Consider the following 226247-nt stretch of genomic DNA (forward strand, 5'->3'; position numbering starts at 1 on the left):
GACGGCCAGACCGGCGTGCAGCGCGGTGGAGGCGAGCGCGGACCGCTCGTTGCGCTTGCGGGGCGGGCGGGTGGTGGGCGTACGGGTCATGGTCACCACACCTCTCCCTGCTTGCGCAGCGCCCGCCGGTAGACGACCGCGACGACCGAGAGCAGGACCAGGATCAGGACGCCCCAGGCCGCGGACTCGGAGAAGTTGCGGGGGCTGTCGATGAAGGAGAGCCGGTAGGCGTAGGTCACCAGGATCTCGGTGGCGTCGCCGGGGCCGCCCCGGGTCAGCAGGAAGATCACCGGGAACATGTTGAAGGTCCAGATGGTGGAGAGCAGGATGACGGTGCTGCTGACGGCCCGCAGCCCCGGCACGGTGATGTGGCGGAACCGCTGCCAGGCGCTCGCGCCGTCCATCTCGGCGGCCTCGTAGAGCTCGCCCGGTATGGACTGGAGTCCGCCGAGCAGCGCGACGAGCATGAAGGGCACGCCGAGCCAGACGTTGACGGCGATGACCGAGAGCTTGGCCCAGGTGGGGTCGTTGAGCCACGGGACCGCGTCGATACCGCCGCCGGCCAGCAGCTTGTTGAGGATGCCGTTCTTCTCGTTGTAGAGCATCCGCCAGGTGAAGACCGAGATGAAGGCGGGGATGGCCCACGGCAGGATCAGCGCGAGGCGGTAGAAGGTGCGGCCGCGCAGGGTGCGGTTGAGCATGTTCGCCAGGGCGAGGCCGGTCAGGAACGTCAGCGAGACACAGCCGACGGTCCACAGGACGGTCCAGCCGAGGCGGTCCCAGAAGACGCCGTCGGAGAGCACCGCCCGGTAGTTGTCCAGGCCGGTGAACTTGTAGGTGGCGGGGAGGTGGTTGACCCCGATGTTCCGCTCGACGTTGGCCTCATTGGCGTCCGTGAGCGAGAGGAAGACGCCGCGCACCAGCGGGTAGCCGATGATCACCCCGATGACGAGTACCACCGGGGCGACCATCGTCCACGCGTACCAGTGGGTGCCCAGCGCCCGGCGCACCCGTACAGCAAAGGTCACTTGTAGTCCTTGAGCAGCTTCCGGTAGGCGTCGCCGGTCGCCTTGGCGGCCTGCTCGGGCGAGGCGGCGCCGGTGAGCACCTTGTTCATCTGGACCTTGACCGGCTCGAAGAGCGAGTTGCCCTCGGCGATCCAGGGGCGCTGGACGGCACCGTCGACGGCGGGCTTGAAGAACTGGACCATCTCGTTGCTCTTGACGGCCGGCACCTCGTACACGGACTTACGGGTGGGCAGCAGGCTGAGCTTCTCGTTGGTCTGCTGCTGGACCTTGGCCGAGCTCATGTACTTCACGAAGGCGTAGGAGGCCTGGAGGTTCTTGCTGCCGGCGTAGACGGAGAGGTTCCAGCCGCCCTGCGGGGAGCCCTGGGCGGTGCTGCCGCCGGGGACGGGGGCGACGCCGAGGTTCTTCTTGTCCTTGAACGCCTTGCCGGCGCGGGCGCCCTCGATGTCCCAGGGGCCGTCGACGGCCATCGCGACGGTGCCGTCCTTGAGGGCCTTGAGCTGGTTCTCCTGGCCGTCGGTGGCGTCGGTGACCGCGGCCTTGGAGTCCACCAGGTCCTTGATCGTCTTGAACGCCCGGACGCCGGCGCCGTCGTCGATCTCCACGACCTTGTCGCGGGCGTTGACCATGTCGCCGCCCTCGCCGTAGAGGTAGGGCAGGAACCAGTAGGGGTCGTCGCCGCGCAGGTAGAGGGCGGTGGCGCCGGTCTTGGACTTGATCTTCTTGGCGGCCTTGGCCAGTTCGTCGAAGGTCTTGGGCACCTCGACACCGGCGTCCTTGAGGAGCTTCTTGTTGTAGAAGAGGCCGAGGGTGTCGATGACCTGGGGTGCGGCGTAGGTCTTGCCCTTGAACTTCGTCGAGCCGACGGCCTGCGGCAGGTAGTCGTCGGTCTTGTCGAGGGCGGGGGTGCCGTCGAGCGGCGCGAGGTAGCCGAGGTTGGCGAAGTCGGCGACCCAGGCGACCTCGGTACGCATCACGTCGGGGGCGCCGGAGTTGCCGCCGGCCGCGTTCTTGAACTTGGCGTTGGCGTCACCGAAGGGGACGTTCACATATTTGACGTGGACCTTGGGGTGCTCCTTCTGGAAACCCTCGGCAAGTTTGCGGTACGTCGCCTTCTCGGCGTCGTTGGAGGTGTCCCAGAAGGTAACGGTTCCGGACAGTTCACCCCCGCTGTCGCCGCCGCTGCCGCTGTCGCCTCCGCCGCACGCTGTCGCTGCCAGTGCCAGGCCCGCTACCAGCGCGGTGGCCGTTATGCCCCGTATGCCACGCCGCATGTGAACTCCTTAGGGAAATGCCTCAGATGGCGGTCAGGAACGTAACAGCGTGGAAAACAAACCGAAAGACCTTGCGGCAAATTTCTGCAAGACCATGGGAACGAATTGCAACGAGATGGCTGGAACAGGACCCTCCGGGCGCCCTCGGCACCGTCACCCCGCGCCCGCCCGAGCGTTGATTGCGTGAAGGCACCGACGCCTCTTGACCTCAAAGGGACGGCAGATGACCCAGGAGCTCACTTCCCCCAGCCCCGCCCCCCAGGCCCCCGGAACGGGCCGAGGTCCGGGGTGGTGGCGCGACGCCGTCATCTACCAGGTGTATGTGCGCTCGTTCGCCGACAGCGACGGTGACGGCATCGGCGATCTGCGCGGCGCCCGCGCCCGGCTGCCGCACCTCAAAGACCTGGGGGTGGACGCCGTCTGGCTCACCCCGTTCTATGCCTCACCCCAGGCCGACGGCGGCTACGACGTCGCCGACTACCGCGCCGTCGACCCGCTCTTCGGCAGCCTCCAGGACGCCGACGACCTGATCCGCACCGCCCATGACCTGGGCCTGCGGGTGATCGTCGACATCGTCCCCAACCACACCTCCGACCGGCACCCGTGGTTCCGGGACCCCGAGCTCGCCCGGCAGCGCTACCTCTTCCGCCCCGGCAAGGGGGAGAGCGGCGAACTCCCGCCCAACGACTGGGAGTCGGTCTTCGGCGGCCCGGCCTGGACCCGCACCGACCGCGGCGACTGGTATCTGCACCTCTTCGCCCCCGAGCAGCCCGACCTCAACTGGGACGACCCGGAGGTGCACGCCGAGTTCGAGGCCATCCTGCGCTTCTGGCTCGACCTCGGCGTGGACGGCTTCCGGGTCGATGTCGCGCACGGCATGGTCAAGGCCCCCGGCCTGCCGGACATCGGCCACGGCCAGCAGGCCAAGCTGATCGGCAATCAGGTGCTGCCGTTCTTCGACCAGGACGGGGTGCACAGCATCCACCGCGCCTGGCGCCGCCTGCTGGACGGCTACGGCGAGGCCCACGGCAAGCAGGTGGTCGGCGTCGCCGAGGCCTGGGCCCCCACCGCCGAGCGCCTCGCCCTCTACGTCCGCCCCGACGAACTGCACCAGGCCTTCAACTTCCAGTTCCTGAACGCCCCTTGGGAGGCCGGCGCACTGCGTGAGGTCATCGACGCCTCGCTCGCCGCCACCACCTCGGTCGGCGCTCCGACGACCTGGGTGCTGTCCAACCACGACGTCGTACGGCACACCACCCGTCTCGGCGGCGGCCTGGACCGCGCCCGTGCCGCCACCCTCCTGATGCTGGCGCTGCCCGGCTCCGCCTACCTCTACCAGGGCGAGGAACTGGGCCTGCCCGAGGTCACCGACCTGCCCGACGAGGTCCGCCAGGACCCGGCCTTCTTCCGTGGCGGCCGGACCGCGGGCGCCGCCGCCACCAGCGGCCAGGACGGCTTCCGCGACGGCTGCCGGGTGCCGCTCCCCTGGTCCGGCGAGGCACCGCCCTACGGCTTCGGTGACGGCGGCAGCTGGCTGCCGCAGCCCGGCGACTGGGCCGCCCTCACCGTCGAGGCCCAGACCGGCGACCCCGCCTCCACCCTGGAGCTCTACCGCACCGCCCTCGCCCTCCGCCGCCGGCTGCCGGGACTGGGCGACGGGGAGATGAGCTGGGCCCCCGCGCCCGACGGGGTGCTCGCCTTCACCCGGCCCGGCATGCTGTGCGCCGTCAACACACTGGGTCACGACGTGGAGCTTCCGCCACCCGGTGCGCTGCTGCTGGCCAGCGCCCCGGTGACCGGCAAGGGTGCCGCCGCGGTGCTCCCCGGTGACAGCTGCACCTGGTGGGCAATCTGAGAGCCGAACGGTACAGTCCCACCCATGACCGCCCGGCTGGCCGATATCGCAGCGCAGGCGGGTGTCAGCGAGGCCACCGTCAGCCGGGTGCTCAATGGAAAGCCCGGAGTCTCCGCCACCACCCGCCAGTCCGTGCTTGCCGCCCTCGATGTGCTGGGCTACGAGCGCCCGGTGCGGCTGCGGCAGCGCAGCGCCGGGCTGGTCGGACTGATCACTCCGGAGCTGGAGAACCCGATCTTCCCGGCGTTCGCCCAGGTCATCGGGCAGGCACTGACCCGCCAGGGCTATACGCCGGTCCTGGCGACCCAGACGCCGGGGGGCTCCACCGAGGACGAGCTGACCGAGATGCTGGTGGACCGCGGAGTGGCCGGCATCATCTTCGTCTCCGGGCTGCACGCGGACACCTCCGCCGATATGCAGCGCTATGAGCAGCTGCGCGGCCAGGGCGTCCCGTTCGTCCTCATCAACGGCTTCTCCGACAAGGTGCAGGCACCGTTCATCTCCCCCGACGACCGGGCCGCGGTGGACCTGGCGGTCACCCACCTCAGCGCGCTCGGCCACCGGCGGATCGGGCTGGCGCTCGGCCCCAAGCGCTTCGTTCCCGTGCAGCGCAAGATCGAGGGCTTTGTCCGCAGCATGCAGGAGCGGCTACAGCTCGGCCCGGCCGAGGCGGAGCCGTTCATCCAGCACTCCCTCTACACCCTGGAGGGCGGTCAGGCCGCGGCGGGCGCGCTGATCGAGCGCGGCGCCACGGCCATCGTCTGCGCCAGCGACATGATGGCGCTCGGCGCGATCCGCGCCGCCCGGCAGCGCGGGCTCGACGTCCCCGGTGACGTCTCCGTGGTCGGCTTCGACGACTCCCCGCTCATCGCCTTCACCGACCCGCCGCTGACCACGATCCGGCAGCCGGTGACGGCCATGGGACAGGCGGCGGTCCGGGCTCTCCTGGAAGAGGTCGGCGGTACCCCCGCCCCTCACAGCGAGTTCGTCTTCCACCCCGAACTGGTGGTACGCGGCTCGACCGCCTCGGCCCCCCGCACGACGGCGCGGATTCCGAAGCCGTCGCGGGCTCACTGAGCGCCGTATCACCCGCGAGTACGGGGTCCTGGCCTCCCCCACAGGTCCGATACAGGGCCCCGAATACCCGCCCGAAGGATGATCGGCAAGACGTCCGTTTCTGGCAGACTGTCTGCCTATGGGTGATGCGAATACGAGGATTTTGGACGGCCTGCCGACCACCCCGCCACCCAAGGGGGAACACGCGGACCGCCCGGTGACCGACAGCCGATTGGCCCGTCTGCGTGCCCCCCGCTCTCCCCGGCTCTGGTTCGAGATCCTGCTGATCGCGGTCAGTTACTGGACCTACTCGGTGGTCCGCAACGCCGTGCCCGAGCAGAAGATCCAGGCGCTGAAGAACGCCGACTGGGTCTGGCAGGCGGAGCACTTCCTCGGCATCGCCGTCGAACGCACCGTCAACCATGCGGTGAACTCCGTGACGTGGCTGATCGTCACGATGAACTACTACTACGCGACACTGCACTTCGTCGTCACGATCGGTGTGCTCATCTGGCTCTACCGCTGGCACCCCGGCCGCTACGCCGCCGCCCGGCTGGCCCTGTTCACCACCACCGGTCTCGCCCTGATCGGCTATTACCTCTACCCGTTGGCGCCACCCCGGCTGATGCCGGACGGCGGCTTCGTCGACACCCTCGTCAACCACGGCACCTGGGGCTCGATGGCGTCCGGCAACCTCGCCGCGATGTCCAACCAATACGCCGCGATGCCGTCCATGCACATCGGCTGGTCGCTGTGGTGCGGCATCACGATCGCGCTGCTCGCCAAGCCGCTCTGGTGCAAGGCGCTCGGCCTGCTCTACCCCACCGTCACCCTGCTGGTGATCATCTCCACCGCCAACCACTTCTGGCTGGACGCGGTGGGCGGCGTCCTGTGCCTGTCACTGGGCTTCGCGCTGGCCTCCGCGTGGTACGGGAGGCTGCCGCACCGGCTGGCGCGGGTGTTGCCGGCTACGGCGTGAGCCGGGGCCTCATACGGCCCCGCGCCCTCCCGCGAGAGGGGCGGGCGCGGGAGAGGCCGCATGAGGCCCCGGCGGTACCGTGCGCGCGGAACCGGACAGGTTTCGCGGGCGCGGCCACCGGGTCAGTCCCGGACGACGCCGTCAGCAGTGGGGGGCCGCCTTTTGGCCTCCGTGTGATACCACTCGATGAGGTGCGTGCGGAAGAGCATGGAAGCGAATGCGGGGTCCCAGTCCGCACTCAACTCGGGCACCACATTTTGCTGCCATTCAAAGGACACCCCGGGATGACTCGCCATGGCGAAGGTGGCAGTGATCCAGACCCCCTGCTCTCTCCGGTCGACAAGCATTTCCCGCAAGGAACCCTGATCCTCTTCCGAGGCCAGACTCTTCGGCAGGGAACGTTCCAGGGACCGCTGAAATTGCGCGAGCCACTCTTCCACATCCATACCGCCACGCGGCGTATGGTCCACGGCCTCTCCTTTCGGTCCCGTCATTCAAGGAACGCCGTAATGATGCCGACCGGCCGGCCATCCTTGGAGGCTTCGTCTTCGCGCTCCGAGAACACCACCCGGAACATCTTCCCGGTGGCCGTCCGGTTCCGCACCACCGTCGACCCCTCGTCTTCCTCGTATTTCCCGTCTTCGAGGGTATCGTCGATCCAGCCGATCAAGGAAGTGTCATCTTCCGGGTGCTTGTCCTGAATATGCTTGTAGCCGAACTTCAGATCCCCCTGCCGCAGCGGCACGTCCTCACCGTTCTTCCCGAAGAACGAGTTGCGTATGTGCCACTTTCCGACCGCCGATTTCTGCGCCGCTGATTTCTGAGCCGCCGGCGCGGCCATATGCACAGGCGAAACCGTGGCAGCCTGCGCGGGCCCGGCAAAGGCTCCCAGAAATCCGGCCCAGGCGACGGATGCCGACAGAATCCCCGCCAGGATCCTCCGCTTACTCCGCATCATCATTCCTTTGCGTTGGAGTTGGTCAACGCATGAAATGAAATCAGAAATCGATCAAGGGGACGAGGGGCGGAATAAGCCCCGCCACCTCCGGCGATAAATCGAAAAATGTCCGCCGTTCACCTTTCCCGGCCACCGCGGGGATCACCGGCGCACGCCACCGTTCTCTCGCCATGGGCCATGCCGCAGCGGACGGGTTCCCGTCGCCCGGACCGGGAACCGGCTGGCTGGATCGTGCCGTTCACGGCGGCGGGCGCAAGGGCCGCGGGACAACGCCCGGAGCGGGTACCCCCGCCCCTACGCCCCGTAAAAGATCTCCTCGACGACCGCCCGCGCCCTGCGGGTCACCCGTCGGTAGTCGTCGATCATCTCGCCCGTCTGGCCCTCCTCGTAGCCGAGGTAGCGGCCTACGGCCGCCAGTTCGCGGCCGTCGACGGGGAACGTGTCGCCGGGGCGGCCCCGGACGACCATCACGGCGTTGCGTACGCGGGCGGCCAGGACCCAGGCCTCGTCCAGGGTCTGGGCGTCCTCGGTGCCGATCAGTTCGGCGGCGTGGGCGGCGGCGAGTGCCTCGCGGGTGCGGGTGGTGCGCAGGCCGGGGATTTCCCAGCCGTGCTGCATCTGGAGCAGCTGTACGGTCCACTCGACATCGCTCAGGCCGCCGCGCCCCAGCTTGGCATGGGTGGTGGGGTCGGCGCCGCGGGGCAGCCGCTCGGCCTCCATACGGGCCTTGAGCTTGCGGATCTCGCGGACCGCGTCCTCGCCGAGGCCCTCGGCGGGGTAGCGGAGCGGGTCGATCAGTTCGATGAACCGCTCGCCCAGTTCGGTGTCGCCGGCGACCGGTTCGGCGCGCAGCAGGGCCTGCGACTCCCAGACCAGTGACCAGCGCCGGTAGTAGGCGGCGTACGAGGCGAGCGTCCGCACCAGCGGGCCCGTCCGGCCCTCCGGGCGCAGGTCCGCGTCGATGAGCAACGGCGGGTCGGAGGAGGGGAGTTCGAGCAGCCGGCGCATCTCGTTGGCGACGGCCTGGGCAGCCTTGGCGGCCTCCTGCTCGTCGGCGCCCTCGCGTGGCTCGTGGACGAAGAGGATGTCGGCGTCCGAGCCGTAGTTGAGCTCATGGCCGCCGAACCGGCCCATGCCGATCACCGCGAAGCGGGTGGGCAGGGTGTCGCCCCACTGCTCGCGGACGGCGGCGCGCAGCGCCCCGGCGAGGGTGGCGGCGTTGAGGTCGGAGACGGCGGAGCCGACGGCGTCGACGGAGCGGCCGTGGTCGTTCGCCGCCGGGCTGAACTCCGTGCCGTACGCGCCGATCACATCCGCGGCGGCCGTACGGAACAGCTCTCTGCGGCGCACCCCGCGGGCCGCCGCGACCGCGGCCTCGGCACCGTCCGCGCGGCCGACCGCGGCCAGCACCTCCTGTTCCAGGGCGGCCCGGCCGCGTGGCTGGAGCCCGTCGGGGGCGCCCAGCAGGGCGACCGCCTCGGGGGCGCGCAGCAGCAGATCGGGGGCGAGCCGGCCGGCCGAGAGCACCCGGGCGAGGTTCTCGGCGGCGGCGCCCTCGTCACGCAGCAGCCGCAGGTACCAGGGGGTCTTGCCGAGCGCGTCGGACACCTTGCGGAAGTTGAGCAGTCCGGCGTCCGGGTCGGCGGAGTCCGCGAACCAGGCGAGCAGCACCGGCAGCAGGGTCCGCTGGATGGCGGCCTTGCGGGTCACGCCGGAGGCGAGGGCCTCCAGGTGGCGCAGGGCGGCGACCGGGTCGGCGTAGCCGAGGGCTTCGAGGCGGTGGCCGGCGGCCCTGGCCGAGAGCCGGGTCTCGCCGGGCTCCAGGTGCGCGACGGCGTCCAGCAGCGGACGGTAGAAGAGCTTCTCGTGGAGCCGGCGCACCTCGCGGGCGTGCCACCGCCACTCCCTGCGGAGGGTGTCGACCGGCTCGGTGCGCAGGCCCAACGAGCGGGCCAGCCGACGCAGTTCGCCCTCGTCCTCGGGCATCAGATGCGTACGGCGCATCCGGAACAGCTGAATCCGGTGTTCCAGCGTGCGCAGGAAGCGGTAGGCGGCGTCCAGGGCCGCGGCGTCCTGGCGTCCGACGTAGCCGCCGGCCGCCAGCGCGGCGAGCGCGTCGAGGGTGGTGGCGCTGCGCAGTGTGGCATCGCTGCGGCCGTGCACCAGCTGGAGCAGCTGTACGGCGAACTCGACATCGCGCAGCCCGCCGGGGCCCAGCTTCAGCTCCCGTTCGACCTGCGCCGCGGGGATGTTCTCGACGACCCGGCGGCGCATCTGGCGCACATCGGCGACGAAGTTCTCCCGCTCGGCGACCTCCCAGACCATGGGCGCCAGCGCGTCCACGTACTCCTGCCCCAGCTGGAGGTCGCCAGCCATCGGGCGGGCCTTGAGCAGCGCCTGGAACTCCCAGGTCTTGGCCCAGCGCTGGTAGTAGGCGAGATGGCTGGAGAGGGTGCGTACCAGCGGGCCGTTGCGGCCCTCGGGGCGCAGATTGGCGTCCACCGGCCAGATCGTGCCCTCGACGGTGTTGTCCGAGCAGAGCCGCATCATGCGGGCGGCGAGCCGGGTCGCGGCCTGGAGGGCCTTGGCCTCGTCCACGCCCTCCTTTGCCTCGGCGACGAAGATGACATCGACGTCGGAGACGTAGTTCAGCTCGCGACCGCCGCATTTCCCCATGCCGATGACGGCCAGCCGGCTCACCGCGGCGTCGCCGGGCGCCTCTTCGTAGGAGATCTCCAGGGCGGCCCGGACCGTGGCGGTGGCCAGGTCCGCCAGCTCCGCGGCGGCCTCGGCGACATCGGTCGTGCCGCACACGTCGCGGGCTGCGATGCCCAGCAGGGAGCGGCGGTAGGCGGTGCGCAGCGCGTCCGCGCGCGGCCGTTCGGCGTTCTGCCCGCCCCAGATCCCCTCGGCGAGCGCCAGCTCGAACTCGGGGGTGGTGGGGTGCAGATCCACCGACTCGTACGTGACCAGCGACTGCCAGTCGTGCGGATGCCGGACGAGGTGGTCGGCGAGCGCCTCGGAGGCGCCCAGCACCCCCAGCAGCCGGTCGCGCAGCGGTTTCGCCGCGACGACGGTGCTCAGCAGCGCCTGCTGCTCGTCCGGCTCCTGGGCCTCGACCAGCCGGGCCAGGCTGTGCAGGGCGAGGTCCGGGTCCGCGGTGGCGCCCAGCGCCTCCAGCAGTACCGAGTCATCGCGTACGGACGCGAACGGAGCGGAATCGAGCAGCTCCCCGGCCGCCGAGGGGTCGGTGAAACCGTGCCTCAGCAGCCGGGTGAAGGTGCTGCTCCGCCGTCCCTGCGGAGCGGGAAGTGCCATGGTGCAAGCCTCTCGGTGGCGCGGTGGCTCAGAGCACGGGCAGCATCTTGCGCAGCTCGAAGGCGGTGACCTCGGAGCGGTACTCCTCCCACTCCTGCTTCTTGTTGCGCAGGGAGTGATGCATGCCCATGCCCACCTCCCACGACTCTACCGGGATGCCCTCTGACCTGCAGTCGAGCGGTTTTCGTTGGTCGTTGCCGGTCGCCCTCGGCTGTTGCCTGACGGCCCCTAGACGGCCCGGGGCCCGACCGCTAGGCGGCTAGCGCTAGCGTTCGGGATAGCTAACGTTAGCAACCCTGCTAGGAAGCCGATACGGGGCTGATCAGCGCGTAGCGGACAGCGGCGACGGCCGATCTCCTTGCAAACAGCTCATACCTTCAGCTCGCACCCGCGCGGCCCGCAGGTTCTGCTCCGCCTTGAGCCATCCTGCAAATCTCGTCGAGAAAGAGCGCCTCGGCAATTACCAATCTCTTCCGCGGGCGCGCACGCTTTCCAACTCTGGTGGGCCCCGTTCCTGGCGGTTCAGACCCGTTCAGATCCTGCGCGTTGCCTTCTGCCAGCACGGCCTTGAATGAGCGTGAACTGCCACGGATGAGACTGCCGTTGAAACTGGAGGGCAGTGTCAGTCGGCAGATTTACAGCCCGCACCTGAGGCCCCACTGGCCTGACACTTCCCCCATCGGTGAGCCTCGCGCCCCACGCGGACCCCATCCACGCGGTCAGCGCTAGCGTGCAGCGTGCAGACAGGCCACGCGGACAAGAGTTGCGGCGCCCCAAGGTCTAACAGTCATTTCGATGCGCATGGACACACTGGCAGAATTCCCATCGCAACCTAGGATCATCGCGCATTTTGCCGGACTTTCGAAAGTTAATTCCGTCACCCATACGAACAACAACCTTATCCGCTGGCATGATGACGGTGTTACCACACCCGATAAACGCGGCAACGGAAGAGCCTTTACCAAGAAATAGAAGATTGGGATCCCTGAGCTCAACCGGGGACCTTTCGCTCTTATCCATCAGCGCAACCTGTGCATGCTCTGCATAAATATCCAGAATGGGAAAATTGAACAATGTGACCGGCTTGACAGGAATTCCACTAGCGGCGTATTCAAGCCGACGATCGACCGCAGACCGCTCAGCTCGCAACGCCAGACACAGCGCGCCCGCACCCACCAGGACCGAGGCAAGAATGAGCATCTTACTGAACCGCTTATGGGACATAAGGAACACGAAAGCGAAGAGCAGGCCAAGGAATGGGATTACAATTCCCTGTACCCAAAAGTTGCGTGTCACGACGGCAAAGATGAAAATCGAATAATAAACCACACCAAAGATGCATAGCGACAGGAAGCGATGGGTCCGAACGAAAGGGATTGAGGATGTGACGGCAACCACCGCGAACACAGCAAAGAAGACAGCGAGCGCAATTCCTGCAGTTCGGGCCAGTACACCAACACGATCGAGACCAACCTCTTCAGGGCGCACACCCAATTCTTCATAAAAGTGAAGATAGCCAGCATTCAGGAGCACAAAAAATAGTCCGACTAGTGCGCCACCGAAGCCCAAGAGTGATTGCCAGTCAAACCGTAGGCCAGCAGTTGCTGTGTCTGGAGACTGCCCATCCCGCTTGCGCTTGTTTCTAACTGTCCGCATCGCCGCTCGAAGGTTGGATTTCGAACCGGAAACCTGGCGACCGCGCCGATCCATTCAGCATCTCCTAGGTGACAGAATTCTCGGGAGTGACCGTACAAGTACTTCTTACCGGACCACCACAAGCTTCTCGTTTATTGAGGGCGGAGACATAGCCAGACGGGTGAAGGAAGCAGGATGGGCCGGCTTGGGTGAGCACGTACGCTCCTGGCCGAGCAGGTTGCCACTGTGCTCCTTGCCCGTATCGCGCGCGGGGAGCGGAGCGAACCGCCTTGAACTCGTGGTGAAGGTTGTTACTCAGCGGAGTTCGGTGGCGTGCGAAGCTGGACCTGGCGCACGACCACAAAGCCGTCGCCGAGGCGAATGAAGGGGAGGCCCAGTGCCGCAGGCCAGTCCGCGAGGTACGTACTTGCAGATCTCGGAGTCTCTGCGACATGAGATCGCGAAGGGCAGGATCAGCGAGGCGCTGCCTTCCGAGGCTGAGCTGATGAGCACCTACGGCGTGGGGCGCACCACGGTCGGGCGGGCGCTGAAGGCGCTGAAGGCTGACGGTGTGATCGAGTCCGTACAGGGGTCTGGCTGGTACGTGGCTGGTACGGGCGACCGCCGTCCGCTCGTGGACAAGGTGGTGGACCTCCTTCGGGCTGAGGGGGCCAAGGTGGGAGACACCTTCCCCTCCGAGAAGGAGCTGTGTGAGCGGTTCGAGGTTTCTCGTACTGCGGTGCGCTCTGCGATCGCGCAGCTCGAAGGTCGCGGCCTGGTCGCGATGGGCGCAAACCGACGGCGGCAGATTCGTGCCCTCCCGGATGAGCGGGGTGACTCGTAGCCTTGACCACCATGGACCTCACTGAGCGGGCTTACAGCCTTGCTGAATCGCTGCTGTCCGAACCGCTGCCGCGTCGCTGGTCGCACTCCCTCGGAGTTGCTGAGCGCGCCCGCACTCTGCGACCGATCCTCGACGACGATGCCGCGCTGATGGAGGCCGCAGCCGTCCTGCATGACATCGGCTACTCGCCGCGCATCGCCTCAACGGGCTTCCATCCGCTCGACGGGGCACGTTTTCTCCGCGATCAGGAAGGCATGGATGACCGTGTCGTACGGCTCGTCGCCCACCACTCGTGTGCCCTGCTTGAGGCCGAGGAGCGTGGGCTCCGCGAGGAGCTGGAGACGGAGTTCGAGTTGGAGCGGCCGGCGCTCGTAGACGCGCTCGTGTTCTGTGACATGACGACGACCCCCGATGGGGGGTGCACGTCCTCCCGGGACCGGGTCGCTGAGATTGTTGGGCGGTACGGGCCAGACACGATCGTGGGCCGCTTCATCCAGCGAGCCGCCCCCGAGATCCACGCAGCAGTACAGCGGGTCGAGGGTCGTCTCCGCGAAGCGGGGGCGGTCGGTCAGCCGATGTAGGGGGCCGCGCGCGAGTCGTCCAGGCCGTGGTCGATCCGGAGCCTCATCGAGGGATGGATGTCCAGGTCATCGAGGTCCGTTGGGGAGACCCAGCGGACCTCTTTCGATTCGGAGCTGGTGCGCAGCGTTCCGCCGGCCGGCCGGGCGTGGAAGCAGATGGAGAACTGCTGTCGGACCTCTCCGTCGTCGTACGCCATGACGTGCTGCGGGTCGGTGTAGAGGCCAACGATGCCCTCCACGGTCACGGAGATGCCGGTTTCCTCTTCCACCTCCCGTATGACCGTCTGCGCGACGCTCTCGCCAACGTCGTGGCCGCCGCCGGGCAGTGCCCACAGGTCGTTGTCGGTCTTATGGATGAGCAGGATGTCCCCGCGCTCGTCGCGGACGACAGCGGTGACGGATGGCACAACTGAGTTGGCCTTGGGGGCGTTCGGGTCGCGGAAGTAGTCAGTACGGCTCATGTTGCTCCGCCTTCGTAGTCGGTGGGTGAGGTGATCGGCCGGGCGCTCTCCCAGACGCGCTCAACGCTCTCCGCGTAGGTGTCGAACAACTCGCCACCTGGGACTCGTTGGAGGTGGAGTACCGGCGCCATGTAGGCGCCGACGCCATAGACGTGGCCGTTCGCTAACAGCTCGCTGTCGGCGCGATAGATCGAGTTGTACAGCGTCGTGGCATGGAGTCTGAACTCCACCCCGGAGAGTCGGAAGAGCGGCGCGTAGTTGAGCAGCGCGTTTCGGATCTTGGCCGCCATGGCCGATCCGATACCTTCATCGTCGCCTCGGACGGCCACGGCTGGACTGTTCGGGTCGCCCATCATGAAGCGCACCGGGACGCCGGCCGCCGACTTCTCGCGGACGAGTCGATGGAACCGCGGGTCCTCGGTCAGCCAGAACCCGGAATACACCAGCACGTCGAAGTGCGTGTCGGCATCGGCGTACAGCTTGGCCCATGCGTCCTGGGGGACGACAGATCGGTGGGGATAGATCTTCAGCACCTCTGAGTCGCTGGACTCGGTCACTTCGTCAGAGGTCCGCTCATCGGGCCAGAGGTACGAGACCTCGCGACGCAGCATCGAGGCCACTGCGTACTGAAATCGCCTGTAGGGCTTGCGGTTTGGCTCGGCGATCCAGCGTTCGACGGTCTTCGGTGACACCCCGAGGCGTGCCGCGACCTGCTCCAACGTGCTGCCGCTCTCGACGATCGCTCCGCGAAGTCTCTCGTTCGCCATACGACCTCCCCGTCTAGGACGTCCTGGGACGACTTCGACTGTAGCGAGTCGGATGCAAGTCGTACATGCGCGGAGTCCAACGTCCAGCGCTTCGTTGCCAAGCTGGTCATGTCGCTGATCGAGAGCGGCAGATCCGGCATCGCGAATCCCGAGGGTTGACGACCCGGATCTGCTCTGGCACGGTGAGAGGCATGTAATACATGTATCGCTTCAAGCGGTGCATGGATGCACGGCTATGGGCTCTGCTTCGGCGGGGCCAAGGGCCCGGGACAGAGCGGGCCGACGGGAGGGCCTTCGCGGGGCTCCCGTGCAGAGGGCGGAGGACGCTGCAAGTCCGCTAAAGGCCAGGCAGAACAGGGTTTCGGCCCGTACTGGCGAGGTGGCCCGGTGACCGCGAGCAACGGCCGGAGAGTGGGGACTCGGTCCCCCTTGCAGTGCAAATCCCATGTTCAAGCGAGAGAGCGGGGCCCGTCATGACACGTCGAAGTACCTAGGGCGCTGCCGGTGTTGGACCGGCACGGCAGCAGTCAGCCCGTTGCATCCGCCCGCGGCGGTGCCGGAGTCATCCGGCCGCCTGTCGCGCGCAATTCATCCAGAGCTACCGCGGGATAGCCGCGGCCGGTTGCCTCCTCCGCCCGTCCAGCGTCCGCGCTGTACGGGCGGGGCTGAGGGGAGCCGGACACTCCGCCCGGCCCTTCGAGAGAAGGAGCACACATGTCCCGTCTGGTTATTGGCTTCGGCAGCGACGGTGAGTTCCGCAACGACATCGCCGACCAGGCCGACCAGAGCTTCACCGTCGTCGCCGGTCCGAACGAGGTCGTCACCGTCACCGACGGTCAGGTGGAGGTCGTTCAGGACGACGACACCAACTGACACCAACAACTCATCTGCCGTACCGGCCAGCCGCCTCCCTCGCCCGTGTCATACGGGCGGGGTTGAGGGGCCGTTCGAGCGGCCACACCCGGGGCTCCCGCCTCTCGCCAAACGACCGCGAGGGCCCCGTTCTCCATCCCTTCGACAACCAGGAGTTGCACATGGATGCCGCTACCTTCGCCGCTGTCTACATCGCCCTGTACGTCGCTCACAGCGTGGGCGACCACTGGGTTCAGACCTCGTGCCAGTCGGCCGACAAGGGCAAGCCGGGGTGGACCGGCCGCCTGGCCGGCGCCCGGCACGTCGCCACGCTGACCGCCACGAAGGTGGCCTTACTGCTGCCAGTGGCCGCCCTGCTGGGGCTGCGCCTGTCCATGCTCGGCCTGGTGGCCGGCCTGGGCGTCGATGCGCTCACGCACTGGTGGGCGGACCGCCGCAGCACCCTCGCCTGGCTGGCCAAGGTCACCGGCAAGGCAGAGTTCTACAGCCTGGGCACCGGCGCCCATGCCGCGCACCCGGTGACCTCCGAGGGCAAGCCCGCCGCTCACCTCGGCACCGGCGCATACGCGCTTGACCAGTCCTTCCACCACCTGTGGCTGCTCGTCGCCGCGCTCCTGATCACCACCGTCTGACACCACCTCCCGCCGGGGCGGCCGCCTCTCGCCAAAGACCGAGGCCGCCCCGGCTCCCTTCGCTCCAAAGGAGAGCACCGAGATGCGTACGTACATCGGCACACACCAGGCCGCCAGCCCGGCCGAGTTCGAGGAACTGGCGCTCGGCTTCGATGAGTTGCCCGCCGGTATCGACCGGGACCTGTTCCGCGGCCCGCTGGCCGTCGAGACCCCCCAGGAGCGGGCGGCGCGGCTGGACGTGGCCCGCGCGGTCATCGCGGACCTGGCCGCCGAGGGTGAGGGCGGGGACGAGATCGCCGCGTGGGACGCGCTGTACGCGGACGCGCTGACCCGCACGGTGCCGTTCCTGCGCGCCACCCGCACCACCGGCCGTTCCGCGGGGACGGGGGCAGCGGCATGAGCTCCCTGACCATGAATGACCTGGCCGCACCGCTTGGGCTGCTGCGGCTGCTGGCCGCGGACTTCGCTGGCCTGCCGGCCATGAACGTGGACGTGTCCACGATCTTCCCCAACACGCTGGAGCTCATCAGCCACGACGACTTCGGCGCGTTCGAGGCCTGGCGCTCGGCACTGGACATCGAGGCGGACTCGGTGTCGTACGCGGAGCAGAGCGGTGGGCGGACCAGGGTGCTGAAGGCCGAGACCAACCACACCGGCGTCCGTCTGTGCCTGATCGCCTACACCCACAGCCACCAGCACACCGAGGGCGAGGTGGCGGCATGAGCCAGACCCTGATGGCCCTGGCCGCCGCGTTGCCGGTGGCGGCTGGATGGTCCCTGCACTCCCTGATGCTGCGCCGCCGGATCGAGGCGGCCCGCCGCGACCCGCTGTCGGGACTGTGGACGCGCGAGCCGTTCGAGGAGCGCGCGCGCCGAAGCCTGGAGTCCGGACATCGGGCGGTCGTAGTCATCGACCTGGACGGCTTCAAGCAAGTCAACGACACCTACGGCCACGCGGTCGGTGACGCGGTGATCGCAACGGCGGGCCAGCGCCTGAACCGGTGGAGCCTGAACAACGGCGGAGTCGCTGCCCGGCTCGGGGGCGACGAGTTCGCAGCCATCGTCAGCGTCTACAGCCTGGCGGACCTCCACTGGACCATGGACCAGCTGGCTGAAGAGCTGTGCGCACCGGTGGAGTTCGAAGACCACGTGTTGTGGGTGGGGTTCTCCGCCGGGGTCGTCCGCACCCAGCGGGGCAGCCGCGCGGCGGAGCTGTCGCGGTTGATGCGGTGCGCGGATGAGGTCATGTACGGAGCCAAGCAGACCGGCGGCGGCTGGATGGCCGCCCCCGACGATGCTGCCCCCGCCTACCGGACGGTCAACGGTCGCCGGGATGGCCGCCGCGGAACTTCGAAGGAGGCGGCGTGATGACCTCTCGCAGGCCACTTACCAAGGCGCAGAAGGTTGTTCTGACCGCCGCGTTCGTGCCCATGCTGGCCACTGGTATCGCCGGTGGTGTGGGGACGTACAGCAATATCAGCCGCGCTTACGGATCCGGTACGGCCGTGGGCGCGGTGTCGGCCGGTGAGGGCGCCACCGCCGTGCTCGCCCTGGTGCTGCTGGGGCTGACGATGCTGGGCCAGTCCTCGCCCTGGGTCATCCGGGTGGGGCTGTGGGCGCTGCCGGCGGCTGCTTCCGTCATGGCGGCCATGGCCGCCGACGATCCGGGCCGGACCGTCATCTACGCCGTCACTCCGATGGGCATGTGCGCCTCGGCGGAAGGCATGGCGTTCCTGGCGCGCCGCATCGTGGTCCACACCGACGGCCGCGACGCGGAGTCCGAAGTGAGGGCGGCTGCTGTGGTCCAGGCGCTGGCGTACCACCGGGCCCGGGCCGCCAACCACCCTGATGGCCGGGTGAAGAAGCGGTCGGAGCGCAAGTCGTGGAGGCTGGCGCGGAAGGTCGGTCGGGGGGATGCGTCCCTGGGCGTGCAGCTGCTGGACATCCAGCGCGAGCGTGTCACCGACGGTGCGGATGCCGCCCTTGCCGACATGTTCTCCGTCGCCGCCATGGCCCCCGTGCGGGAGCTGTGCGGGCCGGATGAGGCTGCTTCCCTCCCCGCCCCGCACGCCCCCGCACACCCCGCCCTCCCCCCCGCCGACGAGGCCACCACCACCCCGGCCGACGGGGCGGGGGATGAGCCGTACGAGCTGGTCAACGACCGTGCGGACGGTGTGCGGGAGGACGAGCCTCGCACCCCGCACGCGCCCCGCACGGACCCGGTCAAGGCGGCTTACGAGGCGCAGCAGCAGGCCGAGTACGAAGAGGCCGAGCGTGAGCGGCTGCGGCTGGAGGCGCGCCGTACGTACGTCGAATCCGCGCAGGCGGGCCGGGCGCTCAGTGCCCGGGCGCTGGGTGAGGCGTACGGCATGAGCGAGTCGTGGGGACGCAAGCAGATCCTCGCCGTCCGCGATGAAGAGACCACCCGGCCCCGCCTGCGGGCGGTGGAAGACGAGACGGACACGCCGGCTGCGTAATGGCCGCCCTCCCCGTCTACCGGTGGCGACTGACTCCGGACGGGCTGGCCACCTACCGGCATGCGCGCCCGCGGCCTACAGCCAGGCCGCCGAGACCGCCGTCGAGCCAACCCGCACCTGGCTGCTCGAAACGGCCGACGACCACCAGGCCATGGCCGATGCCGCCCGCCTCGGTGACTACCACTACACGGATCTGGAGGACTGACCGTGCCTCGCACCAAGCCCACGCCCGGACAGCAGCGCAAGCACAACGCCCGCCGCCGGGCCAAGCGCCTGGCCGACCACCGCATGCGCATGGCCACCCACGCCGCCAGCCAGCTCGTGAGCTGGGAGTGGGACGGCAAGCGCCCCGTCACCCCTCAGCAGGTCGTCGCCAAGGCCACCGCCATGTACGGCAACTACCGCCAGGTCCGGGACCAGGCGATCACCCCGGCCGAGGCCCGCACCGCCCTGGACACCGTCCTCAACCGCTGACCAGCCCGCTTCCCGAACAACGGGGCCCGGACGTCTGCCGGCCAAAGCGCCGTCCGGGCCCCTTCCACCTCCCGTTTCCGGAAGGAAGCAGCAGTGAATCACGACGACGACCGCGAACTGTTCAACCGGCTTGAAGCCGACATGGCCGACGACGCCGCCCGCCAGGAGGGTGCGGAGGTGGTGGACCTGGGCAAGGCCCGCTCTGCCCGCGGGGCGGCCGACGAATCGCCCGCCCCGGAGCCGACCGGCCGACCGGCGGAGCCGGATCCGTCCGCCCGTGCGCTGGTGGACGGCCCCGACGTCAAGGGCCCCGGCTACCTGGGCAGGCTGATGGGCGCCAAGCGCCGGGCGATCGTCCCGGACTGGCTGAAGTCCACCAACGAGCTGAAGACCGCCGCCACCTGGGTCGCTGGCCACTACGGCCACATGACCGGCTACCACGTCCTGCGCACCCCGGTCTACGCCGCCCGCCTGGCCTTCCAGGCGCCGCGAGGGGCCGCGAAGTTCCTCGGTGGCACCATGCGTTGGGCCTCCGACGCGGAAGGCGACCCGGTGCGCCGCGCCATGGTCACCAAGGAGGACGCGGCCACCTACCTCAAGCTCTCCCGCCAGCGCGACGGCCGCGTCCGGCTGCGCACCCTCGTGGTCACCCTCGCCACGTTCATGGGCCTCGGGGCCGCGCTCGCGCTGTATGTGCTGGCCCCGGCCTGGCTGATGGCGGTGTCGGTGAGCGCGGTGGTACTGGCCCTGGGCTGGGCCGGGGACGCGGCCGATGCCCCGGTCATCAACCGGGCCGTGGAGCTGCCCAAGGCCCAGAAACTCACCTCTGACATCGTCCTGAGGGCGCTGGGCGCGCTCGGTATCCCGGCGATCAACCAGGCCCAGTCCAAGGGCCGCGAAGGGTTCACCTTCACCGCGCCCATCACCCGCGACGGCCCCGGCTGGCGCGCCGAAGGCGACCTGCCCTACGGCGTGACCGTCACCGACGTCATCGAGCGCCGAGACAAGCTGGCCTCGGGTCTGCGCCGGCCGCTGGGCTGCGTGTGGCCCGAGGCGGTCCCCGACGAGCACACCGGCCGCCTGGTGCTGTGGGTCGGCGATCAGGACATGTCCAAGGCCAAGAAGCCCGCCTGGCCGCTGGCCAAGTCCGGCACGGTGGACCTGTTCAAACCCGTCCCGTTCGGCACCGACCAGCGCGGACGCTGGATCAACGTCACCCTGATGTACATCGCGGGGATCATCGGCGCCATCCCCCGCATGGGCAAGACCTTCCTGCTGCGGCTGCTGCTGCTTATCGCCGCCCTTGACCCCCGGGCCGAGCTGCACACCTACGACATGAAGGGCACCGGCGACCTGGATCCCGTCGGTGACCGCGTCTCCCACCGGCACGCGGCCGGTGACGATGACGAGGCGATCGAGTACGCGATCCGCGACTTCCGCGAGCTGCGCAATGAGCTGCGGCGGCGCACCAAGATGATCCGCTCCCTGCCGCGGGACATCTGCCCGGAGTCGAAGGTGACGTCCGAGCTGGCCAGCAAGAAGGAACTCGGCCTGCACCCGATCGTGGTCGGGGTGGACGAGTGCCAGGTCCTGTTCGAGCACCCCAAGTACAAGGACGAGTTCGAGGAGATCGCCACCGACCTGGTCAAGCGCGGCCCCGCCACCGGGATCGTGCTGCTGCTGGCCACCCAGCGCCCCGACGCCAAGGCGCTGCCCACCGGCATCTCCGCGAACGCCTCGGCCCGCTGGTGCCTGAAGGTCATGGGCCAGCTGGAGAACGACATGGTGCTGGGCACCTCCGCCTACAAGCGGGGCGTGCGGGCCACGATGTTCTCCTGGGGCGACAAGGGCATTCACTACTTCGTCGGCGAAGGAGCCGATGCCCGGATCGTCGGCTCCGTCTACGTCGATGGCGTCGGTGCGGACTCCATCGCCTTGCGGGCCCGCAAGGCCCGCGAGGACGCCGGCCTGCTCTCCGGCCACGCGCTGGGCGAGGAGCCGGAGGCCGACGCCGCAGCCTCGTACGACCTGCTGCGGGATCTGCTGGGCGTGGTGCCAGTCGAGGAGGCCAAGGTCTGGAACGAGACCGTGGTTGCCCGGCTGGCGGAACTGCGGCCGGAGGTCTACGGCGAGTGGGCCGCCGAACAGCTGACCGCCGCGCTCAAGCCCTACGGCATCACCACCGTCCAGATCGGGCGCCGCATCAAGGACAAGGTCGTCAACCGGCGCGGCATCGAACGCGCCCACCTCACCGCCGCAGTAGCGGAGCGTGATGGAAACCGGGACGCCGGATGAGCCCGCGGGGCCGCTATCGCTAGCAGTGACCCTCGCTAACGTTAGCGACCCCGCTAGCGCCCCACACCACATCTGATCAGGCTGCTAGCGGATAGCGGCCCACCTGCGGAAACCCTCGGAAACCGCCCTGGAGGCCGTTCATGATCCCCATCAGCTTCGCTATCGCCTGCCTGGCGATAGTCACGCTCTGTTATGTCGCTCTGTGTGCTGTCTCGCCGTTCGGCGACTGCCGCAAGTGCCGCGGCTTCGGCTACGCGCTCAAGAAAGACCGCCGCGGACGGCTCCGCCCCGGCAAGACCTGCCGCCGCTGCCACGGCGACCGCAAGCGCATCCGCGTCGGCCGCCACCTGTTCAACGTCGCCGCCCGCCTCCACCGCGACGGCACCCGCTGACCCCCACCCCACCACCTCACGCCAAGGAGCCCTTCGTGGCCATCACCGTCTCCCTCGTCGTCCTGTTCGGCCTCGTCATGTTCTTCCTGCTGCGCTCCAAGACCCTCGGCTGGGGCTCCGCCTTCGTCGCCGTGATGTTCGGCTTCTTCCTCGCCTCCACCGGCGCCTCCGACCCGATCAACCAGCTCACCCACGCCGTCATCGACGCCGCCAGCAAGCTGTAGGAGCCCGCCATGAACGAGCCCACCGCGCCCCGCCGCCCACCCGGGCATCATCAGGCGGCCGTCACGGTCCACCACCCGGCACCGATCACACCCGCACCCATCGCGCCGCTCGTCCCCGTCCAGCCGGACAACGTCCCCACCGTGGCGAGTGTGGTCCTGCCGGACGGCCGGGTCGTGACCGGCTACGCCATCGAGGCCGCCAAGCCCGAACCGGTCGCGGCCAAGCCGGCCGTCTCCCGGGCAGCGGTGAACATCGCCCTCGGGGGCATCGGATTCGGTGCCGTCTGCGGCGGGCTGTTCCTGCTGACCACGTTCATCGCCGCGCTCGCCGCGCTCATCCACCAGCTCATCGTGCTCGCCGCCGTCATCTTCGGCGGCTGGATCGCCGTGCAGATCTTCAGCGCCACCGGCCACCGCGCTGGCGGGACCACGGTCCACATCCGCAAGGCCGTCATCAAGCGCAACCACTTCCACCACTGACCAGGAGAAACCAGATGGATATCGATCCCGACGAGATCGTGACCGTGGAACTCGACACCTACGACTGGGAGCGCAGCTACTCCCGTCTGCTCACCCGCCGCCAGCTCGGCGAACTCCTCCTCCACTTCGACGACATGGCCGACGAGACCGAAGCCGCCTACGAGTGCAACCGCGCCCAGCCTGTGGCGTCGTCCCTGGGCCACGGTGGCGCCATCGAGGAGTGAATACGCCCGGGGCGGTCGACCTCTCGCCAAAGACCGCGACCGCCCCGGCCGGGCCGCCTGCCTTCCGGCAGGAGCCCGGTTCTCCGTCCCTTCGCAGAAACAGGAGACCCCGCATGAGCCCTCCCACCACGCTGCGGCTCGGCTCGCTGTGCACCGGGTACGGCGGCTTGGACATGGCCGTACAGGACGTGTTCGGCGGCTCCCTGGCCTGGGTCGCGGATAACGATCCCGGCGCCAGCCGCATCCTGGCCCACCACTATCCGCAGGTGCCCAACCTGGGCGACATCAGCGCCACCGACTGGACCCAGGTGCCGCCGGTCGATGTCGTCCTTGGGGGCTACCCCTGCCAGCCGTTCAGCACCGCCGGCCGCCGGAAGGGAACCGCCGATGCCCGCCACATCTGGCCCCACATCGCCCATGCCCTTCGCGTTCTACGACCCCGAATCGCGATCTTTGAGAACGTCGCAAATCACCTTCGAGTCGGATTCCCCGACGTCCTCGCCGACCTTGCCGCCATCGGGTTCGATGCGGAATGGAGCGTTGTACAAGCGGACGAAATCGGCGCCCCTCACCAGCGCCGCCGGCTCATCGTCCTCGCCATTGCTGCCGACACCCCGCACCTCGGATACGAACGGGGCCGGAGCACACGGCGACGGGGGGCCGGACCTGCGGACGGTCGTCTCGTTGCTCCCCACCCCGAACGCAACGTTCCCCGGAACCACGGCGAACTACCGACCGGACGGGACACCGTACGGAACGGGGTACGGGATGACGCTGCTCGACGCGGCCCGCTTGCTCCTCCCGACGCCGACAGCGGCCGACGCGGAACGGACCAGTCCGACCTACACCCGAGGCAACCCGACGCTCAGTGGGGCCGTTTCACACCCGCCATCACCCGGTGGGAAACGATCCTCGGACGCCCGGCACCTCGGGCAACTGACGATCGAGGACGCCTGAACCCGCCGTTCGTCGAGTGGATGATGGGCCTTCGCTCCGGACACGTCACCGACGTCCCCGGCCTGTCGCGTACCGCACAGCTCAAGGCACTCGGCAACGGCGTGGTGCCGCAACAGGCGGCCCACGCCCTCCGCAGCCTGCTCCGCCCCACAGGAACCGAAAAGCACATCACCACCGCCGCGTAAACACGCCCGGGGCGGTCGCCTCTCGCCAAAGACCGCGACCGCCCCGGCCGGGCCACCCGCCTTACAGCCGGAGCCCGGTTCTCCGTCCCTTCGCAGAAACAGGAGACCTCCAGCATGACACCTGACAGCAAGACCCCGCGGCCCCGCGTCGCAAATCGCCCGCCCGTGGAGCACCTGCGCACCGCTCTGGCCCTGGCCGCGGCCGGTGTCCCGGTGCTGCCGCTGCGGGCCGGAAAGGTGCCCTTCGGCAACTGCCATGACTGCGCCGCCGGCGCGTGCGGCGGCCGGCCGCACATGAAGCACGCCGGGCCCTGCCGCTGCCTCGGTGTCTGCCACGCCTGGGCCGCCGCCACCACCGACCCGGCCGTCATCGCCTCGCCCGCATGGGCCACTGCGTGGCGGCAGGCGGTGTGCGTCGGCTACCACCCCGGCGGCGCCGGACTGACCGTCGTGGACCTGGACAACGCGGAAGCCATGGCATGGGCCCGTACAGCTCTTCCTGCCACGCGGACCGTGCCGACGACGCGAGGTGAGCACTGGATCTACCGAGGCACCATGGGCTCGTCCAACGCGGTGCGTCCCGGCGTCGACATCAAGTCGGCCATGTCCTACGCCCGGTGGCTCGGTCCCGGCACCGGCACCATGACCGCCCTGCCAGACGCCGTCCGCACGCTGGCCGTGAAGGAACCCTCCCCGGTCTGCCCGGCGCCGCATGCCGTCGCCGTGCCCACTCCGGGCGGGGGCGGGGAGTGCCGCCACCGCACGCCCGCCTACCTGGACCGGGGCATCAACATGGCCGAACAACGCATCACCGAAGCCCGCAGCGCGGTCCACACGACCGTGTACCGGACCTTCCTCGCCGTGCTGTCCACCCACGGCCGGTGCGGCTGCCTCACCGACGCCCACGTCACGCGGCTGTTCACCGCCGCGCAGGCCAAGGGCGAATCTCCCCGGCACTGCACCGACGCCTGGACCAACGCCCGCACCAGGTTGGGACTGTGACCATGGCTGACGACGAGAAGAACCCGGCCCGCGAGGTCATCACCGACTACGCGCAGGCGCACTTCCGGTACTTCCGCACTGCCGACGGGACCGTGTACGCGCAGAGGAACGGCCACCCCGTGGCCCGCCCGATCCGCTCGCAGGGCACAACGGGCAGCCACCGCCAGGAACTCATGGTCGGCCTGTTCAAGGACGGGCGCGGCGTATTCAACGGGACCGCGCTCAAGGAGGCGTTGGACTTGATCGAAGCACTCGCGCTGACCGAGGACGTGCAGGCTGTCCACATCCGCGTTGCCCCCGGATTCGACGGGGCGACGTGGCTGGACCTGGGCCGCAGCGACGGGCAGTCCGTCCGCATCCACCCCACCGGGTGGGACATCGCTATCCCCGACCCGCGCGAGGTGTGCTGGCGGCGCACCCAGCTCACCGGGGAACTGCCCCTGCCGGCCAAGGACACCAACGGCAAAGGCATCGATCTCCTGCTGCGGCTGTGCAACTTCGCCAGCGCGGAAACCGAGTGCCTGGCCATCGCGTGGCTGATCGGCTGCCTCGGTCCGTCCGTGCCCGTCCCGGCCCCCTTCCTCACCGGGCCGCAGGGCGCCGGAAAGTCCACCGGGGGCCGCATGCTCGTGCGGATCATCGAGGGCATGAGCGGTGACCTGCGCCGGGCTCCGAAGGATGAGGAGAATCTGATCGCGGCGGTGGCTGCCGGTTGGGTCACCGCCCTGGACAACCTCTCCCACATGACCCCTGACCTGTCCGACGCCATGTGCTGCATCGTCACCGGCGCCGAGAACGTCAAGCGCGCCCTGTTCACCGACGGGGACGTCTTCCGCGCTCGCTACCGCCGCCCCCTGCTCCTGACCGGCATCGACGTCGGAGTCATCCGGCCCGACCTCGCCGAACGGCTCCTGCCGCTGCGGCTGGAGAGGCCCAGTGTCCGGCGCACCGAAGCTGAACTGTGGGCGGAGTACGCGGAGGTCCTGCCCGTGGTCCTCGGGTCCTTGCTCGATCTCACGGTCAAGGTCCGCGCCGCCGAGGCGGAGACCCCGACCGACCTGCGCATGGCGGACTTCGCGCACCTGTGCGCGCAGCTCGACGCGGCAACCGGCCTCGGGGCACTCACCGCCTACCGGGCCAGCCTGGACGATCTCAACGACGACGTGATCGAGGGCGACTTGCTCGCGCAGACCGTCCTCAGGCACGCCGACACCATTGAGCCGGGCGCGGCGCAGCGGATGACCTCCACCGAGTGGCTGCACTGCCTCAGTCGCCTCTACGCCGACGACGAACTGCGTCCCCTGCCCAAGGGCTGGCCGACCACGGGCAAAGTCCTCTCCGACCGGCTCAAGCGTCTCCAGCCGACGCTTGCCGCTCGCGGCGTCCTCATCGACTCGGGCCGCACCAGCGAGGGCCGCTACCTCGAAATGACCCGCCGGCAGGCCCCGCCACCGCACGATCCGAAGCGGATGTTCTGACCCGCGATCCGCACGACCGGCCGGACAAGCAAGAAGAGCACCACCTTCCACCACCGGCACGGCGTGCTCTTCTTGCTGTTCGGCGCAACGCGCTGCCCCATAAGACGCGCCGCGCAGCGGCTCCTTCTTCACGCTTTAAGGCGCACCGCACCACAACAGACACCCCCTCTTTTGTCCTAAGAGGGAAGACGCTGCGTCATCTGCGTCATGCAGGCAGAAGAACGGCCCCTGACCTGCGGCTACAGCCATGACGCAGACGGCGGGCTCTGCGTCATCCTGCGTCATCTGCGTCACCCGATGACGCAGCCCATGACGCGCCGATGACGCACCCCCGAACCGCTGCGTCACACAAAGCCGCAGGTCAAAAGCCCGAATGACGCTGATGACGCAATGACGCAGAAATCCGCACCTCGGACACACGCGGAATCCGAGAACCCCCCGAAGTCAACGTGACTCAACCTCCGAGGACCCCATGAGCCGAACCCGTTTCGCTCAATCCGACCCCGGCGCCACCCTCCGAGACGGCCTCCCGGACCGCTACCTCACCCCCGAAGACCTGGTGACGCTCTTCGGCCTGGAGAGCGTCGAAACCGTCTACACCTGGCGTAAGAAGCGCACCGGCCCGCCCGGATTCCGCGTCGGCAAGCACATCCGCTACGACCCCGCCGACGTCCGCGCCTGGGTCACCCAGCAGACCGCGGCCGAAGCCGAAGCCGCCTGACAACGCCGCGCCAACCGACCACCACCCACCCGCAGGGCGGGGCCACCGGCCCCGCCCTGCGGCATTCCCAGGAAGGGTCAACACGCCTCATGGCCGGCCACATCCAAGACCGCTGGTACAAGACCGAGACGACACCCAATGGCAAGACCACGCGCGTCAAGTCCGACCGCTACGGCACCGGCATGCGCTACCGCGCCCGCTACATCGGCCCCGACGGCACCGAGAAGTCCAAGAGCTTCCCCGACGGCAAGAAGCGTCTTGCCGAGAAGTGGTTGACGAAGATCGAGGCCGACATGGACAGCGGCCGGTACGTTGACCCGAAGGCTGGCCAGACTACGTTCCGGCAGTACGCCGAAAAGTGGCTCCAGTCCCAGACAACAGATCCGACGACCCGTGAGCCGGTAGCCGTCCAGATTCGCCGCCATGCGATCCCGTACCTGGGTTCGCGCCCTCTCGGCTCCTTCAAGCCTGAGCACATCCGGGAATGGCTCGGTGAGTTGGAGCGGGCGCTGCCTGCTTCGTCCTACCGCCGGGTCATCTTCGCCAGCGTGTCAGCTGTGTTCACTGCGGCCGTGGACGACGAATACTTGCATCGGAACCCGTGTCAGGCCAGTAGCGTACGAGCGCCAGCACCGAACGGCGCGCGAGTAGTGCCCTGGACCAGGCAGCGTACGTTCGCTGTGCGCGCTGCGCTGCCCCAGGAGTACCAAGCGATGGTGGACCTGGGGGCAGGGTGCGGTCTTCGGCAGGGGGAAATCTTCGGCCTCTGTACGGACGCAATCAGCTTCGACACCGGATGGCTGCACGTCGCTCTCCAGGTGAAAGTCTCGAACGGAAAGCTCGTGTTCGCGCGGCCGAAGCGCGACAAAGAGCGTGATGTCCCTCTGCCAGACCGCGTTGCCCACACCCTGAAGCACCACATGGAGGCGCATCCGCCAGTCTCCGTGACGTTGCCATGGCTGCGTCCGGACGGTCCGCTGCTGACCAAACGGCTGCTCTTCACGCGGGCGAACGGCGAGGGGGCGGTGCGGCGGACGGACTTCAACACACGGGTCTGGAAGCCCGCCCTCGTAAAGGCCGGCGTCCTGCCCGAACCAGAACCCGGCAAGCGCCACGCGTCGGCGCGTGAGGACGGCATGCACGCGCTCAGGCACTTCTACGCATCGGTACTCCTGGACGCGGGCGAGAACATCAAAGCGCTGAGCACGTACCTGGGGCACACAGACCCCGGCTTCACGCTTCGCGTTTACACACACCTCCTACCGAGCAGCGACGGACGGACCCGAGACGCCATAGACACGACCTGGGAGTGAGCAGGCCTCACAACACAGTGCGACGCCAGTGCTTCACTCTCCGCGGGGCACTGGCAGCCGCCCATCTAGGTACCTATCCGTTGCATTCAGAAAATCTCTGCGCAACTGACGAGTGGGCTCAATCTGATCATTCAAGAGTCGCTGCAAAACAGGCAGGAAACCGGTACCAAAGGTGAAGAGCAGCGATGTGGCATCCCGCTCGCTGAAGGCATCACATTCCTGCACCTTGCTCACTGCATCGGCTGCCTCCATCGGCACGTCGGAATATATCGCGACCACCACACCACCCAAACCCTGCAAAAGAAGGGAAATAGATTCGCCGACACCACTATCCACCGAGCTGACACTCTGCACCATAGGAGCGCATATCGCATCAGATAACTGCGTTAGCTCCACAGATGGGTCTGTCTGGCCTATCCTCCTTCGCTCGGCCGCCAGCCTCTGAAGCGCCTCGTGGGCTCGAATAACGCAAGCAGCTTGCTCGCTATCAGCACCTTGCAGGAGTACATCACGACGAGCTTCAGCCAGCAAATAATCAAATTTCCCCTGCGCGGAAATAAATGGCCCCACAATGGCAGCACCAACAAGTCGTCCATTCACGCTGGAGGAAAATTTCTTCGCGATATCGTAAATTTCGGACGGCCCCTCAAGCTCCACTTCTTTTAGCTTCCTACCGGCATCCGGTAGGAATTCCTCAAGAATCACAGAAGGCTCCACTTGACCACGAAGCAGCCGATCTACCGAATCATTCAATCTGTCAGCAGATCGCATAAAGGCCAGCCACGCAGGGCGGCGGGAGTCGTCACGCCACTGCTTTCGGTTTCCGTCGATCTGTACGTGCGCAGCAGTCAGTGTTGCGACGGCCTGACGTCGCCCAACCACGTACGCCACCACTGCAGCCGGAGCTCCTACTCCAGCACCTATCAGTGCCGAAATTACCTCAGCTTGCACAATGCCCCCTCAAAGACAACACGCGACGCAACGACCGCCGCACGCCCCACTCACACAGGAAGGCGTACGAGCGACCACGTCTCATCATCACCGCCAACTGACGCGGGCCGCTGCTGCCTCGGCACTTCGCGTGAGTACAGCCCTCCGGCACTTCCGGGCCGCTTGCCGCGTATGGCATCCGCGGCTCCCAAGAGCAAGCGAGGCGGGGAAGACGGCCCACAGACGGCCCAGAGTCTGGGAAACCAACAGGGTCGACAGTCTGGACTGTCGACCCCAACGTCTTGGACGGACGGAGCAGCTGCTCTGACCTGCGTCTAAAGCACCGGCAGCATCTTGCGCAGCTCGAAGGCGGTGACCTCGGAGCGGTACTCCTCCCACTCCTGCTTCTTGTTGCGCAGGAAGAAGTCGAAGACATGCTCGCCGAGGGTCTCGGCGACCAGTTCGCTGCGCTCCATGAGCTCGATGGCCTCGCCGAGGTTCTGCGGCAGCGGTTCGATGCCCATCGCCCGGCGCTCGGAGTCGGACAGCGCCCAGACGTCGTCATCGGCGCCGGCCGGCAGCTCGTAGCCCTCCTCGATGCCCTTGAGGCCGGCGGCGAGCAGCACCGCGTAGCACAGATAGGGGTTGGCGCCGGAGTCGATGGAGCGGACCTCGACCCGGGTCGAGCCCATCTTGCCGGGCTTGTACATGGGCACGCGGATCAGCGCGGAGCGGTTGTTGTGGCCCCAGCAGATGTAGGAGGGGGCCTCGCCGCCGGCGCCCGCGGTGCGGTTGGCGCCGCCCCAGATGCGCTTATAGGAGTTGACCCACTGGTTGGTGACGGCGGAGATCTCCCCGGCGTGCCGCAGCAGACCGGCGATGAACGAGCGGCCGACCTTGGAGAGTTGGTACTCCGAGCCGGACTCGTGGAAGGCGTTGCGGTCGCCCTCGAACAGCGAGAGGTGGGTGTGCATGCCGGAGCCCGGGTACTCCGAGAACGGCTTGGGCATGAAGGTGGCCTGCACGCCCTGCTCCAGCGCGACCTGCTTCATGACCAGCCGGAACGTCATGATGTTGTCGGCGGTCGAGAGCGCGTCGGCGTAGCGCAGATCGATCTCCTGCTGGCCGGGTGCGCCCTCGTGGTGGCTGAACTCCACCGAGATGCCCATCGACTCCAGCATCGTGATCGCCTGCCGGCGGAAGTCCATGCCGACGTTCTGCGGGGTGTGGTCGAAGTAGCCGGAGGAGTCACCGGGGGTCGGCCGCTGGCCGTCCACGGGCTTGTCCTTGAGCAGGAAGAACTCGATCTCGGGGTGGGTGTAGAAGGTGAACCCGAGGTCGGAGGTCTTGGCCAGGATGCGCTTGAGGACATAGCGCGGGTCGGCGTAGGAGGGGGAGCCGTCCGGCATCAGGATGTCGCAGAACATCCGGGCGGTGCCGGGGGCCTCGGCGCGCCAGGGCAGGATCTGGAAGGTGCCGGGGTCGGGCTTGGCGATCATGTCGGATTCGTACACCCGTGCGAATCCTTCGATGGCCGAGCCGTCGAAGCCGATGCCCTCGTCGAAGGCCTGCTCCAGCTCCGCGGGGGCCACCGCCACGGACTTGAGGAACCCGAGCACGTCGGTGAACCACAGCCGTACGAAGCGGATGTCGCGCTCCTCGAGCGTACGGAGCACAAACTCCTGCTGCTTGTCCATGGGTCACCAATCCTTGCAGGTCAATCGGCCCGTCCAGCCACGTGGAACAACGTGCTGTGGCACCAGTATCACGTGAGGGGGTTACCGTCACATTACGCACCCTTGGCCTGAACCAGAACCACCGTCCCGTAACCCTCACCTCGCATCCTTCCCGCAGCGCACCGGCTCAGCGCGGCCGGCGGCGGCAATCGGGGGGCTTGGTCCACTCTTGGCCGCCCGCCGAGGACTCATTGACCCGGAATTGAGGGGTCCGTTCCCCGGCCGGGCACGGGGAAGCGCAGCCCGTCCGGCACGGCCCGCCCCCGGCGGAAGCGGGCCGTCGTCACGGAGAGCCGGGTGATCGGGTGGACCCGGGCGGCGGTACGGAACGCCGGGCACGCCTGCGGCGCGGAAGAGCCAAGAATGGGCGCGTGGCGGCAAGTTCGGCGGTGGTACCGAGGCGGAGGACCGTGCACGGCGGGGCCGGGCGGGCCCGGGCCGTCGGCGGCCGCCGGTGCACTCCTTCGGCGGACCACTACTGGAGGCCCATACCCCTAGGGGGTAGCCTGCGGGAATTCCGGCCGCCCCGGCGTCCGCCGGTTCGTCGTTCTGTCGAGAGGTCCGCGATGCGCGAAATGGGCAAGGCCGTCGCCGGGCCGTGGCCCATATCCGTGCCGCCGCGCCATGAACTCCCCGACCGCCCGCCGGTGCCGCGCGTGTAGGAGCGCGCCCTGCCGCCGCCGCCCGCCGGAGTCCGCGGCAGTGCCCCCGCCGCCCGTACCCACATCACCCAGCGACACCGTCACGAGGTGCTTCTCTATGCGTACGCACTCCCGCCGCGCCCTGCTCGGCGCGGGTATCGCCGTTGTCGGCAGCGGTCTGCTGGCCGCCCGTGCCGCCGGCGAATTCAGCTCCGGCCCGCACCTGGGCACCGATGGCAGGGACCACGCCCACGGGCCACAGCGCCCCACCCCGTCCGACTACGTCGCGCCGGACGGCCCGGAGGTCGCCGAGGCCGAGCGCAAGCGGAGCCCGGGCCCGGTGCGCGAGTTCACCATGACCGCCACCCCGGCCCGCATCGACCTGGGCGGCCACACCGTCGACACCTGGGCGTACGGCGAGGCACTGCCCGGCAAGGAAATCCGGGTCACGACGGGCGACACGCTCGCCATGACCCTCGTCAACCATCTGCCGCAGTCCACCTCCGTGCACTGGCACGGACTGGCGCTGCGCAACGACATGGACGGGGTCCCCACCCTCACCCAGCGGCCCGTCATGCCCGGCGCCTCCTTCCCCTACCGGTTCGCGGTCACCCACCCCGGCACCTACTGGCTGCACCCGCACTCCCGCGTCCAGCAGGACCGCGGGCTGTACGCACCACTGATCGTCGAGGACCCCAAGGAGCCGCTCTCCTACGACAAGGAATGGGTCGTCGTGCTGGACGACTGGGTCGACGGGGTGGACGGCAGCACCCCGGACAGCGTGCTCGCCGAACTGAACCGGGGCTCGGGCGGCAAGCCGGGCCACGGGGGCATGCACATGGACGAGGGCGAGACCGGCGCCGAGCACGGCGCGCCCGCCGCGGGCTCCGAGCCCGGCGGCGGCCCGTCGCGGATGCTGACCGGCTCCTACAGCAAGCTGCTGGGCGGCGACGCGGGCGATGTGGACTACCCGTACCACCTCATCAATGGCCGGCTCGCCAAGGACGCGGAGACCTTCCGCGCCAAGCCCGGCGACCGCATCCGGATCCGCTTCCTCAACGCGGGCGCCGACACCGCCTACCGTGTCGCGCTCGGCGGCCACGCCATGACCGTGACGCACGCCGACGGCTTCCCCGTCGAGCACGCCGAGACCGAGGCGCTGCTGCTCGGCATGGGCGAGCGCTTTGACGTCCTGGTCACCGCCAAGGACGGCGTCTTTCCGCTGACCGCGCTCGCCGAGGGCAAGAAGCACACGGCCCGGGCCGTGCTGCGCACCGGCAGCGGCGAGGCACCCGGGGAGTCCACCCGGCCCGAGGAGCTGGACGGCCGGCTGCTGTCCGCGTACCGGCTCCGGGCGGCCGAGAGCGCGCGGGCGGTGTCCCGCCGCCCCGACCGCACCGTCGAGCTGAAGCTCACCGGCTCCATGGCGAAGTTCGACTGGGCGATCAACGGGCGGCAGTACTCACCGTCCCACCGGGACCCGATCCGGGCCGGTGAGCGGGTGCGGCTCGCCATCCGCAACCACACCCGGATGTGGCACCCCGTACACATCCACGGGCACCACTTCGCGCTGCCGAACGGCGGGCCCCGCAAGGACAGCGCGATCGTGCTGCCGGGACGCAGCCTCGATGTCGACTTCGACGCCGACAACCCCGGGCTGTGGATGGTCCATTGCCACAACGTCTATCACTCGGAGTCGGGGATGATGACGGTGCTCGGCTACCTCAGGGATTAGGCGCCGGCCGAGGGGGCGAGCCGGCGCCGCCGGTCACCCGTCCGCGACGCCGCCGGTACCGCTCCACCCCCATTGCGTCAGAAAGACGATTAGACTGGCGGGGTGCCTCAACTTCGTCTCGCCCTCAATCAGATCGATTCCTGTGTCGGCGACCTCGACCAGAACGCCGGGACGATCCTGCGCTGGACCCGGCACGCCGCCGGCCAGGGCGCCCACCTCGTCGCGTTCCCCGAGATGGCGCTGACCGGCTACCCCGTCGAGGACCTCGCGCTGCGCCGCTCCTTCGTCGAGGCGAGCCGCGCCGCGCTGCGGACGCTGGCCGCCCGGCTGGACGGGCAGGGGCTGGGTGAGCTGCCGGTGATCGTCGGCTATCTCGACCACGGTACGCAGGCCACCCCGCGCTACGGCCGTCCCGCGGGCGCCCCGCAGAACGCCGCCGCCGTGCTGTACCGCGGCGAGGTCGCGCTGTCCTTCGCCAAGCACCACCTGCCCAACTACGGCGTCTTCGACGAGTTCCGCTACTTCGTCCCCGGCGACACGCTGCCCGTCGTACGGGTGCACGGGGTGGATGTCGCGCTGGCCATCTGCGAGGACCTGTGGCAGGACGGCGGGCGGGTGCCGGCGGCGCGCAGCGCGGGCGCCGGGCTGCTGGTGTCGGTCAACGCCTCGCCGTACGAGCGGGACAAGGACGACACCCGGCTGGAGCTGGTCCGCCGGCGGGCCCGGGAGGCCGGCTGCACCACCGCCTATCTGGCGATGATCGGCGGGCAGGACGAGCTGGTCTTCGACGGCGACTCGATCGTGGTCGACAAGGACGGCGGGGTGATCGCGCGGGCGCCGCAGTTCGCGGAGGGCTGTGTGCTGGTCGATCTGGACCTGCCGGCCGCGGCCCCCGAGCCCCCCTCGGGGGTCCTGGACGACGGGCTGCGCGTCACCCATGTCACCCTCTCCCCCGACCCGCTGCCGCCCTACCCTCCCGAGACCCCCGGCGGCCGGGCCGAGCGCCTCACCGACCTGGAGGAGATCTACACCGCGCTGGTCGTCGGCCTGCGGGCCTATGTCGCCAAGAACGGCTTCCGCAGTGTGGTGCTCGGGCTCTCCGGCGGGATCGACTCCGCGCTGGTCGCCGCCCTGGCCTGTGACGCGCTGGGGGCGGGGCAGGTGCATGCGGTGGCGATGCCGTCCCGCTATTCATCGGAACACTCCCTCACCGACGCCGCCGAACTCGCCCGCCGTACGGGCCTGTCCTTCCGTACGGTGCCGATCGGCCCGATGTTCGACGCCTACATGGCCGCGCTGCCGCTGACCGGCCTGGCCGAGGAGAATCTCCAGTCGCGCCTCCGGGGCACCACCCTGATGGCCATCTCCAACCAGGAGGGCCACCTGGTCCTCGCCCCCGGCAACAAGTCCGAGCTGGCCTGCGGCTATTCGACCCTCTACGGCGACTCGGTGGGCGGTTACGGCCCCATCAAGGACGTCTACAAATCCGTCGTCTACCAGCTGGCCCGCTGGCGCAACCAGGCCGCCGCCGACCGCGGCCAGACCCCGCCGATCCCGGAGAACACCCTCAGCAAGCCCCCGAGCGCCGAACTCCGCCCCGGCCAGGTCGACACCGACTCACTCCCCGACTACGCCGTCCTGGACCGCATCCTGGAGCTCTATGTCGACCGCGACCACGGCCGGGAGGAGATCGTCGCCCAGGGCTTCGACGCCGAGCTGGTGACGCGGGTGCTGCGGATGGTCGACCACGCCGAGTACAAGCGCCGCCAGTACCCGCCCGGCCCCAAGATCTCCGCGAAGGGCTTCGGCAAGGACCGCCGACTGCCGATCACCAACCACTGGCGGGAAGGGGCCTGAGGAGGCGTCAGGGGCGCGGGCCCTGAGGGCGAGTCAGGGGCGCGGGTGAGGGGGGCGTTGGGGTGAGTGGCTGACCGTCCGCCCCCGGCGGGGCGCCCGTGCGCGGTCAGCCGATGCGGTCCCCGGCCGGTACCGGCGCGCCGGTGGTCTGCTCCGCCTCCGTCTCGCCGCCGCGGGCCACGATCCGGGACGGGTCCCGGTCGCCGCGGTCCAGGAGACCGGCCACGAGGGCGACGGCCAGGCCGAGAGCCGCCAGCACCGCGCCGACCAGCGTCGGGGAGGTCCAGCCCCAGCCGGCCGCCAGGGCCAGGCCGCCGACCCAGGCGCCGCCGGCGTTGGCGAGGTTGAAGGCGGACTGGTTGGAGGCGGCGGCCAGGGTCGGGGCCTGCTGGGCCTTGTTCATGACCAGCATCTGGAGCGGGGTGGTGGTCAGGAAGCCGACGGCACCGATGACGACGACCGTGGCCAGTGCCGCCCATTTCACCTGGGCGGTGAAGTGGAAGGCGGTCAGGACGAGGGCCAGGGCGGCCAGCGAGCCGTACAGGGTCGGGCGCAGGGCCCGGTCGGTGAGCGGGCCCGCGGCCAGCGCGCCGAGGGTCATCCCGATGCCGAAGAGGGCGAGGACCAGCGGGACCGAGCCCTCCGCGAAGCCGGTGACCTCGGTCATCATCGACGCGAGGTAGCTGTAGACGGCGAAGATCCCGGCGAAGCCGAAGACGGTGGTGAGCAGGCCGAGCAGCACCTGGCGGTCACCCAGCGCCCGCAGCTCGCGGCCCAGGCCGGTGCGCTCGTCGGCCGGCAGCGGGGGGACCAGCCGGGCCAGGGCGGCCATCGCGACCAGACCGATGGCGGCCACGATGAGGAAGGTGGCGCGCCAGCCGAACTGCTGGCCCAGGAGCGTCGCGGCGGGCACCCCGACGATGTTGGCGATGGTCAGCCCGAGGAACATCGTGGCGACCGCGCGGGCCTGGCGACCCTCCCGCACCAGCCGGGCGGCGACCACCGCACCCACGCCGAAGAACGCACCGTGCGGCAGACCGGCCAGCAGCCGCCCGGCGACCAGCAGCCCGAAGGTGGGGGCCAGGGCGGAGGCGAGGTTGCCGACCGTGAAGACCGCCATCAGGCAGACCAGCATCCGCTTGCGCGGGATACGGGAGCCGAGGGCGGTCAGGAGCGGGGCGCCGATGACGACGCCGAGGGCATAGGCGGAGACGAGGTAGCCGGCGGTGGGCACCGAGGTGCCCAGATCGTCCGCGACGTTGGGCAGCAGGCCCATCATCACGAACTCCGTGGTGCCGATACCGAAGGCCGAGATCGCGAGCGCGAGCAGAGCCAAGGGCATGAAAGACCTTTCGGGGTGTTGCGTGCGACGGGCACGCGGACAGCGGACCGTAAGCAATAAGTTCTCTTACGGAACAAAGTCTCTCAGGCTCAGTATTCCGCCCGGAGAACGGGGCATGACGAGCCCGTTTCCGATCTCCGTCGGCCGCGCGCCCCGCCGTCCGTCAGATCTTCACCGAGGCCGCGACCGGAAGGTGGTCACTGCCGGTCGAGGGCAGCACCCAGGCCTTGACCGGGTCCATCCCCTTCATCATGATCTGGTCGATCCGGGCCATCGGGAACGCCGCCGGCCAGCTGAAGCCGAAGCCGTCACCCGCGGCGCCCTGGGCGGAGCGCATCTGGGAGGTGACCGGGGCCAGCGAGCGGTCGTTCATGGTGCCGTTGAGATCGCCGAGCAGCACGGCCTTCTTCACCGGGTCGGCGGCGATCGCCTCGCCCAGTGCCGCGACGCTGGCGTCGCGCCGGTTGGCGGTGAAGCCCTTCGCGGCGTTGACCCGTACCGACGGCAGATGGGCGACGTACACCGCGACCTGCTGGCCGTCGGCGGCGGTGACGGTGGCCCGCAGCGCGCGGGTCCACCCCATCTTGGTGTCCACCGGCCGGGTGTCGGTCAGCGGACGCTTGCTCCACAGACCGACCGTGCCCTCGATCGTGTGGTACGGATACGCCTTCGCCAGCCCCTGACGGTAGGTCGACAGGGCATTGCCGGAGAGCTCCTCCAGGGCCACCACATCGGCGCCGGACGCCACGAGGTCCTTGGCGGTGCCCGCCGGATCGGGGTTGGCGGCATTGACGTTGTGGGTGAGGACGGTGAGGTTGCCGCCCTCACCGGCCTTGTCGGTGACCTGGCCCCCGAAGAGGTTGACCCACACGAAGGCCGGCAGCACCAGGGCGACCAGCGCGCTCGCCGAGCGGCGCAGCACCGCGGCGATGAGCAGCAGCGGGATGCCCAGCCCCACCCACGGCAGGAAGGTCTCCAGCAGACTGCCCCAGTTTCCCGGGGTGTTGGGGACCTCCGCGTGCAGAATCATCAGCAGCCCGAGCAGGATGGCGAGCACCGCGAGCACGAGGCCGCGCCGCCAGGTGCCCTCGGGGCGCCACCAGTTCCGCAGGCGTTCGGCCCGGGAACCGGCCTGCCCGGGGGTGTGCCCCTGTCCCGGCTCCGTCATATATGCCTGCGCCATGTCGCTGTCCTCACTACCTTGCGTCGCTGCGCCACACCTGGATCTCCGACCCTAGGCGATGGTCCGTAATGGGCTTTCTTAGAAGTGAGGACGGCCCGGTGACGGGTCCGGGTTCCGGCCTCGGGGGTTGTCACATCGGCTGTGACAGAACGGGCATGATCCGGTCATACGGCGGAGCTCCGGGCGGCCTTTGCCAACGGGCCCGCGCCTGTTCACCCGTGGTTTCCCGCCCGTCCGACGGGAGCTGACGGTGCGTTCAACCCGGCACGGGCGCCAGGGCGTTCAGCCCGCGGTGTCCGCCGTCGGCCGTACGCCCTCCAGGACCGTGTCGACGATATCCGCCGAAAGGCCCTCGGGCAGTTCCTTCCACTCATGGAGGAGGGCGCGGGACAGCATCGGACCGACGAACAGATCGGCGAGCACCTCCAGATCGCGGTCGGCGCGGATCTCGCCGCTCGCCACCCCGCGCCGCAGCACCCCGAGCAGCGCCTCGCGGCGGGCCCGTACCACCGTGTCGTGATATTCCGCCCACAGCTCCGGCTGCGTCTGCACATGGCTGACGAGGGTGCGCAGCAGCGCGGAGCCGCGCTTGGCGAGTCCGCGGCGGCGCAGGAACTCCAGCAGGGCGACCAGATCGTCGCGCACCGAGTCCCCGCCCGGCGGCGGGCCGGGGACGTCCAGGGACCGCATGACGTCGAGCAGCAGAGCGCTCTTGCCGGACCAGCGGCGGTAGACCGTGGCCTTGCCCACGCCCGCCGCTCGGGCGATGCCCTCCATGGTCAACTCGCCTATGGAGGCCCCGTCCTCGATCAGACGCAGTACGGCCTCGATGATGGCGGAGTCGGCGGCGGCGCTGCGCGGCCGGCCGCGGCCCGCGGGGGCCGCCGGGCCCGGCCGCCCCCCGGCTGCCGCGCCCTTGGGGTGCTCCGCCGCCCGGCTCATCTCTCCGCGCCCGCCTTCCGCTCTTCCAGGGGCTCCGCCGCCTGCGGCGCCGGCCCCATTTTGCCCGGCAGGAACAGCACGCTCACCAGCGCCCCGACCAGCGCGACGGCGGCCGAACCGAGCGCGGTGACATGCATGGCGTGGATGAAGGCATCGTCGGCCGCGGCGGCCAGCGGCCGGCCGGCCGGGCCCATCCGGTCCGCGAGACCGAGGGTGGCCTCGATGGATTCGCCGGCCGCGTGCCGGGCGGCGGCCGGCAGTCCCGGCACCGCGTCGAGGGTGTCCTCGATGCCGTCGCGGTAGCTCGTCGACAGCAGCGAGCCGAGGACCGCGACGCCCAGGGTGCCGCCGACCTGCCGGAAGACATTGTTGAGCGCCGAGGCGGAACCGGCCTTCTCCCGTGGCAGCGACTGCATGACCGCGACGGTGGCCGGCGGCATGATGTGCGCCATCCCGGCGCCCTGGAGGAAGAGCAGCGCCTCCATGATCCAGATCGGGGTCTCCTCGTTCAGCAGCAGCAGGCCCAGCATGGTGTCGGCCACCACGAACATGCTGAAGGTGCACACCGCGCGGGCGCCGTAGCGGTCCACGGCCAGCCGGGCCCGCGGCGCGAAAAGCAGCTGGGCGGCGGCCAGCGGCAGGAACAGCAGCCCGGCCTGGAGCGGGCTGAAGCCGCGCACGCTCTGGATGTAGAAGACGGCGAAGAACGAGACCCCCATCAGCGCGAAGAAGACCAGCGCGATGGCGGCGATGGCGGCCGAGAAGGCCGGCGTGCGGAAGTAGCTGATGTCGATGGACGGATGGCCGCTGTGCTTCTGGTGCAGCACGAAGACGGTCAGCACCCCCAGGCCGCCGACGACCGTGCCGACCACCTCCGGGTCGGAGAAGTCGGCGAGCTGACCGCCCTTGATGATGCCGTAGACCAGCAGGACCAGCCCGACGACGGACAGCAGCACCCCGAACGGGTCCATCCGGCCGGGGTGCGGGTCCCTGGAGTCGGGCACCAGGACCACCATCGCGACCAGCGAGAGCAGCACGATCGGCGCGTTGATCATGAAGACCGAGCCCCACCAGAAGTGGTCCAGCAGCAGCCCGCCGGCGATCGGGCCGACCGCGATGGCGATGCCCACCCCGCCGGCCCAGATACCGATCGCCCGGGGCTGCTCGTCCCGCTCGAAGACGTTCATCAGGATGGCGAGGGTGGCGGGCATGACGAAGGCGCCGCCCAGGCCCATCACGGCCCGGAAGGTGATCAGCTCGGCGGGCGAGCCGGAGACCCCGGCCAGCACCGACCCGGCACCGAAGACGGCCAGCCCGAAGAGCAGGATCTTCTTACGGCCGACACGGTCGCCGAGCAGACCCGCGGTGAACAGCAGACCGGCGAAGACCAGGGTGTAGGAGTTGATCGCCCACTCCAGCTCGCTCTGCGTGGCGCCGAGACCGGCGGGGGCCGGGGTGGCGATCGTCTTCATGGCGACGTTGAGGATCGAGTTGTCCAGCACCACGATCAGCAGGCTGAGCATGAGGGTGGACAGGATCGCCCAGCGGCGGCGGTGGATGCGGTCCGGGACCTGGCGGGCCGGGGGTGCGTCCGGGGCGGGGGGTGAGGTGGCCATGCCGGGCACCCTACGGCTTCCGATACGGGACCGTTCCGTATTGGAAACAGACGCGGGCGCGTCCCCTCCTCCGGGTGAACGGACCGGCTTGCGCCCGCTCCCTTTTCCTTTGTGCGCGGGCCGTGCCAGCATGGAGGGGAGTCCGGGGACACCGTCAGGGTGCCTCGAGATGATGAACAGGAGCCGTCACCATGACGCAGCTTTCGCCTGCCCAGAAGCCGGTCGACAAGTCGCTCTACGGAGGCACCGGATCGCGCCGGGTCACTGTCCGCGATATCGCCGCCGCCAAGGAGCGCGGCGAGAAGTGGCCGATGCTCACCGCCTACGACGCGATGACCGCCTCCGTCTTCGACGAGGCCGGGATTCCCGTCCTGCTCGTCGGCGACTCGATGGGCAACTGCCACCTCGGCTACGAATCCACCGTGCCGGTCACCATGGACGAGATCACCCTGCTGTCCGCGGCGGTCGTCCGGGGCACCAAGCGCGCACTCGTCGTCGGCGACCTGCCGTTCGGCTCGTACCAGGAAGGCCCGGTGCAGGCGCTGCGCAGCGCCACCCGGCTGGTGAAGGAAGCCGGGGTGGGCGCCGTCAAGCTGGAGGGCGGTGAGCGCTCCGCCGAGCAGGTGGAGCTGCTGGTCTCCTCCGGCATTCCGGTGATGGCGCATGTCGGCCTCACCCCGCAGTCGGTCAACGCCTTCGGCGGCTACCCCGTCCAGGGCCGCGGCGAGGAGGCGGCCCAGCAGCTGCTGCGGGACGCCAAAGCGGTGCAGGACGCCGGTGCGTTCGCGGTCGTCCTGGAGGCCGTACCCGCCGAGCTGGCCGCCGAGGTCACCCGTTCGCTCTACATCCCGACCGTCGGCATCGGCGCCGGCCTGGACTGCGACGCGCAGGTCCTGGTGTGGACCGACATGGCCGGCATGACCGCCGGCCGGGTACCGAAGTTCGTCAAGCAGTACCTCGACATGCGCGCGCTGCTCGGCGGCGCGGCCAAGGCGTTCGCGGAGGAGGTCGTGGCCGGCGACTTCCCGGCGGAATCCCACACGTTTCACTGAGCGGCCCCACGTTTTCGGCTTTCCCGCCGTGGTGGTTTCTCGCCGTTGCGCCTGCGGCGGGCGGGGTGGTTTGTGGGTGCGGTGACGTGCCGGAGGGGGCGGGCCACTCGTAGCCGGTTCACTACGACCGACGAGGCGCACCGGACCACCGACGCCAGCCCCCACCAGCCTTTCCCCCACCCCTCAACGGGAGGGGACGGGCCGGAGCGGGTGGGGGTGTCCGGACGTAAAGCGAAGCAGTCCGGACACCCCCACCCGCGCAGGCCCGTCACCGCACCCAACAGCCCCGCGCAGCGGCACCGCCCGCCGCAGGCGCAACGGCGAGCAACACCCACGGCGGGCCAGCCGAAAACGTGGGAAGGCTGTCGGCGACCTATCGGCGCCGTGTCGGTGGCGGCTGACACCTTAAGGGCATGACGCGACAGACGATATCCACCAAGGGCGGCAACGCCGTGGAGGTGCGCGGTCTGGTCAAGCACTTCGGCGCGGTGAAGGCCGTTGACGGGGTGGACCTGAACGTGAAGGAAGGCACCGTGCTCGGGGTGCTCGGCCCCAACGGCGCCGGTAAGACGACGCTGGTGCGCTGCCTGTCCACCCTCGTGGTGCCGGACGCCGGCCGCGCCGTGGTGGCCGGGTTCGACGTGGTGCGCCAGCCCCGCGCGCTGCGCCGCACGATCGGCCTGACCGGGCAGTACGCCTCGGTCGACGAAAAGCTCTCCGGCTGGGAGAACCTCTACATGATCGGGCGGCTGCTCGATCTGTCCCGCAAGGACGCCCGCCGGCGCGCGGACGAGATGCTGGAGCGGTTCTCGCTGACCGACGCCGCCAAGCGGCCCGCCGCCAAGTACTCCGGCGGTATGCGCCGCCGGCTCGACCTGGCCGCTTCGATGATCGGCCAGCCGGCGGTGCTCTTCCTGGACGAGCCGACCACCGGTCTGGACCCCCGTACCCGTAACGAGGTGTGGGCGGAGGTCCAGCGGATGGTGCGCGAGGGCGCGACGGTGCTGCTGACCACCCAGTACATGGAAGAGGCCGAGCAGCTGGCGAACGAGCTGACGGTGGTCGACCGCGGCCGGGTGATCGCCGAGGGCCGGGTCGACGAGCTGAAGGCCAAGGTCGGCGGGCGGACGCTCCAGATCCAGCCGTCGGACGAGAGCGAGCTGGACCGGGTGGTCACCGCCATCGAGCAGGCCGGACTGGACGGCATCGCGGGTGCCACCGCTGACCACCACGGGGGTGTGGTCAACGTGCCGATCATCAGCGATGAGCAGCTGACCGAGGTGGTCGGTCTGCTCAGCCGGCAGGGTTTCACGCTCGCCGGGATCAGCACCCATCTGCCCAGCCTGGACGAGGTGTTCCTGGCCATCACCGGCCAGAAGACCTCCCGGGCCGACATATCCGAGGACGACATGGACCAGCAGTACGCGGAGGTTTCGGCATGAGTTCCGCGACGATGACGGCGCCGCTCGGCAAGGCCGGGGCCGACGAGGGCCGGATCGGACTCCGCGCCAATCTGCGGCACATCGGCGCCCTGGTGCGCCGCAACGCCCTCCAGATCAAGCAGGACCCGGAGTCGATGTTCGACGTCCTGCTGATGCCGGTCATCTTCATCCTGCTGTTCACCTACGTCTTCGGCGGCGCCATCGCCGGCAAGGACAACCAGCAGGAATACATCCAGCGCCTGGTGCCCGGCATGATGGCGATGATGGGCATGAACATCGCGATGGCGGTGGGCACGGGCGTCAACGAGGACTTCCGCAAGGGGGTGATGGACCGTTTCCGGACGATGCCCATCGCCCGGTCCTCGGTCCTGATAGCCAAGATCGTCGTCGAGATCGGCCGGATGCTGGTCGCCACCGCGATCCTGCTCGGCATGGGCTTTCTGCTGGGCCTGGAAATCCGGGGCGGCATACTGGAGTTCATCGGGGCGATCGTGCTGTCCACGGTCTTCGGTGCGGCCCTGATGTGGATCTTCATCCTGCTGGGGCTCGCCGTGAAGACCCCGCAAGCGGTCCAGGGCATGGCGATGGTGGTGCTGATGCCGCTCCAGTTCGGCTCGTCGATCTTCGCGCCGCCGACGTCGATGCCCGGCTGGCTGGAGGGCTTCACCAAGGTCAATCCGGTCTCCAACCTGGCGGACGCGGCCCGTGCGCTGGTCAACGGCGAGGGCGCGGTGGCGCACCCGACGCTGGTCACGCTCGGCTGGGCGGTCGCCATCACGGCGGTCACCATGCCGCTCGCGGTGCGGAAGTTCCGGACGAAGACCTGACGCGCGTCCCGCGGGGGGCTTCCCCGCGGGACGGCCTTTCGCCCGGCTCGCGTCAGATGAGGGCGGTGGCCTCCCCGAGCGAGAGGCCACTGCCTTCGGCGTACGCACGGGCATACGCCGCATCGCCCAGCAGCGCCCGCGCCGCCGCCTCGGTGCGGGCCCGGTCCCTGCGGATGATCTGCGACGGCACCTGGCCGTCCGCCCGCAGCGCGTCGTACGCACCCACCAGACGCGCCGCGTCCCGGCCCGCCGCTTCGCCGCGCTCGGCCATCAACACCCGTGCTCCGGTGAGGAGTTGCACCACCGGAAGGTCCGGCGCGACCATCCGCGCCATGGAGTCCTGCATCAGCTCCATGGACTGCCGGAACCTCGGCAGCAGCGCCTCCCGGTGCCCCTCGTCCACATCCAGCGAGATCCGCAAGGCCTGGAGCATCCCGGCGAACACGTCGGGGGCGCGCGGGGTGAACAACTCGTCGACGCGCCGGAGTTCGGCCCGCGCCTCCTGGAGACGCCCCGTCACCGCCAGCCACATCGCGAGGGTCAGCCGCGCGAACGGCTCGGTGTCCCGGCCGCTGTTGCCCTTCGCGGCAGCGGCCAGCACCTCGCGCAGCATCCGCTCACCGGCCTCCGCCTGGCCGTCCTCGATCAGCACGGCGCCCAGCCGGCAGCGCAGCAGCAGGATCTGGCCGTGTGCGCCCAGATCCTCGGCATGCACCATCGCCGCCCGGTAGTCGTCCGCCGCCGCCCCGTACGCACCTCGCTTCTCATGAGTCTCGCCGCGCCCCGACAGCGCCTCGGCCGCACCCCAGGCATCGCCGATCCGGAGGAAGAGCCGCAGCGCCTCGTCGGCATCGCGGGCCGCCTGCGCCAGCCCGCCGGGATGGTCGTTGAAGACCTTGGAGCGCAGCTGGAGGACGTAGGCCAGCTCCCACTCGTAGCCGAAGTCGCGGCAGGCCCGCACCGCGCCGTCGACCAGCTCCGCCAGCTCGTCGACCTGCCCGGTGATCAGCACCGCGTAGAACCACATCACGCCGGGCACCTTGCAGGTCTGCGGCATGCCGGGGCGGTAGGCGGCGAGCATCCCCGCCAGTTCCTCCTTCAGCACCGGATCGCGCAGCGCCGCGATATCGCTGTCCATGCTGGCGAGCGCGACCAGCCGGACCTCACGGCGGGCCTCCAGCAGCTGTTCGGGAGCCATCGGCGGCGGTCCGTCGATGGGGCGCTCGTGCAGGTCGGGGGCGGGTTCGGCAGGCGCGGCAAAGGGGTTGGGGCCGAGCGCGGCGGCCGCGGTCGCCCAGTGCCGGGCATCGCTGCGGTGGTCCCGCAGCGACCAGAACCACTGGAGGGACAGCACCAGGCACAGTGCCTCGTGCTCGTCCCCGGCGGCCAGGGCACGGCGCAGCGCGGTGCGCAGATTGTCGTGCTCCAGCTCCAGCCGCTCCATACCGGCACGCTGGCCGGGCCCGCGCAGCAACGGGTCGGTGGTACGGGCCAGTTCGCGGTAGGCGACGAGATGGCGGCGCTCGGCGGCGGCGCGCTCCCCCGTCTCGTCCAGCCGCTCCCCGGCGTACTCCCCCACGGTCTCCAGCAGCCGGTAGCGCATCTGCCCACCGCTGCCGGCGCCGTCCGCCTCGCCGGCCGGCGCCGCCACCACCAGCGACTTGTCGATCAGTGAGCCGAGCAGCCCGGCCACCTCACGTCCGTCGACCCCGTCGCCCGCGCACACCTCCTCAGCGGCGGCCAGATCACACCCGCCGGCGAAGACGGACAGCCGCCGCAGCACGGCCCGTTCGGGCTCATCGGTCAGTTCCCAGGACCAGTCCACGACGGCGCGCAGCGTCTGCTGCCGGGGCAGCAGGGTCCGGCTGCCGCTGGTCAGCAGGCGGAACCGGTCGTCGAGGCGGTCGGCCAGCTGCCGGGGCGAGAGCAACCTCAGCCGGGCGGCGGCGAGTTCGATGGCGAGCGGCAGCCCGTCCAGCCGCCGGCAGATCTCGGTGCACGCTTCCGGGTCGTCCTCGACCCGGAAGCCGGGGCGGGCGGCGGCCCCGCGGTCGGCGAGCAGCCGCAGCGCGACCGGGTCGGGCAGCGGCTCGACCGGCCGCAGCACCTCGCCCGGTACGGCCAGCGGCTCCCGGCTGGTGGCCAGCACCGTCACCCCGGGGCAGTCGGCCAGCAGCCGTTCGGCGAGCTCGGCCGCGGCGTCGATCACATGCTCACAGTTGTCGAGGACGAGCAGCATCCGGCGTCCCGCGCAGTGCTCGGCGAGCCGGGCGAGCGGGTCCAGCGCCGTCGGGTCGGCGGCGGCGCGCAGACCTTCCGCGGTGGTGCCGCGGACGACGGTCTCGCGGGCGCCGAGCGCGGTCAGTACCGCCTCGGGCACGGTCTGCGGATCGTCCACCGGTGCCAGCTCGGCCAGCCATACGCCGTGCGGCCAGGCCTCCGGCGAGGCGGCCGCGGCGGTCTCGGCGCCCTCCTGCGACAGTCGGGTCTTCCCGGCGCCACCGGGGCCCAGCAGCGTCACCAGCCGGTGCGCGGCCAGATCGTCGCGGATCGCCGCCAGATCGCTGTCCCGCCCGACGAAGGAGGTGAGCCGGGGCCGGAGGTTGCCGGTGCGGGGGTGGGGGTGAGGGGCGGGGTGGGTTTCGTGGCGATGGGGTCCGGTGTGGGGGGTCCCGATGCCGTGTGCGGTGGCGGTGCCGTACGACGTGCCGGTGCCGTACGACGTGGTCGTGCCGTACGACGTGCCGGTCCCGTTCGGGGCGGGGCCGGTGAGGGCGGTGGCCGGGGCGCCGGGTATCAGCGGCGGCGGGGGATTCACCGGCGGATGCGGTGGCGCGGGCCGGAGCAGCTCCGCGTGCAGGGTGCGCAGTTCCGGGCCCGGGTCGGCGCCGAGGCGTTCCGCGAGGCCGACGCGTATCTCCTCGTAGGCCGCCAGGGCCTCCGCGGTACGGCCGGCGGCGCGCAGGGCCTGCAGCCGCAGGGCCTGGAGGGGCTCGTCGAGGGGATGGTCCTCACACAGCGCGAGGAGCGTGGGCAGCGCCTGGGCGGCTCGGCCGAGGGCGAGATCGGCGGCGAGGCGGGTGCACTGGGCGTCCAGCCGGCGGCGCTCGGCACGGGCCACCTCGACGCCCGCGTCCGGGAGATCGGCGAGGGCCGGACCGCGCCAGAGCGCCAGGGCGTCATCGAGCAGGGCGGCGGCCCGGGCCGGATCCGCGTCGGCCAGCGCCCGGCCGCCCTCCGCCGCGAGCCGTTCGAAGCGGTGCAGATCGACGGCCTCGGGCTCGGCACACAGCCGGTAACCGCCGTCGACCGAGGCGATCTCGGCATGGCCCAGGGCGCGGCGCAGCCGGCCGACCAGGGCCTGGAGTGCTCCGGCCGCGTCGGCGGGCGGGTCCGCGCCCCAGATGTCGCCGATCAGCAACTCCGGGGACAGCGCCCGGCCGGGTCGCAGCGCGAGGGCGGCGAGCAGCGCACGCAGGCGTGCGCCACCGAGGGCGACGGGGGTGCCGTCGGCCCGTCCGGCCTGAGTGGTGCCGAGAATTCCGTAATGCACCGGCCCATTGTCGTGCAACGCGGAAGCCGGCAGGTATCGCCTTTCGTATTCGGGGCACGGGGACCGAGGAGGGGTCCCGCGGAGGCAGCAGTTCCGCGGGGGCCGTGCGCCGCGCGCCCTGCCGCGGTTACGGTCATGGCTGCCCCTCACCAGAACCCGGGAGCCCGCACCATGACCACAGCAATCCGGCGCGCCGACCGTCGCGTCAGCCCGGTCTTCCTCGCGCTCGCCGCCGTGATGGCCGTGTCGGGATGGGCCGTGTGGAACGGGACGCTCGGGGAGTACACCGGCGTCGCGGTGTTCTCCTTCGTGGTGTCCGGCTGGGTGGTCTCGCTGTGTCTGCACGAGTACGCCCACGCGCGCACCGCGCTGCACAGCGGTGACATCTCGGTGGAGGCGAAGGGCTATCTCACCCTGAACCCGCTGAAATACACCCATGCGCTGCTGAGCATCGTGCTGCCGGTGATCTTCGTGATCATGGGCGGGATCGGACTGCCGGGCGGTGCGGTGTTCATCGAGCGCGGCCGGATCCGGGGGCGCTGGCGGCACAGCCTGATCTCGGCGGCCGGGCCGCTGACGAACATCCTCTTCGCGGCGGTGTGCACGGCGCCGTTCTGGCTGCATGCGCTGGCGGGCGTACCGGCCGTGTTCCGCTACGCGCTGGCCTTCCTTGCCCTGCTCCAGGTGACCGCGGCGATCTTGAACTTCCTGCCGGTCCCGGGGCTGGACGGCTACGGCGTGCTCGAACCCTGGCTGTCGCGGAAGGTGCGGCGGCAGGTGGAGCCGTTCGCGCCGTTCGGTCTGCTGGCGGTCTTCGTCTTCCTGTGGGTGCCGGAGGTCAACCGGGTGTTCTTCGACCTGGTCGATGCGATCCTGCGCGGGCTCGGCGTCTCGGATCTGGAGACCTTCATCGGCCAGCAGTACTTCCGCTTCTGGCAGGGCGCACCGCAGCTCCCGCAGACCGGCGGCCTGTTCTGACGTCAGGGGCGCCGACAGCCCGGCGTCGGAGACAACGGCTTCCGGCTGCTCCCGGCGACCGGGCGCCGGCACGGGCCGTCGGACGTCAGCCGGCTGCCCCGGACCGCTGGATCTTCGCCTTGCGGAGGTAGAACCACGCCATGTTGCTGGAGATGCCCGCCAGCAGGATCCAGACGACGCCGACGAAGCTGCCCTCCACGAAGGCGACGACCGCCGCGGCGACGGAGAGGACGCACACGGCGAGGGCCATCAGGGCGAGTCGCCGGGCCGGGCCGGGCGGGGGCAAGAGGGACATGGGGGCGGCTCCTGTCGGGAGTGGTCGGACCTCCCCAGTGTCCCCCATGCCCGCGCTTCCCCCGCCCCCTCCCCCTCCTCCCCCTTCGGGGGAGGGGGCGGGGGTGGGTTCGGGGGTGGGGGGAGGAGCCCACGGCTTTTTCGAGCCCGCGACTCCACCGGACCGGGCCGCCTCAGACGTCCGTGACCCGCAGCCCCGCGTGGGCCCGGTAGCGGCGGTTGACCGAGATCAGGTTGGCGACCAGCGACTCGACCTGGTGGGCGTTGCGCAGCCGGCCGGCGAAGACACCGCGCATACCGGGGATACGGGCGGCCAGCGCCTGCACCACATCGGTGTCGGCGCGGGACTCGCCGAGCACCATCACATCGGTGTCGATCTGCTCGGTCTCCGGGTCCTGGAGCAGCACCGCGGACAGATGGTGGAACGCGGCGGTGACCCGGGCCCCGGGCAGCAGGGCCGCGGCCTGCTCGGCGGCGCTGCCCTCCTCCGGCTTGAGCGCGTAGGCGCCCTTCTTGTCGAAGCCGAGCGGGTTGACGCAGTCGATCACGAGCTTGCCGTCCAGCTCGTCGCGGAGCGCCTGAAGGGTCTTGGCATGGCCCTCCCAGGGCACCGCGACGATCACGACATCGCTGCGCCGGGCGCATTCGGCGTTCTCCGCGCCCTCGATGCCCAGGCCGAGCTCCTCGGCGGCGGTCCGGGCGCGCTCGGCGGCCCGGGAACCGATGATCACCTTCTGGCCGGCCCTGGCCAGCCGGTACGCCAGGCCGCGGCCCTGGTCGCCGGTGCCGCCGAGGACGCCGACCACCAGACCGGAGACGTCCGGGAGGTCCCAGGGGTCGCGCTGGAGGGCGGCCTTCGCACGGGTCGCGGCGTTCGGGGACCGGGAAGCGTCAGAAGTAGTCATGACAGCGATACTGTCACGCGCCGACGGCAGGCCGGTCATGCCCTCGACAGCAATCCGGCCCCCGCGGCCGCCACGTCCCGCACGCCGTCGCAGCGGCCAGGCCACCGCCACGCCCCCGACCCGGTCGCGTGGTCACCGCACCCCGCCATCCCGTCGCCGTCCCCCCTCACCCCCCATCCCCCTCACGCCTTCACGCTCCCCTCGGTCAGCCCCGTGCGCCAGTAGCGCTGGAGCACCGTCATCAGCACCATCAGCGGCACCACGGACAGGAACGCACCGCCCACCGTGTACTGGTAGAGCACGGGTTGGCGGTCGGCGTAGCCGGTCCAGGAGGTCAGGCCCAGCTGGATCGGGTAGAGGCCGGAGTCCGAGAGCATCACCAGCGGCAGGAAGTAGTTGTTCCAGATGTGTACGAACTGGAAGAGGAAGACGGTGACCAGCGCCGGGGTCATCAGCCGCAGCCCGAGCCCGCCGAAGATCCGGGCCTCCCCCGCGCCGTCGATCCGGGCCGCCTCCAGCAGCGAGTCGGGGACCGCGGCAGCCGCGTAGATCCGGCACAGATAGACGCCGAACGGGCTCACCATGCTGGGGATCAGCACCGCCCAGTAGGTGTTGGCCAGGCCGATCGCGCTGAAGAGGAAGTAGAGCGGCAGGGCCAGTGCCGTGCCGGGGATCAGCACCCCGGCGAGCACCACGTTGAACAGCGCCTCCCGGCCGCGGAACGGGAACTTCGCCAGCGCGTAGCCGGCCGCGGCGGACAGCAGGGTGGCGCAGACCGCGCCGGCCCCGGCGTAGAAGAGGGAGTTGGCGAACCAGCGGGCGTAGCTGCCGTGGTCGTAGGTGAGGACGTCGAGGAGGTACGCGACGGGGCGCGGATGGTCGGAGAACCAGAAGCCGAAGGTGCCGAAGAGGTCGGCGCTGTTCTTGGTGGCGGAGACGGCCAGCCAGTAGACGGGGACCAGGAAGTAGAGCGCGGCGATGGCCAGCAGGGAGGCGGTGATGATCCGGTAGCGGACCGGGGGCCGGGTCATCCGCGCTCCTTCGCGCGCCCGCCGACCAGTCGCAGAAAGCCGAAGGACAGCACGCACGCCACCAGCGCGAGCAGCACCGCCTCGGCCGCCGCCGCATGCTGGTCGTTGCCGACGAACGCCTCGCTGTAGGCGTGCAGGTTGGGGGTGAAACCGGAGTCGATGGAGGAGGCCAGCGGGCGCAGCACCATGGGTTCGGCGAAGAGCTGGAGGGTGCCGATGATGCTGAAGACACCGGTGAGCACCAGCGCCGGCCGGATCAGCGGGAGTTTGATGTGCCGGGCGACCTGCCAGGCGCTCGCCCCGTCGATCCGGGCGGCCTCGTACAACTCCCCCGGTACGGCCTTGAGCTGGGCGATCAGCACCAGCATGTTGTAGCCGGTGAACTGCCAGGTGACGATGTTGGCGATGGACCACAGGACGGTGCCGCGGGAGAGGAAGTCGAGGTCCCAGCCCACGGCGCCGGCGATCTTCACCAGCGGGCTGATGCCCGGCACGTACAGGAAGCCCCACAGGATCGAGGCGATCACACCGGGCACGCCGTACGGCAGGAAGAAGGCGCTGCGGAAGAAGGGGACGGCGCGGGCGCTCGCGCTCTCCAGCAGCAGGGCCAGGGCGGTGGCGAGCACGATCATCAGCGGGATCTGGACGGCGCCGAAGAGCAGCACCCGGCCGAAACCGGTCAGGAACCGGTCGTCGGCGAGCGCCTGCGCGTAGTTGGCAAGGCCCGCGAAGACCTCGCGCTCCTGGCCGCCGAGGCCGAGCGGGCCGGTCCGTTCGGTCGTGAACAGGCTCTGGTGGAGGGCGTAGCCGATCGGGGCGAGGAAGCAGAGGCCGAAGAGGGCGAAGAAGGGCAGCACGAACACGGCCGCGGCGCGGGCGTTGCGGGCCTCGCTGCGGGAGGCACGGCGCCGGGGCCCGCGGCGGCTGCGGCGGGCCGGCCGCGGGGTGACCGCCGCCGGCCGGCTCAGGGTGTCCCGGTTCAGCACCTCCCGGTTCATCCGCTCTCCACCTTGAGACCTTTGCCCTTGAGGTCGGCGAGGGTCTGGCGCTGCACCTTGGTCAGGACCGAGCGGAAGGAGCTGCCGTCGGCGAGCGCGTCGGTGAAGGCGTCGCCGAGCCGCTGGTAGAGGGTGTCCACGCCGGGTCCCCACCGCCAGCTGGTGTCGACATGCGCGCCGGCGTCTGCGAAGACCTTGCTGTACGCCTGGCCGCCGAAGAAGTCCTTGTCGACGTCGAGGTCGGTGGTGGCGTAGCCCTTCTTGGCGCTGGGGAAGCCGTAGCCGCCGTCGATCAGCAGCTTGACCGACTCCGGGTCGGTGTTGAGCCAGACGGCGAAGTCCAGGGCGTCCTTGGGGTAGCGGGCCTTGGCGAAGACGGCGGTGGTCGAGCCGCCCCAGTTGGCGAAGGCCTGCTCGCCCGCCTTCCACTGCGGCAGCGGTGCGGCCCGCCACTTCCCCTTGGTGCCCGGCGCGTTGCCGACCAGCAGGGCGTCGCCCCAACTGGCGCCCACCCAGGCGGGGATGGCGCCGGTCTGGAGGTCCTTGTACCAGGCGTTCTGCCGGTCCGGGATGGTCTTGACGAGCTTCCGCCGGACCAGGGACTCCCAGTAGTCGGCGACCCGGCGGGTGGGTTCGTCGTCGAGGTGCACGATCCAGGTGTCGCCGTGCGTCCCGTACCACTTGGCGCCGGCCTGCCAGGCGAGGCCGGCGAAGCGGTTGCCGTTGGTGGGCGCGAAGGTCTCGATCCAGGCGCCCTTCCTGCGGACGGCCTTGGCGGCGGTCTCGTATTCGTCCCAGGTCCGCGGGGTCGGCACGTCCCACTTGTCGAAGAGGTCCTGGCGCAGGAACAGGCCCATCGGCCCGGAGGCCTGCGGGATGGCGTAGAGGCTTTTGCCGAAGACGGACTGCTGCCACTGCCAGCCGGAGAACTTGTCCTTGTGACGGGCGGCGCCGAGCGGGGCGAGGTCCAGCAGCCCGTTGTCGAGGAGGAAGCTGGGGACGACCGGGAATTCGATCTGGCCGAGGTCGGGCGGGTTGCCGGCCTTGATGGCGGCGTGCATCTTCGCGTACTGCTGGCCGTTGACGGCCGACACCTTCTCGACCTTGACCTGGACGTCCGGGTTCTTGCGGTTCCACAGGTCGACGGGCTTGTCGATGCCCGGCACCCAGGACCAGAAGGTCAGGCTGATCCGCTGGCCCTTCTTGCGCTCCTCGGGGGCCCGGCCGTCGCCGTCGTCGCCGCAGCCGGCGAGCGCGAAGCCGGCGGCGAGGGCGGCCGCCCCGCCCAGGACCGTTCTGCGGTGCAGGGGTTTGCTGGTCATGTCGGCTCCTCCACGGGGATGCGGCGGAAGGTGATCGTCGAGTAGGCGCTGAAGTCGCCCGTCTCGTAGAGCAGTCCGACGCTGTCGCGGTCGAGGCGGACGAGGTCGGAGTAGGCGGCCGGGAGCCCGGTGACGGTGTGCGCGGTCCGCCAGGTCAGCCCGCCGTCGCGGCTGGTGCGCAGGGTCATCAGGGCACGGGCCGACGGGTGCGCCGGCCCGGAGAAGAGCAGCGCGCCGTGGTCGCCGAGGGGCAGTGCGCTGCCCTGGACGGCGGGTCCGGTGAGCCCGGCCTGCGGCCGGAAGGGGCGTATGAGGTGCTCACCACCGTCCGTCGAGACCGCGTCGACGCGCCGCCAGGCCGACGGGGCCTCATTGCGGGAGTTCAGATAGACGCTGCCGTCGGGGAGTTCGGCGGCGGTGGTCTCGTTGGGCCCGACCGAGCGGTCCGTGGCGCCGTCGGTGTAGCCGATCCGCCAGGTGGCGCCGTCGTCGTCGCTGAGCAGGGCGTGGCCGCCGTTGTAGCGGGGTTCGGTGCCGTCGTCCCTGGGGTCGGCGGGCGGGGTGGAATGGTTGGCGGGGACGAGCAGCCGCCCGGCGTACGGGCCGTGGCGCAGCTGGAGCGCATGTCCGGGGCCGGTGGCGTACCACCGCCACTGCGGCTGTTTGACCTGGTCGGTGATCTCGCGGGGCGGGCTCCAGGTCGCGCCGTCGTCGTCGCTGTACTGGAGCCGGACGCGGCGGCCGTCGGCGGGCGGGACCTGGCCGCGGCGGATGCGGTCCTCGGTGGCGTCGGCGGCGTTGTGGACCTGGAGGAGCAGTAACCGGCCGCTGTCGAGGGCGACGGGTGCCGGGTTGCCCGCGGTGCCGGTGCCGTTGCGGGCGACGACCTGGAGGGGGCCCCAGGTACGGCCGCCGTCCGCGGACCGTTTGAGGACGAGGTGGATGGTGCCGGAGTCGGCGGCCGAGGAGACCCGGCCCTCGGCGAAGGCAAGGAGGGCCCCGGAGCGTGCCCGGACCACGGCGGGGATCCGGAAGCTGGTGTACCCCTCGGTCCCGGCCCGGTACGGCACTGAGCTCTCGTACGCCATGGGTCACCCCCAATGGGCAAGGACGTAGGATGTCCCTCGTCCTGCGGTGACCATAGGGAGTGCCCAACTGACCGTCAAGACGGCCCACATGACGCCTTTTCGGGTCGGCGACGGGCACACCGACACGGGGTGACATCCCGGTGAACGGGACCGGTCATCCCCGCACCGGTGCCGTGACCGCGCACCGCCGCACCGCCGCACCGCCGCACGCCGCACGCCGCACGCCGCTAAGTCACTGCTCGGACAGCTGCCGCCGGATGCCGTCGAAGTGCCGGTGTATGGCCTTCACGGCGCGGTCGCCGTCGCCCGCCTCCAACGCGTCCACGATCTCCTGGTGCTGACGATGAGTCACCAGCGGATCGGGCCGGTCGTCGGAGAGGTCCTCCCGCACCCGCCGCAGCGCCGCCCAGAACGCGTCCAGCACCTCGCTCAGCAGATGGTTGCCCAGCGAGCGGTACAGGGCGAGATGGAAGGCCCGGTCGGTGGCGCTCTGCACCTGCCCGCCGCGCGCCTCCTCCGCCATCCGCTGCACCAGCCCCCTGAGGACGGCGAGGTCCTCGGCGGGCACATTGCGGGCGACGGCGCCGATCAGGCCCGCCTCCAGCGCCTCGCGGACCTCCATCAGCTCGTACAGGCTCGACTCGCCCTGGTGGTGGCGGACCGCGGCACGGAAGGCGACGCCCTCGACGAACGGCTCCAGGGTGAGCGGGCCGACATAGGTGCCGAAGCCGTGCCGGATCTCCACGATGCGCATGGCCTGGAGGGCCTTGAGCGCCTCGCGCACCGAGTTGCGGCTGACATCGAGCAGGGCGACCAGCTCGGCCTCGGTGGGCAGCGGATCCCCCGGCGTCAGCCGGCCGTTCAGGATCAGCTGCTTGATCTGGGCCTGCACATCCTCGGACATCGTCCCTCGCGCCATGAATCTCCCTCTCCCGCTCCCGCGTCTGCCGCGCCGCCGGCCCTCCGCCACCTGCCCCGCCGTGGCCGCTGATCCTTGACCGACCGCCTGTGAACAGGTCTATTGTGCTCGACATAGGACATCCCATGTCCTGTCCGATCAGAGCCCGGAGCCCCCATGGCACTGCCCGCCCCCCTGCACGGCGTCATCCCGCCGGTCTGCACCCCGCTGGACCCGCGCGGCGAGATCGACACCGCCTCCCTGACGCGCCTGGTGAACCACCTCGTCGACGGCGGCGTGCACGGCCTGTTCGCGCTCGGCTCCACCAGCGAGGTCGCGTACCTCACCGACGCCCAGCGCGGCACCGCCCTGGAGGCCGTCATCAAGGCCGCGGACGGCCGGGTCCCGGTGCTCGCCGGGGTCATCGACACCACCACGCCCCGGGTGCTCGACCACGCCCGGACCGCCGCCGCGCTGGGCGCCGACGCCCTGGTCGCCACCGCGCCCTTCTACACCCGCACCCACCCCCGGGAGATCGCCGCCCACTTCCGCCATCTGCGCACGGCCGTGGACCGCCCCCTCTTCGCCTACGACATCCCCGTCGCCGTCCACAGCAAGCTGTCCCCGTCGCTGGTACGGGAGCTGGCCGAGGACGGCACCCTCGCCGGGCTCAAGGACAGCAGCGGTGACGAGGGCTCGCTGCGCCGTCTGCTCACCGCGCTCGGCGGCCGCACCGCGCGGCACACCGGCCCCGCCCCCGGCTTCTCGGTCCTCACCGGTTCCGAACTGACCGTGGACGCCGCCCTGTTGGCGGGTGCCGACGGCGTCGTCCCCGGCATCGGCAATGTCGACCCGGCGGCCTACGTACGCCTCTACGACGCCGCCCGGTCCGGCGACTGGGAACAGGCCGCCGCCGAACAGGAACGCCTGGTCACCCTCTTCTCCCTGGTCGACGTGGGCCCGGAGACCGAGATGGGCCGCAGCTCCTCCGCCCTGGGTGCGTTCAAGGCGGCCCTCCACCTCCTCGGCGTGATCGACCGGAGCGCCACCGCCTTCCCCCAACGCCCGCTGAGCGACGACTCCGTGGCGGAGGTAGGACGTCGGCTCAGGGAGGCAGGGCTACTGAAGCGGGACGGCGCGGCCACCCCCTAGGGATCCACCCGCATCTCGGCGATGCTCTCGGTGTTCTGGTCCCGCACCAGGGCATCGATCGCTTCCGCCTCCTTCTCCTCCTTCTTGAACCGAGCCGGCCTGCCCTTGAATTTATGGTCGGCGGACTGGAATCGCGTATACAGAGATGCCGTCTTCTCCTTCTTGCTCACCTTCACCCGAGATTTCGCCAGCAGCCTCTTCTGTGCCTCCTTCACCTTCGACGGGAAGAATCTGATCGTACGAGCAATCGGCTGGTCGCCGAGCACCATGCGCATCAGACTCTGCGAAGGCAACCTGGTCTGAGTGCACTTAGCACTCCCCGGCGCCTCCGGAGCAATTTCCAGGTGAAACTTTCCGCTACACGTACGGGACGTTGTCGAGTCGCCGGTATGTGTCAGCGTCGAGAGATGGACAACGAGGCGAACCATGTCCTGCTTTTCGCCCCGCGCATCGAACACAAACGATTTGTACCACTTCTGCCCCGGCATCAAGATTTCGCCGGACTGCATGACATCGTCGAACGTCAAGAGCGTTACGTACTTACCCAGGTGCGTTTGGTTCGCGGTGGCCCCGTCCAGCTGCTCGACCACCTTCCGTGCGGGCATTCCTTCGGCCGACTGCATGCGGTAGCCGCGCACCGTATACATGGCACCGAGAATATCGGCGGGCGCCGACCCTTCGTTGTGGAGGGTGATTTCTCCCCGCAGGTGCGAGACACCGCGAGAGTGCCCCAGCTCAGCGAGTCGCGAAGTCACACTCACGCGAGGGCTGTCATGCGTCGGCTTGTAGAAGTTCATGTACCAGAACTGGAGCACTCCCGCCAAGGGCAGCAAGGCAATGGCCGCCGTTCCGATCTTCGACAGCTCAATGTGATCGAAGGCGAAGGCGCGGACGATGACGGTCACCGCAAAAGCGACCAACAAAACCGCGACAACCGTCACCAGCAGGTCCCAGAATTCATCGTGAATGGGACTGTAGATCTCGACCCAGACGGGAATGAAGAGCATGGGAATGGAGGACGCCTGGGCGACCAGCACGACCGGCTCCCGCCACGCGTCCACCGCCCCGCTTCGGCGATGCTGGTGGAACGTCTTCTTGAGCTCCTGGAAGACGCGCCAGGCAGCGACCCCGTTCAGGATGGCAATCACCATCCGAAGCACCGCCGAAACAACCTGCTCACGCGGATACTTGATCACATCATAGATGGCACTGCCGGCAAACAGCAGGGCTTCGAAGACGAGGACAGCGCAGAGCAGCTGCACCCGACTCCGGGGCAGAAATGCCTTGTTCCAGACGGACAGCAGGGAATGCCACGCGCCCTTCATGCGGCGTGCGGAAGCATTCACCGTACCTTTCACCGGGCGTGCGGGAATTGTGGGCATGGCCCAAAGTTAAGAGCAGTCCGATCAGCTCTCCGCGGCGCCGCGCGGCAATTGCCCCGGATGGGCCCCCGCCGGCGACCCGCACGCCCCAAGTCCCGTACGGGTGACACCGGTTGAAACGGCGACCGAAAAGGGCCGTGCTGCGGCACGATGCGGAACCATGGATGCCGTACGGGTCGCATTGCTGCGTGAGGTTCTCGCGGGGACCGAGTGGATTCAGGCCACCCGCCGCTTCGCCGGGGCGCTGCGGGGTGCCGTCGTTCCGCACGGGGGCGGGCTGCTGCTGGTCGGCAGTGCCGCGTACGAGCCCTGGCATCTGGCCGCGCATCTGGACGACGAGGCCGCCTGGTCGGGACTGCCGGAGTTGTCACCGACCCTGGTGCGGCACCGTGTGCCGGGCGGGGCGCCGGCCCATCTGGCGGTCGGGCTGGGCCGGTTGGAGGCGGCCGGGCGGGGCGAGACGCTGCTGGTCGTGGCGCCGGGGCAGCCGGGTGCCGAGCTGCTGGAGCGGGTGCACGACGCCCGCCGGAACGGCGCCACGGTGCTCGCCCTGGACGACGGCAACCGCGATCTGCACACCCTGGCCCATGACGCGCTCGCCGCACCCCCGGCCCCGCCCGACGCGGCGGCCGGCGACTCGTCGGACCTCGACCTGGACACCGTCCAGCATCTGGTGAGCGCGGCCGCCGGTGAGAACAGCCTGCCCGCACCCCGCGGCCGCCGCCGCTTCCGTGACCGGCTGGCCCGTCTCGCCGATCAGCTGACCGCGCCACCGCCGCCCCGCTGGTAGCTTTCCGCCCCACCCCCGTGCCGGAAATCACCCAGGCTTGTGCCGCCCCCGGGGCCGGCACCCAGGGCAAGGACCCGGCAGCGGTCCGAGAACGGGCCGGGTGCGGGGCCGGTGCGGGAGGCCCCTGCGGCCCCGGCCCGGTCGGTTAGTCGCCCTCCGCGCCGGTCTTCCCCTTGCCCGCGTCCATGTCATGCCACTTCGGGTCGGTCTCCCACTCCACATTCCGCTCGCGGGCGGTCTCCATGGCGTGCGCCGCCTCCTCGCGTGTGGCATACGGGCCGAAGCGGTCTGCGGCGCGGCACTCGGGCCCCTCTTCGACCGTCCCGTGCTTGAGGCAGTAGTACCACTCGCCCGGCTTGCCGACCGTACGCCTCTTGAACAGCGCCATTGCCGCCTCCTGTGGATGTTCCGTGCCACCATCCTGCCCGACGGCTCGCGGATACACTCGCTGACATGTCTGGCCAGTCGCTTCTTGTCCCGGGGAAGATCTCCCCCACCCGCCCCGTCCCCGCCTCGATCCGGCGCCCCGAGTACGTCGGGAAGGACGCACCCACCCCTTACACGGGGCCCGAGGTGCAGGATGCCGAAACGATCGAGAAGATGCGGATCGCCGGCCGGATCGCCGCGCAGGCGATGGCGGAGGCCGCCAAGCTGATCGCGCCGGGCGTGACGACCGACGAACTGGACCGGGTCGCCCATGAGTTCATGTGTGATCACGGCGCCTACCCGTCCACGCTCGGCTACCGCGGCTTCCCCAAGTCGCTGTGCTCCTCGCTCAACGAGGTCATCTGCCACGGCATCCCGGACTCGACCGTCCTCAAGGACGGCGACATCGTGAACCTGGACGTCACCGCGTACATCCACGGGGTGCACGGCGACAACAACGCCACCTACCTGTGCGGCGACGTGGACGAGGAGTCCACGCTGCTGGTCGAGCGCACCCGGGAGGCGCTCAACCGCGCGATCAAGGCCGTCAAGCCGGGCCGGCAGATCAACATCATCGGCCGGGTCATCGAGTCGTACGCCAAGCGCTTCGGCTACGGAGTGGTCCGTGACTTCACCGGCCACGGCATCAACTCCTCCTTCCACTCCGGCCTGATCGTTCCGCACTACGACAGCCCGCACCACACCACCGACATCAAGCCCGGCATGACCTTCACCATCGAGCCGATGCTGACGCTGGGGTCCTACGACTACGACATGTGGGACGACGGCTGGACGGTCGTGACCAAGGACCGCAAGCGGACCGCGCAGTTCGAGCACACGCTGGTGGTCACGGACACCGGGGCGGAGATCCTCACGCTGCCCTGACGGGAGCGGGAAACTCTTTACCGACAGCACGTCGGGAACAGGGGTAGGCTCGTACCGACAGGACGTCGGGAACGGGTTGACGCGGACCGCAGGTTAGGTAACCCTAAGTTCGGCGGCTCGGCGGAGCCGGCCTGTTCCCGTCCGCTGCCCTCGGTCCCCGGAGGTCCGTCTTGGAAGCGTCCAGCCCGACCCCGCCCGCTCCGTCCGCTCCGTTCTCGACGGTGATCCGCACCGCGTCCCACGAGCAGCACACGGAGGCCGAGAACTCCTCCTTCATGAGCGATCTGCTCGGCGGCCGGCTCGGCGTCGGGGCCTACCGGCGCTACACCGAGCAGCTGTGGTTCGTCTACCGCGCGCTGGAGGACGCCTCCGGGCCGCTCGCCGGTGATCCGGTCGCGGGCCCCTTCCTCCGGCCGGAGCTGGCCCGCACCGCCGCACTGGAGCGCGACCTCACCCATCTCGGCGGGCCGTCCTGGCGCACCGGCCTGGCGCCACTGCCGGCCACCGCCGCCTACGCGGACCGGGTGGCGACCTGCGCCCGCGACTGGCCGGCCGGCTTCGTCGCCCACCACTACACCCGCTATCTCGGCGATCTCTCCGGCGGCCAGATCATCCGCGGCACCGCCGAGAAGACCTGGGGCTTCGCCCGCAAGGGCGACGGGGTGCGCTTCTACGTCTTCGAGGACATCCCCAACCCCGCCGCCTTCAAGCGGGAGTACCGGGCGCTGCTGGACGCGCTGCCCGTGGACGACCTGGAGAAGCAGCGGGTGGTCGACGAGTGCAAGCGGGCCTTCCGGCTGAACAGCGCGGTCTTCCGGGAGCTGGGCGAGCAGTTCCCGCTGAGCGCGTAACGGCCCGGTCGCCCGTTCTGCGTCAACCGCCGCCGACGCCCGTTCCGCGTCAACCGTCGCCGACACCCGCACTTCCTCAACTGCCGCCGGAAGCCTGCTCGTTGATGCCTCCGGGGGCGGCGGGTCGCCCTTCCGGGTCAGGGGGTGGCGCGGCACACCCGTCCCCCTACGGCGATGGTGCCGTCGGGATGGGCGCGGGTGAGGATCCGGGAGCCGGTGCCCTGGTGGATGTCGAGCGGGCGGCCCAGCTCATGGGTGAGCAGCATGGCGGCGGCGCCGGTCGCCTCGTCCTCGGCGATGCCGTCGCCGCGGCGCGGGAAGCCCCGGGCGCGGACCACGCCCGCGGCCTCGTCCTGCCAGGCCCAGGCGTAGAGCCAGCCCTCCCCCGGCGGCGGCGCGGGCAGCGCGTCGACCTCGGCCACCGAGGCGTACCGCCGGGTCGTCCGGGCGGGCACCCACTCCGCGCGCCCGCGCACCCAGGTCACCTCCCCCTCGAAGTGGACCGCCACCTCACCGGCCGGCGGGCGCAGGGTGCGCGGCGGCCGCCCCGAGCTGCGCAGCAGCCAGGCCAGACCGACCAGCGGATGGCCCGCGAACGGGAGCCGGACGCTGGGGGTGTGGATGTCGACGGTGCCGTGGACGGCATCGTCGAGGAAGACGGTTTCGCTGAAGCCGAGTTCGGCGGCGAGCGCGGCCCGGGCGTCGGCACCGGGGAGCGCGGCCCCGTCGCGGACCACGCCCAGCTCATTGCCGCCGCCCCCGTCCGGTCCGCAGAAGACCCGGAGCACCTCAAGATCAATCATCCGGACAGTGAACAGCAGAGCCCGGAGGGGGCGACAGGGGCCCGGCGGCGGTGGCCGAATTCCGGCGGTCATGGACCCTCACGAACGAGGCCCCTTACCTTGACCGGCGCATGGCGGTTCCGTGACCGGGCGCGGGCCAATCCGTAATCAGGCCGTTGTCCGTGAGAGCGGGATCACTCGACAGGCCGGGCAGGAATAGGTAAGCCTCGGTTAAGTTAGGGCCGCCTTAGTGGCGACCCCGGCCACTGTCTATCGTTCCGTACACCGTTTCCGTACATCCGAGCCCGCTTGGGAGCCCTGTATGCGTGCCCTCCGTCCCGCCGCCGTCGCCGCCATCGCGGCAGCCACGGCCGTCACCGCCGTCTCCGGCTGCGCCGCGAAGAACGACGGCAAAGGGGGCAGCGGCAAGGGAACCATCGAGGTGACCGCGACCGACACCAGCTGTGAGCTCTCCGCCAAGGAATTCCCCGCCGGACATGTCCGGTTCGCGGTGCAGAACAAGGGCTCGAAGGTCACCGAGGTCTACGTCTACGCGCCCGGCGACCGGATCGTGACCGAGCGGGAGAACATCGGCCCCGGCACCCGGACGGAGATCACCGCCGAGGTCAAGGCCGGTTCGTACGAAATCGCCTGTAAGCCGGGCATGAAGGGCGACGGCATCCGCCAGAAGGTGACCGCCAGCGGCAAGGGCGGGGCCGCCAAGCGTGACCCCAAGCTGGACGCCGCGGTCGCCGCGTACCGCAAGTACGTCCAGGAGCAGGCCGACCAGACCCTCCCGGCGGCGCAGAAGTTCGCCGACGCCGTCAAGGACGGCGATGTCGAGGCCGCCAAGAAGACCTATGCGCTCTCGCGGGTCGGCTGGGAGCGCACCGAGCCGGTCGCCGAGTCGTTCGGTGACATCGACCCCAAGGTCGATGTGCGCGCCGACGGCCTGGAGAAGGGCCAGAAGTGGACCGGCTGGCACAAGCTGGAGAAGTCCCTGTGGGAGGAGAAGAAGATCTCCGGGGACGACAAGAAGCTCGCGACGCAGCTCATCACCGACCTGAAGGACTGGCAGAAGCGGGTCGGGAAGGCCGAGATCACCCCGACCAGCATGGCCAACGGTGCCAAGGAGCTGCTCGACGAGGTGGCCACCGGCAAGGTCACCGGTGAGGAAGAGCGCTACAGCCACACCGACCTGCTCGACTTCCACGCCAATGTCGAGGGCGCCGAGAAGGCCTACGAGCTGCTGAAGCCGGTCGTCGGCAAGAACGACCCGGCGCTCGCCAAGGAGCTGGACAAGCAGTTCAAGGTGATCGGCGAGCTGCTCGACAAGCACCGCGACAGCGACTCCGCCGACGGCTTCGCCTCGTACGACACGGTCGACAAGGGCGAGCGCAAGACGCTCTCCGACGGGGTCAACGCGCTGGCCGAGCCGCTGTCCAAGCTGGCCGCCGCCGTGGCCGGCGCCAAGTAGTCCGCTGCCAGGCAAGGGGAGACGATGACGCACAACGACGACACGTCCACCGAGCGCACCGCCACCGAGGGCGGCGAGGCCGCGCAGACCACCGACGGGCGCGCGCCCTCCCGGCGTTCACTGCTCGGCTGGGGCGGCGCGGGGCTGGCCCTCGGCGCGGTCGCGGCCGGCGGTACCGCGGCGGCGCTGCGCACCGGCGGCGACGCCCAGCCGGTTGGCGCGGACGCGACCGCGGGCTCCGCGATCGCCTTCCACGGCAGCCACCAGGCCGGTATCGCCTCCGCCGTCCAGGACCGGCTGCACTTCGCCGCGTTCGATGTCACCACCGACGACCGTGACGAGCTGATCGCGCTGCTCAAGGAGTGGACGAAGGCCGCGGCGCGGATGACGGCCGGGGACGCGGTCGGCGACGGCGCGGTCGGCGGGCTGCCGGAGGCGCCGCCGGACGACACCGGCGAGGCGCTCGGGCTGCCGCCCTCGCGGCTCACCCTGACGTTCGGTATCGGCCCCACGCTGTTCGAGAAGGACGGCAAGGACCGGTTCGGCATCAAGGCGCGGCGCCCCGAGGCGCTGATCGAGCTGCCGCAGTTCCCCGGCGACAACCTCGACAAGGCGCGCAGCGGCGGCGATCTGTGCGTCCAGGCCTGTGCGGACGACCCGCAGGTCGCGGTGCACGCGATCCGCAACCTGGCCCGTATCGGCTTCGGCAAGGTCGCGATCCGCTGGTCGCAGCTGGGCTTCGGCAAGACCTCCTCCACGACGCCGGACGCCCAGACCCCGCGCAACATGTTCGGCTTCAAGGACGGCACCCACAATCTCGCGGGCACCGACTCCGCCGCGCTGGACAAGCACGTGTGGGTCGCGGACGGCGACGCGAAGGGCAAGGAGAGCTGGATGGCCGGCGGCTCCTACCTCGTCGCCCGCCGGATCCGGATGCACATCGAGACCTGGGACCGCACGTCGCTCCAGGAGCAGGAGGACATCTTCGGCCGGAACAAGGGCGAGGGCGCACCGGTCGGCAAGAAGCACGAGCGGGACACCCCGCATCTGAAGTCGATGCTGCCGACCGCGCATGTCCGCCTGGCGCATCCGGACTCCAACGGCGGGGTGCGGATCCTGCGCCGCGGCTACTCCTTCACCGACGGGACGGACGGGCTGGGCCGGCTGGACGCGGGGCTGTTCTTCCTCGCCTACCAGCGGGACGTACGCCAGGGCTTCGTCCCGCTCCAGAAGCGGCTGGCGGCCAATGACGCACTCAACGAATACATCCAGCACGTGGGTTCCGCGGTCTTCGCGGTGCCGCCGGGCGTCCGGAACGCGGACGACTGGTGGGGCCGGGCGCTGTTCGCCTGACACCACCGTGCCACCGTCGGCGGCGGGGACCGTCGCCGACTCCATGAAGAAGGGGAAGGAACCGACGTGTTCGGCAACTACCTGATCGGTCTGCGCGAGGGCCTGGAAGCCAGCCTCGTGGTCTGCATTCTCATCGCCTACCTGGTCAAGACCGGGAGGCGGGAGGCGCTGCGCCCGGTCTGGCTCGGTATCGCGCTCGCCGTGGTGCTGTCGTTCGCGTTCGGTGCGGCGCTCCAGTTCGGTTCCCAGACACTGACCTTCGAGGCCCAGGAAGCGCTCGGCGGTTCGCTGTCGGTCATCGCGGTGGGCCTGGTGACGTGGATGGTCTTCTGGATGCGGCGCACCGCGCGGCATCTGAAGCAGGAGCTGCACGGCAAGCTGGACGCGGCGCTCCAGATGGGCACCGTGGCGCTGGTGGTCACCGCGTTCCTGTCGGTGGGCCGCGAGGGCCTGGAGACCGCGCTGTTCATCTGGACGGCCGCGCAGTCCGCGAACGACGGCGTACGGCCGCTGGTCGGGGCGCTGCTGGGGCTGCTGACGGCGGTGCTGCTGGGCTGGCTGTTCTACCGCGGCGCGGTGCGGATCAACCTGGCGAAGTTCTTCACCTGGACCGGCGGCATGCTGGTGGTGGTCGCGGCGGGCGTGCTGGCGTACGGCTTCCACGATCTCCAGGAGGCGGACATCCTGCCGGGGCTGACCACCCGGGCGTTCGACATCAGCGACCGGATCCCGGCCGACAGCTGGTACGGGACGCTGTTGAAGGGCGTCTTCAACTTCCAGCCGGATCCGACGGTCCTTCAGGTCACGGTGTGGGCTCTGTATCTGATCCCCACCCTCGCCTTCTTCCTCGCCCCCGGTAGGGTTGCGCCGAATCGTGCCACCCCGGCGGCCGCCCCGTCCGCCCCGGTCGCCCCGAAGGAGCCCGAGCCCCATGACACGCAGGTCGCCGTTCCGGGTGCCCGTAACACTGACGTCGGCAGCGGCGGCGCTGGTGATACTGAGCGGGTGCATGACGGTGCACGGCGAGAGGGAGATGCTGCCGGCGGTGTCGAAGGCTGAGGGCGCCAAGGCCCTCACCCGCTTCACCGACAGCTTCAACCAGACCTACCGGGAGCTGGACCCGAAGCGGAACCCCTCCTTCGAGGCGGGTGCGCTGCTGGCGATCGACCAGGCCGGGATAAAGGCGGCGCATGCCCTGCGGCCGCAGGGCAATCCCGGCTTCCCCGCGCTGGAGCTGACGGAGCCGCGCTTCACCGTCCCCAAGCAGGCGGGCTGGCCGAAGTACTTCATCGCGGACGCGCTCAGCAACCGCAAGGACGCCAAGGGCCACCCCACCCGCTGGTTCCTGGTGTTCAGCCGCAACGACCTCAACGAGAAGTGGCGCGCGGTGTACTTCGCGCAGTTCCCGGGCAACAAGGCGCCGGAGCTGAAGACGAAGGACGGCTACGCCGAGGCGGTGCCGCCCGGCTCCGGCTCCGGTCTGACGGTGGCCCCCGGCAAGCTGAGCCGGGCCTACGCGGACTACCTCAACACCGGCAAGGGCAGCGTGTTCGCGCCCGGTCCGCAGACCGACGGCTGGCGGGCCCGGCGCGCCAAGGACGCCCGTCAGGTCGGTTCGCGCATCCAGTGGCGGGACTCCCCCTCGGGCCATCCGCCGGTGGCGCTGCGGACCACGGACGGCGGGGCCCTGGTGTTCTTCTCGACCGTCTACCACCAGCAGCAGACGATGTTCGCCGGGGCGACGATCCGGGTGCCGGCGAATCTGCGGGGCCTGGTGGAGGGGCCGGAGAAGAAGACCAACCGGATGACCTTCACCACCGTCTCCTCCCAGGCGGTCACGGTGCCGGCCAAGGGCTCCGGCGACAAGGTGGTCATCCTGAACCGGCGGGAGGGCAAGACGTTGGTCGAGCCGCAGTAGCGGCGGTACGGCGCACGCGGTCGGACCGCGGAGACGCAGCAGGGCCGTCGGGGTGCTCCCGGCGGCCCTTCGGCGTACGGGCGGAGGTACGCGGGCGGGGCGCGGGCCCGGTCAGCGGCCGATCGGCCAGGCGTGCGCCTCGTGGTGGTGCGGTTCGCGGTCGTTGAACTCCGCGCAGGCGTCGGTGAGCGACTCCAGCAGCGTCAGCGGGTCGGGCAGCGGCAGCTCGGGGCCGCGCAGCCAGGTCACCGCGGGCTGGTCGCCGGGCAGAGTCGAGGGCGGCAGCAGCACATAGCTGCCGCGGCAGTGCCAGCGCAGCCCCGGATGCTCGTCCATGGTCTCGGGGTGGCAGTCCAGCTCGCAGGGCCACCACTCGTCCTCGTCGTCCGGGGTACCGCGGGTGGCGGTGAAGAAGAGCATCCGGCCGTCGCCGAAGCCGGCGCCGCTGAGGGTGATCGGTCCGACGTCGATGCCCGCCGCGTCCAGCCGTCCCAGGGCACTGCGGCCCGCCTCGACGGGGACGTCCAGTACGTCATGGGTGATGCCGGTGGCGGTGATGAAGTTGGCCTGCGGGAGGGTGCGGACCCAGGCGGCGACCTTGTCGCGGTCGGTGGTGGCGACGGTCTGCCAGCCGAAGGAGACGGGGTGCCGGCCGGGCGTGGGACAGCCGATGCGTTCACAGGAACAGCCGTAGCCGGAAGGGTGCGCCGCCGGGGCCACCGGGAATCCCGCGTCGGCCGCCGCCAGCAGCAGGTCCTCGCGGCTGCGCGCAGCCGCTGATCCCGTGTCCGTATCGCCGCCGTCCGATCCGCTCTTCGGCCGGCGCAGCCACTGGGAGAACCTGCTCTTGCGTTCCATCTATCCCCTCACTTCGAGCGGTGGTCTGGGATCAATGCTGCCACCATCCTTGCTCCTCAGGTGACCGGTGTGCGGATCCGGGGTGAACGAACGCCGGAGGAATACCGGCAATTCGGGGCATCGGCGGCACACCGGCGCCGTCGAAGCCCGGTCATCCGTCCGCTCAGTCGCGCGGCCGCAATCCCCGCAGCACCTGGTCGACCAGCGTGTCGACGTACTCGTGGGTCAGTTCGCCGGTGCGCATCAGCCAGCGCTGTGAGAAGGGACTCAGCAGCATCTCGACGGCGATCCGCACATCGATGTCCCCGGCGAGCTCTCCGGTTTCCTGGGCCGCCCGCAGCCGGTCGACATAGAGCTGGGTGCCGGGCTCCATCAGCCGGGCGACGAAGGTGCGGGAGAGCTCCTCGTCGTTCGCGCCGGCCGCGGCGAGGGCGCGATAGGGGGCCTGGAACGCCGGGTCGTTGAATTCGTCGGCGGTGGCCCGCAGCACGGACTTGAGGTCCGCGGCCAGATCACCGGTGTCGGGGAGGCCCTTCGCGTCGTACTCGTCGACCCCGGCGGTGAACGCGTCGAGCAGCACGGCGGCCTTGGAGGGCCACCAGCGGTAGATCGTCTGCTTACCGACCCCGGCCCGGGAGGCGATGCCTTCGATCGTGAGCTTGTCATAGCCGACCTCGCCGACGAGCGCGAGGGCGGCATCGAAGATCGCGCGGCGGGAGCGTTCGCTGCGGCGGGAGGAGTCAGGGGGCGATGTATTGGCCATGCCGCGGAGTCTAACGGGGAAGAGGCGAGACGTATCGTCTTGACGAGACGCATCGTCTCGTGGATAGTGAAGGTCGAGCGAGACGCTTCGTCTCACTAAGTCAGAGGAAGGGGATTCCCATGAGCAAGGGAAATGCCGGCGGGATGCTCGGCGTCGGGGGCACCCGGAACAAGCTCTCGCGGGGCGCCCTGCGCGGCGGCGGCACCGGGCGCGGCGGCCGGGGGCAGGCCGAGCAGGACCGGCGCGGGGAGCTGCTGCGCAAGTTCCAGGAGCGGGCCCGGAAGGGGTGACCGGCGCGGTGCGGGGGTGCCCCCGGCCGGCGGTGTGCCCGGCGGCCGGGGACTGCGCCGCGGGCCACTCGAACGGCGCACGGCCCACGGCACGAGGGCTCCGCGCGGTGGACGATTTGGGAGCGCGTACGGGATTCCGTACCCGCCCCAGTGCCCCACCGTGAGGAGCCCTCCTTGCGTATCTCCCGGCGCAGCGCCACCCCTCGCCGCTATCTGATGTGCCCGCCCACGTACTTCCGGGTCAGCTACTCCATCAACCCCTGGATGAACCCCGGCAAACCCGTGGATCTCGCGCTGGCCCACACCCAGTGGGAGGACCTGCGCGACCGCTACCGCGCGCTCGGCCACACCGTCGAGGAGCTGCCGCCGCACCCCGCCTTCCCCGACATGGTCTTCGCCGCCAACGGCGCCACCGTGGTGGACGGCCGGGTGCTCGGCGCCCGGTTCGCCTTCGCCGAGCGGCACGGCGAGGCCGCGGTGCATGCCGAGTGGTACCGGGCTCACGGGTTCCCCGCGGTGCGGGAACCGCGGAACGTCAACGAGGGCGAGGGCGACTTCGTGGTCACCGCGTCCTGGCTGCTGGCCGGCCGCGGGTTCCGCAGCAGCCCGCTGTCCCACGCGGAGGCCCAGGAATTCTTCGCCCGCCCGGTGATCGGCCTCGATCTCGTCGATCCGCGCTACTACCACCTCGATACGGCGCTGTGCGTGCTCGACCCCGGCAGCCGGGAGCCGGGCGGCCGGGCGGAGGTCATGTACTACCCCGGCGCGTTCTCCGCCGGGAGCCGGGCGGTGCTGGCGCGGCTGTTCCCCGACGCGCTGATCGCCGGCCCGGCCGACGCGGCGGCGTTCGGGCTGAACGCGGTGTCCGACGGGCGGCATGTGCTGCTGCCCCAGGCGGCGGTGGGGCTCTTCGCACCGCTGCGGGAGCGGGGGTACGAGCCGATCGGGATGGATCTGACGGAGTTGTTGAAGGGGGGTGGGAGTGTGAAGTGTGTGACGGCAGAGCTGCGCTTGGCTTGACTTCCCGCGTTTTTGGCTTTCCCTCCGTGGCTTTCGCCTTGGGCAGGGCTTCCCGCGTTTTTGGCTTTCCCGCCGTGGTGGGTTTTCGCCTTCGGCGGGGTGGGGGGTGGGCTGTGGCCCCGGTGAGTGGGGGGTGCGGTGCCGGGGGCGGAGGGGTGTGTTGTCGGACTGCTTCGCTTTACGTCCGACAACACACCCCTCCGCCCCCGGCACCTCGCGTCCGTGTGGGGCCGCAGCCCGGTGGGGGGGATGGGGTCAGTCAGGACCAGTCGTCGCCCCACGATGCGTCGCGGGCCGCTCGGTACTGGGTGCCGTGTCTCTTGGTCACCGTGGTGCGTTGCAGTTTGTCGTTTGTGGTGCACAGGTCCAGGAGGACCTGGCCCTTGCGGAGTTGGGGTTTGCGGATGATGCGGGCGGGGGCGGGGGCGGCGTCGAGGGTGGTGGCGGCGACGTAGCTGAACTTTTCGTCCTCGTACGGGAGGGAGCCGCCCTTGACCTGGCGGTGCAGGGAGGAGCGGCTGACCCGGGCGGAGAAGTGGCACCAGTCCTCACCGGGGACGATCGGGCAGGTGTCGCTGTGCGGGCAGGGGGCGACGATGTGCAGGCCGGCCTCGGTGAGCTGGGTGCGGGCCTCGCGGATGCGGAGGTAGCCGTCGGGGGTGCCGGGTTCGATCAGGACGACGGTGCGGGCCGCGGTGGCCGCGGCGACGACGGCGCGGCGGTCCTCGGGGCGGAGTTCACCGAGGACGTAGGAGACGGTGACCAGGTCCGTGCCGGCGGGGACGGTCAGGCCCTCGCCGATGGCCTGCCGCTGCCAGGTGACGTCGGGGAGGATCTGGGCGGCCAGTTCCCTGCCGAGGTCCAGAGCGGGCTGGGCCCAGTCCAGGACGGTGCTGTGGTGGCCTTCCCAGGTGGCGGCGGTGGCCCAGGTGGCGGCGCCGGTGCCGCCGCCGATGTCCACATGGGTGGCCGGGGACCAGTCGGGGACCCGGGCGGCGAACGCGGTCAGCGCGGCCCGTACGGCTTCGAAGGTGGCCGGCATGCGGTAGGCGGCGTACGCGGCCACATCCGCGCGGTCGCGCAGGACCGGGGCGTCGGTGGGGGTGCGGCCCCGGTAGTTGGCGATCAGCCGGTCGACGGCCTGCGCGGCCTGCTTGGGTGGCAGGCCGTCGAGCAGGCCCGCCAGCGCGGCGCGCAGTTCCTCGTGCATGGGGGAAATTCTACGGGGCCCGGTGGCGTGCCCTGCCTGGTCAGGTGGCACGGGCCACCGCGCGGGCCAGCCGGGTGGCGGCCGCGGCGCGGGGGGCGCTGCCGCCCTCGCGGCGGCGGGGGTGGACCGTGTTGGCGAGCAGGACGAGGAAGGTGTCGGTGGCGCGGTCCAGGACCAGGCTGGTGCCGGTGAAGCCGGTGTGCCCGGCCGCGCCGCGGCCCGCCAACTCGCCCATGAAATACGGCTGGTCGACGCCGAAGCCGAGACCGGGCGGGTCGAGGAGGGCGGCGACGGCGTCGGGGCCGAGGATCCGGGTGGTGCCGTAGGTGCCGCCGTTGAGCAGGGTGCGGCAGAGGACGGCCAGGTCCTGGGCGGTGGAGAAGAGCCCGGCGTGGCCGGCGACGCCGCCCAGCGCCCAGGCGTTCTCGTCGTGCACCTCACCGCGGACCATGCCGCGGTCCGCCTTGGCCCAGGGCCGCCGCTGGTCCTCGGTGGCCGCCACGCCGTGTGGTGCCAGCGGTCCGTACGAGGTGCTGGACATGCCCAGCGGGCCGGTGACGCCGTCGCGGATCAGGGCGTCGAGCCGTCGGCCGGTGCGCTGCTCCAGGATCAGCTGGAGGGCGATGAGGTTGAGGTCGGAGTAGCGGTGGACGGGGCTCGGGCCGCCGCTCGGGGCCGCCGCCTCCCGCCACAGCAGCGCCAGTTGGGCGGCGCGGTCCCGGTGGTCGTAGAAGGGGAGCTCGGGGGCGAGGCCCGAGGTGTGGGTGAGCAGCTGCCGGACGGTGATACCGGGGGCGAAGGCGGGCAGGTCGGCCCGGACCTCGTCGTCGAGGGCCAGCCGGCCGCGTTCGACCTGCTGGATCGCGGCGATGGCCGTGAACAGCTTGCTGAGCGAGGCGAGGTCGAAGACGGTGCCGACCCGCATCGGCTCCCACAGGTCACGGGGCAGATCGAGGCCGCGGTCCCGCCCGGGGTCGTAGGCCCGGTAGCGCAGCGCCCAGCCGGCGGCGGCCTCGGCGGCGACGACCGGGCCCCGGCCGGCCAGCACGACGACGCCGGGGGCCCAGGGCGGCCGGCCCTCGGGCAGCGCCCGCACCCCGCGGACCAGCCGTTCCATCCAGCCGGGGTCCAGCCCTGCGCGGGCCGGCGTTCCGTAGGTGAGTACCGTCGCGTTCAGAGCCTGGTCCTCTCGCCTGCCGTGCTCCCGTTGCTCTCCCCCCTACGCTGCCACGGGCGGCACATTCCCAGGAAGCTCACGAGCGCCAACACGGCGCAGGAGAGCTGAACGAGAGCCATCGGCACGGCGGTCCGCTCGCCCGCGATACCCACCAGCGGGGAGGCCACCGAGCCGAGGAGGAAGGTGGAGGTGCCCAGCAGCGCGGAGGCGGAGCCGGCGGCGTGCGGGGTGCGCAGCAGCGCCAGGGTGTTGGTGCTCGGCATGACCAGGCCCATCGAGGCCATCAGGACGAAGAGGCCGGCGGCCATCGGGACCAGACCGACCGGGCCGAAGACGCCCGCGGACATCAGGAGCAGGGAGGTCGCGGCGAGGGCGGTCAGTGCCAGGCCGGTGCCGAGCACCTTGTCCAGGCCGACCCGGCCGACCAGCAGCTTGCCGTTGATCTGGCCGACGGCCACCAGGCCGACGGAGTTGATGCCGAAGAGCAGGCTGAAGGTCTGCGGGGAGGCGCCGTAGATCTCCTGGACCACGAACGGCGAGGCGGAGATGTAGGCGAAGAGGGCGGCGAAGGCGAAGGCGCCGACGAGGACGTAGCCGGAGAAGACCCGGTCGGCGAGCAGATCGCGCATGGTGCGCAGGGTCTGGCCGAGGCCGCCGGAGTGCCGGCGCGCGGGCGGCAGGGTCTCGTCGAGCTTGCGCCACACCACGAGGGTGAGCGCCACCCCGACGGCGGTGAGGACGACGAAGACCCCGCGCCAGTCGGTGAGCCGGAGGATCTGGCCGCCGATGAGCGGGGCGACGACGGGCGCCACCCCGGAGATCAGCATCAGGGTGGAGAAGAACCGGGCCATCGCCACACCGTCGTACAGATCGCGGACCACCGCCCGCGCGATGACGATGCCCGCCGCGCCCGCCAGGCCCTGCAACAGGCGGAAGGCGATGAGGAGTTCGGCGCCGGTGGCGACCGCGCAGAGGGCGGTCGCCAGGATGTAGACCACCATGCCGGCCAGCAGGGGGCGGCGACGGCCCCACTTGTCGCTCATCGGGCCGACGATCATCTGCCCCAGCGCCATGCCCGCCAGGCACGTGGTGAGGGTGAGCTGGACGGTGGCGGCCGGGCTGTGCAGGGCGGCGGTGACCTGCGGCAGGGCCGGGAGGTACATGTCCATGGAGAGCGGCGGGACCGCCGTGAGGCCGCCGAGGACGAGGGTGACGAGGAGGCTGGTGCGGCGGGACGCGGCCGGTGCTGCTGCCGCGCCCCGCTCGGCTATGGAGGAAAGGTCCTGGGTCTCGGCCGCGCCGGGCTCCGTCATGCGGTCTCCATGGTGATAGATGGCTGCACCATGGTGTCATGCACGGGACGGCTTCTGACCGGATTCGGACCGGTCCCTTCGGCCTAGGACGGACCTGCCCCGGACCTAGGGCGAACGTCCTGGATCAGACCGGCTTCAGGCCCGGATCGCCCGCTTCGGAGACGAACGAGGCGGCGGTGCGCACCGCCGCCCCGGGGGTGGTGACGGCGGACACCGTGCGGTAGTCGGCGCGGGCGGTGTCCTGGTCGAGGGTGACGGTGAGGTAGCCGCGCCGGCCGTTGTAGAACTTCAGGTGCGGGTTGGCGGCCAGGTAGGTGTCCCAGTTGGCCGGCTTGTCCGCGCCGTTCTTGCCGCTGGCGATCGAGGTGGTGACGAACTCCACCCCCGCGGTGCGCGAGCCGGGGTCCTGGAAGTCCTTCTTGATGTCGAAGGCGTAGTGGACGTGCACATCACCGGTGAGGACGACGAGGTTGTCCACACCCGCCGACTCGGCACCGGCCAGGACCCGGTCGCGGGAGGCCGCGTAGCCGTCCCAGGCGTCCATGCTCAGCTGGTAGCCGGGGCCGGTGGCGTTGCGCCGCTCGGAGAACGTGACCTGCTGCGGCAGGACGTTCCAGCGGGCGGAGGACTGCCGCCAGCCGTCGATCAGGGAGCGCTCCTGGGCGGCGCCCGTCAGCGTGCGCGCGGGGTCCCGGGACTCGGGCCCCGGGGCGTGCCAGCCGTCGCCGTAGGCCTGGTCGGAGCGGTACTGGCGGGTGTCGAGGATGTCGAACTGGGCGAGCTGCCCGTACTGGAGGCGGCGGTAGAGGCGGCAGTCGGCGCCCTGGGGCCGCTGCGGGCGGCGCAGCGGCTGGTTCTCCCAGTACGCGCGGTAGGCGGCGGCCCGGCGGATGAGGAACTCGGCGGGCGGGAGGTGGTCCTCGCTGATGTCGGAGGCGTAGTTGTTCTCCACCTCGTGGTCGTCCCAGGTGACGATGAAGGGGTGCGCGGCGTGCGCGGCCTGGAGGTCCGGGTCGGACTTGTAGAGGGCGTAGCGCAGCCGGTAGTCCTCCAGCGTGACCGTCTCGCGGTTGAAGACCGCGGGCAGTGTGCGGTCGGTGTAGTTGCGGGCACCGCCGTTCGCGCCCACCGGGTACTCGTAGAGGTAGTCACCGAGGTGGAAGACCACGTCGAGGTCCTCCTCGGCCAGGTGCCGGTGGGCCGTGAAGTAGCCGTCGTGGTAGGCCTGGCAGGAGACCGCGGCGAGCTTCAGCCGGGAGTTCCGGGCGCTACGGCCGGGGGCGGTGCGGGTGCGGCCGACCGGGCTGATCCAGCTGCCGGCGCGGAAGCGGTAGTAGTAGACGCGGTCGGGCGCGAGACCGGTGGGCTCGATGTGCACGGAGTGGTTGAACTCCGGGTGGGCGTCGGCGCGGCCCTGGCCGGCCAGCCGCTTGAAGTGCTCGTCGTAGGCGACTTCCCAGCGGACCGTGACTCTGGCGTCCGGCATACCGTTGCCGGGCTCATACGGACGCGGTGCGAGGCGGGTCCACAGCACGACGGAGCCGGGCTGCGGGTCACCGGAGGCGACGCCCAGGGTGAACGGGTTCTCGGTGATCTTCCGCGCATCGGCCTCGGCGGCGTATGCGGCGCCCGCGCCCGGCAGGTTGGTCGCGAAGGCGAGCGCGGCGGCGGCCCCGGTGGCGGTGAGGAAGCGGCGGCGGCCGAAGTGTGCGGCCGCGGCCCGGATCTCCTGCTCGTGCGGTGCGTGGTGAGTCATCTGGCCCTCCCCTGGAGGTGGTTGTCGCAGAGCCCGTAGAGGAGCCATTCCAGGGACACGGGACGGCGCGGTGCTGACCCGCGCACGACACATACATGACAGCTGGATGAGGACTGGGCCCGCACCGGACGCGGTCGGACAATCACGGCACCGGCCGTGCCTCCGTAGGATTCGGGGCATGGCTGAACTGATGGTGCGCGACGGCACCTGGACCTTCGACGGCGACGCCGTGCGCATCGTGCCGGGTCGCGAACGCGGGGTGCACAAACTGCGCCAGGATCTCGGTGAGTTCACGGTGCCGCTGGCCGCGCTGGCCGGGATCGCCCTCGAACCCGGCCGTAAGGGCGGCCGGCTGCGACTGCGGCTGCGGGAAGGCGCGGATCCGCTGCTTCAGGTCACCGGCGGCGGTCTGCCGGACGAGGCGAACCCGTACCGGCTGACCGTGGACGCCGGAAGGGTCGAGGTCGCCGAGTACTTCGTCGACACCGTACGCCAGGCCCTGATGCTGGAGCAGATACCCGACGGGCCCACCGATCGCTATCTGCTGCCCGGCCCGTCCGTACCGCTGTCGGCCGCCGGGGTGGACGGTGTCGCCACCTTCGACGGCGAACGGGTGCACCTCGAATGGCGCTGGAACACCAGCGAGACCAAGCGGGACTGGGGCCCGCGGAACTTCCCGCTCGGCGCGCTGGAGGCGGTGGAGTGGCGGGCCGCCGCCGGTCTGGAGTCCGGCTATCTCCGGTTCCGGCCGCGCGGCGCGACGGAGCGGCTCAAGCCGGAGCACGACCCCAACTCCATCGAGCTGTGGGGCTTCAAGAAGGAGAGCGGCACCACGGCGCTGCTGGCGGCCGCGGTCGCGGCGCGGCTGCCGCATCCGTCGGCCGGTGCGGGCAAGGCCCTGCCGGCGGCCCCGGCCGCGCCGCTCCCCACGGCCGCGCCGCTCCCAACTGCCGCGCCGCTCGCCCCGGCCGCTCCCCGGGCATCCGCCGCCGCCCCCGCCGAGGACCATGACGCCCTGCTGCGCCGGCTGCGTGAACTGGGCGACCTGCACCGCGACGGCATCCTCACCGAGGAGGAGTTCACCGCCACGAAGGCGGCGGTCCTGCGGCGCTTCCACACCGGCGGCTGAGTCGCGGCGGCGGCGCCCCGTCCGCCGGCCGTACGCCGTTTACGCTGCCGCCATGGCAGAGAACACAGAGGCGGCACCAGCAGCGCGGACGACGCCGATGGCACGGGCCGGGCAGGTGGGCGGTACGGCTACCGCGCCCCGGCCCACCCTGCCGGCACCGACCTCGCGGGGCGGGCAGAGCACACAGACGGCCCCGGCCGCGCAGGAGACACGGCAGGACGAGGCGGCACCCCGGCAGGTCGCCGTGGTCACCGGCGCCGGCTCCGGCATCGGGCGGGCGGTCGCCCTCGCGCTGATCGCCGCCGGCTGGACGGTGGTGCTGGCCGGGCGGCGGGCGGAGGCGCTGGCGGAGACCTCCCGTCTGGCGGGCCCGGCGGGCCCCGACGGCCCCGCGATCATGACGATGCCGACCGATGTCACCCGCCCCGAGCAGGTCGACGCCCTGTTCGCCGCCGTCCAAGAGCGCTTCGGGCAGCTGGATCTGCTCTTCAACAACGCGGGCACCTTCGGCCGCGCGGTGCCGCTGGAGGAACTGGAATACGACGACTGGCGCGCGGTCGTCGACGTCAACCTCACCGGTTCCTTCCTCTGCGCCCAGGCCGCCTTCCGCACCATGAAGGCCCAGGACCCGCAGGGCGGACGGATCATCAACAACGGCTCGGTCTCCGCACACACCCCGCGCCCGCACTCCATCGCCTACACCGCCACCAAGCACGCGATGACCGGCCTGACCAAGTCGCTCTCCCTGGACGGCCGTCCGTACCACATCGCCTGCGGCCAGATCGACATCGGCAACGCGGCAACCGAGATGACCGGCCGCATGCAGACCGGCATTCTGCAGGCGAACGGCCGGACGGCGGTCGAGCCGGTGATGGACGCGACGGATGTCGCCCGCACGGTCGTGCACATGGCCGCACTGCCGCTGACGGCCAATGTGCAGTTCGCGACGGTGATGGCCACCAACATGCCGTACATCGGGCGGGGTTGAGGGAACTACGGGGCATCGAATCCCCGTACGACCCCTGCCCACTTTCCCCTTCCGGTGGCACCCTGAGAGCCTGCCTTCGCACCCGGCCGGGCCGACCGGCCGGGGTGTGAAGACAGGCGCTTCCTCGAATCCGCACCTCTCGTCTGCCGGGCCGCCCTCGTGCGGCCCGCCCCCCGCGGCCGCGCACGCCCGCCGTACGCGGCCCCCGCAGAAGGAGTTACGCGTGAGACGAACCGCTCGCGGCATACCGGCAGTTCACGGCATACCGGCGCCGCGCCCCGCAGGCAGATCCCGGGCCGCCCTCGGCACCCTGACAGCCGCCGGTACGCTGCTCGCCCTCCTGCTCCCCACCGGTCAGGCCGGCGCCGCCCCGCAGCCCGGCCACCGCACCGCCACTGCGCAGACCACCTCCGTCGCCTTCTGGACCGCCGACCGGATGCGCGCCGCCGCTCCCCTGGACCTCGCCACACCCACGAAGCGGTCCGCCCCCGCCGCGGTCCCGCGCAGCGCCCCGCTCAAGGTGTCCCCCACCCTCCCCCGACTCCCCGGAACCACCCGCCCGTTGCCCGGGGCCCTCCCCCAGGCCGGCGGCCCGTGGACCGGCGGCGGCGCGGTCGTCAAAACGACCGGCCGGGTGTTCTTCACCTACCAGGGCCGCAACGCCTCCTGCTCCGGCGACGCGGTCACCAGCGGCAACAAGAGCACCGTGATCACCGCCGGGCACTGCGTCAAGCTCCAGGGCGCCTGGCACACCAACTGGGTCTTCGTCCCCGGCTACCACGACGGCCAGGCCCCCTACGGCAAATGGCCGGCATCCAAGACACTCGCCACGCCCCAGTGGACGGCGAGCGAGGACATCAACTACGACGTCGGTGCCGCGGTGGTCGCCCCGCTCGACGGCAAGAAGCTCACCGATGTCGTCGGCGGCCAGGGCCTGTCCTTCAACTCCGGCTACAGCAAGGCGATGTACGCCTTCGGCTTCCCCGCGGCCGCCCCGTACGACGGCAGCAAGCTCATCTATTGCAGCGGCAACACCTTCAAGGACCCGCTGTTCTCCCAGGACCACGGCCTGTCCTGCAACATGACCGGCGGCTCCAGCGGCGGCCCCTGGTTCACCTCCTTCGACGAGAAGACCGGCACCGGCCTCCAGTCCTCGGTGAACAGCTTCGGCTACCAGTTCCTCCCCAACACCATGTTCGGCCCGTACTTCGGCGACGACGCCAAGAACCTCTACAACACGGCACAGGCGTCCTGAGGCGCAACGGGGGCTGCCCGGGCATTGTCGGGGCAGCCCCTCGCCGCGCCGGGGGTCGGCGAACTCGGGTTACGGGGAAGCGGAGTTGACCGGGGCCCGTCCCATGAGGGCAGCGGCACGGGTGGCGATGTCCGCCACGATGCGGCCTGCCGGGGCGATGTCATGGACGAGTCCGGCGCTCTGGCCCGCATAGAGGGCAAGAGCCTCCAGGTCGCCCGACATGCCAGGCACCGGGACCATGTCCTGGTAGCGGGCCCAGGCCCGTCCGTCGGCGCTGCGGGCCACCACGGCGCCTTCTCCTGGGCGGTCCGGTGCGGTGGGACGGCCCGCGGCCTCCCAGGCGCTGAGCGTGGAGTTGCGCAGCGCCCGGTGCGGGGCGTCGGGCCAGCCGCCGTCGAAGCACCGGGTGTGCACCGCGTCTTGCGACACCGCCCCGATCACGGCCTGGCGGTAGACCTCGTGCGTGGCCGCCTCACACGCCGTCAGAAACCGGGTGCCCAGCCATCCGGCCTGGGCCCCCAGAGCAAGTACGGCGGCCAGGCCGCGACCGTCGGCGATACCGCCCGCGGCGATGACGGGCACCGGGTGCACCGCGTCCACGACCGCCGGCACCAGCGCCATCGTGCTGACCTCCCCGCGCACATGGCCGCCTGCTTCACACCCCTGGGCCACGATCACATCGACGCCCGCGGCAACGGCACATTCGGCCTCGGCGACGGAACCGACGGTGTGCAGGTGGACGGCGCCGGCCGGACGCACGCGAGCGGAGACGGCCGAGGGATCACCCCAGAACGTCGAGATGACGGGCACGCCTTCCGCCAGGCAGACCTCTACGAGCTCCTCGACGGGGAAGTCCAGCACCAAGTTCACGGCGAAGGGCCTGGAGGTCAGCCGCCGGACCTGCCGGATCCGGCGCACCGCCTCGGGTGCGCTCACCCACGTCAGAGCGAGAGTGCCGAGCCCGCCCGCCTCCGCCACCGCGGCCGCCAGCTCCGGGGTGGCCGCGGAGCCGATGGGCGCCTGCACCACGGGAACCTCGATGCCCAGCTGCCGGCACACAGGGGTCGTTAAAGCCGTCATGTCGTCCTTCCCCACAGAGCGCTTCGATTTCCGAATTAGCAGGCGAGGTTAGTGTTTCGGAAACCGAAACACCAGGGGTGAGCATCTGCCACGGCGGAGGGGAAACAGGACGGCGCACGGGGACGCCCGGGAGACCGCGGCTACAGGCGGGAACCCCATCGGGCGGAACGGTGGCCCTGGACCGGGCGTTTGCCCTGGTCAGGGCTATAGGGGCGGACGAGTCGGCCTGTACGCCGGGTTCTGTCGCCCCCGGTCCTTGCGGGCCGGGGGGAGACGGCCATCCATCTAGGGCTGTCGTTGCCGGCAGCCTCGTGCGGTCTACCCGCGGACTCGGGCGGGCAGCCCTCGGTCGTCCGCGCAGGGGCATCAGCCGATGCCCCCTCTTGACCTTGCTCCGGGTGGGGTTTACCTAGCCCTCCGAGTCACCTCGGAGGCTGGTGGTCTCTTACACCACCGTTTCACCCTTACCGGGGGCCGAAGCCTCCGGCGGTTTGCTTTCTGTGGCACTGTCCCGCGGGTCACCCCGGGTGGGCGTTACCCACCACCCTGCCCTGTGGAGCCCGGACGTTCCTCGGGAGGATCGTGAGATCCCCACGCGGCCGTCCGGCCGGCTCGTCCGCCGTGCCGACCATGCTACCCGTAGGGGGCACCCGTCCCTGCCAGGCCCGCTACCGGGGCAGTTCATGCTTGACCTTGCCGCAGCGGCAACGTTTCTACTGAGCGCATGAGAATCGGTGAGCTTGCAGGTCTGATCGGGATCAGCACCCGTGCCGTGCGCCACTACCACCATCTCGGGCTGCTGCCCGAGCCGGAGCGCCGGGCCAACGGATACCGGGACTACGGGCTGCGGGACGCAGTTGCGCTCGCGCGGGTGCGCCGGCTGACGGAGCTGGGGCTCGGGCTGGACGAGGTGCGGGACGTCCTCGCCGACGACGCCGGGCGCGAGCTGCACGAGGTGCTGGACGAGCTGGACGCGGATCTGGCCCGCCAGGAGGAGGAGATCCGGGGGCGGCGGGCCCGGCTCGCCGTCGTGCGGCGGCAGGCGGCGGAGCACGGCGGGCTGCCCGCCGAGGGGCCCGTGTCGGACGAACTGGCGGCGCTCTTCGCGGAGATGGCGCGTACCTCGGCCGCCCGGCCGGGCCCGGAGCCCGCCGTGGCGTCGAAGGAGCGGGAGGTGCTGGCGCTGCTCGAATCGATGGGAGGCGAGGAGGGCAACAAGCGGATGGTGGAGCTGCTCGGGGAGGCGACCGCGGCGCCGGGGGCGATGGAGCGGGCGTACGAGGTGTACGGACTGCTCGATGCGCTGGTGGACGCCGGGACGGACGATCCGCGGGTGGCGGAGGCCGCGCGGGCGCTCGCCGACTGCATTCCGGACTCGATGATCACGGAGGTCAGCGCGGAGGACTGGGCACGGGCGGCCGGGCCGGGCGCGGAGACGGACGGCGGCTTCCTGGCGGCGTATTACGCGCACTTCGCGCCCGCGCAGGCCCGTGCCGTACGCCGCGCGATCCAGCTGGTGGCGGAGCGTGCGCGATGAGCCGGGGCACCGTGCTGCGCCGGCTGGCCGCCCATGAGGGGCGGTGGCTGATGAGCCTGGGGTGGTGGGTGGCCCGGCGGCGGATCGGGGTGGCGCCGGGTGAGCGGGCCCTGGGGTATGCGGGGGCGCAGGCGGCACTCGTCTACGGGCTGACGTTCGTCTGTGTGGTGGAGACGGTCGGGCTCGGGGTGCTGCTCGCCGGCATGGCGGTGGTGCACGAGGTGATGCTGTTCGTCGATGTGTACACCGTGCTGACGGTGCTGGGGTTTCAGGCGGCGGCGGTCACCCGGCCGCATGTGCTGGGGGCGGAGGAGCTGCGGCTGCGGGACGGCCCGCGCCGGGAAATACGGATACCGCTGGAGCGGATCGCCTCGGTGCGCTACGACCTCCGGTTCGTGCGGGAGCAGCGGAAGGACGGCGGCGAGGTGGCCGAGCTGGCGGTCGCGGGGCAGACCTCGGTCACCGTCGAACTGTCCGAACCGGTGGTGGCCGTCCGGCTGTTGGGGCGGCGGGAGACGGTCCGTACGGTGCGGTTCCACGCCGATGAGGCACGGGCGGCGGTGACGGCCGTACGGGAAGGGATGGCGGCGCGGGCCGGGGTGCCGGCGGCAGAGGGGGCACCGGGTGCGGGCGGGACGCCGGAAGCGGCCGGGGCGCCTGAGCCGGGCAGGGCGCCCGAGGCCGCCGGGACACCCGAGGCAGCCGAGGCTCCCCTCAAGCAGGCGTGAAGCGGACCGGATGATGCCCCGGTTCGGCCTCGGTGAGGCGGACCGGGATGCGGTGGCCGAGGGGGAGCGCGGGGCCTTCGGGGGCGGTTTCGACGGTGCCGATGACGGCCGGGTCGTAGAGGTGGACGGTGCCGTGGGTGGGGTCCTGCTCCTGGATGTCGACGACCAGGGCCTCGAAGATCTCGCCGACCCGGTCACGCAGCAGCGCCGCCTCGACGAGGTCGACACAGGCCCGCTCCACCTGGTTGGCGCGCTGGGTGCCCAGCTCCATCTCCCGGGGCAGCGCGGGCAGCGCCGCGCGGACCCAGTCGGGCGGTGCCGCGCCGGCCGAGGCCGCCAGGCACAGTTCGGAGGTGTAGCGGTCGACCAGCCGCCGCAGCGGTGCGGTGGCATGCGCGTACGGGGCGGCGACAGCGGCGTGCAGGGCCTCGGAGGCAGCGGGCGCGGTGCCGTCGAAGACGGTGTAGCCGGCGCCGCGCAACAGGGCGGTGCACTCCTGGAGGAACGCGGCGTGCGTGGCGCGGCGCGGGTCGAGGGTGCGGATCAGCGCCGCGTACGAGGTGTGATGGGGCCAGTCGACGCCGAGCGCACGGGCGGTCAGCCGGAGCCGGGCGACCGAGCCGTCCGGCGCGGTGGGCAGCGTACGGAGGATGCCGGTGCCGGAGGCCAGCATCAGCTCGGCCGCGGCGATACCGGTCAGCAGGGAGATCTGCGCGTTCCAGGCGTAGGACGGGAGCGGGGCACGGTATCCGAGGGTGTAGCAGCCGTCGTGCTCGACGATCTCCTGCTCGGGGACGTTCAGGGATATCGCGCCCCGGGCGACCTCCCGCTCCTCCCGCAGCTGTCCGATCTCGCGCAGCAGGGCGAGGGGTTCCTCAGCCGTCCGGTCGTCGAGGACCCGCTGGACGCCCGCGTAGTCCAGTCCGGCCCGCGAGCGGACCAGCGCGCGGCGGACGGAGGTGCCGGTCAGGGCGCCGTCCGCGTCGAGGTCGAGCTGCCACAGGACGGCCGGGCGGTCCCGGTCGGGCAGCAGGCTGGCGGCGCCCTCGCTCAGCACGTACGGGTGCAGCGGGACCCGCTCGTCAGGGAAGTAGAGGGTGGCCACGCGGTGGTGCGCCTCGGCGTCCAGGGCCCCGCCCGGGGTCACGAAGGAGGCGACATCGGCGATGGCGTAGTGGACGCGGTAGCCGCCCCCGGCCTTCGGTCCGGGCGGCGCCGGGCGGCGGGACAGGAACATCGCCTGGTCGAGGTCGAGGGTGCCGGGCGGGTCGAGGGTGAAGAGGGGGAGGTCGGTGGCGTCCTCCAGGGTGTGCTCGGTCGCCACGGCGCCGTCGGCGGCCGGGATCCGCGGGGCGCGGGCCGCGCTCTCCGCCTCGGCCTGTGCCGTGGGCGGGAAGTGGTCCGGGATCTCCAGCTTGCCGCGCAGCTCATGCAGCGCGACACGCAGCGGGGACTCGGCTGCGTCGGTCACATGCATATGGAGACGGGGCATGACACCGAGCGTATGGCGGGCGGCCGCTCCCGGCGCGCCGTACGCGCGGCGCCCCGGGTCCCGGGCGCGGTCTTCGCCCGCCCGCCGCAGGCCCTACGCTTTTCCGGGGCCGCACCCCCGCCCGTACCCGCCGTGAAGGAGAACCACCGTGCTCGTGCTGTTGCCGCCGTCCGAAGGGAAGGCCTCCGCGGAGGCCGGGGCGCCGCTGGACACCGGGGCGCTGTCGCTGCCGGGGCTGACCGCGGCGCGCGAGACGGTGCTGGCGGAGCTCGTCGAGCTGTGCGCGGCGGACGAGACCAAGGCCCAGGAGGTGCTGGGGCTCAGCGACGGCCTCAAGGGCGAGATCGCCAAGAACGCGGGGCTGCGGACGGCGGGGACCCGGCCGGCCGGGGAGATCTACACCGGGGTGCTCTACGACGCCCTCGGTCTGGCGTCGCTGGACGCGGCGGCACGGAAGCGGGCCGAGCGGTCGCTGCTGGTGTTCTCGGGGCTGTGGGGTGCGGTGCGGATCGGCGACCGGATTCCGTCGTACCGCTGCTCGATGGGCGTGAAGCTGCCGGGCCTCGGTGCGCTGGGCGCGTACTGGCGGGCGCCGATGGCCGAGGTCCTGCCGGCGGCCGCCGGGGAGGGGCTGGTGCTCGACCTGCGGTCCGCGGCGTACGCGACGGCGTGGAAGCCCAAGGGCGAGGTGGCCGGGCGGACCGCGACGGTGCGGGTGCTGCAGTCGAAGATCGTGGCCGGTGTGGAGAAGCGGACGGTGGTCAGCCACTTCAACAAGGCGACGAAGGGGCGGCTGGTACGGGATCTGCTGTCGGCGGGACTCGACCCGGCGGACCCGGCGGAGCTGGTGGCGGCGCTGCGCGAGCTGGGTTACGCGGTGGAGGCGCAGGCCCCCGCGAAGAGCGGCAAGGCGTGGGCCGTCGATGTGATCGTCACGGAGCTGTAGACGGGGAGGCGGGGGTCTTCTCGGGGCCACGGCCTCTCGCGGGGCATGGCCTCGCGAGAGGCACCCTGCTGACGCGCCTGACTCCTGCCCCCCTCGTTGCAGCATGTGCAACACTCGTTGCGGAGAGTGGACAACCCGGCGCACCATGAGCGACGTGACCCGCGCCGCCTCCTCTCCCGCGCCCTCCGGCCCCTCCGTCCTGGGGCTCGCCCCCGTCATCCCGGTCGTCGTGCTGCACGACGCCGCCGACGCCGTACCGCTCGCCCGTGCGCTCGTCGCCGGCGGGCTGCCCGCGATCGAGGTGACGCTGCGGACGCCCGCGGCGCTCGACGGGATCCGGGCCGTGGCCGAGGAGGTCCCCGAGGCGGTGATCGGCGCGGGCACCCTGCTCGCCCCGGGACAGGTGGCGGCCGCCCTGGTGGCCGGCGCCCGCTTCCTGGTGAGCCCCGGCTGGTCGCCGCGGCTGCTGGGCGCGATGAAGGACTCCGGAGTGCCGTTCCTGCCGGGCGTCTCGACGGTCTCGGAGGTGGTGACGCTGCTGGACGAGGGCGTCACCGAGATGAAGTTCTTCCCGGCGGAGGCGGCGGGCGGTACGCCGTATCTGCACTCGCTGGTCTCGCCCCTCCCCCAGGCCCGCTTCTGCCCGACCGGCGGGATCGGCCGGGAGTCGGCGCCGTCCTATCTGGCGCTGCCCAACGTCGGCTGTGTCGGCGGCACCTGGATGCTGCCGGCCGACGCGCTGGCCGCGAAGGACTGGGACCGGGTGCGCCAACTCGCCCGGGAAGCGGCAGCGTTGGCGGCCTGACGGCGGTTTGTACGGGCACGGGCCCGGCGCCCCGGTCGTCCGGGGTACCGGGCCCGTACGCGTACGGCGGGTACCTGATGGCCTACGGGGGTGCCCCCGCTACCGCAGATGGGAGGTGTCGTTCAGCAGCCGTACCGAGGCGTTGCCGTCGGAGAAATATGCGACCGCGGACAGCGACGCCGCGGAGAGCTCCATCCGGAACAGCGACTCCGGCGGGGCACCCAGCGCCAGCCGGACCAGCATCTTGACCGGTGTCACATGCGTGACCAGCAGCACCGTCTTGCCCGCGTACCGGGCCAGGAGCTTGTCACGGGCGACGGCGACCCGGCGGGCGACCGACGCGAAGGACTCGCCGCCTCCGGTGGGCGCCACCCTGGCGGAGCCGAGCCAGGCGTCGAGGTCCTCGGGGAAGCGCTCGCGCACCTCGGCGAAGGTCAGCCCCTCCCAGGCCCCGAAGTCGGTCTCGCGCAGGCCCTCCTCGATACGGACCTCCAGGCCGAGCCGGGCCGCGACCGCCTGGGCGGTCTCCCGGCAGCGCCGCAGCGGGGAGCTGACGACGGCCTGGATCGAGCCCCGGGCGGCGAGCGCGGCGGCGGTCGCCTCGGCCTGCCGGCGGCCGGCGGCGGAGAGCTCGGGGTCGGTGCCGCCGCTGCCGGAGAACCGCTTCTCGGGCGTCAGCGCGGTCTCGCCGTGCCGCAGCAGGACGAAGGTCGCGGGCGGACCGAGGTCGGGGGCGCCCCAGCCGGCCGCCGGGGCACTCGGGGCCGCGTCCGCCGCCTCCGCCGACGCGGCGGCCTCGTCGGCGGCGCGGGCGGCGGCACTGCGGGCGGGCGCGGCGGCGGTGAGCGCTGCCGTGGAGTTGCCCGGCTCCCACTGCTTGCCGATCTTGCCGGCGTCCATCGCCTCGTTGGCGAGCCGGTCGGCGTGCTTGTTCTGCGCGCGGGGGATCCACTCGTACGTCACCCGGTCGGCCGGGAAAACCGACCGGGCCTCGGCGGCCAGCGGCTTCATGTCCGGGTGCTTGATCTGCCAGCGCCCGGACATCTGCTCGACGACGAGCTTGGAGTCCATCCGCACCCGGACGCACGCCTGTGGGTCGAGGGCGTGCGCCGCCCGCAGGCCGGCCACCAGCCCCTTGTACTCGGCGACGTTGTTGGTCGCGGTGCCGATGAACTCGGCGGCCTCGGCCAGCGCCTCGCCGGTCTCCGGGTCGAGGACGACCGCGCCGTAGCCGGCCGGCCCCGGGTTGCCCCGGGAGCCGCCGTCCGCCTCGACGATCAGCGTGCGTGCCACGGCCTACAGACCCGAGTCGGGCGTGCGGACGAGGATGCGGGTGCAGTTCTCACAGCGCAGGACGGCATCGGCGGCGGCCGCGCGGACGTCGTTGACCTCGGTGATGTTCAGCTCCAGCCGGCAGCCCTCGCAGCGGCGCTGGTAGAGGCGGGCCGCGCCGACGCCGCCCTCCTTCGCGCGGATCTTGTCGTAGAGCTTGAGCAGATCGGCCGGGATGTCGGCGACGGTCAGCTCGCGCTCCTTGGAGACCGTCGCGCGCTCGGCGTCGATCTCGGAGTACGCCGCGTCCCGGCGCGTGGCGGCGTCGTCGACCTTGGCCTGGATGGCCTCGACCCGGGCGGTGAGCTCGGTGACCCGCTCCTGGGCGGCCTCCCGGCGCTCCATGACCTCCAGGACGACGTCCTCCAGGTCGCCCTGGCGCTTGGCCAGCGAGGCCAGTTCGCGCTGGAGGTTCTCCAGGTCCTTGGGGGAGGTGACGGCACCGGAGTCCAGGCGCTTCTGGTCGCGGGCGGCGCGCTGGCGCACCTGGTCCACGTCCTGCTCGGCCTTGGTCTGCTCGCGGCTGGTGTCGCTCTCCTCGGTCTGCGCGGCGACGAGCAGGTCGCGCTGCTGGATGAGGTCGGCCTCCAGGGTCTGGAGCTCGGCCAGCTCGGGGAGGTTGTTGCGCCGGTGGGCGAGCTGGGTGAGCCTCACGTCCAGGGCCTGGACGTCGAGGAGGCGGATCTGGTCGGCGGGCGCGGCGTTCAGCGTGGGGCTCCTGTGGTGTGCGTCGGGGTGACGAGTCGGGTGGACGCCGCGTGGGCGGTCCAGGGGTCGGTGACCGTACGGGAGACATGCGTGCGCAGGCCCCAGTCGTGCCGGTCGGAGACCGCGTCGAGCTGGGCCGCGGCCTGCTCGCACCACGGCCATTCGGTGGCCCAGTGGGCGGCGTCGAGCAGCGCCAGCGGGCTCTTCTGGGTGGCCTCGGAGGCCGGGTGGTGACGCAGGTCGGCGGTGAGGAACGCATCCACACCGGCCGCCCGTACGTCCTCGAAGAGGCTGTCGCCGGAGCCGCCGGAGACGGCGAGGGTCCGGATCTCGCGGTCCGGGTCGCCGGCCGCCCGGATGCCCTGCGCGGTGGCGGGCAGCCGCTCGGCGGCGTGGGCGGCGAGCTCGGCCAGCGTCATCGGATGCGGCAGCTCGCAGATCCGGCCGAGGCCCCGGCGGCCCGCCGGGTCGCTCGGGTCCGGGACGAGGGGGCCGACGATGCGCAGGTCCAGGGCGCCGGCCAGGGCGTCGGAGACACCGGGGTCGGCGGTGTCGGCGTTGGTGTGCGCGACATGCAGGGCGATGTCGTGCTTGATGAGGGTGTGCACGACCTTGCCCTTGAAGGTGGAGGCCGCGACCGTCGTCGTACCGCGCAGATAGAGCGGATGGTGGGTGACGAGGAGGTCGGCACCGAGCGTCACCGCCTCGTCGACGATCTCCTGGACCGGGTCGACGGCGAACAGCACTCGGCGGACCTCCGCGGCGGGGTCTCCGCAGACCGTGCCGACGGCGTCCCACCCTTCGGCCCGCTCGGGGGGCCAGAGGGCGTCGAGCGCGGTGAGGACTTCAGACAGTACGGGCACGGATGGAAGGTTACCTCCCGGCCGTGACATGGCGTCCGGTCCTCCACCCCTGTTCTCCCACCACCTTCCCCCTTAGGGGAACGGGGGAAGGTACGGCCCGCGCCCGCCCGCACCATCCCGGGGCGGAAAGCCGGAGCACAACCGCGCCACCCGGCACCGGCGAACCGGACAACTGCCACCCTTATGCGTGAAGTACCACAACTTGCAGCGTTCGGCCGGGAGTACGAAAACTAGCTTCGGTTGCCGACTGGAGGTGACCACTCGATGACGATCTGTGCCACTGAGGACACCATGGCGCCGGCCGGCCCGCTCGCCGGGCGCCTGACGATCGCCGCCGACGGCTCGTACGCCGCCCGGCTCGCCCGGCACGACGACGCCGCCGGAAGCTGGTTTCCGGAGCGCTGGACGCTGAGCGGCCCCGAGCCGTACGCCGTGCCGCTACAGGGCACCCAGCCCGAGGAGCCGGACAGCGCCCTGCTGCCGCTCACGGACGGACGGGTGCTGATCCTGCGCCGGGTCGCCGACCGCTTCGCCGTCTCGCTGCTCTACCCGGCAGGCCCCGGGACCGGCGAACTCCTGCTGGGCGCCGTGGCGGCCCCCCGGCTGACCCTGCTGCCGCCCGCCCCCGGCGGGACCCTGGCGTACGCCCTCGCGCCCGAGGCGGAGCACACCACGCTGTGGCTGGTACACGGCGGGGCGAACGGGCCCGAGCCGGTCGCCCGGATCCCGGGACGCTGCACGGGCGGCGTGTGGCTGGACCGCGTCGGCCGACTGCTGGCGCTGGACCGGGAGTTGGACGGCCGGACCAAGACCGTGGTGGCCGATCTGGAACGGGGCGGCGAAACCGGTCTGCTGCTCCAGATCACCGAGGAGAGCAACGACCGGCTGCTGCTGGCCGATCCGGACAGCGGACTGCTGCTCGTGCACTCGGACGCCCCGGGGCACGACCGGCTGGGCTGGGGCGTACTGGGCAGCAGCCTGCCGGTGCGCTTCCCGGAGTGCCTGCGGCCCACGAAGGGGACGGCCACACCGTTCGCGGTGCAACCGGGGCAGATGCTGGCGCCGGAGAGCTGTGCGGTGGCCTTCCGGATGGCCGGGCCGAACGGCACCTGGCTGGGCGTCTGGCGGCCCTCGGGGCGGCAGTTGCGGCAGTACCCGGCACCGGAGGGCTGGCTGCCGGGGACCGGCCTGTGGACGGCGGACGGCGAACTGCTGCTGCCGTACGCGACGGAGACGGAGCCGTGCGGGGTGGCACGGATGGCCGTGGGGGTGGAGCCGGTGGAGCGGGTGACCATGGAGCCCGTGGAGCGGAAGGGGCCGGTGGAGCCGGTACGGCCTGGGGAGACGGGGCGGCCGATGGGGCCCATGGGGCCGGTGCGGCAGGTGGCGCCGACATGGACGGTGGGGCCGACGGGGAGGGCACGGCCGGTGGCACCTGTGGCAGCCGTCGACTCACCGGTGGAACCGTCACACCCGGTGGAGCCCGTGGAACCGGAGGAGGCAGTGAAGCCGGAGGGGGCCGTGGAGTCGGAGGGGGCCGTGGAGCCGGGGACAGCGTCGCCCTCCGGGGCCGGTGCCCGGAACGGCGCGGAGATTGTCCCGGATGCGGCTGATGCCGACAACCGCTCCACAGCATCTGCACAACTTCAGGCCACGGACGCGGAACCGGCGCACACCCCCGGACATCCCCAAACATGCAGGCCAGTTCCCTTGCAAGAGGCACCTCTGGCGGCCCGGCAGACCCGGTGGAGCGCGATTTCCGGCCCCGTTAGAATTTCGGGCGGGGGCTGCGCAGCCGGTTGACCGGCCACCGGCAGTGCCGCTCGGGAGCAGCCGTGGCGGTCGTCGGGCGAGGTCCCGACGCGTACAGCTGTAAGCGAACTGACGGAGTGACTCTTTTCATGTCCGAAGCCCGAACCGACACGACCCAGGCGCGCCCGCAGGAGGCATCCGCCCAGGCCGCCGAGGCCGCAAGCTCCGGCAGGCACCGTGGCCCGGCCGCCGCGGAGGAGTCCGGCTCCACCCCTCATGGCCGGCACCGCCGGGACAAGCAGACGCAGGACGCGTAGCGCCGGTCCGGCGCGCCCGGACCGGCGGACCGCACCACGGCCGTGACCGCCGCCTCGCTGGACAGCGGGCGGTGGCCACGGCCGTGGTGCGTACTCCGTCTTGTTCAGCCGCGTTTGAGGCCCAGCACCTCGGCCGCCGCGAAGGTCTCGTCCGGCGGGCGCTGTGCGTAATACGGCGTCAGCAGGTCATCGAGCTCCGCGTAGCTGAAGACGTCCTTCGCGGTGTCGAACTTGGCGGCGATCCGCGGGCGTTCGGCGATGGCGACCATGCCGCCGTGGACGACCAGCAGCTGGCCGTTGACGCGGGCCGCGGCCGGGGAGGCGAGATAGCCGACGAGCGGTGCGACATGTTCGGGCGCGAGCGGGTCGAGGGCGCCGTCCTCGGGCTCCTGGAAGCCGGCGAAGACGTCCTCGGTCATACGGGTGCGGGCGCGCGGGCAGATCGCGTTGGCGGTCACACCGTATTTGCCGAGCGCCAGCGCCGTGGAGGTCGTCAGGCCGACGATGCCTCCCTTGGCCGCGGCGTAGTTGGGCTGGCCCGCCGAGCCCGCGAGGAACGCCTCGGAGGAGGTGTTCACGATCCGGCCGTGAACCGGGCCGCCGGCCGCCTTGGCGCGCTCGCGCCAGTGCGCCGCGGCGAAGTGGGTGGTGTTGAAGTGGCCCTTGAGGTGGACGCGGATGACCGCGTCCCACTCGTCCTCGGTCATCGAGAACACCATCCGGTCGCGCAGAATGCCCGCGTTGTTGACCAGGATGTCGAGCTGCCCGTAGGTCTCGACCGCCAGCCGCACGAGTGCGCGGGCCTGGGCGTGGTCGGCGACATCACCGAGGTGGGCGACGGCGGTGCCGCCCGCCGCGCGGATCTCGGCGACGACGTCCTCGGCGGGCGCCGAGGAGGCCTCGCCGGAGCCGTCACGGCCCGGCTGCCCGTAGTCGTTGACCACGACCCGGGCACCGAGACGGGCGAGTTCGAGGGCCTCGGCGCGTCCCAGACCGCGCCCGGCGCCGGTGACGATCGCGGTCAGGCCCTCCAGTGGCTGTGCCATTCCTGTCCTCTCCAGTGGTCGCGGCACGCGGTGCGGTGCGGTGCGCTGCGAGGGGTGAACGGTGGGCGTCAGAGCTCTATACAGGTGCGCAGCGCGGTGCCGGAGCGCATCTGGTCGAGTGCGTCATTGACCTCGGTGAGCTGGACGCGGTGGGTGATCAGGCCTTCCAGGTCGATCCGGCCGGCCCGCCACAGGGCGATGGCCCGCTCGTAGGAGCGCAGCACATCCGCGCCGCCGTACAGGGACGGCAGGATCCGCTTCTCGTCGAAGAACAGCTCGAACATATTGACCTGGAAGGTGTCGTCCATGGCGCCCGCGCCGACCACGCACAGGGTGCCGCCGCGCCGGGTCATCTCGTAGGCGGTGCGGGCGGTGGCGGACTTGCCGACCACCTCGAAGACGTAGTCGAAGCCCTCCCCCGCGGTGATCCGGGCCTTGGCGTCGGCGAACTCCTCCGGGGCGACGGCCTCGGTCGCGCCGAAGCGCAGCGCGGCCTCCCGGCGGGCGGGCACCGGGTCGACGGCGATGATCTGGGCCGCGCCGCAGGCCTTCGCCCCCTGGATGACGGAGATGCCGACGCCGCCACAGCCGATGACCGCCACTGAGGAAGCCGCTTCCACTTGGGCGGTATTGAGGGCCGCGCCCAGCCCGGTGGTGACACCGCAGCCGATCAGCGCGGCGATCTCGTACGGGACGTCGTCCGGGATCGGGACCGCGCAGTTGGCGGCCACCACGACCTCCTCGGCAAAGGTGCCGGTGCCGGCGAAGCCGAAGACATCCCCGCCGGGGCGCCGGAAGTTGGGCGTCCCGGCGTTCATGAACCCGGCCAGGCACAGATGGGTCTGGCCGCGCCGGCAGGACGGACAGCTGCCGCAGGCGGGCAGCCAGCACATCAGGACGCGGTCCCCTCGGTCGAGTCCGGTGACGCCGTCGCCCACGTCGAGGATCTCGCCGGCACCCTCGTGACCGGGGACGAAGGGCGCGGGCTGCGGCAGGACCCCGTTCATCGCCGAGAGGTCGGAGTGGCACAGCCCGGTCGCCCGGATGCGTATCTTGACCTTGCCGGGGCCGAAGCCCACCGCCTCGATGTCGTCGAGGACTTCGAGCTTGTCCTGCCCTGTCTCGTGCTGTACGGCTGCGCGCATGTCACGGCTCCTCTCGTACGGACGGCCGGTCCGGGCCCGGTCCGGACCGGCTGGGGCGTGCCTGACGGATCAGCTGTGCTCCACCACGGTGTCGGCCAGCACCGGCGCGTCGTCCCGGTCGGCCGCGGTGACCGACACCAGGACCCGGCCGGGCTCCTGCCACTGGCGGATGCGCAGCGTCTCCCCTGGGAAGACCACACCGGCGAAGCGGGTCGTGTAGGACCGCACCCGTGCGACCTCGCCGCCGAGCACCGTGTCGACGACGGCCTTGAGCGTGACCCCGTAGGTGCACAGCCCGTGCAGGATCGGCCGGTCGAAGCCGGCGAGCTTGGCGAACTCGGGGTCGGCGTGCAGCGGATTCCAGTCGCCGGAGAGGCGGTAGAGCAGCGCCTGGTCGGGGCGGATGGCGCGTTCGGTGCTCAGATCGGGGGCGCGGTCGGGGAGTTCGAGGCGGGCGGAGGGGCCGCGCTCGCCGCCGAAGCCCCCCTCGCCGCGGACGAAGATCTGGGTGTCGCAGGTCCACAGGGGGCCCTCGTCGTCGGCCACTTCGGAGCGCAGCACGATGACGGCGGCCTTGCCCTTGTCGTACACGGCGGGGACGGACGAGGTCTGCGTGGCCCGGCCGCTCACCGGGAGGGCACGGTGCACGGTGACGGTCTGGCCGCCGTGCAGGACCGCGGCGAGGTCGACCTCGATGCCGGGTGCGGAGAGTCCGCCGGCGAGCGCCATCCCGCCGCCCGCGACGGTGGCGAAGCTGGGCAGGACGTGCAGCGCGCTCTCCAGGGTGTAGCGCAGTTCGTCCGGGTCGGTAGCGGGGTGCGGTTTCTCCGGAGTGGCCGCACCGGCGCCGATGCCGAGGTGGTAGAGCTGGACGTCCTTGTGGTCCCAGGCGAGTTCGGTGGTCCGCGGCTCGGCGGAGGTGGCCTTGGCGGCGTCGATGGGCATGGGGCTGCTTGCTCCTTCACCACGAGGGGAAGACCCCGGCCCGGCCGTCCGCACCGTCGACCGTGCCGGGGTCGTATCTGGTCGGCGCGGCCGCGCTCCGACAGCGCACAGGGCACACTTCTAGAACGCGTTCTAGCCGATGGCTCTCATGTATAGCCGATCCGCCCGGCACCCGGAAGCCCCCTGACGGCTTGTCAGAAAGGGGTCCCGCGGACGGCGGAGACCTCCCCGGCCGCCTCGGGCTCCCGCCTGGCACCACGCGCCCTGATCCCCACCTTCGGTGCGCGGAACCATGACATTTGTCAGAGGAGTTCATCCACATTCGCCTCTAACGCGAGCCGATCACACTCCGTAACGTCGAAGGCAGGCAGACGAGAGGCGGGGTGAGCATGGCAGTGACGACAAGGCCCGGCAGCACGGCGGAAAGGACGCGTGGGGCCGCGGCGGTGGGATTCTCCGGGGTGACCCGGACTTATGGCGCGGTGCGGGCCGTGGACGGACTCGACCTGGAGATCGCGGCGGGCGGGACGGTGGCGCTGCTGGGGCGCAACGGCGCGGGGAAGTCCACCACCCTCAATATGCTGCTGGGGCTGCTGCCGCCCAGCGCGGGTACGGTCCGGCTGTTCGGCGGCACACCGGAGTCGGCGGTGCTGGCGGGCCGGGTGGGCGCCATGCTTCAGGACGGCAAGGCCATCCCGCGGGTCACGGTCCGCGAACTGATCACCTTCGTCGCCGCCACCTACCCGCACCCCATGGACGTCACCGAGGCCCTGGAGCTGGCGGGCCTCGACGAGTTCGGCGGGCGGCGGGTGGACCGGCTGTCCGGCGGGCAGGCCCAACGGGTCCGCTTCGCGGTGGCACTGGCCGGCAACCCCGAGCTGCTGGTGCTCGACGAGCCGACCGCGGCGCTGGACGTGGAGGCGCGCCGCGCCTTCTGGCGCTCGATGCGGGCCTATGCCCGCCGCGGCCACACCGTCCTGTTCTCCACCCACTATCTGGAGGAGGCCGACGAGCACGCCGACCGGATCGTGGTGATCGACCGCGGCCGGGTGGTCGCCGACGGCAGCGGCGACGGGATAAAGCGGCGGGCCGGCAGTTCGCAGGTCTCCTTCGACCTCGCGGGCGCCGCCACCGGGCCGCTGTCCGGGCTGCCCGGCGTGAGCGCCGTGGAGGTGCGCGGCGACCGCGCGCGGCTGCGGACGGCGGACTCCGACGCCACGGTCCTGGCGCTCGCCGGGCTCGGTCTCATCCGCGGGCTACAGGTCACCCCCGCCAGCCTGGAGGACGCGTTCCTCGCGCTCACCGCCGCCGAAGCCACCCCCGGCGCCCCGGCACACACCGCCGGCGCCCGGCCCGTGAAGGAGCGCGCGTGATGCTCGACTACCTCCGCCTCGAAGTCCGCCGCACCCTCCGTGACCGGGGCTTTGTCATCTTCGGTATCGGGATGCCGGTGCTGATGTATGTGCTGATGACCAACATCGGCGTGGGTCCGGGCGGCGCCGACCGTGAGTGGAAGATCGCCTCGATGGTCGGCATGGCCGCGTACGGCGCGCTGGGTTCGGCGGTCGGCACGGGCACCGGCGTCGCCGAGGACAAACAGCTGGGCTGGCTGCGCCAGTTGCGCGTCACCCCGCTGAGCCCCCTCCGGGTGGTGGTGGGCCGCGGGCTGACCGGCTCGGTGACGGTACTGCCGGCCCTCGCCGCCGTGCTGCTGGTGGGCGCCCTGGTCAACGGCGTGCGGATGCCGGCCTGGCAGTGGGCCGCGCTGGCCGGGCTGCTGTGGATCGGCACCATGCCCTTCACGCTGCTCGGTCTCGGCAACGGCTACCGCCTTTCCGCGCAGTCCACCGGCCTGGTCAACACGGGCTGTGTGCTGCTGCTGTCGATCATCGGCGGACTGTGGTTCCCGCCCGTGCTGTTCCCCGACTGGCTCCGCTCGCTGTCCGGGTGGACGCCCGGCAACCGCTTCGCGGAGCTCGGCCGGAGCGTCACCCACGGCAGCGCACCGGACCTGGCCTCAGTAGCGGTGCTGGCCGTCTGGCTGGCACTCTTCGGCGGATACGCGGTGTACGCGTACCGTCGGGCCGCACGCACGGTGTGACCGGCGATGGCGCAGACCTGGGAAGCGACAGTGCAGCACACGGAACAACGGACCGCGGGCGGGAAGCACCCCGGCGGCGCGGACGGCACCGAGTCGTGCCGTCCCGGATGGCGGGGCAGGAAGCCGGGCCAGGGACCAGGCAAGTACGCCTTCCTGCCCTGGCTGCTGATGGGTCTGGGCGCCTTCTCCAACATCATCCAGGGGAAGTCGGGCAACCCCTGGCTGGCCGGTCTCGGGCTGCTCGTCTTCAACTCCCTCTACATCAGCGTGATCTGGACCTCCTTCAACCCGCGGCTGCGGGACTCCCGCCGCCCCTTGTACGCCCTGGGGATGCTGACCGCCGTCACCTTCGCCGTCGCGATCGGGTTCGGCGGCAACTGGTTCCTGTTCTTCCCGCTGCTGTCGCTGGCCTCCGGTACGGTGCGTGCGCTGCGCGGCAAGAAGCTCGCGCTCTGGCTGATCACGCTCAGCGGGGCGGCCGGCTATCTGACCGGCTGGCGCGACGACGACCCGTGGGGCGCGTTCGGCATCGGCTACGGCACCTTCCTGTCCGGCATGGTGACGGCCACGGTCCTGAGTCTCTTCGACACCATCCAGGAGCTGAACACCACCCGCCAGGAACTGGCCCGCAGCGCCGTCGAGAAGGAGCGGCTGCGCTTCTCCCGCGATCTGCACGACCTGCTGGGGCACACCCTGTCCGTGGTGGTCGTCAAGGCCGAGGCGGTCCGCCGGCTCGCCCCCCGCGATCTGGACGCGGCGCTCGCGCAGGCCAGCGATATCGAGGCGGTCGGCCGGCAGGCACTGACCGAGATCCGCGAGGCCGTCAGCGGCTATCGCGAGGGCAGTCTGACCACCGAACTGGACCGGGCCCGTTCCGCGCTGGAGGCGGCCGGCATCGAGCCCGTCGTACGGCAGGCCGGGCCGCCACTGCCCCCGCAGGCCGGCGCCCTGCTGGGCTGGGTGGTCCGCGAGGGCGTCACCAACACCGTCCGGCACAGCGGCGCCACCCGCTGCGAGATCGCGGTCCACGCCGACGCGGAACGGGTCCGGCTGACGATCACGGACGACGGCCGCGGCCCCCTGACCTCCGGCGCTGCTGCGGCCCCCGGCCTGGCCTGGCTCCGCGACCGTGTCCCCGGCCGCGGCGGCGCCGGGGAGAAGGGCGGCGGGGAGGCATATGGCGACCGGGGTACGGATGGCGGCGCGGAGACATACGGCAGCCGGGGTGCGGACGGCGGCCAGGAGAGGGACAACGGCCGGGAGGCGTACGGCATACCCGGGACGGCCGGCAGCGGCGGCGCGGCCCTCGCGGACGGCACCGCCGACGAGGGCGGCCCGGCGCTGCCCGGACGCTCGGGGCCGGTGGGCGGCACCGGGCTGAAGGGGCTCGCCGAGCGGCTGGCCGCGGCGGGCGGGACACTGCACAGTGGCGCGGACGGCCGGCAGGGATTCCGGGTCACGGCCGAGCTCCCGATCGGCACAGGCGACGAGGCGGATATGGAGGAGTGGACCAGGTGATCAAGGTCCTGCTGGCGGAGGACCAGGGAATGATGCGGGGCGCGCTCGCGCTGCTGCTCGACCTGGAAGCGGATATGCAGGTCGTGGCACAGGTAGCGGCGGGAGACCGGATCGTCGCCGCCGCCCTCGACGCCCGCCCCGATATCGCCCTCCTGGACATCGAACTGCCCGGCCAGAGCGGTCTGGACGCCGCGGCCGAGCTGCGCGAACAGCTGCCGTCCTGCAAGGTGCTGATCGTGACAACCTTCGGCCGCCCCGGCTATCTGCGCCGCGCCATGGAGGCCGGAGCGTCCGGTTTCCTGGTGAAGGACGGCCCGGTGGAGGAACTCGCGGCGGCGATCCGCCGGGTGCTGGCGGGCGAGCGGGTCATCGACCCCGGCCTCGCCGCGGCGGCACTGAGCGCCGGCCCCAACCCGCTGACCCAGCGGGAGCGCGATGTCCTCACCGCCGCCGTGGACGGCGCCACGGTCGCCGATATCGCCGGCCGACTCCACCTCTCCCAGGCCACCGTCCGCAACTACCTCTCCGCGGCCATCGGCAAGACCGGCACCCGCAACCGCATGGAAGCGGTACGGGCGGCACGGCAGAACGGCTGGCTGTAGGAGGCGTCCACCCCGTCCCCCGGCTCGCGACGTTCGGCGCCTCCCGCTCGCGACGCCCGGCACGCACACGCACGCCCGGCGGGGAAGGGCCCGGCGGGGACACTCGGCAGGAGATGTGCCCGGCAGGCCGTTGACCGGGCGCCCGGCAGGCCCGCCCGGCCGCCGGCGGGACCCGCCGACGGGTCAGCCGTGGGCGGTGTCCGCCCGGCGCTGCGGCAGCGCGACGACCATCAGCAGAATGCTGCCGAGCAGGACCATCGAGCCGACCTGGAAGGCCAGCCCGTAGCCGTCCGCCAGGGCCTTGGGCCCGTGGCCCGCCTCGATCCGGGCCGCGGCGATCGTGGACAGGACCGACAGGCCCAGCGCGCCGCCCATTTGCCGGGAGGTGTTGATCAGGCCGGAGACCAGGCCCTGGTCGGCGGGGTCGGCCCCGGAGGTCGCGATGGAGGCGATCGGCGTCGCGGTCAGGCCGGCGCCCAGCGCCATCAGGATGCCGGGCCCGAGGATCGTGCCGAGGTAGCTGCCGTCGACGTCCATCGTGCCCTGCCAGACCATGCCCGACGCGGAGATCACCGCACCGGCGATGGCCAGCGGCTTGGCGCCCAGCCGGTTCATCAGCCGTGGCGCGATCTTGGAGCCCAGGACGATGGACAGCGAGTGCGGGATGAAGGAGAGCCCGGCCTCCAACGGCCGGTAACCCAGCACGTTCTGCACATAGAGGGACAGGAAGTACCACATGGAGAACATCGCGGCGCCGGACAGCACCATCGCCCCGTTCGCGGACGAGACCGAGCGCAGCCGGAAGAGCCCCAGCGGCATCAACGGGGCCTTGGCGCGCGCCTCGACGACGAGGAACACCGCGACCACGACCAGCCCGGCGGCCAGCGGCAGCAGCGCGGACAGCGACCCCCAGCCGTCCGTCTCGGTCTGCACGATCCCGTAGGCCACCAGCCCGAGCCCGGCCGTCACCAGCAGCGCGCCGGGCACATCGAGCCGTCGGCCGGCACCCTGCCGGCTCTCGGTGAGCCACAGCACCGCACCGCCCAGCACCAGCGCCCCGATCGGCACATTGATCAGCAACACCCAGCGCCACGAGAGGAATTCGGTGAGCGTCCCGCCCACCAAGCCGCCCACCGCGCCACCGCCCGCGCCGACCGCCGTCCAGGTGGCGATGGCGCGGGTACGGGCCGGGCCGGCCGGGAACGACGTGGTCAGAATGGTGAGGGTGGCCGGTGAGAGCACGGCAGCGCCGATGCCCTGGACCGTACGGGCCGCGATCAGCTGCCAGGGCTCCTGCGCCAGCCCGCCCCCGAGGCTCGCGACCGTGAACAGCGCGAGCCCCAGGACGAAGATCCGCTTACGGCCGAAGAGATCGGCGGCCCGCCCACCGAGCAGCATGAAGCCCGCGAAGGTGATGACGTAGGCGTTGACGATCCACTGGAGACCGAGCTCGCTCAGGCCCAGACCGGTCCGCATGGCGGGCAGCGCCACATTCACGACGGAGACGTCCAGGATGACCAGGAACTGCCCGGAGCAGACCAGCAGCATCACCAGCCAGGCCGGCGGGGCCGTCCTCCGGCGCGCGGTCTTGGGCAGGGTGGCGGAGGTGGCTATCGGCGGCATGCCGACCATGCTTGCATTCGTCGTATGAATCCCGCATCGGTATATCGGTGCATGGGCCACCTGACAGAAGACCTAGGCCGGAAGTCGCAGGAGGGCGGGGGCTGGGGGCGGGGCTTTACGGGGTGGGGCCTTACGGGGCGAGGGGGGGGCGGCCCCCTAGGGGGTGAGAGGGCCCCCACTGGGCCAACTACCCTATTCCCGGGGCGAGTTAACGCGCAGAGCGGACGCACGGTCGAGTCCCGTCCCCCCCCACCCCCCACCACCACGGTTCCCCCCTCACCTCCGGAGCAACGTCACCACCGCCGCGCCGCCCAGGCCGATGTTGTGGGCCAGGCCCACCCGGGCGCCGGGGACCTGGCGCTCGCCCGCGGTGCCGCGGAGCTGCCAGACCAGTTCGGCGGCCTGGGCCAGGCCCGTCGCGCCCAGCGGGTGCCCCTTGGAGATGAGTCCGCCGGACGGATTGACCACCCAGCGCCCGCCGTAGGTCGTGGCGCCGTCGGCGACCAGCTTCCCCGACTCCCCGTCCGCGCACATGCCCAGCGCCTCATAGGTCAGCAGCTCATTGACCGAGAAGCAGTCGTGCAGCTCGATGACGTCCACGTCCTCGATGCCGAGGCCGCCGGCCGCGTACACCTGGCGGGCCGCGGCCCGGGACATCGGTTTGCCGACGACGTCGATGCAGGAGCCGGACGCGAAGCTCTCCTCGGTGTCCGTCGTCATGGCCTGCGCGACGATCTCCACCGCCCGGTCGGCCAGGCCGTGTTCCCGCACGAACCGCTCGGAGGCGATCACCGCAGCGGCCGCACCGTCGGAGGTCGGCGAGCACTGCAACTTGGTCAGCGGCCGATGGATGGTCTTGGCGGCGAGGATCTCCTCGACCCTGTAGACGTCCTGGAACTGGGCGTTTGGGTTGTGGGCGGAGTGGCGGTGGTTCTTGGCGCCGACGGCGGCGAGCTGTTCGGCGGTGGTGCCGTAGCGCTCCATGTGCTCACGGGCCGCGTTGCCGAAGATCTGGGCGGTGGGCGGGGTCATCTCGAAGCCGTGGGCGGCGGCCATCACTCCGTAGTGGCGGGCCACCGGCGAGGCGCTGAAGTCGCCGCCGTCCGCGCCGCCACCCAGCGCGCCCCGCTTCATCTTCTCGAAGCCCAGGGCCAGGACACAGTCGTTGAGGCCGGATGCGACGAACTGGCGGGCCATCATCAGCGCGGTCGAGCCGGTCGCACAGTTGTTGTTGACGTTGTAGACGGGGATGCCGGTCAGGCCCAGTTCGTAGGCGGCGCGCTGGCCGGCCGTCGAGGCCTGGTAGCAGTAGCCCACCGGCAGCTGCTCGACCGCCTCGTAGCCGATCCCGGCGTCCGCGAGCGCCGTGCCGCCCGCCTCCTTCGCCATGTCCCAGTACTGCCACTCGCGGGTCTCGGGCTTCTCGAAGCGGGTCATCCCGACACCGACGATGTACGCCTTGCCAGCCATGCGTGTCCTCCTGGAGGTGGCCGAGTCCGGGGAGCCGTTGGGGAGTCAGATCAGGGGGCGGGGCTCCGGGTCGCGGGGCAGGCCGAGCAGCCGCTCGGCGACGACATTGAGCTGCACCTGGGTGGTGCCGCCGGCGATGGTCAGACAGCGCGACATCAGGAAGCCGTGCAGCGCCCGTTCACCGGCACCTTCGCGCACGGCGCCGTCCGGGCCGAGCAGTTCCAGCGCCAGCTCGGCGACCTTCTGCTGGTGCGGGGTCTGCACCAGCTTGCGGATGCTGGCACCGGCGCCCGGCTCCAGCCCCGAGACCTGCTGGAGCGTGGTGCGCAGCCCGATGCAGCCCAGCGCGTGCGCCTCGGCGGCCAGCGCACCCACCCGTGCCCGCACCGAGCCGTCCAGTACGGCGGCACGGTCCAGGAGCGCTTCCAGTCCGGTGCCGAAGGTCAACTGGTCGGCCATGTGGACACGTTCGTTGTCCAGGGTGGTGCGGGCCACCTTCCAGCCGTTGTCGACCTCGCCGACCACCGCGTCGGCCGGCAGCAGCACCTCGTCGAAGTAGACCTCGTTGAAGAGCGAATCGCCGGTGATCTCCTTCAGCGGGCGGATGTCGATGCCCGGGGACTTCATGTCGACGAGGAAGAAGGTCAGCCCCTTGTGCTTGGGCGCGTCCGGGTCGGTACGGGCCAGCAGGATGCCGTGGCTCGCCCACTGCGCGGCCGAGGTCCACACCTTCTGGCCGCTGATCCGCCAGCCGCCGTCCGCGGTCCGCTCGGCGCGGGTCCGCAGCGCGGCCAGGTCCGATCCTGCCTCGGGTTCGGAGAACAGCTGGCACCACAGCAGGTCGCCGCGCAGCGACGGCAGCAGATAGCGCTCCTGCTGCTCCGGGGTGCCGTGGGCGATCAGCGAGGGGACGACCCAGGTGGCGATGCCCAGATCACTGATCCGCACCCCGGCGGCCGCCAGCTCCTGCTGGATCGCGAGCTGTTGTACGGGGCCGGCGCCCAGTCCGTAGGGCGCGGGAAGGTGCGGTGCGGCGTAGCCGGTGGGGGCCAGGGCGCGGCGTACGCCGGCGGGGTCGAGGCCGCGGACACCGTCGAGGACCGTCCGGGCCTCGGTCCGGAACTCCGTGGCCTCGGCGGGCAGTTCCAGGTGCAGCGGGCGCCGGGCACCCTCGGCGGCGAGCCGGGCGGCCCGCAGCCGGTGGGTGTCGCCGCTGCCGAGCAGCTGGCGGGCGACGGTCGCCCGCCGCAGGTGGAGGTGGGCGTCGTGTTCCCAGGTGAAGCCGGTGCCGCCGAGGATCTGGATGCAGTCCTTGGCGCAGCTGACGGCGGCGTCCAGGGCGGTCGCGGTGGCCAGCGCCGCGACCAGTCCGCGGACCGCGGGCGGCTCGTGCAGGGCGCGGGCCGCGTCCCAGACCAGGGCGGCGGCCTGCTCGCAGCGTACGAGCATGTCGGCGCAGAGGTGTTTGACGGCCTGGAACTGGCCGATGGGGCGGCCGAACTGCTCGCGGACCGCGGCGTGTTCGGCGGCGGTGCGCAGCGCCCAGGAGGCCGTGCCGCAGCTCTCGGCGGCCCACAGCACCCCGGCCAGGTCGCGGACCAGGTCACTGTCGACGGTGAGCCGGCGCTCGGCGGGCACCGGCACTCCGTGCGCGCTCACCTCGGCGGTCGGCCGGGTCGGGTCGGCGCTCTCCTGTACGCGTACGGTCAGCGTTTCGGCGTCGACCGCGAGCCAGACCGTCTCCCCGGCCCGTCGCCCGTCGCCGTGCTCCGCTCCGTCCGCCCCGTCCGCCCGATCCGCGGCGCCCGCCGTCTCCCCGCCGTCTTCCGCGTCCGCTTCCGCGGTGACCTCCGCGGCCAGCACGATCAGATCCGCGTCGGCGCCGGCCAGGACCGGGGGCGCGGTGCCGTCCAGTACATAGCCGTCGGGGCTTTTGACGGCGGTGAGCGAGCCCGGGCCGAGCGCGACGGCGCCGATGCGTGTGCCGGTGGCGAGGGCCCGTACGAGGGTGGAGGCGCCGCCGCGGTGCAGGAGGGCGGCGGCGAGGGTGGTGGGCAGATAGGGGCCGGGGAATGCGGCGCGGCCCAGTTCCTCCAGTACGACGGCGAGGTCGAGCAGTTCACCGCCCCCGCCGCCGTCGCCCTCGGGGAGATGGAGCCCGAGCAGGCCCTGAGCCGCGAGCTGGTCCCAGTACGCGGGCCGGCCGGAGCGCGCGGGCGCGGTGTCGAGCAGCTTGCGCACCGCTTCGGGCGGCACGGCCCGCGCGGCCCAGCCGCCCGCCGCCTCGGCCAGGTCACGGTGTTCCGGTGTGATTCCGATGCCCATGCGGGGCAGACTAGAACACGTTTCATTCTGACGGAAGGTCAGTTGGAAGGTTAGCGAGAAGGCCAGCTGAGGGGTCGACCAGAAGACAGTCCGGGCCCGGGGCGGCGCCGCCGCGCACATCCGCACGCACCCCAGCGTGGCGGCCGCCCCGCCCCTCCCGCCCCGCACCGGCAGCAACCGCCCCCGGCGGATGCGGGACAGGCGGGCCCCGGCGGGGATTCCCCGGAGGGGAACGGTTCGGATGCACACCGGAAACAGTCCGGTGAATTCCGCCCCGGAAGTCATTTCCCGCCCCGTCCCCCGCGCCCCCTTCCTCCCTCCCGACGCCTTCCTCCCGACACCTTCCTCCCAGTCGGCTCCCCCGCCCCCGAATTCACCGCTTTCGGGCATCCCGGAAATCACCGACGGGAAATCGACGGGAACAGTCGGGGAACGGACCGGAACCCGGCGGGAACCACCGGGAAGAGCCGGGGCGCCCGACGCGGGAAATGCGAACCGCCGTTCCGATATCCGAATGTTCCGCCCGGGGACACCCGCACTCCACCCGCGCCGCCCCGTACGGCACGATGAGCCCCTGACCGCACCACAGGAGGATGCCCATGCCCGCTCCCACGGCTCCGACCGCTCCGCAGCCGGAGATACTCGCCGCTTTCGAGGCGGCGAAGGGCTTCATGCCCGTGGACGAGGGCCTCGCCCTGTATGCGGCGGCGGCCGAGGCGGCGGCCCTCGGGCTGCCGCTGGTGGAGGTCGGCACCTACTGCGGCCGGTCCACGATCCTGCTCGCCGACGCCGCGCGCGGCGCCGGGGTCCTCGCCGTCACCGTCGACCACCACCGGGGCAGCGAGGAGCAGCAGCCCGGGTGGGAGTACCACGATGCGACCGTCGTCGACCCCGAGGTCGGCCGGATGGACACCCTGCCCACCTTCCGCCGCACCCTGCACGCCGCGGGCCTGGAGGAGCATGTGCTCGCCCTGGTGGGCCGGTCGCCGCAGGCCGCGGCGGTCTGGCAGGCCCCGGTGGGTCTGGTCTTCATCGACGGCGGGCACACCGACGAGCACGCCACCGCCGACTACGAGGGCTGGGCGCCGCATCTCGCGCCCGACGGGCTGCTGGTCATCCACGATGTCTTCGCGGACCCGGCGGACGGTGGCCAGGCCCCGTACCGCATCTACCGCAGGGCCCTGGAGTCCGGCGCGTTCACCGAGATCTCGGCCCACGGGTCGCTGCATGTCCTGCGGCGCACCGGGGCGGGCATCTGAGCGGGCTACGATCGCGAACGTGTCGAACGGCAGTTCTCTCCCCCCGCACCGCCGCCTGCGCGGCACCCTCCTCGTCGTGCTGGCCGCCGTCGTGGTCGCCGGCCTGGGAGGCTGGCTGGCCTGGCGCTCGTCGGGCCACGACGGGCCCGGAGCCGGCCAGCCCGCACCGGGCGGCCCGGCGGAAAGCGCCACCGGCCCCGGCGGCAGCCACACCCCGGGCGGCAAGGGCTCCAAGGACCACGGCCCGCGCGACAGCCTGAAGGGCAAGGTCGTGGTGCTCGATCCCGGCCACAATCCGCACAACAGCGAGCACGGCCGGGAGATCGCCCGGCAGGTGGACATCGGCAACGACCGCAAGGAGTGCGACACCACCGGCACCGCCACCAACGACGGATACGCCGAGGCGTCCTTCACGCTGGACCTCGCCCGCCGGGCCCGCACGCTCCTCCAGGCGCAGGGCGCCAAGGTCGTCCTCACCCAGGACGGCGACCGCCCCTACGGGCCGTGCGTCGACGAGCGCGCGGAGATCGGCAACAAGGCGCACGCCGATGCCGCGCTGTCCCTGCACGCCGATGGTTCGGGCGCCGGCAACCGCGGCTTCCATGTGATCCTGCCCGCCCGCGTCACGGCGGGCCCGGCCGACACCGCCGATATCGTCGGGCCCTCACGGCAGTTGGGCGAGCGGCTGGCCGGCCGGTTCCGCACGGCCACCGGAAGTGCGGCGTCCAATTACATCGGCGGCGGCAGCGGGCTCGACAAACGCTCCGATCTCGGCGGCCTCAACCTCTCCACGGTGCCGAAGGTGTTCATCGAGTGCGGCAATATGCGCGACCCGAAGGACGCCGCGCAATTGACCGATGCGCACTGGCGGCAAAAGGCGGCCCGCGGGATCACCGAGGGCATTACGGACTTCTTGACGCGCTGACCGGACCGCCGAACCCGGTTCCGGAACCCACGGATACCGGCTCCGGGACGGCGTACCGATAGCGCGCGGAAACGAACACGACGGGCCGCCGGATTCCGCGACGGGTTCCCCTTTACGATGGGTGGCCACCGCCGTGCCTCGCACTGCGCGCACCGCGACAGCGACGACCGGACCCACGAAACCGACAAAGGACCCTTACGTGAACATCCGCTCCCTCACTCGAGGCGACGGCGTGGTGATCGGAGCAGCGGTGTTGCTGTTCATCGCCTCGTTCCTCTCTTCCACCGGCGGCCCGGAGTGCTCCGGTGCGCTCGCCAAGTACTGCGAGGCCCAGGACTACAGCAGCGTCAACGCCTGGGACTCGGTGGCCGTTCTGATGAGCGTGTACCTGGCCGGGGTGATCGGCGCGGCGATCATCGTCGTCAGCCGTGCGCTGCCGCAGCAGCAGCTGCGCAAGGTCGCCGGTCTCGACGTCGCCCAGTTCGGTGTCGCCCTCACCGTCTTCGCGGCATGGACGGCGCTCTGGACCCTCATCGGTGCCCCCAGCGCCGGCGCGGGCCTGATCATCGGCCTGATCGCCACCCTGATCCTGGCCGGTGGCGCCATCGCCACGCCGCTCCTGCCGCCGCTCAAGGTCGCCCTGATCGGCGCCCCGAAGCCGCAGCCCGCCGCCCCCTACGGGGCCGGCCCCAACCCGGGTTACGGCTACCCCGGCGCCCAGCAGCAGGCGAGCCAGGGCTACGGCTACCCGGGCGCCCAGCAGCAGTCGCAGGGCGGCCAGCCGCACGGTCAGCAGGCGCCGGTGGACGCCACGGCCGGCGGCCCGGCGGGTGCCACCGCGGCGGCCGGTGCCCCGGCGGACTTCGCGCCGTTCTGGTTCGCGGTGCCCGTCGCGCGCCCCCTGTACGGCGAGGACGGCGCCCCGGCGCCGATCGCCGAACTGGCGCCCGGCACCTGGTACCTGGCGGTGGAGCAGCGCGGCGCGGCCCTGATCGCTCAGACCCAGGACGGCCGGCGCGGCGTCCTCCAGGACACCACCGGCATCCAGCGCGGCTGACACCGGACGCACAGCGGTCCTTTCGCGGCCCCTCGCCCCTGCGGGCGGGGGGCCGTTGCGCTGCCGGCGGCCGGGCCGTACAGTTCCCCGACCGATCTGACGAAGCGTCAGGTATGCATATTCAGGGTCACCGTCCGCCGGAGAGGGGCGATCGGTATGCGACTCGGACTGGCACTGGGCTACTGGGGCCGCGGCCCGGACCCCCGGCACCTCGAACTCGCCCGCGCGGCCGAGCGGCTGGGCTACGACTCGGTGTGGACCGCGGAGGCCTGGGGGTCGGACGCCTTCACCGCGCTCACCTGGATCGCCGCCCACACCACCCGGATCAAACTGGGCACCGGCATCGCACAGATGGCGGCCCGCACTCCCACGGCCACCGCGATGCACGCCCTCACCCTCGACCATCTCTCCGGCGGCCGGGTGCTGCTGGGCCTGGGGCTGTCCGGGCCGCAGGTCGTCGAGGGGTGGTACGGCCGGCCGTTCCCCAGGAGCCCGCTGACCGCCACCCGCGAATACGTGGACGTGATCCGCCAAGTGCTGCGCCGGGAAGGGCCGGTGGAGTCGGACGGGGCCTTCCACCCGCATCCCTACCGCGGCGCGGACGGCACCGGCCTGGGCAAACCGCTCAAGCCCATCACCCACCCGCTGCGCGCCGGCCTCCCCCTCCTGCTCGGTGCGGAGGGGCCCAAGAACATCGCCCAGACGACCCGGATCGCCGACGGCTGGCTGCCGCTGTACTGGTCGCCGACCCGCACCGACGTCTACCAAGCGTCCCTGTCCGAGGCCCCGGACGGCTTTCTCATCGCCCCCATGGCCCGCGCCGTGGTCTGCGACGACATCGCCGAGGGGCTGCTTCCGGTCAAGGCGATGCTCGGCTTCTACATCGGCGGGATGGGGCACGCGGCCCGGAACTTCCACGCCGATCTGATGGCCCGGATGGGCTTCGAGGAGGAGGCCCGCCGGGTGCAGCAACTCTTCCTCGAAGGCCGCAGACAGGAGGCGGTGCAGGCCGTTCCGGACGCCTTCGCCGATGAGATCTCGCTGGTCGGGCCGCGCGAACGGATCGCGGAGCGGCTGGAGTTGTGGCGCTCCGGCCCGGTCACCGACCTGCTGGTCACCGCCCCCGACCCGGACACGCTACGGGTCCTGGCCGAGCTCAACTCCTGACGGCCGCGGGCGGCTCATTGGAACGAGGCCCACTCCAGCCACCGGTCGAGCAGTGCGCGCTCGCCCAGCACCTCGACCCGGTCGCTGTCGGCGGGCAGCCGGCGGTAGAGCACCCCGAGGAGGTCGGTGAGCGGGCCGCGCACCGCGACCGCGGCCTTCTCGTGGGCGCGGCGGTGGACGAACCGCTCACCGGTGAGGTCGAGGAGCCACTCGGCGTTCAGCTCGGGCGGGGTGTCGGTGGCGTGGAGGTGGAGGGTGCGGCCGGGGCCGAAGAGCTGCTCGCCGCGCTCCGTATGGTGCGCCGTGACCGCTGGCAGGGCGCACAGCTGAAGCCATTCCTCCAGGCAGTCGGCGGCGACCTCGGGCGGGACGTCGAAGGCGGCCCCCGCGGTGAGTGCGGCGTCGGCGCGGTGGATCACGGTCTCGTGGGTCATCCGGCGGGCCCAGAAACCGGCGCGCTGTACTGGCGACCAGGTCCAGACCTCGGTGTCGGGGCCGGCCTCGCGCAGCGCCGCCACGGCCTGTTCCACCCCGGCCGCGAGCCAGGCGTCCAGCGCCGCCGCGTCGTCCTCCTCGGGCCCGTCCCCCTCGGGGATGTCACCCTCCTCGATGTCCGTGGCGGACCGGGTGGCGACGAGGGTGCCGACCCAGCGGTGTGCGCCGCCCACATGCCGCGCGAGGTCGGCCAGCGTCCAGTCCGGGCAGGTGGGCACGGTCGCGGACAGATCGGCGTCGCGCAGTATCTCCCGGAACTTCGTGGTCTCGTCCAGGAGATGGGCGCAGTAGGCGTCATGGCTGAGTGAGCCGTGGAGAGTCATGCGGCGCACAGTAGCGGCGCTTCCCCGGCTCGGCCTCCGCATTTCGCACGGAGGCCGGGACTGCCGGCGGCCGCTTCCCGGTGACCCGTACGGATGGTCCGTAGGGGGCGGTCCGTACGGGCTCCGGGCCCGGCAGCAGCCCGTAGGGGACGGCTGCCGGGGCCCGGCCGGGTGCGCTGACGGTCGCCGGTCTACCGGCAGCAGTCCGGATCGAGCCCCGTCGGCAGGTGCTCGCCCCCGAAGACCGTGGTGGTGGCCTCGTCGCCGCCCAGGGCGGCCACCGCGAGCAGCAGCGAACCGGCGGTCCAGGAGGTGCGTTCCTGTGGCCAGATCGCATCGTCGTCGAAGACGTAGCCGGTCCAGTACATGCCGTCGTCGGCGCGGAGGTGCTGCATCCACTTGAGGATCTGTACGGCCCGCTCGGACTCCCCCATCGCCCACAGGGCGAGCGCCAGTTCCGCGCTCTCGCCACCGGTGACCCAGGGGTTGGGCAGCACACAGCGCACGCCCAGGCCGGGCACGACGAACTGCTCCCATTCCGCGTCGATGCGCTCACGGGCCTGCGCGCCGCGGACGGCGCCGCCGAGGATCGGGTAGTACCAGTCCATGGAGTAGCGGGACTTGTCCAGGAACCGCTCGGGGTGGCTGCGTATCGCATGGCCGAGGCGGCCGACGGCCAGCTCCCAGTCGGGCTGCGGCTCCTCGCGCTGCTCGGCGAGCGCCAGCGCACAGCGCAGCGCCTGGTAGATGGAGGACGAGCCGGTCAGCAGGGCGTCGTTGACGGGCGTGCCGTCGTCCTCGCGCTTCCAACCGATCTCGCCGCCGGGCTGCTGGAGCTCCAGGACGTACTCGGTCGCGGCATGCACCGCGGGCCACATGCGGTCGAGGAAGGTCTCGTCGCCGGTGGACAGGAAGTGGTGCCAGACGCCGACCGCGAGATAGGCGCAGAAGTTGGTCTCCCGGCCGCGGTCGGTGGGTTCCCCGGCGTCGCCGTCGGCGTAGGCCGCGTACCAGGACCCGTCCGGGTTCTGGTGCCGCGCCAGCCAGTCGTACGCGGCCTCGGCACGCTCGTGTTCACCGGCCGCGTCCAGGGCCATGGCGGCCTCGGTGTGGTCCCACGGATCGAGGTGGTGGCCCCGGAACCAGGGGATCGCGCCGTCCGTCCGCTGGGTCGCCAGGATGCCGGCCACCGTGCGGGCGGCCTGCTCGGCGGTGAGCACCCCCGGCAGGACGAGCCGTTCGGTACGCCCGGGACTTGTCACTTGGCGGCCCCGGCGGAGCGCTTGGCGGAAGCCTTGACGGCGGGCTTGGCACCGGACTTGGCGGGGGCCTTGGCGCCGGACTTGGTGCCCGGTGCGGCCTTGCGGGCCTTCGCGGTGGTCCCGGCCGCCGGCTCGGCGGCCGGGGTGGAGGCGGCCTCGCCCGCCTCGGCGGCGGCCGGCTGCGGCAGATGCGGCTTGGTGGCGTAGACGACGAAGCTCTTGCCGATGACGGGGTTCAGCGCCCGCTCGGCGAGCCGGGTGGCCAGCGGCTTCTTCATGATGTCCCAGACCAGCAGCTTGTGGTACGCCTGCACCGGCAGCGCCTTGTCGTTGTCCACCCCGAAGGCGCACTTCAGCCACCAGTAGGGGCTGTGCAGCCCATGTGCGTGGTGGGTGCCGTACGGCTCCAGACCGGCCTCCCGCATCTTGCCCAGCAGCTCGTCGCCGCGGTAGATGCGGATATGGCCGCCCTCGACCTCGTGGTAGGCGTCGCTGAGCGCCCAGCAGACCTTCTCGGGGCCGTAACGGGGGACGGTGACCGCGATCCGGCCGCCGGGGCGCAGCACCCGGACCATCTCGGCGAGCACGCCCTTGTCGTCCGGGATGTGCTCCATCACCTCGGAGATGATCACGACATCGAAGCTGTCGTCGGGGAACGGCAGGTTCAGCGCATCGCCTTCCATGGCGGTGGCGGAGGCGCCCGCCGGGGCCTCACCCGCCTCCTCCATCGCGGCGAACCACTTGGCGACCTCGCGGATCTCCTCGCCGTTCTGGTCGAGGGCGACGACCTGCGCGCCGCGCCGGTAACACTCGAAGGCATGCCGGCCGGCGCCGCACCCCAGGTCGAGCACACGGTCGCCGGGAGCGAGCGGGAAACGGGAAAAGTCGACGGTCAGCACGGCGTTCTGCTTTCGTCCGGCGGTTGGTGGCGGTGGTGGCTGCGGAAGGAAGTACGGGCCGGTCGGGCCACTAGGCGTGCCCGGCGGCACTCGGCGCGTTCGCGGTGCCGGCGGCCCCGCCGGACGCTGCCCCGGGGAGGGTGCGGGCGCCGGCCCGGCCTCTCTGGAGGGCGATGGCCTCGCGGTAGCGCTCGGCGGTGCCGAGGGCGGCCTGCCGCCAGGTGAAGCGGGCCAGCACCCGCTCCCGTCCGGCCGCGCCGAGCCGGCGGCGCAGCGTCTCGTCGCCCAGGAGGCGGAGCAGTCCGCCCGCCAGCGCACCGGCGTCACCCGGGGGCACCGCGAGACAGGTCTCGCCATCCGGGCCGGCGACCTCGGGGATGGCGCCGCCGGTGGTGGCCAGCAACGGCGTGCCGGTGGCCATCGCTTCGGCGGCGGGCAGCGAGAAGCCCTCGTAGAGGGAGGGAACACAGGCGATCTGGGCGCTGCGCACCAGGTCGACGAGTTCGGGGTCGCTGATGCCCTTGACGAACTCGATGGCGCCGGACAGGCCGAGCCGCTCGATGGCGGCGGCGACCGGCCCGTCGTCGGCGCGCTTGCCGACGACGACCAGATGCGCGTCGGGCTGTTCGGTGCGCACCTTGGCGAGCGCCTCGACGAGGTGGATCAGGCCCTTGAGGGGGACATCCGCGCTGGAGGTGGTGACGATCCGGCCGGGCACCTCGGGCACCGAGGCATCCGGTGAGAACAGGTCGGTGTCGGCGCCGATATGCACCACATGGATCCGGTCGGCCGCCACCCCGAGGTCATCGACGATCTCCTGACGGGAGGAGCCGGAGACGGTCAGCACGGACGGCAGCCGCCGGGCCACCCGCTTCTGCATCCGGGTGAAGCCGTACCAGCGGCGCACGGAGGCCCGGCGCTTCCAGCCGCCGGCGGCCGCCAGGTCGAGGCGGCGGTCGACGGTGATGGGGTGGTGGATGGTGGTGACCAGCGGGGCGCCGAGGGCGCCGGGGCCGCCGAGCAGGCCGTAGCCGAGGGTCTGGTTGTCGTGGACGACATCGAACTGGCCACGGCGGGCGGCGAGATGGCGCCGGGCCCGCAGCGAGAAGGTCAGCGGCTCGGGGAAGCCGCCGGTCCACATCGTGCCGACCTCAAGGGCGTCGATCCAGTCCCGGTACTCGCCGCGCTTCGGCGTACGGAACGGGTCCGGCTGGCGGTAGAGGTCCAGGCTGGGCAGCTCGGTGAGGGTCACCCCGTCGTCGACGACGGGGTAGGGCTGGGCGCCGATGACCTCGACGGAGTGGCCGAGGCGGGCCAGTTCGCGTGAGAGGTGCCGTATGTAGACGCCCTGTCCGCCGCAGAACGGGTTCCCCTTATACGTGAGCATCGCGATCCGCAGGGGACGCTCGCCGTTCGTCGGGGCGGAGGCCGGGGTGGCCTCTGCGGGGCGAGGCGCGGCTGCCTGGACGGCCTCTGCGGTCACGCTCGGCCCCCTTCTCACTGGACTTTCGCCGGAGCGTAACCGCTGGCGGTAATCTAGAACAAGTTTCAGAACTGATTGGCTACTGATCAGTTCACCGAGCTTCGAATCTACCGGCCGAGAACGAAGCGAAAAGAGCCGCACCAGGTGATTCGCGCCACCACCCGCCCCCCTGCCATGCTGTGCCGAGCACACCACCGGCACTCGCCGCATCGCGGACGGAATGCCACGGAATGGGAAATATGACTACGGAATCCAAGGCGGCCAGACCGACCCTTCCCGCGAGTCCTCCCCTGACCGAGCGTCAGGAGGCCCGGCGCCGCCGCATCCTGCACACCAGCGCCAAGCTGGCGTCCCGTGGTGGCTTCGACGCCGTGCAGATGCGCGAGGTCGCCGAGTCCTCGGGGGTCGCGCTCGGCACCCTCTACCGCTACTTCCCCTCCAAGGTGCATCTGCTGGTCGCCACCATGCAGGACCAGCTCCAGCACATGCACGAGACGCTGCGCAAGCGCCCGCCGTCGGAGCAGGACCCTGGTGCACGGGTCGCCCAGACCCTGATGCGGGCGTTCCGCGCGCTCCAGCGTGAGCCGCATCTCGCGGACGCGATGGTGCGCGCACTGACCTTCGCGGACCGCTCCGTCAGCCCCGAGGTGGACACCGTCTCCCGGCTGACCACCGCGATCATCCTCGACGCGATGGGCCTGGACGGCCCCGCCACCCCCGAGCAGCTCTCCGCGGTCCGCGTCATCGAACACACCTGGCACTCGGCCCTGATCACCTGGCTCTCGGGCCGCGCCTCGATCGCCCAGGTGAAGATAGACATCGAGACGGTGTGCCGCCTGATCGAGGTCACTTCGGGGGAACGGGAGAGCTGAGGCCGGGGCGCGGGGGCCGCGCCGGGGGCGCGCCGTGGGCCGGGCCGGGGCCGCGAGCGTCAACCTGGCGGCGTTGACCTGTCTCACGTCGCGGTGCCGTGAGCGTCAACCCGGCGACGTTGACCTTCCTCACGTCGCCGGGCCGTGAGCGCCACCCGGCGACGTTCACCCCGCCTCGCCTCTCCGCGCCGCGCCGACAGCGCCCACTGCGCGCTCACTTCGCGGGGCCCGCGCGCGTTAACGCCGCCTTCGCCACGGGTAGTTGGCCCGCAAGGGACCCACCGGCCCCCTACGGGACTCCGCCCCACGCCCCCTACGGGCGGCCCCGGCCCCGGGCCGTCGCTCATTCCTCCGGCGGGAAGACCGCCTCGCCGCTGTCGGCCACGGTGAGGGTGATCGCTTCCACGGGGCACCCCTCGGCCGCGGCCAGCACGCTCTCGGCGGCGTCCGTCTCCGGCGCCGCCGGATGCGACTGCCGCGCCGAGTCGAGGCGGAAGCCGTCCGGCGCCGCCGCGGCACACATCCCCGACCCGATGCAGACGCTCCGGTCCACCACCACCTGCCAGCGGTCCCCCATCAGGCACCCGCCGGCAGATGGATCATCTTGTGCTCCAGGTATTCGCCGAAGCCCTCGGGCCCGAACTCCCGCCCGATGCCGGAGTTCTTGTAGCCGCCGAACGGGCCGAGCATGTCGATGCTGAAGGTGTTCACCGAGTACGTACCGGTGCGCACCTGCCGGGCGATCTCGATGCCGTGGTCGACATCGGCCGTCCACACCGAGCCGGAGAGCCCGTAGTCGGAGTCGTTGGCGATCCGTACCGCCTCCGCCTCGTCGTCGTACGGCAGCAGGCAGATCACCGGGCCGAAGATCTCCTCACGAGCGATCCGCATGGAGTTGGCGACCTCGCCGAAGAGGGTCGGCTCGACGTACCAGCCCGTGGTCTGCCCCTTGGGGCGGCCGCCGCCGGTCAGCACCTTGGCGCCCTCCTGCTGTCCGACCGCGATGTAGTCCAGGGAGCGCTGCTGCTGACGGCGGGCGACCAGCGGGCCGACTTCGGTGGCCGGATCCAGCGGGTCGCCGACGGTGAGCGCCGAAGCGGCCGCGGTGAACCGCTCGGCGATCTCGTCATAGTGGCTGCGCGGGGCGAGAATCCGCGTCTGGGCCACACACGCCTGGCCGTTGATCATCCAGGCGAACGGCACGATCCCGGCCACCGCCGCGTCCAGATCCGCGTCCGGCAGGATCACCGCAGCGGACTTGCCGCCGAGCTCCAGCGTGACCCGGCTGAGGTTGCGGGCCGCGACCTCCATCACCCGCTTTCCGGCCGCCACCGAGCCGGTGAACGACACCTTGTCCACCCCGGGGTGCCCGACGAGGTACTCGCTCACCTCGCGGTCCGCCGGCAGGATCGACAGCACCCCCGCCGGCAGCCCGGCCCCCGTGGCGATCTCCGCGAGCAGATACGCGTCCAGCGGGGTCTCCGGTGACACCTTCAGCACCACCGAGCAGCCGGCCAGCAGCGCCGGCGCGAGCTTGGCTGCGGCGGTGAACTGCGGGACGTTCCACGGCACCACGGCCGCGACCACCCCGGCCGGTTCCCGCCGCACCAGCAGCGGCCCCAGCACCCCGCCCCGCCGCTCCTCGAACGGGAAGTCGCGGGCCACCGTGAGCGCCGCGTCCCACACCAGCATCGCGGCCAGCGACTGCACCATGACGCCGGAGGTGAACGGGGTGCCGTTCTCCGCGCTGATGACCTTGGCGATCTCCTCGCTGCGCGCCGCGAAAGCGTCCTTGATACGGGTCACCACCGCGATCCGGTCCGCCAGCGGGGCGTTCGCCCACACCCCGGACGCGAAGGACGTACGGGCCGCGGCCACCGCACGGTCGACGTCGGCCCGCGAGGCGTGCGGCACCCGGCCGATGACCTGTTCGGTGTGCGGCGAGACGACCTCGATCGTGTCCCGGCCGGCCGGATCGACCCACTCACCGCCTATGTAGAGCTTTCCGTGCTCGACGAGGTCGCTCATCGCTGCCGCCTCCTGCGGGTCGGCCGCCTGTTCCGGCGGTCCCTGCCGGTTCGCTGTCGTTGCCGGTTCGCTGTCGTTGCCGGTTCGGTGTCGTTGCCGGTTCGCTTTCGGTACCGGTTCGCTGTCGTTGCCGAGGTGCCTCGGGCACGGTTACTGACGAGGCATCAGGCGACTCATTCCTCAGGAACTGATACCAGTTCTAGTTGGAGGAGTCCACGGCACCGGCCGAATCCCAACTCACCCTGTCCGGAGGGGTACTTCAAGCCGCTTTGAAACCAGTTCTAGTTATAGTGAGGCCGGGTACCGGGTGTATGCCACACCGAGAGGGGACCGGGATGACCGCGCAGGTGACCGACCACAAGGGCGGGGTGTGGAGCATCGCCGTCCCCATCCCGGACAACCCGCTCGGCCACACCCTCGTCCACCTCCTGGAGACCGACCGCGGGCCGGTGCTCATCGACACCGGCTGGGACGACCCGGACTCCTGGGACGCCCTCGTCGCCGGCGTCACCGCCTGCGGGTTCGCCCTCACCGACCTCCACGGCGTCCTGATCACCCACCACCACCCCGACCACCACGGCCTGTCCGCCAAGGTCCGGGAGGCCGGCGGCGCCTGGATCGCGATGCACGCCGCCGACACCGCGGTGGTCCGCCGCACCCGCGCGGCCGAACCGGGCCAGTGGCTCGACTACCTGCTCGCCAAGCTCACGGCGGCGGGCGCACCGGACGACCATCTGGCGCCCCTGCGGAAGGCCCGCGCCACAGGGAACGGCCGGAAGCTGCCCGGCCGGCAGGCCGCGCTGCCGGACCGCGGCATCGACCCCGGCGAACTGCTCGACCTGCCGGGGCGCCGGGTACGCGCCATCTGGACGCCCGGACACACCCCCGGCCATGTGTGCCTCCACCTGGAGGAGGAACACCCCTCGGCACGGACGCCCGGTTTCGGCCGGCTGTTCTCCGGCGATCACCTCCTGCCCGGCATCACCCCGCACATCGGCCTGTACGAGGCCCCGGACGACGAGGGGAGTCCGCCCGGCCCGCACGGCATGGAGGGCTCGGGGGAGGACACCGACCCCCTGGGCGACTACCTCGACTCCCTCGAACGCGTCGGCCGGCTCGACCCCGCCGAGGTCCTGCCCGCCCATCAGCATGCCTTCACCGACGCCGGCGGCCGGGTGCGCACGCTCATCGCCCACCACGAAGAGCGGCTGGCCCAGCTCAGATCCCTGCTCCAGGAACCCCGCACCGTCTGGCAGCTCGCCATGGCCATGGAGTGGAACCGCCCGTGGGAGCAGATCCCTTACGGATCCCGCAACATCGCCGTCTCGGAGGCCGAGGCCCATCTGCGCCGGCTGGTGAAGCAGGGGCGGGCGGAGTGGGTGCCGGGGTCGGATCCGGTGCGGTATCAGGCGGTGTGAGGGGGCGGGCCTCTCGCGTTGCCGCTGTCCTGGTTCGTGCAGCTTCTTGTTGCTGTGTACCCGGCGGCCGGGGGCGGGGTCGGGGCCGGCCGGTGCGCGGCCGGTTCGGTGACCGACTTCCGGTCCCGCCCCGTGCGCGGACCCCGCCGTGCTCGCGCCCGGCTCCTGCCCTGCTCGTGCCCGGTGCCCGTCCGTCCGCCCATACCCGGCGCCGGTGCGCCCGTCCTGTGCGCGGCTCGCGCGCCGCTCCGCCCCGCTCGTGCCGGATTTCGTCGGCTCGTACGTGCGAGCGAGCGCCCGCCGGGTGCCGGTTAAGGTGTGCGGGACAACTTCATCCGTACCCGATCGGGGGAAGCCGGTGGAAATCCGGCGCTGACCCGCAACCGTGAGGACGGCCCGTCCGTACCGCGCCGGCTGGCCCGGCAGGACGGCCGTACGAGCCGGAACACCCGAGGGGGCACGACCAAGGCTCCCGCCACCGGAACCGTCCGCCACAGGGGCGGCCGGTGCGCGGCACCGTCGAGGTATACGGAGCTGAGCCCGGTGCCGTCGCGTCCGCGATCCAAGGGGATCGCCGCGCGGGCGGTCGGCCGAGCACGGCTGCGTACATCGCCGCGACCCGACCCGAGAGGCACCGACCCGATGGCCCCCATGGCTTCCATGGCTCACCAGGCCCCCCTGACGCACCCCGTCGCCTTCCTGGCGCGCCGCGCCGCCACGGCGCTGGCGGCCGCGGCGGTGCTGGGCGCGGCCGCTGCCCCCGCCGCGTACGCCGACGACGCTGCCCCGTCCGCGTCCCCCAAGAAGCTGCCGGACGGCCTGTACGGCACCAAGGACCCGCAGTACGACGGGGTGTGGCGGCAGTCGCTCGCGCTGCTTGCGCAGGACACGGTGGGGGTGCGGCCGGCCGCGTCCGGCGTGCGCTGGCTGGTCGGGCAGCAGTGCGCCGACGGCGCGTTCACCGCCTTCCGCGCCGAGCCCGGCAAGTCCTGTGACGCCAAGACCATGCGGGACACCAACCAGACGGCCGCCGCGGTGCAGGCGCTGGCCGCGCTCGGCGGGCACGGCGACTCCGTGCAGAAGGCCGTGGGCTGGCTGAAATCGGTGCAGAACGACGACGGCGGCTGGAGCTCGATGCCCGGTTCGGCCAGCGACGCCAACTCCACGTCCGTGGTCATCGGCGCGCTCGCGGCGGCGGGTGAGAAGCCGCGGTCGGTGACCTCGAAGAAGGGCGGCAAGACCCCGTACGACGGGCTGCTCACCTTCCAGCTGGGCTGTGACGCGAAGGAGGGCGAGCGCGGCGCGTTCACCTTCCAGCTCAAGGGCGCCGCCCCGAACGCCGACGCCACCGCGGCCGCCGCGACCGGAGCGCTCGGCAAGGGCTTTGTCGTCGAGCCCGCGGACCAGCGGGCAGACGCCCCGGTCAAGCCGCTGAACTGCAAGGACGGCGGGGACGCGAAGAAGGACGATCCGGAGCGGGCCGCGGCGGGCGGCGACGCCTACCTCGTCGCGCAGCTCGACAAGAACGGGCAGCATCTGCTCTCCGCGATGCCGGGCGCCGAGAAGCAGCCCGATGTCGGCAACACAGCCGACGCCGTGGTGGCGCTGGCGGCCGGCGGGCACGGTGCCGCTGCCGCCAAGCCGCTGAAGTGGCTGGAGAAGAACGCCACGGACTGGGCCAAGCAGAACGGGCCCGCCGCCTACGCCCAGCTGGTGCTGGCCGCGCACGCCACCGGCACCGACCCGCGTTCCTTCGGCGGCACCGACCTGGTGGCCGCGCTCAACGCCACCGGCCCCGAGCCGGCCGCCGCGGCGCAGAAGGACACCGGGGACGCCGACGACACCACGGACGGCGGCGGCATCGGGGTGTGGTGGGTCATCGGTGTCGGCCTCGCCATCGGCGCCGGTATCGGGTTCCTGCTGAGCAGCCGTAAGAAGAATCAGCTCTGATGCGGCGGACCAGGATCGCCGGCGCCGTACTGCTGGCCGGTACGGTCACCGGCCTGGCCGCCGGGCCCGCGCAGGCGCAGGAGTACCGCTACTGGTCGTTCTGGGACGGCAAGGGCAGCTCCTGGGCGTATGCCACCGAAGGGCCGGCCACTCAGCGGCCGGCCGACGGCGCGGTCGAGGGCTTCCGCTTCACCGTCGGCGCCGACTCCGCCGGGGCCGGTAAGCCGCGCCCGGCCGCCGACTTCGACGCGATCTGCCGCGACACCCCCGCCAAGGACGGCCGCAAGCGGATCGGCATCGTGCTGGACTTCGGCACCGCGGCGGACGCGCCCGCCGGCGAGCGGCCGCCGGCGGCGAGGTCGGAGTGTGCGCAGGTGCCGGAGGACGCCTCGGCCGGCGAGGCGCTGGCGGCGGTCGCCCGGCCGCTGCGCTATGACGCCAACGCCCTGCTGTGTGCCATCGCCGGCTACCCGAAGGCGGGTTGCGCGGAGGCGGTGAACGGATCGAAGGACGGAACGAAGGGCCGAGCGAAGGGTTCCGCGTCCTCCGCTGCGCCGTCCGCGGGGGCGGCGCAGGACCGTGCCGACGGGGGCGGTGGAAGCGGCGACGGGGGACCGTCCGCCGGACTGCTGGGCGGGGCCGCGGCCGTTGTCGCCCTGGGTGCGGCAGCGGTGTGGCAGGCACGCCGCCGACGCGGATGAGCGCCCCGCAGGCGACCCGTACCACCGCGCTGCACGCCGGCGCCTGGTGGCTATGGGCGCTGGGCCTGGCCACCGCGGCCTCCCGCACCACCGATCCGCTGCTACTGGGGCTGCTGGTGGGCGTGGCCGGGTATGTCGTCGCGGCACGTCGTACGGATGCGCCCTGGGCCCGTTCGTACGGCGCGTTCGTCAAACTCGGGCTGGTGGTGATCGTCATCCGGCTGGTCTTCGCCTTCTTCCTCGGCTCGCCGATCCCCGGTACGCACACCCTTGTCACGTTGCCCGAAGTACCGCTGCCGGACTGGGCGAAGGGCGTCCGGATCGGCGGCCGGGTCACCGCGGAGGGCATGGTCTTCGCCCTGTACGACGGACTGAAACTGGCCACTCTCCTCATCTGTGTGGGCGCCGCCAATGCGCTCGCCAATCCGGCCCGGCTCCTGAAGTCCCTGCCCGGTGCGCTCTATGAGGCGGGCGTCGCGGTCGTGGTGGCGATGACCTTCGCCCCGAACCTGGTCGCCGACGTCCAGCGGCTGCGCGCCGCCCGCCGGCTGCGCGGGCGCCCCGACCGCGGGGTCAAGGCACTCCTCCAGGTCGGACTGCCGGTGCTGGAGGGCGCGCTGGAGCGCTCGGTGGCGCTGGCCGCGGCCATGGACGCCCGCGGTTACGGCCGCAGCGCCCAAGTACCGCCCGCCGTACGCCATCTCACGTCCGTGCTCACCCTCGGCGGGCTGCTCGGTGTCTGCGCCGGAACTTACGGGCTGTTGGGGGACACCGGAGGCGGCTACGGGCTACCGCTGCTGCTCGCCGGGCTGGCGGCGGCACTCGCCGGGTTGTGGCTCGGTGGCCGCCGTTCGGTGCGCAGCCGCTACCGGCCCGAGCGGTGGGGCGCCCGCGCCTGGCTGGTCGCGGGCTCCGGCATGGCCGTCGCCGCCCTGATGATCTGGGCGAACGACTATGCGCCGGCCGCGCTGCATCCGCCCGCCGTCCCGCTCACCACCCCCGTTCTTCCCCTCTGGCCGGCCGTTTCCGTTCTCGTGGGGCTGCTGCCCGCGTTCGTCGCCCCGCTCCCGTCGAGCGCGGACCGGGCCGGGACCCGTGTGGCGTCCCGTGGAGGTGGCCGTGCCTCTGATGTCGATCCGTGTACGAAGGAGCCCACCCCGTGATCCGGTTCGAGCAGGTCTCGGTCACCTACGGCGATGCCGCGGCGCCCGCCGTCCAAGGCGTCGACCTGACCGTCCCCGAGGGCGAACTGTGTCTCCTGGTCGGCCCCTCCGGCGTCGGCAAGTCCACCGTCCTGAATGCCGTCTGCGGCCTCGTCCCGCACTTCACCGGCGGCACCCTGCACGGCCGGGTCACCGTCGACGGCCGGGACACCCGCACCCACAAACCGCGTGAACTGGCCGATGTCGTCGGCACCGTGGGCCAGGACCCACTGGCGCACTTCGTCACGGACACCGTCGAGGACGAACTCGCCTATGGCATGGAATCGCTCGGCCTCCCCCCTGAGGTGATGCGCCGCCGTGTCGAGGAGACCCTCGACCTGCTGGGCCTGGCCGAGCTGCGCGACCGCGCGATCACCACGCTCTCGGGCGGACAGATGCAGCGGGTGGCGATCGGTTCGGTCCTCACCACCCACCCCAAGGTCCTGGTCCTGGACGAGCCGACGTCCGCTCTCGACCCCGCCGCCGCGGAAGAGGTGCTCTCCGTCCTCCAGCGGCTGGTCCATGACCTCGCCACCACGGTCCTGCTTGCCGAACACCGCCTGGAGCGTGTGGTCCAGTACGCCGACCAGGTCATCCTCCTTCCCTCACCGGGTGCGCCCCCGGTCATGGGCGCCCCCGCCGACATCATGGCCGTCTCCCCCGTCCACCCCCCGGTCGTGGCTCTCGGCCGCCTCGCCCAGTGGTCCCCGCTCCCCCTCTCCGTACGCGACGCCCGCCGCAAGGCCGCTCCCCTGCGCGAGCAGCTGACGGGAGCCCCGCCGCAGGTGCCGGGGAGGAGCTCGGGGCCCGAGCCGGGAGCATCGGATGCTGCCGCGGAGGTCTCGGGGCTCGGTGTGCGTCGGGGTCCGACCGAGGCGCTGCACCGGGTGGATCTGACCGTGCGGGGTGGCGAGACGGTCGCTCTGATGGGACGCAACGGTGCGGGGAAGTCCACCCTGCTCACCACCCTCGTCGGAATGCATCAGCCGTCGTCCGGCACGGTGCGGGTCGGTGGCGCCGTCCCACACCGCACCAGCCCCCGGGACCTCCTGCGGCATGTCGGTCTGGTCCCGCAGGAACCTCGTGACCTCCTCTACGCCGATACCGTCGCCGCCGAGTGCACCGCGGCCGACCAGGACGCGGGCGCCCCCGCCGGCAGTTGCCGGGCTCTGGTCGCCCGGCTGCTGCCGGATGTCCCGGACTCCGTTCACCCCCGTGATCTGTCCGAGGGCCAACGGCTCGCCCTTGCCCTCGCGGTCGTGCTGACCGCCCGTCCACCGCTGCTCCTTCTCGACGAGCCCACCCGCGGCCTGGACTACGCCGCCAAGGCCCGTCTGATCGAGGTGTTGCGCACCCTGGCCGCCGAGGGGCACGCCATCGTCCTGGCCACCCATGACGTGGAACTCGCCGCCGAACTGGCGCACCGCGTCGTGATCCTCGCCGACGGCGAGATCGTCGCCGACGGCCCCACCGACGAGGTCGTGGTCTCCTCTCCTTCCTTCGCGCCGCAGGTCGCCAAGGTTCTTGCCCCGCTGCCCTGGCTGACGGTTCCCCAGGTGGCCCGCGCCCTGGAGGCCCTCGCATGACCGTGCCCCCACCCCGCCCGGAGGGCCCCGGGCCCGGCGTTGGCTCCGATTCCGCTTCCAGCCCCGCCTCCGACCCCTGTTCCGGTTCCGTCTCCGGCTCCGACTCCGGCCGCCCCGGCTCCGATTCCGCTTCCGGCCCCGGCTCCGGTTCCGTTTCCGCCCCCGACCGCCCCGGCCCCGGCTTCCGACGCCCCGGCCCCGGTCGCCAGGCCCGTGCCGTGCGGCTCGGTCCCCGCTCCATCGCCGCGCTGGCCCTGATCTCGGCCATCGGCGTGATGGCCTTCGGCTGGCCACTGCTCGCCGACTCCGCCTCCGGGCTCGCCCATTCCAAGGACGCGCCCTGGCTGTTCGCCGCGCTGCTGCCGATGCTGCTTGCCGTTGTCGTGGCGACCATCGCCGACACCGGCCTGGACGCCAAGGCCATCGCCATGCTCGGCGTCCTGGCCGCGGCCGGGGCCGCGATGCGCCCGCTGGGCGCGGGGACCGCCGGTATCGAGCCGATGTTCTTCCTGATGGTGTTGTCGGGACGGGTGCTCGGGCCCGGGTTCGGCTTCGTACTGGGTTCGGTGGCGATGTTCGCGTCGGCGCTGCTGACCGGCGGTGTCGGCCCCTGGATGCCGTTCCAGATGCTGACGATGGGGTGGGTGTCGATGGGCGCCGGCCTGCTGCCGGGGCCCGACCGGCTGCGCGGCCGCGGTGAACTCGCCGTGCTCGCCGTCTACGGAGCCGTCTCCGCCGTCCTCTACGGCCTGGTCATGAACCTCCAGGGCTGGCCCTATATCGCCGGCCTGACCTCAGGGGTCTCCTTCGTCCCCGGCGACCCGATCGACCAGAACCTGGCCCGCTATCTCGCCTACTGCCTTGCCACCTCCCTCGGTTGGGACCTCCCCCGAGCCCTGGTCACCGTGATCCTCACCTGCACGCTCGGAGGTACCGTCCTCAGAGCGCTGCGCCGCGCCACCCGCCGCGCGGCCTTCGATGTCCCCGCCTCCTTCACTCCCGATCCGCCCCGAGAGGCCGCCTCCCGGTGAGTGGCCCCGGGTGAGGTGACCCGGCTCCTGTCTCCCCCTCTGCCCTGCGCATGCCCCCTTCCCTGCCTGGGGCGGTGATCGTCAGTTGGCCGCCAGGCCCCCGGTCCGGCCGGCTCACCGGAGGCGCCCCCTGCACCGGCCCCTGCCGGAGAGGTAACGGCGAGGAGGCGGGAGAGGAAGAGGCGGAAGAGGAGGAAGAGGAGCGCTGCCGCGGTGATCTGTTGGTCATGTCGTCGACGGTACGGAGATCGCACGCCTCGCAGAATGCGGCTTTCCGCACAACTCAGCTGTGGTTTTCCTCAGGTTGGGGAGGGGGCACCGGAACACCCCCGTCCTCTTCGCGTGGCGGTCGTCGGCGACCGCCGGTTCCCCGCAACAGCCGCTACAGCCGCAACAGCCGCTACAGCCGCTACAGCCGCTGAATGATCGTCCCCGTCGCCAGCGCCCCGCCCGCGCACATGGTGATCAGGGCGAATTCCTTGTCCCTGCGTTCGAGTTCGTGGAGTGCGGTGGTCAGGAGCCGGGCGCCGGTGGCGCCGACCGGGTGGCCGAGGGCGATGGCGCCGCCGTTCACATTCACCTTCTCCAGGTCCTGCTCGAAGACCTGCGCCCAGGAGAGGACGACGGAGGCGAAGGCCTCGTTGATCTCGACGAGGTCGATGTCCTTGAGGGACATACCGGCCTTGCCGAGCACCGCACGGGTGGCGTCGATGGGACCGTCCAGATGGAAGTGCGGGTCGGCGCCGACCAGCGCCTGGGCCACGATGCGGGCCCGCGGCTTGAGCTTGAGGGCGCGTGCCATGCGCTTGGAGGCCCACATCAGCGCGGCGGCGCCATCGGAGATCTGTGAGGAGTTGCCCGCCGTGTGGACGGCCGTCGGCATCACGGGCTTGAGGCCGCCGAGCGCCTCCATGCTGGTGTCGCGCAGTCCCTCGTCGTGGTCGACCAGCCGCCACATGCCCTGGCCCGTGGCCTGTTCGTCCTCGGTGGTGGGGACCTGGACGGCGAAGGTCTCCCGTTTGAAGCGCTCCTCGGCCCAGGCGGCGGCCGCCCGCTCCTGCGAGATGAGGCCGAGCGAGTCGACGTTCTCCCGGGTCAGCCCCCGGTGGCGGGCGATGCGTTCGGCCGCTTCGAACTGGTTGGGCAGGTCGACGTTCCACTCATCGGGCCATGGCTTGCCGGGTCCGTGCTTGGAGCCGCTGCCGAGCGGTACCCGGGACATCGCCTCGACGCCGCAGCCGATGCCGATGTCGATGACCCCGGCCGCGATCATGTTGGCGACCATGTGGTTGGCCTGTTGCGATGATCCGCACTGACAGTCCACGGTGGTGGCGGCGGTCTCGTACGGGAGGCCCATCGTCAGCCAGGCGTTGCGGGCCGGGTTCATGGACTGCTCGCCGGCGTGGGTGACGGTGCCGCCCACGATCTGTTCGACGCAGTCCGGCTGGATGCCCGTACGGGCGAGGAGTTCGCGGTAGGTCTCCCCCAGGAGGTAGGCGGGATGGAGGTTGGCCAGCGCGCCTCCGCGCTTGCCGATGGGGGTGCGTACTGCTTCGACGATGACGGGTTCCGCGGCCATGACTGAGTCGTCCTCTCCTCACGTCCGCGGATGTCCCGGCACCCACGGAAAGAAGAACTAGTACCCGTTCTAGTTCTACAAACAGTCTTATGAGGTGCTCCCCGGGGCGCAAGGGGCGTGCAAGTCCCTTGCACGCAACCGGAGTCGCCGGACCCCTTGCCACTTGCAGACCTCGTCATTACCTTCACCGCGACCCATACCTGATGAGCCGTCAGACGCCGGATGGACCAGGAGTCGCCGATGCCATGTCCCGCGCTGCCCGACGGGTTCGACTTCACCGATCCCGACGTCTACCAGTCCCGCGTTCCGCTCCCCGAGTTCGCCCAGCTGCGGCGGACCGCGCCCGTGTGGTGGAACACCCAACCGCACGGCATCGCCGGCTTCGGTGACGACGGGTATTGGGTCGTCACCCGTCACCAGGACGTCAAGGAAGTGTCCACCAAGCCGGAGATCTTCTCCGCGAGCCTCAACACCTCGATCATCCGGTTCAACGCGGCCATGACCCGTGACCAGATAGACGTACAGAAACTCATCATGCTGAACATGGACCCGCCCGAGCACACCAGGGTCCGGCAGATCGTCCAGCGCGGCTTCACCCCGCGCTCCATACGGGCCCTGGAGGACGCGCTGCGCCACCGGGCGGCGCAGATCGTCGCCGAGGCGCGCCGGAACGGCACCGGGGACTTCGTCACCGATGTCGCCTGCGAACTCCCCCTCCAGGCCATCGCGGAACTCATCGGCATCCCCCAGGACGACCGGGCGCGCATCTTCGACTGGTCGAACAAGATGGTCGCGTACGACGATCCCGAACTGGCCATCACCGAAGAGGTCGGCCTGAACGCGGCCACGGAGCTGATCTCGTACGCGATGAACCTTGCCGCGGTGCGCAAGGAATGCCCGGCCAAGGACATCGTCAGCCAACTGGTGGCGGCGGAGCACGAAGGGAACCTCGGCTCCGACGAGTTCGGCTTCTTCGTGCTGTTGCTGGCGGTGGCCGGCAACGAGACCACGCGTAACGCGATCACGCACGGGATGCATGCCTTCCTCACCCATCCCGGCCAGTGGGAGCTCTACAAGCGCGAGCGTCCCGAGACGGCGGCCGAGGAGATCGTGCGGTGGGCGACCCCGGTGGTCTCCTTCCAGCGCACCGCCACCCAGGACACCGAGCTGGGTGGCGTGAAGATCAAGAAGGGCCAGCGGGTGGGGATCTTCTACTCCTCCGCCAACAACGACCCGGAGGTGTTCGACCGCCCCGAGGTCTTCGACATCACCCGGGACCCCAACCCCCACCTGGGATTCGGCGGCGGTGGCCCGCACTTCTGCCTCGGCAAGTCGCTCGCGGTCCTGGAGATCAACCTGATCTTCGGCGCCCTCGCGGACGCCATGCCCGACATCTCCCTGGCGGGCGACCCGCGCCGGCTCCGCTCGGCCTGGCTCAACGGCGTCAAGGAACTCCAGGTTCACTACGGTTGACGGCGGCGCCGCTGCGCAAGGCTGCGGCAGCGGAGACGACCGGCATACGGGCGGGACGCTCACCCCGATCGCGTGGGGTGGGCGTCCCGCCGGTGCGTGGCCCCATGGGCGGCCGTGGCGCTTCTCCACCTGCCCGTGGTAGCCGCTGACCGCCACCCGGTATGCACGAAGACGTGCCGGGGGAAAGCCGGACCAGCGGTATGTCCGAAACCAGTTCCTCCCTCAACCTTGCCAGCCGTCATTGGCAGACTTACATTCAACTCGCCAGTAACAACTCGGCAGTTCACCCTCCGGCGCGCGCTCGTTCCGCACCGCCCGCGCCCGAGCCGCACGCTCCCCCCTGCGCTCACCCCGGCCTCTCCGCGCGCCCTCCGCACCACGCGCCACCCTGCGCCCCACGCATCCCCCCACACGTTTCGACACGTGCGCTCCACCGCTCTTCGAAGGGGACATACCACTATGAAAGATGCACACGGCAGACCTGTCACGGGACGCATCAGCTGGCGGAAGTTCGCCGTGCTGTCCGTCCCGGCGCTCGCCGGCACCGCCGCCCTGGGCATCGCCCTGGCCAATGGGGCACTGGCGGCGTCATTCGCCGTCTCGGGACAGCAGTTCAAGGTCTCCGCGGACAGCCTCAAGGGCGACGGCTTCGCCCAGTACGGCAGTGTGGACACGAACGCCAGGGGAGATCTCCTGCCGGTCGCCGTCACCGCCATCAAGACCGCCCAGCTGGACCATCTGTGCCAGTCGGTCGTCACTCATCTGCCCGTCGTCGGCGATATCTCGCTCAACCTGAGCGCCGGTACGGGCAGCACGCCCGTCGAGGCCACCGATCTGTTCGTGGACGCCACCCAGCTCTCCGGCAACGCGTCCTTCCACGGGATCGAGATCGGCCGGGACGCCTCCACCCTCGACAAGGGACCGGACGGCGCCCAGGGCATGCAGGACCTCTTCGCCCAGCAGGCCGATGACGTCAGCATCAGCAAGCTGCGGCAGACCGCCTGGGCCACCAACGCGGGGACCTTCAAGCTGTCCGGTCTGAGCATGAAGATCTCCAAGGGCAAGAAGGAATGCTTCTGACCTGGCGGCGCTGGCGGCGCGGACGGCCCTTCTGGGGCGGTCTGCTGGCCGTCGTCGCCGGCGCCGAGATCTGTGCCATCCCCCTGGCACCGCTGAAGATCATGCTGCAACAGGGGATCGCCGGCATCCCGTCGGTCCTGATGGGGCTGGTGATGATCGTGATGGGGCTCTCGGCGTGGTTCGCGCCGTATTACCGGGGCCTCGCGGGCGTGCTGACCGTGCTGTGCGCGGCGGCCGCGCTGGTGATGTCCAACCTCGGCGGCTTTCTGATCGGCACCGTCATCGGCATCCTCGGCGGCTCGATGATCTTCGCCTGGCAGCCGGTCGCCCCGACGGAACCCGAAACCCCGGAGGCGCCCGGGACCGCGCCCGCGCCCTGCGAGCACTAGGGCGTCCGCCACGCCCGGCCCCCGTACACCGTCCGCCCGTACGCGTACCCCACGCCTTCGTCCGCGTACGGGGCGGACCGCTGCCCGTACACCTCTCCTCCGGCACCACACCCCTCAGAAGGAGAACCACGATGACGATGTCGCACCCCACCCGTCGTACGCCCCGTCAGCGCGCCTTACGCACCGCCGGCACCGGAGTCGTCGCGGCGCTCGGCCTGGCGCTCGCCGTGACGAGCCCCGCGACCGCCCAGCCGTCCGGAACGCCGTCCGCCGCCGCGTTGTCCACGACCGTGAGCCCCGCCGGTCACGGCTTCACCGCCACGCTCAGCGGCAAGGCCACCTTCAAGGCCGGTTCGGTGACCGTCACCTGTAAGACCTCGGTCTCCAGTGGGCAGGTCCCGGCGGCGCCCGGTAACCAGAACCCGGCCGGGCCGGTGAGCAGTTCCACCACCCCGGCGTCCTACGGCTCCTGCACGACGAGCATGCCGGGCGTCGGCGCGACCGTCACCACGACCGGCACCTGGGGCGTGGCCATGCAGTACGGGACGCCGGTGACCGCCGGACTGACCATCCCGGCCGGCGGGTTCGTGCTCCAGACCAGCGGGCTGGCGTCCTGCACGGTGACGGCGGCACCCACCTCGGCGGCAACGGTGAACGGCAGTTGGACCAACGGCGCGCCGTCCACCCTCACCTTCACCAACGCGTCGGTGCCGGTGAAGGTGGTGGGCGGTTTCGGCTGCCCGACCAGCGCGACCAGCTCGACGTTCAACGCCGCCTACACGGTGAGCGACACCACCGATCCCGCCTCCCAGATCACCGTCACCGGCTGAGCGCCCGCTGAGCCAGGGGTGACGGCCGTTCCCCGAGCGGGCGTCACCCTCTCAGCGTGCGCTCAACCCGACGGCCGCCATGGTCACCAGCGCGACCACGGCCACCGTGCCGGCCAGGAGCCCGGTGATCAGCCGGCGCCGCAGGGCCCGGTAGACGCCTTCGTATTCGGTCCGCAAAGCGGCGCTGCGGGCCGCGATGCGCTCCAGGTAGGCCCGGGACGTCTCGCGCTGGTCCTGGCAGTAGCGCAGCTCCACTTCCCGCCGCTGGGTATCGGTGAGCCAGGGCAGGCCGGCGCAGAAGTCCGCCGCGCGGCTACGTGCCCGGTCCTTCTCCGCCTCCCAGAGGAGAAATCCCTCGATCTCGTTGACGGCCTGGTCCAGCTGCATTTCCGCGGCCCTCCGCATTCCTCCACCACTCCCCGTCCCGGCGGCCTTCCGCATGTCTTCGCCCATCCGCGTGCCCTCGCTCATGTGCGTGCCCCGATTTCGGTGGCGGCGTCCTCGGCGTCCGCCATGGCGGCGATCCCGTGCGCGATCTCCGGGTGGTGCAGGTCGAATGCCGGGGATTCGGAGCGAATGCGCGGCAGGGTGCGGAAGTTGTGCCGCGGCGGCGGGCAGGACGTCGCCCATTCCAGCGAGCGGCCGTATCCCCAGGGGTCGTCGGTCTCGACCTTCTCGCCGTACTTCGCGGTCTTCCAGACGTTGTAGAGGAACGGCAGCAGGGAGAGTCCGAGGAGGAAGGAGAAGAGGGTGGAGACGGTGTTCAGGGCAGTGAATCCATCGGCGGCGAGATAGTCGGGAATGCGGCGCACCATACCTTCCGCGCCGAGCCAGTGCTGGACGAGGAAGGTGCCGTGGAAACCCACGAACAGCGTCCAGAACGTGATCTTGCCGAGCCGCTCGTCCAGCATCTTGCCGGTGAACTTCGGCCACCAGAAGTGGAAGCCGGAGAACATCGCGAAGACGACCGTACCGAACACCACGTAGTGGAAGTGCGCCACCACGAAGTACGAGTCGGAGATGTGGAAGTCCATCGGCGGCGAAGCCAGGATCACACCGGTCAGACCACCGAACGTGAAGGTGATCAGGAAGCCGATCGCCCACAGCATCGGCGTCTCGAAGGACAGCGAGCCCTTCCACATCGTGCCGATCCAGTTGAAGAACTTCACACCGGTCGGCACCGCGATCAGGAACGTCATGAACGAGAAGAACGGCAACAGCACACCGCCCGTCACATACATGTGGTGCGCCCACACCGTGACCGAAAGACCGGCAATCGAAATCGTCGCCGCGATCAGACCGATGTAACCGAACATCGGCTTCCGCGAGAACACCGGAATGACCTCGGAAATGATGCCGAAGAACGGCAGCGCGATGATGTACACCTCGGGATGACCGAAGAACCAGAAGAGGTGCTGCCACAGCAGCGCCCCGCCATTGGCCGCATCGAAGACATGCGCACCGAATTCACGGTCCGCCTCCAGCGCGAACAGCGCCGCCGCCAGCACCGGGAAGGCCAGCAGCACCAGCACACCGGTCAGCAGCACGTTCCAGGTGAAGATCGGCATCCGGAACATCGTCATGCCGGGTGCCCGCATGCAGATGATCGTGGTGATGAAGTTGACCGAACCGAGAATCGTGCCGAACCCGGAGAAGGCCAGACCCATGATCCACATATCGCCGCCGATGCCGGGGGAATGCACCGAGTCGGACAGCGGCGCATAGGCGAACCAGCCGAAATCGGCGGCCCCTTGGGGCGTCAGAAATCCTCCGACGGCGATCAGCGAACCGAAGAGATAGAGCCAGTAGGCGAACATGTTCAGCCGGGGAAAAGCGACATCGGGCGCGCCGATCTGGAGCGGCATGAGCCAGTTCGCGAATCCGGCGAACAGCGGCGTCGCGAACATCAGCAGCATGATCGTGCCGTGCATCGTGAACGCCTGGTTGAACTGCTCGTTCGACATGATCTGGTGGCCGGGGCGGGCCAGTTCGGCGCGCATCACCAGGGCCAGCAGACCGCCGAGGCAGAAGAAGGCGAACGCGGTGACCAGGTAGAGCGTGCCGATCGTCTTGTGGTCAGTGGTCGTCAGCCACTTCACGGGAAACTTCATGCCCGGTAGGTGTCCGGAGCCGTCGCGATCCTCACCGGCGCGGGGGACGAGACGGGGTGGCAAGTCTCACCCCGGAGGGTGTGAAGATCGGGGCCATGCCGGACACCAAGGGTTCATGAGCACGGACGACGCCTTCGCCGAGGCCTATCGCGCGCACTACTGGGCGGTCAGCCGCTTCGTGGCGCGGCGGCTGGACGGGCAGGCACACGAGGTCGAGGAAGTGGTGGCGGAGGTCTTCTCCATAGCCTGGAGACGCCGCACCGAGCTCCCCGATGCGCCGCTGCCCTGGCTGTACGGGGTGGCCCGGAACTGTCTGGCCAACACGGTGCGGGGGCTGAGCCGTTACCGGCGGCTGCTGCACCGGCTCGGCAGTCACGAGGCGGCGCACCGCCCGCAGACCGTGGAGAGTCCGGACGCCGAGCGGCCCGGCTCCTGGGTGCACGAGGCGCTGGCCCGTCTCTCCCCCGCCGACCAGGAGGTGCTGCGGCTGACGGCCTGGGAGGAACTGACCATCGAGGAGCTGGCGGTGACCCTCGGCTGCGGTCAGAGCGCGGCGGCCATGCGGCTGCACCGGGCGCGCGGCCGGCTCCGTACCCAGATCGAGCGGATGCGCCAGCGCGGCGGCGCCCGGTCCGACGCGCCCCCACCACCGCCCGAGGCGCCCCCCTCGCCGGAACCGGCACCGCGCCCGGCCGCTCCCCGTCCCCTCACTTCCCACCCCGTACCGACCCGAGCGGGAGGCCGCCGCCATGACTGAGGAACTGGAGCTGCTGCGCCAGGCCGACCCCGTCTCCGCCGACGAGGGGCCCTGGCGCGACCGCCCGCTGACCGCACGGGCACAGGCCCGGCTGGCGGCGCTGACGGCCGGTGCCGAGCCGCGCGGCCGCCCGCGTCCCCTGCGCCGGCGCCCCCTGCTGATGGGCCTGGCCGCCGCGTCGACGGCCGCCGCCGCGGCCGTGGTGCTCACCTTCTCCGGCGCCGGCAGCAGCCCCGCCGTCGCCGCGCCCGTCGCGCTCCCCCTGCACGCCGACGCGCCGTCCGTGTCCCTGGACGCCCTCGCCCGCAGGGCGGAGGCCAGGGCGCGGGCGGCGGGCCGCGAGGACGGGCCGCGGCGGGGCAGCCACCTACAGAGCTGGTACATGAGCATGGAGTCGGGCCCGGACGCCGCGCCCCCCGTGACCGTGCCCGAGGAGCGCATCACCAGCTGGAACGACGACGGCAGCGGCTCGGAGCTGGTCGTGGCCACCGACCCGCGGCACCCGGGCCGTCCGGTGATCCACGACAACGACGGCACATGGCAGACCGTCCGCGACGGCAAGGTGCTGCACCGCAAGACCTACCCGGCGGGCTCGGAGGCCCGGCACAGCGGGCTGGCCGCCCGGACGAAGCCCGCGACGGACGCCGACGAGCTGCGCGAACAGCTCTCCTGGCTGTACGGCGGGGCGGACGGCACCAGCACCACACCGCAGCTTCTGTCGGCGCTCTCCTCGTTCCGCCAGGAGTGGACGCCGGGACCGCGGGAGACGGCCGCCGTCGTCCGGATGCTGGCCGATGCGGACGGTCTGCGGCAGGCGGGGGTGGTCACCGACCGGCTGGGCCGGCGCGGGCAGGCGTATGTGTACGACGGCCCGGACGGCGCGACGAACTCCACCCGCCAGATGGTGATCCTCGATCCGCGGACCGGCGGCCTCCTGGGGCTGGAGATCACCTTCACCAAGGACGAGCCGGAGTTCAAGATCAAGTCGGGGGAGGTCATGTCGTACGAGGCGTGGATGCCGTGAGGCGACGGCGGTCACGGCGGCCCGGAGCATGCCGCCGGGGTGCCGGGCCGGGGCGCCCCCGAGTGGCGGGGCGGGCGGTCATGGCTGACCCTTGAGGGAACGCGACGATCCACCTCGGCGCGGCGGTGCAGTATGGCCCGCCGCGCCGTTCTCCTGTCCGGCCGCGCCGGCTCCCCGGCGCGTGGCCCACGTCACAACGGGCCGATGGTTGCAGCGGATCTTCGCGATATGGATCACAGCAAGCGGTGTCCCAAAGTGTTTCCCGAAAGGGCGTTTCCCCTGCAAGGAGCGGGTATACGGCCGACTGCGCGGTCGTCCGCGCACCGTCCGTGATGATCCGGTCTGCCCCTATGGTCGACCTTTGCCCGTCGCGTCATGACGGGCTCTGCCCGCCTCCCCACGGCGGGCGATGTCATGTTGTCGTCCAAGAGAGCGCAGGCGAGCGAGCACGTGCCGACGCAGTCCCCCGTCGTCCCCGGGCCCCGTCACCCCGTCGGCAGTCGAGCGGACGCGGCATCCGGTCCCCCGCAGGACCGCGCCGCGGATTCCACGCAGCACACATCGGGCGAGGTGACCGTCGTCGACCCGGCGATGGTCAAGCGTGCGGTGTCGGCCGCGGCCCTCGGCAATGCGATGGAGTGGTTCGACTTCGGCGTGTACAGCTACATCGCGGTCACCCTCGGACATGTCTTCTTCCCGTCCGGGAATCCGACCGCGCAGTTGCTGTCGACGTTCGGAGCGTTCGCGGCGGCGTTCCTGGTGCGGCCCATCGGCGGCATGGTCTTCGGGCCGCTCGGTGACCGGATCGGCCGGCAGAAGATCCTCGCGATCACCATGATCATGATGGCGGCGGGCACCTTCGCCATCGGTCTGATCCCGTCCTATGCCTCCATCGGCGTCGGCGCGCCGATCCTGCTGCTCGTCGCCCGCCTGGTACAGGGCTTCTCCACCGGTGGTGAATACGGCGGCGCCTCCACCTTCATCGCCGAGTACGCGCCGGACAAGAAGCGCGGATTCCTCGGCAGCTGGCTGGAGTTCGGCACCCTGGCCGGCTACGTCGGCGGCGCCGGCCTGGTCACGCTGATGACCGCGCTGCTGTCCACCGAGGACCTCAACTCCTGGGGCTGGCGCATCCCGTTCCTGATCGCCGGACCGATGGGCATCATCGGTCTCTACCTGCGGATGCGGCTCGAAGAGACCCCGGCCTTCGCACAGTTGGAGAAGGAGGCGCGGACGAAGGAGAAGGCGCGCCGCGAGGCCGAGAAGCGGATCGGCATCCGCGAGATGATCTTCGGTCAGTGGCGGGCGCTGCTGCTGTGCGTCGGGCTGGTCCTGGTCTTCAACGTCACCGACTACATGCTGCTGTCGTACATGCCGAGCTATCTGACCTCGGAGCTCAAGTACGACGAGACGCACGGACTGCTGGTCGTGCTCGCGGTGATGGTCCTGATGATGGGCGTCCAGCCGTTCGCGGGCCGGCTCACCGACCGCTTCGGCCGCCGTCCGGTCATCGGCGCGGGCTGCGTCGGCTTCCTGCTGCTGTCCATCCCCGCCCTGCTGCTGATCCGGCAGGGGTCGCTGGCCGCCATCGCGCTGGGCATGGGCGCGCTGGGCCTGCTGCTGGTCACCTTCACCGCGGCGATGCCGTCCACGCTCCCCGCGCTGTTCCCGACCAAGGTCCGCTACGGCTCGCTGTCGATCGGCTTCAACGTCTCCGTGTCGCTCTTCGGCGGGACGACGCCGCTGGTGGTCACCGCCCTGATCGGCGCGACCGGCAACAAGATGATGCCCGCCTACTACATGATGGCCGCGGCCGTGATCGGCGGTATCGCCGTCCTGCTGATGTCGGAGAGCGCCCGTAAGCCGCTGCCCGGCTCCCCGCCGGCCGTCGAGACCGAGGCCGAGGCGCAGGAGGTCCGGCGCGCGGCGCGCGGCGCGGCCAAGGCCGACGCGGCGGTCTGATCCGCGGACTGCCCCAGGCGTAGCAGGGCCCGGTCGGATGCTTCCGGCCGGGCCTTCGGCGTTCCCCGGGCGGGGGCAGGAACCGGCCACGCCCCCGTCGCCGTCTGTGTCGCTGCCGATCACTTGACCGGCGGCGGTGAACGGGGGACGAGGATGGGCCTGGCTACGGGCGCGGGGGCGGCGCGGATCACGGGGCGGCGGCGCGCGCTGCTGGTGGTGCTGATGTTGCTGGCCGTGCAGCTGGTGTCGCTGGCCAGACCGGCGTACGCCTGTGGTTGCGGGGCGATGGTGCACGATCCGAAGACCACCCTGGCGGTGGACCGCGAGACCTCGGTGGTGCGCTGGGACGGCCGGTCCGAGCAGATCGTGATGAGCCTGACGGTGAACGGCACCGCCCCGGACGCCGCGTGGATCATGCCCGTGCCGCACCGGGCCACGGTGGAGCTGGGCGACCCCGGTCTCTTCGACCAGCTCGCCGCGCTGACCGCACCGGCCGTCGAGCGACGCCACCACTTCTGGCCCCGGGGCGGCGACTGGCCGTTCGCCGGGGACGGCGCCGGGGACGGCGCCCCGGCTCCGGGCGCCCGCGGCCCGGGGGTCGGGGTGGTCGGCCGCGAGCGCCTGGGCCCCTTCGACGTGGCCCGGCTGACCGCCACCGACCCCGCGGCGTTGCGCAACTGGCTGAAAGCCCACGGCTTCCGGCTTCCCGACGCACTGGCCACCGAACTCCGCCCATATGTGGCCCACCGCTGGGAGTACGTGGCGATCCGTCTGGCCCCGGCCACGGCACACCGCCCGCTGACCGGCCCCCTCGAACCGTTGCGGCTGTCCTTCGCCAGCGACCGGCTCGTCTACCCCATGCGGCTCTCCCGTCTCGCCAAAACACCGCAGTCGCTGGGGCTTTATGTCCTCGCCCCGCACCGGATGGAGCCACGCAGCGCCCTCGGCGGCACCGATCCCGAGGTCTTCTTCGCGGGCCGGATCACCCCCGTGGGCGCCCTGCGCGAACTCGGCGGTACCAGGCGCACGTTTCTGACCGCGCTCGACCAGACCTTCCCGCAGCCCCGGCGCATCACCGGCGACCACGAACTCGTCCGCGCCGCCGAAGACACTCCGTTCCGGCGGATCACCTACACGTCCGCGCTCCTGAGGGTGGCCGGTATCCCGGCCTGGGTACTGACGGTCGGCGGCACGCTGCTGCTCCTGGTGGCGGCCACGCCGCTGCTCGTACTGCGCAGCCGCCGCCCGGTGCCGCCGCCGCGTCCGCTGCCGCCGCCCCTGACGTGACCGTGCCCACGGCCGGGCGGGTGCCGCCCGGCCGTGGCACCCTGCCCTGACCTGCGCCCCTCGGACACCGTGCGGCACGATGGTCGTCATGAGCATCGTGAAGATCAACGTTCTGACCGTGCCCGCCGAGCAGCGCGAGGTCCTGGAGCAGCGCTTCGCCGCCCGCGCCGGGACCGTGGACTCCTCGGATGGCTTCGAATGGTTCGAGCTGCTGCGTCCCGTGGAGGGCACCGACCAGTACCTCGTCTACACCCGGTGGCGGGACGAGGAGTCGTTCCAGGCGTGGATGGAGGGGCCGATGAAGGCCGCGCACCAGCAGGGCGGCCCGGCCGGGGGCGGGGAGCGGCCCAAGCCGGCCGCGTCCGGTTCCACGCTGTGGTCCTTCGAGGTGGTGCAGCAGACCGGGCCGAAGCAGGGCTGAGCGGCACCGGCGGCGTCACCCGAAATCCGTTGCGCGGGGCCCCGGCCCGGCCGTGACAATGGCGCCATGAGTGACGCCGCCACCCTCCGCCTCCCCTGGGCCGTCTCGGCCGAACCGGTCGGCTCGCCGGACGCCGCGGCGCTGCTGCGCGACTACTACACCGAAGTGGCCGACCGCTACTTCGCGCTCCACGAGGACCGCCGCTCGACGGCGGCGGAGATCGACGAGGGGCTGGCGGAGTACCCCAGCGCCGATCTGGCCCCGCCGGGCGGGGTGCTGCTGGTGGCGCGGCACGGCGAGGACGTGGCGGGCTGTGCCGGGGTGCGGCTGCTGGACGCGCGCACCGCGGAGCTCAAGCAGATGTTCGTACGGGCCGCCTGGCGTGGGCGGGGCGGCGCGGGTGCGCTGCTGGGGGCCGCCGAGACGGCCGCGGTGCGGCTGGGCGCGGAGCGGATGCGGCTCGACACCCGGCGGGATCTGGTGGAGGCCGTCGCGCTCTACCGGCGGCACGGGTTCGAGGAGATCGAGCCCTACCACGACGATCCCTACGCGGAGATCTTCTTCGAGAAGCGGCTGGCCGGGGGCCGTTGACGGTCCGGGGCAGTCATCGGTCCCATCTCGCCGCCGGCCGGGCTCACTTCGCCAGGTCCGGCGGGTGGGGCGCGGGCGGCGGGGTGCGCGGCACCGGCGGCCGGGCGTCTCCGTTGTGCGGCTCCTCCGCGTCCGAGCCGCACAGCTCCGCCGTCAGCTCGTGGACGAGTTCGGTGAGATCGGTGGGCCGGTCCCTGGTCCACCAGTCGCCCAGCATCTCCGCGAGCGACTCCTGACGGGCCGCCGCGAGCCGCTCCGCGGTGTCCCGTCCGTGGCCGGTGAGCAGCAGCAACAGCCCTTCGCGGGTGGCGAGTCCGCGTACCTCCAGCTGTCGGACGCTCTCGGTGATCACGCCCAGCGGCACCGTGCTGCGTTCGGCGAGCAGTGCCGGTTCCACCGAGCCGTACCGGTGAATGCGCAGGATCAGCCAGGCGGCGGCCGGTTTGAGGTCCAGTCCGGCCCGTGCGGCGATCTTCTCGTAGATGTGCTTACGGCCTTCCCGGCTGCCGAGGGTGGACAGGGCGCGGGCGACCTCGTCACGTGAGGACCGCTCGACGGGGTTGGAGGACAGCACCTGGCTGGTGTCGGGCGCGGTGACACTGCTGCGCAGCGGCTCCTCCTTGAGGAACCAGGCCAGCGCGAAGGCCACCAGGACGACCGGGACGGCGTAGAGGAAGACATCGGTGATGGAGACGGCGTAGGCGTCCAGGACACCGGCCCGCAGCCCGGCCGGCAGCCGGGCCACGGTCCGCGGGTCCTCGGCGATCCGGGAGGGGGCGATACCGGGCGGCAGTTGCTGCCCGGCGACGGCGTCCGCGATCCGCGGGCCGAGGTGGCCGGCGAATACCGTGCCGAAGAGGGAAACACCGAACGAGCCGCCGATGGAGCGGAAGAAGGTGGCGCCGGAGGTGGCCACGCCCAGGTCCTGGTAGGGCACCGCGTTCTGCACGATCAACACCAGCACCTGCATGACGAGACCGAGTCCGAAGCCGAAGACGAAGAAGCAGGCGCTCATGCCGGCGACCCCGCTGCCCCGGTCCAGCTGGTGCAACAGCAGCAGACCGAGCGCGACGACACCGGTGCCCGCGATCGGGAAGACCTTGTAGTGGCCGGTGCGGCTGACGATCTGCCCGGAGCCGGTGGAGGCCAGCAGCATGCCGATCACCATCGGCAGCATGTGCACCCCGGACATGGTCGGGCTGATGCCCTGGACGACCTGGAGGAACGTCGGCAGATAGGTCATCGAGCCGAACATCGCGAAGCCGACGACAAAGCCGATGACGGCGGTGAGCGAGAAGGTGCGCAGCCGGAACAGGCGCAGCGGCAGCACGGGTTCGGCGGCCCGCCGCTCGATGCCGAGGAAGGCGCCCAGCAGGGCGAGGCCGAGGACGCCGCACCCCACCACCTGCCAGGACGCCCAGGGGTAGGTGACGCCGCCGAACGAGGTCATCAGCACGAAGCAGGCGGCGACCGCGGCGATCACCACGGTGCCCAGGTAGTCGATCCGGTGCCGGGTGCGGGGGCGCGGGATGTGCAGCACGGCGGCGATGACGGCGAGCGCGACGATGCCGACGGGGAGGTTGATGTAGAACACCCAGCGCCAGCTGAGATGGTCCACGAACAGCCCGCCCAGCAGCGGGCCGAGGACGCTCGCACCGCCGAAGACGCCACCGAACAGGCCCTGGTACTTCCCCCGTTCGCGGGGCGACACGATATCGCCGACGATCGCCATCGACAGCACGATCAGCCCGCCGCCGCCCAGCCCCTGGAGGGCCCGGAAGGCGATCAGCTCGCCCATGTTCTGCGCGATGCCGCACAGCACCGAGCCGATCAGGAAGATGACGATGGCGGTCTGGAAGAGCTTCTTGCGGCCGTACTGGTCACCGAGCTTGCCCCAGAGGGGCGTCGCGGCCGTCGCGGCCAGAAGGTAGGCGGTGACGACCCATGAGAGGTGGTTGAGGCCGCCGAGGTCGCTGACGATGGTGGGCAGCGCGGTGGCGACGATGGTCTGGTCGAGCGCCGCGATGAGCAGGCCGAGCAGCAGCGCGCCGATCGCGACGAGGACGGTCCGCGGGGACCGGTCCTCGCCGGGGGCGGCCGGAGCACCGGTGTCCTGCGCCATGAGCGTCTTCCTCCGTTCCGGAGCGTCCCGTGCGGTGCGCGGGACACGGAGCGGCCGGTGCGGTACCGGGCCCTCCGTCCCGGTCCGCCGCCGGCCGCCCTTGCCGTGCTGCCTCTCCTTCGGACTTCTTCCATCCTGGGCGGTTCCGCCGGATATGGCCCGCCGAGCGGCGCTCGGCATCAGGGGTCTCCCGGAGGACACCCGGGGTATGCCGGGCGGATGTCTTCGAGCGCCTGCGCGGACCGGTGCGGCGTCTGGATAATCGCTGCCGGTTCGATGCCTCCAGGGAGGGGAACACCCGTGACGGCACAGACCTGTCCGCACTGCTTCGCCCCCGTACGCGGCCACGGCCGGCCCGCCTGCCTATGCGCGGCGGCCGGGGCGGACGACTTCGATCCGCTGCGCGTTCGGCCGTACGTGTCACTGCCCGACGGAGAGGGGGACGGGGAGGCGGACGGTGGCGACGGCGGGGCGGACGGCACGGCGCTCGGCCGGGGGGACCTGCTGGACGACTTACCCGGCGTGGACGCGGCGGTGCACTACGCCGACGGCCCGCCGTCGTCCGCCACCGGACCGCCGTTGCCCCCGGGGCCGCCGGGCGCGGGGCCCACCGACCCCCTGCTACCCCGTATGCGGCACCGCCCCGGCGGCCCGGCATCCCGGACGTGCAGCGCGTCGGAGGGGCCGGAGGAGGAACCGACCGCCGGCAGCTCCCCCACCGCCCCGCGCCGGAGACGCGTCCTGCCGGCCGTACTGCTCACCGCCGGGGCCGCCATGGCCGCCACCGCCGCGCTGATCGGCACCGACGCCCTCTCCGGCGACACCCGGACCCGGGCCGCGGCGCCCGACCACGGCACCGCCTCCCCCGACGCCACCCTCCCCACCGGCGGCACCGCCTCCCCCGCGCCCAGCGGCGCCACCTCCCCCACCGCGACCCGCTCCCCGTCACCGGACGCGACCACCCCCGCGGCGAGCGTGCGGCCCTACCGGACCCCGGCCCCGCCTCCTCCCGCCCCCACCCGGGCCTCCGGCAGCGTCTCGGACTCCCCCGCCACCCACGGCCCCAGCGCCCCGCCCACCGGGCCGATCGTGCTGCGCGAGGGGGCCGGCGGCCCGGAAGTGGTGGAGCTTCAGGGGCGGCTGCGGCAGCTGGCCATGTATCCCGGCCCGGAGGACGGCCGCTACGACGCGGACGTACGGGACGCCGTGGCGCGCTACCAGCGGGCCTATGGGGTGGCGGGCGATCCGGACGGCGTCTACGGCGCCGCGACCCGGGCATCCCTGGAGTCCCGGACGCAGGCGCCGTAACGCCGGCGCGCGGGCGGCTGAGCAGCTGATGGCGGGGCGCTGGCCAACCCGACCGCAGGGCGCTGACCAGCCCAGTTGTCCGCAGCGGCTGCGTTTTGTATCGTGAAGAAACAAAGTGGTTCCGCCCGCACTCCCTGACCGGCGGGCGGGACCGCTCTGTTTCTTCCGTACGTGTCTTCCGTACGTGCGCGATCCGCACCGTCCGTAGCGCCGAGGAGCCCGCCGATGACGGCCACCACCACGCTCACCGCCCGCGCCCTGCTGCTGGACATGGACAGCACGATCGTGAACTCCGAGGCCGTGGTGGAGCGCTGCTGGCGCCGCTGGGCAGCCGAGCAGGGGCTGGACGGGGACAAGATCCTCCAGGTCGTCCACGGCCGGCAGGGCTGGGCCACGATGGCCGCGCTGCTCCCGGACCGCCCGATGGAGCTCAACCTGGCGGACAACCGCCGGATGCTGGCCCAGGAGACCGCCGATATGGACGGTGTGGTGCCGGTCCCCGGCGCCCCCGCGTTCATGGCCGCCCTCGCCACGCTGCCGCACGCGCTGGTGACCTCCGCCGATATCGCGCTCTCCGACGCCCGGATGGGCGCGGCCGGGCTGCCGATGCCGGACGTGCGGATCACCGCGGAGAGCGTGAGCGCCAGCAAGCCCGACCCGGAGGGCTTCCTCAAGGGCGCCGCCGAGCTGGGCTTCGCCCCCGAGGACTGCCTGGTGTTCGAGGACTCCGAGGCGGGCATCGAGGCGGGCCGGGCGGCCGGTATGCGGGTGGTCGGCGTCGGCGACCGGGCCGCCGCCTTCGGGCCCACCGTGCAGATACCCGACCTCACCCACGTCCGCGTCGAGGCGTCGGCGGACGGCGTGATCGCGGTGCACATCGGCGACTGAGCGCCGGATGGCCCGGGCCCCCGGGGGCCGGCCCCCGTCCGGGGCGGCGCCGCGCACACCGGGCCGGCCGCGCCGAACCTCCCCTCTACACCCGCCCACCCCCCGAAGGGGGGTGGGCGGCGGGGAAAAACACGGCGGGGAAGAACTCAGCCCGCGATCGCCTCGTACAGACTGAAGCCCGCCAGCAGCAGCATCACAGCCGCCGCGATCTTGGTGATGAGCGTGAGCGGCACATACTTCATCAGCGTGCGGCCGCCCAGGATGCCCAGGCCCGCCACCGCCCACAGCGCCAGGACGGCGCCGACGCCGACCGAGAGCGGGTCGTCGTAACGGGCCGCCAGGTTGGCAGTCATGATCTGGGTCAGATCACCGAACTCGGCGACCAGGATCATCATGAAGCCCGCCCCGGAGACCTTCCAGAAGCTCTGGTCGGCGGGCTTCTTCACCTCTTCCTCGTCCTCGCCCTTGCGGAACAGCAGCACGGCGGCACCCGCGAGGAAGAGGACACCGACCACGCCCTGCACCACGCGGTGCGGCAGCAGAGTCAGCACGCTGCCCGCGGCGATGGCGAGGGCGACATGCACCAGGAAGGCCGCGGCGACTCCGGCGAACACATAGGACGCGCGGTAGCGGGTGCCGAGCATCAGGCCGGCGAGGGCGGTCTTGTCGGGAAGTTCGGCGAGGAAGACGACGCCGAAGACGACGGCGGCGACGGTGAAACTGAACACGGGGTGGGATACCTCGATCGGTCGGGCCGCGCCAAAGAGCCCGGGAAAGGGGTCGCTTCGGCACGGCAGCGTCGAACACTGCGGCCGAAGGTCTCGCTGGCGCGGTACGGCTTCGTATCGCGCTCCGGGCGCCGGCTCGCCCGTCGTCACAGCGCGCGGAACGCGCTCCACCAGGAGTGGTGGTCGGGCGACGGGAGGGCAGTATGTCGACGGTCCGGCAGAGAGCTACTCCCCTTCTGCTGCCGTCAAGGGTACGCGGTGCAGCCTTCCGCGCGCGACCAGCTCCAATACCACCGCACAGGCCGTCGCCTGCACCGCCAGCAGCGCCACCAGCACGAACAGCTGCACCGCACCGGCCTGCACGGGCGAGGCCCCGCCCAGCAGCATGCCGACGAACGCGCCGGGGAGTGTGACCAACCCCACGGTCCGGGTCTGGTCGAGCCCCGGCAGCAGCGCGTCCGAAGCGGCCGGGCGGGCGACCTCCATCCGTGCGTCACGGTCGAGCAGCCCCAGCGCGAGACCCGCCTCGAACTCACCGCGCCGCGTCTCCAGCTCGTCCAGCGCCCGCCGCCCGGCCAGGACGGTGGCGGTCAGCGCGCCGCCGATCAGGATGCCGGTGACGGGGATGAGGGTGAGGCCGCGCGGCGGCACCAGGCCGGTGAGCAGCAGCAGACCGACGACCGGGACGACCCCGACGGCGATCGGCGCGGCGGCCCACCACCAGGTGCGGTTCCGGGTGATCCGGCGCCCGGCGGTCCGTACCGCCACCGCGAACATCAGCACGAGGAAGGCCAGCAGCCGGGGCAGGGCGTGCACCACCCAGCCGATGAGGTAGGAGACGGCGGCGAGTTGGGCGGCGGCGCGCAGTCCGGCGACGGCGATCGCCCCGGTGTGGCCGAGGCGGGCCAGTGCGGCGACGGCCACGGCGGCGATCAGCAGGACGGCGAGGACGATCCCGAGAGTGGCGTTGACCGGCAGCAGCACGCGCTCACTGTAGGGGTGTCACCGGGGGCGCATACGCCGGAGCAACACAACCGGAGTGCCGTTGTGCATTTATGTCGCCCCGTCAGCCCTTGAACTGACGTGGGCATGTCGTCACTCTGTTACCTGGTGCACGTCTCACGGAAACCCCACAGCGACACCATGAGCCGCGCACCGCACGTCAACTTCCCCCCACATTCCGGGAGTTTCGATGAAAAAGGTCTACGCGCGTCGAGTTTCCCTCGCCGCGGGTTCGGCCGCGGCCCTGGTCTGCACGCTGGCGCTGAGCTGCCAGTCCGCCCAGGCGGCACCGCCCAGCCCGCCGGACGCGGCGACCGCTCGGAAGTACCTCGCCGACATCAAGGAGCAGGCCGAAGGCCCGCAGGACGGCTACAGCCGCGACAAGTTCCCGCACTGGATCGACCAGGGCAAGAACTGCAACACCCGCGAAGTGGTGCTCAAGCGCGACGGCACGGACGTACAGCAGGACGGCAGCTGCAAGACGACCAGCGGCAAGTGGGTCTCCGCCTACGACGACGCGACCTGGACCGACCCGGCCGACCTCGACATCGACCATGTCGTACCGCTGTCCGAGGCCTGGAAGTCGGGCGCCGCGCAGTGGACCACCGAGCGCCGCAAGGAGCTGGCCAACGATCTCACCCACTCCCAGCTGATCGCGGTCACCGACAACCTCAACCAGGAGAAGGGCGACCAGGACCCGGCGAAGTGGCTGCCGCCCAAGACGTCGTACCACTGCGAGTACGCCCGGATGTGGGTGTCGGTGAAGCATGAGTACGACATGACCGCGGACTCCGCCGAGAAGGCCGCGCTGAAGAAGATCCTGGACGGCTGCTGAGCCCCACTCCTCAGGGCTGCCGATCCCGCGCCCGTCGGCCGGAAAATCACCGGCCGGCGGGCGCGCCGCCCTCCCGGCCACCCGCCGCGCCCGCTGTGCTCCTATCCTCTGACGACGACGAGAGGGGCACCGATGGCCGGACTGCGCTTGGGGCCGCTGCTGCGGTATGTCGACGCGGACAGCGCGACAGTGTGGGTGGAGACCGACCGGCCGTGCGTGGTGCACGTCCGCTGCGACGACGGGGCGGCCGGCGCTGAGCACACCTGGCAGGTCGCCGGGCACCACTACGCGCTGGTCCCGGTGACCGGTCTGACGCCCGGCAGCGAGACGCCCTACCGGGTCGTATTGGAAGACCCGGGGGCCGGCCGGGAGGAGGTCTGGCCGCTGCCCGGCAGCCACTTCCCCGCGAGCACGATCCGCACCCTCCCCGCCTCCGCACAGGAGCCCCTGCACTTCGCCTTCGGCTCCTGCCGCTGGTCCGCGACGCCGTCGAAGGCGGCGCACGACCCGGTCGGCCCGGACGCCCTGGACACCCTCGCCGCCACCCTGGCCGCCGGTTCCGGACGGCAGCGCCCCGACGTGCTGCTCCTGCTGGGCGACCAGGTCTACGCCGACCAGACCTCCGAGGCGACCGCGCAGGCGCTGGCCGGCCGCCGCGACCTCACCGAGCCGCCGTGGAAGCAGGTCGCCGACTACGAGGAATACACCTACCTCTACTACGAGTCCTGGCTCGACCCGGAGGTCCGCTGGCTGCTGTCCACGGTCCCCAGCTGCATGATCTTCGACGATCACGATGTGATCGACGACTGGAACACCTCGGCGTCCTGGCTGGCCCGGATGCGTGCGACCCCGTGGTGGCGCGAGCGGATACTCGGCGGCCTGATGTCGTACTGGGTCCACCAGCATCTGGGCAATCTCTCGCCCGCGGAACTGGCCGCCGACGAACTGTACGCGCAGGTCCGCGCGGTGCCGGACGCGACGGAGCTGGTGCGGGAGTTCGCGGCCGGTGCGGACAACGATCCGGGGCACGCGCGCTGGAGCTACCGCCGCGACTTCGGCCGGGTGCGCCTGGTCATGATCGACACCCGGGCCACCCGGGTCCTGGACGAGAGCAACCGCGCGATGCTCGACAAGACCGAGGGTGAATGGCTGCGGCAGGCGGTGCTGGACGGGCGCGGCAGCTACGACCATCTGCTGCTCGGCAGTTCGCTGCCCTGGCTGCTGCCGCATCTCATCCATGCCGGGGAGGGCTGGAACGCCGCGCTGTGCGCCGGTGAACGCGGCCCCCGCTGGGCCCGCCGCAGCGAGCTGCTGCGCCAGCGCGCCGACTTGGAGCACTGGGCGGCCTTCCCCGGCTCGTTCACCACGCTCACCGAGCTGATCGCCGAGGCCGGCTCCGGTGCCGGCGCCCCGGCGACGGTCTGTGTGCTGTCCGGGGACGTACACCACGCGTACGTGGCGGAGCCGCACTGGCGCGGCGCCGGTCCGCACCCCACGAGCCGGGTGCTTCAGCTGACCTGCTCCCCCGTCCACAACAGCATCCCCGGCTCGCTCCAGGCCGGGTTCCGCTTCGGCTGGAGCCGCTCCGGCCGGTGGCTGGGCAAGCTGCTGGCCCGGCACGGGCGGCTGCCCCGCCCGGCGGTGAAGTGGCGGCGCACCGGCGGCCCCTGGTTCGGCAACCAGCTGATGACGCTGACGCTGGCGGGCCGTGCGGCGCGGCTGGCCCTGGACCAGACCCGCCGGGAGAAGCGGGGCGGCGTCCGGCTCGTCACGGTCTGGCGCGCCGCGTTGACCGGGACCCGCGGGGGCGGGGAAACCGGTGTCACGGGTGGTCCGGCGGCGGGCACCGATCTGCCGAAGTCCGGATGAGGCGGGCGTCCGGCGGCCGTGACACTCCGTCCGCCCACCGGGGCCGGGTGTGCGGCCTGCGAATCCGCCACGTAATTTTGCCCACTCGACTCCTCCGCCGACGGGCCGGGCGGTGATGATGGGGCGCACATCTGCTCGTCGCCCGAACTTCCCGGGCGGCCGCGCCTCCGCGGCCCGGCCGTCCACCGCCCCAGGGAGAGCTCCTCTTGGCCGCCGACCACTTCGCCGACCACCGCCCCCGGCCCGCCCTCGCGCTCGTCGGCGCCGGGCCGCGCGGGACGAGCGTGCTGGAGCGGATCTGCGCCTCGGCCGCCGAACTGGCCCCGGGCTCCCGGCTGACCGTCCATGTCATCGATCCCGCCCCGCCCGGCGCCGGCCAGGTGTGGCGCACCGCCCAGCCGCCCGAGCTCCTGATGAACACCGTGGCCTCGCAGGTCACCCTGTTCACCGATGACAGCGTGGAGTGCGCCGGCCCGATACACACCGGGCCGAGCCTGTACGACTGGGAGGGGTGCGAGGTCGGCCCGGACGACTATCCGGGGCGCGCGCTGTACGGGCGCTATCTGGAGTGGTTCTTCCGCCGCACGGTGCGCACCGCACCCGAGGGGGTGAGCGTGGTGACGCACCCGGCCCGCGCGGTGCGGCTGGCCGAGGCCCCCGACGGCTCACAGTCCCTCACCCTCGACAACGGCCGGACACTGCACGGCCTGGGGGCGGTGGTCCTCGCCCAGGGCCATCTGCCGGCGGTTGCCGACGCGGAACAGCGGCGGCTGGCCGACTACGCCGCCGGGCACGGGCTGCGCTATCTGCCGCCCGCCAATCCCGCCGATCTGTCCGCCGCCCTGGAGGCGCTGGCACCGGGCCGTCCGGTACTGCTGCGCGGACTCGGCCTCAACTTCTTCGATCACATGGCGCTGCTGACGACGGCCCGGGGCGGCCGGTTCGTCCGCGGCACCGACGGGACGCTGACGTATCTGCCGTCCGGCCGCGAACCCCGGCTGTACGCGGGCTCCCGGCGCGGCGTTCCGTACCACGCGCGCGGCGACAACGCGAAGGGCGCGCACGGCCGTCATCTGCCGCTGCTGCTCACCGAGGACGTGATAGCGGCCTTCCGCAAGCGCGCGGACCGCGGTGAGCTGCCCGACTTCCTGGCGGAGGTCTGGCCCCTGGTGGCCAAGGAGGTGGAGACGGTCTACTACGAGGCGCTGCTGGCGCGGCGCGATGCGGACGGGATGCCGGACCCCCTCTTCCGGGAGCGTTTCCGGCGGTGCTTCCTGGGCAGCGCGCACCGCAGCCCCGAAGAGGCCGCCGCCCTGGACGCGTTCGGGATCGGGCCGGGTGAGCGCTGGGACTGGGACCGGGTCTCCCGGCCGCACGCGGAGCGGTCGTTCGCCGGCCGCGCCGCCTTCCGCGAGTGGCTGCTGGACCATCTGCGGGAGGACATCGCCCACGCCCGCCAGGACAATGTGGCCGGCCCGGTCAAGGCGGCCCTGGACGTGCTGCGGGATCTGCGCAACGAGCTGCGGCAGATCGTCGACCACGGCGGGCTGGCCGGTGCGTCCCGCCGTGACCACCTGGACCGCTGGTACACCCCGCTCAACGCCTTTCTCTCCATCGGGCCGCCGCGGCGCCGGATCGAGGAGATGACCGCACTGATCGAGGCCGGGGTGCTGGAGGTGGTCGGGCCCCGGATGACGGTCCGGCTCGGCTCCGCGGACGGCCGCGAGCCCGGATTCACGGCGCACTCGCCGGACGTGCCGGGCTCGGCGGTCACGGCGACGGCCCTGATCGAGGCGCGGCTGCCGGAGCCGGATGTCCGGCGCACCGCGGACCCGTTGCTGGCCCGGCTGCTGGCCGAGGGCGGCGGCCGGCCGCACACCGTGGACGGCTACGAGAGCGGCGGGCTCGATGTGTCGCCCAGCCCGTACCACCTCATCGCAGCCGATGGGCGGCGCCATCCGCGGCGGTTCGCGGTCGGGGTGCCGACGGAGGGGGTGCACTGGGTGACGGCGGCCGGGGCGCGTCCCGGCGTGGGGTCGGTCACGTTGGCGGATACGGATGCGGTGGCGCGGGCGGCGCTGCGGGCGGCGGCCGGGGACGCGGAGCCGGCCGGGGGTGGCGGTATGGGGGCGGGCGTGGCCTCGGCTACCCGCGTGGCGTCGGCGGCAGGAGTGGTTTCGGGGCACGTACGGCCGCTTCCAGCCAAAGATCCCATATGGCCAGAGGTTGAACTTGCAAGTACAGATTAGGTGTCCCTAACCTGTGCCCTTCACGGTTACGTCGTCCCCAGAAACCGTAGGAGTCCCCACATGTCCACACCGCTCACTTCGTTCACCCAGAGATCCACGCCGCACGCGCTCGCGCTCTTCCGCATCGTCATCGGCCTGCTCTTCGCCTGCCACGGCGCGTCCTCGCTCTTCGGTGTCCTCGGCGGCGCCATGGGCCAGGGCGGCACCGTCCCCACCGGCAGCTGGCCGGGCTGGTACGCCGCCGTGATCCAGCTGGCCGGCGGCCTCCTGGTGATGTTCGGCCTGGGTACCCGCGCCGCCGCGTTCATCAGCTCCGGCTCGATGGCGTACGCGTACTTCTCCACGCACCAGGGTTCGGGGCTGTTCCCGATACAGAACGGCGGCGAGCCCTCCGCGCTGTACTGCTGGGCGTTCCTGCTGATCTTCTTCACCGGCCCCGGCGCATGGGCCCTCGACCGGGTCTTCTTCGGCGACCGCGGCACGGAGGCGGCCCCGACCGCTCAGCGGGAGCCCTCCGCCGCCTGACGCCCCACGCTTCGGCGGACCCCGGCCCGCCACCCACGGCCCGTACGGCAGCTCTGCCGTACGGGCCGTCCGCGTCCGGAGCCGGTCCACGGGCGGGACACGCCGGGTGCCGCCCGACGCGGACCATCACACCCCATACGCGGCATGCCGCACGTCCCGGGTGTCGCGCACCCAATGCCGCTTCCCGCGCATCCCACCCCCACCCTTTCGGCCACCGTTGCCAGGCGTACGCTGTATGGCTGTAGAGCCGCCCCTGCCGCACCGAGCGACGTCGCGGCGGGGTTCGGACCGGGAGAAGGACGTTGCTGGAAAGCCTGGGGTCCCTCGGCGGCAGCCCTTGGGTGTACGTGATCGTCAGCGTCTCGATCGTTCTCGACGTCTTCGTCCCGATCCTGCCCAGCGGGGTCCTGGTGATCGCCGCGGCCACTACGGCGGCCGGCACCGGCACGGCGGCGGAGGCGGTCGGCAGCGCCGACGTCACCGTCCACAGCAGTGCCCACCTGGCCGAAATGCTGTCCCTGATGCTGTGCGCGGCCACCGCCTCCGTGCTCGGCGACATGGTCGCCTACCGGCTCGCCCGGCGCGGCGGCGACCGCTTCGACCGCGCCATCGGCCGCTCCCGCCGGCTGGCCACGGCACAGGAACGACTCGGTACGGCGCTGACGCGGGGCGGCGGCGGCATCGTCGTGCTGGCCCGTTTCGCCCCCGCCGGGCGCTCCGTGGTCAGCCTGGGCGCCGGTGTCGCGCACCGTACGGTCCGCGAGTTCCTCCCCTGGTCCGCACTGGCCGGCTTCGCCTGGGCGGCCTACAGCGTGAGCCTGGGCTACTTCGGCGGGCACTGGCTCGGCACCTCCTGGATGAGTACGGCCCTCTCCGTCGTCGCCCTCTTCGCCGCCGGATCGGCCGCCGCCTTCCTGATGCGCCGCCCGGAGCGCACCGCGCACTGACGGGGCGGCGGACGCCTGCCGACGGCCTGTCGCCGGCGCTCTGTTGTGGCGGGCATGTGGTCGGCGGTCCGATGTGGCGGGCATGCGGTCGGCGGTCCGTTGTTGAGCCCGTGGCCGGCGGCGGGGGAAATCCCTTGGCGGTTCGCCGGTGCCCGGTGCGACGATGACCGGCATGACCGGTATGAGTGGCGTCCACGCATCCAACGGCTCGCACGGGGCCGGCGCCCGCGGCGCCGGGGACCCGGCCGGGGGCGCCGCCATCTGGCAGCCCCGCCCCGAGACCGCCGCGGACACCGCGGCCGTCCGCCGGATCCACCTCGCCGCCTTCGAGTCCGCCGGGGAGGCCGATCTCGTCGACGCGCTGCGCCGCGACCCGTCGGCCTGGCTGCCGGGCCTGTCCTATGTGGCCGACGCTCCGGACGGCACCCCGGCCGCCCATGCCCTGCTGACCCGCTGTCATGTCGACGAGGTGCCCGCCGTGGCGCTCGCGCCGTGCGCGGTGCTGCCCGAGTACCAGAAGCGTGGTGCGGGCGATGCGGTGATCCGGGCGCTCCTGGAGGCGGCGCGGGCCGCCGGGGAGCGGACCGCGATCGTGCTGGGTCACCCGCCGTATTACCCGCGCTTCGGGTTCGTCCCGGCCACCCCCAGGTTCGGCATTCTGCCGCCGCAGCCCTGGCCGGACGAGGCCTTCATGGCGCTGTCCCTGGACGGCTCCACACCCCCGCGCGGCACGGTGCGCTACGCCCGGGCCTTCGGCATCGACTGACGTCGGTCCCGACGTCGCCCGCCCCAGGACCGGTGGGCGGCCGAGCGCGATCCCGATACGGAGTAAAGTCAACGGTCCCACCACCCCGCCCACCGTCTCCTGCGAGCGCAGCGCTCCCCCGGCGCCGGACCGGCGCCGCTCCGAGGGCGGCACCCCTGGGAGGGCTCCCACCACACACACGAGGCACTCTTCGGTGAACCACCCGCCGGTCGTCGAATGGACCGAGGCCGACCAGCCCCGCTCCGCCCGTTGGCGCTCCGAGAACGGCGCCCCGCCGCCGCGCCGTATCGTCCTCGCGGACGACCGGACCAAGGCCGACGACGCCTACCGGCTCGCCTGTGAGGGCACTGCGCTGTTGTGGCGCGGCGACTTCCACAACGCCCGTCAGCTGCTGACGGCGATGGCCCGCCGGATCGACCGGCGCCCCCGCAAGACGCCGCCCGCCGATGTCACCCAGGCGTTCCATCTGCACCGGGCCGCGCAGAATCACCGTGCCCGCATCCTGGGCATGCTGCTGGTCCCGCTCGACGCGACCTTCGCCATCCCACTGCACCGCGCCCCTGATGTCCGCGAGGCCTGCACCCGGGCGTACGGCCCCGGCGAGCCCGCCCACGCGGAGGCGTCCGGCACCACGGAGGGCACGGCCCCGACGACCACCCTCGTCTCGCTGCGTGAACTCCTCGCCCTGATCGGCGCCAACGAATGGCGCAAGAAGGGCGTCGAGATCCCGGCGCTCGGCGGCGACCGCATCCACCCCCACTACGGTGTCTTCTCCCCGGCCCGCGGCGAATACGTCGACCTGGTGGCCGAGGCGCCGCTGCCCACCGAGGAGCTGGCGTTCGACATCGGCACCGGCACCGGCGTGCTGGCCTCGGTGCTCGCCCGGCGCGGAGTGCGCAGGATCGTGGCCACCGACCAGGACCCGCGGGCGCTGGCCTGCGCCCGCGAGAACACCGAACGCCTGGGTGTCGCCGGGCAGGTGGAGGTCATCGAGGCCGATCTCTTCCCGGCCGGCCGCGCCCCCCTGGTCGTCTGCAACCCCCCATGGGTGCCCGCGAAACCGACCTCCCCCGTGGAGTACGCGGTGTACGACCCGGGCAACCGCATGCTGCACGGCTTCCTGAACGGCCTCGCGGACCATCTGACACCGGGCGGCGAGGGCTGGCTGATCCTCTCCGACCTGGCCGAGCACCTCGGGCTGCGTCCGCACTCCGAACTCCTCGACGCCTTCGCCAAGGCCGGCCTCACGGTCCTGGGCCGGCTCGACGTCACCCCGCGCCATCCGCGTGCCCGGGACACCTCCGACCCGCTGCACGTGGCCCGCGCCGCCGAGGTCACGTCCTTGTGGCGCCTGGGCCGCACGGACCGGACCGCCTCCGCCCCCTGACCTGCGGCCGTACGGTCAGGCCCGCAGTCCCGCACAGGCATTGCGCACATAGCGGCGCCAGTCCCCCGCGTCGTGCCGGATCACCGCCGCCTGCCCGCACACGATCATCACGACACCGTGCCCCCGTGCAGCAGCACCACCGCGGGGCCCGAGCCGGCCGTCATTGGGGAGCGCCGTCGCCGACGCGGCCGGCCCGGCGTCGCGCCGCCGCTCCGGGGCGCTTCCGGCCACCGCGCCGCCGATCGGGCACGATGGACGCACCATGGATCCCCGGCACCTCTTCTCCCGCGCCCGCCGGCTCGCCGAGTCCGCGACTCCCGCCCGGCGGCGGCTGCTCGGCATCACCGGGCCGCCCGGTGCCGGCAAGTCCACTCTCGCCGCCCATGTCGTGGCGGAGCTGGCCGGGCAGGCGGCGCTCGTCCCCATGGACGGCTTCCATCTCGCCGAGGCAGAGTTGCGGCGCCTGGGCCGTACGGACCGCAAGGGCGCGCCGGACACCTTCGATCCGGCCGGTTACGCGGCGCTGCTGGCGCGTCTGCGCGCACCGGAGCCGGACAGCGCCGTCTACGCCCCGGCGTTCGACCGCCGCATCGAGGAGCCGGTCGCCGGCAGCATCCCGGTGGCGCCCCACATCCCGCTCATCGTGACCGAGGGCAATTACCTCCTCCTCGACTCCGCCCCCTGGTCGCGGGTCCGCGCACTGCTCGACGAGGTCTGGTACGTGGACCTGGACACCCCGGAGCGGATCCGGCGGCTGGTCGACCGCCATGAGCACTTCGGGCGCCCGCGCGCCGACGCCGAGCGGTTCGTCCACTCCTCGGACGAGGCCAACGCCCGGGTGGTGGCGGCCACTCGCGACCGCGCCGACCTCGTCATCACCTTCACGCCTGAAGAGGCCCCGACGCCGGCCGGCTCATAACCTCCCGCCGCCCGCCGGTGAGCAGCCCGGCCACCGACAGCGCACCCCACCCCACGGACACCGCCACCGCCGCCAGCTTCCGGTCGCGGCCGGGCAGCGTCGCACCGAGCAGAACGGCGTCCCCGAAGTCGGCGGCGATCCGCACATACGCGGCGGTGCGCAGTGCCGGGCCTTCCGGGGCCACCGCCAGCGCCAGCCCGCTCACCGCGTCCCGCCAGGCCAGCGGACGCAGTGAGGTGCGCGTCGCCCGCCCGGTCCGCCCCTCCTCATCGACCAGCCCCGAGGGCCGTGCCAGCAGAGCGGGCACCGCGGTCACCGCCATCCCGTAGACCGCCGTGGCGACCCCGACCGCACGCAACAGACCGACCTTCATCCGCCGTCCACCTTTCCTCGCCCCGACCACAGGAGCCTCATCCCACCCATCCGCCCCCTCAACTCCATTCCGCGGCAGCCCCCTTCTCAAACGACACCATCGATGTCATCATGACATCACGAGTGTCATTGAGGAGGACGAGGGGGCGTTGATGAAGATGTCGACGCGGGGACGTCAATGCGGATGCCCATGGGGATGCCCGAGGGGCAAGAGGGGGCTGCGGTGAGGGGTACCGAGGGGGAGGCCGCCGGGGAGCCGGCAGCCACGGAAGATCTGCTGTACGACGTCATCCGTCGCCTGTGGCCCCTGCACCGCACGGTCGTGCGCGCGGTGGAGCGCGAGCTGGCGGACACGGGTATGACCGCCGGCGAACACGCGCTACTGGACGCCCTGCGCACCGAAGGCCCCCGCACCGTCCCGCAGTTGGCGCGTTCGATGGGACTCGACCGCCAGCCGGTGCAGCGCTGGGTGAACCACGCCGCGGAGCTGGGCCTGGTCGTCACGGCCCCGAATCCCGCCCACCGCCGCTCGTCCCTGATCCGGCTCACGGCCGAAGGCACGGCGGCGATACGCGGGGTCCAGCAGTTCGAGGCCACGGAGCTGCGCCAGCGGCTGGCCGACCTGCCCGCCGAGGACGTCCGCACCACGCTGCACGTTCTCGACCGACTCGGCGAGGAATTCCGGCACCTGGCGAACGGCTCGCGCGTTCAACGGGAGGAAACCGACAGTCGGGGCAGTCGGGACAGTCGCGGCAGTGAAGGCAGTAACGGCAGTAACGGCAGTAACCGTAGTAACGGCAAGCCTGAAGGCCACGACGACAGACCCGCCCCGCCCCCTCTCATGCGCAAAGGACGGTCAGGAGAATGACGCAGAGAATCACCGCCTGGTCCGAGATCGACAACGGCCTCGTGCCGGTCGACGAGGGCGAGCTGTTCTACGAGACGGCCGGCTCGGGCCCCGCGGTGGTGCTGCTGCACGGCGGCATGCTCGACCAGCACATGTGGGACGAGCAGTTCACCTGGCTGGTCAACTCCGGCCTGCGCGCGATCCGTTACGACGCCCGTGGCCATGGCCTGTCCTCCACCGTGACCGGCGACTTCGCCCACCACGACGACCTGTGTGCCCTGCTGGACGCACTCGATGTCCCCAGCGCCGTCCTCGTCGGCCTTTCCCACGGCGCGCGGGTCGCGCTGGACACCGCCCTCGCCCACCCCGGCCGGGTGACGGCCCTCGCGCTCGCCTCCCCGGGAATCAGCGGCCGGGCCTTCACCGATCCCTTCGTCCTGGCGCACATCAAGGAACAGGTGGCCGCGATCGGCGCACCGGACGGCGCGGAGCGGTATGTCGAACACTTCCTGCGGATATGGGTGGACGGGCCGCATCGCGAGCCGTCCGCGGTGCACCCGGGATTCCGCGAACGGATGCGCGCCTCGGCCGCGGCCAATGTGGAGGTCCATGCCGACGGAATGGGCGCCGGAATGCCCCTCGAAGTCGGCGCCGCCGACCGCCTCGGGGAGGTCCGGGTGCCGACGGTCGTGTTCGACGGCGACCTCGACAGCCGGGACATCTCCGCCAACGCCCATGCGATAGCCCTGGCCGTCCCGGGCGCCAGAAGAGTCCGGATACCGGGTGCGGCCCACATGGTCAACCTGGAGAACACTCCACTCTTCGACCACGAACTGCACGCTTTCCTCTCGTCGCTGGACTACTGACCCACTGCGACCGGCCCCGCGACCGCCCCCGGTGACCGGTCCACCGCGGGCCGTGCCCCGCGGTCGGCGGAAATCCCCCACACACCTCGCGCCGCGGGGCCGGCGGCTAGAGTGGCGAGGCCGTGGTGTTCGGGAAGCCGGTGACGGACCTTGTGGTCCCAGTCCGGAGCGGCCCTCGCCACTGTGATCGGGGAGTTTCCACCCCTTCCGCGGGCGCCTGGCGCGCCCGCGGCGCCACTGACCGCAGCCCGCGGCCGGGAAGGCGGGGGCGGAAGCGGGCACCCTCTCCCAAGCTGTAAAGGAGCAGGGTGGCACCCCTAAGCCAGGAGACCGGCCACGGCATCTCACGAACTGATCCACGAGGTGCTGGAGCGTGACCGCCCGGATGGCCCTGTCCACCGATACCCCGAACTCCCCTGCCCCCGCCACGTTCCGCTGGCGCCGGCAGGACACCGTCCGTACCGCGGGCCTGATGGCCGTCATAGCCGGGCTGCATGTCGTGGCCTTCGGCGTGCTCTTCCTGCTCGTGGTCCCGAACCACTACTCCGTCGGAAGCCAGGTCTTCGGCGTCGGGCTCGGCATCACCGCGTACACCCTCGGTATGCGGCATGCCTTCGACGCCGATCACATCGCCGCGATCGACAACACCACCCGCAAGCTGATGGCCGACGGCAAGCGTCCGGTGTCGGTCGGCTTCTGGTTCGCCCTCGGCCACTCCAGCGTGGTCGTGGCGATGGCGGCCCTCGTGGCCGGCGGCGCCCAGCTCGCCGGCACGCTGCTCGACGACGAGTCCCGTACGCACCAGATCCTGGGCACCATCGGCACCACGGTCTCGGGCACGTTCCTCTACCTCATCGCCGCCCTCAACCTCATTGCGCTGGCCGGGATCTGGCGGGTCTTCCGCGGGATGCGCGACGGCCACTACGACGAGGCCGAGCTGGAACAGCGCCTCGACGCACGCGGCTTCATGAACCGGTTCCTGGGGCGGTTCACCCGCTCCATCTCCCGCCCGGGCCAGATGTTCCCGCTCGGCTTCCTCTTCGGGCTCGGCTTCGACACCGCGACCGAGGTGACCCTGATGGTGATGGCGGGCAGCGGCGCGGCGGCGGGCCTGCCCTGGTACGCGGTCCTGTGTCTGCCGCTGCTGTTCGCCGCCGGGATGAGCCTGTTCGACACCCTGGACGGCACCTTCATGAACTTCGCCTACCAGTGGGCGTTCGCCAACCCGGTGCGCAAGGTCTACTACAACCTCACCATCACCGGTCTGTCGATCGCCGTCGCCTTCTTCATCGGCACCATCGAGCTGGTGACCGTGCTGCACGACAAGCTCGGCCTCAACGACGCGCTGACCGGCTGGATTTCCGGCCTCGACCTCGACAATGTCGGCTTCATCATCGTCGGCCTGTTCGTGGTGGTGTGGGCCGCGGCGCTGGCCTACTGGCGACTGGCCGGCGTCGAGAAGCGCTGGGCGGAGCGGGCCGGGCGAGCCGAGACGGCGGAGCAGGCCGCGCCGGGAACCTGAGGAACGGCGGCCCGGTGCCTGCTCGCGCGCACCGGCCTCGCCCTCCCGGGTACCCGAGCTGCTTCCGACCTTCGGGGCCCGGCCGGGCCCGAGCTGCTCCCGACCCTCGGGGCCCCGGCCGGGCCCGCGCCCACGGGCGGCCGAACCGATCCGGCGCCCTCAACTGCCCGAGCTGCTCCCGGCCCCTCCTGCCCGGCCCGGCCCCGCGCCCTCAGGTCGCCGAGCCCGCCGCGGCGCCCGTCTCCCGGTCCGGCCCCCACTGCTCCAGGGCTGCGGCCAGATCGAGGGGCAGCAGCCGGTCCGGCTGGTCCGGGCCCGGCCAGTCCTCCCGCGGGACCCGCCACAAGACCTCGAACTCGTTGCCGTCCGGGTCCTTGGCGTACAGCGACTTGGCGACGAGGTGATCGGTCGATCCCACCAGGGCACCGCGCTCGACGAGCCGCGTGCGGGCCGCGACGAGTTCGCGGAGCGTGCCGACCTCCCAGGCCAGGTGGTACAGCCCGACCCGCCCGGCCTCGGGCCCCGGCGCGTCCGGCGCCACCGCGAACAGCCCCAGATCGTGATCGTTGAGCGAGCCGGGAGCGCTGAGGAACGCGGCCCGCCCCGGTATCTCGACATCCACCGTGAGCCCGAGGGCCTCGGTGTAGAACGCCACCGACCGTGCCACATCGCGGACGTTGAGCACCGCGTGATTCAGACGTCGTACGGACATGGAACCTGGTCTCCGATCTCCCGGCCGCGACACCGCCGTGGCGCCGCCGCCCTCCCCTGCTTCTGCTCTACCTCGCACACCCCGCCCTTGCCCAGGGCCTGCCGGCCGGTATCCGGTCGGCGGACGTCCCGCCCGCGGCACACCTCCGGTACGCGCGGGGCAAGGCGGCCATCTCCGGGGGCTCGCCCCGGCGTCACTTCCGTACCAGCAGCACCCCGCCGGCCAGCACCACACCCAGCACGAGTGCGATCACGCCATGGACCGTCCGAGGGGAGCGCAGCCCCGGCAGCAGACGGTCGACGGCGTAGCGACCGGGCCCGGTCAGCGCCAGGGCCGCCGCACCGGCGGTCAGCAGCAGCTCGTACTCCACGCCCTTGGGCGCGAAGAAGCCGCCGCCCCACTTCACGGCAAGGGCATTGATCATCGTGCCGACGAGCGCGGCCGCGGCCAGCGGCGTGAGCAGCCCGACCACCAGTCCGAGCCCGCCGAGCGTCTCGCTCAGCCCGGCGACGACGGCCATCGTCCGGCCCGCCGGATAGCCGCTCATCGTGAAGAACTGCCCGGTCCCGTCCAGCCCCGGACCGCCGAACCAGCCGAACAGCTTCTGGGCGCCGTGGGCCGCCATGGTCAGTCCGAGCGCGAGGCGCAGCAGAAGGAGGCCGGTGTCGAGACCGGCCGGAGAGGGGGCGTGGCGGGCGGGGATGTCGAGGCGGGAGGACGCGAGAGTGCCGAGGGGGGACGTCATCAGAAGCCGTTCTTTCGCAGGTCGGAACCGGCCCCGCGAGGCCGCGGACAATTACTTGAAACTTCAAGTCACTGCCTCCGACGATACACAGCACCCCCACGGCGAACAACAGCGCCTGCGGCGGGCCCGAGGCCATCACCTCGCGCCCCCGCACGTCCTCCCTGCTCAGGGCGTGAGGGGCGAATCCGGTGAGGCTGTCGCCGGCTGCTGCCCGAGGAACGCGGCGATCGCCTGACCGAAGTGCGACCGCGCCACCGCCGGCCGGGGATTGACGGCGGTGGCCTGCCGCTGCGGTCCCAGCACGGCGCCGACCGCCAGCTTCGCGGCGTGGATCGCCGCCGGCGGCTGCGCGGCGACAGCCGCGGCGAGCCGGCCGGTGCGGTCGGTGAGTTGCGCCTCGGGCACCTGGTGATCGGCCAGTCCGAGCTCCACCGCCGTGCGGGCGTCGACCAATCGGCCGGTGTAGAGCAACTCCCGTGCCACGGACGGTCCGGCCAGGGCGACCATGCGTGCGGCGAACGCGGGGCTGGCGAGGATGCCGAGCCGGGCGATCGGCATCCCGATCCGGGCGGAATCCGCCATCAGCCGCAGGTCGCAGGCGAGGGCGAGCTGGCATCCCGCACCGGCGGCGACCCCACGGATCTCGGCGACCACCGGAACGGGGCAGTCCTCGATCGCGGAGAACGCCTCTTCCATGTGCGCAAAGGACTCTTCGACGTATGCGGAGTCCGCATCCACCCAGTCGGTCATGTCGGAGCCGGCGCAGAACGTGTCGCCATGCCCGCGGATCACCAGCACCCGCAGTGACCGGCAGGCCCCGAGTTCCCTGACCTGGTGGGCCAGACGCGCCCACGCCTCGCCGGGGAGGGCGTTGCGCCGGCGGCCGTCACCGATCCGGATCTCGGCGACCGCCCCGGACCGGAACGTCGCGATGGTGACGTCGGGGGCGGGCACGGGGGTCACTTCGCGGCCTTTCGCGCCCGCAGGTCGGCCAAGTGCCGCGGGTCGACTCCCATGGCGGTCAACACGGGAGCGGTGTGCTCCCCGTGCCGGGGCGGCGGGGTGCGCACGGTCGCCGGGTGGTCGGACAGCTTGATGGGCGAGGCGATGGTGCGCAGGGTGCCGGCGCCGGTGTGCTGGAGTTCGGCGACCATGCCGCGCGCGACGACCTGGGGGTGCCGCAGGGCCTCGTCGACGGTGTTGATCGGCCCGACCGGTATCTCCGCCTCGGTCAGGAGCACGGCCCACTCCTTGGCGCCGCGGGCACTCAGCGCGCGCTCGATGAGCGGGAGCAGCTCCTCACGGTGGCGGACCCGGTCGGGGTTGGTCGCGAACCGTGGGTCGTCGACGAGCGCGGCGAGTCCGATCGCGGTGGCGAAGCGGCGCCACAGCCCGTCGTTTCCGGCGGCGACCATGAGATGACCGTCGGCGGTGGGGAACGCCTGGTAGGGCACGATCGTCGGATGGGCCGAACCGTAACGCTGCGGGACGTTCCCGGAGGCGAAGTATCCACCGGCGACATAACTCAGCCAGGCCACCTGGCCGTCCAGCAGCGAGACGTCGACCCACTCACCGGTGCCGGTGTGCTCGCGGTTGCGGAGGGCGGCGAGGATGCCGATGGCCGCCCACATTCCGGCGGCCAGGTCGGCCGGGGAGACCCCGAAGCGCACCGGCGGCCCGGCGGGTTCGCCGGTCACGCTCATGACGCCGCTGACCGCCTGCGCGATCGCGTCGTAGCCCGGCTCGTTGCGATACGGCCCGGTCTGCCCGTACCCGCTGATCGAGGCATACACCACGGCGGGATTGCGGTCACGGACGTCCTGGTAGCCCAGCCCGAGACGGGCCGCGGTACCGGGCCGGAAGTTCTCCACGATCACATCGGCGGTGGTGGCCAGCTCCTGTACGAGCCGCAGGCAGTCGGGGTCCTTGAGATCGACCGCGATCCCGCGCTTGTTGCGGTTGACGCTGTGGAAGTACGCCGCGTCCTCGCCCTGGAAGGGGGGACCCCAGGCGCGGGTGTCATCGCCGGAGACGGTGTCCTCGACCTTGATCACATCAGCGCCCAGGTCGGCCAGCATCATGGTGCAGAACGGCCCGGACAGGATGCGGGACAGATCGAGGACCTTCAGACCGGTGAGGGCACCGTCGTGAACGAGCCAGGGCTGGGGGTGTGGTGTGTTGCGCATTGCGGTGTCACGCCTCTGTTCCAGTGGGTTTCGCCGAGCGGCCGGAGTCAGGCGCCCAGTTCGAGCAGGAGCTCCATGCAGATGGCGGTGGCGTCGAGGAAGTAGTCGACGCGGAGGTTCTCGTTGGGCGCGTGGTTGGCCTGGTCGGCGTTGGCCAACGGCAGGCCGATGCTGGGTACACCGAGGATCCCGGTGAAGATCCAGTCGGGAAGCGTGCCGCCATAGGCGGGGATCAGCAGCGGATCACGCCCGGTCACCCGGGAGATGGCCCGCGCCACCCTGGGCGTATGGGGATTGTCGATCGAGGTCCGGGACGCCGGTACGCCACCGACCTTGGTGACCGTCACCTCGGGGGCATGGGCCCGCAGATGTGCGGCCACCCGCTCGAAGACGGTCTGCGGGTCCTGGCCCGCCGTCAGCCGGATGTCGACGCCCGCCTCCGCGGTGTCGGGGATGATGGTCCGGTCCACATCCCCCGTGGTGATCCCGTTGATCGTGAGCGTGGGACGGTCGGCCAGCCGCTCATAGAAGGACAGCCCCTTGAACGCCGGGTCCATCTCGGTGAGTCCGATGTCTCCGAGGACTTCCTGCAGGTCGAGTGGGAGCGCCGCGAACGCGGCGCGGTCGGCGTCGGACAGCGGTTCCCGGCCGTCGTCGAAGCCCTCGACGAGGACCCGTCCGCCGGGGTCCTTGAGACTGGCCAGCGCCTGGACCAGCTGCCATGCCGGGTTGGGCGCGACATTGCCGAAGTTGCCGGAATGCAGCGGGCGGCTCGGACCGGTGGCGCTGATCCGGAGACGGAGCATGCCGCGGACCCCGTGCGAGACACACCATTCACCGGACTCGTGCACCGAACGGTCGCTCCACACCACAAGATCGCAGTCGAACAGCTCCCGGTGCGCGCGCAGGGTGTCCGCCAGCGTGGGGCTGCCGATCTCCTCCTCACCGTCGAGCAGCACGGTGACCGTGCAGGGGAGCGCGCCGATGTGCTCGTCGAAGAGGCGCAGCGCCTGCAAGTGCGCATAGTGCTGCCCCTTGTTGTCACCGGTGCCGCGACCCCAGATCCGCCCGTCCCGCAGGACGGGTGTGAAGGGGTCGGAGTCCCACCTCTCGCGTGGCCCGGTCGGCTGGACGTCGTAGTGGCCGTAGAGCAGGACGTGCGGCGCTCCCGCCGGCCCCGCGCGGTGGCCGACCACCAGCGGCCGGCCCTTGCCGACGAGCACCGACGGGGTCAGGCCGGCCCGCTTGACCTCTTCGACGGCGACCTCGGTCGCGGCGGGAAAGCCCTCGCCGGTCGCGCTCACACTGGGCTGGCTGACGTACTGCATCAGTCCGGCGATGAGTTCGTCCTGGCACCCCTGCACGAGTTCGCGCGGTGTGGCGGGGAGTTGGGCGCGGATCGTGGAAGCGTCCGTCATCGTTGGCCTCGTTCTTTCCTGTGCACTGGCGGACGTGGCGCCCGTCAGGCGGGGGGGCGGTGGGTGCGGAGTGCGGCCGGTTCGTCAGCGCAGGGCGAGGAAGCGGCGGCTGGCCAGCAGAGAGGCGATGCTCAGGACGCCGGCCACCATGATGTAGAAGCTGGGCGAGAGGTGGCTGCCGGTGGCGGCGATCATCCAGGTGATGATCACGGGTGCGAACCCGCCGAAGGACATCACGCCGATGTTGTAGCTGAGGGACAGACCGGTGCCGCGGGTCGCGGTCGGGAATGCCTCGGACATCAAGGCGGGCAGCGCACCGAAGTAGCAGGCCTTCAGGAGGCCAAGAATGAACATCACCACGCCCATGACCAGCAGCGACGGGTTGCCTGACAGCAGCAGGAACAGCGGGTAGATGCTGAGGATCATGGCGGTCCCGGCAATGAGCATGACCTTGATGCGGCCGACCCGGTCCGAGAGATGACCGATCAGGGGCGTGATGGTCGTCAGTGCCACGCCGGACACCGCCGCCCCGATGAAGCCGGCGGAGGACGGCAGACCGAGGACCTCGTGTGCGTAGGTCGGCATATAGACGATCACGTAGGTCACCGCGGTGGACATCACCAGTGCGCCGACCATGAGGAGCACCGGCAGCTTCTGGCTCCGGAGCACTTGGCGGACGGGGGTCGTGGCGACGTCTCCCGACTCGGCGGCGTCGACGAATTCGGTGGTCTCCGGGACATGGCGGCGGATCATGTACCCCACCGGGCCGATCAGCAGACCGACGAAGAACGGAATGCGCCAGCCCCAGGAATCCAGCTGTGCTCCGGAGAGGCTCAGACTGAGGACGGTGCCGAATGTCGCGGCCATCAATGTCGCCAGGCCCTGCGAGGCGAACTGCCAACTCGCCATGAATCCCCGCCGGTCGGCGGACTGTTCGGCCAGGAACGCCGTCGCGCTGCCGAACTCACCACCCGCCGAGAATCCTTGCAGCAGACGGGCCACCAGAATCATTACCGGTGCGGCAATGCCGATGGATTCATAGGTGGGCATGACGGCGATCAGCAAAGTGCCGATCATCATGAGCCGAATGGTGAGCAGCAGTGCGGCTTTTCGTCCGGTGCGGTCCGCATACGTTCCCAGGACCAGCGCACCCAACGGCCTGACCAGATAGGAGACCCCGAACGTGCCGAAGGCGAGCATCAGGGAAACCGTTGGGTCGCCGGAAGGGAAGAATGCCTTGGAGATCGAAACCGCGAAGAATCCGTACGAGGTCAGGTCGTACCACTCAAGCGTGTTCCCAGCCGTTGCCGCGAGCACGGCACGCCGTGCTCGTTTCTTGCTGACAGGCTTCTCGGCATTCATCTGACCTGTCTCTCTAGCGGTCGTCATGAGTGTTACTCCCTCGGATCGAGCAGGCGAACTGTCGCGCAGGGTGGCACCGCCGATGGGCGAGTCCGAAGCGGAAGAGATGGATCCGTGAACTCGTTGAGCGATGACGCTAGAGGCACCGGTTCGTTCGCACAATCGCAACTTCTAGAACACCTGATTGCCCAAAAAGCAACGATCGGGGAAACGCCTCACGCGGGCAGGTCCGCCCACCGCGTGATCCCGCCGGGGTCGACACGGGTGCCGTGCCGGGCGGCCAGGGCGGTGACGATGGCGCTCCCACGGCCGTGTTCCGCCGGGTGCCGGCCGTCGGCGGGCCGGGGTACGGACACCGCGGGACCCGCATCGGTGACCTCGATACGCAGCGCACGAGGCTCTTCGGCCACCGCCCGCGACAGCTGCAGCACGGCCGGAGGAAGCGCATGGGTGACCGCATTGGTGACCAGTTCCGAGATCACCAGGACCGCGTCCTCAATGGTGGTGGCAGGCAGATTCCAGCCGGTCAGTACGGTGTGCGCCCGTCGGCGCACCAGGCCTACGGCCTCCGGGATGTGCGGCAGCGGAAAGAGAAATTCCGCGTCCCGCCACAGCGGCGCATGCGAGCCGGAGTATTCACTACTGGAGGCTGTCGCATTCATCGTCTTCCCCTGCCTCGGCTGCCTGCGGGGAGGATGCACACCTGAGCGGCTAAAAGGGGCCCTGGGCCAACCGCCGAGCGACGAGTCCGCCGCATGAGGGGCGGCGCTCTTTCGCCTTACGGTCCGCCCGGCCGGGTGAGCCCGCAGGGCATATGACGAAGGTAGGCACCGCCCGAGCATTCACGCAATCGCAATTTATAGAACAAATCGTTGCCCAGAAGACAATGCCGCCATAGGCTGAAGGCATGCTGAACAGTCCGGCTCTTGAGTACTTCCTCGAAGTTGTCCGCACCGGCTCGGTCAACGAGGCGTCCAGGCGCCTGCTGGTCGCAGGCTCGGCCATCAGCCGGCAGATCGGCAAACTCGAGCAGGAAATCGGTGTGGCGCTGTTCGAGCGCCGCCCGCGCGGAATGGTGCCGAGCGAGGCCGGCACCCTCCTGGCCGCTTATGCGCGCCGCGCCGCACTGGAAACCGATCAGGTGCTCGCGGAAATCCGCGGCCGCAGCCGGCTGGGAACCATTGTCCGGGTGGCCAGTTCACAGGGCGCCGCACAGGAATTCCTGCCGGCCGCCATGGCCTCCTTTCGCAAGGACCATCCGGGCACCACCTTCCAACTGCCCGTGGTAACTCCCTCATTGGCCACTCAAATGGTCCAGGACGGCTCGGTCGACCTGGCCGTCACCTTCAGCCTGGCCCCTGCTCCCGATGTCCGTGTCATACACGCCCAGCGGGCCCCGATCCAGGCCCTGGTCCGATCCGACCACCCCCTCGCCCAGCGCAACGAGATCCATCTGCACGACCTCCTCCCCTATCCGGTCGTACTCACCGAGGAAGGCACGACGAACCGGCGCCTCTTCGACCTCTGCTGCTCGATCGAGGGAATCGCCTTCGAACCCCTGCTGGTCAGCTCCAGCTCCAGTGCCCTGTCCGCCTTCGTCAAAGAGGCCAACGCCGTATCACTGACCGGCCACATCAGCGTCCACGAACGCCTACGCGTCGATGGCCTGAAGTCCATCACCATCCTCAACCCGGAAATGCACCTGCGCACCATCCAGATCCAGGCCATGGCCGGCCGCCAACTCCCCGCAGTGGTAAGCAAGTTCGCCGACCACCTCATCCATCAACTCGGCGATACGGAGGTGTGATGAGGGTTCGTTGTCACTCAAGCTTCGGACGGGATGCGCCACAGCGGCGCCTGGTACTGCTCCGGTCGGCTGCTGAGCAGCAATGCCCTGAGGTCCTGGCGCTGGTTGACACCGAGGCCGAATACTTCGGTGAGCCGGCGGAACGTGGTGTGCGTGATTCCGCGGGACCGGGCGTCGCTCTCGAAGTCGTCGAGTTGCCGGAGTACGGCTTCCGGGGCGAGCGACTGGGTAGGCCGGCTGCCGAGCCAACTGGCCTTGTTGCGTTCGTCGTCGATTTCGGAGAAGCCGCAGATCTCGCGGCTTTGCTGCTCAACCTGATGCAGATTCTCCGTGGCGAGGATGGCGCGGGCGAGCTGGTTGCGGCCGAGGGCTTCGTCGAGGTCGGCCTCGTGCACGGTGGGCCCTTCGTCGGTGAGCGGGACCGGCAGGCCGGCGCCCCCTACTTCGCACAGGCCGCGGGCGCCTCGTGCGGTGGCGGCGAGCATGGCCGTTGCCTCGGAGGGGTGCCACTCCAGTACTGAGCTGACGGGCGCGACGTGCTCATCGGCGAGGGTCAGGGCAACGGGGCCCAGACGGTCGCGTAGGGCGTCGGCGGGGAGTTCGCCGTCGAGGCCGGGACCGGCGACCAAGAGCCGTACGGGGAAGTTGAGTTCGCAGCACGCGGCGAGGGTGAGAGCGTCCGCGAGGGGGCTGCGGAGAGTGGGCTCGTCGCCCTGGGCGAGGATGTCGCCGCCGACGTCCAGGAGGTCGACGGAGTCCGGCTCCAAGTACTGGACGAGCTCTTCGAGTTGGCGCACCATGCCCTCGGCGCCGTGGTGCGGATCGATGAGCGCGAAGGTCTGCCGGAGCTCCGCGGCCAGCCTGGGGAGCGTCGAGCCCGCGGGAGCAATCGGTGTTGCGTCGGCGGGGACGGTCTGGACGCTTCGGGTGAGGGGGCGAAGGCCGGTGAAGTTGGCCGGCCCTCTGGGGCCCGGAACAGGATCGATCAAGAAACGGTCCCACGCGTAGGTGAGAACCACCGCCGGAGTCTCGCCGCCGTAGACGGCAGCATCCAGCATCGCCGCGGCGACGGCGTCGCCGCCTCCTCCTGCTGCCACGATCACGCGTGTCACATGTGCCAGCGTACGGGCTGCTGTACCAGCCGGCGGGGACCAGCCGATCACGCGGAGGAGCACATCGGGCGGCCGGAGTGGGTGAGCAGGTCCGGCGGACGGGGCGGTCCAGTAGATCCGGCGCTCGAAGGGGGACCGGGGCGGCTCGGACGGGTCGTCCGGCACGTGCCACCCGACCTGCCTGGCACCACCCGCAACAGGAACAACTGAAAATGATCAAGGCCCAGGAATCCGAATTCCTCTCGGATGACCTGGGCCTTTGTTGTTTCACACAAGGAGTGGGCACAACAGGATTCGAACCTGTGACATCTGCTTTGTAAGAGCAGCGCTCTACCGCTGAGCTATGCGCCCTGGCCGAGCCGACAGACTACCTTGCCTCCGGGGCTGAACTGCAAACCAGTGCTCGAAGGGCGAACTTACCGGCCGGCGTGTTCGTTTCCGGTGAGTGGGAGAATGACATTCGGTCCTGGGGCGATCCGATCGGGAGAGGGAAGTGACGGCGACAGACACTCAGCCGCATGAGCAGCGAGAACGCCGTCGCGCCCGTGGAGGCCCGGTCCGGGATGTGGTGGCGCTCATGTTGCTGCCGTTGCCTCTGGTGGTGGCGATGGCGCCGTGGTCGTTCGCGGGGGGCGGGACCCGTCGCTGGTTCGGGCGGGGGGAAGGCCAGCGGGCCGATGCGCAGGCCGCCAAGGATGCCGCGGCGGCGTCGTTCTACGAGCTGGACACCGCGCACCGGGATCTGCGGATCTCCATAGAGACGATCACCGCCGTCGACACCTCGCCGCCCGCGCGGAAGGCGGCAGAGGAGTACGAGGGATTCGGCCGGCGGATCGACGAGGTGAGTCAGGGGTACATCACCGCGGTCGACTCCCACGATCTGGACCGGGACGACCTCGACGGCGCCGCGATGGCGCGGGCGCGGGCCGATCTGACCCGTGCCAAGCAGGAGCTGGACCGGGTCAAGGGCGAGCTGGACCGGTTCGCGCAGGGGCTGGGTCCGCTGCTTCAGTCCGCCGAGACGCAGCTGGCACGGCTGGCCCCGGCCGTGGAGCGGGCGCGGCAGGCACTGCTGGCGGCCAGCAATGCGCTGGACGCGGTCCGTGCGCAGGGTCTACAGGCCGATGATCTCGCGGCCCGGCTGGCGGCGCTCGGGCCGGAGCTGACCAAGCTCAATCAGGGCGCCGGGCACCATGGCGTACAGGAGACGATCCGGCGCGCCGACGACGTGCTGCGCCAGGCCGAGGGCGTTCGGACCGAGGCCGAGCGGCTGCCGGGAAAGGCCGCGGAGATCGACAAGCGGCTGGTGTCGCTGCGGACCCGGGCGCAGGCGATCACGACGCGTGCCGGGAAGGTCGACCCGGTCCTCAGCGAGCTGCGGCGGCGGTACAGCGCGGCGTGCTGGCAGGACCTCCAGCAGGTACCGGAGCAGGCCGCCCGGTCCGTCCAGCAGGCCGAGGTCAAGCTGCGGGAGGCGCAGCAGGCGCGGGACGAGCAGCGCTGGGCGGACGCCACGAGCCGGCTGGCGACCGTTCGGGCGCTGCTGGACACCACCGACGAGGCGGTCTCGGCGGCCGGTGACCGGCTACAGCGGCTCGACGCGGTCTCGTTCGACCGCCAGAAGGAGGTCGAGCGGACCCGCTTCGCCGTACGGGACGCGCAGCGGCTGGCGATGAGCGGGCGCAGCACCCCCGATCCGCGGCATGCGGGCCCCTTGGACGATGCGGTGGCGCGGCTGGACCGTGCGGTCGCGGGCCTGGAGGGGCGCCATCCGGACTGGTGGCACTTTCTGATGGAGACCGAGGCGGTACGGGAGACGGCGGCCCGGGTGGTGCAGGAGATCCGGGAGGCCAGGGGCGGGGCCGGGACCGGCGGCTGAGACTCCGGGGCCGGCCTCGGGTGTGACCTTGCCGGGTCCGGTGTACGGGCCGGAAGCACGGTGGGCCAGGAGGGCGGCTCCGTGCCGCCTCGCCACCGGGCGCGATGGCGTGAACCGCCACCCGGGCGGATCCTGGAGTGGAGTACGGCCCAGTCGGCACCTGCGCGAAGGAGGCCGGACATGGCTACTGGGGCTACTGGCCAGACCCTGCACGGGCCCGTGAACCCGCTTCACCGGGGTAAGCAGCGGCGCCACACACGGCTCGACGAGCATCTGCCCGTGGACCACCGGCTCAGCAAGGTCTACCGCATCGGCGCCGGGCTGATGGGCCTGGTACTGATCGCCTTCGGCGTCCTCGGGCTGACCCACCACATCGGCTACTTCGACACGGGCGGCGACACCGTGGCCGGGCTGAACACCAACGGCACGCTGAGCGTGCTCTCGATCGTCGTCGGCGCCATCCTCGTCGTCGGCATGGTGATCGGCGGGAACTTCGCCTCGACCCTCAACATCGTGCTCGGCGGCCTCTTCCTCCTGAGCGGATTTGTGAACCTGGCGCTGCTGGACACCGGCGCGAACTTCCTCGCCTTCCAGATCCAGAACGTCCTGTTCAGCTTCCTGGTCGGGCTGATGCTGCTGGTCTTCGGGATGTACGGGCGGGTCAGCGGCGGCCTCCCCCACGACAATCCGTACTGGCGCGCCCGGCACCCGGAGGAGGCGGAGCAGTTCGACCGCGGACAGCTGCGTCCCGTCTCCGGTATGACGGCCGCACGGCAGGCGGCACGGGTCAAGATGCAGGGCGCCCCGCATGCCGGGCGCGGTTCGTTCGGCGCCGGCACCAGCGGGAGCAGAAGGCACACCACCTCCCTGGATACCGGCGCCCGGTCCGGTGGCGGCAGCAAGAAGCCCTGAGCCGGGGCGCGGAGACGTCAGGGCGTACCGAGGTGGGAATGGGGTGCTCGGTACGCCCTGATGGCTGGGGAGGGCGGGGCGAGTGGGATGACTGAGGTGAGGCCGGTACGTCAGGTGAGGTGAACGGGGTCGGTGGTTTCCGTCATCTCCACCGTGACCGGCGTGACCGGTGTGGCCAGGGCAGCGGGGGCGGCGGGTACGGCTGACGGGGCGGGAGGGGAAGGGGTCGGGGTCAGCGAGCACGGGGAGCAGGGAGCAGCACCATGAGCCGTTCGGGGCACGCCGCCTCCTCAGGACACGGGGCTCACCATGGGGCGGTCGCCACGCTCGCCAAGCGGATCTTCAAGGGCATATACGGGGAGGGCGAGAGCCTCGTGCTGCCGGAGGTGATGGCGGAACTGGACGTGAGCCAGACCGTGCTGCGGGAGGCGATCAAGGTGCTGACCACCAAGGGGCTGCTCGGGGCCGACAAGGAGCGGGGCACATATGTCCGCCCCCGGGAGGACTGGAACCTCCTGGACACGGACGTGCTGCGGTGGAAACTGGCGGCCGGCGTCTCGTCCGACTTCTTCGCCGATGTGCTCGAACTGCGTCGCTCCATCGAGCCCGCGGCGGCCGCGCTCGCCGCGGAACGCCGTACCGACGAGGATCTGGCGGCCCTGGACGCCGCGTTGAGCGCGATGGCCGCGTCCGGCAACGATCCGGTGCTGCTCGTGCGGGCCGACGCGTCCTTTCACACGGCGATGCTGATCGCGTCGAACAATCGCTTCTACGCGCAGATGCACCGGGTGATCGTGCCGGTGCTGGTCCAGCGCGACCGGGCGGTGCTGGACGAGTACGGCGCCTTCGACCGGCCCCATGCGATACATGCCGCGGTGGTGGAGGCCGTACGGAACCGGGACGTCGACGGGGCCTATATGGCGATGCTCGAACTGCTCGATGTGTCCGCGCGGGAGCATCCGTAGGTGCGGGAGGACCCGTAGTTGCACCCGTCATTGCGGGAGGTCCGTAGTTGCGGCAGCGGCCGTAGTGGGGGGACGGACGTGGCCGGGCGGATGTGGCGGGGCGGACGGTTGCGTTCCGGGGAGCGGTGTCGGGTTACCGCGGCGACGTGGGTGGGCAGGAGGTCGCGAACAAGGGGTCGGCGCATACGTGGCCGGGGCGAATGGCCGGCGCGGGCCGTTCGTTCCGGCTCGTCCGCGCGGCGCGCGGGCCGTATGCCGCGCTCGCGAGCCCGCCGCCCACCGCGCGCCGCCTGCCGCCGGCCCCGGCCGCTCGCCACACGTCGAAAGGACGGACCGGTCCATGAAGATCAGCCGCATCGAGACGTTCCTCGCCCCGCCGCGCTGGACGTTCGTGCGGGTGGAGACCGATGAGGGCGTCGTCGGCTGGGGTGAGCCGGTGGTCGAGGGGCGGGCCGAGCCGGTCCGGGCGGCCGTGGAGGTGCTGGCCGAGTACCTCCTGGGGCAGGATCCGGCACGGATCGAGGACCACTGGCAGGTCATGACCAAGGGCGGCTTCTATCGCGGCGGGCCCGTCCTCTCGTCCGCCGTCGCCGGCCTGGACCAGGCGCTGTGGGACATCAAAGGGAAGCAGCATGGTCTCCCCGTCCACCAGCTGCTCGGCGGGCCGGTCCGCGAGAAGATCCGCGCCTATGCATGGGTGGGCGGCGACGAGCCGCATGCCATCCGCGACGCGGTCACCGCGCAGACCGAGGCGGGCTTCACCGCCGTCAAGATGAACGGCTGCGGCAAGATGACGCCGGTGGCGACCCGCTCCGAAGTGCGGGCATGTCTGCTGCGCGCCGAGACCGCGCGCGAGGTCCTCGGCGACGAACGGGACTTCGGCCTCGACTTCCACGGCCGAGTCTCGCCCGCCAACGCCCGCAGGCTCCTCCCCCTGCTGGCCGAATACGCCCCGATGTTCGTCGAGGAGCCCGTCCTCTGCGACTACCTGCATGCCCTCCCTGACCTCGTGAACGCTTCCTCCATCCCCCTCGCACTCGGTGAACGTCTCTTCACCCGGCGAGAGTTCCTGGCTCCGCTGCAAGCCGGTGTGGCGATCCTCCAGCCCGACATCTCGCATGCGGGCGGCATCTCCGAGCTGCGCCGGATCGCCGCGCTCGCGGAGGCGTACGGGGCGCAGCTCGCACCGCACTGCCCCCTCGGCCCGGTCGCGCTGGCCGCCAGCCTCCAAGTCGCCTTCACCACCCCGAACTTCCTCATCCAGGAACAGTCCATCGGGATCCACTACCACCAGGGCGCCGAGCTGCTGGACTACGTCGCGGATCCGGAGCCGTTCCGCTTCCACGGCGGCTCACTGCTGCGGACCGAGCGCCCCGGCCTCGGCGTGGAGGTGGACGAGGCCGCCGTGCGGGCGGCGGATCAGCGGGGGCACGCCTGGCGGAATCCCGTGTGGCGCCATGAGGACGGGGCGTTCGCAGAATGGTGAGCGGCGGGAGCGCGGGGCAGTGATCGCTCCGGCCCCGTCCGGGGCTCGATCCCGCCCGCCCCGGCCCGGAATAATCAGAGGTGTCACCCGTGCGCCCGAACGGCCCGGTCGCGCAGTACGCACGCGGCGGGGCGCAGGAGAAAGCAGGAACGCCATGGACTTCAGCACAGCGCTCCGGACCGAGCGGCTGATCGCCATCATCCGGGGCAGAGCTGCGGAGGCGTCGTTCCGTACGGTCATGGCGCTTGCGGAGGCCGACCTTCCGCTGATCGAGGTCTCACTCAGCGGACATGACGCCCTCACGGTCATCCAACGGGCGCGCGCCGAGCTCGGCGATGCGGCCTGGCTCGGCGCCGGCACCGTCCTGACCGCCGCCGACGCCCGGCGCGCCGCCGAGGCCGGGGCCAATCTCATCGTCACGCCCGGCCTGGGGGCCGGTCTGGAGGAGTCCGTACGGCAGGGGCTCTCGACGCTCGCCGGGGTGCTGACGCCGTCCGAGGTGATCGCGGCCGATGCTCTGGGCGTCTCGGCCCTGAAGCTGTTCCCGGCGTCGGTCGGCGGGCCCGGATATCTCCAGGCGCTCCGCGCCCCCTTCCCCGAGCTGGCGTTCGTGCCGGTCGGCGGGGTGGACGCGGCCACTGCACCGGCGTACTTCGCCGCCGGAGCGGTGGCGGTGGGCGTCGGTTCGCCGCTGGTCGGGGACGCGGCGGACGGCGGCGACCTGGACGGACTGCGCAAGCGCGCGGCGGAGTTCAAGGCGGCGTGCGCAGGATGACGGGGCAGCCGGCCGCCCCGGGTGGCGAGGTCCGGCAGGACGACCCCCGCCCCGGAGCGGCAACCGGCCGTCCGCTGCTACCCGGGCAGCCCGGCCGCCCGGACGTCTTCACCTTCGGGGAGACGATGATCGCCCTACGGGGCAGCGGCCCGCTGAAGCTCGGCGGCACGATGAACGTCTCCATCGCCGGGGCGGAAAGCAATGTCGCGATCGGCCTGGCCCGGCTCGGGCACCACGTCCGCTGGGCGGGTGCGGTCGGCGAGGACGAGGCCGGGCAGCTGGTGCTGCGTACGCTGCGTGCCGAGGGCGTCGAGATATCCGGCGCCACGACCGAGCCCGGCGCCCCGACCGGGCTGCTGCTCTTCGAGCCGCGGCTGCCCGAGGTCACCCGGGTGCACTACTACCGCGCGGGATCGGCCGGCTCCCGGCTCACCGCGGAAGTGATCCAGAGCGCCTTCTCCGCCGCTCCGCCCCGCGTCCTGCATCTGACGGGCATCACTCCGTCCCTGAGCCCCACCGCCCGTTCGGCGGCCCGGTGTGCCCTGCAACTGGCCCGTGATCACGGCGCGTTGGTCTGTCTCGATGTCAACTTCCGCGCCCGCCTGTGGACCGCCGAAGAGGCCGCCGACGTCCTCCGCGAATGGATTCCCGCGGTGGACGTCCTGATCGCCTCCGATGACGAGCTGCCGCTGTGCCTGCCCGACGGCGGGGGCAGGGACGGCTCGCCCCCGCCCCTCCCACCTCAGGTGGTCGTGGCCGACGACTCCGCGGCCACCGTGGCGACGCAGGCCCGGCTCCTCCTGGACCTGGGTGTCGGGGAGATCGTGGTCAAACTCGGCGCGGCGGGGGCGAGGGCCTTCACCCACAGCGGCTCCCTGCACCGGCCCGCCAAACCGGTACGCGCGGTGGACACCGTGGGCGCCGGCGACGCCTTCGTGGCGGGCTATCTGTCGGCCCTGCTGGACGGCGAAGGACCGGCCGGACGCCTGGAGCGCGCCGTCACCACCGGGGCGTTCGCGGTCGCGTCGCCCGGCGACTGGGAGGGCGCGCCGACCCGCTCGGAGCTGGGCCTGCTGGGCGCGCCGCCCGGCACCGTCGTGCGCTGAGCGGCGCCGCGGCTAACCTGTGCCCATGCCTCGTTACGAATACCGGTGCCGCCCCTGTGGCTCCACCTTCGAGCTGAACCGGCCGATGGCCGAGTCCTCCGCCCCGGCCGTCTGCCCCGAGGGCCACGAGGACACTGTGAAGCTCCTCTCCACGGTCGCCGTCGGCGGCTCCGCGTCCGCCCCCGCCCGCGCCCCGAGCGGTGGGGGCGGAGGCGGCGGCTGCTGCGGAGGCGGCTGCTGCGGCTAGGGCGCGCCGGACTGCACCGCGTCCTGGCCGCGCTCATCTCGACGCGGACAAGGGCCGCTATCGCTTGCGCGCCAGCGTCACACCGTCCGCCACGGTGAGGATCACCGCTTCCATACGAGGGTCCGCCAGCACATGATCGTTGAACGCCCTGATCGCCAGGGCGTTCCCGGTGGCCGCCGGGTCGGCGACCTCCCCGTGGTACAGGACGTTGTCCGCGACGATCAGACCTCCCGGTCGCAGCCGGGGTACCAGTTCCTCCCAGTAGGCGATATAGCCGCCCTTGTCCGCGTCGAGATAGACGAGGTCGATATGCGGCTCCTCCGGCATCGCCCGCAGTGTTTCCAGCGCGGGCGCGATCCGCAGATCGATTCGGTCCGCGACCCCGGCCTTCGCCCAGGACTCCCGGCCGTAGGCGGTCCACTCCTCGGAGATATCGCATGCGATCAGCGTGCCGTCCGCGGGCATCGCCTGAGCCATGGACAGCGTCGAGAATCCGGTGAACGTCCCTACCTCGACGACATGCCGGGCCCCGGTCAGCCGCACCAGGAACGCGAGCAGCGGCCCCTGTTCCTCCGCCGACTGCATCCCCGCCGCCTCGGGGAACTGCTGGTGTGTGAGCTCCACGATGTCCCGCTGCGCGGCGTTCAACGGCGGATTGTGGGCGAGGACGTACTCGTACATCTCCGGTGTGATCGGCGTGCTCTTGGACTCCACCATTGGCTCTCCCCTGATCAAGGATCGCGGTCTCGGCCGGTCACCGGACGGTGCAGCCAACCGCCTCGGCGAGACTAGTCGAGCTGATCGCCGACCGGCCGCAATCCCCGGCCTCATGTCCCCAAGTACCGCAAAACCGCCAGCACCCGGCGCGAGTATCCGGAGGTGCCGGTCAGATCGAGCTTGTCGAAGATCGCGTTGATGTGCTTCTCCACGGCGCTCTGTGAGATGTGCAGCCGGACCGCGATGGCCGCGTTGGTATGGCCCTGTGCCATCTCCCGGAGCACCTCCTGCTCGCGTGCGGTCAGCGTGCCCAGCGGGTCCGTGCGGCGGCTGCGCATCAGCAGCTGCCGTACGACTTCGGGGTCGAACGCGGCCTTTCCGGTACTCACCCGTTCCAGCGCGTCCAGGAACTCGTCGACCTGGACCACCCGGTCCTTGAGCAGATAGCCCACCCCCTCGCTGTCATCGGTCAGCAGCTCTGTCGCATAGCGGCGCTCGACATACTGCGAGAGCACCAGGACGCCGATCTCGGGCCAGCGCTCCCGGATCCGGACGGCGGCGCGCAGCCCCTCATCGGTGTGCGTCGGCGGCATCCGGACATCCACCACCACCGCGTCCGGCTTCTCCCCCTCCTTCCCTGCCTGCTCCAGCACGGCGAGCAGCTGATCGGCGTCGCCGACCGCGGCTGCCACCTCATGCCCCTCCTCAGCGAGCAGGCGCACCAGGCCCTCGCGCAACAGGATCGAATCGTCGGCCAGCACTACGCGCACGGCAACTCCGCGGTGATGGTGGTCGGTCCGCCGGCCGGGCTGTCCACCCGGAACCGGCCGTCGACGGCGGCGACCCGGCGGGCCAGCCCGAACAGGCCGCTGCCGGAGGAATCCGCGCCGCCCGGTCCGTCGTCCTCGATGTGCACGAGCACGGCGTCCTCGCCAGGGGCGACGCGGACCGTTATCCGTCCGGCGCCGGAATGCTTGACGGCGTTGGTGACGGCCTCTGAGACCACGAAGTAGGCGACCGTGGCCACGGCGGTGTCGGGTTCGGTGGCAAGTGCGTAGTCGAGGCATACGGGGATGGCCGAGCGTTCGGCGACCGTTTCCAGGGCTGCGCGCAGCCCTGCTTCGTCCAGCACCGTCGGATAGACCCGCCAGGCCACTTCGCGCAGCTCGGTCAGGGCCTGGCCGCTCTCTTCGTGGGCCTGCCGCAGGAGTTGCTCCGCGCGCCGCGCGTCCTGGCTGCGCAGCGCGCGGCCGAGCAGCATCCCCAGGGCGACCAGCCGCTGCTGCACACCGTCGTGCAGATCGCGTTCGATACGGCGGCGCTCGTCGTTGACCGCGAAGATGACGCCGGCCCGGGTGGCGGCCAGTTCCTCGATGCGGCGCTCCAGCGTCTCGTGGTGGCTGGGACCGAGGTAGTACCGCGCGAGCCTGGTCTCCAGTCCGGCGACCCCGAAGGTGCCCTGAAGGCTGAGGAAGAGGAGGAAGAGGCCGCCGATGCTCGACAGCGCGAGGTTGCCGGGGTGACGGACGTCGGTGAGCAGCAGGATGAAGATCCAGGAGATGCCGTACGCCACTCCGATCAGCGCCGCGCCCAGGACGAGAGCGCCCAGCACGCCCAATCCCCAGCGCAGGGACAGATATTGCAAGGCGCGGTGGTTCGCGTACGCGTCTGAGGTGTCGGCCCCGACATAGACGCGGAGGCGGCGCCGATGGGTCTCGGTCAGGGCTCGCGCGGCGGCGGCCAGGGGCTTGAGGACCGAGCGGCGGCCGCGCGGCCAGGCGAACACGCACAGCAGGGAGAGGCCGGCGAGCACGACGAAGGGGAGCTCGGCCACCGCGAGTACGGCACCGAGCACCAGACCTGTCGCCAGGCGCAATCCACGCCGCGCAATTCCCAACATGATCAAAACGCTAGCCGCATCGCGGGTCCGCGCACACTGCGGAAAACCGCAGTCTTTCGTGCGGTGTACCGCAATGTGCCGCGAGACGAGAATTCTTAGCGTTGAAACATGACCGAAAGCATCGGAAGCACCGCACCCGGCTGGATCCTCGACCTCATGGACACGCTCGGCGCGCCCGGCGCGGGTGTGGCCATCGCCGCCGAAAATCTCTTCCCGCCGCTGCCGAGCGAGGTGATCCTGCCGCTGGCGGGCTTCGCCGCCGCCCGCGGCAGCATGCCTCTGTTCTCCGCCCTCGCGTGGACGACCCTCGGCTCGGTGACCGGCGCCCTGGCGCTCTACGGCGTGGGCGCGTTGCTCGGGCGCGAGCGCACGGTCGCGATCGCCTCGAAGCTGCCGCTGGTCAAGGTCTCCGACATCGAGAAGACGGAGCGCTGGTTCCGGCGGCACGGGACGAAGGCGGTGTTCTTCGGCCGGATGATTCCCCTCTTTCGCAGCTTCATCTCGATACCCGCCGGAATCGAGCGCATGCCGATACCGGTCTTTCTCGCCCTGACCACCCTCGGCAGCCTCATCTGGAACGCGATCTTCGTCCTCGCCGGCTATCTGCTCGGCGACAACTGGGAGGAGGTGACGGGGTATGTGGACGTCTACTCGAAGGTGGTCCTCGCGGCAACTGCGCTGGCGGTGGCGGTCTTTGTCATGGTCCGTCTCAGCCGGCGTGGCGCGGGGGTACGGCGCCGCGGATGAAAGCCCGCACGATTTCCTCGCCCGCGGCGACACCCCGCTCTTCGAGCGCCGTGACATGGGGGGCACTCCAGCCGGAGTCCGCCAGTTCCCCGTGTCCGGGCCGCCATCCGCGGTCGGAGGCCAGCAGCAGATCGGCGTCGAGGAGGGAATCGCCGGCCGCGAGGATCTCGGACGCCCCGGTGCGGCGTGCCACCTCCGCCACGGCTGCGCTCTTGGTCAGCGGCTGCGGCACGGCATAGATCTTGCGGCCCTGAAGCGAGACGGTCCAGCCGCGTTCACCGGCCCAGCCGGCGAGGTCCTTCACCCAGGTGTCCGGCAGCAGCGGCCGCTCCACGACGAGATAGGCGAAGAGGTCCTCCGCGACACGCTCCTTGAGCAGCCAGGCCGGGTCGGCGGTGCGCACGAGATGCGCGCGGACCTCATCGAGCGGCGCGCATTGCGCGGCGAGCCGCTCGGCGACAGTGCGCTGCCAGTCACGGTCCGACTCGCCCCGTACGAGCAGATGCCCGCCGTTGGCGCAGATGGCGAACTCCGGTTCCGAGCCCGGGAGATGAATGCGGCCGTACTGCTCGCGGGTGCGGGTGGTGGTCGGCACAAAGGTGGTCCTGCCGGCCAATTCGGCGAGCAGCCCGGCGGCCGTCTCCGTCATGTAGGACAGCGGCTGGCGCTCGTATGTCTCCACGCACAGGAGGCGGGGGGCCTCGGCGTCGGGCATGGCGAGCCCCAGCGCGGCGGCCGAATAGATCAGGGTGCGGTCGAGGTCGCTGGCGACGATCGCGCTCATCAGGAGGCCACCGCCTTGCCGTCAGCACCCGTGGCCCCGCGAGTGAAGCGGGGGTGGATCAAGCCCACACAGGTATAGGGCAGTTCGTCGACCTCTTCGACGGGCACGCCCCGTTGTTCAGCCAGGAGGCGCACATGATCGAGATCGGTCCCGGCACCCCGCCGGGCCAGGATCTTCCAGGGGACCCGGCGCAGCAGTACGCGGGTGGCCTCCCCGACACCGGGCTTCACGAGGTTCACGTCGTGGATGCCGTATTCCTCGCTGATCCGCTCGACGGCCGCCCAGCCCTCCCAGGTGGGGGCCCGGTCGGCGGCGGCCAGTTCCTTCACCTCTTCCGCGACGTCCGGGGCGACCTCGTCGAAGCGCGCGCTGACCGCGTCCAGGAAGGCGCGCGACACATCGGTCGGGGCCAGCTCGCGGTAGAACTTCGCGCCGTGGAAGTCGTCGGGGCCCACGAGGTCGTCGCGCAGGACGGTACGCGATATGAGGCCGGAGACGGTGGAGTTGAGGCAGGCGGACGGGATGAGGAAGTCATCGCGGGTGCCATAGGTCTCGACGCAGCCGCCGGGGTCGGCGAGCACGGCGATCCGCGGGTCGAAGCCCGGGAAGTCCTCCAGAGCCTGAGCGAGTTCGCGGGTGATGGCGCCCTTGCCGGTCCAGCCGTCCACGAAGACGACATCCGTCGGATCGTGGTGGGCGGCCAGCCACCGGAGCGCGGTGGTGTCGATGCCCCGGCCACGGACGATCGAGACCGCGTAGTGCGGCAGGTCCAGACCGTGCGCGTGCTGCGCCCAGCGGCGCATCAGCACGCCGACGGGGGTACCCGCCCGTGCCAGCGACACCAGCACGGGACGTGGGCTGCGTTCGGCGAGCACGGTCTCGGTGACCGTCCCGACGGCCCGCGCGATCCGGCTCGCGGAGGTCCGCAGCGCGCTGTGAAAGAGCGCCTGGTAGTCCTCGCTCGGCTGGTATTCGACGGGCAGCGACTCCGCGTAGTGAGCGCCACCGCGCTGAATCGCCTCCTCGCGTTCCTCGGTCGGCGCTTCCAGGGTGACCGCGGAGAGATCCTGAAGCAGCCACCCGACCTCGTCGGCGGTGTAGGAGGAGAAGGCGGGGCCGCGCAGCGGCTCGGGAAGGTGCATGGGTCCGGCCTGTGGTTGCGGGGCGTACGCGGGGATGACGGCGAGCAGCAGTCGGTCGGTGTGCGCGGCGAGCCGGCTCAGCAGACCGTCGGGGGCGTGCAGTTCGGGGAGGTCGCCGTGCGAATCCACGACGGCCACGATGGCGTCGAAGCGGCGCTCCGGGTCGGCACCGGCCGCGACGTTGTAGGCGTACCGCTCCCCCGGCCCGTCGGCGGGATCGTCGTGCGCGGGGAAGGACAGCCTGGTCCGTATCGCGTAGCCGGGGTCGTCGACGGCGAGCACCGGCGACCGGGTGGTGGTGGAGAAGAAGACACCCGTGCCTCCGGTCGAGGCGGACGGCTGGCCGTCCCCCGGCGCGAGGGCACCGCCCCCCGCCTCGATGCCGTCACCGGCCGCCGCCGCGTCGGTGCTGTCCCCCGCGACGAGGGCATCCAGAGCCTCGGCTATCCGCAGCGGCGCGTACATCAATTCCTCGTTGCCGAGGACGAGGATGCGGCGGGCACCGTCCAGTCGCCGCGCGATACGGGTCGCCATGCCCGGCAGCTCGGCCTCCAGTTGTGCCCGGTGCGCCGGTGTGAAGCCGTGCCGACCGCCGTCCGGCAGCCCGGCGGGCCAGCCGAGGTCGACCCGTACGACGTCAGCGTCGCGGCCAGCGGATGCCGCCGGCGCACCTGCCGCATTCTGCTCGCCGCCCATAGGAGCCGACGTGCTCCCCGGGGCAGCCCCCAGCTCCTGTGCGACACCGGCCTCGTGCGCGGCGACGAGTTCCTGTCCGCGGGTCAGCACGTCCTCGGGCAGCCGTACGCCGCCCGCGGCCAGTGCGATGAGGTCGACGCGGGCACCCAGTTCCGCCGCGAACTTCTCCAGATGGCTGCGGTCCGCATCGGAGCGCATGTCGACCAGGGCGACGACCACGTACCGCTCGCGCGGGAAGTGCGCATGCAGCGCCTTGATGGTGTTCAGCACGGTACGGCCGGTGGAGAACTCATCGTCGACGAGCACCAACGGCCCATCTCCGGCCAGGAGTGCGCGGTCCTCGGGGAGCAGCAGATGGGAGGTGGCATGGCTGTGCTCCTCCTCGAATCCACCCACCTGCGCGACACCCGCCACCGGGCGACGGGTGGAGTGCAGATACGGCGCGAGGGCCAGGCCGTCGGCGACCGAGTGCCCCAGGCCGGTGGCGGTCTCGGCGTAGCCCAGGACGACGGAGCGGGCGGCGGCCTCGTCACCCAGCAGCTTGCGCACGCGGCGTCCCAGCCCGATGCCGGCGCCATGGACCACGCCCGGTCGCTGCGGCACATGCTTGCCGAGCACGTTCGACACGAGCAGATGGGCCCGCTTGGGGTTACGCCGCAGCGCCAGCCCGAGCAGTTCCGGCAGCTCGTTCCCGCCGCTCAGCGAGACCCCGAGCCGACCGGCGACCCATTCTCCTGTCCAGACCACGCGTTCCGTCTCCTCCATCGTCATGTTCATCTCGATCACCGCAGCTCAGTTCTGCGGCACACTCGCCGTCAGCAGCTCCACGAAACCGATCCCCTCCCGGGCGACCCCGAACGCCTCGGCGCGCAGCAGAGTCCGCTCGGCCCAGGCGCGATGCGGCTTCACCTCGTTCATCTTGTTCGTGTACGAGGAGCGCAACACCCCACCGTCGCCCCGTTCGGGCCGCAGGATGTCGACCGCGTCGCTGAACTCCTCATGGCTGACGACCGAGAGGGCGTGCACCGGCGCGACATGCGAGGGGTGGATACAGGTCTTGCCCTGAAGGCCGTTCGCGCGGTCGAGTTCGATCTCGCGCAGCAGGCCGTCCATATCGTGCTCGATCAGTTCCGTCCGCAGGTCCTCGGCGCGTCCGAGGAAAGGGCTGCGTCGCAGCTGCGGTTTGAACATCCGCTCATGCAGCCGGAAGTACTCCCACACCGGGCCGGTGACCGTGAAGCCCGTACCGTCCGCCCGTCCGAGGACATTCACCACGTCGGCGATCACGGAGGCGACGATCTGGACGTCGTAGGCCGTCATGTCGGGCGGTCTGCGCAGGCCGTAGGCGGAGCAGAAGTCCGTGACACCGAGCCGCAGGGCCAGCACCCGGTCCCGGTATTTGTCGACGGTCCTGGCGATGCCCTGAAGGGTCTCGGCGCGGGTCTCCAGATGCAGCAGCTGGGGAGATTCCAGCACCGGCATCGCGAAGAGCCGGCGGGAGCAGTCGGACTCGGCCGTGGTCACCGCTTCGAGGAACGGGACGCCACGCTCCTCGGTGAATTTCGGAAGTACAAATCCAGACAGTCTGTGAACGGCGGTTCCCATGCGGCGCACCAGGTCCGGTACCTGACCGGGGGTGCGGACGCGGACGAACAGCAGCGGAAGGCCGGTGCCGGCGGCGGCCGCCTCGTCGAGAAGACCGAGCTGCCGCACGAGGTTCTCCTCGCCGGCCTCGACATCCCCGTCCCCTATGGAGTCCTCAAGACACAGCACCATGGACATCACGCCACGCCCGGCCTGCTTGAGGACGTCGGCGGCGAGGCTCGGGCGGGTGGCGGGGCTGTAGAGCGTGGCCCCCAGAGCGACCGCGAGCGTACGAGCCGGGGAATCGGCGGTGAACTCCACCGGCTCCTGGTGGAACAGTGCCTTCCGAACCTCGGGCGCAAGATGCCCAAAATGCCGCATATAACTCCCCGTCTGCCTGCGGGACCCGGGCACCCCCGCTGCGTCTCGCTGTCTGGATCCAGCCGGTAATCGTACGTGTGTGGGGGCCTGGTTAGTTCCCGCGTGCGTGAAAATCACGTAACCCCCACGAGGCACCCAGGTGGCCGCGATCGCGATCCCCGCACGTCTCCGGGGCCCCCGCGTTGTCGCTGCGACCTCAGGGGAGGCAGGATTACGGCATGACGCACGCGATGCTGAAAGGGTCGAACGTACCCCTCGATGCCACGGCTGTTCGGGCCGTCCTGCGCTGGACGCCCGGCGCCGGTGTCCCCGATGTCGACGCCTCGGCCCTGCTGGTGAGCCCCGAGGGAAGCGTGCGCTCCGACGAGGACTTCGTCTTCTACAACCAACCGCGCCACCCCAGCGGCCTGGTGCGGCATCTGCCCAAGACCCAGCTCACCGACAAGCTGACCGACACCATCGAGGCGGATCTGGCGGCGCTGGACCCGTCGGTGGACCGGGTCGTGCTGGCCGCGTCCTCGGACGGTGGCGCGTTCGCGGGCGTCACGGATCTCCAGGTCCTGCTGTACGACGCGGCGGCGAGCGACGGCGAGCCGCTCGCGGTCTTCGACGTGGTGCCCGAGACGGGCGATGAGACGGCCCTGATCTGCGGGGAGTTGTACCGCCGCGCCGACACCTGGAAGTTCCGGGCGCTGGGGCAGGGGTACGAGACCGGACTGGTCGGCCTGGCGACCGAGTTCGGGATCTCGGTGGACGAGAACGAAGCAGCCTCCGGACGTTCCGCTCCGCCGGCCTCGGAGGCACCGGTGTCGGCGGCGCCCGCCTCGGAGCCCACGGCCGACAAGCCGTCCACGGAGGGCGAGCCCGGCCCGTCCTCCGCAGCCCCCTCCGACTCCCCCGTGACCCCGCCGCCCAGCGCCTGGCCGGAAGAGGCCTCAGGCCCGCCCTCCGCGGCGGACCCGCAGACGTCCCCGACGGCGGACCCCGATGCCGTCACCCAGCATGTCGCGGACGCGCTGCCGGAGCCGGGTTCCTCCGCACCGCCGCCCCTGGCCGCCGCTCCCCCTGCGGCACCCCCGCCCACGAGTGGCGGCTACGGCTACCCGCAGCACGTTCCGCCGCCGCCGACGCAGCCCCCGGCCCAGCCCGCCTACGGCTACCCGGGGCCGCCGCCCCAGTACCAGCCGCCGCAGCAGCCACCCTCCGCGTACGGCGCTCCGCAGCCGCACCCGGCCTCGACCTACGGCTACCCGATGCAGCAGCCGTTCGTACCGGACCCGTCCTTCGTCCTGCCGCCCCAGGGACCGCAGTTCCAGCGCCGTTAGCGGAAAGCCGGCGTGGCCGCCCCACCGGCAACCGCACACCCCGGAAGCCCGCCACCCAGCGGCGCCCCGGCGGCACGCCGCACCGTCAGCGCGCCGCACGGGGGCGCGGCTCACACCTTGGTCTTGTAGCCCCGCCCCCACTGGAGCCCCCAGCCGTACAGCCGGTCGAGCTCCGCCTGGAAGCCGTAGACGTACTTCACCTCGCGGCGCACCGTCAGCTCGTCCTTGGTGTTCTCCAGCATGAAGACGGCGCAGGAGCGGGCCTGCGGCGCCCGCTCGTCCAGTTTGACGTCCACCCGCGGTCCGCTGCTCGGGTAGAGCGTCACAACGGCATGTGTACGGTCGAACGCCGGTGTGCCGTCGTAGATGTAGACGAAGATCAGCAACCGCTTGATCTCGTCGCGGTGGTCCAAGTTGATGTAGAGCGTCTCGCCGGATCCCGAACCGAAGCGGTCGTCACCGCTGAGCTTGACGTACGGCGACCCGTTGAGGTCACCCAGAAAGTTGCCCAGCGGCTGCACCACGCCCCTGGTGCCGTCCTTGAGCTCGTACAGACAGGCCAGGTCGAGGTCGACATTGACCACGGCCGGTCCCTGCGCCTGCACGATCTCGGGCTTGAACAGCTTGCCCGGATTCCGCAGCAGCCCGCCCCTGCCCTGCCCGCCCCGCTCATGAAGGTCCGAGGTCCGCATCTGCCAGTGCAGATTGACCCGCAGATGCCCGGTGGCGGCCCCCTGCTTGGTCAGGGAGACGACCGGATTCCGTTTCGTCAGCTCGACGACGTACGAAGCGCCACCGCTGTCGAAGTCAAACTTCTGCGCGCCACCGCGCCACAGCTTCCCCAGGAACGACACCCTGCCCACCCCATTGCTCGGCCCCAACTACTGCGGGGGCGGCCCGAGGTCCGCACCTCAAGCCGCCCCGCAGAGAGCGTTCCTCAATCAGCGCCGCGTCACACTCCGGACACGACTTCCGGCTTGTCTCCGGAGGTGTCTCCCGGCTTGCCCTCACGCCGGTTCCGGATCACGGAGGAGGCGAACGAGAGGCCGATCAGTACGACACCGACCAGGCCGGTGATGACCTCGCTGATCTCGTACTTGATCGTGATGAGCAGGATGACGGCCAGCGCGCCGATCGCGTAGTGGGCTCCGTGCTCCAGGTAGACGTAGTCGTCCAGGCTTCCCTTGCGGACCAGGAAGACCGTCAGCGACCGGATGTACATCGCGCCGATGCCCAGGCCCAGCGCCATCATGAAGATGTCGTTGGTGATCGCGAAGGCCCCGATGACGCCGTCGAAGGAGAAGGACGCGTCGATGACCTCGAGGTAGAGGAACATGAAGAACGCGGCCTTGCCGGCCAGGCCGACGGCCGAGCCGTTGCCCTTCGTGGCGGGAGCCGCCGCGGCCTCGTCGGCCTCCTCGTCCTCGTCTTCGTCCTCCAGCTTGGCTTCGAAGTAGCCGGAGACACCGCCGACGATGAGGTACGTGATGAGGCCCGCGACGCCGGACAGCAGCACCGTGGCGCTCTTGTCACCGCCGCCGTGCGCGACGTCGGTGGCCACGGTCATCGCGGCCACCAGCAGGGCGACCAGCGCGATGATGACGGACAGCGTGTCCAGCTTGCCGATCTTGGCCATCGGCTTTTCGATCCAGGACAGCCACTTGTAATCGCGCTCCTCGAATATGAAGTCGAGGAAGATCATCAGCAGGAAGATACCGCCGAAGGCCGCGATGGCCGGATGGGCGCTGGTGACCAGTTCCTGGTATTGCGCCTTGTCATTGATGGCGAGGTTGATCGCCTCGATCGGTCCCAGCTTCGCGGTGATCGCGACAATGGCGACCGGGAACACCAGCCGCATGGCGAACACGGCGATGAGGATGCCGACCGTAAGGAAGATCTTCTGCCAGAAGGCGTTCATCTTGCGCAGGATGCCTGCGTTGATGACGGCGTTGTCGAACGAGACGGAAACCTCCAAGACGGACAGGATCCCGACAATCGCCAGCCCCTGCCACCCCCAGAGCACGCCCGCCAAGGCGAGGCCGAGCGCCGTGATGGCGAACGACCAGCCAAAGGTTTTCAGGAGCACTGCCTACCCAATCCCTCGCTGTGTGGGGTCCCCCGCGCGCAGCGCGCGGCGCTTTACGAAACGTTGACCCCGAAGTCTAGAGCGATGCCCCGGAGGCCTGACGCGTACCCCTGCCCCACCGCCCGGAACTTCCATTCGCCGTTGTAGCGATACACCTCGCCGAAGATCATCGCGGTTTCGCCGGAGGCGTCCTCGCTGAGGTCGTAGCGGGCGAGTTCGCTGCCGTCGGCCTGGTTGACGACGCGGATAAAAGCATTGCTGACCTGGCCGAAGCTCTGGCCGCGCTGATCGGCCTCATGAATGGAGACCGGAAAGACGATCTTGTCGACCTGCTCGGGCACCTGGGAAAGATCCACCAGGATCGACTCGTCGTCGCCCTCACCTTCGCCGGTGAGGTTGTCCCCGGTGTGCTCGACCGAGCCCTCGGGACTTTTGAGGTTGTTGTAGAAGACGAAGTACTCGTCCCCCAGCACCCGGCCCGACCCGCACAGCAGCGCGCTGGCGTCCAGGTCGAACGGCGCTCCGGTCGTGGACCGCGCGTCCCAGCCGAGGCCCACCATGATCTGCGTGAGATTCGGTGCGGCCTTGGACAGGGAGACATTGCCCCCCTTGGCAAGCGTGACGCTCATCGTTCGCTTCCTCCCCGGTGTCGGTGCGGGCCCGCCCGGCGCGCGGCCCGCAACCCTCGTTCAAGCGCGTCCGGCGCCGCACTCCCCGGACAGGGACGTACGGCGCCGGACGCGGTGGTTCCTGGCTCGGGCAGCCGCTACAGCGGTGCTGCCCGGCCGGACGTCGGCGATCGGACCTCGGGTCCGGCCGGTCAGACGTTGACGCCGAAGTCCTGGGCGATGCCGCGCAGGCCCGAGGCGTAGCCCTGGCCGATGGCCCGGAACTTCCACTCGGCACCGTTGCGGTACAGCTCGCCGAAGACCATGGCGGTCTCGGTCGAGGCGTCCTCGCTCAGGTCGTAGCGCGCCAGCTCATTGTTGTCGGCCTGGTTGACGACGCGGATGAAGGCGTTGCGGACCTGGCCGAAGCTCTGCTGGCGGGTCTCGGCGTCGTAGATCGACACCGGGAAGACGATCTTGGCGACATCGGCCGGCACCGCGGCCAGATTCACCTTGATCTGCTCGTCGTCACCCTCACCCTCACCGGTGATGTTGTCACCGGTGTGCTCGACCGAACCGTCCGGGCTCTTCAGGTTGTTGAAGAACACGAAATTCTGGTCGTTGGCCACCTTGCCCTGGTCGTTCGTCAGCATGGCGCTGGCGTCCAGGTCGAAGTCCGTACCGGTGGTGGTACGCGCGTCCCAGCCCAGACCGACGACGACGGCGGTCAGATTGGGGGCTTCCTTCGTCAGCGAGACGTTGCCGCCCTTGCTGAGGCTGACTCCCACGAGTCCTCCCATAGATTCGAGGGGTACCTGCGCCCCCATCGTGCATGGCATCGGATCAACGAATTGATCCTAGTGACCGGTTCCCACCGATTGCAGATATCGCACCTGGATCATGCGGATGTCGGCCCGGCGGGCGCAGCGGTGGCCGGGGCAGGCGCCGGATCAGAGGTTGCCGAGCGCCTTGACGTAGTCGTTCAGGTCGCGGGCGTCGGGCAGGCCGTTGACGACCGTCCAGCGCACCACGCCCTCCTTGTCGATGATGAAGGTGCCGCGCACCGCGCAGCCCTTCTCCTCGTCGAAGACGCCGTACGCCCGTGATGCCTCGCCGTGCGGCCAGAAGTCGGACAGCAGCGGGTACTCCAGGCCCTCCTGCTCGGCGAAGACGCGCAGCGAGAACGGGGAGTCGTTGGAGACGGCCAGCAGCTGGACCTCGTCGTTGACGAACTTCGGCAGCTCGTCACGGAGCGCGCAGAGCTCGCCGGTGCACACACCGGTGAAGGCGAAGGGGTAGAAGAGGAGGACGACGGCCTTCTCGCCTCGGAAGTCGGAGAGCTTGACCAGCTCGCCGTGCTGGTTCTTCAGCTCGAAATCCGGAGCCTTCGTGCCGACCTCGATCGCCATGGGGTGCTTCCCTTCCGCTCACTCTCTACAGGACGCGACCAACCCTACGCGCAGCGGTGCACGCCCGGGGAACCCCTCCTGAACAGGGCCGAGCCCCCTCCGGAACAGGGCGGAGGGGGCTCGGTGGCGAACGTCGAGTCGGTGCGGCTCAGCGCTTGCCGGACTTGGGTGTGACCAGGCGGCTGCCGGTCCAGTCCTTGGCCGCGTTGATGCTCTTGGTCTGGGACAGACCCGCGGTCTGCGCGGCCTCATTGATGTCGCTCGGCTCGACGTAGCCCTCACGGCCGGTCTTCGGGGTCAGCAGCCAGATCTGCCCGCCCTCGTCGATCAGGCCGATGGCGTCCACCAGCGCGTCCGTGAGGTCGCCGTCCTCGTCGCGGAACCACAGCACGACGACGTCGCAGACGTCGTCGTAGTCCTCGTCGACGAGATCCTGGCCGATCACGGTCTCAATGCCTTCGCGGAGATCCTGATCGACGTCGTCGTCGTAACCGATCTCCTGGACCACCTGTCCGGGCTCGAACCCCAGCCTGGCGGCAGGGTTGGTCCGCTCCTCCGCGTGGTCCGCGGTCGCGCTCACGGATTGCCTCCTGTCATGTTTCGGAAATGCTCGGGGACCCCGCGCGTGCGCGGAGCATTGGGCGTAGTCCACACGGGCCGGGCGGATCGCGCAAGTACCCGGCGGTCCAGACCGCCGAAACGGTGACGTTTGGACGCGTCTCGCCGCAACCACGACCCCAGCAGGACAGGCCGAAGTGATTCACGCCACAGCCTTCTCCAGGGTTTATCGGGTACTCGCGCGGGACTGGTCCCTTCGGGGGGCGGCCGCGGCTCGCGGACCTGATTTCGGGGTCCGCACGTCCGTACGCGAAGCACTTTCGACATGGGCGTATGGTTGCGATTTGGCCGACCAAAGAAATCGGCCTTTTCAGCGCCATCTCTCTACCGATGGGTTACCCATCAGTAGAGGTGACGTATCCGTGTGGCTCGGTACACGATGGAAGACGGCGCGACACCAAGGCAGAGACAGCATTCGTCCGTGCGCAGCATCAAAATCCTGCCGGGCACGACACGAACCGAACACGAAGGAACAGCGTGGCTTCCGGATCCGATCGAAACCCGATCATCATTGGCGGCCTTCCCAGCCAGGTCCCGGACTTCGATCCCGAAGAAACCCAGGAATGGCTCGACTCGCTCGACGCGGCCGTCGACGAGCGAGGCCGGGAACGTGCCCGCTACCTCATGCTCCGCCTGATCGAGCGCGCCCGCGAGAAGCGTGTGGCCGTGCCCGAGATGCGCAGCACGGACTACGTCAACACCATCGCGACCAAGGACGAGCCGTTCTTCCCGGGCAACGAGGAGATCGAGCGCAAGGTCCTGAACGCGACCCGGTGGAACGCCGCCGTGATGGTCTCGCGCGCTCAGCGTCCGGGCATCGGTGTCGGCGGCCACATCGCCACCTTCGCCTCCTCCGCCTCCCTCTACGACGTGGGCTTCAACCACTTCTTCCGGGGCAAGGACCAGGGTGACGGCGGCGACCAGATCTTCTTCCAGGGCCATGCCTCGCCCGGTGTCTACGCCCGCGCGTACCTCCTGGACCGGCTGTCCGAGGGCCAGCTCGACGCCTTCCGGCAGGAGAAGTCCAAGGCTCCCGACGGGCTGTCCAGCTACCCGCACCCGCGGCTGATGCCGGACTTCTGGGAGTTCCCGACCGTCTCCATGGGCCTCGGCCCGCTCGGCGCGATCTACCAGGCGCGGATGAACCGCTACATGGAGGCGCGCGGCATCGCCGACACCTCCAAGTCGCACGTCTGGGCGTACCTCGGCGACGGCGAGATGGACGAGCCCGAGTCGCTCGGCCAGCTGTCCATCGCCGCCCGTGAGGGCCTGGACAACCTGACCTTCGTCGTCAACTGCAACCTCCAGCGCCTCGACGGCCCGGTCCGCGGCAACGGCAAGATCATGCAGGAGCTGGAGTCGCAGTTCCGCGGCGCCGGCTGGAACGTCATCAAGCTGGTGTGGGACCGCAGCTGGGACCCGCTGCTCGCGCAGGACCGCGACGGCATCCTGGTCAACAAGCTCAACACCACCCCCGACGGCCAGTTCCAGACCTACGCCACCGAGACCGGTGCGTACATCCGCGAGCACTTCTTCGGTGACGACCACCGGCTGCGCGCGATGGTCGAGAACATGACCGACGACCAGATCCTGCACCTGGGCCGTGGCGGTCACGACCACAAGAAGATCTACGCGGCGTACGCGGCGGCCAAGGCCCACAAGGGCCAGCCGACGGTGATCCTCGCGCAGACCGTCAAGGGCTGGACGCTCGGTCCGAACTTCGAGGGCCGCAACGCGACCCACCAGATGAAGAAGCTGACGGTCGAGGACCTCAAGGGCTTCCGTGACCGGCTGCACCTGCCGATCCCGGACAAGGACCTGGAGGACGGCCTCCCGCCGTACTACCACCCGGGCCGTGACTCCGAAGAGATCCAGTACATGCACGACCGCCGCAAGGGCCTGGGCGGCTATGTGCCCACCCGTGTCGTGCGCGCCGAGCCGCTGAAGCTGCCGGACGACAAGGCCTACGCGGGCGCCAAGAAGGGCTCGGGGCAGCAGAAGATCGCCACGACCATGGCGTTCGTCCGGGTCCTGAAGGACCTGATGCGGGACAAGGAGATCGGCAAGCGCTTCGTGCCGATCGCGCCGGACGAGTACCGCACCTTCGGTATGGACGCGTTCTTCCCGTCGGCCAAGATCTACAACCCGCTGGGCCAGCAGTACGAGTCGGTCGACCGCGAACTGCTCCTGGCCTACAAGGAGTCGCCGACCGGCCAGATGCTGCACGACGGCATCACCGAGGCGGGCTGCACGGCGTCGCTGATCGCGGCGGGTTCCGCCTATGCGACGCACGGCGAGCCGCTGATCCCGGTCTATGTCTTCTACTCGATGTTCGGGTTCCAGCGCACCGGTGACCAGTTCTGGCAGATGGCCGACCAGCTCGCCCGCGGCTTCGTGCTCGGCGCCACCGCCGGCCGTACGACGCTGACCGGTGAGGGTCTCCAGCACGCGGACGGCCACTCCCAGCTGCTGGCCTCGACCAACCCGGCCTGTGTCGCCTACGACCCGGCCTACGGTTACGAGATCGCGCACATCGTCAAGGACGGTCTGCGCCGGATGTACGGCGAGAACGCCGAGGACATCTTCTACTACCTGACCGTCTACAACGAGCCGATCCTGCACCCCGCGGAGCCGGCCGATGTCGACGCCGAGGGCATCCTCAAGGGTCTGCACCGCGTCAAGCCCGGCGAGAAGGGCGAGCACAGCGCCCAGATCCTCGCCTCGGGTGTGGCGGTGCCGTGGGCTGTCGAGGCCCAGCAGATCCTCGCGGACGAGTGGAACGTCAAGGCCGATGTCTGGTCGGCGACGTCCTGGAACGAGCTGCGCCGCGACGCGGTGGAGATCGAGGAGCACAACCTTCTGCACCCGGAGGAGGAGCAGCGCGTCCCGTACGTGACGCGGAAGCTCCAGGGCGCCGAGGGCCCGAAGATCGCGGTCTCGGACTGGATGCGTGCGGTTCCGGACCAGATCGCGCGCTGGGTCCCCGGCACGTACCAGTCGCTGGGTGCCGACGGCTTCGGCTTCGCGGACACCCGTGGTGCGGCCCGCCGCTTCTTCCACATCGACGCGCAGTCCATCGTCCTGAGCGTGCTCACCGAGCTCGCCAAGGAGGGCAAGGTCGACCGGTCGCTGCTGAAGCAGGCGATCGACCGCTACCAGCTCCTGGACGTCACGGCCGCCGACGCGGGTGAGGCCGGCGGCGACGCCTGACCTCTCCGCGGCCTGCCGCCGCACCGCTTCCGCCGCGCCCCCCGACCAGCGCCCTTCGCCGGTCGGGGGGCGCGGTGCTGTGCGACGGGGTACACGGGCGGGCGGCCGGCCCACGGGCCGCCGGTTCAGCGCTCCCATACCTTGAACGCCCTTACCCGGTACGGGGACCGGGGCACCCAGCTACCGCCGCCCGGATAGGTGTCGAACTCGGCGGTCTCGGCGCATTCCCCGCTCTGGTAGGTGGTGACCGGCCGGCCGGTGCGGTTGGCGAGGGCGGCGGCGCTGCTCCCCTTGGGCAGCGGGACGCAGCGCTCGATATCGGTGCCGGACAGCTCGTAGGTCCGCCGGCCGCCGCGGAAGCCGGCCGTCGGCCAGAGGCAGAGCTGACCCGCATCGCAGGCGCCGGAAGCGGCGGTGCGACGGCCGCCGGCCGCGTGGGCGGCCGGGGTGCCGAGGGTCGGCGGCGCGGCGAGTGCCGCGGTCAGTGCGGCCAGCAGGCCGGTCAGCAGCGCGGTGGTCCGGAACGTTTGCAGGCGCATGAGATCTCCCCCGTGGAGTACGACGCTGAGGCCCCGCGGCGGGCCGGTTGCCCGCGGCGGGTTCGTCATCGAGCTTCGCGAGGGCGGGGTGCGGCTGCCAAGCCCGTGGCGGCGCTACCACCCGGATCAGGTATGTGGACAGCCCACCTCGCCAGGCCGCGGCGGCCGGGGCGCGAGGTTGACGTGCGGCGGGGCGGCGCGGGCGGGCCGCGGAACCGTTCCTCCCGGTGTCTGCCGGGGTGTGGTGGCCGCGGGTGGTACACCGCGCGCCGTAGTGGAGCGGCGGGGTTCCCGGACCGGCTCATCCGGATGAGGGATTCGGCCCGCCAAGAGAGGCCAACTGCCGCCTGGGACAAGGCGGATGGGGGCCGGCGGAGGTCCGGGGCAGCTGGTTGACGGGCGGGCGCGGCGACGCGGTGGCGCGGGGCCGGGAAGGGCGGTGGCGCGGGGCCGGGAAGGGCGGTGGGTCGGGCGCTGCGTACGGACCCCGGGTGGTACGTCGCTCCGCGGGGCGGGGCGCCGTACCACCGGGGGCGCCGGTCAGATGTGGCCGACGCCGGCGCCCGCCTCGGCGTTCGCGCCGCGCTTGGTGAAGAAGGCGACGACCGCCGCGACGACCGCCACACCGCAGGCGACCGTGAAGGCCTGGCCCATGCCGGACACGAAGGTGTCGTGGGCGACGGAGGTGATCTTCTGGGCGAACTCCGGCGGGGTGCCCTTCGGGATCGGTGCGATACCGGCCGAGACGGCGTCGGAGAGCTGGGACGACTGCGCGGGCGGAACCGGCGGGAGGCCGGCCGACCGCCAGTTGCCCGGGAGGTCGCTGTCGACGCGGGAGGCCATCACCGCGCCGAGCACGGCCGTACCGAGGCTGCCGCCGACCTGCATGGCGGCCTGCTGGAGACCGCCGGCGACACCGGAGAGCTCCAGCGGGGCATTGCCGACGATGACCTCGGTGGCGCCGACCATGACGGGCGCGAGGCCCAGGCCGAGCAGCGCGAACCAGAGGGACATCAGGCCGGTGCCCGTGCCGGTGTCGAGGCCGGACATGCCGTACATGGCGACGGCGGTGAGGACCATGCCGCCGACCAGCGGGATGCGCGGGCCGAACTTGGTGATCAGGGCGCCGGCCAGCGGCGAGCCGACGATCATCATGCCGGTGAGCGGCAGCAGGTGCAGACCGCTGTCGACGGGCGTCATGCCGTGCACGTTCTGGAGGTAGAACGTCACGAAGAACAGGCCGCCCATGAAGGCGAAGGCCATCAGCACCATCAGGACGGTGCCGGCGGTCAGCGGCAGGGAGCGGAACATCCGCAGCGGGATGAGCGGTTCGCGGACCTTGCTCTCCAGGAGGGCGAACAGGGCGAAGAGGACCACGGAGGCGATCAGGAAGCCCCAGGTCTTCATGCTGTCCCAGTGCCACTCCCCGGCCTTGATCAGGGGCCAGATGAGGCAGAACATCGCGCCGGAGAGCAGCACGATGCCCGGGATGTCGAACGAGCGGGGGGCGTTCTCCGCGCGGTGGTCCTTGAGGATCACCAGGCCGAGGACGAGGGCCAGCACACCGACCGGGACGTTGATGAAGAACACGGACTGCCAGTTGACGTGCTCGACCAGCAGTCCGCCGACTATCGGGCCGCCGGCGGTGGAGGCGCCGATGACCATGCCCCAGATGCCGATCGCCATGTTGAGCTTCTCGGCCGGGAAGGTGGCACGCAGCAGCCCCAGCGCGGCGGGCATCAGCAGCGCGCCGAACAGGCCCTGGAGCACTCGGAAGGTGATGACCAGCGCGACCTCCTCGGAGAACCCGATGGCGGCGGAGGCGGCGGCGAAGCCGAGGATGCCGATGAGGAAGGTCTGGCGGTGGCCGAAGCGGTCACCCAGCTTGCCCGCGGTGATCAGCGCGATGGCCAGCGCGAGCATGTAGCCGTTGGTGATCCACTGCACGTCGGCGAGCGAGGCGCCGAGGTCCTGCTTGATGGCCGGGTTGGCGATGGCGACGATCGTGCCGTCCAGGGCGACCATCATGACGCCGATGGCGACGGAGAAGAGGGTCAGCCACGGATGACCGCGCAGTCCCTTGGGGGGATCCGGTACGGAGAGGTCCGGCGCCGCTTCGGCGACCGGGGTCTGAGAACTCATACGCCGAGGCTAATGTCAGCCGCTGACAATTGACAAAGCATTTCATGAGTCGGTAACTGTCATCTCGCTCACAGGTAACCTGAGCAGCGAGAACACCACGGAAAGGCGGCTCAGGATGGCGACCCCGACGCCGCATACGGCGCCCGCGGGCCTGCGGGAACGGAAAAAGCAGCGCACCCGCGACGCGCTGATCCGCGCGGCGCTCGAACTGTTCACGGAGCAGGGCTACGAGACGACGACGATCGACGAGATCGCGGAGGCGGTGGATGTCTCCCAGCGGACGTACTTCCGCTACTTCGCGAACAAGGAGGACGTCGCCTTCGCCGTCCAGGAGACGGTCGAGGCGCGCTTCCTCGAAGCGCTGGCCGCACGGCCCGCGGCGGAGGCGCCGCTGACCGCCCTGCGCAGCGCCGTGACGGTGGCCTGGGACGACATCGGCGACGCCATCGAGTCGGTGATCCCGGTGGAGCTGTACATGCGCTCGTTCCGGATGATCGAGTCGACGCCCGCCTTGATTGCCGCGCACCTGCGGCGCTCCTCCGAAATGGAGGAGCAGATAGCGCGGCTGATCGCCCGGCGCGAGGGGCTGGACATGGACACCGACCCCCGGCCTCGGGTGCTGGTCGCCGCGTTCGGCGGGGTGATGCGGGTGGCGGGTCAGGTGTGGGGCGAGGGCCAGGAGTGCAGCGTGGCGTCGATCCGTGAGCTGACCAAGTCGTATCTGGACCACATCGGGCCGGCCATGGAGGACGACTGGCGGGCGCGCTGAGCCCACCGGCGACGGCCCGGCGGACGCGCCGGGCCGGGCGGAATCGGTGGCTCCACCGATGGCGATTCTCACCACTCTCCGTAACGAATTCCCTTCGCTAAGCGATCATGGCGGGCACCTCCTGAGATCACCCCTGCACGGCTGAGCACCGGAAATCGATGGATCGTGTCCGTTTTGGTCGAAATACCCACCGTGAAACGTGATATCACTCACGGTCACAGCGAGCGCCCTCTCGCGTCTCCTAGGGTGGCTCGCGGTGAATTCCTTCTCGGGCCTCGGCCCCTCCTCCGGTTTCCTTCAGTCCACGGCCTGGCGTGCATCCCTCGCTCTGGCGGTGGTCTTCGTCATGCTCGCCATAACGGGCTGGACGGCAGTCAGAGGCAACAACGAGGACGCCAACCCGCTGGCCACCGCCAGGACCTCCTGGCAGCACGCCACCTTCCTCGGACGCCCGCTGCCCGACCCCCAGGGTCCGCCGGCCGCGCTCCGGGCCTTCTTCGCCACCCTCAGCCGGGCCGAGAAGCAGCAGCTCTCCGACCGTTATCCGCTGGTCGTGGGCAATATGGGCGGCGCCCCCGTGAAGCTGCGCTACCGCGCCAACCGGATGGCGATCGATGACGCCCGGCGCGTCGAGAAGCGCCGGATGAACGACCAGCGGCTCACCCCCGTCGGCCGCCAGGAGGCGGGCCGGCTGATGCACCGCCTCACCTCGATGATGAGCCCCGGCCGGCAGATCCTGGCCTTCGATCCGGCCGGCGGCGGCCGGGCCGCCGAGGTCTTCGGCAATCTCCCGGCGGCCCACCGGGTGTCCGTCGTGGTGCCCGGCGTGGACACCAATCTGTCGACCTTCGAGCGCACCGCGCGGGCGACCACCGCCCCGGTCGGTATGGCGCGCGCCCTCTACGGTGCCGAGCGGGAGGCCCGGCCGAGCGCCCGTACGGCCGTGATCGCCTGGGCCGACTTCACCTCGCCGTCCGGTGTGGGTGTCGAGGCCGCCACCGGGAAGCTCGCCGCGGACGCTGCGATCCGGCTACGCGCCCTGGTGAACTCGCTGCCCTCCTCCGACGCCGTCTCGCTCTTCTGCCACAGCTACGGCTCCGTGGTGTGCGGGGTCGCGGCCCGGGACCTGCCGTCCAACGTCGAGGACATCGCGGTGGCCGGCAGCCCCGGGATGCGGGCCGAGAACCGCGCCAGGCTGGGCACCCAGGCCCGGGTCTGGGCGATGCGGGACTCCGACGACTGGATCCAGGACATCCCGAACCTGGAGGTCGGCGGGCTCGGCCACGGCGCCGACCCGGTCGACCCGTCCTTCGGCTCCCGGATCCTGTCGGCCGACGGTGCCGTCGGCCACGCCGGGTACTTCGCACCGGGCACCCGCAGCCTGCGCAACTTCGCGCTGGTCGGGGTCGGCGCGACGAACACCGTCGACTGTGCGTCCGACGACCCGCAGTGCCGCACCGAGCTGGTCTAAGGCCGCGACCACACCGGCCGACGACCGCGGGCACGGCCCGGCGCCCGGGGACGGGCCGTTTGCCCGCGGAAACCGCGCCGGACGGCCGTGACGTCCACGAGGTGTCAGACGGCGCGGGTGACCGGAGTGATACGCGCCGCTTCGCCGGCGGCCCCCGACGCGTCAGGAAGGGGGACGAGTGGGTAACCGCCCGCATACGATGAGCCGCATGGGTGATGTGCTGGCCGGTTTTCATGCCGTCTGGGAGTTCGACACGGACTCCGTACTCATCCGCTTCGAACGGGGGATCCGCAGGCCGAAGCTGTTCCAGGCGCTCGGTGAGCGACGTATTCCGTACGAGGCGCTGAGTTCCGTCGAGGTGACCGAGGGCAGACGTGGCACGGTGGTGCTGCACGCCATGCCCCGGCACGGCGCCGATCCGCTGATGGAAGCGGCGAACGGGCAGCTCAAGGAGGACGCCGACCCTTATCGGCTGGTGCTGCCGGCCGACCGCGAGACGCTGGCCGACTACTACGCCGACGAGCTGCGTACGGTGCTCGGCCCCGATGCGAAGGAGCCAGCCGACCGCCATCTGGTGGCCGCGCCGGAGCCCCCGCTGAACTTCAAGGCGTATGACGGCAAGGCGTCCTTCGACGGGCGCGCGGTCGCCTTCCGGTGGTTCTGGACGGGCGCGTCCTCGGCGAAGTGGAAGTGCGGCGACCAGACCTTCCCCGTCGGCGAGTTGGCCGGGGTCGAATGGCGGTCACCGGAGATCCTCAACGGTTATCTGCGGCTGCTGGAGCGCGGGGCCCGCGAGCCGGGGACGGGCGAGGCGGACCAGGATCCGGCCGCCGTGGTGTTCGGGCTGGGGTACGGCCCGGTGCACGAGTCGCTGCCGTTCGCGGCCTCGGTGCTCCAGGCCGTACGCGCCGCCGAGCCGGAGGAGTCACCGGACGGCGCGCCGGTACGCCACCGGACCGGGGAGACGCGCCGCGACCCCGCGGACATCGCGGACCGGATACGGCACCTCGGCGAACTGCACGGCGCCGGTCTGCTGACCGACGACGAGTTCAGCACGAAGAAGGCCGAACTGCTGGCGGAGCTCTAGGGCTGCGCTTCGTCCGGATCAGCGCCGGAGCGCGGGCCGTTGACCAGGCAGGGGCTCATACCGTGGTACGGGGCGGAAGTCCGGCCCCTGGTATGACGCGGTGGCCGTCGCGCTCCGCTTAGATGGAGGGCGCGATGACTGTTCGAGCTTCCACCCCCGACCGTGGGCCGGCTCCGCGCCCCGGGCGTGAGCCGGCCCGGCAACGGGCGCTGCGCGCCGCACGGCAGGCGCTGCGTGTCCTGGCCGTGGAGCTCGGCACCCCGACCGAGCCCGGCACCCCGCTGCTGGGCAGCGTCCGGAGTCCCTGGCTGCGCCGCCTGCCCTATGTGGTCGCTTTCGGGTTCGCGGTGTCCCTGCTGCCGACCACCATCAACGTCCTCGGCCACGACTACGGCCTGGACGGCGGGCTGGTCGGCGCGCTCGCCACCGCGCAGACCGTACCGCTGCTGCTCGCGGTGACCCGGCCGCTCCAGGCCTGGTGGGTGATCTTCGCGGCGGATGTCACCGGTGCCCTGGCGCTCACCGGCGCCGACGGTGTCGCGGGCCGCGCCTGGCCCTGGCCGCCCATGGAGATCGTCGGCTATCTCGCCCTGATGCTGGCGCTGTCCCTGCGCGAGCGCCGGCGCACCCTGACCGCCGTCTGGCTGACGACCGGTGTGGCGGGCCTGTTCTCCCAGGTGTTCACCCCCGACGGCAGCAACAACACCTGGGTGCTGATGTTCGTCCTCACCGGTGTGGTGCTGATGATGGGCGCCACACTGCGCGAACGCGGCGATGCCCAGCGCAAGTTGATCGAGCAGGAGACCATCAGCGAGGCAGAGCGCGCCCGTCGGACGCTGCTGGAGGAACGCGCCCGGATCGCCCGTGAACTGCACGATGTCGTCGCCCACCACATGTCGGTGATCACCGTCCAGGCGGCCAGCGCCCCGTACCGCATCAGCGGGATGCCCGGGGAGGCCGAGGAGGAGTTCGGGGCGATCGCGGCGACCGCCCGGGAGTCGCTGGCGGAGATGCGCCGGCTGCTGGGCGTACTGCGCAGCGAGGAGACAGAGCAGCAGGGCGGCCCGGAGAAGACCCCGCAGCCCGGGATCGGCATGCTGCCGAAGCTGGTCGAGGGGACCGTACGGGCGGGTGTGCCGGTCGAGTTGGCGCTACCGGAGGAGCCGGTGGCGCTCGAACCGGCGGTGGATCTCTCGGCGTACCGCATCGTTCAGGAGGCGCTGGCCAATGTGGTGCGGCATGCCCCGGGCGCGCCGACCCGGGTGTCGGTGACCGTGGCCGCGGACGGCGCGCGGCTGACCGTGCTGATCGTCAACTCCGCGCCGTCCGCCCCCTCCGCGCCCCTGGAAACCACCGGCACCGGCCATGGCCTCATCGGTATGCGTGAGCGGGTCCGGCTGGTGGACGGTTCGCTCGACACCGGGCCGCTGCCCGACGGCGGCTTCCGGGTCGCCGCCCGGCTCCCCCTCGCCCCGCCGCCCGCCGCGGCGTCTCCCCTCTCCACGACAAAGGATGCCCACTCGGTATGACCACGCGCGTGATCATCGTCGACGACCAGGCCATGGTGCGCGCGGGTTTCGCCGCGCTGCTCGCCGCGCAGAGCGATATCGATGTGGTGGGCGATGCCCCGGACGGGGTGCAGGGCGTGGCCCTGAGCCGCCGGACGCACCCCGATGTGGTGCTGATGGATGTGCGGATGCCGGAGATGGACGGGCTGGAGGCGGCCCGTCAGCTGCTCGCGCCGCCCGCCGGTGTCACCCACCGTCCGAAGGTGCTGATGCTGACCACGTTCGATGTCGACGACTATGTCTACGAGGCGCTGCGCGCGGGGGCGTCGGGCTTTCTCCTCAAGGACGCGCCGCCGGCCGATCTGATCTCCGCGGTCCGGGTGGTGGCGGCCGGTGAGGCGCTGCTCGCGCCGTCCGTGACCCGGCGGCTGATCGCCGATTTCGCCCGCTCGGGGCCGGTGGCCCGCAAGGGCCGGCCCGCGCTGCGGCTGAACGGGCTCACGCCGCGCGAGACGGAGGTCCTGGAGCTGATCGCCCGCGGGCTGTCGAACCTGGAGATCGCCGATGCGCTGATCGTCGCCGAGCAGACCGTGAAGACCCATGTCAGCCGGGTACTCGCCAAGTTGGATCTCCGGGACCGCGCACAGGCCGTGATCTTCGCGTATGAGTCGGGGCTGGTCTCGCCCGGGGAGCGGTAGCGCCCGCCCGCCCGCGCGTCTCTCCTTCCTGAGGACGAGCGCGGCCGGGGCCCCCTACCCCCGTAGCCCCCGGGAGTCGGCTCCGCGGTGTGACGCTGCATCACCTCTCCTCTTCCTACGTTTCCCTCCGGACCGTCCACGGGAGAGGGAGACCCACCATGTCCTGGCTGCGCACCATTGCCCGGCGCCGCAGACGCCCGCTCTTCGGGGGCGCGTCCGCGGTGGCCGTGGCGGACCGCACGCCCGCGGACCGCGACCGTGCGCTGGACGGTCTGCGGGCGCTGGCGCTGCTCGCCGTCCCCGTCGGCCACTGGCTGATCGGCGGCTTCACCCTGGACGGCGGGGGCGCGCTGCACAACGCCAGCCTGCTGACCGCCGTCGGCGGACTCGCGCCGGCCAGTTGGGTCCTCCAGATGCTCGGCATCTTCTTCCTGGTCGGCGGGCATGCGTCGGTGCTGTCCCTGCGGCGCGCCACCGGGCGGGGCGGGTCCGTCCGGTCCTGGCTGGGCGGCCGACTGGTGCGGCTGGGCCGTCCGGTGCTCGGGGTGACGGCCGTATGGGCGATGCTGCTGCCCCTCCTGTACGGCCTGGGCGTGCCGGAGGCGACCCTGCGGACCGGGGCGACGCTGGTGATCCAGCCGTTGTGGTTCGTCGGCGTGTACGCGGTGATCACCGCGCTGACGCCGTGTTGTGTGCGCGCCGCCCGGTGGATGGGGGCCTGGGCCGCGGCCCCTCTGGCGGCGTCCGTGGCCGTCGTGGACTTCCTGCGCTACGGGCCGTACGCCGAGGCCGTGCCGCCGTGGCTGAGCCTGCTCAACCTCCTGCCCGGCTGGATGTTCGCCTATCAGCTCGGCGTCTCCTGGGGCGAGCGGCGGCTCGGCCGTCGCGCCGCCTGGTCGCTGCTGCTCGGCGGCGCCGCGGTGTTCGCCGCGCTGCTGCTGTTCTTCCACTACCCGGCGAGCATGGTCGGCGTCCCCGGGCAGCACCGGACGAACTCCCACCCGCCGTCGCTGCTGGTCCTGGCGCTGGCCGCGGCCCAGTCCGGCGCGGCGGTGCTGCTCCGGGACCGGCTCGCCCGGCTGCTGCGCCGGCCTGCCCTGTGGGCCCCGGTCGCGCTCGTCAACCTCTCCGCGCTGACGATCCTGTGCTGGCACCAGACGGCGATGCTCTCGCTGGCCGTACCGGCGTCCTTCCTGGGACAGCTCCCCGGGCTGACATCCTCACCCGACAGCCTCGGCTGGCTCCTGGCCCGGCTCGCCTGGCTGCCGGTGTTCGCCGCCGCGCTGCTGCTCATCGGCCGCAGCACCCGCCGCTTCGAGGCGCCCTGGACCGGTGTCACCCGGGCCCGCCGGGCCGCCGCCGCCCTCCTGGCCGCCGGATTCGGGGCGTTCGCGCTGGGGCTGGCGTAGCGCCCGTCCGCGGCGGGGCCCGCGCCGCACGGCGAAGGGCGGGGCGCCCCGGCCCCGCCCCGTCCCGCCTACGCCCGTCCCGTCTACTCCCGTCCCGCCGAAGTGAACGTCATGTCCGCGTACCGCGCCCCCGCGACCTGCCCGGCGATCGGCTCCAGCCGCGCCAGGTCCTGCTCGGTCAGCCGGATCCGGGTCGCCGCGGTGTTCTCCTCGACCCGGGTGCGCTTACGGGTGCCGGGGATCGGGACGACGGCCAGGCCGCGGGCCGTGGCCTGCTGCTGGAGCCAGGCCAGCGCGATCTGGCCGGGCGTGGCGCCATGGGCCTCGGCGATGGCGCGGACCGGTTCCAGCAGAGCGGCGTTGGCGGCCGCGTTGTCGCCGGTGAAGCGGGGCTGCTGCCGCCGGAAGTCATCCGCGGTCAGCTCCTTGTCGGCGTGCACGAACGCACCGGTCAGAAAGCCCCGGCCGAGCGGTGAGTACGGCACGAGACCCACCCCGAGCTCGGTCGCCGCCCGCACCACACCGTCCTCGATGTCCCGGCTGAACAGCGACCACTCGGACTGGAGCGCCGTGATCGGATGCACGGCGTGCGCCGCACGCAGTTCGCTGCCGGTCACCTCGCTCAGCCCCAGGTGCTTCACCTTGCCCTCGGCGACGAGTTCGGCCATGGCGCCGACCGATTCCTCGATCGGGACGTTCACATCGCGCCGGTGCATGTAATACAGGTCGATCTCGTCCACGCCCAGGCGCCGGAGGCTGCCCTCGACGGCCTGGCGGATGTAGGCCCGGTCGTTGCGGATGATGCGCTTGGCCGGGTCGTCCGGGTCGAGGGATATCGCGAACTTGGTGGCCAGCACGACCTCGTCGCGGTGGGCCCGGATGAACGGGGCGATGAACTTCTCGTTCTCCCCCATGCCGTACATATCGGCGGTGTCGAAGAGCGTCACGCCCAGTTCCCGTGCGCGCTCCAGCGTGGCCCGCGCCTCGTCGGCGTCCGTGGGCCCGTAGGCGAAGCTCATGCCCATACAGCCGAGGCCCTGCACGCCGACCCGCGGTCCGCCCGTGCCCAGCTCGACCGTCTCGATCTTCTCGTTCCCCATGGAGCTCAGAACCTCTCGGACGCCCGCTGGGCGTCGGCATAGATTTCGATCTTGTAGTCGAGTACGTCCAGCGTGCTCTGGAGCTCGGCGACGCGCTGCCGTACGTCCTCGCGGTGCGCGGTCAGCAGCTGCTGCCGCTCGGCGAAGGTGCACGCGCCGGCCCGCACCAGCTCGGCGTAGCGGACCATGTCGGCGACCGGCATACCGGTGAGCCGCAGCTTGGCCACCAGGCTCAGCCAGTCCAGATCGCGGTTGGTGAAGCGCCGCTGCCCGGTGTGGGTGCGGTCCACGTGCGGCATCAGGCCGATGCGCTCGTACCAGCGCAGGGTGTGGGCGCTGAGGCCGGTGTGCTCCGCCACTTCGCTGATCGTGTACTGGTCACGGCCGGCGGGCCGGGGATGCGGGGGCGCGGCGCGGCAGTCGCGCACCGCCGCCGGCAGTTCCCTCGTCGCGGTCGCGCCGCTCGTCACCGGTTCGCTCTGCGTTACCGTCATGCCCCGTCTCCCCTACGTCGGACGTCGCCCGGCGGTTTCGCCGGATGCCTCTCGACGGCTCCAACGCTAGAGACTTCGAGTGCACTCCAGGCAAGCGCCGATCACGGGCAGACTTGACCGGATTTTGGGAACGTTAGGCTCGTGGGCATGCAGAGCCTGCGGATGATCGAGAACTGGCCGGTGCCCACCGCTGCGGCCGCCGTCGTACGAGCCGATGGGTCGGTGGCCGGATCGTACGGCCCCCTGGAGCAGCGTTTCCCGCTGGCCTCCGTGACCAAGCCGCTGGCCGCGTACGCCGCGCTGCTGGCCGTCGAGGAGGGCGCCGTCGAGCTGGACGAACCGGCCGGGCCCGAGGGCTCCACGGTCCGTCATCTGCTCGCCCACACCTCGGGGCTGGCCTTCGACGAGCAGCGCACGATGGCCGCTCCCGGCACCCGCCGGATCTACTCCAACGCCGGTTTCGAGGCGCTGGGCGACCACATAGCCAAGGCCACCGACATCCCCTTCGCGCAGTATCTGCACGAGGCGGTGCTCGCACCGCTCGGGATGACCGCGACGGAGCTGCCCGGCTCACCCGCCAAGGACGGCATCTCCACGGTCGCCGACCTGATCCGGTTCGCGGCCGAGCTCCAGGCGCCCCGGCTGCTCGCGCCGCAGACACTGGCGGCCGCGACGCAGGTCGTCTTCCCCGGTCTGGCGGGTGTGCTGCCGGGCTACGGGCACCAGAAGCCCAACGACTGGGGGCTGGGCTTCGAGATCCGTGACGGCAAGTCACCGCACTGGACGGGCGCGTCGTCCTCGCCCCGTACGTTCGGGCACTTCGGACAGTCCGGGACGTTCCTGTGGGTGGACCCGGACGCCGGCGCGGCCTGTGTGGCGCTGGCCGACCGGGCCTTCGGGCCGTGGGCGATCGAGGCCTGGCCGCCGCTGACGGACGCGGTGCTCGCCGAGCTGGCGGAGACCGCCTGACACGGCCGGACGTGCCGCGCGGTACCGGTCGCCCGGTGCCGCGCCGGCTCACCCGTACGCCGGCTCCGGCCCCATCTCCCAGACCAGGCACTCCGCCGCCGCCAGCCCCCGCAGCTCCAGCCCCTCCGCGTCGGTGATCCGCGCCGCGTCGCCGGGCTCCAGGCGCTGGTCGCCCAGCCGTACGGCGCCGCGGACCACATGCACATAGGCGCGTGCGGCATCCGGCACCGCGGTGCGCTCACCGTCGGCGAGGCGGCGCACATGCAGCAGGGCGCCGGCCCGCGGCACCGCGTACGGGGTGCCGTCGGCGATCCCGCGCACCACCTCGTACGACGGCTCCCCGCCGGCCTCCTGCGGGGTCAGCCACATCTGGACGAAGCACAGCGGCCCGGCGCCGTCGTTGCGCTCCACGTGCCGGACGCCGCCCGCCGAGCTGAGCCGCTGGAGATCGCCGGGACGTACGGTGGTCTCGTGGCCCGCCGAATCGCGGTGGGTCAGCTCTCCTTCGACCACCCAGGTCACGATCTCCGTGTCGCGGTGCGGGTGCTCGTCGAATCCGGCGCCCGCCGCCAGCCGCTCCTCGTTGCAGGCGACCAGCGCGCCGAAACGCAGATTCTCCGGGTCGAAATGGGGCCCGAAGGAGAACGCGTGCCGCGACACGATCCCGGCCTCCGCGTCCCCGCCCGGATACCGTTCATGGCCTCTCCGCACCTGAATCATGGGCCCACGGTAGCCCCGCCCCCTCACCTCCCCGCCCCGATAGTGCAGGCTTGTCCCGTGTCTGAACCCGCATCGCGCGACGCGCACCCGCACTCCGCGACCCTCCGGCGCCTGGAGAATTCGTCCGGCAAGCTGGCGGCCGCCGCCATCGCCCGCATGGACGCCACACTGCCGTGGTACCGCGCGATGCCCCCGGAGAATCGTTCCTGGATCGGCCTGGTGGCACAGGCCGGTATCGCCGCGTTCACCGAATGGTTCCGGCATCCGGAGACCCCCCAGGCGATCAGCACCGATGTCTTCGGTACGGCGCCGCGCGAGCTGACCCGGGCGATCACGCTGCGGCAGACCGTGGAGATGGTCCGTACGACCATCGAGGTCATGGAGTCCGCGATCGACGAGGTCGCGGCCCCGGGCGATGAGTCCGTGCTGCGCGAGGCGCTGCTGGTCTACGCCCGGGAGATCGCCTTCGCCACCGCCCAGGTCTACGCCCAGGCGGCCGAGGCCCGCGGCGCCTGGGACGCCCGGCTGGAGTCCCTCGTGGTCAACGCGGTGCTGTCGGGGGAGGCCGACGAAGGCGCGGTCTCCCGTGCGGCGGCGCTGGGCTGGAACTCCCCCGAGCATGTGTGTGTGGTGCTGGGCACCGCGCCGGACGGGGACAGTGAGCTGACCGTGGAGGCGATCCGGCGGGCCGCCCGGCACGCCAAGCTCCAGGTCCTGACCGGTGTGCTGGGCTCCCGTCTGGTGGTGATCGCGGGCGGCTCGGACAATCCGCTGAAGGCCGCGAAGGCCCTGATCGGCCCGTATGCCGCCGGCCCCGTGGTGGCCGGCCCGGTCGTCTCCGATCTGCTGGCCGCGACCCGCTCGGCGCAGGCTGCCGCCGCCGGACTGCGGGCCTGTGCCGCCTGGCCGGACGCCCCGCGGCCGGTGCTCGCGGACGATCTGCTGCCGGAGCGAGCGATGGCCTCGGACCCGGTCGCGCGCGAGCAGCTGGTGGAGGAGATCTACAGACCGCTGGAGGAAGCCGGCTCGGCGCTGCTGGAGACGCTGAGCGTCTATCTGGAGCAGGCGAGCAGTCTGGAGGGGGCCGCCAGGATGCTCTTCGTGCACCCCAACACCGTGCGCTATCGGCTGCGACGTGTGACGGACGTCACCGGCTGGTCACCCTCTGATGTGCGCTCGGCGTTCACCCTCCGTATCGCGTTGATTCTGGGGCGTCTGGCTGACGGTGAGGCCCAACCCTAGACTTTTGTCGGACACCAACAATTCCCCCGATGGTTCTTCGTCCTTGTCCCCACGGGCGGGCGGAACCACCCACAAGAGAGAGTGTGAGGGTGCTCGTACTCGTCGCTCCCGGCCAAGGCGCTCAGACGCCCGGCTTCCTGACTCCCTGGCTCGACCTCCCCGGTGTCGAGGACCGGCTCCGCGCCTGGTCGGCCGCCATTGATCTGGACCTGGTCCACTACGGCACGAAGGCGGACGAGGAGGAGATCCGCGACACCGCGGTGGCGCAGCCGCTGCTGGTGGCCTCCGCCCTGCTCTCCGCCCGTCAGCTGTTCGCCACGGCCGACGACGTCGCCACGCAGACCGGCGCGGTGGCCGGGCACAGCGTCGGTGAACTGGCCGCCGCCGCGCTGGCCGGCACGCTGTCCGACGAGGCCGCGATGCAGCTGGTGCGCCGGCGCGGCCAGGCGATGGCCGAGGCCGCCGCCGTCACCGAGACCGGTATGGCCGCGCTGCTGGGCGGCGACGAGGCAGTGGTCATCCCGCATCTGGAGCAGCTGGGCCTGACGCCGGCGAATGTGAACGGCGCCGGCCAGATCGTTGCCGCGGGCACCGCCGAGCAGATCGCCGCACTGGTCGAGAACAAGCCGGAAGGCACTCGCCGGGTCGTACCGCTGAAGGTGGCCGGCGCGTTCCATACTCACCACATGGCACCCGCCGTCTCGGCCCTGGAATCCGCGACCACCCAGCTGTCGGTCGCCGATCCGCACACCCGCTACGTCTCCAACAAGGACGGCGCGCTGGTCTCCTCCGGCCAGGAACTGGTGCAGCGGCTGGTGGGCCAGGTGGCCAACCCCGTGCGCTGGGACCTGTGCATGGAGACCTTCAAGGAGCTCGGGGTCACCACCCTCATCGAGGCGGCTCCCGGCGGCACGCTCACCGGCCTGGCCAAGCGCGCCCTGCCCGGCGTGCGGACCCTCGCCCTCAAGACGCCCGACGACCTCGACGCGGCCCGCACGCTGATCGCCGAGCAATCCGCCCCGGCCGAATAGGAGTCCGCAGCGCATGACCTCGAAGATCAAGCCCTCGCAGGGCGCACCGTACGCGCGGATCATGGGCGTCGGCGGCTACCGCCCGACGCGTGTCGTGCCGAACGAGGAGATCCTCAAGCACATCGACTCGTCCGACGAGTGGATCCGCTCGCGGTCCGGTATCGCGACCCGCCACTGGGCGGGCCCCGAGGAGACCGTCGCGACCATGTCGGTCGAGGCGTCCGGCAAGGCCATCGCCGACGCCGGGATCACGCCCGAGCAGATCGGCGCCGTGATCGTCTCCACCGTGTCGCACTTCAAGCAGACCCCGGCGATCGCGACCGAGATCGCGCACCGTATCGGTGCCGGCAAGCCGGCCGCGTTCGACATCTCGGCGGGCTGTGCGGGCTTCGGCTACGGACTGACCCTGGCCAAGGGCCTGGTGACCGAGGGCTCGGCGGAGTATGTGCTGGTCCTCGGCGTGGAGCGGCTCTCGGACCTGACCGACCTGGAGGACCGCGCGACGGCGTTCCTCTTCGGTGACGGGGCCGGTGCGGTGATCGTCGGCCCGGCCGACGTGCCCGCGATCGGCCCGACGGTCTGGGGTTCGGAGGGCGACAAGTCCGAGACCATCAAGCAGACCCTCGGCTGGGACGTCTACCGCCCCACCCCGGTCCCCGGAGGAGACGCGCCCGAGGGCCGCCCCGCTCCGGAGGAGGTCCGCTACCCCGCCATCACCCAGGAGGGCCAGGCGGTCTTCCGGTGGGCGGTGTTCGAGATGGCGAAGGTCGCCCAGCAGGCGCTGGACGCGGCCGGAGTCAGCCCGGACGACCTGGACGTCTTCATTCCGCACCAGGCCAACATGCGGATCATCGACTCGATGGTGAAGACTCTGAAGCTGCCGGAGAGCGTCACGGTCGCCCGCGACGTGGAGACCACCGGCAACACCTCGGCCGCCTCCATTCCGCTCGCCATGGAGCGGCTGTTGGCGACCGGACAGGCCAAGAGCGGCGACACCGCGCTGGTCATCGGCTTCGGGGCGGGTCTCGTCTACGCCGCGACGGTGGTTACCCTCCCCTAGGCAAGATCTGCGCAGCACCGTACGTCCCCGGACGTCCCGGCCGTCGCAAGGATCTTCACCGCAAGTAACGCAGTTTCCCCTTAAAATGACCGAAGGAGCGCCATCATGGCCGCCACTCAGGAAGAGATCGTCGCCGGTCTCGCCGAGATCGTGAACGAGATCGCCGGGATCCCCACCGAGGACGTCCAGGTGGACAAGTCCTTCACCGACGACCTGGACGTTGACTCGCTGTCCATGGTCGAGGTCGTCGTCGCCGCCGAAGAGCGCTTCGACGTGAAGATCCCGGACGACGACGTCAAGAACCTCAAGACGGTCGGCGACGCGACCGAGTACATCCTCAAGCACCAGAGCTGATCCAGCTCTGCGCATGTCGCCACCCCGCGGTGGCGCCGTCGATTCCAACCCCTCTACCCGTGGAGTAAGAATTCCCGTGAATGCGACCAATCGCACCGTGGTCGTCACCGGTATCGGCGCAACCACACCGCTGGGTGGCGACACCGCTTCGACCTGGGAGGCCCTGCTCGCCGGACGCTCCGGTGTCAGCACCCTCGAACAGGACTGGGCCGCCGATCTGCCGGTGCGTATCGCCGGGCAGATCGCCGTGGAGCCCACCGAGATCATTCCGCGTCCGCAGGCCCGCAAGCTGGACCGCTCGGCGCAGTTCGCGCTCGTCGCGGCCCAGGAGGCATGGAAGGACGCGGGCTTCACCGCCAAGGCGGGCGAGGACACCGCGGTCAACCCCGACCGTCTGGGCGCCGTCATCGCCTCCGGTATCGGCGGTGTGACGACCCTGCTCGACCAGTACGACGTGCTCAAGGAGAAGGGCGTACGCCGCGTCTCCCCGCACACCGTGCCGATGCTGATGCCGAACTCGCCGTCCGCGAACGTCGGCATCGAGTTCAACGCCCGCGCCGGGGTGCACACGCCGGTCTCGGCGTGCGCGTCGGGTGCCGAGGCCATCGGCTACGCGATCGAGATGATCCGCTCCGGCCGCGCCGACGTCGTCGTCGCGGGTGGCACGGAGGCCGCCATCCACCCGCTGCCGATCGTCGCGTTCGGCAACATGATGGCGATGTCCAAGAACAACGACGACCCGCAGGGCGCCTCCCGCCCCTGGGACGTCGACCGCAACGGCTTCGTGCTCGGCGAGGGCGCGGGCGTGATCGTCCTGGAGTCCGAGGAGCACGCCAAGGCCCGTGGCGCGCGCGTCTACGCGGAGGCCGTCGGCCAGGGCATCTCGGCCGACGCGCACCACATCACGCAGCCCGAGCCGTCCGGCAACGGCATCGCGGCGGCGCTGCAGAACCTCCTCGACAACACCGACCTCCAGCCCGCCGAGATCGTGCATGTCAACGCGCACGCCACCTCGACGCCGGCCGGTGACGTCGGCGAGCTCCGGGCGCTGCGCAAGGCGTTCGGTGACGACGTCGACCACATGGCCATCACCAGCACGAAGTCGATGACCGGTCACCTCCTGGGTGGCGCGGGCGGTATCGAGACGGTGGCCACGGTCCTCGCGCTCAAGAACCGTGTCGCCCCGCCGACGATCAACATCGACCAGCTCGACCCGGAGGCCGACGCGGACATCGTCCGCGGCGAGCCCCGCAAGCTGCCGGCCGAGGGCCGGATCGCGGCCCTGAACGACTCGTTCGGCTTCGGCGGCCACAACGTGGTGCTGGCCTTCCGTTCGGTCTGAGGCACACTCAGCGCGCCCTGCGGGCCCGCCCGGTGGACATCCACCGGGCGGGCCCGCTGCCTTTTCAGCCGTCGAAGCCGGCGAAGGACGCCGCCGCGGCGTCCTTGCGGGCCGCGGCCACCGTGAAGCTCGCAGGGTAGTTATCGGCCAGGATCAGCTCGGATTTCAGCCGCAGATAGGGCAGGTCGAGCGCTCCGCCGGCGACCGCGGCGCGCTCCCGTACGTCCTGCGGGCCGGCCGCCAGGACCGTCAACTCGCTTTTCTCCGCGTTCACCTTGGTGCCCAGTACGGGGGCGTCCACGAAGCGCAGGCGATGCTCGTCGGCGAACCGGGCGAGCGGGGCGAGCCCGTTGGTGCCGCCCGTGCTCATCTGGAGAAACAGTGCGCCGGGCGGCAGCGCGCCGGCGGCCTGCCGGAGCGCGTCGAGGACGGCCTCCCCGTCGAGCAGCATCGTGAGGACCACCTCGGCGCCGCCCACCGCCTCGGCGGGGCTGCCGGTGACCCGGACGCCGTCGGCGGCTGGGGGCACCTCCCAGCGTTAGCTGGGGGGGGGAGGCTCGGCCCAGGCGCGCGTCCGGTTCCAGGCGCGGACGTCCAGACCGGCGGCGGCGAGATTACGGGCCATCGCCGCGCCCATGATGCCGGTGCCGAGCCCCGCTACGGAAAGAGTGTCGGATGACGTGTTGTCGGCCATGAGCGCACGCCAGGACGTGGAGCGCGCTCGACGGCAACCGCCGCCGCGTGTCGGGGGGCCTGCCGGCGCGTCAGACGACCTGGTGGAGCCAGCGGACCGGGGCGCCCTCACCCGCGTACCGGAAGGGCTCCAGCTCGTCGTCCCAGGGCTTGCCGAGGAGCTTGGCGACCTCGGCGGCCAGCTCGGTCTCGCCGCTCGCCGAGCGGGCGACCGCGGCGCGCAGCCGGTCCTCGGGGATGAGGATGTCGCCGTGGATGCCCGTGACGGCGTGAAAGATCCCCAGATCGGGGGTGGAGCTGTAGCGCTCGCCCTCCGCGGTGGAGCAGGGTTCCGCGGTCACCTCGAAGCGCAGCAGATGCCAGCCGCGCAGCGCGGAGGCCAGCTTGGAGGCCGTGCCGGCCTCGCCCTGCCACGAGAACTCGGCTCTCCAGGTGCCCGGGGACGCCGGCTGGCGGATCCAGTCGAGGTTGACGCGCACACCGAGGACGCCCGCGACGGCCCATTCGACGTGCGGGCACAGCGCGCGCGGAGCGGAGTGGACGTACAGAACTCCACGTGTCGTCACCGGGACCTCCAGTGCGGTTCGAGGTTCGCCTTCCCCAGCGGCCTCGTGCCCGTTCCGGTTGCGGCCGGGACAGTTGTCATTCTGCCCCAGTGACCACTTCGGCACCAGCATGCTGGTGACCTACAGTAAACACCATTAGGCGGAATTTGCCGCAAAAGGGACAGGAAATGACGTGATGTAATTTGTCTGTGCCGACTGCACTTGCCACTTTGGGTCACCGCCCGGCAAGCACGGGGCAAAGCTATCGCGCGGTGCCGGACGAGGGGGTGACGTACCGTCGGTACCCGAAGAGATATCACTCGCACGCCGGAGGGGGACAGGGGATGACGCGGATCGATCGGGCCTTTCGCACCCGGCGACGCCGCTTCGACCTCCGCTCCTCACGCACCGTCGCCATCGGTTCCGCACTGGTGATCGCCCTCACCGCCTGTAGTGGTGACGGCTCCGCTCCGCAATCCGGCGCCGGGGGCAAGCGGAAGGCCGCCAAGGCGCCCGTGTGGCGCACCAACCCCCGCTCGATCGCCGCCCTCGGCGACTCCATCACCGTCGGCTTCGACGCCTGCACCGTCCTCTCCGACTGCCCGCAGGTCTCCTGGGCCACCGGCACCGACCCCAAGGTCGACAGTCTCGCCCGACGACTGGTCAAACGCCCCGCCACACACAGCTGGAACCTCGCCCGGACCGGTGCGCTGATGCGCGATCTGCCGGACCAGATCACCGCGGCCGCCGACCGGAAGCCCGAGCTGGTCACGGTCCTGATCGGCGCCAACGACGCCTGCCGGCGCGACGTCCGCTCGATGACCCCGGCGGGCGCCTTCCGCGCCGACTTCGCACGGTCCATGAAGTATCTGCGGCGCGCCCTGCCGCACACCCAGGTGTATGTCGCGGCGGTGCCGGATCTGCTGCGGCTGTGGTCGGAAGGGCGCAAGAACCCGCTCGGCAAGCAGGTGTGGAAGCTCGGCATCTGCGGGTCCATGCTGCGCGATCCGGATGATCTGACCAAGGCGGCCCACGACCGGCGGGCGGAGGTCCGGGACCGGGTGATGGCGTACAACACGGCGCTGGCGGAGGTGTGCGGCACCGACCCGCTGTGCCGGTTCGACAAGTCGGTCTTCGACTACCGCTTCACGGGGCGGCAGTTGAGCACCTGGGACTGGTTCCACCCCGGCACCGGCGGCCAGAAGGAGCTGGCGGAGCTGGCGTTCCGCGCCATCACCCGGCCCGGCCGCAGCAGCTGAACGCGCCCCCCGGCGCCGCCCGGTGGCCGGCGGGCATAGGGTCGCTGCCATGAAGACGCAGGTCAGCAGGGAAGCCTTCGGCGCGCTGGAGGACGGTACGTCCGTCGACCGCTGGACCCTGGAGTCGGGACCCGGCGGGGTGCGGGTCCGGGTCCTGACCTACGGCGGAATCATCCAGACGGTGGAGGCCCCGGACCGGGACGGGGAGCGGGGGCAGCTGGCACTGGGCTTCGCCGACCTCGGCTCGTATGTCACGCACGGCGGGTCGCACTTCGGCGCGCTGGTCGGGCGGTATGCGAACCGGATCGCCGGGGCGTCGTTCCGACTCGACGGCCGGACCTGGGAACTGACGCCGAACAGCGGGCCGCACAGCCTGCACGGCGGGCCGCGGAACTTCTCCCGGGTGGTGTGGGAGGCCCGGCCGGTCGACGGCGGTGTGCGGCTGCACCGGGTCTCTCCGGACGGTGAGGAGGGCTTCCCGGGTGCCCTGGACGTCAGCGTGACCTACACCCTCTCCCCCGGCGGCGCGCTGCGCATCGTCTCCCGGGCACGGACCGACGCGCCGACCGTCGTCAACCTCACCAACCACACGTACCTCAATCTGGGCGGGGACGGCAGCGGCAGCGCCACCGGGCACCAGCTGCGGCTGGCGGCGTCCCGGTACACACCGTGCGACACCGGCGGCATTCCGGTGCCCGGCGCACCGGCCGAAGTCGCCGGCACCCGCTTCGACTTCCGGACGGCGCGCGCGGTGGGCGGCGCCTTCGACCACAACTTCGCGCTGGACGGCGGGGTGTGCCACGCACCGCGCACCGTCGCGGAGTTGTACGACCCGCGCTCCGGCCGCGCCCTGGCCCTGGCCACCACCGAGCCCGGTCTCCAGCTCTACACCGCCGGTCATCTCGACGGCACCCTGACCGGCACCTCGGGCGTCCCCTACGGCCCGGCGGCCGGACTGGCCCTGGAAACCCAGCACTTCCCGGACTCCCCGAACCGCCCGGACTACCCCAGCACGGTGCTGCGACCCGGCGAGACCTATCGGTCGGAGACCGTGTACGGCTTCTCGGTGCGGCCGCGGACTGCGGGGAACCCTTAAGGGCACGGCTGCGCCAAGGTCATCCTGTGCGGCGACGCCACGGAGGGGGCCGGGGCGGAACGATGGCACCGATCGGTTGTCCGGTCCGTTTCGTTTCCGTTCACTGCTGCCCCGGGAGACCTCTCACCATGGCCCGCCTGCGTACCTCTCTACTCGTGCTGTCCTGTGCCGCGTCGGTCGTGCTGATGACCGGCTGCTCGCTGACGGGGTTCGGCCCGGACAAGGAGGCGGAGCGTACGTACACCGTGCCCGGCAAGGTCACCGCGCTGTCGGCGACGACGCACGGCGGGAACATCGAGGTCGTCCCGGTCGACGCCGGCGGCCAGGTCAAGGTGACGGAGAAGTATGTCTACAACGAGCGGAAGCCGAGCCCCTCGCACGAGGTCAAGGACGGCCGGCTGACGCTGGAGGCCGAGGACTGCGGCATGGGACGCCGGTGCGAGGTGGCCTACCGGGTGCTGCTGCCGCGCGATGCCTCGGTCGATCTGCGGACCAGTGGCGGGGACATCACCGTCCGCGGCGCCACCGGCGGCATCGCCGCGGAGACCAGCGGCGGCGACATCACCGTCAAGGACTCCACGGCCCGCACCGCGAAGGCGCGGACCAGCGGCGGCGATGTGGATCTCGCGCTGTCCTCGGCGCCCGACGAGATATCGGGCCGCACCAGCGGAGGCAATGTCACCATCCGGCTGCCGAAGGGCTCCTACGCCGTGGAGGCCACGACCAGCGGCGGCAACAGAAAGGTCTCCGTCCCGACGGACGAGGGCTCCGCGCACAAGGTCACGGCACGGACGAGCGGCGGTGATGTGTCGGTGGTGCCGTCATGAGGGGACGGTCGCGATGAGGGTCCGGACGGGCGCGTGCCGGGACCGGTGGGGGCGTCCCTGGGGAGGAGCGCCCCCGCCTCCGGCCCCGTCAGCCGACGGTGACCTCCGCCGTCAGCCTGCGGTCGTCGACGCTGCGCGCCGCCTCGACGAGATAGACGCCCTTGACCCGCTGCCAGTCACCGCCCTCCGCGTCCCAGACCGCGAACGCCCGGTCCGGCAGCGGGATTTCGGCCTCGGTGCTCTCCCCGGGGCCGGCCTCGACGACGGCGAAGCCGGCCAGCCAGCGCGCCGGGCGCTCCGGAGCGTCGGGGGCGGCGTCCTCGGTGGGCGCCAGATAGATCTGGACGACCTCGCGGCCGGTCCGGTCGCCCGCGTTGCGGACGCGCACCCGTACCGAATCCGGGGTGGTGTCCAGCGACTCGTACTCCCAGTCGGTGTAGCCGAGTCCGTGGCCGAAGGGGTAGGCGGGTGCGACGGCGGACCGCTGCCAGGCGCGGTAGCCGACGAACACGCCCTCTGCGTAGTCGAGCTGGCCGCCGGTCGGGGTGACGGTGGTGACCGGGGCGTCGTCGAGGCGGGCCGGCCAGGTGGTGGGCAGCCGGCCGCCCGGCTCATGGGCGCCGAGCAGCACGTCCGCCAGCGCCGCCCCGGCCTCCTGCCCGGGGAACCAGCTCAGCAGCACGGCGGGGACCTGCTCGCGCCACGGAAGCTCCACCGGGGAGCCGGAGTTGACGACCACCACGGTGTGCGGGTTGGCGGCGGCGACCCGGCGGACCAGTTCGTCCTGGCGGCCCGGCAGCCGCAGATCCCGGCGGTCGAAGCCCTCGGACTCGGTCTCCTCGGTGGTGGCGACGACGACGATCGCCACCTCGGCGTCGGCCGCGGCACGGACCGCCTCGGTGATCTCCGTGTCCGCATCGGCCTGCGGCGCCCGGTGGCCGAGCAGGAAGTGCAGCGCGGCCGGCGCCTCCCCGGAGCCGCCCGGGCGGTCCGGCACGTACCGCAGCGTGACATCGACCCGCTCGTCCGCCGTCAGCTGCGCCGTCACCCGCCGCTCGACGGGGTTGAGGAACGACTCGAAGGGGTCGCCGCCCTCCGGTGCGCAGTGGCCGTCGAAGAGCACCGCGCCGCCGACGGTCAGCCGCAGCGCACCGGTGCCGGAGACCGCGAGAGTGTGGCCGCCGGTGTGCCGCGGGGTGAAGCTGCCGGTCAGTTCGACGGCGCTCAGATTCTGCCGGGTGACGCCCTCGGGGAAGCGGCCCATCACCTGCACCTTGCCGTCGCGCTGCGCGGTCTCGGCGAGCAGCCGGCCGTCCGCGGCCAGGTAGCGGGCGCGCAGCGTGAAGCCCTCGCGGGCGTGCGGGACGCGGGAGCGCGGATCGGCACCGGCCGCGAAGGTGAGCTCGACGTCGTCGGGCAGCGCGGCGCGCAGCCCCTCCAGCGGGGAGACGACCGCGTCGGGAAAGACGGTCGCGGACCCGCCGCCGAGCACCCGGGCCTCGCGCGCGGCCGCCCCGATGACGGCGACCCTGCGGACCGCGGTGGCATCGAGCGGCAGCGCCCGCCGCGCACCGGCCACCGGCTCGTTACGCAGCAGGACACACCCCCGCCGGGCGACCTCGCGGGCCACCGCCCGGCCGTCGATCCCCCGCGGGATACCGGCCGGGTCGACCGCGGCCGGCACCCCGTCCAGACAGCCCGTACGGGCGGCGAGCAGCAGCACCCGGCGCACCGCGTCGTCCACCTCCGACTCGGCCACCTCACCACCGCGGACGGCACCGGCGAGCCGCTCGCCGTAGACCGTACGGGGCCCCGGCATCGCCACGTCCAGGCCGCCGCGCAGGGCGCGCACGGTGTCACGGGCGGCCGTCCAGTCGGAGACATTGCAGCCGTCGAAACCCCATGCGCCGCGGAGCACGTCCTGGACCAGAGCCCGGTGTTCGGTCATCGTCGAGCCGTTGACCTGGTTGTAGGCGGTCATCACGCCCCAGGGGCGGGCGTTTTCGACGATGTGCTCGAAGGGCGCGAGATAGAGCTCGCGCAGCGGGCGGGGAGCGATGCGGTTGTCGACGGTGAGCCGGTCGGTCTCGGCGTCGTTGCCCACGAAGTGCTTGACGGTCGCGCCGACGCCGCCCTCCTGCACCCCACGGACATATCCGGCCCCGATCTCGCCGGTGAGCAGCGGGTCTTCCGCATAGCACTCGAAGTGCCGGCCGCCCAGCGGTGAGCGGTGCAGATTGACGGTCGGTGCCAGCAGGACGTGCACGCCCTTGCGGCGGGCTTCCTGGGCGAGCAGGTGACCGGTCCGGCGGGCCAGCTCGGGGTCCCAGGTGGCGGCCAGCGCGGTGGGGCTGGGCAGCATCACCGAGGGGTCCTCGGGGCTCCACTCCTGACCCCGCACCCCGACCGGCCCGTCCGACATCACCAGCGACCGGAGCCCGATCGCGGGCACGGCCGGCAGCGTCCACATGTCCTGGCCGGACAGCAGCCGGGCCTTGGTGTCGAGGTCGAGCGCGGCGAGGGCCCGCTCGACGGCCGCGGCGTGCTCGTGCGCGCGGTCCCGGGCATGATGGTGGGCGGCGTCAGCGGCGGGGCCGTGAGAATGGTGGTCGGTCATGCGGCTCTCCGGTGTTCCCTGAATGGACGTGCGGACCCCCCGTCCGGATTCTTACCGGCCCACCTGTCAACCGGTAGGCACCGTTACTTTTCCGTTACATCAGTCGTACGGGATCTCCACGGGAGGGTTACGCTCGGCCGGTGACTGCACGAGACCAGGAAGGACGCCGCGGCGGCGGCCCGGGCGCGCGGCGCGCCGGCGGCGGGCGCGAGACCCAGCGCGCGGAGCGGCGCGCGGCCATCCTGGAGGCCGCCATGGAGCTGATCGCCGAGCGCGGCTACCGCCGCACCTCGCTCGCCGCCGTCGCCGAACGCGCCGGACTGACCCAGCAGGGCCTGCTGCACCACTTCCCCACCAAGGAACTGCTGCTGGTGGGGGTACTGGAGACGCGCGACCGCTGGGATCTGGCCTCGGCGGCCGCGGCGGCCGGCACCCGGCACACCGACACCCTCGCCCAGCTCGTCGACTACAACGCCACCCGCCCCGGCCTCGTCCAGACCTACACGGTGCTGGCCGCCGACAGCGTCACCGAGGACCACCCCGCGCGCGCATTCTTCGAGAGCCGTTTCCGCGTCGTCCGGGCCGCGATGGCCGAGGTGCTGCGGACCGAATGCGGCGACACGCTGCCCGGCGGTCTGACCCCGGAGCGGGCGGCGCCGCTGCTGGCCGCCGTGATGGACGGGCTCCAGTTGCAGTGGCTGCTGGACCCGGAAGAGGTGGAGATGCCGGCGGCCTTCCGGGACTTCCTGGCGCTCCTCGGGTGCGGGCAGGGGCGGGCCGGCGGGACCGGGGAGGGGCCGGGCGAAGAACCCGGCGAGGAGCCGGGCGAGGGGTCCGGGGAGGAGCCGCGCGAGGGGTCGGGCGACGGGCCCGGCGAGGGCTGATACCGGAGCCTCCGCAGACGTCGTAGACCCCTCCCGAGCCCGCAGACCTCGTGGACCCCGCCGAGCCCACAGACCCCGCGGGCCCCGCCGAGCCCGCAGCCCCCGTGGGCCCGGGTGCGGCTACCGGGCAGGCGCGAGGCAGGAGATCGTCATCCTGTCCGGGCTGTAGGTGAGGTCCGCGAGCAGCTCGCCGTCGGCGCACACGTCCTTGGAGGTGTCGAGCCGGCGGGTCACCTTGTACTCCGCGTCGGCCGAACCGCAGTCGACGATCTCCAGATCCTGGTCCTCCCAGTCGCCTTCGTTGCGGACACAGTCACCGACCGCGAGGGTGGGCGCCTGCCCGATACCGGCACCCTCGACGAACGCGCCGAGCACGAACAGGGTGGGAATCGCCAGCACCACCAGCGCCATCGGCACCAGGAACAGCAGCGCCACCGGCCGGCGCAGCAGCGACCGGCCCGGGTCGAGCGAGGGGCCGAACCCGCCTACGGGGGCGGCCAGTTTGCGGAAGCGGCTCCTGGGTCCGAGGTTCATCAGCAGGGTGACCGGGGTGACCACCACGGACAGCGGGCTCCACCAGCCCTGCCAGAGCGTCTTCGCGGACATCTCCCGGTAGGTGGCCAGCCCGCAGGAGCGGCAGAACGTTCCGCTGCGGCTCAGGAAGCGCATCAGGAGGAAGAGGCCCTGGTGCCCGCGCACAGTGGCCTGCACGGCGGGCCGGGCCCCGCAGAGCCGGCAGCCCGGGTCGGCGGCGTACGGCTGCGGGTGCGGCTGCGGGTGCGGGTGCAGGGGCTGCTGACGGTCGTACGGATACGGGGCCGCCGGCTGCCCCGGCTGCGGGTCGTACGGGCCGACGGGCGCCTGCGAGTGGGCACCCGCGGGCCGTTGCGGGTGGGGCCCCAAGGGCGGTGGCCCGTACGGCTGGGCATATGAGTGCGGGCCGTGCGGCGGTGGCGGAGTGGCCACAGAGTCCCCCTGAGTCTCATGGAATGCGCCGGACGCGGCGGCGGACCGGACCGGACGGGACCAGGAACCCTATCCACGGTCATCCGACGCCCACCGGGCCGGGTCGAGGGCCCAAGTCAGGGGGCAGGAACCGGACAGCGGGGAGGCCGGCACCTCTACCGCCCCCACGCCCACACCGCTTTACTCGCCCCCATGAGACGCATACGTACCAGGATGGGCGCGCTCGGTGTCGCGCTGATGGCCGCCGTCCCGCTGGCCCTGACGGCTCCGGCCGCCGCGGCGCCGGCGGCGGACAGCGCGGACAGCACGGTGGAGGAGGGGCGGCTGACACAGGCGGCGCCGCAGGAGATCCTGCGGCGCAGTGGATTCGATGTGTGGGAGCGGGAGTTCGCGAGCGGGCTGGCGCGGGTGACGAGCTACCCGGAGGCCCGGCGCTATGTCGCGGACGAGGGGCGGGCGCTGTGGCGGCGGGCCGTGGACCGGGCACAGGGCCGCGGGCCCGACGGCGGCGATCTGAGCCGGGACGACGACCGGCCGCTGTATTGGGCGCGGCTCGGGATGACGAAGGAACTACGGCAGTGGCGGCCGGAGTTCGGGCTGTCCGAGGGCCGGCGCGACGCCCTGCTGGGGTCGCTGGAGCGGGGTTCGCGCGGGCAGGACTCGATCGCGCTGCCCGCCGGGGAGAAGGTGCTGCGGGTGGTGGTGACCGGCTTCGACCCGTTCCAGCTGGACGCCGATGCCCGGCGGAGCAATCCGTCGGGGGCGGCGGCGCTCGCGCTGGACGGGACGACGGTGCGGACCGCCTCCGGGAAGCCCGCCCGCATCGAGACCGCGGTCTTCCCCGTACGGTGGGCCGACTTCGCCGCGGGCACGGTGGAGCGCACCCTGCTGCCGCACTTCCGGAGCGGACCACGGCAGGCCGATCTGTTCACGACGGTCAGTCAGGGGCGGCCCGGCCGGTTCGATGTCGAGCGGACCAACGGGGCCTGGCGGGGCGGCTATCCGGACAATGCGCGGGACTCGCGTACGGAGCTGGTGCCGATCCCGGCGGGGGTGCCGACCGTGCGGCCGCAGCCGCAGTGGACGACCACCAGCCTGCCGTACGCGCGGATCGTGGCGGCCGGCACCGGACCGTACCCGGTGGTCGACCACACCGCCGTCACCGAGATCCCGGCGGGCGGTGGCGCACCCGTCGACCGGCCGGACGGCCCGACCCCGGGCTCCACGGCGCGTGCCGGGGGCGGCGGGGACTATCTCTCCAATGAGATCGCCTATCGGGCGACGCTGCTGAGGGACGCGGTGCGACCGGCGATCCCGGGCGGGCATCTGCACACACCGGTGCTGGAGTTCGGCCCGGACAACACGGACCCGGCGAACGGCCGGATCACCGACCCCGTCTTCGTACGGAACCGGACCGCGATCACCGGGCAGGTGCGGGCGGTCGTGACGGTGGCGGCGTCGGAGGCGGCGGCAGCACAGGACCGGAAGTAGCCGGACCCAGGTCCCCTTGGGCGGGCGGTCCGGCGGCGGGAGAGGCCACCGGATCGCCCGGACCACCCCGATCGGCCCGGCCCGCCCGGCATCATGGGCGAATGATCATTGCTGCCGCACAATTCCTCCCGGTACCGGGCGATATCGAGGCCAATGCCGCCCGGATGGCCGGGCTCCTCACCCAGGCCGCCGGGCGCGGCGCGGGGCTGGTGGTCTTCCCCGAACTCGCGCTGACGCACTACGACCTGGCGCTGATAGCCGCCGACCCGCAGGGCATGACGGTCACGGCGGACGATGCCCGGCTGGCACCCGTACGGGAGGCCTGCCGGGCGACCGGGACCGCGGCGGTCGTGAACGCGGCGGGCCGCGCCTCCGGCGGCGGCTCCCGTCCGGCCATCTCCTCATTCGTCATCGGCCCGGACGGCGCCCTGGTCACCCGCTACGACAAGGTCCATCTGTACGGGGACGAGAACTCCGTGTTCGCGCCGGGCACCGCCGAGGGCCGCTGCACCCTGGGCGGTATCCGGTTCGCGCTCGCCACCTGCTTCGACAACAGCGTCCCCGAGGTGGCGGCGCGGGCCGCGGCGGACGGCTGCCGGGTGTCGCTCGCCAGCTCCTTCCACGGCTCGGCGGAGCGCGTGGCGCGGTATGCGCAGCAGGCGCGGGACCACGGGCTGCAGGTGCTGCTCGCCAACGGCATGGGGACCGGCGGCTCCGCTTCGGGGTGCGGACTCAGCGGCGCCTGGCTGCCGTCGGGCGAGCGGGTGGCGGCGGCCGCCGAGTGGACCGGGCCGGTGCCGGGGGACGGTGCGGAGCTGGTGTTCACCGATGTCCGCGACCGGATCACGCTGATGGCGGACCCGGCCGTGGCCGCGATCCCCGTCGAGGAGTGCGGTGAGCCGCTGGTGGACGTACGGACCGCGGCGCCCGCGCTGCTCGTGGCCGAGGACCGGAACGACCCGCTCGGCGCCTTCGCCCTTCTGCGGGAGAGCGTGCTCCAACGGCTGCTGGCGGCGCAGGAATCGCTGCCGGACGGGCTGCGGTTGCAGTTCGTCGAGGGCTACCGGCCGCCGGGGCTCCAGCGCCGCTACTTCGAGGAGTACGCGGACGAACTGCGCGCCGCCCACCCCGGCTGGGACGCCGGCCGGCTCCACCGGGCCGCCAGCCGCTATGTGTCGCCGCCCGGGATCGCACCGCACAGCGCCGGTGGTGCGGTGGACCTCACCCTCGTCACCGCCGACGGTGAACCCGTCGACATGGGGACGCCGGTCAACGCCTCCCCCGAGGAGAGCGACGGCGCCTGCTACACGGCCGCGCCGGATCTGGCGCCCGTCGCCCGCGCCCACCGCCGGGTGCTGAACGCCGCGCTGACCGACGCCGGTCTGGTCAACTACCCGACCGAGTGGTGGCACTGGTCCTACGGCGACCGCTACTGGGCGCTGGCGACCGGCGCGGACCACGCGCTGTACGGGCTCAAGGAGCCGGCCGGGCGGTGAGGTGATCGCCGGTTGCGGTCCGTCCCTCCGCACGGCCGAACGCCCGGGCCGCGCAGACCGCATCGGCCACCCAGGCCACGTCCGCGGCGCCGGGACGGCCGGGCCGTGCCGGGCCAATGCCGTGCGGTGCCGCCCCCGGCCTCAGCCCTCCGGCTGTTCCGGCGCCAGTACCTCCAGCTCCGCCCGGGTCGGGTAGGACGGCTGGGCGCCCGGCTTGGTGACGGCGGCGGCGCCGACCCGTACGGCGAAGCGCGCCGCCCCGGGCAGCGTGTCGCCGCGGGCCAGGCGGGTGGCGAGGGCGCCGGTGAAGGCGTCGCCGGCACCGGTGGTGTCCACGGCCTTGACGCGTACGCCCGGGACGTTCTCGGCTCCGGAGGCATCCAGGACCAGCGCGCCGTCGCCGCCGAGGGTCACCACGACGGAGCGGGCGCCCCGGTCGCGCAGTGCCTGCGCCCACTGGGAGGGGGTGCCGTCGGTCAGCCCGGAGAGCTGCCGCGCCTCGTGCTCGTTGACCACCAACGGATCGGCCACCGACAGGAGTTCGGGGGCCAGATCCGCCGTGGGGGCCGGGGAGGGGTTGAGCACGACGCGGGTACCGGCCTGCTCGGCGGCCGCGGCGGCGGCCCGTACGGACTCCATGGGGATCTCCAGCTGGAGGGAGACCACCGCGGAGGCGGCGATGGTGTCCTTCGCGGCGGCCACGTCCTGCGGGGTGAGCGCGGCGTTGGCGCCCGGCGAGACCACGATGCTGTTGTCACCGTCCGGGTCGACGATGATCATCGCGGTGCCGGTGCGGGCCGTCTCGTCCACGATGACCGGGGTGACATCGGTGCCCGCGGCGCGCTGGGCACCGAGCAGCAGCTCCCCGTACGCATCGCCGCCGACCCGCGCCAGCAGCGCGGTGCGCCCGCCGATCCGGGCGGCGGCGGCCGCCTGGTTGGCGCCCTTGCCGCCGGCCGATTCGACCAGGTCCGTGCCGAGCACCGTCTCACCCGCGCCGGGCCGCCGGTCGACCCGTACCGTCAGATCCGCGTTGGCCGAGCCGACCACCAGGACGTCATACATGCACCGCTCTCCCACTTCTCTTCTCATCCGTCATTCCCGGCGGCCCCCTCGGCCGTCCCGGGCCACGCTCTCAGTCGTCGAACTTCGCGGCGTTCTCGGCGGTCACCAGCACCACCGGCACCCGCACCGACCGCGGCAGCTTCTCACCACGGGAGGCCTTCAGCGCCCAGTCCACGGCCTGCTTGCCGAGGAGTTCCGGCTGCTGGGCGACGGTGGCGGTCAGGGTGCCGCCGCGGACCGCCTTGACCCCGTCCGGGGTGCCGTCGAACGCCACGACCTTGACGTCCTTGCCGGAGCGGCCGCCCAGCGCCTTGGACGCGCCCAGCGCCATCTCGTCGTTGGCGGCGAACACCCCGCCGATGTCGCGGTGCGCCTGGAGCATGTTGGTCATCACGTCCATGCCCTTGGTGCGGTCGAAGTCCGCGGGCTGCCGGGCGACGACCTGGATGCCGGGGTACTTCTTGATGCCCTCTTCGAAGCCCTTGCCGCGCTCGCGGGCGGCGGAGGTGCCGGCCTGGCCCTCCAGGAAGGCCACCTTGCCCTTGCCGCCGAGCGATTCGGCCAGGGTCTTCGCGGCGAGCCGGCCGCCCGCGACGTTGTCGGAGGCGATGGTCGAGCCGACCGTACCGCCGTTGACACCCCGGTCGATGGAGATGACCGGCACCTTCGCCCGGTTGGCGACGCCGACGGCCGGGACCGCGGCATCGGAGTCGACCGGGTTGATGATGGCCGCCTTGACGTTCTGGCTGGTGAACGTCTCCATCTGGTTGATCTGCTGGGTGGGGTCGTTCTGGGCGTCGGTGATGTTGAGGTGCAGACCGCGGGCGTCCGCCTCGGCCTGGGCGCCTTCCTTGATGCCGACGAAGAACGGGTTGTTCATCGTGGACAGCGCCAGCCCCAGATCGGTGTTGCCGCCGCGGTCGCAGCCGGCCAGGCCCAGAACGACGGTCGCGGCCAGCCCGGCCGCCAGCGACGCCTTGACCGGGGTGTTCCGCCGGGCGCTCCGCCGGGTGTTCCACCGGGCGTTCATCGCGCGCTCCGGCGGCGCAGCGTGTCCAGGAGCACTGCCACCGCGATGACCAGGCCGGTGGCGACCTGCTGCCAGAACGCCGAGACGCTCAGCAGGTTGAGGCCGTTGCGCAGGACGGCGAGGATCAGCGCACCGATGAGGGTGCCGGAGGCCTTGCCGGAGCCGCCGGAGAGGCTGGCCCCGCCGATGACGACGGCGGCGATGGCGTCCAGCTCGTAGCCGGTGGCGGCCTGCGGCTGGGCGGAGGTGAGCCGGGCGGCGAGCACGATGCCGGCGACCGCGGCGAACACCCCGGACAGCGCGTAGATCGCGAGCTTGCGGCGCTTGACGTGGATGCCGGAGAGCCGGGCCGCCTCCTCGTTGCCGCCGATCGCGAACATCGCGCGGCCGGCGTACGTACGTGCCAGCACCAGCGCGGCGATCAGCCCCATCGCGATCATGACGAGCACGGGCACCGGCAGCCAGCCGCCGAGGGTGTCACCGAGCGCGCCGACCGAACCGGGGAAGGCGATCGGTGAGCCGCCGGAGATGACCAGGGCCAGGCCACGGCCGACCGAGAGCATCGCCAAAGTGGCGATGAAGGCGGGCAGTTTGCCGTAGGCGACCAGCGCGCCGGAGACCAGACCGGCCGCCGCGCCGACCGCCAGGCCGAGCAGTACCGCCATCCAGACCGGCAGGCCCTCGTTGGTGGCCGCCCAGGCCACGACGGTGGCGGAGAGCGCGGCGACCGAGCCGACCGACAGATCGATACCGGCCGAGACGATCACGAAGGTGACGCCGAAGGCGAGGATCGCGGTGACCGACGCCTGGACGCCGACGTTGAGGAGGTTCTGCCCGTTGAGGAAGTCCCCGGACAGCACCGCCATCACGACGACCAGGGCGATCAGCCCGCCGAGCGGGCCGTTCCTGAGGACCGCCCGGGAGAACCACGGCCCGAAGCCGTCCCGGTCCGGTGCCCGTCCCACCGCCTCGGCGGCGGCTCCTGTCTTCACCTCAGTGGACATCGGAGCCCTCCATCGCGCTCTCGTCGTTGTGCTTCGTGCTCGTGCTCGTGCCGTGCGGGGCCTGGAGCGCCAGTTCCATCACGGCGTCCTGGGTGGCCTCTTCGGCCGACAGCTCACCGGCCAGCCGGCCCTGCGACATCACCAGCACCCGGTCGCTCATCCCGAGCACCTCGGGCAGATCGCTGGAGATCATCAGGACCGCGCGGCCGGCCGCCGTCAGCTCGTTGATCAGCTGGTAGATCTCGACCTTGGCGCCGACGTCGATCCCGCGCGTCGGCTCGTCGAGGATCAGCAGCCGGGTGTCCGTCAGCAGCCACTTGCCGATGACGATCTTCTGCTGGTTGCCGCCGGAGAGGGTGCGGGCGCTCTGGCCGAGGCCGCTCATCCGGACCTTCAACCGCTCGGCGGCGATGGCCGCTTCGCGCCGCTGCGCTCCCCGGTCCACCAGCCCGCCGCGGGTGTCGCGGTCGAGCCGGGCGAGGGTGAGGTTGTCCTGGAGGGAGGCGTCCAGCACCAGGCCCTGGCCCTTGCGGTCCTCCGGTACGAGGCCGAGCCCGGCGCGCATCGCGGCCCGGACATCGCCGCGGGCCAGCTCCTTGCCGTCGATCTCGACCGTGCCGGCGTCATAGCGGTCCACGCCGAAGATCGCCCGGACGACCTCGGTGCGGCCCGCGCCGACCAGCCCGGCCAGGCCCACGACCTCACCGGCCCGCACCTCGAAGTCGATGCCCTCGAAGACCGGTCCGGCCGGGGTGCCGTTGCGGGTCAGCCCGCGGACGCGCAGCAGGGGTGCGCCCGGCTCGTCGGGGCGGCGGCGCGGGTACTGCTCGGCGATGTCCCGGCCCACCATCAGGCGGATCAGCTCGTCCTCGTCCGTCGAGGCCGGCACCTCCGCGACGGAACGGCCGTCCCGCAGGACCGTCACCCGGTCGCCGAGCGCGCCGATCTCCTCCAGGTGATGGGTGATGAAGATGATGCCGACGCCGGCGTCGCGCAGTTCGCGGACGATCTCGAAGAGGGTCTCGACCTCCTCGGAGGTCAGCACCGCGGTCGGCTCGTCCATGATCAGGACACGGGCGTCCAGGCTGAGCGCCTTGGCGATCTCGACCATCTGGAGGCGGGCGATGCCCAGTTCGGCGACCGGGGTGTTCGGGGACACATCGAGCCGTACCCGCCGCAGCAGTTCGGCGGCCCGGGCCCGCATCGCCTTCTTGTCGACCAGCCCGAGCCGGGTGCGCGGCTGCCGGCCCAGGAAGATGTTCTCGGCGACGGTCAGCCCGGGGACGAGGTTGAACTCCTGGTAGATGGTGGCGATGCCGAGCCGTTCGGCGTCCTGTGCCGAACGGATGCCGGCCTGGTCACCGTCCACGAGGAGGCGGCCCTCGTCGGGGCGGTGGGCGCCGGAGAGCATCTTGATGAGGGTGCTCTTGCCCGCACCGTTCTCGCCGAGCAGGACATGCACCTCACCGGCGCGCAAGGTCAGGTCCACGCCGTCGAGCGCGCGGACACCCGGGAACGACTTCGTCACCCCCTCCACGCGCAGCAGTTCGCGGCCGCCCGGTACGTCGTCGTTGACGCCGGTCATGCGCTGCCCCTCTCTTCCTCGGTGGGTTGGGTGATGGCTGGTTCGGGTGGGCGGTGAGGTCGCCGGCTCGGGTGGGTGGTGGTGGGTGGTGGTGGCCGGCCTGGGTGGGCCATGGGCCGGTGGGGCGGGGGTCGCTGGTTTGCGTGGGCGGTGGTGACTGGCTGGGGTGGCCCGCCCGGACGGGGGAGCCGGGTCCGGAGTGCCGGACCGGGCAACCGGGCGGGCCGGCTCAGGGGGCGGGCACTTCGCCGCAGGAGCGGCGGGTGACCAGCCGGGCCGGCAGCAGCACCGAGTTGGCCGGCCGGCCCTCGATCCGCGCCAGCAGGGTGTGGACGGCGGCCCGGCCCAGTTCCCGGGTGGGCTGGGCGATGGCGGTCAGCGGCGGATCGGTGTGCGCGAACCACGGCACGTCGTCGTACACCACCAGCGCCACATCGTCGGGGACCCGCAGCCCGCGGGCGCGGAGTTCGTCCATCGCACCCAGCGCCATCAGGTTGTCGGTGGCCAGCACCGCGTCCGGCGGCTCGGCGAGGTCGAGGAACGCGCTCATCACCTGCCGGCCACCGGTGGGCTGGAGGTCGGGGGTGGCACCCACCCGCTCGTCGGGCAGGGTGAGGCCGTACCCGCCCAGCGCCGTACGGAAGAACCCGAGGCGCTCGTCGCCGGTGGGGGTGCCGGCCGGTGCGACGATGATCGCGGGGCGGCGGCGGCCGTGGGCGGCGAGATGGGCGGCGAGCTCGGTGAGCGCGGTACGGCCGTCGGCGCGGACGCACGGGGCCTCGACACCGGGCACGGTGCGGTCCAGCAGCACCAGCGGAGTGCCGGAGGCCACGACCTCGCTGAGCATCGCCGAACCGGTACCGGCCGAGCTGACCAGCAGACCGTCGATCCGGCGGTCGAGCAGGGTGCGGATGTAGTCGTCCTGCTGCTCGGGGCGCTCACCGGCATTGCCGATGACCAGGCTGTAGCCGAGGCTGCGGGCCTCGTCCTCGACGGCGTCGGCCAGCTCGGTGAAGAAGGGGTTGGTGAGATCGCTGATGATCAGTCCGAGCGCACCGGTCCGCGCGGTGCGCAGTGCGCGGGCGACGTTGTTGGGCCGGTAGCCCAGGTCCCGTACGGCGGTGAGCACCCGCTCCCGGGTCTCGGCGACCGGACTGTGGCCATTGAGCACCCGCGAAACCGTGGCCACGGACACCCCTGCCCGCTCCGCCACATCCTTGATGTTCGCCATGGCACCGTCGCCGTTCCGTTTGTCCGCTGGTCGCTGGTCGCGCCTCCCGTACGGGGGCGGGTTCGCCTTGATCGCCGTGTAATCGTTTCCGCGAGAAATGCGTGGGGGATACGAAATCGATTACACGGGGGGTGCGTCAAGGCGGGGGGAATGTTGCGTGCGTCACAGGGGGTGGGTGGGATGGGGTGGGAGTGGGAGGTGTGGGCGCTGCGAAGGGCGCGGGGCGCGGGAGGCACCGGAAGGGCCATGGACGCGGGAAGCGCGCGGTGCGCGCTGCGCGGGATGTGTCGAGCCCGGGCACTCCCCCGTTGACCGTCCCGCCTCGACGGCGGGTACCGGCCGTGTCCGGACCCCGTGGGGCCGGCCCCGGCATTACCGGGCGAACTGCCCCACACAAGCGACGATCGCCACCAGCAGGCCCAGCGCCCCGATGACCACCTGCCATCTGTCAGACGGCGCCCACCGGTCGCTCTCCTGCTCCGTGTCCTGATCGTCCATCGCTCCTCCTCGCTCCTCCGGACAGGCCCCGGAAGCCAGGGCCCCCGCCGGCCGACCGCCGACGGAGCTGTGGGGAGGAACGTGGTGAAGCGCCGCCAGAATAGCGCGAGTTGAGCCCACACAGACCCGAAAACGGGACCGTGGAGCGGGAGCGGAGAGCGGGAGCGGCGAACGGGACCGACGAGCGGGAGCGGAGAACGGGAGCGAAGAGCGGCCCCGCGGCGAATGCCCGGAGGCCCGCCCCCGGTCACGGACCTGGAGCTGCGCCACGCCCGCAGACACCGGAGGGCCGCACCCCCTCACGGGATGCGGCCCTTACGGAAGTGCGCCGGTGACGCCGTGGGGTCAGGCGACGGTCAGCTTGACCTCGATGTTGCCGCGGGTGGCGTGGGAGTACGGGCACACCTGGTGCGCCTTCTCCACGAGGTCCTGGGCGGTGGCCGCGTCGACCTGCGGGATCGAGACGGCGAGCTCGACCGTGAGGCCGAAGCCCCCGTCCGGGGTCTTGCCGATGCCGACCTTGGCGGTCACCCGGGAGCCGGAGACATCGGCGTTCTCCCGGCGGGCGACGACGCTGAGCGCGCCCTGGAAGCAGGCGCTGTAACCGGCGGCGAAGAGCTGCTCGGGGTTGGTGCCGGCGCCGCTGCCGCCCTGCTCCTTGGGCGGGTTGACGACCACGTCGAGCTTGCCGTCGTCGCTGGCGACGCGGCCGTCACGGCCGTTCTCAGCGGTGGCGACGGCGGTGTAGACGACGTCGACGGTCTGGATGGACATACCGAATCCTCCTGTGGTTCGCCGCGACTCGCGCCCACGGATCGCGACGGCGTGCCGCCGAGCCTAACGGGCGGGCGCAAGGGGGTGAGGGCGTGAGGGCGTGAGGGGGGCAGGAGACGGTCCTCCGGCTCCCCCTCCCCCGCCCCACCCCGCCCCTCCACCGCCCCGGTTGTGGTTCGGGGGTGCCGTCAGCCCTCCAGGCTCACGATCATCTTCCCCGTGTTCTCGCCGCGCAGCAGGCCCAGGAAGGCCTCGACGCCGTTCTCTATGCCGGACACCTTGGTCTCGCTGTACTTCAGCTCGCCGGAGCGGATCCAGGCGGAGACCTCCTCGACGAACTTCGGCTGGAGGGCGGCGTGGTCGCTGACCAGCAGGCCCTGGAGGCGCAGGCGCTTGCCGATCACCATGGCGAGGTTGCGGGGGGCCGGGCTCGGCTCCGTGGCGTTGTACATCGAGATCATGCCGCAAATGGCGGCACGGCCATGGACGTTGAGGGAGCTGATGGCCGCTTCGAGGTGGTCGCCGCCGACATTGTCGAAGTAGACGTCGATACCGTCCGGGGCGGCCTCCTTCAGCTGCTTGCCGACATCGCCGTTCTTGTAGTTGAAGGCGGCGTCGAAGCCGTACTCCTCCACCAGGAGCTTGACCTTCTCGTCGGAGCCGGCCGAGCCGATGACCCGGGAGGCGCCCTTGAGCTTGGCTATCTGGCCGACCTCGCTGCCCACCGCACCGGCGGCGCCGGATACGAAGACGGCGTCACCCTCCTTGAAGGACGCCACCTCCAGCAGCCCCGCGTACGCGGTCAGGCCGGGCATGCCCAGCACGCCGAGGTAGGCGGTGAGCGGAGCCAGCGACGGGTCCACCTTGGCGGCGCGCTTGGCGTCCAGGACCGCGTACTCGCGCCAGCCGAGGCCGTGCAGGACATGGTCACCGACGGCGATGGAGTCATCGCGCGAGGCGAGGACCTCGCCGACCGCGCCGCCCTCCATCGGCTGGTCGAGCTGGAAGGGCGGGACGTAGGACTTCACATCGTTCATCCGGCCGCGCATGTACGGG

206 protein-coding genes, 1 tRNA gene, 1 other RNA gene, 4 pseudogenes and 2 riboswitches (2 of these 214 cut by a window edge) are annotated in these 226247 nt (G+C 71.4%); of the genes and pseudogenes, 116 read left to right on the forward strand and 96 right to left on the reverse strand.

Annotation, left to right across the window (positions count from 1 at the left end):
- The 3 genes in view from TU31_RS13470 to TU31_RS13480 are tightly spaced (at most 53 nt apart) and all read right to left on the reverse strand, a layout consistent with a single transcriptional unit that may run on beyond the window.
- Positions 1-90, reverse strand: the start of a protein-coding gene (locus TU31_RS13470; RefSeq protein WP_042155364.1) for a sugar ABC transporter permease. Its footprint begins 771 nt before the window's first position; 90 of the gene's 861 nt are visible here — the first part of the coding sequence; the start codon lies at positions 88-90; its stop codon lies beyond the left edge, outside the window.
- A 2-nt stretch (positions 91-92) separates the two neighbouring features.
- Complete coding sequence (locus TU31_RS13475; protein WP_370682743.1) at positions 93-971, reverse strand: carbohydrate ABC transporter permease; 879 nt, start codon at positions 969-971, stop codon at positions 93-95.
- A gap of 53 nt (positions 972-1024) precedes the next feature.
- Positions 1025-2302 (reverse strand): extracellular solute-binding protein, encoded by a 1278-nt coding sequence (locus tag TU31_RS13480; protein ID WP_042154055.1) that lies wholly within the window; start codon positions 2300-2302, stop codon positions 1025-1027.
- Between the two features lie 223 nt (positions 2303-2525).
- Between TU31_RS13480 and TU31_RS13485 the strand changes: the two genes are divergently transcribed.
- From TU31_RS13485 to TU31_RS13495, 3 genes are all read left to right on the forward strand, one after another.
- Positions 2526-4157 (forward strand): glycoside hydrolase family 13 protein, encoded by a 1632-nt coding sequence (locus tag TU31_RS13485; protein WP_042154056.1) that lies wholly within the window; start codon positions 2526-2528, stop codon positions 4155-4157.
- A gap of 24 nt (positions 4158-4181) precedes the next feature.
- Entirely contained in the window at positions 4182-5234 is a 1053-nt protein-coding gene (locus tag TU31_RS13490) for a LacI family DNA-binding transcriptional regulator (protein ID WP_042154058.1), read from the forward strand.
- A gap of 118 nt (positions 5235-5352) precedes the next feature.
- Positions 5353-6192 (forward strand): phosphatase PAP2 family protein, encoded by an 840-nt coding sequence (locus tag TU31_RS13495; protein WP_078885769.1) that lies wholly within the window; start codon positions 5353-5355, stop codon positions 6190-6192.
- Positions 6193-6314: 122 nt separating this feature from the next.
- Here the strand turns inward: TU31_RS13495 and TU31_RS13500 are convergent, their stop codons facing one another.
- The 5 genes and pseudogenes from TU31_RS13500 to TU31_RS38570 all read right to left on the reverse strand — a co-directional run bounded on the left by TU31_RS13500 (position 6315) and on the right by TU31_RS38570 (position 12178).
- Complete coding sequence (locus TU31_RS13500) at positions 6315-6662, reverse strand: hypothetical protein (RefSeq protein WP_158894439.1); 348 nt, start codon at positions 6660-6662, stop codon at positions 6315-6317.
- A 20-nt stretch (positions 6663-6682) separates the two neighbouring features.
- Positions 6683-7147, reverse strand: coding sequence for a hypothetical protein (locus TU31_RS13505; protein WP_158894443.1), 465 nt, complete (start codon positions 7145-7147; stop codon positions 6683-6685).
- A gap of 297 nt (positions 7148-7444) precedes the next feature.
- Positions 7445-10468: a bifunctional [glutamine synthetase] adenylyltransferase/[glutamine synthetase]-adenylyl-L-tyrosine phosphorylase gene (locus TU31_RS13510; RefSeq protein ID WP_042154064.1), complete on the reverse strand. Its 3024-nt coding sequence runs from the start codon at positions 10466-10468 to the stop codon at positions 7445-7447.
- A gap of 28 nt (positions 10469-10496) precedes the next feature.
- Positions 10497-10580 (reverse strand): annotated as a pseudogene (locus tag TU31_RS13515) (glutamine synthetase); the annotation flags it as partial.
- Positions 10581-11248: 668 nt separating this feature from the next.
- A complete protein-coding gene (locus TU31_RS38570; RefSeq protein WP_158894446.1) occupies positions 11249-12178 on the reverse strand; it encodes a hypothetical protein in 930 nt (309 codons plus the stop codon).
- Positions 12179-12500: 322 nt separating this feature from the next.
- Between TU31_RS38570 and TU31_RS13520 the strand changes: the two genes are divergently transcribed.
- Both TU31_RS13520 and TU31_RS13525 read left to right on the forward strand, forming a co-directional pair.
- Positions 12501-12947, forward strand: coding sequence for a GntR family transcriptional regulator (locus tag TU31_RS13520; protein ID WP_042154068.1), 447 nt, complete (start codon positions 12501-12503; stop codon positions 12945-12947).
- Between the two features lie 11 nt (positions 12948-12958).
- Complete coding sequence (locus TU31_RS13525; protein ID WP_181018598.1) at positions 12959-13528, forward strand: HD domain-containing protein; 570 nt, start codon at positions 12959-12961, stop codon at positions 13526-13528.
- Here the strand turns inward: TU31_RS13525 and TU31_RS13530 are convergent.
- Both TU31_RS13530 and TU31_RS13535 read right to left on the reverse strand, forming a co-directional pair.
- Complete coding sequence (locus tag TU31_RS13530) at positions 13516-13989, reverse strand: NUDIX hydrolase (RefSeq protein ID WP_042154072.1); 474 nt, start codon at positions 13987-13989, stop codon at positions 13516-13518. The genes TU31_RS13525 and TU31_RS13530 overlap by 13 nt on opposite strands.
- Positions 13986-14756: a helix-turn-helix domain-containing protein gene (locus TU31_RS13535; protein WP_042154074.1), complete on the reverse strand. Its 771-nt coding sequence runs from the start codon at positions 14754-14756 to the stop codon at positions 13986-13988. The genes TU31_RS13530 and TU31_RS13535 overlap by 4 nt, the downstream gene beginning before the upstream one ends.
- Positions 14757-15470: 714 nt before the next feature.
- Here TU31_RS13535 and TU31_RS38575 point away from each other — a divergent pair.
- The 18 genes from TU31_RS38575 to TU31_RS13620 all read left to right on the forward strand — a co-directional run bounded on the left by TU31_RS38575 (position 15471) and on the right by TU31_RS13620 (position 28482).
- Complete coding sequence (locus TU31_RS38575; RefSeq protein WP_158894449.1) at positions 15471-15629, forward strand: hypothetical protein; 159 nt, start codon at positions 15471-15473, stop codon at positions 15627-15629.
- 161 nt (positions 15630-15790) lie between these two features.
- Positions 15791-16261 (forward strand): hypothetical protein, encoded by a 471-nt coding sequence (locus tag TU31_RS13540; protein ID WP_042154075.1) that lies wholly within the window; start codon positions 15791-15793, stop codon positions 16259-16261.
- 82 nt (positions 16262-16343) lie between these two features.
- Positions 16344-16661 (forward strand): hypothetical protein, encoded by a 318-nt coding sequence (locus tag TU31_RS13545; protein WP_042154078.1) that lies wholly within the window; start codon positions 16344-16346, stop codon positions 16659-16661.
- Complete coding sequence (locus tag TU31_RS13550) at positions 16658-16984, forward strand: hypothetical protein (RefSeq protein ID WP_042154080.1); 327 nt, start codon at positions 16658-16660, stop codon at positions 16982-16984. Before TU31_RS13545 ends, TU31_RS13550 begins: the two co-directional genes overlap by 4 nt.
- Positions 16981-17628 (forward strand): GGDEF domain-containing protein, encoded by a 648-nt coding sequence (locus tag TU31_RS13555; RefSeq protein ID WP_042154083.1) that lies wholly within the window; start codon positions 16981-16983, stop codon positions 17626-17628. Before TU31_RS13550 ends, TU31_RS13555 begins: the two co-directional genes overlap by 4 nt.
- The gene (locus TU31_RS39705; protein WP_245698534.1) at positions 17628-18737 is read left to right on the forward strand and encodes a conjugal transfer protein; all 1110 of its coding nucleotides are present in this window, start codon (positions 17628-17630) and stop codon (positions 18735-18737) included. The genes TU31_RS13555 and TU31_RS39705 overlap by 1 nt, the downstream gene beginning before the upstream one ends.
- A 22-nt stretch (positions 18738-18759) precedes the next feature.
- Entirely contained in the window at positions 18760-18942 is a 183-nt protein-coding gene (locus TU31_RS13565) for a hypothetical protein (protein ID WP_042154084.1), read from the forward strand.
- Positions 18943-18944: 2 nt separating this feature from the next.
- Complete coding sequence (locus tag TU31_RS13570; RefSeq protein ID WP_042154087.1) at positions 18945-19211, forward strand: hypothetical protein; 267 nt, start codon at positions 18945-18947, stop codon at positions 19209-19211.
- A 93-nt stretch (positions 19212-19304) separates the two neighbouring features.
- Positions 19305-21506: a cell division protein FtsK gene (locus TU31_RS13575; protein ID WP_042154089.1), complete on the forward strand. Its 2202-nt coding sequence runs from the start codon at positions 19305-19307 to the stop codon at positions 21504-21506.
- Between the two features lie 140 nt (positions 21507-21646).
- Positions 21647-21898, forward strand: a complete 252-nt coding sequence (locus TU31_RS13580; protein ID WP_042154091.1) for a hypothetical protein — start codon at positions 21647-21649, stop codon at positions 21896-21898.
- A gap of 35 nt (positions 21899-21933) precedes the next feature.
- Positions 21934-22122, forward strand: a complete 189-nt coding sequence (locus TU31_RS13585; protein ID WP_042154093.1) for a hypothetical protein — start codon at positions 21934-21936, stop codon at positions 22120-22122.
- Positions 22123-22131: 9 nt separating this feature from the next.
- Entirely contained in the window at positions 22132-22602 is a 471-nt protein-coding gene (locus tag TU31_RS13590; protein WP_042154095.1) for a hypothetical protein, read from the forward strand.
- A 14-nt stretch (positions 22603-22616) separates the two neighbouring features.
- On the forward strand, positions 22617-22826 hold the full coding sequence (locus TU31_RS13595; RefSeq protein ID WP_042154097.1) for a hypothetical protein: 210 nt from the start codon (positions 22617-22619) through the stop codon (positions 22824-22826).
- Positions 22827-22939: 113 nt separating this feature from the next.
- Positions 22940-23968 (forward strand): DNA cytosine methyltransferase, encoded by a 1029-nt coding sequence (locus TU31_RS36840; RefSeq protein WP_078885770.1) that lies wholly within the window; start codon positions 22940-22942, stop codon positions 23966-23968.
- Between the two features lie 114 nt (positions 23969-24082).
- A complete protein-coding gene (locus TU31_RS13605; protein WP_078885771.1) occupies positions 24083-24970 on the forward strand; it encodes a bifunctional DNA primase/polymerase in 888 nt (295 codons plus the stop codon).
- A 2-nt stretch (positions 24971-24972) separates the two neighbouring features.
- On the forward strand, positions 24973-26448 hold the full coding sequence (locus TU31_RS13610) for an AICE element replication initiation protein (RefSeq protein WP_042154101.1): 1476 nt from the start codon (positions 24973-24975) through the stop codon (positions 26446-26448).
- A 472-nt stretch (positions 26449-26920) separates the two neighbouring features.
- Entirely contained in the window at positions 26921-27169 is a 249-nt protein-coding gene (locus TU31_RS13615; RefSeq protein WP_042154102.1) for a helix-turn-helix transcriptional regulator, read from the forward strand.
- 89 nt (positions 27170-27258) lie between these two features.
- Positions 27259-28482 (forward strand): site-specific integrase, encoded by a 1224-nt coding sequence (locus TU31_RS13620; protein WP_042154104.1) that lies wholly within the window; start codon positions 27259-27261, stop codon positions 28480-28482.
- Between the two features lie 33 nt (positions 28483-28515).
- Here the strand turns inward: TU31_RS13620 and TU31_RS38580 are convergent, their stop codons facing one another.
- Both TU31_RS38580 and glnA2 read right to left on the reverse strand, forming a co-directional pair.
- Positions 28516-29376, reverse strand: coding sequence for a hypothetical protein (locus tag TU31_RS38580; RefSeq protein ID WP_158894452.1), 861 nt, complete (start codon positions 29374-29376; stop codon positions 28516-28518).
- A gap of 371 nt (positions 29377-29747) precedes the next feature.
- Positions 29748-31109, reverse strand: a complete 1362-nt coding sequence (glnA2, locus tag TU31_RS13625) for a gamma-glutamylpolyamine synthetase GlnA2 (RefSeq protein WP_042154106.1) — start codon at positions 31107-31109, stop codon at positions 29748-29750.
- Positions 31110-31907: 798 nt separating this feature from the next.
- Between glnA2 and TU31_RS13630 the strand changes: the two genes are divergently transcribed.
- Entirely contained in the window at positions 31908-33524 is a 1617-nt protein-coding gene (locus tag TU31_RS13630) for a multicopper oxidase family protein (protein WP_042154108.1), read from the forward strand.
- A 102-nt stretch (positions 33525-33626) separates the two neighbouring features.
- Entirely contained in the window at positions 33627-35381 is a 1755-nt protein-coding gene (locus TU31_RS13635) for an NAD+ synthase (RefSeq protein ID WP_042154110.1), read from the forward strand.
- 106 nt (positions 35382-35487) lie between these two features.
- Here TU31_RS13635 and TU31_RS13640 read toward each other — a convergent pair whose 3' ends face one another.
- The 4 genes from TU31_RS13640 to TU31_RS13655 all read right to left on the reverse strand — a co-directional run bounded on the left by TU31_RS13640 (position 35488) and on the right by TU31_RS13655 (position 40464).
- A complete protein-coding gene (locus TU31_RS13640) occupies positions 35488-36723 on the reverse strand; it encodes an MFS transporter (RefSeq protein ID WP_042154112.1) in 1236 nt (411 codons plus the stop codon).
- A 163-nt stretch (positions 36724-36886) separates the two neighbouring features.
- A complete protein-coding gene (locus TU31_RS13645; protein ID WP_063770798.1) occupies positions 36887-37891 on the reverse strand; it encodes an endonuclease/exonuclease/phosphatase family protein in 1005 nt (334 codons plus the stop codon).
- Positions 37892-38188: 297 nt separating this feature from the next.
- Positions 38189-38848: a TetR/AcrR family transcriptional regulator gene (locus TU31_RS13650; protein WP_042154116.1), complete on the reverse strand. Its 660-nt coding sequence runs from the start codon at positions 38846-38848 to the stop codon at positions 38189-38191.
- Complete coding sequence (locus tag TU31_RS13655) at positions 38845-40464, reverse strand: MFS transporter (RefSeq protein ID WP_042154118.1); 1620 nt, start codon at positions 40462-40464, stop codon at positions 38845-38847. Before TU31_RS13655 ends, TU31_RS13650 begins: the two co-directional genes overlap by 4 nt.
- 191 nt (positions 40465-40655) lie before the next feature.
- Between TU31_RS13655 and panB the strand changes: the two genes are divergently transcribed.
- From panB to TU31_RS13670, 3 genes are all read left to right on the forward strand, one after another.
- The gene (gene panB / locus TU31_RS13660) at positions 40656-41516 is read left to right on the forward strand and encodes a 3-methyl-2-oxobutanoate hydroxymethyltransferase (RefSeq protein ID WP_042154120.1); all 861 of its coding nucleotides are present in this window, start codon (positions 40656-40658) and stop codon (positions 41514-41516) included.
- Between the two features lie 413 nt (positions 41517-41929).
- Positions 41930-42958 carry an ATP-binding cassette domain-containing protein gene (locus TU31_RS13665; protein WP_042154122.1) on the forward strand — a complete coding sequence of 343 codons (1029 nt, stop codon included), beginning with the start codon at positions 41930-41932 and terminating at the stop codon, positions 42956-42958.
- A complete protein-coding gene (locus tag TU31_RS13670; protein WP_042154124.1) occupies positions 42955-43785 on the forward strand; it encodes an ABC transporter permease in 831 nt (276 codons plus the stop codon). Before TU31_RS13665 ends, TU31_RS13670 begins: the two co-directional genes overlap by 4 nt.
- A gap of 52 nt (positions 43786-43837) precedes the next feature.
- On the opposite strand, the gene TU31_RS13675 is transcribed toward TU31_RS13670, so the two are convergent.
- Positions 43838-47338, reverse strand: coding sequence for an AfsR/SARP family transcriptional regulator (locus tag TU31_RS13675; RefSeq protein WP_181018599.1), 3501 nt, complete (start codon positions 47336-47338; stop codon positions 43838-43840).
- Between the two features lie 171 nt (positions 47339-47509).
- On the opposite strand from TU31_RS13675, the gene TU31_RS13680 reads away from it, so the two are divergent.
- Positions 47510-48316: a site-2 protease family protein gene (locus TU31_RS13680; RefSeq protein ID WP_042154128.1), complete on the forward strand. Its 807-nt coding sequence runs from the start codon at positions 47510-47512 to the stop codon at positions 48314-48316.
- Between the two features lie 85 nt (positions 48317-48401).
- Here the strand turns inward: TU31_RS13680 and TU31_RS13685 are convergent, their stop codons facing one another.
- From TU31_RS13685 to TU31_RS13715, 7 genes are all read right to left on the reverse strand, one after another.
- Complete coding sequence (locus tag TU31_RS13685; RefSeq protein WP_042154130.1) at positions 48402-48611, reverse strand: hypothetical protein; 210 nt, start codon at positions 48609-48611, stop codon at positions 48402-48404.
- A gap of 172 nt (positions 48612-48783) precedes the next feature.
- Positions 48784-49515 carry an NADPH-dependent F420 reductase gene (npdG, locus tag TU31_RS13690; protein ID WP_042155373.1) on the reverse strand — a complete coding sequence of 244 codons (732 nt, stop codon included), beginning with the start codon at positions 49513-49515 and terminating at the stop codon, positions 48784-48786.
- A 182-nt stretch (positions 49516-49697) separates the two neighbouring features.
- Entirely contained in the window at positions 49698-50546 is an 849-nt protein-coding gene (locus TU31_RS13695) for a carbohydrate ABC transporter permease (RefSeq protein WP_042154131.1), read from the reverse strand.
- Complete coding sequence (locus TU31_RS13700; protein ID WP_078885772.1) at positions 50543-51544, reverse strand: carbohydrate ABC transporter permease; 1002 nt, start codon at positions 51542-51544, stop codon at positions 50543-50545. The genes TU31_RS13695 and TU31_RS13700 overlap by 4 nt, the downstream gene beginning before the upstream one ends.
- The gene (locus TU31_RS13705) at positions 51541-52866 is read right to left on the reverse strand and encodes an ABC transporter substrate-binding protein (protein ID WP_042154133.1); all 1326 of its coding nucleotides are present in this window, start codon (positions 52864-52866) and stop codon (positions 51541-51543) included. The genes TU31_RS13700 and TU31_RS13705 overlap by 4 nt, the downstream gene beginning before the upstream one ends.
- A complete protein-coding gene (locus TU31_RS13710; RefSeq protein WP_042154135.1) occupies positions 52863-53954 on the reverse strand; it encodes a sialidase family protein in 1092 nt (363 codons plus the stop codon). Before TU31_RS13710 ends, TU31_RS13705 begins: the two co-directional genes overlap by 4 nt.
- A gap of 232 nt (positions 53955-54186) precedes the next feature.
- Positions 54187-54873 (reverse strand): FadR/GntR family transcriptional regulator, encoded by a 687-nt coding sequence (locus tag TU31_RS13715; protein WP_042154137.1) that lies wholly within the window; start codon positions 54871-54873, stop codon positions 54187-54189.
- A 156-nt stretch (positions 54874-55029) separates the two neighbouring features.
- Here TU31_RS13715 and TU31_RS13720 point away from each other — a divergent pair, with 156 nt between their 5' ends.
- Positions 55030-56004 (forward strand): dihydrodipicolinate synthase family protein, encoded by a 975-nt coding sequence (locus tag TU31_RS13720; protein ID WP_042154139.1) that lies wholly within the window; start codon positions 55030-55032, stop codon positions 56002-56004.
- On the opposite strand, the gene TU31_RS13725 is transcribed toward TU31_RS13720, so the two are convergent.
- A complete protein-coding gene (locus tag TU31_RS13725; protein ID WP_158894455.1) occupies positions 56001-57386 on the reverse strand; it encodes a hypothetical protein in 1386 nt (461 codons plus the stop codon). The two genes, TU31_RS13720 and TU31_RS13725, sit on opposite strands and share 4 nt — an antisense overlap.
- A gap of 160 nt (positions 57387-57546) precedes the next feature.
- Between TU31_RS13725 and TU31_RS13730 the strand changes: the two genes are divergently transcribed.
- Entirely contained in the window at positions 57547-58176 is a 630-nt protein-coding gene (locus TU31_RS13730; RefSeq protein ID WP_042154143.1) for a hypothetical protein, read from the forward strand.
- 145 nt (positions 58177-58321) lie between these two features.
- Here the strand turns inward: TU31_RS13730 and TU31_RS13735 are convergent, their stop codons facing one another.
- Positions 58322-58564 (reverse strand): hypothetical protein, encoded by a 243-nt coding sequence (locus tag TU31_RS13735; protein WP_042154146.1) that lies wholly within the window; start codon positions 58562-58564, stop codon positions 58322-58324.
- A gap of 65 nt (positions 58565-58629) precedes the next feature.
- Between TU31_RS13735 and map the strand changes: the two genes are divergently transcribed.
- On the forward strand, positions 58630-59487 hold the full coding sequence (map, locus tag TU31_RS13740; protein ID WP_042154148.1) for a type I methionyl aminopeptidase: 858 nt from the start codon (positions 58630-58632) through the stop codon (positions 59485-59487).
- Between the two features lie 170 nt (positions 59488-59657).
- Positions 59658-60338, forward strand: a complete 681-nt coding sequence (locus TU31_RS13745) for a biliverdin-producing heme oxygenase (RefSeq protein ID WP_042154149.1) — start codon at positions 59658-59660, stop codon at positions 60336-60338.
- A 137-nt stretch (positions 60339-60475) separates the two neighbouring features.
- On the opposite strand, the gene TU31_RS13750 is transcribed toward TU31_RS13745, so the two are convergent.
- Positions 60476-61141, reverse strand: a complete 666-nt coding sequence (locus tag TU31_RS13750) for a PhzF family phenazine biosynthesis protein (RefSeq protein ID WP_042154151.1) — start codon at positions 61139-61141, stop codon at positions 60476-60478.
- A gap of 301 nt (positions 61142-61442) precedes the next feature.
- Between TU31_RS13750 and efeO the strand changes: the two genes are divergently transcribed.
- The 4 genes from efeO to TU31_RS13770 all read left to right on the forward strand — a co-directional run bounded on the left by efeO (position 61443) and on the right by TU31_RS13770 (position 65868).
- The gene (gene efeO, locus TU31_RS13755; RefSeq protein WP_042154153.1) at positions 61443-62597 is read left to right on the forward strand and encodes an iron uptake system protein EfeO; all 1155 of its coding nucleotides are present in this window, start codon (positions 61443-61445) and stop codon (positions 62595-62597) included.
- A gap of 24 nt (positions 62598-62621) precedes the next feature.
- Complete coding sequence (efeB, locus tag TU31_RS13760; RefSeq protein WP_042154155.1) at positions 62622-63950, forward strand: iron uptake transporter deferrochelatase/peroxidase subunit; 1329 nt, start codon at positions 62622-62624, stop codon at positions 63948-63950.
- A 66-nt stretch (positions 63951-64016) separates the two neighbouring features.
- Positions 64017-65009 carry an iron uptake transporter permease EfeU gene (efeU, locus tag TU31_RS13765; RefSeq protein ID WP_042154156.1) on the forward strand — a complete coding sequence of 331 codons (993 nt, stop codon included), beginning with the start codon at positions 64017-64019 and terminating at the stop codon, positions 65007-65009.
- The gene (locus TU31_RS13770) at positions 64942-65868 is read left to right on the forward strand and encodes an SCO2278 family lipoprotein (protein WP_471961860.1); all 927 of its coding nucleotides are present in this window, start codon (positions 64942-64944) and stop codon (positions 65866-65868) included. Before efeU ends, TU31_RS13770 begins: the two co-directional genes overlap by 68 nt.
- Positions 65869-65979: 111 nt before the next feature.
- Here TU31_RS13770 and TU31_RS13775 read toward each other — a convergent pair whose 3' ends face one another.
- The gene (locus TU31_RS13775) at positions 65980-66726 is read right to left on the reverse strand and encodes a bifunctional DNA primase/polymerase (RefSeq protein WP_042154160.1); all 747 of its coding nucleotides are present in this window, start codon (positions 66724-66726) and stop codon (positions 65980-65982) included.
- Between the two features lie 163 nt (positions 66727-66889).
- A complete protein-coding gene (locus tag TU31_RS13780) occupies positions 66890-67489 on the reverse strand; it encodes a TetR/AcrR family transcriptional regulator (RefSeq protein WP_042154162.1) in 600 nt (199 codons plus the stop codon).
- 119 nt (positions 67490-67608) lie between these two features.
- Here TU31_RS13780 and TU31_RS39140 point away from each other — a divergent pair, with 119 nt between their 5' ends.
- Both TU31_RS39140 and ddaH read left to right on the forward strand, forming a co-directional pair.
- On the forward strand, positions 67609-67779 hold the full coding sequence (locus TU31_RS39140) for a DUF6243 family protein (protein ID WP_181018600.1): 171 nt from the start codon (positions 67609-67611) through the stop codon (positions 67777-67779).
- A 174-nt stretch (positions 67780-67953) separates the two neighbouring features.
- Positions 67954-68799, forward strand: a complete 846-nt coding sequence (ddaH, locus tag TU31_RS13785) for a dimethylargininase (protein WP_370682733.1) — start codon at positions 67954-67956, stop codon at positions 68797-68799.
- A gap of 259 nt (positions 68800-69058) precedes the next feature.
- Here the strand turns inward: ddaH and TU31_RS13790 are convergent, their stop codons facing one another.
- From TU31_RS13790 to TU31_RS13805, 4 genes are all read right to left on the reverse strand, one after another.
- Complete coding sequence (locus tag TU31_RS13790) at positions 69059-70009, reverse strand: small ribosomal subunit Rsm22 family protein (protein ID WP_042154164.1); 951 nt, start codon at positions 70007-70009, stop codon at positions 69059-69061.
- A 40-nt stretch (positions 70010-70049) separates the two neighbouring features.
- Positions 70050-71126, reverse strand: a complete 1077-nt coding sequence (locus TU31_RS13795; protein WP_042154166.1) for a serine hydrolase domain-containing protein — start codon at positions 71124-71126, stop codon at positions 70050-70052.
- A gap of 56 nt (positions 71127-71182) precedes the next feature.
- The gene (locus TU31_RS13800) at positions 71183-72499 is read right to left on the reverse strand and encodes a multidrug effflux MFS transporter (RefSeq protein WP_042154167.1); all 1317 of its coding nucleotides are present in this window, start codon (positions 72497-72499) and stop codon (positions 71183-71185) included.
- Positions 72500-72623: 124 nt separating this feature from the next.
- Entirely contained in the window at positions 72624-74255 is a 1632-nt protein-coding gene (locus TU31_RS13805) for an alkaline phosphatase D family protein (protein ID WP_042154168.1), read from the reverse strand.
- 178 nt (positions 74256-74433) lie between these two features.
- On the opposite strand from TU31_RS13805, the gene TU31_RS13810 reads away from it, so the two are divergent.
- The 3 genes from TU31_RS13810 to TU31_RS13820 all read left to right on the forward strand — a co-directional run bounded on the left by TU31_RS13810 (position 74434) and on the right by TU31_RS13820 (position 77627).
- The gene (locus TU31_RS13810) at positions 74434-75384 is read left to right on the forward strand and encodes a DUF4429 domain-containing protein (RefSeq protein WP_042154170.1); all 951 of its coding nucleotides are present in this window, start codon (positions 74434-74436) and stop codon (positions 75382-75384) included.
- Positions 75385-75481: 97 nt separating this feature from the next.
- Positions 75482-76372: an SDR family oxidoreductase gene (locus TU31_RS13815; RefSeq protein WP_245698573.1), complete on the forward strand. Its 891-nt coding sequence runs from the start codon at positions 75482-75484 to the stop codon at positions 76370-76372.
- Positions 76373-76595: 223 nt separating this feature from the next.
- Positions 76596-77627 carry a trypsin-like serine peptidase gene (locus TU31_RS13820; RefSeq protein WP_078885774.1) on the forward strand — a complete coding sequence of 344 codons (1032 nt, stop codon included), beginning with the start codon at positions 76596-76598 and terminating at the stop codon, positions 77625-77627.
- Between the two features lie 69 nt (positions 77628-77696).
- On the opposite strand, the gene TU31_RS13825 is transcribed toward TU31_RS13820, so the two are convergent.
- Positions 77697-78707, reverse strand: coding sequence for an NAD(P)H-dependent flavin oxidoreductase (locus TU31_RS13825; RefSeq protein WP_042154172.1), 1011 nt, complete (start codon positions 78705-78707; stop codon positions 77697-77699).
- A gap of 213 nt (positions 78708-78920) precedes the next feature.
- Positions 78921-79322: RNase P RNA component class A (gene rnpB / locus TU31_RS35975), an RNA gene on the reverse strand.
- Positions 79323-79431: 109 nt separating this feature from the next.
- Between rnpB and TU31_RS13830 the strand changes: the two genes are divergently transcribed.
- Together TU31_RS13830 and TU31_RS13835 are read left to right on the forward strand one after the other, a co-directional pair.
- A complete protein-coding gene (locus TU31_RS13830) occupies positions 79432-80244 on the forward strand; it encodes a MerR family transcriptional regulator (protein ID WP_042154174.1) in 813 nt (270 codons plus the stop codon).
- Positions 80241-80972 carry a hypothetical protein gene (locus TU31_RS13835; RefSeq protein WP_245698536.1) on the forward strand — a complete coding sequence of 244 codons (732 nt, stop codon included), beginning with the start codon at positions 80241-80243 and terminating at the stop codon, positions 80970-80972. The genes TU31_RS13830 and TU31_RS13835 overlap by 4 nt, the downstream gene beginning before the upstream one ends.
- On the opposite strand, the gene TU31_RS13840 is transcribed toward TU31_RS13835, so the two are convergent.
- Positions 80959-82464 carry an RNB domain-containing ribonuclease gene (locus tag TU31_RS13840; protein ID WP_042154176.1) on the reverse strand — a complete coding sequence of 502 codons (1506 nt, stop codon included), beginning with the start codon at positions 82462-82464 and terminating at the stop codon, positions 80959-80961. The genes TU31_RS13835 and TU31_RS13840 overlap by 14 nt on opposite strands.
- A 148-nt stretch (positions 82465-82612) precedes the next feature.
- Between TU31_RS13840 and yaaA the strand changes: the two genes are divergently transcribed.
- A complete protein-coding gene (gene yaaA / locus TU31_RS13845) occupies positions 82613-83410 on the forward strand; it encodes a peroxide stress protein YaaA (protein ID WP_042154177.1) in 798 nt (265 codons plus the stop codon).
- A 145-nt stretch (positions 83411-83555) separates the two neighbouring features.
- Positions 83556-84215: a bifunctional 4-hydroxy-2-oxoglutarate aldolase/2-dehydro-3-deoxy-phosphogluconate aldolase gene (gene eda, locus TU31_RS13850; RefSeq protein ID WP_181018601.1), complete on the forward strand. Its 660-nt coding sequence runs from the start codon at positions 83556-83558 to the stop codon at positions 84213-84215.
- A gap of 99 nt (positions 84216-84314) precedes the next feature.
- On the opposite strand, the gene TU31_RS13855 is transcribed toward eda, so the two are convergent.
- The 3 genes from TU31_RS13855 to TU31_RS13865 are packed head-to-tail and all read right to left on the reverse strand — an operon-like array spanning position 84315 to position 87118.
- The gene (locus TU31_RS13855; protein ID WP_042154181.1) at positions 84315-85508 is read right to left on the reverse strand and encodes a bifunctional RNase H/acid phosphatase; all 1194 of its coding nucleotides are present in this window, start codon (positions 85506-85508) and stop codon (positions 84315-84317) included.
- A gap of 3 nt (positions 85509-85511) precedes the next feature.
- Positions 85512-86255, reverse strand: coding sequence for a zinc ribbon domain-containing protein (locus TU31_RS13860; protein WP_181018620.1), 744 nt, complete (start codon positions 86253-86255; stop codon positions 85512-85514).
- The gene (locus TU31_RS13865) at positions 86252-87118 is read right to left on the reverse strand and encodes a Nif3-like dinuclear metal center hexameric protein (RefSeq protein WP_042154183.1); all 867 of its coding nucleotides are present in this window, start codon (positions 87116-87118) and stop codon (positions 86252-86254) included. The genes TU31_RS13860 and TU31_RS13865 overlap by 4 nt, the downstream gene beginning before the upstream one ends.
- Positions 87119-87382: 264 nt before the next feature.
- Here TU31_RS13865 and TU31_RS39145 point away from each other — a divergent pair, with 264 nt between their 5' ends.
- Complete coding sequence (locus TU31_RS39145) at positions 87383-88921, forward strand: hypothetical protein (RefSeq protein WP_052718934.1); 1539 nt, start codon at positions 87383-87385, stop codon at positions 88919-88921.
- A gap of 98 nt (positions 88922-89019) precedes the next feature.
- A complete protein-coding gene (locus TU31_RS39150) occupies positions 89020-89187 on the forward strand; it encodes a hypothetical protein (RefSeq protein WP_167539201.1) in 168 nt (55 codons plus the stop codon).
- Between the two features lie 104 nt (positions 89188-89291).
- On the opposite strand, the gene TU31_RS13875 is transcribed toward TU31_RS39150, so the two are convergent.
- The 3 genes from TU31_RS13875 to chsH3 form a co-directional block, all read right to left on the reverse strand.
- Positions 89292-90233, reverse strand: coding sequence for a 3-oxoacyl-ACP reductase (locus tag TU31_RS13875; RefSeq protein ID WP_042154185.1), 942 nt, complete (start codon positions 90231-90233; stop codon positions 89292-89294).
- A 68-nt stretch (positions 90234-90301) separates the two neighbouring features.
- Positions 90302-91378: a Zn-dependent alcohol dehydrogenase gene (locus tag TU31_RS13880; RefSeq protein WP_042154188.1), complete on the reverse strand. Its 1077-nt coding sequence runs from the start codon at positions 91376-91378 to the stop codon at positions 90302-90304.
- Between the two features lie 69 nt (positions 91379-91447).
- The gene (gene chsH3, locus TU31_RS13885; protein ID WP_042154190.1) at positions 91448-92323 is read right to left on the reverse strand and encodes an enoyl-CoA hydratase ChsH3; all 876 of its coding nucleotides are present in this window, start codon (positions 92321-92323) and stop codon (positions 91448-91450) included.
- 389 nt (positions 92324-92712) lie between these two features.
- Here chsH3 and TU31_RS13890 point away from each other — a divergent pair, with 389 nt between their 5' ends.
- The 4 genes from TU31_RS13890 to TU31_RS13905 are packed head-to-tail and all read left to right on the forward strand — an operon-like array spanning position 92713 to position 96544.
- Entirely contained in the window at positions 92713-93696 is a 984-nt protein-coding gene (locus TU31_RS13890; RefSeq protein WP_078885823.1) for an ABC transporter ATP-binding protein, read from the forward strand.
- Complete coding sequence (locus TU31_RS13895; RefSeq protein ID WP_042154194.1) at positions 93696-94424, forward strand: ABC transporter permease; 729 nt, start codon at positions 93696-93698, stop codon at positions 94422-94424. The genes TU31_RS13890 and TU31_RS13895 overlap by 1 nt, the downstream gene beginning before the upstream one ends.
- 6 nt (positions 94425-94430) lie before the next feature.
- Positions 94431-95942 carry a sensor histidine kinase gene (locus TU31_RS13900; protein ID WP_042154197.1) on the forward strand — a complete coding sequence of 504 codons (1512 nt, stop codon included), beginning with the start codon at positions 94431-94433 and terminating at the stop codon, positions 95940-95942.
- Positions 95939-96544 carry a response regulator transcription factor gene (locus tag TU31_RS13905; protein WP_042155389.1) on the forward strand — a complete coding sequence of 202 codons (606 nt, stop codon included), beginning with the start codon at positions 95939-95941 and terminating at the stop codon, positions 96542-96544. The genes TU31_RS13900 and TU31_RS13905 overlap by 4 nt, the downstream gene beginning before the upstream one ends.
- Before the next feature lie 183 nt (positions 96545-96727).
- Here the strand turns inward: TU31_RS13905 and TU31_RS13910 are convergent, their stop codons facing one another.
- The 3 genes from TU31_RS13910 to TU31_RS13920 form a co-directional block, all read right to left on the reverse strand.
- Positions 96728-98176 carry an MFS transporter gene (locus TU31_RS13910; RefSeq protein ID WP_042154199.1) on the reverse strand — a complete coding sequence of 483 codons (1449 nt, stop codon included), beginning with the start codon at positions 98174-98176 and terminating at the stop codon, positions 96728-96730.
- Between the two features lie 267 nt (positions 98177-98443).
- Positions 98444-99637, reverse strand: a complete 1194-nt coding sequence (locus TU31_RS13915; protein WP_042154201.1) for a lipid-transfer protein — start codon at positions 99635-99637, stop codon at positions 98444-98446.
- Positions 99638-99682: 45 nt separating this feature from the next.
- Positions 99683-101962 (reverse strand): acyl-CoA dehydrogenase family protein, encoded by a 2280-nt coding sequence (locus tag TU31_RS13920; protein WP_042154203.1) that lies wholly within the window; start codon positions 101960-101962, stop codon positions 99683-99685.
- 599 nt (positions 101963-102561) lie between these two features.
- On the opposite strand from TU31_RS13920, the gene TU31_RS13925 reads away from it, so the two are divergent.
- The 4 genes from TU31_RS13925 to TU31_RS13940 all read left to right on the forward strand — a co-directional run bounded on the left by TU31_RS13925 (position 102562) and on the right by TU31_RS13940 (position 106370).
- Complete coding sequence (locus TU31_RS13925) at positions 102562-103221, forward strand: class I SAM-dependent methyltransferase (RefSeq protein WP_042154204.1); 660 nt, start codon at positions 102562-102564, stop codon at positions 103219-103221.
- A gap of 19 nt (positions 103222-103240) precedes the next feature.
- Positions 103241-104146, forward strand: coding sequence for an N-acetylmuramoyl-L-alanine amidase (locus tag TU31_RS13930; protein ID WP_042154206.1), 906 nt, complete (start codon positions 103241-103243; stop codon positions 104144-104146).
- A 199-nt stretch (positions 104147-104345) separates the two neighbouring features.
- Positions 104346-105203 carry a DUF5336 domain-containing protein gene (locus TU31_RS13935; RefSeq protein WP_042154209.1) on the forward strand — a complete coding sequence of 286 codons (858 nt, stop codon included), beginning with the start codon at positions 104346-104348 and terminating at the stop codon, positions 105201-105203.
- Positions 105204-105359: 156 nt separating this feature from the next.
- Entirely contained in the window at positions 105360-106370 is a 1011-nt protein-coding gene (locus TU31_RS13940) for an LLM class F420-dependent oxidoreductase (RefSeq protein WP_042154211.1), read from the forward strand.
- A gap of 14 nt (positions 106371-106384) precedes the next feature.
- Here TU31_RS13940 and TU31_RS13945 read toward each other — a convergent pair whose 3' ends face one another.
- The 4 genes from TU31_RS13945 to TU31_RS13960 form a co-directional block, all read right to left on the reverse strand.
- On the reverse strand, positions 106385-107188 hold the full coding sequence (locus TU31_RS13945; RefSeq protein WP_042154213.1) for a maleylpyruvate isomerase family mycothiol-dependent enzyme: 804 nt from the start codon (positions 107186-107188) through the stop codon (positions 106385-106387).
- Positions 107189-107379: 191 nt separating this feature from the next.
- Positions 107380-108450: a prenyltransferase/squalene oxidase repeat-containing protein gene (locus tag TU31_RS13950; protein WP_042154214.1), complete on the reverse strand. Its 1071-nt coding sequence runs from the start codon at positions 108448-108450 to the stop codon at positions 107380-107382.
- Complete coding sequence (locus TU31_RS13955; RefSeq protein WP_042154216.1) at positions 108447-109349, reverse strand: class I SAM-dependent methyltransferase; 903 nt, start codon at positions 109347-109349, stop codon at positions 108447-108449. The genes TU31_RS13950 and TU31_RS13955 overlap by 4 nt, the downstream gene beginning before the upstream one ends.
- 70 nt (positions 109350-109419) lie before the next feature.
- Complete coding sequence (locus TU31_RS13960; protein ID WP_042154218.1) at positions 109420-110832, reverse strand: glycosyltransferase family 4 protein; 1413 nt, start codon at positions 110830-110832, stop codon at positions 109420-109422.
- A gap of 239 nt (positions 110833-111071) precedes the next feature.
- Here TU31_RS13960 and TU31_RS13965 point away from each other — a divergent pair, with 239 nt between their 5' ends.
- Positions 111072-111704, forward strand: coding sequence for a TetR family transcriptional regulator (locus tag TU31_RS13965; RefSeq protein WP_042154220.1), 633 nt, complete (start codon positions 111072-111074; stop codon positions 111702-111704).
- 343 nt (positions 111705-112047) lie between these two features.
- Here the strand turns inward: TU31_RS13965 and TU31_RS13970 are convergent, their stop codons facing one another.
- Together TU31_RS13970 and TU31_RS13975 are read right to left on the reverse strand one after the other, a co-directional pair.
- Positions 112048-112281, reverse strand: coding sequence for a ferredoxin (locus tag TU31_RS13970; protein ID WP_042154222.1), 234 nt, complete (start codon positions 112279-112281; stop codon positions 112048-112050).
- Positions 112281-113732: an aldehyde dehydrogenase gene (locus tag TU31_RS13975; RefSeq protein ID WP_042154224.1), complete on the reverse strand. Its 1452-nt coding sequence runs from the start codon at positions 113730-113732 to the stop codon at positions 112281-112283. Before TU31_RS13975 ends, TU31_RS13970 begins: the two co-directional genes overlap by 1 nt.
- Before the next feature lie 335 nt (positions 113733-114067).
- On the opposite strand from TU31_RS13975, the gene TU31_RS13980 reads away from it, so the two are divergent.
- From TU31_RS13980 to TU31_RS14005, 6 genes are all read left to right on the forward strand, one after another.
- Positions 114068-115150, forward strand: a complete 1083-nt coding sequence (locus TU31_RS13980; RefSeq protein WP_042154225.1) for a Strvi_7410 family MBL fold metallo-hydrolase — start codon at positions 114068-114070, stop codon at positions 115148-115150.
- Positions 115151-115461: 311 nt separating this feature from the next.
- A riboswitch (cobalamin riboswitch) is annotated at positions 115462-115621 on the forward strand.
- Between the two features lie 171 nt (positions 115622-115792).
- Positions 115793-117100 (forward strand): SCO2321 family membrane protein, encoded by a 1308-nt coding sequence (locus TU31_RS13985; protein WP_107070683.1) that lies wholly within the window; start codon positions 115793-115795, stop codon positions 117098-117100.
- Complete coding sequence (locus TU31_RS13990; RefSeq protein ID WP_042154227.1) at positions 117100-117801, forward strand: SCO2322 family protein; 702 nt, start codon at positions 117100-117102, stop codon at positions 117799-117801. The genes TU31_RS13985 and TU31_RS13990 overlap by 1 nt, the downstream gene beginning before the upstream one ends.
- Positions 117798-118964: a CbiQ family ECF transporter T component gene (locus TU31_RS13995; protein WP_042154228.1), complete on the forward strand. Its 1167-nt coding sequence runs from the start codon at positions 117798-117800 to the stop codon at positions 118962-118964. Before TU31_RS13990 ends, TU31_RS13995 begins: the two co-directional genes overlap by 4 nt.
- Complete coding sequence (locus TU31_RS14000; protein ID WP_042154230.1) at positions 118961-120589, forward strand: ABC transporter ATP-binding protein; 1629 nt, start codon at positions 118961-118963, stop codon at positions 120587-120589. Before TU31_RS13995 ends, TU31_RS14000 begins: the two co-directional genes overlap by 4 nt.
- Positions 120586-121620 (forward strand): ECF transporter S component, encoded by a 1035-nt coding sequence (locus TU31_RS14005; protein ID WP_370682734.1) that lies wholly within the window; start codon positions 120586-120588, stop codon positions 121618-121620. The genes TU31_RS14000 and TU31_RS14005 overlap by 4 nt, the downstream gene beginning before the upstream one ends.
- 409 nt (positions 121621-122029) lie before the next feature.
- Here TU31_RS14005 and TU31_RS14010 read toward each other — a convergent pair whose 3' ends face one another.
- On the reverse strand, positions 122030-123199 hold the full coding sequence (locus TU31_RS14010; RefSeq protein ID WP_042154232.1) for a steroid 3-ketoacyl-CoA thiolase: 1170 nt from the start codon (positions 123197-123199) through the stop codon (positions 122030-122032).
- A 240-nt stretch (positions 123200-123439) separates the two neighbouring features.
- On the opposite strand from TU31_RS14010, the gene TU31_RS14015 reads away from it, so the two are divergent.
- From TU31_RS14015 to TU31_RS14030, 4 genes are all read left to right on the forward strand, one after another.
- Entirely contained in the window at positions 123440-124672 is a 1233-nt protein-coding gene (locus TU31_RS14015) for a cytochrome P450 (RefSeq protein ID WP_042155395.1), read from the forward strand.
- A 459-nt stretch (positions 124673-125131) separates the two neighbouring features.
- Positions 125132-125752 carry a DUF6230 family protein gene (locus TU31_RS14020; protein ID WP_042154234.1) on the forward strand — a complete coding sequence of 207 codons (621 nt, stop codon included), beginning with the start codon at positions 125132-125134 and terminating at the stop codon, positions 125750-125752.
- Positions 125743-126141 carry a DUF6114 domain-containing protein gene (locus TU31_RS14025; protein ID WP_042154236.1) on the forward strand — a complete coding sequence of 133 codons (399 nt, stop codon included), beginning with the start codon at positions 125743-125745 and terminating at the stop codon, positions 126139-126141. The genes TU31_RS14020 and TU31_RS14025 overlap by 10 nt, the downstream gene beginning before the upstream one ends.
- A gap of 131 nt (positions 126142-126272) precedes the next feature.
- Positions 126273-126971, forward strand: a complete 699-nt coding sequence (locus tag TU31_RS14030; RefSeq protein WP_052718935.1) for a hypothetical protein — start codon at positions 126273-126275, stop codon at positions 126969-126971.
- A gap of 51 nt (positions 126972-127022) precedes the next feature.
- Here the strand turns inward: TU31_RS14030 and TU31_RS14035 are convergent, their stop codons facing one another.
- Together TU31_RS14035 and ctaD are read right to left on the reverse strand one after the other, a co-directional pair.
- Entirely contained in the window at positions 127023-127358 is a 336-nt protein-coding gene (locus tag TU31_RS14035; protein WP_107070685.1) for a hypothetical protein, read from the reverse strand.
- 80 nt (positions 127359-127438) lie between these two features.
- Positions 127439-129082, reverse strand: a complete 1644-nt coding sequence (gene ctaD, locus TU31_RS14040; RefSeq protein WP_045867314.1) for an aa3-type cytochrome oxidase subunit I — start codon at positions 129080-129082, stop codon at positions 127439-127441.
- 115 nt (positions 129083-129197) lie between these two features.
- On the opposite strand from ctaD, the gene TU31_RS14045 reads away from it, so the two are divergent.
- The 6 genes from TU31_RS14045 (at position 129198) to TU31_RS14070 (ending at position 135124) form a co-directional block, all read left to right on the forward strand.
- Positions 129198-129839, forward strand: coding sequence for an RNA polymerase sigma factor (locus TU31_RS14045; RefSeq protein WP_042154240.1), 642 nt, complete (start codon positions 129198-129200; stop codon positions 129837-129839).
- Positions 129832-130863 carry a CU044_5270 family protein gene (locus TU31_RS14050; protein WP_042154242.1) on the forward strand — a complete coding sequence of 344 codons (1032 nt, stop codon included), beginning with the start codon at positions 129832-129834 and terminating at the stop codon, positions 130861-130863. The genes TU31_RS14045 and TU31_RS14050 overlap by 8 nt, the downstream gene beginning before the upstream one ends.
- Positions 130864-131313: 450 nt before the next feature.
- Positions 131314-132825: a glycine betaine/L-proline transporter ProP gene (gene proP / locus TU31_RS14055; protein WP_042154244.1), complete on the forward strand. Its 1512-nt coding sequence runs from the start codon at positions 131314-131316 to the stop codon at positions 132823-132825.
- A 153-nt stretch (positions 132826-132978) separates the two neighbouring features.
- Positions 132979-134112 carry a DUF2330 domain-containing protein gene (locus tag TU31_RS14060; RefSeq protein WP_245698537.1) on the forward strand — a complete coding sequence of 378 codons (1134 nt, stop codon included), beginning with the start codon at positions 132979-132981 and terminating at the stop codon, positions 134110-134112.
- 88 nt (positions 134113-134200) lie between these two features.
- Complete coding sequence (locus TU31_RS14065) at positions 134201-134533, forward strand: antibiotic biosynthesis monooxygenase family protein (protein WP_042154246.1); 333 nt, start codon at positions 134201-134203, stop codon at positions 134531-134533.
- 66 nt (positions 134534-134599) lie between these two features.
- Positions 134600-135124: a GNAT family N-acetyltransferase gene (locus TU31_RS14070; RefSeq protein WP_042154247.1), complete on the forward strand. Its 525-nt coding sequence runs from the start codon at positions 134600-134602 to the stop codon at positions 135122-135124.
- Positions 135125-135167: 43 nt separating this feature from the next.
- Here TU31_RS14070 and TU31_RS14075 read toward each other — a convergent pair whose 3' ends face one another.
- Positions 135168-137246: an MDR family MFS transporter gene (locus TU31_RS14075; protein ID WP_042154249.1), complete on the reverse strand. Its 2079-nt coding sequence runs from the start codon at positions 137244-137246 to the stop codon at positions 135168-135170.
- Between the two features lie 300 nt (positions 137247-137546).
- Here TU31_RS14075 and TU31_RS14080 point away from each other — a divergent pair, with 300 nt between their 5' ends.
- Together TU31_RS14080 and TU31_RS14085 are read left to right on the forward strand one after the other, a co-directional pair.
- Positions 137547-138554 carry a peptidoglycan-binding domain-containing protein gene (locus tag TU31_RS14080; protein WP_245698538.1) on the forward strand — a complete coding sequence of 336 codons (1008 nt, stop codon included), beginning with the start codon at positions 137547-137549 and terminating at the stop codon, positions 138552-138554.
- A gap of 225 nt (positions 138555-138779) precedes the next feature.
- Positions 138780-139442 carry an HAD-IA family hydrolase gene (locus TU31_RS14085; protein ID WP_042154251.1) on the forward strand — a complete coding sequence of 221 codons (663 nt, stop codon included), beginning with the start codon at positions 138780-138782 and terminating at the stop codon, positions 139440-139442.
- A 146-nt stretch (positions 139443-139588) separates the two neighbouring features.
- Here the strand turns inward: TU31_RS14085 and TU31_RS14090 are convergent, their stop codons facing one another.
- Both TU31_RS14090 and TU31_RS14095 read right to left on the reverse strand, forming a co-directional pair.
- Positions 139589-140170: a TMEM165/GDT1 family protein gene (locus TU31_RS14090; protein ID WP_042154253.1), complete on the reverse strand. Its 582-nt coding sequence runs from the start codon at positions 140168-140170 to the stop codon at positions 139589-139591.
- Between the two features lie 225 nt (positions 140171-140395).
- Entirely contained in the window at positions 140396-141154 is a 759-nt protein-coding gene (locus TU31_RS14095; RefSeq protein WP_042154256.1) for an ABC transporter permease, read from the reverse strand.
- 208 nt (positions 141155-141362) lie between these two features.
- On the opposite strand from TU31_RS14095, the gene TU31_RS14100 reads away from it, so the two are divergent.
- The 7 genes from TU31_RS14100 to TU31_RS14130 all read left to right on the forward strand — a co-directional run bounded on the left by TU31_RS14100 (position 141363) and on the right by TU31_RS14130 (position 149750).
- Positions 141363-142007: an HNH endonuclease family protein gene (locus TU31_RS14100; protein WP_042154258.1), complete on the forward strand. Its 645-nt coding sequence runs from the start codon at positions 141363-141365 to the stop codon at positions 142005-142007.
- 132 nt (positions 142008-142139) lie between these two features.
- A complete protein-coding gene (locus tag TU31_RS14105) occupies positions 142140-143876 on the forward strand; it encodes an alkaline phosphatase D family protein (RefSeq protein ID WP_042154260.1) in 1737 nt (578 codons plus the stop codon).
- Between the two features lie 206 nt (positions 143877-144082).
- Positions 144083-146125 carry an FAD/NAD(P)-binding protein gene (locus TU31_RS14110; RefSeq protein WP_078885781.1) on the forward strand — a complete coding sequence of 681 codons (2043 nt, stop codon included), beginning with the start codon at positions 144083-144085 and terminating at the stop codon, positions 146123-146125.
- A 60-nt stretch (positions 146126-146185) separates the two neighbouring features.
- Entirely contained in the window at positions 146186-146650 is a 465-nt protein-coding gene (locus TU31_RS14115; protein WP_042154262.1) for a DoxX family protein, read from the forward strand.
- 302 nt (positions 146651-146952) lie between these two features.
- On the forward strand, positions 146953-147597 hold the full coding sequence (locus tag TU31_RS14120; protein WP_042154264.1) for a DedA family protein: 645 nt from the start codon (positions 146953-146955) through the stop codon (positions 147595-147597).
- Between the two features lie 172 nt (positions 147598-147769).
- On the forward strand, positions 147770-148363 hold the full coding sequence (locus TU31_RS14125) for a GNAT family N-acetyltransferase (protein WP_370682735.1): 594 nt from the start codon (positions 147770-147772) through the stop codon (positions 148361-148363).
- A gap of 193 nt (positions 148364-148556) precedes the next feature.
- Positions 148557-149750 carry a methyltransferase gene (locus tag TU31_RS14130; protein WP_042154266.1) on the forward strand — a complete coding sequence of 398 codons (1194 nt, stop codon included), beginning with the start codon at positions 148557-148559 and terminating at the stop codon, positions 149748-149750.
- A 15-nt stretch (positions 149751-149765) separates the two neighbouring features.
- Here TU31_RS14130 and TU31_RS39710 read toward each other — a convergent pair whose 3' ends face one another.
- Positions 149766-150014 (reverse strand): hypothetical protein, encoded by a 249-nt coding sequence (locus TU31_RS39710; RefSeq protein ID WP_042154267.1) that lies wholly within the window; start codon positions 150012-150014, stop codon positions 149766-149768.
- Between TU31_RS39710 and TU31_RS14140 the strand changes: the two genes are divergently transcribed.
- Entirely contained in the window at positions 150013-150669 is a 657-nt protein-coding gene (locus TU31_RS14140; protein ID WP_042154269.1) for a nucleoside/nucleotide kinase family protein, read from the forward strand. The genes TU31_RS39710 and TU31_RS14140 overlap by 2 nt on opposite strands.
- On the opposite strand, the gene TU31_RS14145 is transcribed toward TU31_RS14140, so the two are convergent.
- Positions 150632-151042 carry a hypothetical protein gene (locus tag TU31_RS14145; RefSeq protein WP_042154271.1) on the reverse strand — a complete coding sequence of 137 codons (411 nt, stop codon included), beginning with the start codon at positions 151040-151042 and terminating at the stop codon, positions 150632-150634. The two genes, TU31_RS14140 and TU31_RS14145, sit on opposite strands and share 38 nt — an antisense overlap.
- A 222-nt stretch (positions 151043-151264) precedes the next feature.
- On the opposite strand from TU31_RS14145, the gene TU31_RS14150 reads away from it, so the two are divergent.
- The 3 genes and pseudogenes from TU31_RS14150 to nicT all read left to right on the forward strand — a co-directional run bounded on the left by TU31_RS14150 (position 151265) and on the right by nicT (position 154276).
- Positions 151265-151909 carry a MarR family winged helix-turn-helix transcriptional regulator gene (locus TU31_RS14150; protein ID WP_045867315.1) on the forward strand — a complete coding sequence of 215 codons (645 nt, stop codon included), beginning with the start codon at positions 151265-151267 and terminating at the stop codon, positions 151907-151909.
- Entirely contained in the window at positions 151906-152754 is an 849-nt protein-coding gene (locus tag TU31_RS14155) for an alpha/beta fold hydrolase (RefSeq protein WP_042154274.1), read from the forward strand. Before TU31_RS14150 ends, TU31_RS14155 begins: the two co-directional genes overlap by 4 nt.
- A gap of 106 nt (positions 152755-152860) precedes the next feature.
- Positions 152861-153107: riboswitch (cobalamin riboswitch) on the forward strand.
- Between the two features lie 10 nt (positions 153108-153117).
- Positions 153118-154276, forward strand: a pseudogene (nicT, locus tag TU31_RS14160) (Nickel transporter NicT).
- A gap of 211 nt (positions 154277-154487) precedes the next feature.
- On the opposite strand, the gene TU31_RS14165 reads toward nicT, so the two are convergent.
- The 7 genes from TU31_RS14165 to TU31_RS14195 form a co-directional block, all read right to left on the reverse strand.
- Positions 154488-154988 (reverse strand): VOC family protein, encoded by a 501-nt coding sequence (locus TU31_RS14165; protein WP_042154278.1) that lies wholly within the window; start codon positions 154986-154988, stop codon positions 154488-154490.
- A 193-nt stretch (positions 154989-155181) separates the two neighbouring features.
- On the reverse strand, positions 155182-155733 hold the full coding sequence (locus TU31_RS14170) for a DoxX family protein (RefSeq protein WP_042154280.1): 552 nt from the start codon (positions 155731-155733) through the stop codon (positions 155182-155184).
- 165 nt (positions 155734-155898) lie between these two features.
- Positions 155899-156687 carry an enoyl-CoA hydratase/isomerase family protein gene (locus tag TU31_RS14175; protein WP_245698540.1) on the reverse strand — a complete coding sequence of 263 codons (789 nt, stop codon included), beginning with the start codon at positions 156685-156687 and terminating at the stop codon, positions 155899-155901.
- A 5-nt stretch (positions 156688-156692) separates the two neighbouring features.
- Positions 156693-157919: a CaiB/BaiF CoA transferase family protein gene (locus TU31_RS14180; protein ID WP_042154285.1), complete on the reverse strand. Its 1227-nt coding sequence runs from the start codon at positions 157917-157919 to the stop codon at positions 156693-156695.
- Between the two features lie 47 nt (positions 157920-157966).
- The gene (locus tag TU31_RS14185) at positions 157967-159337 is read right to left on the reverse strand and encodes a M20/M25/M40 family metallo-hydrolase (RefSeq protein WP_042154287.1); all 1371 of its coding nucleotides are present in this window, start codon (positions 159335-159337) and stop codon (positions 157967-157969) included.
- A gap of 84 nt (positions 159338-159421) precedes the next feature.
- On the reverse strand, positions 159422-160861 hold the full coding sequence (locus TU31_RS14190; RefSeq protein WP_245698541.1) for an MFS transporter: 1440 nt from the start codon (positions 160859-160861) through the stop codon (positions 159422-159424).
- 53 nt (positions 160862-160914) lie between these two features.
- The gene (locus tag TU31_RS14195) at positions 160915-161361 is read right to left on the reverse strand and encodes an ATP-binding protein (protein WP_042154290.1); all 447 of its coding nucleotides are present in this window, start codon (positions 161359-161361) and stop codon (positions 160915-160917) included.
- A gap of 245 nt (positions 161362-161606) precedes the next feature.
- Here TU31_RS14195 and TU31_RS14200 point away from each other — a divergent pair, with 245 nt between their 5' ends.
- Positions 161607-162506 carry a LysR family transcriptional regulator gene (locus TU31_RS14200; RefSeq protein WP_042154293.1) on the forward strand — a complete coding sequence of 300 codons (900 nt, stop codon included), beginning with the start codon at positions 161607-161609 and terminating at the stop codon, positions 162504-162506.
- Positions 162507-162523: 17 nt separating this feature from the next.
- On the opposite strand, the gene TU31_RS14205 is transcribed toward TU31_RS14200, so the two are convergent.
- Both TU31_RS14205 and TU31_RS14210 read right to left on the reverse strand, forming a co-directional pair.
- Positions 162524-163609: a DUF1152 domain-containing protein gene (locus TU31_RS14205; protein WP_078885784.1), complete on the reverse strand. Its 1086-nt coding sequence runs from the start codon at positions 163607-163609 to the stop codon at positions 162524-162526.
- Between the two features lie 288 nt (positions 163610-163897).
- Positions 163898-163969, reverse strand: a tRNA-Val gene (locus TU31_RS14210).
- 142 nt (positions 163970-164111) lie between these two features.
- Between TU31_RS14210 and TU31_RS14215 the strand changes: the two genes are divergently transcribed.
- The 7 genes from TU31_RS14215 to TU31_RS14245 all read left to right on the forward strand — a co-directional run bounded on the left by TU31_RS14215 (position 164112) and on the right by TU31_RS14245 (position 170988).
- Positions 164112-165497, forward strand: coding sequence for a coiled-coil domain-containing protein (locus TU31_RS14215; protein WP_042154297.1), 1386 nt, complete (start codon positions 164112-164114; stop codon positions 165495-165497).
- A 180-nt stretch (positions 165498-165677) separates the two neighbouring features.
- Positions 165678-166409 carry a DUF4383 domain-containing protein gene (locus tag TU31_RS14220; protein ID WP_245698543.1) on the forward strand — a complete coding sequence of 244 codons (732 nt, stop codon included), beginning with the start codon at positions 165678-165680 and terminating at the stop codon, positions 166407-166409.
- 263 nt (positions 166410-166672) lie between these two features.
- The gene (locus TU31_RS14225; protein ID WP_042154301.1) at positions 166673-167374 is read left to right on the forward strand and encodes a FadR/GntR family transcriptional regulator; all 702 of its coding nucleotides are present in this window, start codon (positions 166673-166675) and stop codon (positions 167372-167374) included.
- A 340-nt stretch (positions 167375-167714) separates the two neighbouring features.
- A complete protein-coding gene (gene dgoD / locus TU31_RS14230) occupies positions 167715-168860 on the forward strand; it encodes a galactonate dehydratase (RefSeq protein WP_042154303.1) in 1146 nt (381 codons plus the stop codon).
- 154 nt (positions 168861-169014) lie between these two features.
- A complete protein-coding gene (locus TU31_RS14235; protein ID WP_042154305.1) occupies positions 169015-169635 on the forward strand; it encodes a bifunctional 4-hydroxy-2-oxoglutarate aldolase/2-dehydro-3-deoxy-phosphogluconate aldolase in 621 nt (206 codons plus the stop codon).
- The gene (locus tag TU31_RS14240; protein ID WP_078885785.1) at positions 169632-170741 is read left to right on the forward strand and encodes a sugar kinase; all 1110 of its coding nucleotides are present in this window, start codon (positions 169632-169634) and stop codon (positions 170739-170741) included. Before TU31_RS14235 ends, TU31_RS14240 begins: the two co-directional genes overlap by 4 nt.
- Before the next feature lie 25 nt (positions 170742-170766).
- Complete coding sequence (locus TU31_RS14245; RefSeq protein ID WP_042154307.1) at positions 170767-170988, forward strand: FmdB family zinc ribbon protein; 222 nt, start codon at positions 170767-170769, stop codon at positions 170986-170988.
- Between the two features lie 57 nt (positions 170989-171045).
- Here the strand turns inward: TU31_RS14245 and TU31_RS14250 are convergent, their stop codons facing one another.
- The 3 genes from TU31_RS14250 to TU31_RS14260 all read right to left on the reverse strand — a co-directional run bounded on the left by TU31_RS14250 (position 171046) and on the right by TU31_RS14260 (position 173605).
- Entirely contained in the window at positions 171046-171705 is a 660-nt protein-coding gene (locus tag TU31_RS14250) for an O-methyltransferase (protein WP_042154309.1), read from the reverse strand.
- Between the two features lie 110 nt (positions 171706-171815).
- The gene (locus TU31_RS14255) at positions 171816-172475 is read right to left on the reverse strand and encodes a LuxR C-terminal-related transcriptional regulator (RefSeq protein WP_042154310.1); all 660 of its coding nucleotides are present in this window, start codon (positions 172473-172475) and stop codon (positions 171816-171818) included.
- Positions 172466-173605: a sensor histidine kinase gene (locus TU31_RS14260; RefSeq protein ID WP_181018602.1), complete on the reverse strand. Its 1140-nt coding sequence runs from the start codon at positions 173603-173605 to the stop codon at positions 172466-172468. The genes TU31_RS14255 and TU31_RS14260 overlap by 10 nt, the downstream gene beginning before the upstream one ends.
- A gap of 108 nt (positions 173606-173713) precedes the next feature.
- Between TU31_RS14260 and TU31_RS14265 the strand changes: the two genes are divergently transcribed.
- Positions 173714-174352: a DedA family protein gene (locus tag TU31_RS14265; protein ID WP_042154315.1), complete on the forward strand. Its 639-nt coding sequence runs from the start codon at positions 173714-173716 to the stop codon at positions 174350-174352.
- Here the strand turns inward: TU31_RS14265 and TU31_RS14270 are convergent.
- Genes TU31_RS14270 through TU31_RS14280 form a run of 3 tightly spaced genes read right to left on the reverse strand, consistent with a single transcriptional unit; the run spans position 174315 to position 178939 of the window.
- Positions 174315-175136: an HAD family hydrolase gene (locus TU31_RS14270; protein WP_042154317.1), complete on the reverse strand. Its 822-nt coding sequence runs from the start codon at positions 175134-175136 to the stop codon at positions 174315-174317. The two genes, TU31_RS14265 and TU31_RS14270, sit on opposite strands and share 38 nt — an antisense overlap.
- Complete coding sequence (locus TU31_RS14275; protein ID WP_042155410.1) at positions 175136-177751, reverse strand: phosphoribosyltransferase; 2616 nt, start codon at positions 177749-177751, stop codon at positions 175136-175138. Before TU31_RS14275 ends, TU31_RS14270 begins: the two co-directional genes overlap by 1 nt.
- Positions 177752-177766: 15 nt before the next feature.
- Entirely contained in the window at positions 177767-178939 is a 1173-nt protein-coding gene (locus TU31_RS14280; RefSeq protein WP_042154319.1) for an HpcH/HpaI aldolase/citrate lyase family protein, read from the reverse strand.
- A 218-nt stretch (positions 178940-179157) separates the two neighbouring features.
- Between TU31_RS14280 and TU31_RS14285 the strand changes: the two genes are divergently transcribed.
- Positions 179158-180264, forward strand: coding sequence for a TerD family protein (locus TU31_RS14285; protein WP_042154321.1), 1107 nt, complete (start codon positions 179158-179160; stop codon positions 180262-180264).
- A gap of 110 nt (positions 180265-180374) precedes the next feature.
- Here TU31_RS14285 and TU31_RS14290 read toward each other — a convergent pair whose 3' ends face one another.
- The 6 genes from TU31_RS14290 to TU31_RS14315 form a co-directional block, all read right to left on the reverse strand.
- Positions 180375-181127: a TerD family protein gene (locus TU31_RS14290; protein WP_181018603.1), complete on the reverse strand. Its 753-nt coding sequence runs from the start codon at positions 181125-181127 to the stop codon at positions 180375-180377.
- An 89-nt stretch (positions 181128-181216) separates the two neighbouring features.
- Entirely contained in the window at positions 181217-182350 is a 1134-nt protein-coding gene (locus TU31_RS14295) for a DUF475 domain-containing protein (RefSeq protein WP_042154325.1), read from the reverse strand.
- 53 nt (positions 182351-182403) lie between these two features.
- Positions 182404-182979, reverse strand: a complete 576-nt coding sequence (locus TU31_RS14300) for a TerD family protein (protein ID WP_042154327.1) — start codon at positions 182977-182979, stop codon at positions 182404-182406.
- Positions 182980-183170: 191 nt separating this feature from the next.
- Positions 183171-183746, reverse strand: coding sequence for a TerD family protein (locus TU31_RS14305; protein WP_042154329.1), 576 nt, complete (start codon positions 183744-183746; stop codon positions 183171-183173).
- A gap of 162 nt (positions 183747-183908) precedes the next feature.
- Positions 183909-184367: a peroxiredoxin gene (locus tag TU31_RS14310; protein ID WP_042154332.1), complete on the reverse strand. Its 459-nt coding sequence runs from the start codon at positions 184365-184367 to the stop codon at positions 183909-183911.
- A gap of 148 nt (positions 184368-184515) precedes the next feature.
- Complete coding sequence (locus TU31_RS14315; RefSeq protein ID WP_006605843.1) at positions 184516-184947, reverse strand: DUF3052 domain-containing protein; 432 nt, start codon at positions 184945-184947, stop codon at positions 184516-184518.
- Between the two features lie 515 nt (positions 184948-185462).
- On the opposite strand from TU31_RS14315, the gene aceE reads away from it, so the two are divergent.
- Positions 185463-188195: a pyruvate dehydrogenase (acetyl-transferring), homodimeric type gene (aceE, locus tag TU31_RS14320; RefSeq protein WP_042154334.1), complete on the forward strand. Its 2733-nt coding sequence runs from the start codon at positions 185463-185465 to the stop codon at positions 188193-188195.
- 125 nt (positions 188196-188320) lie between these two features.
- Here aceE and TU31_RS14325 read toward each other — a convergent pair whose 3' ends face one another.
- Both TU31_RS14325 and TU31_RS14330 read right to left on the reverse strand, forming a co-directional pair.
- Positions 188321-188734: a peptidase inhibitor family I36 protein gene (locus TU31_RS14325; RefSeq protein ID WP_042154336.1), complete on the reverse strand. Its 414-nt coding sequence runs from the start codon at positions 188732-188734 to the stop codon at positions 188321-188323.
- A 540-nt stretch (positions 188735-189274) separates the two neighbouring features.
- A complete protein-coding gene (locus TU31_RS14330) occupies positions 189275-190876 on the reverse strand; it encodes an MFS transporter (protein WP_042154338.1) in 1602 nt (533 codons plus the stop codon).
- A 115-nt stretch (positions 190877-190991) separates the two neighbouring features.
- Between TU31_RS14330 and TU31_RS14335 the strand changes: the two genes are divergently transcribed.
- From TU31_RS14335 to TU31_RS14360, 6 genes are all read left to right on the forward strand, one after another.
- Entirely contained in the window at positions 190992-191645 is a 654-nt protein-coding gene (locus tag TU31_RS14335; protein WP_042154340.1) for a TetR/AcrR family transcriptional regulator, read from the forward strand.
- Positions 191646-191901: 256 nt separating this feature from the next.
- Positions 191902-193116 (forward strand): alpha/beta hydrolase, encoded by a 1215-nt coding sequence (locus TU31_RS14340; protein ID WP_042154342.1) that lies wholly within the window; start codon positions 191902-191904, stop codon positions 193114-193116.
- Between the two features lie 208 nt (positions 193117-193324).
- Complete coding sequence (locus TU31_RS14345; RefSeq protein ID WP_042154344.1) at positions 193325-194203, forward strand: DUF4429 domain-containing protein; 879 nt, start codon at positions 193325-193327, stop codon at positions 194201-194203.
- A gap of 134 nt (positions 194204-194337) precedes the next feature.
- Entirely contained in the window at positions 194338-195732 is a 1395-nt protein-coding gene (locus TU31_RS14350; protein WP_042154346.1) for a sensor histidine kinase, read from the forward strand.
- A complete protein-coding gene (locus TU31_RS14355; protein WP_042154348.1) occupies positions 195729-196409 on the forward strand; it encodes a response regulator in 681 nt (226 codons plus the stop codon). The genes TU31_RS14350 and TU31_RS14355 overlap by 4 nt, the downstream gene beginning before the upstream one ends.
- A 158-nt stretch (positions 196410-196567) precedes the next feature.
- Positions 196568-197818 (forward strand): acyltransferase family protein, encoded by a 1251-nt coding sequence (locus tag TU31_RS14360; RefSeq protein WP_245698544.1) that lies wholly within the window; start codon positions 196568-196570, stop codon positions 197816-197818.
- An 83-nt stretch (positions 197819-197901) separates the two neighbouring features.
- Here TU31_RS14360 and TU31_RS14365 read toward each other — a convergent pair whose 3' ends face one another.
- Positions 197902-198918 (reverse strand): aldo/keto reductase, encoded by a 1017-nt coding sequence (locus tag TU31_RS14365; RefSeq protein WP_042154350.1) that lies wholly within the window; start codon positions 198916-198918, stop codon positions 197902-197904.
- 5 nt (positions 198919-198923) lie between these two features.
- Positions 198924-199412, reverse strand: a complete 489-nt coding sequence (locus TU31_RS14370) for a MerR family transcriptional regulator (RefSeq protein ID WP_042154352.1) — start codon at positions 199410-199412, stop codon at positions 198924-198926.
- Positions 199413-199559: 147 nt separating this feature from the next.
- Here TU31_RS14370 and TU31_RS14375 point away from each other — a divergent pair, with 147 nt between their 5' ends.
- A complete protein-coding gene (locus tag TU31_RS14375; RefSeq protein WP_042154354.1) occupies positions 199560-200381 on the forward strand; it encodes a serine hydrolase domain-containing protein in 822 nt (273 codons plus the stop codon).
- 48 nt (positions 200382-200429) lie between these two features.
- Here TU31_RS14375 and TU31_RS14380 read toward each other — a convergent pair whose 3' ends face one another.
- Entirely contained in the window at positions 200430-201101 is a 672-nt protein-coding gene (locus TU31_RS14380; RefSeq protein ID WP_042154356.1) for a pirin family protein, read from the reverse strand.
- A gap of 57 nt (positions 201102-201158) precedes the next feature.
- On the opposite strand from TU31_RS14380, the gene TU31_RS14385 reads away from it, so the two are divergent.
- The 5 genes from TU31_RS14385 (at position 201159) to fabF (ending at position 206130) form a co-directional block, all read left to right on the forward strand.
- Entirely contained in the window at positions 201159-202343 is a 1185-nt protein-coding gene (locus tag TU31_RS14385; RefSeq protein WP_018088053.1) for a PucR family transcriptional regulator, read from the forward strand.
- An 89-nt stretch (positions 202344-202432) separates the two neighbouring features.
- Entirely contained in the window at positions 202433-203374 is a 942-nt protein-coding gene (locus tag TU31_RS14390; RefSeq protein WP_042154360.1) for an ACP S-malonyltransferase, read from the forward strand.
- A gap of 13 nt (positions 203375-203387) precedes the next feature.
- Entirely contained in the window at positions 203388-204434 is a 1047-nt protein-coding gene (locus tag TU31_RS14395) for a ketoacyl-ACP synthase III (RefSeq protein WP_042154362.1), read from the forward strand.
- A 105-nt stretch (positions 204435-204539) separates the two neighbouring features.
- Complete coding sequence (locus TU31_RS14400) at positions 204540-204788, forward strand: acyl carrier protein (RefSeq protein ID WP_030991425.1); 249 nt, start codon at positions 204540-204542, stop codon at positions 204786-204788.
- Between the two features lie 76 nt (positions 204789-204864).
- The gene (gene fabF / locus TU31_RS14405; RefSeq protein WP_042154365.1) at positions 204865-206130 is read left to right on the forward strand and encodes a beta-ketoacyl-ACP synthase II; all 1266 of its coding nucleotides are present in this window, start codon (positions 204865-204867) and stop codon (positions 206128-206130) included.
- Between the two features lie 97 nt (positions 206131-206227).
- Here the strand turns inward: fabF and TU31_RS14410 are convergent.
- Both TU31_RS14410 and TU31_RS14415 read right to left on the reverse strand, forming a co-directional pair.
- Positions 206228-206824: pseudogene (locus TU31_RS14410) on the reverse strand (NAD(P)-binding domain-containing protein); the annotation flags it as partial.
- Between the two features lie 70 nt (positions 206825-206894).
- Entirely contained in the window at positions 206895-207389 is a 495-nt protein-coding gene (locus tag TU31_RS14415) for a DUF3145 domain-containing protein (protein WP_042154367.1), read from the reverse strand.
- A 323-nt stretch (positions 207390-207712) separates the two neighbouring features.
- On the opposite strand from TU31_RS14415, the gene TU31_RS14420 reads away from it, so the two are divergent.
- The 3 genes from TU31_RS14420 to TU31_RS14430 all read left to right on the forward strand — a co-directional run bounded on the left by TU31_RS14420 (position 207713) and on the right by TU31_RS14430 (position 210550).
- Positions 207713-208627, forward strand: coding sequence for an SGNH/GDSL hydrolase family protein (locus tag TU31_RS14420; RefSeq protein ID WP_042154370.1), 915 nt, complete (start codon positions 207713-207715; stop codon positions 208625-208627).
- A gap of 49 nt (positions 208628-208676) precedes the next feature.
- Positions 208677-209723, forward strand: a complete 1047-nt coding sequence (locus TU31_RS14425; protein WP_042154373.1) for an aldose epimerase family protein — start codon at positions 208677-208679, stop codon at positions 209721-209723.
- A gap of 128 nt (positions 209724-209851) precedes the next feature.
- On the forward strand, positions 209852-210550 hold the full coding sequence (locus TU31_RS14430) for a DUF4097 family beta strand repeat-containing protein (RefSeq protein WP_042154375.1): 699 nt from the start codon (positions 209852-209854) through the stop codon (positions 210548-210550).
- An 88-nt stretch (positions 210551-210638) separates the two neighbouring features.
- Here TU31_RS14430 and TU31_RS14435 read toward each other — a convergent pair whose 3' ends face one another.
- Positions 210639-213167 carry a beta-glucosidase family protein gene (locus TU31_RS14435; protein ID WP_042154376.1) on the reverse strand — a complete coding sequence of 843 codons (2529 nt, stop codon included), beginning with the start codon at positions 213165-213167 and terminating at the stop codon, positions 210639-210641.
- 140 nt (positions 213168-213307) lie between these two features.
- Here TU31_RS14435 and TU31_RS14440 point away from each other — a divergent pair, with 140 nt between their 5' ends.
- Positions 213308-214051 (forward strand): TetR/AcrR family transcriptional regulator, encoded by a 744-nt coding sequence (locus tag TU31_RS14440; protein WP_052718938.1) that lies wholly within the window; start codon positions 213308-213310, stop codon positions 214049-214051.
- A 120-nt stretch (positions 214052-214171) separates the two neighbouring features.
- Here TU31_RS14440 and TU31_RS14445 read toward each other — a convergent pair whose 3' ends face one another.
- Positions 214172-214750, reverse strand: coding sequence for an LppU/SCO3897 family protein (locus tag TU31_RS14445; protein ID WP_245698545.1), 579 nt, complete (start codon positions 214748-214750; stop codon positions 214172-214174).
- Here TU31_RS14445 and TU31_RS39715 point away from each other — a divergent pair.
- From TU31_RS39715 to TU31_RS36865, 3 genes are all read left to right on the forward strand, one after another.
- Entirely contained in the window at positions 214739-214984 is a 246-nt protein-coding gene (locus tag TU31_RS39715; RefSeq protein ID WP_245698546.1) for a hypothetical protein, read from the forward strand. The genes TU31_RS14445 and TU31_RS39715 overlap by 12 nt on opposite strands.
- A 225-nt stretch (positions 214985-215209) precedes the next feature.
- Positions 215210-216508, forward strand: coding sequence for a PA0049 family protein (locus TU31_RS14450; RefSeq protein ID WP_042154380.1), 1299 nt, complete (start codon positions 215210-215212; stop codon positions 216506-216508).
- Between the two features lie 101 nt (positions 216509-216609).
- The gene (locus TU31_RS36865; RefSeq protein ID WP_078885786.1) at positions 216610-218004 is read left to right on the forward strand and encodes a nitrilase-related carbon-nitrogen hydrolase; all 1395 of its coding nucleotides are present in this window, start codon (positions 216610-216612) and stop codon (positions 218002-218004) included.
- Between the two features lie 141 nt (positions 218005-218145).
- Here TU31_RS36865 and TU31_RS14460 read toward each other — a convergent pair whose 3' ends face one another.
- The 7 genes and pseudogenes from TU31_RS14460 to TU31_RS14490 all read right to left on the reverse strand — a co-directional run.
- Entirely contained in the window at positions 218146-219069 is a 924-nt protein-coding gene (locus tag TU31_RS14460) for a ribokinase (protein ID WP_042154382.1), read from the reverse strand.
- A gap of 70 nt (positions 219070-219139) precedes the next feature.
- Positions 219140-221103 (reverse strand): annotated as a pseudogene (locus tag TU31_RS39720) (ABC transporter permease/substrate-binding protein).
- Positions 221093-222688 (reverse strand): sugar ABC transporter ATP-binding protein, encoded by a 1596-nt coding sequence (locus tag TU31_RS14475; protein WP_042154388.1) that lies wholly within the window; start codon positions 222686-222688, stop codon positions 221093-221095. The pseudogene TU31_RS39720 and the gene TU31_RS14475 overlap by 11 nt, the downstream one beginning before the upstream one ends.
- A 229-nt stretch (positions 222689-222917) precedes the next feature.
- Positions 222918-223919, reverse strand: coding sequence for a LacI family DNA-binding transcriptional regulator (locus TU31_RS14480; protein ID WP_042154389.1), 1002 nt, complete (start codon positions 223917-223919; stop codon positions 222918-222920).
- Between the two features lie 372 nt (positions 223920-224291).
- Positions 224292-224417 carry a hypothetical protein gene (locus tag TU31_RS40245; protein ID WP_262037181.1) on the reverse strand — a complete coding sequence of 42 codons (126 nt, stop codon included), beginning with the start codon at positions 224415-224417 and terminating at the stop codon, positions 224292-224294.
- A gap of 345 nt (positions 224418-224762) precedes the next feature.
- Positions 224763-225191, reverse strand: coding sequence for an organic hydroperoxide resistance protein (locus TU31_RS14485; RefSeq protein ID WP_042154391.1), 429 nt, complete (start codon positions 225189-225191; stop codon positions 224763-224765).
- A 188-nt stretch (positions 225192-225379) separates the two neighbouring features.
- A protein-coding gene (locus tag TU31_RS14490; RefSeq protein WP_042154393.1) for an NADP-dependent oxidoreductase crosses the window boundary here: on the reverse strand, positions 225380-226247 show its 3' portion. It continues 152 nt past the right edge of the window; only the last 868 of its 1020 coding nucleotides appear in the window; its start codon lies off the right edge, out of view — the gene reads right to left on this strand; its stop codon occupies positions 225380-225382.

Source organism: Streptomyces lydicamycinicus (assembly GCF_000829715.2).
Lineage (GTDB): Bacteria > Actinomycetota > Actinomycetes > Streptomycetales > Streptomycetaceae > Streptomyces > Streptomyces lydicamycinicus.

Excerpts from the sequence above, each read along its gene's own strand:
- TU31_RS13475 (WP_370682743.1), bottom strand. The coding sequence starts at position 971 with ATGGTCGCCCCGGTGGTACTCGTCATCGGGGTGATCATCGGCTACCCG.
- TU31_RS13480 (WP_042154055.1), bottom strand. The coding sequence starts at position 2,302 with ATGCGGCGTGGCATACGGGGCATAACGGCCACCGCGCTGGTAGCGGGC.
- TU31_RS13485 (WP_042154056.1), top strand. The coding sequence starts at position 2,526 with ATGACCCAGGAGCTCACTTCCCCCAGCCCCGCCCCCCAGGCCCCCGGA.
- TU31_RS13490 (WP_042154058.1), top strand. The coding sequence starts at position 4,182 with ATGACCGCCCGGCTGGCCGATATCGCAGCGCAGGCGGGTGTCAGCGAG.
- TU31_RS13495 (WP_078885769.1), top strand. The coding sequence starts at position 5,353 with ATGGGTGATGCGAATACGAGGATTTTGGACGGCCTGCCGACCACCCCG.
- TU31_RS13505 (WP_158894443.1), bottom strand. The coding sequence starts at position 7,147 with ATGCGGAGTAAGCGGAGGATCCTGGCGGGGATTCTGTCGGCATCCGTC.
- TU31_RS13510 (WP_042154064.1), bottom strand. The coding sequence starts at position 10,468 with ATGGCACTTCCCGCTCCGCAGGGACGGCGGAGCAGCACCTTCACCCGG.
- TU31_RS38570 (WP_158894446.1), bottom strand. The coding sequence starts at position 12,178 with ATGGATCGGCGCGGTCGCCAGGTTTCCGGTTCGAAATCCAACCTTCGA.
- TU31_RS13525 (WP_181018598.1), top strand. The coding sequence starts at position 12,959 with ATGGACCTCACTGAGCGGGCTTACAGCCTTGCTGAATCGCTGCTGTCC.
- TU31_RS13530 (WP_042154072.1), bottom strand. The coding sequence starts at position 13,989 with ATGAGCCGTACTGACTACTTCCGCGACCCGAACGCCCCCAAGGCCAAC.
- TU31_RS13535 (WP_042154074.1), bottom strand. The coding sequence starts at position 14,756 with ATGGCGAACGAGAGACTTCGCGGAGCGATCGTCGAGAGCGGCAGCACG.
- TU31_RS38575 (WP_158894449.1), top strand. The coding sequence starts at position 15,471 with ATGTCCCGTCTGGTTATTGGCTTCGGCAGCGACGGTGAGTTCCGCAAC.
- TU31_RS13540 (WP_042154075.1), top strand. The coding sequence starts at position 15,791 with ATGGATGCCGCTACCTTCGCCGCTGTCTACATCGCCCTGTACGTCGCT.
- TU31_RS13545 (WP_042154078.1), top strand. The coding sequence starts at position 16,344 with ATGCGTACGTACATCGGCACACACCAGGCCGCCAGCCCGGCCGAGTTC.
- TU31_RS13550 (WP_042154080.1), top strand. The coding sequence starts at position 16,658 with ATGAGCTCCCTGACCATGAATGACCTGGCCGCACCGCTTGGGCTGCTG.
- TU31_RS13555 (WP_042154083.1), top strand. The coding sequence starts at position 16,981 with ATGAGCCAGACCCTGATGGCCCTGGCCGCCGCGTTGCCGGTGGCGGCT.
- TU31_RS39705 (WP_245698534.1), top strand. The coding sequence starts at position 17,628 with ATGACCTCTCGCAGGCCACTTACCAAGGCGCAGAAGGTTGTTCTGACC.
- TU31_RS13580 (WP_042154091.1), top strand. The coding sequence starts at position 21,647 with ATGATCCCCATCAGCTTCGCTATCGCCTGCCTGGCGATAGTCACGCTC.
- TU31_RS13590 (WP_042154095.1), top strand. The coding sequence starts at position 22,132 with ATGAACGAGCCCACCGCGCCCCGCCGCCCACCCGGGCATCATCAGGCG.
- TU31_RS13595 (WP_042154097.1), top strand. The coding sequence starts at position 22,617 with ATGGATATCGATCCCGACGAGATCGTGACCGTGGAACTCGACACCTAC.
- TU31_RS36840 (WP_078885770.1), top strand. The coding sequence starts at position 22,940 with ATGAGCCCTCCCACCACGCTGCGGCTCGGCTCGCTGTGCACCGGGTAC.
- TU31_RS13605 (WP_078885771.1), top strand. The coding sequence starts at position 24,083 with ATGACACCTGACAGCAAGACCCCGCGGCCCCGCGTCGCAAATCGCCCG.
- TU31_RS13610 (WP_042154101.1), top strand. The coding sequence starts at position 24,973 with ATGGCTGACGACGAGAAGAACCCGGCCCGCGAGGTCATCACCGACTAC.
- TU31_RS13615 (WP_042154102.1), top strand. The coding sequence starts at position 26,921 with ATGAGCCGAACCCGTTTCGCTCAATCCGACCCCGGCGCCACCCTCCGA.
- TU31_RS13620 (WP_042154104.1), top strand. The coding sequence starts at position 27,259 with ATGGCCGGCCACATCCAAGACCGCTGGTACAAGACCGAGACGACACCC.
- glnA2 (WP_042154106.1), bottom strand. The coding sequence starts at position 31,109 with ATGGACAAGCAGCAGGAGTTTGTGCTCCGTACGCTCGAGGAGCGCGAC.
- TU31_RS13630 (WP_042154108.1), top strand. The coding sequence starts at position 31,908 with ATGCGTACGCACTCCCGCCGCGCCCTGCTCGGCGCGGGTATCGCCGTT.
- TU31_RS13640 (WP_042154112.1), bottom strand. The coding sequence starts at position 36,723 with ATGCCCTTGGCTCTGCTCGCGCTCGCGATCTCGGCCTTCGGTATCGGC.
- TU31_RS13645 (WP_063770798.1), bottom strand. The coding sequence starts at position 37,891 with ATGACGGAGCCGGGACAGGGGCACACCCCCGGGCAGGCCGGTTCCCGG.
- TU31_RS13650 (WP_042154116.1), bottom strand. The coding sequence starts at position 38,848 with ATGAGCCGGGCGGCGGAGCACCCCAAGGGCGCGGCAGCCGGGGGGCGG.
- TU31_RS13655 (WP_042154118.1), bottom strand. The coding sequence starts at position 40,464 with ATGGCCACCTCACCCCCCGCCCCGGACGCACCCCCGGCCCGCCAGGTC.
- panB (WP_042154120.1), top strand. The coding sequence starts at position 40,656 with ATGACGCAGCTTTCGCCTGCCCAGAAGCCGGTCGACAAGTCGCTCTAC.
- TU31_RS13665 (WP_042154122.1), top strand. The coding sequence starts at position 41,930 with ATGACGCGACAGACGATATCCACCAAGGGCGGCAACGCCGTGGAGGTG.
- TU31_RS13670 (WP_042154124.1), top strand. The coding sequence starts at position 42,955 with ATGAGTTCCGCGACGATGACGGCGCCGCTCGGCAAGGCCGGGGCCGAC.
- TU31_RS13680 (WP_042154128.1), top strand. The coding sequence starts at position 47,510 with ATGACCACAGCAATCCGGCGCGCCGACCGTCGCGTCAGCCCGGTCTTC.
- TU31_RS13685 (WP_042154130.1), bottom strand. The coding sequence starts at position 48,611 with ATGTCCCTCTTGCCCCCGCCCGGCCCGGCCCGGCGACTCGCCCTGATG.
- npdG (WP_042155373.1), bottom strand. The coding sequence starts at position 49,515 with ATGACTACTTCTGACGCTTCCCGGTCCCCGAACGCCGCGACCCGTGCG.
- TU31_RS13695 (WP_042154131.1), bottom strand. The coding sequence starts at position 50,546 with ATGACCCGGCCCCCGGTCCGCTACCGGATCATCACCGCCTCCCTGCTG.
- TU31_RS13700 (WP_078885772.1), bottom strand. The coding sequence starts at position 51,544 with ATGAACCGGGAGGTGCTGAACCGGGACACCCTGAGCCGGCCGGCGGCG.
- TU31_RS13705 (WP_042154133.1), bottom strand. The coding sequence starts at position 52,866 with ATGACCAGCAAACCCCTGCACCGCAGAACGGTCCTGGGCGGGGCGGCC.
- TU31_RS13710 (WP_042154135.1), bottom strand. The coding sequence starts at position 53,954 with ATGGCGTACGAGAGCTCAGTGCCGTACCGGGCCGGGACCGAGGGGTAC.
- TU31_RS13715 (WP_042154137.1), bottom strand. The coding sequence starts at position 54,873 with ATGGCGCGAGGGACGATGTCCGAGGATGTGCAGGCCCAGATCAAGCAG.
- TU31_RS13720 (WP_042154139.1), top strand. The coding sequence starts at position 55,030 with ATGGCACTGCCCGCCCCCCTGCACGGCGTCATCCCGCCGGTCTGCACC.
- TU31_RS13725 (WP_158894455.1), bottom strand. The coding sequence starts at position 57,386 with ATGCCCACAATTCCCGCACGCCCGGTGAAAGGTACGGTGAATGCTTCC.
- TU31_RS13730 (WP_042154143.1), top strand. The coding sequence starts at position 57,547 with ATGGATGCCGTACGGGTCGCATTGCTGCGTGAGGTTCTCGCGGGGACC.
- TU31_RS13735 (WP_042154146.1), bottom strand. The coding sequence starts at position 58,564 with ATGGCGCTGTTCAAGAGGCGTACGGTCGGCAAGCCGGGCGAGTGGTAC.
- map (WP_042154148.1), top strand. The coding sequence starts at position 58,630 with ATGTCTGGCCAGTCGCTTCTTGTCCCGGGGAAGATCTCCCCCACCCGC.
- TU31_RS13750 (WP_042154151.1), bottom strand. The coding sequence starts at position 61,141 with ATGATTGATCTTGAGGTGCTCCGGGTCTTCTGCGGACCGGACGGGGGC.
- efeO (WP_042154153.1), top strand. The coding sequence starts at position 61,443 with ATGCGTGCCCTCCGTCCCGCCGCCGTCGCCGCCATCGCGGCAGCCACG.
- efeB (WP_042154155.1), top strand. The coding sequence starts at position 62,622 with ATGACGCACAACGACGACACGTCCACCGAGCGCACCGCCACCGAGGGC.
- TU31_RS13775 (WP_042154160.1), bottom strand. The coding sequence starts at position 66,726 with ATGGAACGCAAGAGCAGGTTCTCCCAGTGGCTGCGCCGGCCGAAGAGC.
- TU31_RS13780 (WP_042154162.1), bottom strand. The coding sequence starts at position 67,489 with ATGGCCAATACATCGCCCCCTGACTCCTCCCGCCGCAGCGAACGCTCC.
- TU31_RS39140 (WP_181018600.1), top strand. The coding sequence starts at position 67,609 with ATGAGCAAGGGAAATGCCGGCGGGATGCTCGGCGTCGGGGGCACCCGG.
- TU31_RS13790 (WP_042154164.1), bottom strand. The coding sequence starts at position 70,009 with ATGCACGAGGAACTGCGCGCCGCGCTGGCGGGCCTGCTCGACGGCCTG.
- TU31_RS13795 (WP_042154166.1), bottom strand. The coding sequence starts at position 71,126 with ATGGAACGGCTGGTCCGCGGGGTGCGGGCGCTGCCCGAGGGCCGGCCG.
- TU31_RS13800 (WP_042154167.1), bottom strand. The coding sequence starts at position 72,499 with ATGACGGAGCCCGGCGCGGCCGAGACCCAGGACCTTTCCTCCATAGCC.
- TU31_RS13805 (WP_042154168.1), bottom strand. The coding sequence starts at position 74,255 with ATGACTCACCACGCACCGCACGAGCAGGAGATCCGGGCCGCGGCCGCA.
- TU31_RS13810 (WP_042154170.1), top strand. The coding sequence starts at position 74,434 with ATGGCTGAACTGATGGTGCGCGACGGCACCTGGACCTTCGACGGCGAC.
- TU31_RS13815 (WP_245698573.1), top strand. The coding sequence starts at position 75,482 with ATGGCACGGGCCGGGCAGGTGGGCGGTACGGCTACCGCGCCCCGGCCC.
- TU31_RS13825 (WP_042154172.1), bottom strand. The coding sequence starts at position 78,707 with ATGACGGCTTTAACGACCCCTGTGTGCCGGCAGCTGGGCATCGAGGTT.
- TU31_RS13830 (WP_042154174.1), top strand. The coding sequence starts at position 79,432 with ATGAGAATCGGTGAGCTTGCAGGTCTGATCGGGATCAGCACCCGTGCC.
- TU31_RS13835 (WP_245698536.1), top strand. The coding sequence starts at position 80,241 with ATGAGCCGGGGCACCGTGCTGCGCCGGCTGGCCGCCCATGAGGGGCGG.
- TU31_RS13840 (WP_042154176.1), bottom strand. The coding sequence starts at position 82,464 with ATGCCCCGTCTCCATATGCATGTGACCGACGCAGCCGAGTCCCCGCTG.
- eda (WP_181018601.1), top strand. The coding sequence starts at position 83,556 with ATGAGCGACGTGACCCGCGCCGCCTCCTCTCCCGCGCCCTCCGGCCCC.
- TU31_RS39145 (WP_052718934.1), top strand. The coding sequence starts at position 87,383 with ATGACGATCTGTGCCACTGAGGACACCATGGCGCCGGCCGGCCCGCTC.
- TU31_RS39150 (WP_167539201.1), top strand. The coding sequence starts at position 89,020 with ATGTCCGAAGCCCGAACCGACACGACCCAGGCGCGCCCGCAGGAGGCA.
- TU31_RS13875 (WP_042154185.1), bottom strand. The coding sequence starts at position 90,233 with ATGGCACAGCCACTGGAGGGCCTGACCGCGATCGTCACCGGCGCCGGG.
- TU31_RS13880 (WP_042154188.1), bottom strand. The coding sequence starts at position 91,378 with ATGCGCGCAGCCGTACAGCACGAGACAGGGCAGGACAAGCTCGAAGTC.
- chsH3 (WP_042154190.1), bottom strand. The coding sequence starts at position 92,323 with ATGCCCATCGACGCCGCCAAGGCCACCTCCGCCGAGCCGCGGACCACC.
- TU31_RS13890 (WP_078885823.1), top strand. The coding sequence starts at position 92,713 with ATGGCAGTGACGACAAGGCCCGGCAGCACGGCGGAAAGGACGCGTGGG.
- TU31_RS13895 (WP_042154194.1), top strand. The coding sequence starts at position 93,696 with ATGCTCGACTACCTCCGCCTCGAAGTCCGCCGCACCCTCCGTGACCGG.
- TU31_RS13900 (WP_042154197.1), top strand. The coding sequence starts at position 94,431 with ATGGCGCAGACCTGGGAAGCGACAGTGCAGCACACGGAACAACGGACC.
- TU31_RS13910 (WP_042154199.1), bottom strand. The coding sequence starts at position 98,176 with ATGGTCGGCATGCCGCCGATAGCCACCTCCGCCACCCTGCCCAAGACC.
- TU31_RS13915 (WP_042154201.1), bottom strand. The coding sequence starts at position 99,637 with ATGGCTGGCAAGGCGTACATCGTCGGTGTCGGGATGACCCGCTTCGAG.
- TU31_RS13920 (WP_042154203.1), bottom strand. The coding sequence starts at position 101,962 with ATGGGCATCGGAATCACACCGGAACACCGTGACCTGGCCGAGGCGGCG.
- TU31_RS13925 (WP_042154204.1), top strand. The coding sequence starts at position 102,562 with ATGCCCGCTCCCACGGCTCCGACCGCTCCGCAGCCGGAGATACTCGCC.
- TU31_RS13940 (WP_042154211.1), top strand. The coding sequence starts at position 105,360 with ATGCGACTCGGACTGGCACTGGGCTACTGGGGCCGCGGCCCGGACCCC.
- TU31_RS13945 (WP_042154213.1), bottom strand. The coding sequence starts at position 107,188 with ATGACTCTCCACGGCTCACTCAGCCATGACGCCTACTGCGCCCATCTC.
- TU31_RS13965 (WP_042154220.1), top strand. The coding sequence starts at position 111,072 with ATGACTACGGAATCCAAGGCGGCCAGACCGACCCTTCCCGCGAGTCCT.
- TU31_RS13970 (WP_042154222.1), bottom strand. The coding sequence starts at position 112,281 with ATGGGGGACCGCTGGCAGGTGGTGGTGGACCGGAGCGTCTGCATCGGG.
- TU31_RS13975 (WP_042154224.1), bottom strand. The coding sequence starts at position 113,732 with ATGAGCGACCTCGTCGAGCACGGAAAGCTCTACATAGGCGGTGAGTGG.
- TU31_RS13980 (WP_042154225.1), top strand. The coding sequence starts at position 114,068 with ATGACCGCGCAGGTGACCGACCACAAGGGCGGGGTGTGGAGCATCGCC.
- TU31_RS13985 (WP_107070683.1), top strand. The coding sequence starts at position 115,793 with ATGGCCCCCATGGCTTCCATGGCTCACCAGGCCCCCCTGACGCACCCC.
- TU31_RS13990 (WP_042154227.1), top strand. The coding sequence starts at position 117,100 with ATGCGGCGGACCAGGATCGCCGGCGCCGTACTGCTGGCCGGTACGGTC.
- TU31_RS13995 (WP_042154228.1), top strand. The coding sequence starts at position 117,798 with ATGAGCGCCCCGCAGGCGACCCGTACCACCGCGCTGCACGCCGGCGCC.
- TU31_RS14005 (WP_370682734.1), top strand. The coding sequence starts at position 120,586 with ATGACCGTGCCCCCACCCCGCCCGGAGGGCCCCGGGCCCGGCGTTGGC.
- TU31_RS14010 (WP_042154232.1), bottom strand. The coding sequence starts at position 123,199 with ATGGCCGCGGAACCCGTCATCGTCGAAGCAGTACGCACCCCCATCGGC.
- TU31_RS14015 (WP_042155395.1), top strand. The coding sequence starts at position 123,440 with ATGCCATGTCCCGCGCTGCCCGACGGGTTCGACTTCACCGATCCCGAC.
- TU31_RS14020 (WP_042154234.1), top strand. The coding sequence starts at position 125,132 with ATGAAAGATGCACACGGCAGACCTGTCACGGGACGCATCAGCTGGCGG.
- TU31_RS14025 (WP_042154236.1), top strand. The coding sequence starts at position 125,743 with ATGCTTCTGACCTGGCGGCGCTGGCGGCGCGGACGGCCCTTCTGGGGC.
- TU31_RS14030 (WP_052718935.1), top strand. The coding sequence starts at position 126,273 with ATGACGATGTCGCACCCCACCCGTCGTACGCCCCGTCAGCGCGCCTTA.
- TU31_RS14035 (WP_107070685.1), bottom strand. The coding sequence starts at position 127,358 with ATGCAGCTGGACCAGGCCGTCAACGAGATCGAGGGATTTCTCCTCTGG.
- ctaD (WP_045867314.1), bottom strand. The coding sequence starts at position 129,082 with ATGAAGTTTCCCGTGAAGTGGCTGACGACCACTGACCACAAGACGATC.
- TU31_RS14045 (WP_042154240.1), top strand. The coding sequence starts at position 129,198 with ATGAGCACGGACGACGCCTTCGCCGAGGCCTATCGCGCGCACTACTGG.
- TU31_RS14050 (WP_042154242.1), top strand. The coding sequence starts at position 129,832 with ATGACTGAGGAACTGGAGCTGCTGCGCCAGGCCGACCCCGTCTCCGCC.
- TU31_RS14060 (WP_245698537.1), top strand. The coding sequence starts at position 132,979 with ATGGGCCTGGCTACGGGCGCGGGGGCGGCGCGGATCACGGGGCGGCGG.
- TU31_RS14065 (WP_042154246.1), top strand. The coding sequence starts at position 134,201 with ATGAGCATCGTGAAGATCAACGTTCTGACCGTGCCCGCCGAGCAGCGC.
- TU31_RS14070 (WP_042154247.1), top strand. The coding sequence starts at position 134,600 with ATGAGTGACGCCGCCACCCTCCGCCTCCCCTGGGCCGTCTCGGCCGAA.
- TU31_RS14075 (WP_042154249.1), bottom strand. The coding sequence starts at position 137,246 with ATGGCGCAGGACACCGGTGCTCCGGCCGCCCCCGGCGAGGACCGGTCC.
- TU31_RS14085 (WP_042154251.1), top strand. The coding sequence starts at position 138,780 with ATGACGGCCACCACCACGCTCACCGCCCGCGCCCTGCTGCTGGACATG.
- TU31_RS14100 (WP_042154258.1), top strand. The coding sequence starts at position 141,363 with ATGAAAAAGGTCTACGCGCGTCGAGTTTCCCTCGCCGCGGGTTCGGCC.
- TU31_RS14105 (WP_042154260.1), top strand. The coding sequence starts at position 142,140 with ATGGCCGGACTGCGCTTGGGGCCGCTGCTGCGGTATGTCGACGCGGAC.
- TU31_RS14115 (WP_042154262.1), top strand. The coding sequence starts at position 146,186 with ATGTCCACACCGCTCACTTCGTTCACCCAGAGATCCACGCCGCACGCG.
- TU31_RS14125 (WP_370682735.1), top strand. The coding sequence starts at position 147,770 with ATGACCGGTATGAGTGGCGTCCACGCATCCAACGGCTCGCACGGGGCC.
- TU31_RS14140 (WP_042154269.1), top strand. The coding sequence starts at position 150,013 with ATGGATCCCCGGCACCTCTTCTCCCGCGCCCGCCGGCTCGCCGAGTCC.
- TU31_RS39710 (WP_042154267.1), bottom strand. The coding sequence starts at position 150,014 with ATGGTGCGTCCATCGTGCCCGATCGGCGGCGCGGTGGCCGGAAGCGCC.
- TU31_RS14145 (WP_042154271.1), bottom strand. The coding sequence starts at position 151,042 with ATGAAGGTCGGTCTGTTGCGTGCGGTCGGGGTCGCCACGGCGGTCTAC.
- TU31_RS14155 (WP_042154274.1), top strand. The coding sequence starts at position 151,906 with ATGACGCAGAGAATCACCGCCTGGTCCGAGATCGACAACGGCCTCGTG.
- TU31_RS14165 (WP_042154278.1), bottom strand. The coding sequence starts at position 154,988 with ATGTCCGTACGACGTCTGAATCACGCGGTGCTCAACGTCCGCGATGTG.
- TU31_RS14170 (WP_042154280.1), bottom strand. The coding sequence starts at position 155,733 with ATGACGTCCCCCCTCGGCACTCTCGCGTCCTCCCGCCTCGACATCCCC.
- TU31_RS14180 (WP_042154285.1), bottom strand. The coding sequence starts at position 157,919 with ATGCGCAACACACCACACCCCCAGCCCTGGCTCGTTCACGACGGTGCC.
- TU31_RS14185 (WP_042154287.1), bottom strand. The coding sequence starts at position 159,337 with ATGACGGACGCTTCCACGATCCGCGCCCAACTCCCCGCCACACCGCGC.
- TU31_RS14195 (WP_042154290.1), bottom strand. The coding sequence starts at position 161,361 with ATGAATGCGACAGCCTCCAGTAGTGAATACTCCGGCTCGCATGCGCCG.
- TU31_RS14200 (WP_042154293.1), top strand. The coding sequence starts at position 161,607 with ATGCTGAACAGTCCGGCTCTTGAGTACTTCCTCGAAGTTGTCCGCACC.
- TU31_RS14220 (WP_245698543.1), top strand. The coding sequence starts at position 165,678 with ATGGCTACTGGGGCTACTGGCCAGACCCTGCACGGGCCCGTGAACCCG.
- TU31_RS14225 (WP_042154301.1), top strand. The coding sequence starts at position 166,673 with ATGAGCCGTTCGGGGCACGCCGCCTCCTCAGGACACGGGGCTCACCAT.
- dgoD (WP_042154303.1), top strand. The coding sequence starts at position 167,715 with ATGAAGATCAGCCGCATCGAGACGTTCCTCGCCCCGCCGCGCTGGACG.
- TU31_RS14235 (WP_042154305.1), top strand. The coding sequence starts at position 169,015 with ATGGACTTCAGCACAGCGCTCCGGACCGAGCGGCTGATCGCCATCATC.
- TU31_RS14240 (WP_078885785.1), top strand. The coding sequence starts at position 169,632 with ATGACGGGGCAGCCGGCCGCCCCGGGTGGCGAGGTCCGGCAGGACGAC.
- TU31_RS14245 (WP_042154307.1), top strand. The coding sequence starts at position 170,767 with ATGCCTCGTTACGAATACCGGTGCCGCCCCTGTGGCTCCACCTTCGAG.
- TU31_RS14250 (WP_042154309.1), bottom strand. The coding sequence starts at position 171,705 with ATGGTGGAGTCCAAGAGCACGCCGATCACACCGGAGATGTACGAGTAC.
- TU31_RS14260 (WP_181018602.1), bottom strand. The coding sequence starts at position 173,605 with ATGTTGGGAATTGCGCGGCGTGGATTGCGCCTGGCGACAGGTCTGGTG.
- TU31_RS14265 (WP_042154315.1), top strand. The coding sequence starts at position 173,714 with ATGACCGAAAGCATCGGAAGCACCGCACCCGGCTGGATCCTCGACCTC.
- TU31_RS14270 (WP_042154317.1), bottom strand. The coding sequence starts at position 175,136 with ATGAGCGCGATCGTCGCCAGCGACCTCGACCGCACCCTGATCTATTCG.
- TU31_RS14275 (WP_042155410.1), bottom strand. The coding sequence starts at position 177,751 with ATGAACATGACGATGGAGGAGACGGAACGCGTGGTCTGGACAGGAGAA.
- TU31_RS14280 (WP_042154319.1), bottom strand. The coding sequence starts at position 178,939 with ATGCGGCATTTTGGGCATCTTGCGCCCGAGGTTCGGAAGGCACTGTTC.
- TU31_RS14285 (WP_042154321.1), top strand. The coding sequence starts at position 179,158 with ATGACGCACGCGATGCTGAAAGGGTCGAACGTACCCCTCGATGCCACG.
- TU31_RS14300 (WP_042154327.1), bottom strand. The coding sequence starts at position 182,979 with ATGAGCGTCACGCTTGCCAAGGGGGGCAATGTCTCCCTGTCCAAGGCC.
- TU31_RS14310 (WP_042154332.1), bottom strand. The coding sequence starts at position 184,367 with ATGGCGATCGAGGTCGGCACGAAGGCTCCGGATTTCGAGCTGAAGAAC.
- TU31_RS14325 (WP_042154336.1), bottom strand. The coding sequence starts at position 188,734 with ATGCGCCTGCAAACGTTCCGGACCACCGCGCTGCTGACCGGCCTGCTG.
- TU31_RS14330 (WP_042154338.1), bottom strand. The coding sequence starts at position 190,876 with ATGAGTTCTCAGACCCCGGTCGCCGAAGCGGCGCCGGACCTCTCCGTA.
- TU31_RS14335 (WP_042154340.1), top strand. The coding sequence starts at position 190,992 with ATGGCGACCCCGACGCCGCATACGGCGCCCGCGGGCCTGCGGGAACGG.
- TU31_RS14345 (WP_042154344.1), top strand. The coding sequence starts at position 193,325 with ATGGGTGATGTGCTGGCCGGTTTTCATGCCGTCTGGGAGTTCGACACG.
- TU31_RS14350 (WP_042154346.1), top strand. The coding sequence starts at position 194,338 with ATGACTGTTCGAGCTTCCACCCCCGACCGTGGGCCGGCTCCGCGCCCC.
- TU31_RS14355 (WP_042154348.1), top strand. The coding sequence starts at position 195,729 with ATGACCACGCGCGTGATCATCGTCGACGACCAGGCCATGGTGCGCGCG.
- TU31_RS14360 (WP_245698544.1), top strand. The coding sequence starts at position 196,568 with ATGTCCTGGCTGCGCACCATTGCCCGGCGCCGCAGACGCCCGCTCTTC.
- TU31_RS14365 (WP_042154350.1), bottom strand. The coding sequence starts at position 198,918 with ATGGGGAACGAGAAGATCGAGACGGTCGAGCTGGGCACGGGCGGACCG.
- TU31_RS14370 (WP_042154352.1), bottom strand. The coding sequence starts at position 199,412 with ATGACGGTAACGCAGAGCGAACCGGTGACGAGCGGCGCGACCGCGACG.
- TU31_RS14375 (WP_042154354.1), top strand. The coding sequence starts at position 199,560 with ATGCAGAGCCTGCGGATGATCGAGAACTGGCCGGTGCCCACCGCTGCG.
- TU31_RS14380 (WP_042154356.1), bottom strand. The coding sequence starts at position 201,101 with ATGATTCAGGTGCGGAGAGGCCATGAACGGTATCCGGGCGGGGACGCG.
- TU31_RS14395 (WP_042154362.1), top strand. The coding sequence starts at position 203,388 with ATGACCTCGAAGATCAAGCCCTCGCAGGGCGCACCGTACGCGCGGATC.
- TU31_RS14400 (WP_030991425.1), top strand. The coding sequence starts at position 204,540 with ATGGCCGCCACTCAGGAAGAGATCGTCGCCGGTCTCGCCGAGATCGTG.
- TU31_RS14420 (WP_042154370.1), top strand. The coding sequence starts at position 207,713 with ATGACGCGGATCGATCGGGCCTTTCGCACCCGGCGACGCCGCTTCGAC.
- TU31_RS14425 (WP_042154373.1), top strand. The coding sequence starts at position 208,677 with ATGAAGACGCAGGTCAGCAGGGAAGCCTTCGGCGCGCTGGAGGACGGT.
- TU31_RS14430 (WP_042154375.1), top strand. The coding sequence starts at position 209,852 with ATGGCCCGCCTGCGTACCTCTCTACTCGTGCTGTCCTGTGCCGCGTCG.
- TU31_RS14435 (WP_042154376.1), bottom strand. The coding sequence starts at position 213,167 with ATGACCGACCACCATTCTCACGGCCCCGCCGCTGACGCCGCCCACCAT.
- TU31_RS14450 (WP_042154380.1), top strand. The coding sequence starts at position 215,210 with ATGAGACGCATACGTACCAGGATGGGCGCGCTCGGTGTCGCGCTGATG.
- TU31_RS36865 (WP_078885786.1), top strand. The coding sequence starts at position 216,610 with ATGATCATTGCTGCCGCACAATTCCTCCCGGTACCGGGCGATATCGAG.
- TU31_RS14460 (WP_042154382.1), bottom strand. The coding sequence starts at position 219,069 with ATGTATGACGTCCTGGTGGTCGGCTCGGCCAACGCGGATCTGACGGTA.
- TU31_RS14475 (WP_042154388.1), bottom strand. The coding sequence starts at position 222,688 with ATGACCGGCGTCAACGACGACGTACCGGGCGGCCGCGAACTGCTGCGC.
- TU31_RS14480 (WP_042154389.1), bottom strand. The coding sequence starts at position 223,919 with ATGGCGAACATCAAGGATGTGGCGGAGCGGGCAGGGGTGTCCGTGGCC.
- TU31_RS40245 (WP_262037181.1), bottom strand. The coding sequence starts at position 224,417 with ATGGACGATCAGGACACGGAGCAGGAGAGCGACCGGTGGGCGCCGTCT.
- TU31_RS14485 (WP_042154391.1), bottom strand. The coding sequence starts at position 225,191 with ATGTCCATCCAGACCGTCGACGTCGTCTACACCGCCGTCGCCACCGCT.